The organism is Ignavibacteriota bacterium (assembly GCA_016707525.1).
Classification (GTDB): domain Bacteria; phylum Bacteroidota; class Ignavibacteria; order UBA10030; family UBA6906; genus JAGDMK01.
In genome coordinates this window covers 288,358-519,043 of the sequence record JADJHP010000004.1, presented here as the reverse complement: position 1 = coordinate 519,043, position 230,686 = coordinate 288,358, and the positions used below count along the sequence as shown (strand labels likewise).

Sequence of the window (230,686 nt, the reverse complement as noted above, 5' to 3'; positions counted from 1 at the left end):
ATCGTCGGCCACGATGAAGTGGACCTGGTGAGCTTCACCGGCTCCACGGTGGTCGGCAAGAAGATCTCCGAGATGGCGTCGGCCACCCTGAAACGCGTCTCGCTCGAACTCGGCGGCAAGAACGCGCAGATGGTGATGCCGGATGCGAACATGGAACTCGCCCTCGAAGGCGTGCTCTGGGGCGCCTTCGGTACCACGGGTCAGCGCTGTACGGCCACGAGCCGGCTCCTGCTGCACGAGAAGATCCATGATGCGTTCGTTGCGGAACTCGTGAAGCGGGTGGAAGCCCTGAAGCTTGGCGACGGCCTGAAGCCGGGCATCGATGTCGGCCCGTGCGTGAACGAATCGCAGCAGCAGACGGTGCAGAGCTACGTGGATATCGGGCTGAAGCAGGGTGCAAAGGTGGTTGCCGGCGGCAAGATCGCGAAGGACGGCGACCTGGCGAAGGGGTGGTTCTACCGCCCAACGGTGTTCACGGGCGTACAACCCGACCACCGTATCGCCAAAGAGGAGATCTTCGGACCGGTCCTGTCGGTGATCAAGTTCAGGACGCTGGAAGAAGGCATCCGGATCCTCAACGACACGATCTACGGCCTCTCGTCGTCCCTGTATACGACGAACATCAATGATGCCTATACGGCCATCCGCGACATCAAGGCCGGGATCACGTACATCAACGCTCCGACCATCGGTGCCGAAGCACACATGCCGTTCGGCGGCGTGAAGCAGACCGGCAACGGCCACCGGGAAGGCGGGTGGACGGTGTATGACTTCTTCTCGGAGTGGAAGACGGTGTACGTCGACTACAGCGGTGGATTGCAGCGGGCACAGATCGACAATTACAAGGACTGATCCCGTGGCGCGCCAACCCCTCTATTTCGTGTCATTGTTCGAGCACAACGAGTTCTTCTAAGTGCCGCTCCTCCTGTTTTCTGACCATTGAACAGCATTCATTCATTGGAGGAGCGACATCATGAAGAAGCGCACAACGACACGTCGCGCGGTGGCCCGTACGGCCCCGCGCAAAGGGAAGGGCGCAGCACCACGCAAGGCCGCATCTGCCCGCCGGCCCCTGAAGTCCCTTGTGGCACCGGATGCAGTGTTCCCCACACTGCGTCAGCATATGCTCATCGACGGGTTCGATATCGTCATCGACCTGAAGAAGAGCCGCGGATCATTCATCGTTGATGCCCGCACGGGCAAGTTGTATCTGGATTTCTTTACGTTCGTAGCTTCGTCGCCGGTCGGCATGAATCATCCGATGATGACGTCGCCGGAATTCCTGAAGAAGCTGGCGTACGTCGCCGTGAACAAGCCCTCGCTCTCGGATATCTACACCAGCGAGCAGGCGGATTTCCTCGCCACATTCTCATGGGTCGCCATCCCATCCTACCTTCCCCATGCCTTCTTCATCGACGGAGGCTCGGCGGCGGTGGAGAACGCGCTCAAGACCGCATTCGACTGGAAGATCAGGAAGAACTTCGCCCGCGGGCACCGCGAAGAACGCGGCCGGCAGATCATTCACTTCCAGGGTGCGTTCCACGGCCGCGGGGGGTATACACTCTCCCTGACCAACACCGATCCGGTGAAGACCGACCTGTTCCCGAAGTTCTCCTGGCCGCGCGTGAATGCGCCCGCCATGCGTTTTCCGATGACGCCGGAGACCACAGCGCTCGTGATGCAGGATGAGGAACGTGCCATTGCGACGATCAAGCAGGCGTTCCACGACAACCCGGACGATATCGCGGCGATCATCATCGAGCCGATCCAGGGTGAGGGCGGCGACCGCCAGTTCCGGCCGGAGTTCTTCCGTGCCCTGCGTCAGCTCGCCGATGAGAACGAGGCGTTGCTCATCGCGGATGAGGTGCAGACGGGTGTCGGCATGACGGGGAAGATGTGGGCGCACCAGCATTACATGCAGCCGGACATCATCTCCTTCGGCAAGAAGACGCAGGTGTGCGGCATCCTGTGCGGAACGCGTATCGATGAGGTGAAGGACAACGTGTTCAAGGTGCCGAGCCGGATCAACTCCACCTGGGGCGGGAACCTGGTGGATATGGTGCGTGCGCAGCGCTACCTGGAGATCATCGAGAAGGAGAAACTGGTCGAGAATGCACGGGTGGTGGGTGCGCACCTGCTGACGCGTTTGCAGGAGCTTGTTGCAGAGTTCCCGGCCCTCTTTTCGAATCCGCGTGGACTCGGGCTGTTCGCCGCGTTCGATGTGGTGACGCCGGAGAAACGCACGGAGATCCGCGAGGCAGCGTTCGACCTGGGGCTCATCATCCTGCCCAGCGGCGAGCGGTCCATCCGGTTCCGCCCACCGCTGAACGTGTCACGCGAAGAGATCGATCTCGGGATCGAGATCATCCGCAAGACGTTAACGAAGGAGTAGCAGCTTCCTGTTGATCACCGACTGACCGCCGTCGATACCGGCGGCGGTCAGCCGGTAGATGTACACACCCGCGGCAACGTCACTGCCCCCGTCGTCCTTCCCGTTCCATTCCGTCCGGTGCAGGCCGCGCCGCACGGTCCCGCTGACCAGGGTCCGCACTCTCCGGCCGATCAGATCGTAGATCGTCAGCGTGACGTTCGCCTCCTGGGGGGCGGCGAACTCGATCCGGGTCCCTGGATTGAACGGATTCGGATAGTTCTGGCCAAGATGGTAGTCGCCGCCTTCAACCGACGGCAGACCATTCGTATCGGTACTCCCCAGGCTGACCCGTGCGGCGAGTGCGTTCAGGATCCCGTACCCCATGAGGTTGTCGGGGGCATTGGCCTTGCTGGCGGTCGACTTCATCGCATTCACGATCGTCATCGGGGGTGCCGTGGGATGCTCTTTCACGAGCAGCGCCGCAACCCCTGCGGTGAGCGGACAGGAGAACGACGTTCCCTGGATCAGCGTGTACTCCGTCGTGTTGGTCGCGCTCGCCACGAACACATTCGTTCCCTGTGCCATGACGTCCGGCTTGATGCGGGGTGGGACCGAGGTACTGGGACCGATGGAACTGAACGATGCGCGTGCACCGGCGGAGGTGACCGCACCGGCGGCGACCACGCTATCGGCGTCGGCCGGGGCGATGAGCGTGTTGTGCGATGCGTTGAATCCTTCGTTGCCCGCGGAGTTCACCACCACGATCCCCTTGCGCACGGCCATGGCCGCGGCGCGCGTGATCGCAGTCGTCCTCCCATCCATGTTCTCCCACGTCCAGCTCGTATACCCGGCATCATAGTCCAGATAGCCGAGGGATGTGCTCGTCACCTGCACGCCCAGACTGTCCGCCCACTCGATCGCACGCACCCACTTGTCCTCCTCTGCCGGCGTTTCGCTGCTGTCGTTCTCGGTGCGCGCAAGAATGTAGCTGGCGCCGTAGGCAGGTCCGATGAGGGCCCCCGGTTTGTAACCGCCAATGGTGGCGAGGGTGTAGACGCCGTGATCGCCGAAGTTCGTGCTCGGATTGGAAGGGACCACGCTGACCTTGTTGTCCACGAAGTCGTAGGTGGCGAGGATGTTCATCGAGGCGAAGGCTTCGTGCGCCGGGAGCCGGAAGCCATTGTCGAAGACCCCGAGGATGACCCCCTGGGCGGAATTGCCGAGGTCATGGATCGCCGGCACGTTGATGGTATTCACCTGCGAGAAGGACGATCCGTAATCCAGGGCGTGGGTACCGGTCTGCTTCTGCACCGATGGGGTCTGCTCGCCGGCAGGCACTGCCGGATCGGGCGAGCGTTTGAAGCCTGTGACCAGGTCAAGGGACGTCACGAACGGGAGTGCCGTGCAGCGTGCGATCTGCTCCCCGGTACCCCGGATGCTCACCGCGTTGAGCCATTTGGAGACCTGTCCCACCGTGACGCCGCGGGCGCCCAGTTGTGCAAGGTATGGTGCGTGCACCGGCAGGTCGGTCTCGTCCACGAGGGCCGAGGCCGGCATCACGTTCATGCGACGGCGAAGCGAGGCTTCGGTGACGAGCGAGGTGGGCACGGCCTTCTTCAGATCGGCCCCGCCCTTGTCGGCGAAATAGACCCATGCGTGATGGATCGCCGACTGCGACGCGTGCGAGATCGCAGCAGAGAGGCGCGGGCTCAGCGTGGCCTGCGGCATGGCAACCTGATACAGGCCAAGGAGAAGGATGGGGATGACCGAACACGCAATGGATCGCCGATTCATGCAGCACCTCCAACGGAAACATATGAGTACACTATAATAGAGCCACTCCTTATAGATACCAAATCGGGGAAGGAGTTGCAAGATGGTTGCGATGGGCGTTTTCGTTGATTGTACGCCCTGCAAAGGCTATATTCCGGCATCACTTCCCACAGGACGTGGACCATCGACAGGCCATCCATGAAGCATTTCTCTCTCTTTGCCTTCCTTTTCTGCTTCGCTGCCACATGCGCCGCCCGCGATATCACGGTGGTTTCGCCCGATACGCGGCTGAAGGCGACCCTCACCGTTGGGACCGGGATCTCGCTGCAGGCGGCCGACGGGAAGGCCCCATTGTTCACCGTGGCTCCGATCCGCCTCGATCTCCGGGATGCCTCTCTGTTCCGTTCCACGCCGCATGTGGCGGAGGTCACCCGGAGCGCCTCAGATACTCTGATCACCCCCGTGATCCGGGAGAGGGCCGCACGGTTGCGCGACCACTACAACGAAGCGGTGGTGAGGTTCATAGGCGGATACGCGGTCACGGTGCGCGTCTACAACGAGGGCATCGCGTACAGGATCGTCACGGACATCGATCGTGACATGGTGATCGATCACGAGCCGTTGGTCCTGCAGTTTGCCCCGGGTGCGGTGATCACCGCACAGTACAACCAGACCTTCTGGTCGGCCTATGAGACGCCGTATCGTGTACGCGCCGCGGACGCGATGCCGGCCGACAGCATGGCGAATCTGCCACTCCTGGCACAGCTCCGGAGCGGGCATCGCATCGTCTTCACCGAAGCACAGATCGCGTCCTACCCGGGACTCTGGCTGAAGCATGTGCGGCAGGGACGGTTGGCATCGACCTTCCCGGCATATCCCACAGTGAGGTTGGAGGGCGATGACCTGTACCGGCGCGGGATGGTCACCGCGCGTGCGACGGAGATCGCACGTACGCATGGCTCGCGGGCGTTCCCGTGGCGTGTCTTCTGCGTTGCGCGCACCGATGCAGAACTCCTGACGAATTCCATGGTGTATCTCCTCGGGGAGCCATCCCGCATGCGGGATCCCTCATGGATACGTCCGGGGTTGGTCACACTCGATTGGTGGGGGCGGCGCAATATCCATGGAGTGGATTTCGTGGGCGGCGTCAATACCCCGACGGTCAGGTACTTCATCGACTTCGCGGCGCGCTACGGGATACGCTACGTGCTGCTCGATGAAGGATGGTCGCCGGATCCCGACCTGCTGCGCGTGTCGCCGGGATTGGATATGGCGGAGGTGCTTGCGTATGCGCGCAGCAAGAATGTGGAGATCCTTCTCTGGGCCGTCTGGTCCACGCTCGAACGGCAGTGGGACGCGGCGTTCGAGCAGTTCTCGCGCTGGGGGATCGCCGGCATCAAGATCGATTTCATGAACAGCGACGACCAGCAGATGGTGGAATTCTATCAACGCTGTGCGGAAGAGACGGCAAAGAGGAAGATGATCGTGATGTTCCATGGCGCGTACAAGCCGGACGGGATGCAGCGCACCTGGCCCAACGCTCCTGTGCGGGAAGGGCTCATCGAGTTCGAACAGAACGGCGTGAACCAGGATGATACGCCGTGGTATCACACCGTGTTGCCGTTCGTGCGCATGGTCGCCGGGGCCGCGGATTATCTGCCGGGAACGGTGCGCAACGCACAGCCGCATGAATTCCGGATGGTCCCCGACCGGCCGATGGGGCAGGGCACGCGCGCGCACACCACGGCGTTGTGCGTGGTGCTCGAATGCCCATTCCGGATGCTGCCGGACAGCCCTTCGGACTATCTGCGGGAGGACGACTTCACCCGGTTCATGACGTCGATCCCCGTGGAATGGGATGAAACGCGGGTGCTGGAGGCGAAGATCGGGGAAGTGGTCGCGGTCGCACGGCGCCACGGGGGCGATTGGTTCATCGGTGTGGTCACGAATGGAAGTGAACGGGATGTGCGGCTCGATCTTTCGTTCCTGGAGCCCGGCCCGCCGTATGTGATGACCTCCCTGGCGGATGGCGTCAATGCGAACACCAGGGCCATCGACCATGTCTTCTCTACCTCGGCGGTGCATACCGGCGATACGATGACGGTGCATCTGGCGAGGGGAGGGGGTTGGGTGGGACGGATAAGATCAATTAAGAATTAAGAACTAAGAATTCTTAATTCTTAATTGGGCCAGTTGCCTTGAATACAAAACGGCGCTTTCGTACCTTTGGCCTATGGAAACAATTGAAAATGTTGAACTAGGCAGCCTCCTCGATCCGTCCATCGTCGAGAAGATCCTCGTCGCTTTTCTCCGCGACGAGACGTCGGTTGCCGGATTCACGAAGGGTGTTCTCGGGCTTTCCGGCGGCATCGATTCCGCCGTGTGCGCTGCTCTGGCGGCACGGGCATTGGGTCCGGAAAACGTCCTGGGTGTCATGATGCCGTACCGGTCGAGCTCGCCTGAAAGCAAAGCGGATGCCGAACTGGTGGCCGGATCGATCGGCATTCGGACAGAACTCGTCGACATCTCGCCGATGGTGGACCCGTATCTCGCCCTGGGAAGTGGCAACGACCGTGTGCGCGGCGGGAACGTGATGGCCCGGGAACGGATGATCATCCTGTACGACATTTCGCAGCGCGAAAAGGGGCTGGTACTGGGGACGTCCAACAAGACCGAGCTGATGCTGGGCTACGGGACGCTCTTCGGGGATATGGCGTCGGCATTGAATCCGCTCGGCGACCTGTACAAGACTCAGATCTGGCAGCTGGCGAGGCATCTCGGACTGCCCGAGAAGGTGATCGACAAGAAGCCATCGGCGGACCTGTGGGCGGGGCAAACGGATGAAGGGGAGATGGGGTTCACGTACGCCGACGTTGACCGGCTCCTCTATTGTATGCTCGACGAACGGCGCACGGATCCTGAACTCCTGAAGATGGGTTTCGCACAATCATTCATCACCCGCGTGCGCGGCATGATCACCCGGAGCCAGTTCAAGCGGCGGCCGCCGGTCATCGCCAAGCTGTCGCACCGGACCATCAACGTCGATTTCCGCTATCCGAGGGACTGGGGCCTATGACGGAGACGATCCAGCCCGGAACGCTGTACGTCGTCTCGACACCTATCGGCAACCTGGGGGATATTTCCCACCGTGCTCTGCACATCCTGGGCACCGTGGATGTCATCGCCGCAGAAGACACGCGCACCTCACGTGTCCTCCTCGAACATTACGGCATCGCCACACCCCTTGTCAGCTATTTCATCCAGAACGAACTCCGTCGTATCCCCGAACTCGTCCAACGCCTGAAGGCAGGTGGAAGCGTTGCCGTGGTGAGCGATGCCGGCACACCCGGTATCTCGGATCCGGCCTTTGCCCTGGTACGTGCCGCGCTGCAGGATGGTGCACAGGTGGTGTCGATCCCCGGAGCGAGCGCCATGCTGGCCGCGCTGGTGGCAAGCGGACTGCCGACCGAGCGGTTCGTGTTTGAAGGGTTCCTGCCGCACAAGAAGGGGCGGAAGACGCGGGTCGGGCAGATCGCCGGTGAACCGCGGACCGTTGTCCTGTACGAATCTCCGCACCGCATCGAGCGCACACTCGGCGATCTTGCTGAAGCAATGGGGGACAGGCGTGCGGTGCTTGCCAGAGAACTGACGAAGAAATTCGAAGAGATGCGCCGGGGGACCGTGCGGGAGCTGTTGGAGGGGGTGCGCAGCGTCCCCCCGCGTGGAGAGATCGTGCTGGTCATTGAGGGTTGCGACCGCCGGCAGGCGGGTGCGCAGGCAGACGGGGGAGAAGAAAAGGAGTCGGACCATGGCTAAGAACGAAGAGCGGTCGGCAGTGACCCTGCGACTTCAGGGGACGCAGCATCCCGTACTCTATGAAGTGAACACGCGCGTCCTCCTGCATGAACTCTCCCAGGAGTCAGGAGACGCCATGACGCTTGCGGACATCCCGGACCGGATCGTGGACGAGTGGTGTGCACTGGGGATCGATGCGGTGTGGCTGATGGGGGTCTGGACCACGGGTGCGCTGGGGCGCCAGCTGGCACTGGATACCCCGGACTGCATGAAGAATACCGGAGGTCGTTGCCCGACGTGACGGCGGACGACATTCTCGGTTCCCCGTACGCGGTACAGGAATACCGGGTCGCTCCGGCGCTCGGCGGCGGCAAGGCTCTCCGTGCGCTCCGCACCCGCCTCGCGAAGAAGGGTATCGGCCTCATCCTGGACTACGTGAGCAATCACACCGCGCGTGACCATGCGTGGGTGAAGCAGCATCCGGAGTACTATGTCCATTCCGATCCGGCACGGAACGGCGCACAGATCACCGACGGGTTCCTGGCGCAGACCGCGGCGGGAGAGTTGATGATCGCGTACGGCCGCGATCCGATGTTTCCCGGATGGACCGATACGGCACAGCTGAATGTGCATTCGAAGGTGGCGCGTGCAGCGATGGTCACACAGCTCGAAGACATCGCGGAGGTGTGCGACGGCGTGCGATGCGATATGGCGATGTTGCTGCTTGCTGATGTGTTCGAGCGGACGTGGAACGACCGGAGCGCGCGTCCGGAGGATGACCGGGCGGAGGGCGAATTCTGGCGTGAGGCCATCGGCCAGGTGACAGCATCCCATCCGGGGTTCATGTTCATTGCCGAAGCGTACTGGAACAGGGAGTGGGACCTCCAGCAGTTGGGATTCAACTACACGTATGACAAGACGCTCTACGACCGCTTGCTGCGCGAGGGTGCCTCCGCGGTGAGGGACCATCTCAAGGCGGATATGGTGTATCAAACGCGCAGCCTCCGGTTCCTGGAGAATCATGATGAGGAACGGGCCGCGCGGATGCTGCCGTCCGAGCAGTGGCAGTTCGCGGCCGCCACCGTCGTTGCCACGGTGCCGGGGATGTTCCTGCTGCACGACGGACAGATGGAGGCACGAAACGTACGGGTGCCGGTGCAATTGCGCCGGCGGGTCGCCGAGATGCCGAATGAACGGAGCCGCGCGTTCTATACGGCGCTCCTCGGGATCATCGATCAACCGGTGTTCCGTGTGGGTGCCTGGCGGATGCTCTCGCTGCGGGCGGCATGGCACGACAACCATACGTGGCACAATTTCATCAGCTACTGGTGGCATGATCCGGTGCACGGCGACAGGCTCGTCGTTGTGAACTATGCTCCGCACAGTGGACAGGTGTACGTGGATGTGCCGCTGGACCTGCTCGAAGGCCATCTCGTCGAGTTCAAGGACCTGCTCGGTGGTGCAACGTACACGCGGGAGCGCCTGGCGCTGCACGCGAAGGGGATGTACTTCGACCTGCCGGGGTATGGGATCCATATCTTTGAAGCGACCGCGGTGGACAAGTAGGGACTGCCGCTGATCATGCTGTTGCTGCACCGGGATCGTTCTGGCACTCCATCTTGTGCCTTCGTTTCCTCTTCCCTCCTCCTTCCTCTGCGTCTCTCCCTCTTGACTTTTTGCCCCGAAATCGTATATTATTAGCACTCAACTGTCACGAGTGCTAACGAAGGAATCATCGCTGTAACTCGTTTATCATCAACACATTACCAAATCAGGAGGAGTTATGAAGCTTAAACCGTTGGCCGATCGCGTGGTCATTAAGCCCTCGCCGGCAGAAGAAAAGACGAAGGGTGGTATCATTCTCCCCGATACCGCAAAAGAGAAGCCGGTCGTTGGTGAGGTCGTTGCCGTTGGTCCGGGCAAAGTGACCGAAGACGGCAAGAAGGTCGCTCCCGAAGTGAAGGTTGGCGACAAGGTCCTCTATGGCAAGTACTCGGGCACGGAAGTGACCGTGGAAGGCGAAGAGTACCTGATCATGCGCGAAGCGGATATCTTCGCGATCGTGTAGTCATCCTGACATCCGAATCTGATTACAATACTACAGGAGAAGTACCATGGCAGCAAAACTCATCAACTTTGACGTCGAGGCGCGGTCCGCTCTGAAGCGCGGCGTGGACCAGCTCGCCAACGCGGTGAAGGTGACCCTCGGCCCGAAGGGCCGCAATGTGGTCATCGACAAGAAATTCGGTGCGCCGACCGTTACCAAGGACGGCGTGACGGTTGCGAAGGAAGTGGAACTGGAGAACCCGATCGAGAACATGGGTGCCCAGATGGTCCGCGAAGTCGCGTCCAAGACCTCCGATGTTGCCGGTGACGGCACCACGACGGCGACCGTGCTGGCGCAGGCGATCGTGCGTGAAGGCCTGAAGAACGTGGCAGCAGGTGCCAACCCGATGGACCTGAAGCGCGGCATCGACATGGCCGTTGCAAAGGTGATCGAAGGCCTGAAGCAGCTCAGCAAGCCGGTCGACAAGACCAGCAAGAAAGAGATCGCCCAGGTCGGCGCCATCTCCGCGAACAATGACAAGCTGATCGGCGATCTCATCGCGGATGCGATGATGAAGGTCGGTACCGACGGCGTCATCACGGTGGAAGAGGCGAAGGGCACGGACACGAACATCGAAGTGGTCGAGGGTATGCAGTTCGACCGCGGCTATCTCTCCCCGTACTTCGTGACGGATGCGGAGACGATGGAAGCGGTGCTCGAGAACGCAGTGATCCTGATCCACGACAAGAAGATCGCGGCGATGAAGGACCTCCTCCCGATCCTCGAGAAGGTCGCCCAGACAGGCTCACCGCTGCTGGTGATCGCGGAAGACCTCGAAGGTGAAGCACTTGCCACGCTGGTCGTGAACAAGCTGCGCGGCACGCTGCGGGTGACCGCGGTGAAGGCGCCGGGCTTCGGCGATCGCCGCAAGGCCATGCTCGAAGACATCGCCATCCTCACGGGCGGCACGGTGATCTCCGAAGAGCAGGGCTACAAGCTCGAGAACGCCACGCTCAGCTATATGGGCCGTGCGAAGAAGGTTGTTGTCGACAAGGACAACACCACGATCGTCGAAGGCGCCGGCAAGAAGGAAGACATCAAAAAGCGCATCAACGAGATCAAGGCACAGATCGAGAAGACCACCTCCGACTACGACCGCGAGAAGCTCCAGGAACGTCTGGCGAAGCTGTCGGGTGGCGTGGCCGTGCTGAAGATCGGTGCCGCGACCGAAGTCGAGATGAAGGAGAAGAAGGCCCGCGTTGAGGATGCGCTGCATGCAACCCGCGCTGCGGTCGAAGAGGGTATCGTCCCCGGCGGCGGCGTCGCGTATCTGCGTGCGGCGGCAAAGCTTGTGGACCTGAAGCCGGCCAACGACGACCAGGCCACCGGTATCGAGATCATCCGCCGTTCGGTGGAAGAGCCGATCCGTCTGATCGTGGAAAACGCCGGTCACGAAGGTTCCGTCGTCGTGAACAAGGTGAAAGAAGGCAAGGACGATTACGGATTCAATGCCTTCAGCGAGCAGTATGAGAACCTGATCGCGGCCGGCGTCATCGACCCGACCAAGGTTGCCCGTACGGCGCTGGAGAACGCGGCATCGGTGGCGGCGCTGTTGCTGACCACGGAAGCCACGATCGTCGAGAAGCCGAAGGAAGAGAAAGCCCCTGCAATGCCTCCGGGCGGCATGGGTGGCGGCATGGGCGACATGTACTAAGCCCACGCGCAGTACGCTGTACGCAGGCCCCCGGCGGGATGACCGCCGGGGGCTTTGCTTTTCCGGGAAATGGAGAGGCTGGACGACATAGGGTGGCATTGTGGGATGGGAGGAACAACGGGAGAGCGGGTGGCGTTGTCACTACGAGGGCACACACACATTTCCTAAGGGAGAGATCATGCCGACGACCATCTTCGAATATCTTGCCGATGACCATGCGCGGCTGGAGAGGCTGCTGACGGCAGCGGCCGTCGGCGCCGGCCCGATCGTGATGGCTCCCTATGAGGAGTTCCGGCGCGGGTTGCTCCGTCATATCGGGATCGAGGAGCGGATCCTCCTCCCGGCGATCATCCATGCGCAGGGTGGCGTGCCATCGGCCGACGCCGAACGGCTCCGCCTCGACCATGGTGCCATCGTCGCATTGCTGGTGCCGCCGCCGGATGCAGCCATCGTCCGCACGATACGCTTCATCCTCGGGCCACACAATGTGCTCGAGGAAGGCGAGGGTGGCGTCTACAGCGTCCTGGATGATCTCGGTGAGGTCGATACGGCGGCGCTCGTGGAGAAGATAAGACATGCTCCTGATGTGCCTGTGATGCCGTTCAATGCACGGCCCGAGGTGCTCGAGGCGACACGCAGGGCACTCGCCAGGGCAGGGTACACGTTGTTGGAAGACGCAGGTTGACATTGGGAAGGTGCAAGCGTACCATGTTGTGCAAAGACGGAGGCCACCGATGGACACTTCACATGTGATGACCCTGCGGACGTTCCCGAATGAGATCGATGCGGACATCGCCAGGCAACACCTGGAATCCGCAGGTATCACCGCGTTCGTACGCAAGGACGACTACGGGGGCTTTCAACCTGCATTGCAGCTGGTCCGCGGCGTGTTGTTGCAGGTCCTGGAAAAGGATGCGGTGGAAGCCGAAGAGGTGCTGGCTTCGCTCGAGATATGATGGACGCTTCCGCCTCCCATGCGACCGCCGCCTGGATCATGTTTGCCCGGCGGGTCGAAGATTCTTCTTGACATACGGCCAAGGAAGTGGTATATTGGAAACCAGAGAAACGAATGTCGTTTCCGTTGGAACTCCCACCAACGGATTTTTGTTAAGGTTTAGGAAACCGAAGAAACTAACGGAGTTTCCATCGTGGCTGAACAGGAAGATGTGTCGTCAGCAAAGAACCGGATCATCGAGTATGCCATGCCCCTGTTCTCTCAATCAGGCTTTTCCCGCGTGTCCGTCGAGGAGATCACCTCGGCACTCGGCATGAGCAAAAAAACCTTCTATAAGTATTTCGAAAGCAAAGAGGATCTCGTCCATCAGATCGTCCTCCGGATCACGGGTGAGATCGGACTCCAGATCGATTCGATCGTCACAACCGACCATCCATTTGTGTTGAAACTGAACGCACTCATCTCCGTTCTTCATACCCGATTCTCAAAATTCAGTACTCCCATGCTTCGCGATGTGCAGATCCACGCCCCGGGAACCTGGGCGTACATCCAGGAGTTCAGAAGAACGAAGATCATCGCTGTGTGGGGCAGGCTCATCGAACAGGGCCAGCGTGAAGGCTTCATCCGTCCGGCGATCGATCCCCGCCTCCTCCTCCTCTCGATCATTGGCGTTGTGGAATCCGTCGTCAATCCCCAGACCCTCGCCAACGAGTCGTTCTCCACCGAGCAGGCAATGAAGGGGATCATTGATATGCTCTTCCGGGGTATCCTCACCGATGCCGCAGTTCGCGAAATTGAATCTCTTCATGTGACACAACTCCTATAGGATCAGTCATGCGTCCATTCTTCCTGCTGTGCGCTGCTTCGATCGCCCTTATCGCTTCCGGGTGCTCCGGCAATGGCAACGGTTCGATCGAGGCCTCCGGTACCATCGAAGGAACGGAGATCAACGTCGCCGCCGAGGTCGCCGGCCGCATCCTCGCCGTTCCGGTGAATGAGGGTGCACGCGTGAACCGGGGTGATACCCTCGCCATCATCAATGATGAAGAGTACCGTCTCCAGCTGAAACAGGCGGAAGCCAATCTGGCTTCTCTCGAGGCCGCCTTCCGGCTCGCGGCCGCAGGGTCGAGAAAAGAAGACGTGATCCAGGCAGAGGCCGCGTACACTTCGGCGAACGCGGACTACCAGCGCATGAAGGAACTGCTGGCCTCCGCCACGATCACCCAGAAACAGTACGACGACGCCTACGCCCGCTATGTTGCGGCCGACCAGACGTACCGGAAGGCAAAGAGCGGCCTCCGCCCCGAAGAGATCAACGGCGCACGCGCCCGGCGTGACGGCGCGGTAGCACAGGTGGACCTCCTGCAGAAGCGCATCCGCGATTGCGCCGTCCTGGCTCCCGCACCGGGGACGCTCACGCTCCGCGCCGTGGAACCCGGCGAGCTGGTCGGCATGGGGAGCAATATCGCACGGCTGACCTACCTGGACCGCGTGAAGCTGACGATCTACGTGAATGAGGCGGACCTCGGACGCGTGGCGCTGGGGCAGGGCGCCGATGTGACGATCGATACGTTCCCCGGCAAGCCCTTCGCTGGACGCGTGGTCTCCATCTCGCCGAACGCAGAGTTCACGCCGAAGAATGTGCAGACCAAGGAAGAACGCACGAAACTCGTATTCGCAGTGAAGCTCGAGATCGAGAACCCGGAAGGCTCCCTGAAACCCGGTCTCCCGGCTGATGCCGTTCTCCGTACGGCCGGGAAAGCGCAGTGATGAACGCCGCCATTGCCACGAGCCAGCTCTCGCGGTCGTTCGGTCCGCTCCAGGCGGTCCAGAACGTCGACCTGACCGTCCACGAAGGGGAGATGTTCGGCATCGTCGGGCCGGATGGGGCCGGGAAGACCACGCTGATCCGCCTGTTGTGCGGGATCCTTGCGCCCACCTCGGGTACAGCACAGGTTCTCGGCAAGGATATCCTGACGGATGCCGATGCGGTGAAGCGTGAGATTGGCTATCTCTCCCAGCGGTTCTCGCTGTACGGCGATCTGACGATCGACGAGAACATCGAGTTCTTCGCCGAGATCAACGGCGTGTATGACTTCAAACCGCGCAGGGAGGAACTCCTTGCGTTCACCCGCCTCACGCCCTTCCGCACGCGGCTCGCGGAGCGGCTGTCGGGGGGCATGAAGCAGAAGCTCGCGCTCGCGTGCACGCTCATTCACACACCACGCATGATCTTCCTGGATGAACCCACAACGGGGGTGGACCCGGTCTCACGCCGTGATTTCTGGAAGATCCTGCAGAGTCTCCTGGGACAGGGGATCACGATCGTGATGAGTACGCCCTACCTGGATGAAGCGGAACGCTGCACGCGGGTCGCCCTGATGAACAAGGGAGGGCTCATGCGTGTCGCCACCCCCGCGGAACTCAAGTCGTCCATGACGGGGACCGTTGTGGAGATCGCCTGCGACCGGGTGCGTGATGCATTCCGGATCCTGAAGGAGAAGCGTCCCGCCCTCGAGGTCCAGGCATTCGGCGATAGGATCAATGTGGTGCTCCGGAATGCAACGATCGAACTGCCGGATGTCGAGCAATTGCTGGCCGGTGCGGGGATCGTGACGGCCTCGCGCCGCACGATCGCCCCCTCACTTGAAAATGTCTTCATCTCCCTTTTGACACATACCGAAGGTGCTGTATGAAACGCAGTCTGCTTCTCCTGATGCTTCTTCCGGCGCTGTCGCTTGCCGGCCGGGGCCCTGGCCTCACGCTCGATGACGCCATCGCTGCGGGACTTTCGCAGAGCCGCACGCTCCGCGCGTCAGCGGCCCGGGCTGATGCCGCCGAAGCCCGTGCCGGCGAGGCACGTACCACCCGCCTGCCGATGCTGAGAGGCGAGGCCTCCTACCGCCGACTGAGCGAGGTCGATCCGTTCCAGATCCAGCTTCCGGGTGCAGCCAAACCCATCGAAATCTCGCCGGTGGTCCTGAACAACTCCTCGTTCCGCGTCAGCCTGCAGCAGCCACTCTTCACCGGCTTCCGCATCAGCAACAGTATCGAAAGTGCTGAACGGGGAGCGGAGGCGGCGGGATGGGACAATGTGAACGACAGGGCGGACCTGGTTCTCGCCATCACGTCGGCATACTGGTCGCTGTACCAGATGAGGGAGGTCGAACGCTTCGCCGGCGAGAACGTTGCGCGCCTGGATCGCTACCTCGGCGATGCCCGGAAATTGATGCAGGCCGGGCTGGCGACGCGGAACGATGTCCTGAAGATCGAGGTCCAGTTATCCAATGCACACCTTGCGCAGATCGATGCGGAAAACGATGCGCGCCTTGCCGCGATGAATCTCAACACGCTCCTCAGCAGGCCTGTCGACATGCCGGTGGACCTGCTTTCGAGGCCGGCCGATGACCCGCTGACGTCGCATCCCCCCACAGATTCACTCACGAAGGCGGCGCTGGCCGGACGGGCCGATCTGCAGGCATGGCGCGCACGCGTGGAGGCATCACGGGCCGGTCTCGGCGCCGCGCGGGCCGGATGGTGGCCCCAGCTTGCCCTCAGCGGCAATTACGTCTATGCCCGTCCGAACAGCCGCATCTTTCCGGTCAAAGATGAATTCCAGGGGACGTGGGATGTCGGGGTGGCGCTGAGCATGGACCTCTGGAACTGGGGCATGACCGCACGTCAGACCGAAGCCGCCGAAGCGGCCGTTCGCCAGCAGGAATATCTCTCTGCCCAGATGGAGGATGCCGTTGCGCTTGAGGTGAACCGTGCCGCATTGCAGATGAACCGCGCACGCCAGCGGGCAGAAGTAGCGGCGCTCGCCCTCGGACAGGCGGAGGAGCAGTCGCGTACCACGGAACAGAGGTTCACAACGGGCCTGGCGACGGCCACCGACCTGCTGGATGCTGAAGTATCGCTGCAACAGGCGAAGACGACACAAAGCGGGGCCCGCGTGGAATGCGAGATCGCCCGGGCACGCCTCACACGCGCACTGGGAGTGGCCACACCATGAGCGAGCTTGCGATCGAAGTCCGCGACCTGACAAAACGCTTCGGCGCATTCACGGCGGTCGACCGGGTCTCGTTCTCCGTCAAGCGCGGCGAGATCTTCGGGTTCCTCGGCGCCAACGGCGCAGGGAAATCCACGACGATCCGCATGCTGTGCGGGCTCCTGCAGCCCACCTCCGGCACCGCCACGGTGGGCGGCTTCGATCTGCTGACACAGACCGACCGGGTGAAGCAGACGATCGGGTACATGTCGCAACGGTTCTCCCTGTACGATGACCTCACCGTCGAACAGAATATCCGGTTCTTCGGCGGTGTGTACGGATTGGAAGGAGAACGGCTCCGCGCACGCATGGACTGGGTCCTGGGCATGGCGGACCTCCGCGGGCGTGAGGGGAGCCTCACGCGGACACTCTCGGGCGGATGGAAACAGCGCCTTGCACTTGGCTGCGCCATCCTGCATGAACCGCAGATCGTTTTCCTGGATGAGCCGACAGGCGGTGTGGATCCCATTTCGCGGCGCAATTTCTGGGAGCTCATCAATCGCTTGTCAGCCGATGGGGTGACCGTCCTCGTCACCACACACTTCCTCGATGAGGCCGAATACTGCAACGATATCATCCTCATCAATGCCGGAGCGCTGATCGCTTCGGGAAGTCCGACCGAGCTGAAGACCGAACACATCCGCACGCCGCTGCTGGAAGTGTCCATGCGCGACGGTGAGATCGTGGACGCGCTCGAAATGATCCGTGTGGAACCGTGGGCCATCGAAACGTCGGTCTTCGGGACCACCCTGCATGTGATGGTCGCCGATGAGGAGCACGGCAGGGCGGCGATCGTGCGCACGCTCGGTGCACGGAACATGAAGGTGGCGGGCATCGAACGCATCATCCCGTCGCTCGAAGATGTGTTCCTGTACCTTCTCGACCATGATGCCGCTCAGCGTGCATCAGAACACAGGCAAGGATAGCACATGACGCTCTTTCGCAGACTCAAGCCGGTCATCGTCAAAGAATTCCGGCAGATACGGCGGGATCCGACATCCCTGGGGATGTTGCTCGTTCTTCCCGCGGCAATGATCATCCTCGTGGGCTATGCCCTGAACTTCGATGTGAAGCACGTTCCGCTTCTCGTGATGGACCAGAGCAAGACCCCGGAGAGCCGGGAGTATCTGGCCATGTTCCAGCATTCGGAGCTTTTTGCACTCACCGGCACCCCGTCCACGTACGAAGAGATCGAAGAGGCGTTCCTCCATGGAGAGGCGAAGATCGCCATCGTCCTCCCCCCGGATTTCGGGCGCGACCTGCTGGCCGGACGCGAAGCCACGGTGCAGATGCTCGTGGACGGCGCGGATGCGAACACGGCCGGACAGGCCATGGGGAACGCTGTCCGTATGACGATGGACTACTCGAACATGATCCTGCTGGCCGCATTGCAGCGCGCGGGCCGCAGTGCCTATGTGCCGGTGGAGCTCCGGTCGCGGATCTGGTACAACCCCGACCTCGTCAGCTCGCGGTTCCTGGTCCCCGGACTCATCGGCTTCATCATCATGCTCACGGGCGTGATCGCGACGTCCATGACCGTCGTTCGGGAGAAGGAACGGGGGACGATGGAACAGATCATGGTCTCGCCGCTGCAGCCGATCGAGGTCATCCTCGGGAAGACCCTTCCGTACATGGCGATCTCCCTGGTCTCCGCCACGTTCATTCTCGTCCTTGGCTATCTGCTCTTCGCGATCGAGGTGAAGGGCGGAGTGCTCCTCCTCTACGCGGGTATCACGATGATCATCCTGGGCGCGCTCGGACAGGGGCTCCTGATCTCCACGATCACGGATTCCCAGCAGGTGGCGTTCATAGTCTCGGTCTTCTCGTCGCTCCTGCCCTCGTTCCTGCTCTCCGGATTCGTCTTCCCGGTCGCCAGCATGCCCGTGGTGCTGCAGGTGGTCTCCAATATCTCCGTAACGAAATTCTTCCTGGTCGTTGTCCGCGGTGTGATGCTGAAGGGGGTGGGATTCGGTGCGGTGTGGGAGCAATTCGTGTACATGGCGATCTTTGCGCTCATCACGCTCGGCATCAGCGTGAAGCGCCTGCAGAAACGCACGTTGTGAACGGTCCATCAGTACGGGAACCCATCCTATGAAATTCAAACGCAGCCTTGCCGTCGTCCTCGAGATCGTCCGGAAGGAATTCTATCAGATCCGGCAGGACAAGCGCATGCTCGGGCTCTCGATCATGGCGCCGGTGGTTCAGGTCATCCTTCTCGGCTATGCCGCCACGACGGATATCAAGAACACGACCATGGTGGTGTGCGACCAGGATCGTACGGCCGAAAGCCGTGCATTCATCAAGACCTTCACATCCTCGGGGTACTTCCTTCACGGGTACGATGTGACAACGCCGGACGAGGTGGACCGGTACATCGAGGACGCGCGTGCCACGATGGCGCTGGTCATCCCCCGGGGGTTCGCGGGGGACCTGCTGACGCGCCGGACCACCACGGTGCAGATCGTGCTGGACGGGACGGATGCGAATACCTCGAACGTCCTGCTTAACTATGCCATTCAGATCGTCGGCACATTCTCGCAGCGCATCCTGCTGGAGAATGCCAGTGCGATCCAGGGGCGCTCGACCGCCCGGGTCCTCCCCGAACCGCGGGTCTGGTTCAATCCGGACCTGAAGAGCACGAACTTCATGGTCCCGGGGGTCGTGGGGCTGGTGCTGATGATCATCACCATGACCCTCACGTCGCTCGGGATCGTCAAGGAAAAGGAGATCGGCACGATGGAGCAACTGCTCGTTACGCCGATCAAACCGTACCAGCTGATCATCGGGAAGCTCATTCCGTTCACCATCATCGGCTTTGCGGATGTCCTGATCGTGCTGGCGCTCGCGCACTACTGGTTCAACGTGCCGATGCTCGGCAGCCTGCCGCTCCTCTTCGTCCTGAGCGGCTTGTTCATCATGACGACACTCGGATTGGGGCTTTTCATTTCCACCATCGCGCGGACGCAGCAGCAGGCGATGCTGATCGCCCAGTTCTTCTTCTTCATGCCGTTCATGTTCCTTTCCGGATTCACGTTCCCGATCGCGAACATGCCCTCCAGCATTCAGCTGTTCACGTATATCATCCCTCTGCGCTACTTCCTGGATATCGTCCGGGGGATCTTCCTGAAGGGGACGGGCCTCGGAGAGCTCTGGCCGCAGGCGGCTGCGCTGTTCGGGCTGGGTGTCGTGATCTTCTCGCTGAGCGTCGCGCGATTCCAGAAGAAGCTGGAATAATTCCCGGGAAATGCCGATGTTGGAACTCCCTGTTCACAACCCGGAGCTTCGATGACCCCGCATCCATTGGAAGATCTGCTGTATCCTCCGTTCGCCGGCTTCCCACCCGAGGCGTTGTCGTTCTTCCGCCGCCTGAAGCGGAACAACAACCGTCCATGGTTCCAGAAGCACAAGGACGACTACGAGGAGAACGTCCGGTTCCCGATGCAGTGTCTCATCGCAAGTCTGGGCCCTCGCATGGCGGATGTTGCGGCGGATTTTGATTTCAACCCGAAGAAGTCCATTTTCCGGATCTACCGGGATACCCGCTTCAGCAACAACAAGACGCCGTACAAGACCAACATCGCCGCGTACTTCCAGGCACGGGGCAAGAAAAGTCCGGCGGAGCGGCCGGGCCTCTATGTGGGCATCGAACTCGGCGAGATCTTCATCGGGGGAGGGCTCTATATGCCCTCCGGCGAGCAGTTGAAGAGCATCCGGAAGTCGATCGCGGAGCATCCGGACGACTATCTCTCGGTGATCGAGGATCCGGCCTTCACAAAGATGTTCGGCGAGGTGATGGGAGACAAGCTGGTGAAGGCTCCGCTCGGGTATCCGAAGGACCATCCGATGATCGTCCACCTGCGCCTGAAGCAGTTCTTCGTGGGGAAGGAATTCGGAGAGGGGGAGTGCCTCAAGCCGCGGTTCGTGGATACGGTAGCGAAGTACTGCACGGGGGCGATGCCGATGATCCGATGGCTGGAACGTGCAGTGAGGGGTTGACATGGGGAGGGCAGAAGCCCCGGGGTGGCGACGAGAAGACGGTATGTGCGGGAGCGATCAGGTGGATGTGTATGGAGCATGTACCCAAACGAAACAGGCGCCGGAGATCTTCCGGCGCCTGTGATGTTCCTATGGCGTTTGTGCTGCGGTCCCGGTGGGGACCTGAACAGGTTACGCAGACCGCAGCGCTGTCAGGATATTGAGTCTCGATGCGCGTACCGCCGGCAGGAACCCGCCCACGATCCCCATCACCACCGCGAAGATGAGTGTCGAGACGATGATATCCGGCGCGAGAGCAAAGCCGAACGCCAGTTCGGAGAAGGTGCCGAAATTCGTGGTCGAGATCTTCACCAGCGACATGAATGAGGCCAGCGCCACGCCGAACAGCCCGCCGATCAGCGACAGCAGGATCGATTCGATGAGGAATGCGCTGAGCACACTGCGGCGGCGGAAGCCCAGGGCGCGGAGCGTGCCGATCTCCCGCGTCCGGTTCGCGACCGCGGCATACATGGTGATCATGGCGCCGATCATTGCCCCGATGCTGAAGATGACGGTGACGACCAATCCGAGCCCCTTGATGAAGCCCGACATCGCCTGGGACTGTTCGCGGTAGAACACCTGTTCGCGTTTCACTTCGGTGTACGACGTGCGCGGATCCTGTTCGATACGAAGCTTGAGGGCGTCGAATTCCTCGGCGGACCGCAGGCGCAGGAGGACGATGGAATAGACCGGACGGTTGAACGCGGCCATGATCTGGTTCGCGTCGCCCCACACCTCGGAATCGAATGCCGTCCCCTGCCCGTCCACCACTCCCACGATGGTCCAGAATGTCCCTCCGAAGGCGATGCGGTCACCGATGGACGCATTCTGGAACTGCTCGTTGATGCTCGTGCCGACGACAACCTCCTGCGTCCCGAACGTGAACCAGCGGCCCTCCTTCAGCGTGACCTGCGGCCGGAGTTCCTTGGCCTCCGGGGAGACGCCCCGGACGGAGATGTTGCCCATGTCGTTGGAGCCGCGCTTCCGCATATTGATGACCACGAAGGTCTCCGTGGACGCGAAGGGTTTGCCGTCCGGCAGGAGTGCGACCTCCGGGAAGGTCTTCATGATGTTGGCATGCTCGCGGTCGATCTGGCTCACCAGTTCCGAACTTGCCGATTTCCGCAGGATGATGGCGTTCTCCGGAGAGCCGGTCTCGATCATCGTGTTCTCCACGCCGCGCGAGAGCATGAGCACGGCGGCGAAGACGAACGCAACGAGCGTCAGGCCGGTCAAGGTCAGTGCTGTGGTCAGCCGGCGTGCCCAGAGGCTCCGCCATGTGTAGGAAAATGGTATCTTCATGGCCTATCCGATGGCACGCAACCCCTCGGCGATGCTTGTCCGGAGGGTGCGGATGGTGGGGAACAGTGCGGCGATGACGCCCGCCAGAGCAGCCACGATCGCTGCCAGGATGATCGTGACGGTCTCAACGTTGAATACCGGGAAGAACGTCGGGAACATCTGAGCGAATGCCGCGGAGAGCGGGAATGTCAGCACCAGGCCGAGTATGCCGCCAATGCCGGCGATCAGCAGCGATTCGCCGCCGATCAATCCGACGATATGCCCCGGGGAGAAACCGATGGTCTTGAGGACCGCATACTCCGTGGTGCGTTCGCGGGAGGCCATGACGATCGTGTTGGCCAGGACGAGCAGGATGATGCCGATGATGATGAAGGAGACGATCTCCAACGAGCGGATGATAGCACTGGACATCGAGACGAACCCTTGCTGGAACTCCCGCTCGGATTCGGTCTTCGTGCCCGCCTGGCTGTTCACGTATTGCTCGTCCACGGTCTGCGCGATGGAGGCCATCTTCGATGCATCGGTGGCCAAGAAGATATACCAGCCGATCTGGCCATCGCGGCCCGGTTGGAGCTCGCGCACGCGTTCGTCGAGGTATTTCCAATGGAAGAACATCTGGGTCTCATCCGTGCTCTTGTCGCGACCGTTGTAGATCGCCCGGACCACGAAGTCCCACCGTCCGGGATAGATGTCGCCATCGACCGTGATCACATCGCCGATCTTGAATCCGTGCTGATCCGCGATCTTCTTCCCTACGATGCAGGAGTTCCGCTCCTGCGTGAAGACCTTCATCTGGTCCGGCGGGACGATCAGTTCCGGATAGACCTGAAAATAGGTCTCGGGATCGATGGCAAGCCGGGGGAAGAAATTCTTGAAATCGGCCGGATCCTTAAACACCCCGCCGAACCAATTCGCCCAGGTGATCTCGGCGATCCCGGGAACCCTGGCGATCTGGTCCCGGTACGCATAGGGGAGCGGGAAGATGAACGACACCGCGTTGCGCGTGATCATGCGGTTCGCGGCGGATGCTTCCACGCCGTAGGACCAGGCGGTCACGACCGTGCGGAGGAAGCCGAACGACATGACCGCGACGGCGATGCCCGTGATGGTCAGGAGCGTCCGCAGCTTGTGCCGCAGAGCATTCTTGAAGACGAGTTTGAGGACGAACATGGGTGCGCTCCTTAGGTCAACTCGCCTTTATCGAGATGCATGACCTTGTGCGCCTTCTCGGCGGCACGCGGGTCGTGCGTGACCATCACGATGGTCTTCTTGAATTCTTTGTTCAGACGATCCAGCAGCGTCATCACTTCACCTGCCGACACACGGTCCAGATCGCCGGTGGGTTCATCGGCAACCAGCACGGTGGGGTCGGTCACGAGCGCCCGGGCAATGGCCACACGCTGCTCCTGGCCTCCGGAGAGTTGCTTCGGGTAGTGCCCCATCCGGTCCGACAGCCCCACAAGCGTCAGCGCCGCCTCCACGTGGTCCTTCCGCTTCTTCTTGGGCAGGTTCGTGAGCAGGAGAGGCAACTCCACGTTCTCGAATGCCGTCAGGACAGGCAGGAGATTGTAGAACTGAAAGATGAACCCGACGTTGTTCGCCCGCCACTGCGCGAGTGCCGATTCGCTCAGCTTTGCGACGTCGGTCCCGTTGACCTCGATCGCACCTTCGTCGGGCCTGTCAATGCCCGCGATCAGGTTCAGCAACGTGGTCTTGCCGGAACCGGACGGACCCATGAGGGCGAGGAATTCACCGTCCGGTACGGAGATCGTGATATTATTGAGGACCGGGACGCGCAACGAATCGCGCCGGTACGATTTGGAGACGTTGCGGACTTCGATCATGCGGACTCCAGATACCCGTATGGTGGGGTGACTTATTTCTTGGCGGTGACGCGGACACCGGTAACGAGCGAGGGGTCCGGCCTGGCAACGATCCTGTCGCCCGCAGACAACCCTTCTCGCACGGTGATGCGATCGCCCAACGGTGGACCAAGGACGACCGGTGTCTCAACGATGGCATCATCTGTGACCGTGAGGACGACCTTCTTCCCGCTCCGCTCCACGACAGAAGAGAGCGGGATGGTGAGGACCGGAATGTTGGCGTTCTCTTTCACTTTCGGTTCTTCGGAGAGGAACAGGACCTTCGCTGCCATCTCCGGCAGAACGCGTTCATCCCGCGACCGGAACGCGATCTTCGTCAGCACCGTGGCCTTGGCGCGGTCGGCGGTCGGAACGATCTTGTGCACGACGCCGGGATAGCGCTGGTCGGGATACGCATCCAGCACGATCTCGCACGGCTGTCCGGGGTGGACCCGGATGATGTTGGACTCCGACACATCCGCCTCCACCTGCAGCGAGCTCATGTCCGCCATGGTCACCACGGCACCGCGCGAACTGGCCGAGGAGGCGAATGGTGCAACAACCTCGCCGACGTCAGCATTCTTGGTCAGCACCGTGCCGTCGAAGGGAGCGCGGATCCGGGTGTTCTCGAGAGCGACCTCCGCGGCGTTCATCGCTGCCTCGGCGGACTTGATCGTTGCCTGGACACGTGCAAAGCGGGCCTTGGCGGCATCCAGTTCCGCTTCGGATGCAAGATGGGATCCCTGCAGACGCTTCACGCGGTCGAGGGTCAGCCGGGCATCTTCACGATCCGCTACAGCCACGCCCACATTCGCCTCGGCCTGGCGCAGGGCGGCCATCATGTCCTGGTCCTCGAGCCGCGCGATGATCGTTCCTTTCTTCACCTTATCGCCCTCTTCCACGCCAAGGAACTCGAGCCGGCCGGTACCTTTGGAGGCAACGGCGGCTTTGACCTGAGCGACGACATAGCCGCTGGCGTTGAGCACCGCGTTTGCTTGTGCGGGGGAGGACAGGGTGGCACTCGTGAATTCCACTTCCTTGACGCTCGCGAAGAGCGGCTTGATCAGGAACCACCCGATGATGCCAAGGATAACGATGCCCGATGGAATGATGATCTTCCACGGAAGCCGGGAAGTGTCTTTGTAATCGTCCTGATCGCGACGGATGCGCAGGGCGGAGAGGTCAGCGTTCTGGGTTGTGTTCATGGTTGGTCGATTGTATAACGACCGCTTCTACGGTAAAGTTTCAGGTTCGAGAGATTTCTTGTAGGCCCACTCGATATATGGAAGTTCCACGATCGTGCGCTTTTCAAACGGTTTTGGGCGGATCGACCCTGACCCGAACCCCAGCCCCACCGATTTGTCCTTCGGCGGGGGGGGAGGGATGACGCGGTCGGGTGAATTGAACATCGGCTCCCGGTCGGCCCGCTCGACCAGAAGCGTCGTCCCTTTCGGGCGTTTGGTGGACGGCGGGTAGCTATAGACCGAGTACATACCGGACCAGAGGGCGAACGACACCCAGAGGCCAACCCCGATCGCAACGACCAGGATCAGACCGAATAACCGCTTGATCCAACGCATGGAGACCTCCTGTCAGTTCATGGACCTCAGGATCCTTCGCCCGTGCTCTCTCCCCATATGGACGGGTTCACAACCAGCACATCATTCTTCGAGCTTCGCCCTCATGGTGTCCCACACCGTGTAGGCAAAGAGCAGTATGAATGCACACAAACCGATCACTTCTCCCGTGTGGGTTTCGGCCCAGGTCCCTACCATCAGGTCCAGGTCGCCGAACCGAAGGAAAGCGCTCAACACGCCGAAGAGCGAGCCACCGGCAATGAAGCCCGACGCTATGAGTGTCCCGCGCGAAATGCGCGCGGCATTCAGTTTCTCGTCCTTGCTCCGCGTGGAGACCCACCATGCCACAAGTCCGCCGGCAACGAGCGGAATGTTGAGTTCCTGGGGGATGTACATGCCGAGGGCGAATGCCAGCGGCGGGACCTTCAGGACGACGAGCAGCAGGGCGATCGCTGCCCCGATGATATACAGGATCCATGGCGCGGGGGCATCGGACATCAGCGGTTGGATCACCGCGGCCATGGCATTCGCCTGAGGCGCGGCCAGGGCATTCGCTCCTTTGAACCCATAGGTCTCATTGAGCACGATCATGACGCCGCCCACGGTTGCCGCGGAGAGGATCACGCCGACGAACTTCCATGACTCCTGCATCTTCGGTGTCGATCCGAGCCAGTACCCGACCTTGAGGTCGGTGATGAATCCGCCCGCCACCGACAGCGCGGTACACACGACACCACCGATGATCAGGGCACTCACCATGCCCGCGGTTCCTGAAAGCCCGACCTGCACGAGGACAACCGAGGACAGAATGAGTGTCATCAGCGTCATCCCGGAGACCGGGTTGGAGCCGACGATGGCGGTTGCATTGGCGGCAACGGTGGTGAACAGGAATGCCACCACAAGGACGATGAGGACACCGACCAGAGCATGCACGATGTTGAACACGACACCGGCGTAGAAGAAGATGAAGATCAGGATCGCCGTGAGCAGGATCAGTTGGATATTGAACAACATCCGGATGTCCGTCTGCGTCCGCACGGCCTTCTCCGCCGTTGCTTCACCACGCTGGAAGATCTCGCGATAGGCAAGGGAGAACGCACCCGCGATGATCTTCGATGAGCGGATGATCCCGATGACCCCCGCCATGGCGATGCCGCCGATGCCGATCTGCCGGACGTAGCCGCGGAAGATCTCCTCGGCGGACATTGCGGTGATGAGCTTCGAACCCGCGGCCACGGTGATCCCGATGGAGTCGGCGATGTACGGGAACAGCGGGACCATGATGAACCACGACAGGAGCGAGCCGGCGGCGATGATGGACGAATAGCGCAGTCCGATGATATACCCGAGGCCGAAGATCATGGCGGAGACATTGAAGCGGGCCACGATCTTCACCTTGTCCGCGATCAGTTCTCCCACGGAGATCATACGGGAGGTGATGACCTCGGACCAGAGTCCGAGCGCGCTGAACATGAAATCGAAGAGCCCGCCGACGAGCCCGCTCACCACGAGCACGAGCGCCTGGGCACCGCCCTTTTCGCCCGCGACCAGGATCTCGGTCGTTGCCGTCGCCTCGGGGAAGGGGAGCTTGCCGTGCATGTCCTTCACGAAGTACTTCCGGAACGGGATCAGGAACAGGATGCCCAGGAAGCCGCCGCAGGCGGAGGCAAAGAACACCTGATAGAAGCTGGCCGGGAGTTCGAGGATGTAGAGCGCGGGGATCGTGAAGATCGCGCCGGCAACGATGACCCCGGATGCCGCGCCGATCGACTGGATGATCACATTCTGGCCGAGCGCGTTCTTCTTCTTGAGCAGCGTCGATGTGCCCACCGCGAGGATCGCGATCGGGATCGCCGCCTCAAAGACCTGCCCGATCTTCAGTCCGGAGTACGCTGCTGCTGCCGAGAACAGAATGGCCATCAGCATGCCGGTGATGACGGAGTAGGGGGTGACCTCCTGCGGTTGTCCTGCGGGGTCCATGATCGGACGGTACTCTTCGCCGGCTTTCAGCTCCTTGTAGGCGTTCTCGGGGAGCCCCTTGCCGGCCGTTGTCTGATGGTCCATACTGCGTTCTCCTGGTGGTCAGGCGTGAGATTTCTCGACCCAGACCTGGGCGAGGTGGACGACCGTTGTGACGGACTGTTCCATGCCATCCACGGACAGCCATTCGGTGAGGCCGTGATAGTTCTGTCCCCCGGTGAAGATGTTCGGTGTCGGCAATCCCTTCTCGGTCAACCGCGACCCGTCGGTGCCCCCGCGGATCGGGACCCACTGCGGATCCAGTCCTGCCCGCTTCGTGGCCTCCCACATGCACTCCGTTACGCGCGGATCCTTCTGGAGGCCGTCGTGCATGTTCCGGTAGGATTCGCGGATCTCCAGATCGATCTTCGCCCTGGGATGCAACGGCTGCACCTCGGCGATGATCCTGCGCAGGATCTGCTCCTGCACCTTCAGTCCCGACGATTCGAAATCGCGCAGCAGCATCCGCAGCGTGGCGAGCGCTTCTTCACCGGAACACACGTGCGGGTGGATGTATGGCTCATATCCCTCGGTCGTCTCCGGTGCCATGTCCTTCGGCAGCCGGACGATGATGTCGGCGATGACGCGCAGCGCGTTCACCATGATCCCTTTGGCGGAACCAGGATGGATGTTCCGGCCATGCACCGTGATGATCGCGGAATCGGCGCTGAAGGTCTCTTTGTTGAGTTCCCCCGGCGTGTCGCCGTCCACCGTGTATGCCGCCGCTGCGCCGAACGTCTTGATGTTGAAGAACTTCGTCCCGTTCCCGACCTCTTCGTCCGGCGTGAAGCCGATGCGGATGTCGCCATGAAGCTTCGCCGGGTCCGCGAGCAGTTCCTGCACAGCGGTCATGATGATCGCGATGCCCGCCTTGTCGTCGGCCCCGAGCAGCGTCGTGCCGTCCGTGGTGACGATCTTCCGCCCCACGTTCTTCGCCAGCGCGGGGTTCTCGGATGCGCGGATCGCAACGGACGGGTCCCCGGGAAGCGTGATGTCGCCACCGGTGTAGGTGATGACCTGGGGCTTGACGTTCTCGCCGCTGGCGGACGGCGACGTGTCGACGTGAGCGATGAAGCCGATGACCGGTACTTTGCCTGTGGCCTTGTGACCCGCGGGCAGATTCGAGGGAAGCGTTGCCGTGACATAACCGTACTCGTCGATGGCGGCGTCCTTGAGACCGAGCGCCTGGAGTTCATTGACGAGAAGGTTCAGGAGGACGAGCTGCTTCGCTGTGCTCGGATAGGTCTCGGCATCATCTTTGGACTGCGTGTCGATCTTCGCATAGCGGAGGAAGCGGTCCAGTGCTGTCTCAGCCATGATGGTTCCCTGTTGTCATTCGATGATGATCTCATCCGCGAACAGCCACGTGGGCTGCCCGGCACGCTTGTGCCACGCCGGTGCCGGTCCGACTCCCGTGGCCGTGAGGCGCACGAAGCGGGCATGCACACCTTCCAGGACGGCGTTGTAGGTCATGACGTCCGGGCGCGGCTGCTTCGCCGGTGATGCGCTCTTGATGACCGCCACGCTGCTGAAGGTCGTGCCGTCATTCGAGATGCGTACCTCGATCTGCGAGGGCGGGAAGACAAGGCGGACGGTCTCATGGAAGAACCCGGCCGTGATGCTCTTCACGGGGGCTTCCTTGCCGAGATCGACGGTGATCGTCGCGTCGGTGCCCTGCCACCGGCACCACGCCGGATCGTCGGTCCAGTTCCCGGCCCGGTGCTGGTCCACAAGCGCCGTCGCCCGTGCTCCTTCCGGCGCCGGTGCCGGGGATGCGGTGACGACAACGTTCTTGAACGGGCTCATGGAGATGGTGTACACCGTGGTCTTGCCGAGCGGTTTGGCGTCCTTGAATGCCGCCGTGCGCACGGTTGTCGTTGCGGTGATCGAGAGCGGTTTCGTGTACGCCGGAGACTTCGGACCGGGTTCGGTACCGTCGAGGGTATAGCGGATGACCCCCTGGCCCGCCTGCGTGGAAAGCGTCACGATGTGCCGCCACGATGGCACATCGAACGAATCTGTCATGGTCACCGTGTGGATCGTCCGGGAGAAGTTGATGCGCTGGCTTTCATAGCGCGCGAACTGTGTGTCGAGTCGCTGCAGGAAGGACGGCCACGAGCGGAGCTTCTTTGGCGACCATCCTATTTCCGCGATCGCGGCGATGCGCGGGAAGGTCAGATACTCCGCCTGCGCGGGGTCGGGGATGTACTCGGCCCAGATATTCCCCTGCACACCGAGGATGTGCTTCGCTTCCGGGGGAGTGAGCGTATCGGGAGTGGGTTCGTAGCTGTACACTTGTTCCAGCGGCAGGAATCCGCCGATGGCAAGCGGTTCGTGCTGCGGTACGCCCTGGTAGTAATCCAGATAGCAGTGTGAGGTCGGCGTCATCACGACATCGTGTCCTGTGCGCGCCGCATGGATGCCGCCTTCGATCCCGCGCCACGACATCACTGCAGCACGGGGCGGCAGGCCGCCTTCGATGATCTCATCCCAACCGATCACGCGCTTGCCCATCTGCGTGAGCACAGCCTCGATGCGCTTGATGAAATAGCTCTGCAGTTCCGCTTCGTCCTTCAGTCCTTCAGCCTTGATGCGTGCCTGGCACTTCGGACAGCGCTCCCACTCGGCCTTGTTGGCTTCATCGCCGCCGATATGAATGATGGCGGAGGGGAAGAGCGGAACGACTTCCTTGAAGACGTCCTCAAGGAACGTGAATACGGTGTCGTTCCCCGCGCAGAGAATGTCCGTGATCGGCCAGAGTCCGCCCGGCACGACCGTGAACGGCCCGCCGGTGCACGAGAGGTTCGGGAATGCCGCCAGGACCGCAGTGGCATGGCCCGGGAGTTCGATCTCCGGAACGACCGTGATGTAGCGCTCTTCAGCATACCGCACGACCTCGCGGATATCTTCCTGCGTGTAGAATCCTCCGTACCGTGCCGCTTCACCCGGCTGCTGCGGCGGTCGGCTATTCCAGTGGATGTCTTCATGGTCCACACGCCACGCAGAGGTCGTGGTGAGCTGGGGGTATTTCTTGATCTCGACGCGCCAGCCCTGGTCGTCGGTGAGGTGCCAGTGGAAGGTGTTCATCTTGTGCATCGCAAGGTAGTCGATGTATCGCTTCACGAACTCCTTGGTCTGGAAGTGGCGGGAGACGTCCAGCATCATGCCGCGCCAGCGGTACCGCGGGGTGTCCACCACCGTCACGCAGGGCATCGTCCACGACCCGGTATGCGCGGGTGTGGTACTCCAGATATCGGCCGGGAGCAGCTGCAGGAGGGTCTGCGCCGCATAGAAGAATCCGGGATCGTTGTTCGCTTCCAGGTAGACACGGTCCGGTTTCACTTCCAGCCGGTACCCTTCCTGGTCCAGTGTTTCCTCACGTATATAATTGAGGAAGATGTAGTCCTTCTTCGGCATGTCGCTGGTTGCATCCACGATCTTCACCGGGAAGCCGGTGCCGGCCCGGAGTTTCTCGGCGAGGTACAGGACCGACTTCTGCATCTCGGCGTTGTCGGTGTGGTACACCAGGACCGTCGACGCCCCGAGGGTGAACGTCCCTTTCCCCATGACGATCGATGAGGGCTGGGGAATGATCTCCGGCGGATCGGCTTTCGACTGTTTCTGCTTGCCGGCAGGCGATGCCGTTGCGATGAGGACTGCGGGTATGATGAGAAGGCACAGCGCAGCGAGAAGGCGCATCTTGAAGGATCCTCCGGGAATGTTGCGAAAAACGAACAGCATGACCGCGGCTCAGGCCGCGATCATGCCGGCGACGTAACGCGCGATAGCGGGTGATGCTGTCAGACCGGGCGATTCCATGCCGACCAGGTTGATGAGGCCGGGCAGGCCCCGCGCGGTCTCGTGCGTGATCGCAAAATCACGTACAGGATCGCCCTTTGCCTGGGTTTTCGGCCGGATGCCGCTCATGTCCGGGGTCAGGTCCTCGTCCTTCACCATCGGCAGGATGCGCCGCACCGACTCGGCAAAGATGGCGCGCTTCGACGGATCAACGGTGTAGTTCTGGATACGGTCCGGAAGATATTCCACGTCCGGCCCGAACTTCAAGCGGCCGCCGAGATCCAGCACCGCGTGCACGCCGAGCGAGTGCTTGGTGGGTACGGGATAGACCAGGCGCTGCACGACGCCATTCATCGACGCCGGGAGGGCGAAGTACGAGCCTTTGCAGTAATGGATCCTGTATCCCGCCGCATCCACATCGATGCCGGCGAGCGCAGCGATGGTATCGGCCTCCAGGCCTGCGGCATTGACCACCCATTCCGTCGTGAACGAGCTGACCTCTGCACCTTCACGGATGCTCACGCGGTATCCATCGGACACGCGATCGAGCCCCACGACCGTGCAATGCATCTGCACCTCGCCGCCGCGTTCACGTATCGCATGATAGAAATAATCCATGAGTCCGTGTGCGCTGATGATGCCGGTGGACGGGGACAGCAGTCCGCCGACGGTGGTGATGTTCGGTTCCATGGCGCTCACCCGGGCGGCGGTGAGACGTTCGATGGGCGCACCGTTCGACGTCGCTGCGGCATAGAGGCGTTCGAGTTCGCCCTCTTCCTCTTTCTTCGTCGCGGTGATCACTTTGGTGATGCGCTGATGGGGCACGCCGTGCTTCTCACACAGCGTATACAACAGTTCGCGGCCCTCGACGCACAGTCGGGCCTTCAGGGAACCCTGCGGGTAGTAGATCCCGGCATGGATGACCTCGCTGTTGCGGGCGGAGGTCTCCTGGCCGTAGCGCGGATTGCGCTCCAGCAGGAAGACGGGGCTGTGTCGCTGCGTGAGTTCGGCTGCGATCGCGAGTCCTATGACCCCGCCGCCGATCACTGTTACGGCTGCATCTGCCATCGGTCCATTCGCTCAGTTGGTGTGGAGGACAGTGGGTTCGTCAACGATGATCCAGCGGTCGTCGGGCGGTGCGCCGACGGCGGTGAAGAAATCATGTGCGCTGCGGCTGCGGGAGTTGATCCATACCCGTGTGGTCGTGGCGTACAACAACAGGGGGATGTCGTTGCGCGAATCGCTCGCCGCGAAGAGCGGGATGCGCGGTTCCAGCGCCTGAAGTGCCTCGATCTTTTCCGCGCGGATGGGGATGGGATGCACCGGCTCGCTGGAGAGCGTGCCGTTGTGGTCCGCGACGGTGATCCCGATGATCTGTTCCCGGGGAATGCCGAACGGCGTGAAGACCGGTTCGACGGTCCATTTGCAGCTGCCGGAGACGGCCCAGATGTCGAAATTGTTCTTCTGGAGGGCGAGGATGAGATCCTTTGCCTCGCTCAGGAAGCGAACGCCAGAGTGGACCATCCTGCGTCCGAGTGGCTTCTCCCCGAGCGGCACCTTCAGTTCCCGCGCAAGCGTCGTACGGGAGAACTCCCGCACCTCGTCCAGTGTGAAACCGGCGAAGGTGCGGACGACGTCCGCGCACCCCTTGTGCACCTCGTTCGCCGCGAGCTGGTCGTAGTACCAGGCGAGCATGTGCTCTGCAAAATCCTTGAACGCCGGATGGCGGTGCCGAGCGGCAGGGTCGGTGCCTTCCAGCGTCCGATACAATCGGTCGAGCGTCTCCCGCTGCGGATGATCCAGCCACACCTCGGCGGGGGAGACCCGGAAAAAGAAATCCTCGATCTGGCGGAAGTAGACCGCCTCGCCGATATCCCCCTTGATCACCGTTCCGTCGCAATCGAAGACTGCCAGCGGCCGCGGCCCGCCATTGGTGGCACGGGCCTGGGTGAACAGGCGATGAAGGGCAGGGTGTTCGGCAATGCTCATACGTTGGCGGTCCGCGCAAGTTCTTAATATCGCTTAAGATACGAACACGGAGCGGGAAGAGCAAGGCATTGCAACTTCAGCCCCAAAGTGGTATATTTGATGCGTCGTCATCCCGTTCACCGGACAAGTCCGTCCCGTTCCGCTGGACGGATTTTCTGTTATATAGAGCATCTATGGATCATATCCGCAATTTCTGCATCATTGCCCACATCGACCACGGGAAGTCCACGATCGCCGACCGGCTGTTGGAACGCACCGGTACGATCACTGCCCGGGAAATGAAGTTCAATCAGGTCCTGGATGACATGGACCTCGAGCAGGAACGGGGCATCACGATCAAGTTGCATGCGATCCAGATGCAGTACCGGGCCAAGGATAACGAGACCTACACGCTCAACCTGATCGATACGCCGGGCCACGTCGACTTCTCGTACGAGGTGTCGCGCTCCCTGGCAGCATGTGAAGGCGCGCTCCTTGTCGTGGATGCTTCGCAGGGCGTGGAAGCCCAGACCATCAGCAACCTGTATCTGGCGATCGACGCCGGGCTGGAGATCATCCCGGTGATCAACAAGATCGATCTGCCCAGTGCGATGGTCGATTCGGTGAAGCACCAGATCATGGACCTGATCGGGTGCAAGGATGAGGATATCCTCCTTGCAAGCGCGAAAGCGGATCTGGGGATCGAGGACATCCTCGAGGCGGTGGTCAAACGCATTCAGTCGCCCAGGGGCGACCCCGACGCGCCTCTCCGCGCACTCATCTTCGATTCGGTGTTCGATGTGTACCGCGGTTCGATCGTCTATCTCCGGGTCGTGGACGGCACGCTCCGGGAAGGCGACAAGATCATGTTCTTCCACCACGGCCGTAGCTTCGAGGCCGAAGAGGTGGGATGCCTGGAGATGAAACGCACCCGCACCGGCTCGATCAGTGCCGGCGGCGTGGGCTATCTCATCGCGGGCATCAAGGATGTGCACGATACCAAGGTCGGCGATACCGTCACGTCCGCCGTGCGGCCGGCTCCGGCCCCCCTCCCGGGGTACAAGGATGTGAAGCCGATGGTGTTCAGTGGCATGTATCCGACGAACGCGGAGGATTTTGAGGATCTGCGCGCGTCGATCGAGAAACTGCAACTGAACGACTCGTCCCTCATTTATGAGCCGGAGACCTCGACCGCGCTCGGATTCGGATTCCGGTGCGGGTTCCTCGGCCTCCTGCACATGGAGATCGTGCAGGAGCGGCTCGAACGCGAGTATAACCAGAACATCATCAACACGGTCCCGAACGTCGAGTATCGCGTCACCAAGACGAACGGCGATGTGGTGCTCGTGGACAATCCGTCGTACATGCCCCAGCTCGGACTCATCGAAAAAGTGGAAGAGCCGTTCATCCGGGCGCAGATCATCGTCCCGACCGAGTATGTCGGGAACATCATGAAGCTCTGCACCGAACGGCGTGGTGTCTATAAGAATACGACCTATCTGGATCCGACCCGCGTCGACCTGCACTATGAGATGCCGCTGTCGGAGATCATCTTCGATTTCTATGACAAGTTGAAGTCCACCTCGCGCGGGTACGCCTCCTTCGACTACGAGTTCCTGGATTTCCGGGAGTCGGACCTGGTCAAGCTGGATATCCTGCTGAATGGCGAGTCGGTGGATGCCTTCTCCAGCATCGTCCACCTGGACAAGGCCCATGAGTGGGGAAAGAAGCTCTGCGTCAAGCTCCGCAAGCTGATCCCCCGGCAGATGTTCGAGGTGGCCATCCAGGCGGCCATCGGTTCCAAGATCGTGGCCCGGGAGACCATCTCCGCCATGCGGAAGAACGTGCTCGCAAAATGTTACGGCGGTGATATTTCCCGCAAACGCAAGCTCCTCGAGAAACAGAAAGAGGGGAAAAAACGTATGAAGCAGGTGGGGCGTGTGGAGATCCCGCAGGAAGCGTTCCTGGCTGTGCTCTCCATGGAAGACGAATAGGAGCCGCAATGGCAAAAGCAGAGAAGTTCGTCAAGAAAGAACCGGTGAAGGATTTCTTCAAGGACGTGGTGTTCGTCCTGGTCGCCTTCTTCTTTCTGAATAGTTTTGTCCTTGCGTCCTTTGAAGTGCCGACCGGATCGATGGAAAATGAGATCATGGCCGGCGATTTTCTCTTCGTGAACAAGTTCCTCTACGGCGGGACCACGCCCCGGAACATCCCGTTCACGAACATCCGGCTTCCCTGGTTCCGTGTTCCTGCCATCCGGAGCGTGGAGCGCGGCGATGTGATCGTGTTCGAATTCCCCGGCCAGCGTGAAGAGGTCCAGTCGCCGGAATTCATGTTCTATCTGAAGCGCGCCGTGGCGCTGTCGGGTGATACGGTGCAGATCGTGGACCGCGCGCTGTATGTGAACGGCAAGCCCGCGCCGCTCCCGCGCCACATGAAGTTCAACAGCTACGCCATCAAACCGAACGGGCAGGGAGAGTACAACATCTTCCCTCCCGGTGCACCGTTCAACGAAGACAATTGGGGCCCGATCGCCGTTCCCCGGAAGGGCGATGTCGTTCCGTTGTCCCCGGCCAGCTTCGATCAGTGGCGTGTGTTCATCGGACGCGAAGGGCATACGGCCCTGCTGGATATGCAGGGGCGCATCCTGATCGATGGGAAGCCTGCGGACTCCTACACCGTGGAACGCAACTACATCTTCGGTATGGGTGACAACCGCGATAATAGTCTTGATAGCCGGTTCTGGGGATTCATTCCTGAAGAGAATATCGTCGGCACGCCGATGATCGTGTACTGGTCGTGGGCCCCCGACAAGTCGCTGCTCGATCCGGGCAAATTCGGTTCGATCCGGTTCGGACGCCTCGGCACGCTGATCAAGTAGGCGCAGGATGCTCAAGGATGTGGCAGTGCACCGCCGGCTCGTGCGTGAATGGCTCGTTGCCGGCATGCTGGGGATCGCCATCGCTCTCGTGGCAGGAACGGCCCTGAGGATATTCGTCCTCGGGGCCGTTGTCGTTCCGTCCCGCTCGATGTGCGATACGATGATCCCCGGCGACCGGGTCCTGGTGAGCAAGCTCGTGGTCCCCCGGCATGTCGACGTCGGCGTACCGTTCACCGGCATACGCTGCGCGTTCACGGTGCCGCCCTTGCGTTCTCTGCGGGTCGGCGACGTGCTCGTTGTGCGGCCGCCGGCGGGGTGGATCGAGAACCCGCTGGACAGAACGGCGTTCCTCGTGAAGCGCTGTGCGGGCCTGCCCGGCGATACCCTGGTCTTCGATCACGATGTCCTCATGGTGAATGGCCTCGTGCTCCGCCTCCCGGCGCATGCCGTGCAGCGGGAGCGACCGCGGGTGTATCATGACGACGGCGCGGCCGACACCGTCATCGTTCCGGCGGGAGAGTACTTCCTCCTGGGTGACAATCCCGGAGAGAGCATCGACAGCCGGATGCACGGCACGGTGCCGGCATCAGCGGTCGTTGGCATCGCCGCAATGATCTACTGGTCCGTTGAGCCGGCAGTGTCCACGGAGGGAGGAGGAGTGCGTTGGGGAAGGATCGGGAGAGTGGTACGATGACGAAGCCCAAGGGTACGGATGGGCCGATCGGGCTCTATGTCCATGTACCGTTCTGTGAACGGAAGTGTGCCTACTGCGATTTCTATTCGTTGGAGAATCACGGGGGGATCGATGCCTTTCCGGATCAGATCGTCCGTGAGATCGCCCTGTATGCGGACACCGCTGATCCTGCACGGGTCCGTACGCTGTACTACGGTGGCGGCACCCCATCGGTACTGTCCATCGGGCAGTTGGGTGTGCTGCAGGATGGATTCCGGCGTGCGTTCCGGTGGGAACCTGAAGCCGAGATCACGATCGAGGTGAATCCGGGCACGGTCGACCGCGCTTCGCTTGCGGCGTACCGGACGCTCGGCTTCAACCGCCTGAGCATCGGTGTGCAGTCCTTCGACCCCACAGCACTCTCGTTCCTCGGGCGTATCCATTCGGCCGACGACGCGCGGAGGTGTATCGGCGATGCGCGGGATGCAGGGTTCACCAATATCAGTATCGACCTCATCTACTCCGTCCCGGGTCAGACCGATGCGCGTTGGTATGCCACACTTGACGAGGCTATCGCGCTGGGGCCGGAACACATCTCCGCGTACAGTCTCATCGTAGAAGAGGATACCCCGCTGTTCGTTCAGGTGCACGAAGGAACGGTGACCCCGAATGCCGACCTCCAGGAGGCGGCGCTCTACGAGGGGACCATGGCTCGGTTGTCGCGTGCCGGGTATGAGCACTATGAGGTATCGAACTACGCGCGCCGGGGTTGCCACAGCAGGCACAATAGTTCGTACTGGGACCATGCGACGTATCTGGGCTTCGGTCCATCGGCCCATTCCTTCCTCGCGCCTGGCCAGGATCGGGCAGCGATGCGCTGGTCCAATGTGAGAAGCCTCCAGGGGTGGGCGGGCATGGTGGGAAGAGGCGAACGCCCCCTGGCCGGGGAAGAAGTGCTTTCGCGTCAGGAATTGTTCGAAGAGGGGGTATTCCTGGGGCTGCGCGCCAACGGTCTGGATGTGGCGCGTGTCGAACGACTGAGCGGGGAGCGGTTCACCACCCGCCAGCGTGATACGCTCCACAGCCTGGTGACAGGCGGTCTTGCCCGCGAGGAAGGGGAGCACATCCGGCTCACGCCGGCGGGGTTCCTGATCTGCGACGAGATCTGCGCCCGTATGCTGGTTCCTTGAATCTCATAGCGTTTTCGGCTATATTAAATGATTGTCTTTTCATTCCCGGATGTTCCCGTAGCACACCATATGGATGTCTGAGGCTCTCATGACCAACAACACCCTCAACCGCATCATCGCGGCCGTTGTCTTCGTTGCCTCGTTCGGCGTGTATCTTCTGACGCTCGCTCCCACGGTCGTCTTCTGGGATGTGGGCGAGTTCATCGCCGCGGCGAAACTGATGCAGGTTCCCCATCCTCCGGGCTCGCCGCTCTTCCTGCTGCTCACCCGGTTCGCCATGATGATCCCTGTGGCAGCGGACCAGGCGGTGCGTGCGCACATGCTCTCGGCGCTGCTCAGTGCTCTGGCGATCCTGTTCGGGTACCTTGCCACCGTGAAGATCGTCGAGATCTTCCGGGGTGCTGCCGCCGATCTGCTCGATCGGATCGCGGTGTACGGATCGTCGGCCATCGGTGCCCTGGCCCTGGCATTCAGCACCTCGTACTGGGGAAATTCCATTGAGGCCGAAGTCTACGGCGCGAGCATGCTGTTCCTCAATGCCATCATGTGGCTCATCCTTCGCTGGCGTGAGCGTTCGGAGACCCCGGGGAACGAGAAGTACCTGCTCCTCATCGCCTATCTGATCGGCCTCTCCCTTGGCGTCCACCTCCTCGCCCTTCTGGCGATCTTCCCGGTGGCCATGATCATCTACTTCCGGAAGTTCGAGGTCACCGTCTCCAGCTTCATGAAGTTCGCCCTGGTGGCATTCGGGATCTTCATCGTCGTGTATCCCGGCATCGTCAAGTATCTGCCGGGCATGATGGACGGCGATTTCATGGGTAAGAAGAGTGTGGTGATGGAGTACCTCCCGTGGCTGATCATCGCCGCCATCGCCTACGGTGTGTATTCATCGTTCCAGAAGAAGCAGAAGTTGCTCCACATCGGCCTGCTGGCGATGTTGCTCATCATCATCGGCTATACCACGTACGTCCAGGTCGTGATCCGGTCGAATGCCAATCCGCCGATGAACGAGAACGAACCGAGCAACCTTGCCCGGCTCACCGCCTACCTCGGCCGCGAACAGTATGGCGATGCGCCGCTGTTCATGCCGCGCCGGTACAGCCAGGAGCCGCACCAGCAGGGGATCTATACGAAATACAGCAGCGACTACGATTTCATGTTCCGGTACCAGTTGAACCACATGTTCTTCCGGTACCTGTTCTGGAACTTCATCGGGTCCGAGGGCGATGCGCAGGATTCAGGCGTTCGCTGGTCTTCGACATTCGGCATCCCCTTCTTCATAGGAGTGCTGGGTCTGTTCGCGCATTTCCGGAAGGACTGGAAGATCGCACTCGTGCTGCTTGCCGCCTTCATCATCCTGGGGCCGGTCCTGGCACTGTATCAGAATCAACAGGAGCCCCAGCCGCGTGAACGCGACTATTTCTATGTCGGCGCGTTCTTCATCTTCTCTGTGTGGATCACGATCGGCATCGTGGCCCTGGTCGATTGGGTACGGACGCTGACGCAGGAACGGTCGGTGCGCACCGCCTTCACGGTCGCCATCGTCGCCGTGCTGCTTGTCGCGATCCCCGGACAGCTTCTGAAAGCGAGCTGGAAGGACCACAACCGCTCGGGCAACTATGTGGCGTGGGACTATTCCTACAACATGCTGCAGTCGTGTGAACAGGATGCGATCCTCTTCACGAACGGCGACAATGACACGTTCCCGCTCTGGTACCTCCAGGATGTGGAAGGCGTCCGCCGGGATGTGCGGATCGTGAACCTGAGCCTCGTGAACACGCCGTGGTACATCAAACAGATGAAGGCGACCCCGTATTACAAGGACGCCAAGGCGGTCCCCATCAGCCTGTCCGAAAGCCAGATCGAGAATATCCAGCCCGTGATCTGGGAGCCGCGACAGCTCGACCTGCCGGTGACCCGGGAGGCGATCGCGCGCTATAATGTCACGGACACTTCGATCGTCCGCACCGGAAAGATCACCTTCCTCATGCGGAACACGTTGGAAGTGGGCCAGACCCGGGCGATCCGCATCCAGGATATCATGGTGCGGGATATCATCTACACGAACCAGTGGAAGCGACCGATCTATTTCGCGGTGACGTGTGCGCCGGACAGCAAGATCGGGCTGGATGAGTATCTCTGGTTCCACGGGCTCGCGTGGCGGTTCGAGCCACGCAAGGTGAACCGCGAGGACCTCGGACTCGACAAAGGCATCCTCGAAGCGAATCTGTACAATGAGCCGGCAGGATTCTCCACGACGCCGCAGTACGGATACAAGTGGCGCGGCATCGCCGATTCGTCCGTGTACTTCGACGAGAACACGACCCGTCTGATGTTGAACTACCGGTCGGCGTTCATCCGCCTTGCCATGTACTATATGAACGTGGAAGGCAACTCCGGCAAGGGCATCGAGACGCTCGACCGCATGGAGAAGCTCATGCCGCGCGAGAAGATCCCGATGGGCTGGGAACTCATGTCGGACCTGGCGAACATCTATGACCGGTTCGGCCGCAAGGACAAATATGAAGAGCTCTCGCAAGAGCTCGAAGTCACCGCCCGCGCGCTGATCAAGAGCGGTCAGGCGAACGTGAACAGCTACTACAATCCGTACCGGGTCCTGCTGGATATCTATGAAGTGCGCAAGGATCACCGGAAGTCGCTGGAGCTGCTGCAGGAATTGCAGGTACAGTTCCCGCAGGACCCGAACCTCCGTGCGCGTGTCGAGAGCCTGAGGCTCCAGGTCGCCCACGAAGATTCGGCCGCAAAGGTGGCGGGGAAGTAGACGGTACGCCGTACCGTCTGCTTCACCCTGGAACCGTGAGGATGCGCATCCTCGTCATCAACTGGCAGGACATCACCAATCCGCTTGGCGGCGGGGCGGAGGTGCACCTTCATAGTATCTTCTCGCGCGTGGCGCGGCGCGGACACGATGTGACGCTGTTGTGCAGCGGCCATCCGGGCGCGCCTGCCACCGAGGTTCGCGACGGTCTGACGATCGTTCGCCGCGGAGGGCGGTCCACATTCAATGTGACCGCCCTTCTGTCGTATCTGCGTGAATTCCGGACGCAACCGTTCGATGTCGTCATCGACGACCTGAACAAGATCCCGTTCCTCACCCCGCTCTTCGTCCGGAAACCGCTCGTCGGCATCGCCCACCATCTCTTCGGCACGAGCATCTACCGCGAGGTCAACCCCGTCGTCGCCTCGTATGTGTACCTCATGGAACAGCTCGGGCTGCTCGTGTACCGGCTGAGCGGCATGCCGTTCTTCGTTGTCTCCCCCAGCACGCAGAAGGAATTCGAGGACCTCGGTTTCGCGCCGTCGCGGCTCCACCTCGTGCACAACTGCGTCGACCATGTCGTGCACCGGCCGGCGCCGGAACGACGCTCTGCCACGCCCGTGATCGGGGTCGTCGGGCGTATGAAACGGTACAAATGCGTGGACCACGTGCTGCAGGCGATGCCCGCGCTCCTGAAGGTGCGCCCCGATGTTCGGCTCCTGGTCGTGGGTGATGGGGATGACCGTCCACGGCTGCACGAGCAGGTGCATACGCTCGGGATCAGTGGTGCCGTGACCTTCACGGGCTATGTGAGCGACGCGCGGAAGGTGGAGCTGCTGCAGGAGATGTGGTTCGGCGTGACGACGTCATCGAAGGAGGGGTGGGGGCTCACGGTACTGGAGGCGAACGCCTGCGGTACACCGGTGATCGCGACGAATGTGCCGGGTCTGCGTGATGCGGTGAAGGACGGTGAGACCGGGGTCCTGGTGCCGTTCGGTGATATCCCGTCCCTCGAGAAGGAGATGGTGGCCTTGTTGAACGACCCCACACGGCGTGAGAGGTTGACGACGGGGGCGCTTTCCTGGGCTGCTGAATTCAACTGGGATACTGCTGCCGAAAAGACCATTGCGGTGCTGGAGGGGGTGGTCAATTCACGGCGACCACGGGAGTGATGTCGCCATGAATTCGCAGGGGCGCAGCATGCTGCGCCCCTACATGGATCATCCGCGTCCGGTCAGCGACATCTGCCTCAGGTCAGCGAGATCCGTGTCCGGTCAGCGACATCCGCGTTCGGTCCGCGAGATCCGCGTCCGGTTAGCGTCCCGGCATGACGGCCACTCCATCACCCCCCATGCCGCATGCCTCGCTTGATCAACTGTATCTGTCCCGCATGATACACATCGTGACACGCAACCCCGTACACTACCGCTTCGATGGTCACCTTTCCCGATCCCCCCGGCGCTTTCCGGAGCAGGTCCCTGTCGCGCAGTGAACCCACGGTGTCGATCAGCGTGCGATGCATCTCTTCGAGAAGCCGGAGGTCGTCCTTCCATTGCTGCGGCGACGGGATCCCGGGGCGGGCAAAGAAGTTGCTTCCCTCCAGGGGGAATGACCCGCGCTTCGCGCCGGTGAGGCGTCGAACGACAGTGTATTTCCAATACGCGCAGTGGAGTGCAAGTTCCTGGATACTGTGACGTCCGGCCCCGGGGCGCCATGCAGCCTCTGCCGGCGACAGCCCCCTGAGTGACCCGCGCAGATTGGTGCCGTGCCATGCCTTGCGGTCGTAAGCCTGTTGGAGCATACGGACAAGCAGAGCGATGCCTTTATCCATGCTGCCTCCGGAATTGTTGAGGAACCATCTCGCTGTCGCTTCTCGGGTCGTGCCACAGACATTGTGGCGGCACCTTCACTCCGACGGGTATACTGCCTGCATATCCCCGGACGACGTGAGTTGGCGTGACACTAATTCAGGAACTCCCATGAGACGCCGAACCTGAACCGACGGCCCAGCGCAGGAGTGAAGGGGGTGGTGAAATACTGGACGTCGGTGACGTTCTCCCAGAGGACGTGGATGTACGCATCGCCGATGTGGCCGACAAGTACCAGGTCGAGAGTGGACGCGGCGCCCAGCTGGGTGCTGGTGTTCGTCAGAGGCAGAAGATCCCGGCTGAGGACCGTGGAGCCGTAATACCTCCCCCGCACCTGTCCGCGTACACCCACCTGCAGTTCCAGGTTATCGTTCAGGATCCGGTTCCGGTAGTAGATCCCTCCGCGTGCGTACCCCCGCGGCGGCTCATCCATGGCAATATTCGGCATCTTCTCCCAGTGGACGATGCCGCCGGTGCCTTCGATCGTGAACCACGCGATGTGCAGTTGCAGCGCCAGATCCAGGCTGTGCAACCGGCACTCCTCGTCACTCGTCTGGATGAAGACCCATGGCCGCAGCGTGTCTGCCGCCTGCACCGCCGACGTCATCAGCAGGCCGGAGGAGATGCCGATGAAGTTCCGGATCGTCCGGTAGCCATAATTGATCTTCGCCGTCCCGAGATCGCCGAGTGCGAGCTCCACGCCGGCCTCGAAGAGAACGTGGCGCTCCTTGTCGGCGAAGATCGTCGGCATCACTTTCCCCCAGAAGATGGGTTCCGTGAACGTCGTGGGGCGTTCCATGACGGCTGCACCAGCAGTGAGGGTCAGCAGATCGCCCGCGCCAAGCCGCACATCGCTTCCACCGCCGAAGTACATATGCTTCGCGGTGTTGTCCACCCTGCCGTACACCGCCCAGCTATTCTTCCCTCCGAACGCGAGCTCGCTGATGAAAGAGCCGGCGATGGTGGTCCTGACCCGCGTACCCATTGCCGAACCGGAGAGCGTCCGCTGGTCATCCAGCGAGAGGCCCAGGGTGAGTGCGTGAGGGCCATGGTCGAAGCGTTGACGCATATGGAGGCCGGTCCGCGCGAGACGATGATCCTCTGCAAGATACAGGCCGTTGGGCGTCGTGCGATTCTCTTCATCCCGGTATTCGCGGAGGAAGTGCGACCGGTACGCCGACACCGAGGTGTGCGCGGTCGAGTCGCCGGTGATGCTTCCGGAGAGCTGGAGCGCCATGTCGTGGCGCGTGATCTTCTCGTAGGCGTCAGGATTCCTGGCAAGCGCCTGCTGCGTGGAGAAGGCGAGCGCGGTGCCCGTTCGCGCAAGATCGATCCCCTCGTTCAACCCCGTCTGTGTCTGCGTGTAGAGGTAATGTGCGGTCAGGTCCCAGTCCTTCGACGGATGGTAGCGGACATCCGTCCGGAGGTTCCACTGCTCATGTCCGCTGTTGTCGAACCGTCCGCTCGTTCCCTGATACTGGTACCCGGCCTGCACGTTGACGCGCTGACTGATATCCTGAACGAAGAGCCCATCGCTGGTGGCATAGCTGTAATCGGATTCTTCGTAGCGGATGCGGGTCACCGGGGTGACGCGCGAGAGCCGCGGACGGATGATGTTGATCGCTGCCCCTGTCGCACCGGTACCGTACACGAACGACCGCGTGCCGGCCGCGATCTCGATGCGGTCCGCCATCCCGGCGGGGATCATCGAGAGGTTGGGTGCCCCGGCGGATGCATCGCTCATCGGGATTCCGTCCACCATGACGACCGTGCCCCGCCAGTCGATGCCGTGGACAGAGGGACGCGCGTATTGACCGACACCCGACGGGTCGGTCATGAAGACACCCGGCACGTTCGCGAGGATATCGGAGAGGGAGACGGGCGTCTGCCATTCCATCGCCGTTGCAGTGATGGTACGGGTCGTATCCGCGGAGAGCGTCATGGATCCGGCCCAACGGCGGACATCGAAATGCATCACGGTGTCAGGCCGTGCCTTGCGGGTTGAATCGGGAGGTGGAGAACCAGCAACGGGGAGAGGACGCTCGGTCCGTTTCTCTTTGTCCTGGGCAGCGGAGGGACCAATCGCTGCAAGCGTGATGATCGCTACAAGGGTGAAGAGTGAGGCCCTGCGCGGAAGCGTGGGGTTCATTGCTCAGGCACCCGTGAAATGCGGAGGCGTGACGAATGTCCGGTACCCGGCAGCCGCGAAGGGAGCCGCGCACCGATGTGCCGCAGGTTCATCTGGAAAGAGACCGTACACGGTGGAACCGCTGCCGGACATCATCGAGAAGAGCGCGCCGGCCTTGAGCATCTGTTCCTTGATCTGGCGAACCTCCGGATAGGCCCTGAAGACCACCGGTTCAAAATCGTTGCGGAGCTGCTCTCGCAGGAGTACCGGGTCGCGCATACCCGCGCGGACGACCGCGGCGAGGTCAGCGGGCTTCTGTTCAGTATTCGGTGTGATCTGCCCGTAGGCCCATCCGGTGGCGACGTGGATCTCGGGATTGCAAAGGAGGATACTGTACGGCACGTCAAGATGGAAATACTCGAGGACCTCGCCCCGGCCGCCGGCGACAGCGGAACCGGGTGAGAGAAAATACGGGACGTCCGAGCCGAGCGTGAGTGCCATCGTACGGAGAATGGAGTCCGGGACCGCTCCCTTCCAGAGGTGGGGGAGCTCACGGAGGACGCACGCTGCGTCAGCGCTGCCGCCACCGAGTCCGGCCCCGACAGGCACGTGCTTCTCGATGTGAATGTGCACCCCCTGCGACATCCCAAGGTGCATCTGCAGCATGGCCGCTGCTTTGTAGCAAATGTTGGTCTGGTCGGATGGCGCTTCGGGCGACGAGGATGTCACCTCGATCGCAGCAGCAGGTTCCATCCGAAGGGCATCGGCAACGGCGACACGGTGGAAGACCGTCTCGATGTTGTGGAAGCCATCCGGGCGCCTCTCGACGACGTAGAGGCCGATATTGATCTTTGCGTAGGCCTGGAACATAGATGATCGAGTTCAGAATAGCGAAAAAACCGGAGAAAATCACCTCTTTGATTGTCAATGTGGTTTTTCGTACAATGAACAACTAAGGAACAACCGGACGTCCCCGCATGCCATTCCGCCTCCCCAGGCTTCAATTGCACAATAAGATCCTCCTTGCTCTCGTCCTCGGGGCGGCCTTCGGTGCGTTCTTCAATGTGAGTAAGTATGAACTCGCCATCACCAGCCGCTCCAACGGCGAATGGGTGACGGAGGAGGCCGCGCACTGGTCTTCGGTCGAGTTCGTCGGGGCCGATGGCAAAGTGTTCGCCACGTTCGGGCCGGAGGACCAGCTCCGGATCCTCCCGGCATTCAACAAGCTGAAACCGGACGAGAAGCGTACGACGGCCGTCCGTGTCGTCCAGGACACTCCGGATCCCGGAGGGAAGGCGGTCCGGGTCGAGCGGACGATCGAAAACGTGTCGTCGATCGAAAAAGTGAAGACCATCGCGGTCATGATCAAACCGGTCGGTACGATCTTCATCCGGTTGCTGATGTTCGTCGCTATCCCGCTGGTCATCTCTTCCCTGATCGTGGGGGCATCAAGCCTCGGCGATATCAGAAAGGTCGGGCGCATCGGGGCGAAGACCCTCCTGTTCTACGCGATCACGATCGTTTCGGCGATCACGATCGGACTGGTCCTGGTGAACGCCATCCAGCCCGGAACACGTCTTGCGCCGGAGGCTCGTGAGAAGCTGATCACGGAGTTCCAGGGGAATAGCACCGCGGTCCTGACCAGCGACGCTGAATTAAACCTCACAGACATGCTGGTGCGGATCGTGGCAACGAACCCGATCGAGGCGATGGCGAAGGGCGACATGCTCCAGATCGTCTTCTTCTCCTTGATGGTCGGCGTCAGTCTGACCGCCATTGCGAAGGAGAAATCGGCACACGTCATCGGATTCTTCGACGGTTTCAGCGATCTGATGATCCATATGGTCGATATGATCATGACGATCGCTCCGTATGGCGTGTTCGCCCTCATCGCTGCGACCGTGGGAGAGTTCGGATTCGAGATCCTGACGACGCTGGCGTGGTACGCCGGCACGCTCATCCTCGGATTCCTGATCCATCAGTTCATCACCCTCGGCCTGATGGTGCGGGCATTCGGGGGGCTGCACCCGTGGCGTTTCTTCCGCGCGCTGAAGGATGTCATGCTCATCGCGTTCAGTTCGAGCTCCAGCGCCGCCACGCTGCCGATCAATATGGAGACCTGCGAGCAGAAACTCGGCGTCCCGAAGCAGATCACCAGTTTCGTCCTCCCGCTCGGTGCGACCGTCAATATGGATGGCACGTCGATGTATCAGGCCGTGGCCACCGTCTTTATCGCCCAGGTGTACGGTATCGATCTCGGCCTGACCGCGCAGCTCACCATCCTGTTCACGGCGGTCCTTGCGTCGATCGGCACCGCGCCGGTCCCCGGCGTGGGCATCGTCATGCTGATCATCGTGCTGAGGTCGGTCAATGTTCCGGAGGAGGGCATCGCGCTGATCCTTGGTGTGGACCGCATCCTGGATATGATGCGGACCGTCCTCAATGTGAGCGGCGATGCGGTCGTTGCGGTGATCATGGCAAAGCAGGAAGGTGTTCTCGAGAACCCTGAAGGAGTGGCAGCATGAATGTCACCGTCGGTCACATCACCATCGGCCGCGGACTTCCGCTTGTCCTCATTGCGGGTCCGTGCGTCATCGAGAACCGCGACCTCGTCATGCGCACCGCCGAGGCCGTGAAGAAGGCCTCCGATGCCCGGAAGATGCCGGTCATTTTCAAGTCGTCCTATAAGAAGGCCAACCGCACAAGTAAGACCGGCTTCACCGGCCCGGGGATGGACGAAGGGCTCAGGATCCTCGGGGAAGTGCGTGCACAATTCGGGATGCCCGTATTGACGGACATCCATACAGAGGATGAAGCGGTCTCGGCCGGGCTTGTCGTCGATGTGCTCCAGATCCCGGCGTTTCTCTGCCGGCAGTCGGAGTTGCTGCAGGCGGCGGGGCGGACGGGGAAGGTGGTGAATATCAAGAAGGGGCAATTCCTTGCGCCGGGCGACATGCGGCATGCCGCGGACAAGGTGCGGGAGACCGGGAACCACAACATCATGCTCACCGAGCGGGGCGCGACATTCGGCTACCACAATCTCGTGGTCGACATGCGGGCGCTGCCGATCATGCGCGCGACCGGATGCCCCGTGGTGCTCGATGCGACCCATGCGGTCCAGCTCCCGGGCGGCGATGCCTCGGGGGGACGGTCCGGCGGACAGCCGGAATTCATCTTCCCCATCGCGAGGGCAGGCGTCGCCGCGGGTGTGGATGCCCTCTTCGTCGAGGTCCATCCTGACCCGGCCTCGGCCCTCAGTGATGCCGCAAGCCAGTTGCGCCTGGACCTTCTCGGCGCACTGCTCGAACAGGTCCTTCCTATCCACGACGTTGTGAAGGGGCTCTGATCCATGGCCAAGCGATTGCCGGGCAGTAGACTCAAGCAGATCAAAATGGTCCTGCTGGATGTGGACGGCGTCATGACCGACGGCGGATTGTACTATGGAGCCGATGGCCACGAGTTCAAGCGGTTCCATGCGCACGATGGCTATGGTGTGGTCCGGGCCCGTGAGCATGGCCTCCGGGTCGGGATCATCAGCGGCCGCACCACCCCCATCGTGGATGCGCGCGCCCGGGTCCTGAAGATCGATGATGTCTTCCAGGGGACGATGGATAAGGTGACGCCGATGCGGATCCTGCAGGAGAAGTACGACCTCCAGGAGAAGGAATTCGCGTTCATCGGCGACGAACTCTTCGACCTTCCGCTGCTCCGGCTTGTCGGGTTCTCCGCCGCACCGCGCAATGCACGCGCGGACGTGAAGCGTGAGGTCGATTACGTCACCAGGGTGGATGGCGGCAACGGGGCCGTCCGCGAGGTGATCGACCTGATCATCGCACACCAATTCCGCATCACCCGCCCATGATCACCGGGAACGGCACCATGAACGATACGGCTACAGCGATCGCCAAAGGCAAAGAGGTCGTACGCATCGAACGGGATGCCGTGAGCGCCCTCGAGGGACGGATCGGCGCGGAGTTCGGACACGCGGTGGACCTGCTTGCCTCGTGCAAGGGGCGTGTCATCATCACCGGCGTGGGGAAATCCGGGATCATCGCCCGCAAGATCGTTGCGACGATGAATTCCACCGGCACACCCTCGGTCTTTCTCCATCCCTCGGATGCTGTTCACGGCGACCTCGGGATCGTCCGGGGGGACGACGTGGTCATCACGCTCTCCAAGAGCGGAAACACCGATGAACTGAATATGCTCGTTCCCATGTTCCAGCGGATCGGCGTGCCGATCATTGCGCTCGTGGGAAAGATGAACTCTGCACTCGCCCGGGAGTCGACCGTTGCCCTGGACGCCTCCGTCACCGAAGAGGCATGCCCGCTGGACCTCGCGCCGACGTCGTCAACCACCGTCTCGCTTGTCCTGGGCGATGCTCTTGCCATCGCGTTGCTCGACCGGCGGCAGTTCCGCAAGGAGGAATTCGCGCTGTACCACCCGGGCGGGACGCTCGGGAAGCGGCTCCTCCTGAAGGTCGACGAGTTGATGGTGCATGGCGCTGCGATCCCGCGGGTCGGGGGTGCCGTTCCGTTGCGCGACGCCATTGTCGAGATCTCGAGCAAACGCCTCGGCTGCACCTGCGTCATGCGTCCTGACGGCACGCTGGACGGTATCATCACGGACGGTGACCTGCGACGCCTGTTGGAGAAAACAACGGACCTTTCCGGCATCACCGCCGCGGATGCGATGACGCGCAACCCGAAGACCGTGCGCGCCGGATCCCTTGCGGTGGTCGTGCTCCAGGAAATGGAATCGTACAAGATCACTCAGATCGTCGTCGTGGATGACGGCCACCATCCGGTGGGCGTCGTCCATCTCCATGAACTCGTCAATGCCGGACTCGGAGGGGAGGACCGATCATGAGACCGTACGCGTTCGCGGCCCTGCTCTTGTCCCTCATGGTGTGCGGCTGCGAGGAAAAGGTTAAGCCGACCATCGACCCCGGCGTGTCGAAGGAACTTCCGTCACAGGAAAGCTGGAACAGTACCGTGGTGTTCTCAGATTCGGCTCACCTGAAAGCCATCCTCTGGTCGGGTCATATCTCTTCGTATACGTCGCGCCAGGTGACGGAACTGTCGGACAGCGTCCACGTGGACTTCTTCAACGATCAGGAGCAGCACACGTCGCTGCTTACTGCCCGCCGCGGGATCGTCCATGATGCGACACGCGACCTGGAGGCCTATGAGCACGTCGTGGTCGTGTCGGACAGCGGGACCACGTTGCGGACCGAGCGCCTCTTCTGGAACAATGCCACACAGAGGATCTATACGGACGCCTTCGTGGACATCCAGTCGCCTAACGAGCACATCATGGGCCATGGCATGGAGAGCGATCAATCCCTGAAGAACTACAGGATCTTCAAGGTCACCGGCCAGGCGATCTCCAATGAGTAGATGGCGCTGGGTCATACCGGCCGGACTGCTGCTCCTTGCCTCCCCATCGCTCTTCGGTCAGGGGGATCAGAAACTCGTCGTTCTTCAGGGGGCGGACAGTCTTATCGGGCGGGTGATCAACGGACAGGCGGCGCGGGAGCTGATCGGGAACGTGCGCATCCTGCAGGGGAACGTGCGCATCCGGTGCGATCGTGCGCTGCAGATGATCGATGCGGGGAGCATCGAATTGACCGGCCATGTGGTGGTGGAGGACGACAGTGTCACGCTCACCGCTCCCCGCGGGTTCTACTACCGCGATACGAGGCGGGCCGAGGCCTTTGGCGCCGTGAAGCTTACGGACGGCGTTTCCACTCTGGAGGCCGCGTACGGAGAGTACTTCATCGAGACGCGCAGGGCATTCTTCCGGACGCGCGTCGTGGCGCATGATTCCGTGTCCATCCTCAATGCGGATTCCGCGCGGTACGACCGCAACCGCCGCTCCACCGAGGCATGGGGGAGGGTGGTCCTCGTGCAGAAGGACGATGCGATCACCATCAGTGGCGGACACTTCACCCATGATGCCGTCCGGATGTACAGCCTGATGACCGAGGATCCGGTACTGGTGCAGCGCGACACGTCGGGTGGCGTGGTGGATACTCTGGTCGTGCGGAGCCTGGTCATGGAATCATTCCGTGATTCCACACGGCGATTGATCGCGCAGGACAGCGTCGAGATCGTACGGAGGGACCTTGCCGGGCGCGCCGGAGCGGTGACGTTCCACACCGCCGGCGACAGCATCCGGATGCGTACCGCGCCGGTACTCTGGTACGACCAGACCCAGGTCACCGGAGATTCGATCAACCTGTACATGCACGCGCGGGTCCTCGACAGGATCCATGTCATGGGCAATGCCTTCGCACTCTCGGAAAGCGATTCTGCCTTTGCGGAACGATACGATCAGCTCTCCGGCGAGACGCTGGGCATGCAGTTCAAGGACAAGCGGCTCAGCCGCATCGATGTGGATGTGCGGGCGACAAGCCTGTATTTCGTGTACGAGGATTCGGCCGCGAACGGCCTGAACAAGACGAGCGGCGACAGGATCGTGATGCACTTTGCGGATGGCAGGGTGGAAACGATCCATGTGTACGGCGGGGTGGAGGGACAATACATCCCCGAACCGCTGGTGCGGCGCAAGGTGGAGGACCACCGCCTCCCGGGCTACCAGCGCCTCGACAACCGTCCACGGATGCGCGCGTCGGACCATGGCCCGGCACGCACTCTCCGGGACCTTCCCCATTGAGGATGACCGAGGTCAGTGTATGAACGATCAAGCAATACCTGCCGTCCAGCGCGTGCTTCGTGCCGAAGGACTGGTGAAGCGGTACAAGAAGCGTACGGTCGTGGGTGGTGTGAACGTTGACGTGCGGCAGGGCGAGGTTGTCGGGTTGCTCGGGCCGAACGGTGCCGGGAAGACCACGAGTTTCTACATGATCGTCGGGATGGTCCGCCCCGATGACGGGCACGTCTACCTGGATCAGACCGAGATCACCACCATGGCGATGTATAAGCGTGCCCGGATGGGACTCGGCTACCTTCCACAGGAGGCGTCCATCTTCCGTAAGATGAGCGTGGAGGAGAATATCCTCGCCGTGCTGCAACTCATGGAGGTGTCCTCCGCCGACAGGAAAGTGCGATGCGAACAATTGATGTCCGATTTCAATATCACGCATCTCGCGCGGAGCAAGGGGTACATGCTGTCGGGTGGCGAACGGCGGCGGACGGAGATCGCCCGGGCGCTGGCCACGGATCCCGGCTTCATCCTGTTGGATGAGCCGTTCGCGGGGATCGATCCGATCGCGGTCGAGGAGATCATGCGCATCGTGGCGACGTTGAAGACGAAGAATATCGGCGTGCTGGTGACGGATCACAACGTCCATGAGACGCTGTCCATCACGGACCGCGCATACCTGTTGTTCGAGGGACACATCCTGAAGGCGGGGACGGCGGCGGATCTGGCCAATGATCCCGAGGTACGAAAACTGTACCTCGGGGAGAATTTCAAGCTCGATCGGTACGCGTAAGGAGGGTCACTTGGTGTCCGAATTGCCGGTCGACGGTGTGGACGGCGCTGCGGGAGGGTCCTGTTTCTTCGGTGCTGATCCCGACGCGGGGGACGACGATCCCTTCTTGTAATCCGTCAGATAGAACCCCGAACCCTTGAAGATCAAACCGGCACCCGTCCCCATGATGCGGGCAAGGGAATCCGTATCGCAGGCCGGGCAATGAACGAGCGGTGGATCGCTCATCGATTGCAGCTCTTCCAGGGCATGTCCGCACTTCTGGCATTGATACTGATACGTCGGCATCTCCTACTTCGCTCCTTTTCTCGAATGCTTCGCGCGCGTCCAGTGGAATTTCTCTTCCAGCCGGCGCCGTACGGTGGCGGGGACGAAATCCGAGACATCCCCTCCCAGGCGCGCGATCTCACGCACGATCGTTGAATTCAGATAGCTGTACTGCTCCCGCGGGACCAGGAAGATCGTCTCGAGGTCCCCGGACATCTTCCGGTTGGTGAGCGCCATCTGGAACTCGATCTCGAAGTCCGAGACCGCGCGCAGCCCGCGCACCACCACCGAAGCCTTCCGTTTGCGGGCGTAGTCCACCAGCAGGCCGTTGAACCCCTCCACCTCGATGTTCCTGTGACGCCGGAACACTTCCTGGATCATCGCGATCCGTTCCTCATCGGAGAAGAGTGGAGCCTTGGAGGTGTTCTGCGCCACCAGCACGATGAGGCGGTCAAACATCCTCGCCGCACGTTCCACCACATCGATGTGTCCGTACGTGATCGGGTCGAACGTACCCGGGTAGACTGCCAGGATCGGTCTCATGGTTGCACACTCCGGGTGAAGAACGTGACAACGGTGCGGCCGAACGGCTTCACCGGCCCTACCGTATAGAGCGGCGTGGATGTGAACTCCACATCCTTTGCATGTTCGATCAGCATATAGCCCTCCGGTGCCAGCAGCCCCCGGCCAAAGATCGCCTCCGGCAGGCCGGGTGTCCCGGGATACGCGTAGGGAGGATCCACGAAGATCAGATCGAACGGACCACGTGCCTGCTGCAGGAACTGCCCGGCATCCATCTGAAGGATCGAGGTCTGCTCCTGGCAGCCGAGCATGTCCACGTTGGCCTCGAGCCAGCCCACGGCATCCGCGCCCGATTCCACGAACGTCGCGTGTGCGGCGCCACGGCTGAGTGCTTCGATCCCCAGGCTTCCGCTTCCTGCGAACATGTCCAGGACCCTGCAATCCTCCAGGACCATCCGGTGCGTGAGCACATTGAAGATCGTTTGGCGGACGCGGTCGGTGGCCGGACGAACCGACAGGTCATCGACCGTCCGGAGAACCCGGCCTTTGTACAGCCCTGTGGTCACGCGCATATGAGGCTATTCCTCCGCACGCAGGGCTGCGCCGGCGGCAGCAGCGAACCGCTGTGGCTGGCGCATGAAATGTTCGACCAGCGGGAGGGTCGTCGGGACCGCCATGGTCGCGAACGGATCAAGGCATTCGGCTTTGACAGCGTGCTTCGCCTGGAGTGCATCAACGACCGCTGGCCCTGCCTTCGGTCCGTGCAACATGATCCTGTCCACGTTGCCGATCGCTGGGAGGATCGCAGCGATGGCATCTTCCACGGGGGCGCCATCCAGAGGCCGCGTGCCATAGCGGACCGTCACGCGACCGGAAAGACGTGTCCAGTCGATGCGATCCGGGCGTACCATGACGACCAGCGAACCAGGAGGCGGGCCGCCGGGTGCACGCTCCAGATAGATCGTCTCCGCGCAGAAAATGTCAGCATCGATGCTGCTGACCTTCATCCCCGATGCTCCGGCTGCTGCCTCGAGCATGGCGATGTCATCGCGCCGGAGCGAAACGCTGAGGACCTCCACGCCACTGCGTCCGGGCGGGGGCGGGAGTGCGATGGCATCGGTGATGTACCCTTCGGATTGCCTGCCCGGAAGGATGCGGCTCAGTTCCCATCGTGCAGAGGCTGTCCACTGCGGGTGCGTCGTCCCCGCGTCCGCGGGGAACGTGTGGACGATGATCCGTGAGGTGCTCAGAGCGACGGAGATACTTCCCGCCATGATCGAGTTGGCACGCAGGAAGGTGTCGATGTGTTCGGCAAGTACCTGGTTCGTCAGCGGTGCTGCAACGGGCCATTCGCCGATGGCGCTTACGGTGATCTCGGGGCCTTCGCGTATGAATTCCACGATCTCCGCCATGGTGTCGCCGATGGATAATCCGAGGTGGTGGCTCATCGATAGTCAGTCGTAGTGTTGGTCATGTGAACTGTTCCGCGGTGCCCTCCGGCACCCGTGATGCGGATGAAAGGACGCAGGCGCTGCAGGGTGGCAGGACCGATGCCCCGCACCCGGTCGAGTTCGTCGACGCTCCTGAACCGTCCGTGTTCCTTACGATAGGCCAGGATCCGCCCGGCCATTGCCGGCCCGATGCCCGGCAGGGCGATCAACTCCGGCATTGTCGCCTCGTTGATATTCACAGGTCGCGGTGCTGCATGTGCCGCGCCCGTGTCCGGCTGTGCGCTCAACTCCGTGTGCCATGAGCGCGCGCCGCGCGCAAACGCGCTGTCTGTTGCCGCGTACGGGAAGAACCGCTGCCCCTGCGGCGTGCTCCTGAACATCCGGAACGCCGTCCCGGCCGTCAATCCCGCACAGAGGAGGCCGACCACGACGATCTCGTTCCGGGTGAACCCCAACCGCTGCTGGAAGATGTCGCGGACGCGCATGGCCTGCTCACGACGATTTCTTGACCCGCGACGAGAAGCTCTTCTCTGCATTGGCAGAGGTGGCTCCATCCGCCGGACTCATATTGTCCGATGCCGCGAGCTGCTTGATCAATGTCTTGTCCTGCGACGACAGGGTCTTCGGGATCCATACGTTCACGCGCACGAACTGATCGCCCTTGCTGAAACTACTGAGGCGGGGGAGACCCTTCTCCCGCATGCGGAGGATCGTGCCGGATTGTGTCCCGGGTTCGATCTTCAGACGCGCGCGGCCGGTGAGCGTGGGCACTTCGATGTCCGCTCCGAGTGCCGCCTCCGAGAACGTGACCAACAGGTCGAGGATGATATTGTCCCCCTCCCGCGTGAAGAGCGGGTGGGGTTCTTCTTCGATCATCACGATCAGGTCGCCTGCAGGACCGCCACGGCGCCCGATGTTTCCTTCGCCCCTCAGGGGGATATAATGGGTATCCGAAACGCCTGCGGGGATGTTCACCTTGACCGTGGACTCGCCCTGGATGCGGCCGTCGCCCTTGCAGGTGGTGCACGGATCCTTCACGACTTTTCCCTCGCCCTCGCAATTCTGGCACGCCGCGATGTTCACGAACTGTCCGAACACCGAGCGTGAGACCTGACGGATCTCGCCGGCGCCGTTGCAGGCGGGGCAGGTGACGGTGGAATGGCCGCCGCGTGCACCGGTCCCGTGGCATGTCTCGCACGGCTTCCACTTCTTCACCTTGATCTTCTTTTCCGTACCGGTCGCCATCTCTTCGAGAGAGAGCTTGAGGCGGATCTTCAGGTCGGAGCCGGGTTGGTTCCCCGAACGCCGCCGTTGCCGTGCCTGTCCGCCCCCGAACATCTCGTCGAAGATCGATCCGCCGAACCCGCTGCTGCCGAAGATGTCGCCGAACTGTGAGAAGATGTCGTTGACGTCGGTGAACGGGCGGAAGTCGGTGCCGCGCATCCCCTCGTGGCCGTACTGGTCGTACCGCTGCCGCTTGGTCGGGTCACTCAGGACCTCGTACGCCTCCGCGGCCTCCTTGAATTTGTCCTCGGCTTCCTTGTTCCCCGGATTCCGGTCCGGGTGGAACTGGAGCGCCATCTTCCGGTACGCCTTCTTGATCTCCTCCGGCGAGGCGTTCCGCTCGACACCCAGGATCTGATAGAAATCACGCTTCGCCATGCGTGTCCTCCGGTTCCGTTGGTTGTGCGGAGACGATGACCTTGGCGTGGCGCAAGACCTTGTCGTGCATGACATACCCCGGATCCACTTCCTGGATCACCGTGCCGGTCGGGACATCCGTGCGTGGCAGTTGCATGAGCGCGTCATGGAACCCGACATCGAACGGTTTGCCGGTGGACGGGAAGGGGACCACGCCATGCTTCTCGAGGATCTTGAGGAATTTGGTCCGGATCATTTCGACCCCCGCGAAGAAGGCCTCGTGGCTCTGCGGATCCTTTCCCGATGCCAGGGAGCGGTTCAGATCGTCGAGCACGGGGAGGAGCGACAACAAGAGCCCTTCATTCGCCGTGCGGGTGAGCGAGAGGAATTCGCCCTCGGTGCGGCGCTTGTAGTTCTCGAACTCCGCGGCCTTGCGAAGCAACTGGTCGCGGAGCGTCTCGATCACCTTCGCAGACTCATCCGGAGCGGACGAAGCCTGTGCGGGTTCCTGGGTGTTCGCGGAACGGTCCTCCGGCGTCGTGCCGGGGGCCTCAGAATTGGTATTCTCAGCCATCAACTTGCTTTCCGATTGAGAGCATCCTCGTGATCGTCTGTGCGACGTAATCGACGAGCGGGATCATTTTGTTGTAGTGCATGCGGGTAGGTCCGATCACGCCGACGGTCCCTGTTACCTCGCCCACCGTGTAGGCGGAGGTGATGATACTGTAGGGTCTCAGTTTTTCGTCTGCATTCTCGCTGCCCACGGAAACTTGCGTGCCGCTCTGGGCGTCCTCGCGCTTCTGAAGGACGTGCACGATCCATTCTTCATTGTTGATCAACTCGATCACCCCCCGGTAGTCCCGGGGATTCGTGAACTCGGGCTGCTCGATGATCCTCTCCGCGCCTCCGATGTGCACCTTCTCGGGACGGCTGGGGAGGAATAGCTTTTCCACGGAATCCACAAACAGCCGTATCAGCCCGGCATCCTCTTCGGCCACGTCCTTCACGCGCTCGATGAACGACTCGCGCAACTGCTGCATGGTCAACCCGCCCAGCCGCTCATTGAGGAACCGGGTCAGGCGGTCCAGTTTGTTCCGCGAGATCTCCGATCCCACTTCCATCATGATCGTGCGCACGAGGCCCGACTTGATCGAGATGACCACCAGGACACGGTTGCTGCTGATGGGAACCAGCTCGAGGCGCTCGAAGACGCCGCTGCTGAGTTCAGGGGAGGTCACGACGCACAATTGCCGGGAGATCTTCCCGATGAGCCGGGACGTTTCCCGGAGCATCACCTCCAGGTCGTCAGACTCGTCGAGTTTCTCGCGGATCGTCTGCTGCTCCAGGAGGGAGACCTCCTCGCGCTTCATGAGAGCGTCGAGGTAGAATCGGTATCCCATATCCGTGGGGACGCGCCCCGCGGAAGTATGCGGGTGCCCGATGTACCCCAGGTACTCCAGGTCGGACATGATGTTCCGGATGGTTGCGGAACTCAATCCGATGACGTCTTCATGACGCTTCGAGATATACCGCGACCCTATGGGGGTAGCCGTCTCGATGAAGTCGTGAACGACGTAATGGAGGACCGTTCTCTCTCTATCGTTGAGACCTTCACTCATGCTCTGGCCGGAATCAGGCTCCTATTATAGTGGACTACACATAAAAGTATACGAATTCCGGCAAAAGTAATCAAGAAAGCCGAAAAACACCATATCTTTAGCCATCTCAACGACTGGCTGCTAACGCAAAAACAATAAAAAAGGGGCCGGTAGTTCCACCGGCCCCCTGTTTCCCTGCCGTTTACATGTTCTTGACGACGGCCTTTCCGAATTCAGAGCACTTGACCTCCGTGGCTCCCTCCATCAGGCGGGCGAAGTCGTAGGTGACGACCTTCTGGGCGATGGTCTTTTCCAGCGAACGGATGATCAGATCCGCCGCTTCACTCCAACCCATATAGCGGAACATCATTTCGCCGCTCAGGATCACCGAACCCGGGTTCACCTTGTCCAGCCCGGCATACTTGGGCGCCGTCCCATGCGTCGCCTCGAACACCGCATGCCCGGTGTCATAATTGATGTTGCCGCCGGGGGCGATACCGATGCCACCAACCTGTGCCGCGAGGGCATCGGAGATGTAGTCGCCGTTCAGGTTGAGCGTTGCGATGACATCGTATTCCGCCGGGCGGGTCAGGATCTGCTGGAGGAACGCATCGGCAATGGCATCCTTGATCAGAAGCTTTCCTGCCGGCGGCTTGCCACCGCAATCGTCCCAGGAGACGGTCTGATCCGGGAACTCCCGCTTGGCAAGGGCATAGCCCCAGTCACGGAATCCACCTTCGGTGAACTTCATGATGTTCCCTTTGTGGATCAGCGTCAACGACTGACGCTTCTGGGCGAGCGCGTAGCGGATCGCCGCACGGACCAGCCGCTCGGTCCCTTCCTGCGAAACGGGCTTGATGCCGATGCTCGACGTTTCGGGGAATCGGATCTTGTTGACGCCCATTTCGCTCTGCAACCACTTCACGACCTTCTGTGCCTCAGGCGTTCCTGCCTTCCATTCGATTCCGGCGTAGATGTCTTCAGTGTTCTCACGGAAGATGACCATGTTCACCAGTTCGGGGCGCTTGACCGGGGAAGGGACCCCGGCGAAATACTGAACAGGGCGGAGGCAAACATACAGATCGAGCAACTGCCTCAGGGCGACATTGATGGAGCGGATACCGCCGCCAATGGGGGTCGTGAGGGGCCCCTTGATGCCGACAAGATATTCACGGATCGCCACGAGGGTGTCCTCATGCAACCATGTGTTCTCGCCGTAGACGACATTGGCCTTTTCCCCTGCAAATACCTCGAACCACTCGATCCTGCGCTTCCCGCCGTAGGCCTTCTGTACCGCTGCATCCAGGACCATCTGGGATGCTTTCCAGATATCCGGCCCGGTTCCGTCCCCCTCAATAAAGGGGATGATCGGGTCGTTCGGGACCTGTAAGGCTCCCTTGGACATGGTGATCTTGCTGCCCCGCGTGGGAGGGGTCAGCTTGGCATAGGTGGGCATGAGGCGCTTCTCCTGTGAGTTTTTCCGTGCACGTCACAGCAGAGTACGAAAAACGCTCAGGAAAGTCAATGTGACGTTCGTATGCGCAGGCGCGGCGTGCACCTACCTTGACATTGTCGGCCGACTTTGCGTTCTTGGTAAGGAATACGGCTTTTTTTGGGGGTCTCCACCCTGCCTGCGCGACGGTGCGATCCCCCGCGGTCCACCCGGCACCGATCACAACGATCTTTCGAGTTTGACCTACACTCGGACTTCTCCCGCGGCCCGACGGGTTTCGTGGGCGCATCTCCATAGTAGTTGCTGCGTCTTTTGGTGACACATTCTAGAAGGATGGGACCTCATGAAACAGATCCGATCACTGTTCTATTTTCTTGTTCTTGTTGTTGTTGGGGGGGCATACGTATGGGGTGCGCGGGCCTTCTACGAGTCGGCCACCTCCACGATCCCGCCCATCGAGCGGGCGGCCATGCTGATCCTTCCCTCCCTGGTGATCCTGATCTTCCTTGTCGGCTGGGCCGAGCGTTTCCTCCTCCGGAACGGGGCACTCATCAACATCCTGGGTTCCATCATCCTCATCATTCATGAGAAATCCCCGATCGGAAGATCGCTCACGAATCTGAAATTGTGGTACGCCCTCAGTAAACGCACCGAGGCCTCTCCCGAGGTCGCATATGGCAAAGATGCAGGGGAGTATCCCCCGGGATTTCTGGAATATACCAAGGGGTTGACCCCCCAGGAGCGGACGGAGTTCCTCGCAAAGAACCCGTTCTCACAATGGATGGTGGCTGACGTCGTCAAGCGTTACGAGAACAACGTGAACGGGTTCGCATATCTCGGTGCAGGCATCCTGATCTTCCTGATCGGGTTGCGCGGGCTTGGCATCATCGGACGGGAACACCCGCTCCCCATCGTGATCTCGCTCGAGATCGAATTCACGATCATCGGCGTGCTCGGTCTCCTGTTGTTCTATAAGCCCGAAGACAGCACGAAGATGTCCGTCAGCCTGGACGGCGCACTGCCGGCCGAAGAAATGAAGGCGCTTGCGACGGAGATCAAGACCATCCGCGAGGAGATCTCAGGAGACCGGACCGTCACCCTGCAGATCAGCCGGAAGAAGAACTGAGGCCCGGCCATGAAGCTCTCTCTCTATTTCATCTTCTATGTCGTGATGATCCTCGAACTGCTCATTTTCATCATGGAGCGGGACGAGGCGACCGATGTCCATAATGCCGATGTGCGGGAGATGCTGACCCTCTCGGATAGCCTCGCGAAGGAATTCAGCAAGGGCTTGACGATCAGTGTCCCCGAGACCACGACGGCGGCGATCTATGCAGGATCGGTGCGGAACGCGTTGAAACGCGCGGGTGATAGTGTTCATGTGGTCCTCGTACCGCTTGGCCTCTGGTCCGATGCCGAGCGCCATGAGGTTGCTCTTACCGTGTTTGATTCGACAGGGAAGGTCGTCGCGCAGGACTATCCCGGTATGAAACGTCCGGACAAGAATGCGGATCCCCGGTTCCGGTTGTCGGTGAACCGTGCCACGGGCGATGCCACCTTCAGCACGGTCTTTGATGCCGAGGGGAGCCATCGTTTCACCGCATGGTGCAGCGTGAAACGGAGTGTCCCCGGATACTATCCGGGCCTGGTCCGGGACAGCGTCATGGTCAAGTTGAAGAAGCTCCTCGGGGCAACGATGGAGGTCGAAACCCCGAAGGCCGTCCCATTCACGATCGTTGCAAAGGGTCAAGGCCAGCGCCTGCCGCCGTGTGAGTATTGCGGCCAGGGCCCCTACAGGCGGTGAGTTGTTCCGAATCCAGGTCCATACCAGAGCAGGATCATGAGAGTATCAACAGTGGTGTTCGCGGGCATGCTCGCGCTGGCGGGAGTTGCGGGTGCCCACGCGCAGGATGCGGCGGCTGCCAGAAGGCTTGGCATCGATTTCCCTCCGCAAAAACTCGGCGACCGGCAGATGCTGGTGGGCGAAGCACTCGTCGAATCAACCTCGGTGGCGACCTGGGTGCGCCCTTCGGTCTCCATCGAGATCTACGATCCGGGATTCACACGAAAGATCACGTCCGGGACCGCGGTCGTCAGTGGCCAGGGCTCGCGGCGCGTTGCGGTAACGTCGATCCGCTTTGACAGCGCCGGAACATTCGCCGTGGTCCGCAGGATCGATGGCGTCGGTGCGAACGATGGACTGAGACACCGGTACGGTTTCTACTGGCTCGTCACGGTCCGTTGGCCGGTCATTGCCAGCGAGCCGGACTCCACGTACTACTATGGCGAGAATGCATTCTTCTCCTTTGCCGCCGGCCACGCCGATCAACGCGGATATGCCTTCAGCGTCCTGAAGGATGGCGAAGCGGTCATTACCGGGGATGGCGCGGTCGTTCCCATCGAGAAACTCTGGCGTGGAAAGCTCAGCGGGCTCGGCGATTTTCAGGTCCGGGGTACCTACCACGGGGAGCCGTTCTCGTACGCCGATTCCACCGGAGACAATCCCCGCCCGAGTGTATGGAATGTACGCATCGAGGTCCCGCCCCAGCGGGAGCTTCTGACACTCTGGTGGGATTCCACGGAGTATGCGAAGAAGCAGGCCGCGGGGGCGCTCCGTCCACTCGACCTTTCTGAACAGTCTGCATTCCTCAGTCCGGTGCAGTTTCGTTTTGCGGCGAGCGGCCCGTTCTATGAAGGGCTCTATCTGATCCCCGCACGGATCAGCAGGGTGGAGATCGTGGCAACGCCGGCGGAATTCCTCCCGGCGGATCTTACCCGCGGCTGGCGGACGTTCGCGGAGTCACGCGGCCTGTGGCACGTGATCGAGCTGCGCCCCTCCGAACTGTTCCTTGAACGGACCCCCGCCGACGCGCCGGCTGAAGTGACCCTCCGTATGACGATCACCGATGAGTTCGGGCGGATCACACGGCGCACGTATAAGTCACTGGTGTATTCCTCGCGACAATGAAGGTGAATGCAATGAAGTCCGGAATAAGGTTCTGCGCGGTCCTGTGTGTCCTGGGTCTGGGAATCGCCAGTGCCACTGCAGGTGGGGACGATGATCTCCGGCGTGCGTTGATCCATGAACGCCAGATGTATGCGCTCATCGAGGAGAAGGTGGAGTTGGATCATGCGAACACCAATCTGTTCGGCACCTTCGATCTCTCCAGCAACGATTTTGGCGCACTGAGCGGAGATACACTCGTGGGGCCCGCCGGCGGGCGGATCGTCGTCCGGAGGGACTACTCCGTCGGCGGAAAGACCGGCACGAAGTCCGTCACCTACCGGTACCGGATCCTGTACCTGCCGGATACCGAAGACATGCCGCTCCAGGTGATCCGGATCAGTGAGTTCGTCACGGAACGGACCACGTCGAAGCTCTCGTTCGAAGGGGGCGAACGCGATACGACCGACACGATAGAATCGCTCCATGTCCTGACCCTCGAGGACATCCTTGCGCTCGAACAGGCCGACCGCAGGCCGAAGGCATCGTTCAAGGCCGAACTGGAGAAGATGATCCTGAACCTGGAACGCAAAGGGCGGACCGGGCCATTGCGCAGGAAGGAGAGCGGGATCCTGCCAGGGACTCCGGACTACATCCTCGCTGAGAGCAACCGGGATTATGCGCGCTATGCGCGCGTCAACGATCGGCATCCGTTCGCCGACCTGGACCGTGCGGAACGGCCGATCTCCATCGAGGCCACGTTCTCCAGTCTGACGGTGAGCCATAAACGACTCTACGTCGGTTCGGAGTCCATCGGCATTCACGGGTTCGGCCTCGAAGCCGGATTCGGCGACCGGGTCCTCAATCAGGTGGCCTTTCAATCGCCGGTCCTCACCTGGGGATTGCGGTTCCTGGTCTTCTTTAATGACGCACGGGGATCGCTGATCGATTCGAGCTTCTTCCTGGACATGAAGATCCTTGGCCGGACGCCTATGAACACGGCCGGATTGATCGACCGGTGGCGCCTGCACGTTGCTTCGCCGGTCATGAGTCTGGACCGCCCGAAAATGAATGTGACCTCGGGCGCCACATTCGAGATCGTCACCGGCTCGCCGTATAACCGGGTCCCGTATGTGACCTTCCTGTATTCCGGCGGCGCAAAAGACTACTCGTCTCCCTCGATCCGGCAGCAGCGCGGTGACTCGAGCATGGCCTTCTACTCCACGCGCCAATGGGAGGCCAGCCTCGCATTCCTCTGGAACGCCGATCGCGCCATGTACAACCGGTTCCGCCTCGATCTCGGGGCGGGGACCTATGACGTGCGCGAGGTGCTGTACCATGCGAGTGGTGCTTTCGCGGTGGATCTGCGCAGGCGCTCGATGAGTGAAGTGCAGCCCGTGATCCAGCTGCAATATACCCATGTATCCAACAGAGCACGCTTTGGTGCCCGCGTCCGGTTCTTTGACAACCGGTTGACGTTCACTCCCTGGTTCAAGGTCTTTGATAGCGGCCCGCATGAGATCCGTCTCGAATCCATCCTGATGCCCAAACCCGTCGGCCGGTCCATACGGGAATGGGAAGTGGAACACGGGAACCTGATCCAGATCCGCTATCGCTACGGCTTTGACAAGAATTCCTGAGAGGGCCCCTATGAAAGTGCTCCGCGTTATTCCATGCGTCCTTCTCGTCCTTGCCGCGGCGACCGCATCCGCCGGTGACCGTGGTGGAAAGTTGGATTCGATCTACCAGCAGTTGATCAAACACGATGCCTCCATGTTCCCGGCGGAGACGTGGTCGGTGACGGATGTCCGCGTCATCCGCGAGATCCTGTATCAGGTCCGGAACAGCGAACAGCTGTCGCATCAGCAAACCTCTCCTCTCCCATCGCTCGCCGAACGTGTGGAGGTCATCTGCCACAAGCGTCTCGGAGACAATGAGATCGAAGAACTGCATCTGTGTCATGGCGATGCGGGCAGGCGCGATACGCTGGTGCTCAAGGATCCGGTGCTCCTGCGCAACATCCTGGGTGATCAGCTCTACGTTGCTGTGAGATCGCTCCGTGGTACCGGCGAGGACCGGTTCGACAGGGACCTGGCGCGGATGACGGACCTGTATCTGAATCCGCTCCGCCCGACGCTCCTGCTCTGGTCCACCCAGCCGCGCAGTGCATCGACGTACTATGCGCTCTCGGGTTTCGGCCGGCTGGGGAATGATGCGTTGAACCTCCCGTTCTGGTTCCGCGGGACGATGATCGGCGGGCTTTCGCTGTCGCATATCGACAGGCCGTCAGCAGTGCGCGATCCGGATTTTTCGCATTACCGTGTGCGCGTCGGCATCGAAGAACCGATCAATTTCTCTGTGCCCCAGGGCCCGAACCCGCAGCGCGAAAACTCATTGTTCAAGGATCGCCGTCTCGAAGGGTCGGGCTCGGCGGTCTATCTGCAGGGGAGCTACTCGCCATGGACGCAGGTGCCATTCCTCGGGATCGACACGGCCGGGTTCATCCGCCTGAATGCTGAACTGAGCGTGGCGATCGAGGACAAAGACGCGTTCTCGCCGCGCCTCCCGGAGACCTTCTATTCTATCCGGAACTACGTCTCGCTCATGGCCGAGGTCCGGCGGCTGGGGATCTTCAATATCGGCGCGGGGTTGACCTGGCACGATATCCATCATTTTTCACGAGATCCGGTGGATAATCACGCATCGAGGATCGACCCGACCCAGAACAATGTCCTGGCAGCCCTGGAATTCGGCATTGCCGAGGATGGGGGAGTCCTTCAATACGACATCAAAGCCGGGATCCATTTCAATCTGAATGATGGTTACGGATATCTGATGGTGAAGCCGGTCCTTATGATCAGTAACATCATCGGGATCGAAGTGACCTATTTCAAGGCGATCAGGTCATCGCAGCTACCGGGATGGCATTACGACTCCTATCTGTCGTTCGCGCCGGTCTTGCGGATCAACCTTTAATCGGCAAAGTTGCTTTTTTCGTGTGTTTTGCATAAATTTCTACTCTACAGATGACGTCCAATCTTTGAGCAGGAGCAACCATGAATCGGTATCTCTCGTTTTTTGTGGCGGTCCTCGCCATGATCTATGTCTCCACCACCGCCTTCCAGTGCGGTTCGGCAGAGACCACGAGTGCCAAGCTGTACATGCAGCAGAAACAATATGACAAGGCTGAAGCGAGCCTGGTCAAGGAAGTGACCAAGAACGAGCGGAATGCAGAAGCATGGTTCCTCCTCGGACAGGTCCGCCTGGAGATGAAGAAGTATCATGAAATGAACGAGGCCTATACCCGGGCACTCGCGATCGATACGACCCACAAGGCCGACATCAACCGGAACCGCCTCGCGGTCTGGGCCATGATGTACAATGACGGCGTTGGACTGTACAATAAGGGCCGTGACACAGCAGCATATTATGATCAGGCACTGCAGAAGTTCTCGACGGCGATCGAGATGCAGCCCGATAGCTCCGCCACCTACTATGTGCGTGCGCTCGGCTATTATGCGAAGCAGGATATGAAGGCCGCGGCAGCCGATCTCGAGATGACCCTGAAGTTGAATCCGGGTTCCGAAGACGCAGCACGCCTCCTGGGCCAAATCCATTACAACCGGTCCATCGAGCGCCTCCAGGCGAAGGATGAAGCCGCTGCCAATGCCGAAATGGCGCTGGCGGTTCAGGCGTTCGAAGCAGCGTATGCCGCGAATCCGGGCAGCGCCGACAATATCACGAACCTGATCGACGTGTACGAACGTACGAAGGCGTCGGACAAGGCGATGAAGCTGACCCGCACAGCAGTGGAACAGGACCCGAGGAACAAGGTATTCCGCTATGCCTACGGCGTGTTCCTCCTGAAGCAGGAACAGTATCCTGAGGCGATCGCGCAGTTCGAGAAGGCCGTCGAGATCGATCCGAACTACATCGATGCGGTCTACAACCTCGGCGTCTCCCACCTGAATTGGGGCGTAAGCCTGAAGGCTGAGTCCGACAAGAAGGTTGAAGAAGAGCGTGCCAAGAGCAAGAACAAAGGCAAGGAAGTGAAAGAGGACCTCACGTATCGCGAGCAGTTCAAGCTGGCCCTGCCGTTCCTCGAGAAGGCCGCCATGACCCGCGACGACGATGCAGCCCTCTGGCAGCAGCTCGGCAAGCTCTACCTGAACCTGAACATGAAGGACAAGGCACAGGACGCGTTCGCGAAGTACGACAAGCTCACCAAGGGAAAATAAGGCACCCGATGAACGACCCCGTGCAGACCGGTCAGCAGATCAACATCGAACTCGGCGAAAAAGAAGCCGAGGGGATCTATTCGAACCTCGCGATCATTACGCATTCTCCCGCGGAGTTCGTGATCGACTTCACCCGCGTCCTGCCCGGTGTTCCCAAAGCCCGGGTCCATGCCCGCGTGATCATGACCGCACAGCATGCCAAACTTCTGCTGCGCGCACTTGAGGATAATATCAGCAAGTACGAACTGAAGTTCGGCGAGGTCAAGATCCATGGCGAAGGCGGGCCGGGATTGTCGTTCCAGCCGATGATGCCTCCCGACGAAAAGGTACACTGATCGGTGACAGGGGCCCCGCCACAAGCGGGGCCCCGCTGTCTTTTGTAGAATCGATTGTCCTTTTTACCCACTCCGCTGTTTTCCTCGAAGTTGTGGTCCCTGTCGCATCCTGCTAATCGCTGTGCTATCAACGTGTTATGCGCGCACGTGACCGCTGGCACGTATGTCTCCTCCGTGGCACCTGCTTTGTACCTCTCCCTTCGGCAACAGTCAACCGAACGGACAGTGAGAAGGCAGGGCACCACATGAACCACCCAACCACCCTCGTACACCTGGCGCGCATCACCGCCATCGGTCTCGCACTCGGCGCATTCCAATGCATCAACAAGCCGATGGAACCGGTGATGCCCAACTGGGACGTCGACCTGGCAGCACCGGTCGCCAACAGAACCTATACACTCGGTGAACTCGTTGAGAAGGACACCACACTTCTCACCGTGAGTCCCGGCGGTACACAATTGATGTTGAAGACCTCGGTGAAGTCCGATCCGACCCTCGTAGGGGACCGCATCTCACTCGATGGCTTCAATACGTCATTCTCGTCGACCCTCGGAGCGTTCTCCGTAGAAGGCGGCCAGATGCGTCTGAACGTCAGCATCCCGGGGTTCGTCTCCGGACAGCAGACGATCATTCCGCCGATCCCGGCAACCGACATCCCGGCAGCCTCCGGTGACCTTCCGGTCATCGAGAGCGTCTTCCTGGAGAGCGGGACCGTGTCGCTCCGCATCCAGAACCGGATGCCTGTGGCGATGCGCATTGAAAGCCCGATCGTTGCCCGCAATGAAGGCGGCGCCGCGATCGCAACCTTTGATTTCGGTACGTCGCTGATCGCCTCGGGCGACAGCCGGACGGCCACGACAAGCGTGGCAGGGAAAGCGGTGCAGAAGAGGATCCGCCTGGAGAGCATCAGGATCTCCAGCCCGGGCAGTGGGCTCTCCTCCGTGACGATCCCGGACACGATGCTCCTTGCCGAGATCACCCCTGCATCGCTGGTGGCGACCAGTGCGACCGTGACGAATCTCGCGCCCCAGCACTTGTCCGTTTCGCAAGAAGTCCCGCTGACAGGTGAATCGCTCGTCCGCGACGTGTGGATCAACCGCGGCACCCTCAGCATGCGCTTCGTGAGCAGCGTCGACCTGCAGACCTCGTTGCGTCTGCGTCTGCCGGAATTGCTGCGCCCGAATGGGTCGGCATTCGATCAGGTGCTGATCATCGCTCCCCGGGATTCCGCACTGTTGAACGTCGACCTTGCCCGCTACCGGCTGCATTCACAGACCGGCGGGTTCCTGCGTTCCCTGCGCGCCGAGTGCACCGCCGATATCGCGCCCGCCTCCGGCAGCGCGGTCACGGTGCGGTCCACCGACAATATCTCTGCGCGCATCACCAGTACACAGGTCGTGGCAGACAGTGCCGTTGCCGCGATCCAGCCAACGGTCATCGCGATCGACGAAACGATCGGCCTGGATCTCGGCGAGATCAGCAGCAAGTTCCGCGGGAAGATCAACATCCCGGCAGCCACCATGGTCTTCACGCCACGCACGTCCATCAATGTCCCGATGGAACTCAACCTCCGGTTCGAAGCGCGCGACACGAAGGGCGCGGTCTCCTCACTGGAAGTGCCTGTCACAAAGGGCACGCTGGGCGCCAGCCCGATCACCTTTGCGGCAGGGGACGTCGGCGCATTCATGAGCTCCCTCACCGGTATGCTGCCCGATTCCCTGCGCGTGGTCGGCAGTATCGTGATCAATCCGGACTATGACACGACGGTGGCGACCGCCATCGGGCGTAACTGCGCGTTCGCCGCCGATGTGGATGTCGCCGTGCCGATGAGCCTGAGCATCACCGGTGGCGCATTCTCCGACACGCTCGTGCTGGGCGACACGACCGGCGACGGCAATGCGGACAAGCGGATCGATGAGAAGACGCTTGCCGAGATGAACTCCGGGCAGCTCCATGTGGAGATCGACAACGGCACACCGCTGGCCCTGAAGGTGAAGTTCGGCCTCATGGACCGCCTGCGGAAGACCCTGCTCCTCGTCCCGCAGACCGAAGGCGATTCGATCGCGATCAATGGTGGCGTGGTGATGAATGGCGACGTGTATGCGTCGAGCCGGTCGACCTTCACCATCAATCTGTCGAATATCGATATCCGTCAGTTCAACGTGGCCGACCTGGTCAAGGTGGACCTTGCCCTCGGTACCTCCGGCACCAGTGCCGTGAACTTCAGGACCACAGACAAAGTGCATGTCCGCGTGTGGACGCAATTCTCGTACAGGGTGAACCCATGAAAACCAAGGCCATCGTACTCGGTATCACGATCGCGGCTCTCGCCGCAAGCGTAAACACAACGGTGGTCGCAGGTGGCGAGCGGACGAATATTCAGGGCGTGGGCATGGCCCGTACCTTCGTGGCGCACTCCCGCGGACTGGATGCCGTGGGTATCAACCCGGCCAACCTGGCCGCGGAGGATGGCGGCCGTGTGACCTTCGGCCTCATGCCGATCGGGATCCATCTCGGCAGCGATTTCCTGAGCTACGGCCTCTATTCGAAGTACTTCACGGGGCAGGATGGCAGCAGCGGGCGGGTCAGCAAGCATCTGACCGATGCGGACAAGCAGGATATCCTTGCGGCGTTCCATGAGGGTGTTGGCCGCGTCTCGGCACATCTGGAAGTGCGCCCGATCGGCCTCTCGGTCCGCCTCACCGAACATAGCCGGATCGCCCTCACCATGACGGAATACGTGATGGTGAATGCGATGATCCCGCACGACTATCTCGAGTTCCTGTTCTACGGCAACACGCCGGGGTCACTGTATGATTTCGGCAAGACGTCAGCAGAGGCCTACTGGCTGCGCGAGTATGCGCTTTCGTTCGGCACGAACCTGCCGGCGCCATCCTTCCTGAACAGTCTGTCTGCAGGGGCTGCCGTGAAGATGGTGCATGGATTCGGATACTTCCAGGTCGACAGGTTCAATACCTCCATGCTGACCGGCACGGATGGCATCCTGCACGGGTCGGTGGATGTGCACGGCCGTGCCTCCGGGATCGATCCCCTTACCGGTGCGGAGAACGCCAATTTCCAACCGTTCCCTGCTCCCGCGGGATCCGGTCTGGCCTTCGACCTGGGTGTCGCATCGGATGTGAACGAGTATCTGTGTGTGGGCATGAGCGTGACGGATATTGGATCCGTGGAGTGGCGGTCGAATGTTGAGGAACTGGTGGGCAGCGGACAGCTTGAAGTGACGGACCCCTTGAGCCAGGCGCAGCGCGATTCCATCGAGAATGCGGTGACGGGCGAGCATCATCCGGGCACATCCTTCTCGACAGCTCTCCCCACGACGTTCCGCCTCGGTGCCGCGGTGGAACTCCACAAAGTACCGTTCCTCAAGAGCATCCTGTGGGGCGAGTGGACGTTCGCGTGCGACTACAATCAGGGGCTCGTGGACGGTGCCGGCATCTCGACGTCCGGCCGCTTCTCGATGGGTCTTGAATTCCGTCCGTGGGGCTTCCTGCCGCTCCGCACGGGTGCATCGTTCGGCGGGGTGGACCATTTCAACTTCGCGCTCGGTTTCGGCCTGCACTTCGGTGTGTTCGACCTGGACCTTGCATCGGAACATCTGAACTTCCTGTTGCAGGAGGAATCGCTGTCGCACGGCTCGGTGGCCATGGGCATGCGTATCCGTATCTGAAAGGTGTGGTGTGGTGCGTGGAAGTGCAGGGACGGCGGGTGGCCGTCTCTGCCTGCTGCCCGCGGCCCCGTCTGGTGGTGCAGACGGGGCCGTTTTGTTTCTACAGGATGAACTTCGAGAGGTCGCGGTCCCGCACGATCGACGAGAGCCGCGATACGACGCGTTCATGGTCGATCACGATCGTTGCCGAGGGGATCTCGTCCGGCGCCAGATAGAGCGCATCCTCCAGGAGCGTGGTAAGGATCGTGTGGAGCCGGCGCGCGCCGATGTTCTCGACCTGCTCGTTCACCTCCGTGGCGATCCGTGCGATCTCCCGTATGCCGTCCTCCTGGAATTCCAGCGTGACACCCTCGGTGGCAAGCAGGGCGCTGTACTGCTTCAGCAACGCGTTCTGCGGGAGTGTCAGGATCTTGACGAAGTCCTCTTCGGTCAGACTGTTCAGCTCCACACGAATGGGAAAGCGGCCCTGCAGTTCCGGGATCAGATCCGAAGGCTTGGAAACGTGGAACGCACCGGAGGCGATGAAGAGGACGTGGTCGGTCTTCACCATCCCGTACTTCGTCATCACATTGGAACCTTCGACGATCGGGAGGAGGTCGCGCTGGACGCCCTCGCGCGAGACGTCCGGGCCGCCCCCGGGGCTTTTGGTCCCCGCGATCTTGTCGATCTCATCGAGGAACACGATCCCGGAATTCTCCACGCGCTGCACTGCCTCGCGGATGGCCGCATCCTGATCGATGAGCTTTGCTGCCTCCTCGTTCGTGAGGAGCGTGCGGGCTTCTCCCACGGAGACCTTGCGGCGCTTCATCTTCTTCGGGAACATGCTCCCGAAAAGGTCCTGGATGTTCACGCCCATCTCTTCCATGTTCGTCGGACCAACGACCTGCATCAGGGGCCCATCGCTCGCCGGAAGGTCGATCTCCACCATCCGGCCATCGAGCTCGCCGGCCCGGAGGCGCTGGCGAAATTTCTCGCGCGTGGCATTGGTCTCGTCGACAGGTGCCTGGACCGGTTCCGGCTCGGGAGCGGGGGAGGGGGAGGGACGCTTGCGTGGAGCGGGGATGAGGATATCCAGTACCCGATCTTCAGCCATTTCCCGGGCCTTTTCTTCAACGCCCTTCTTGTGCTCGGCCTTCACCATCGTCACGGCGAATTCCGTCAGGTCGCGGATGATGGATTCCACATCACGGCCGACATAGCCGACCTCGGTGAATTTGGACGCTTCCACCTTGATGAATGGCGCGTTGGCCAGCCGTGCCAGACGTCGGGCGATCTCCGTCTTGCCCACACCGGTCGGGCCGATCAGGATGATGTTGTTCGGCATGATCTCTTCGCGGAGCCCGGGCGCGACCTGGAGCCGGCGCCAGCGGTTGCGGAGGGCGATCGCCACCGACCGTTTGGCGGCATCCTGGCCGATGATATACGCGTCGAGTTCTCGAACGATCTCACGCGGCGTGAGTTCCGAACGGGGTGCAGCAGGGGATGATGTCATGGGCTCTCGGGGACGGATGTCCCGGTGACTTACAGCTCTTCGATGACGATATTCGTGTTCGTATAGATGCAGATGCCTGCGGCGGTGCGGAGGGACTCCTCCACGATCTCGCGCGTGGAGAGGCTGGAGTGCTTGACGAGCATACGGGCGGCGGCGAGGGCGAAACTGCCGCCGGAGCCGATCGCCACGATGCCGTCGTCGGGTTCAATGACCTCGCCGGAACCGGAGATGATGAGGGAGGACTTCCCGTCGAGGACCGCCAGGAGGGCTTCGAGCTGGCGGAGGTATTTGTCCGTGCGCCATTCCCGTGCGAGTTCCACTGCAGCGCGCTCCAGGTTGCCGCGGTGCTTCTCCAGATGGTCCTCGAACTTTCCGAAAAGCGTGAACGCGTCGGCGGCAGCACCGGCGAATCCGCCGATGACCTTGCCGTTGTATAACCGGCGTACCTTCCGGGCGGTATGCTTCATCACCGTCTGTCCGAGCGTGACCTGGCCGTCGGCACCGATCACGGTCACCCCGTTATGGGTGAGGCCGAGAACGGTCGTGGCATGGATGGTGTTCGTCACGGTGCGTGCCTGTCAGGTGAGCTTGCGGCGGAGACGGGCCACAGGAATGAGCATCGCTTCGCGGTACTTGGCCACCGTCCGGCGTGCGATGTTCAGCCCTTCGGTGTTGAGCATCTCCGCGAGTTTGTGGTCGCTCAGCGGATGGAGGGGATCCTCTGCGTCGATGAGCGTCTTGAGTTTCTTCTTCACTTCCTTGTTGGAGATCTCATCGCCATCGGTCGTGCTGATGGAATCGCTGAAGAAATGGCGCAGGGAGAAGACCCCGTAATCGGTCTGGACGTACTTGCTGTTCACGACGCGGCTGATCGTGGAGATGTCCATGCTGATCACTTCGGCGATGTCCTTGTAGATCATCGGACGCAAGCCTTCGCCGGTGTCGAAGTATTCATGCTGCTTTTCGACGATCGTGCGCATGACCTTGAGCATGGTCTCGCGGCGCTGGTGGATGGAACTGATGAACCACTTGGCGGCCTCGAAACGCTGCCGGATGAAGTCCTTCGCCTCGGTCGACACCCCGTTCTTCTTCCGCTTGGACATCAGGTCCTTGTACGCCTTGTTGATCCGCAGCGGGGGGATGTTCCGGTCGTTGAGGGAGATGACGAAGTCCGTTTCGGTCTTGGTCACCAGGAAATCCGGGACGATATAGTTCTCGTGGGCACTGAACTCGCCTTCGCCGGGCTTCGGATTCAGGTGCTGGATGAGCTCGATCACCTGCTTGAGGTCGTCCAGGGTGATCGCGAGCTTCTTGGCGAGCTCTTCGAAATGCCGCATCGTGAAATCATCGTAGAACTCGGTGAGGAGACGTGTGGCAAGGGTCTTGACCGCCGGTTCCAGGGGTGTGACCTCCAGCTGGACCAGGAGGCATTCCTGCAGGGAGCGCGCCGCGATCCCGACGGGGTCCATGTGCTGGATCTTCCGGAGGACCTGCTCGCCCTTCTCCACCGTGATCGCGGTGCTGTTCGTGAGATTCACGTCCTGCACGATCGTGACAAGGTCGCGGCGGAGGTAACCGTCCTCGTCCACATTCCCGATGATCTCCTGCCCAACCAGGATCTCGTCATCGTCCAGGTCGAGCAGGCTGAACTGCTCGAGCAAACGGTGGGAGAGCGAGACCGAATCCGCGATCGGGAGTTCTTCTTTCTCTTCACTGTCGAACGGCTCCCGGGCCTTGTACCCGTGGAGATCGTCGTTCATGTAGTCTTCAATGGAGTACTTCTCGTCCTCCTCGGCGTGACTCTCTTCCACCTTTTCGGGAGGGGTCTCTTCGACGGGCTCTTCCTTCTCCGGCTCATCCTGCTCCGTCTGGGCCTCGAGTTCCTCTTCGTACCCCTCTTCCAGGAGGGGGTTCATCTCCAGTTCGGCCTTGATCTTCTGTTCAAGAGCAAGGGTGGGGAGCTGCAGCATCTTCAGGTACTGGACCTGCTGAGGCGACAGCTTCATCATCATCTTATGCTGGAGTGAAATGTTCAGCATAGGATCATTGGCTCCCGTCGACGGTGGATGTCTCGCTGTGCAGACGGGCATACCACCCATCACCGAATTTACGGACGAGAGGTTCTTTCAGGAATTCCACGAGGGGGACGTTCTCCATCTCGCCGTGCATCCGTGCCGCGCGACATTCGTCGATCTGCTCATAGCGGATCACCTGCTGATTCAATGCATGAACGCGGATGGGGAAGAGGTGACAGGAGAGGGGCTTCGCCCAGGAGGTGAGCCCTTCGCGGTGAGCGCGCTCGAAAGCGCAGCGTGCGACCTTCTGTTCGTCGAAATAGACGAACACACATTCACGATGCTCGATGCAGGTCGTCGCGAAGTTCCCCGCCGCCCCGTCCAGGGGGCCGACCCGCTGCAATTCCGCGAGGCTCTCCGGACGGAGATAGGCCATGGCTGCCGGCATGGCCGCCATCAACAAGGGGATCTCAGCATCCTCCACGGGCGCCCCGCGTCCGCCTTCCAGCGTACAACAGGCACCCTTGCACGCCTGCAGATCACAGCAGAACCGTGCCCGGGGATATCGCTTCGTCCACGAATATTGTATCCACAATAAGCATACCACAAAATATACATCTTTCTTCCGAGAAAGCAAAGGGGTCACAGCCGCACGAAATACTTCCCCGGAAGCTGCCGGACCACGCTCTTGCATTCCAGCCCCAGCAGGCGGACAAGGGCATCCGCGGCCGTCAGCGAGGTCTGTTCGGCTATGACGTCGATATGGAGGGGGTCCGCGGTCAGGACATCCAGCACCTGCTGTTCGAAAAGGGAGAGTGGAGGAATGATCCGCACCGGTGCCCGGGGGACGTCGGGGATGAGCCCCTGGAGTTTCGGGCCAAGCTCCGTGATGATGTCCTCCACGGTCTCCGTGAGCAACGCGCGCCCCTCACGGAGAAGCAGGTTCGTACCGCTGCGCTCCGTCCCACTCACCGGCGACGGTATGGCGAAGACCTCGCGGTCCTGGTCCAGCGCAGAGCGCGCCGTGATCATCGCACCCCCATCGACCCGCGTCTCGATGACGAGGGTACCGAGCGTCATACCGCTGACGGTCCGGTTGCGCTGCGGGAAATTGACCGCATCGGGTTTCGCTCCCATGGCGAACTCTGAAAGCACAGCGCCCTGCGCCATGATGCGGCGCGCAAGCGGGCCGTTCTCCGCGGGGTAGAGTACGTCCAACCCGGACCCGATGACCGCGATCGTCCGGCCTCCGGCCTGGAGGGCGGCGGCATGCGCGATGGTGTCGATGCCGCGCGCGAGCCCGCTCACGACCGTGATGCCGCGCGCGACAAGTGCTGACGCGAACACCTCCGCTGTCCGTTTGCCGTACGTGGATGGATCGCGTGTTCCCACGATCGCAATGCCCGCGGCATCCTGCGGTGCGATGCTTCCGAGCATGAACAGGAACGCGGGGGGATCGTAGATGGTACGCAGATGGGGTGGATAGTGCGGATCAAGGATGGTGACGAATGCTGCGCCGACCGTCTCCATCCGCGCGATCTGTTCGTCAACGATCGCCGCGGTCTCTTCCGGAACACCGTTCCGGAAGAACGAGGAGATCGTGCAGGCGATCTTCTGCTCGATGCCGGGGACGCAGGTGAGGTCGCGGACAGAGGCGCGGAGGACCGCGCCACTGTCCTTGAAGTGTTCAAGAAGAGCCCGGAGACGCGCCGGGCCGATGCCGGGGACGCGCGCGAGGGACAATATCTCGCGGACGATCCGCCGGTGGTCACCCATGCGCAGGCATCAGCGTCCGGATCTCATCCTGGAAGCGTGTGACGAGCGCCAGCGCACTCTCCATCGTCGCGCTTTCACCGATGATCCGGACGATCGGTTCGGTGTTGGATTTTCGGAAATGGACCCATGCATCGGGGAAGTCGATCTTCACACCGTCGTCGGTGTTCACCGTGCCCTCCGTTGCATGGCGCTTCTTCATCGTCTCGAGGACCTCCTCCGGAGCGATGCCCGCGAGCTCCATCTTGCCTTTGGCGATACAGTACTGCGGGAGCGACGCTTTGAGCTGGCTGAGCGTCCCTCCGGATTCAGCGAGCGCCTGAAGGATCAATCCGATGCCCACGATCGCATCGCGGCCGTAATGGAGCGCAGGCAGGATCACGCCGCCGCTTCCTTCGCCGCCGACCACGGCGCCGAGGCGCTTCATGGCGGAAGCAACATTGATCTCGCCGACCGGGGTGCGCACAGGAGTCGCACCGTACCGGCGTGCAATATCATCGACAGCGCGGGTGGTCGAAAGGTTCGCGACAACGGTCTGCCCCTTGCCTCCCTGTGTCTTCAATACATGGTCGACCACCGTGGCGATCGTGTACTCTTCCCCGTACGGCTCGCCTTTCTCATTGATCAGTACCAGGCGGTCCACGTCAGGATCCACCGCGATGCCCAGATCCGCATGCTCCGAACGCACCCGGCCAGCCAGGCCGGTCAGGTTCTCCGGGATCGGTTCGGGGGTATGGCTGAACACTCCGCTCACATCGCACGCCATCTCGATCACGTCGCATCCCAGCTCGCGCAGGAGTGCCGGAACGATGGCACCACCTGCCGCGTTGACGCAATCGACCACCACCCGGAAACGGCGCTTCCTGATGACGTCCGGCTTCACGAGAGGGAGGTCCAGGACAAGCGCGATGTGACGCGCAAGCCAGTCGCCGCGCCGCGATAGCGTGCCGATCGCATCCCACGCCACATACGTGTGCGGCTGTCCGGCGTGCTTCCAGAACTCGGCATTCTCCGCCCCGTCCAGGAAAAGCCCCGTTGATGCCATGAATTTCATCCCATTCCACTGCATCGGGTTGTGACTTGCGGTGATCGCGATCCCGCCCGCTGCGTGCTCGTGCTCGACGGCGAGCTGTACGGTCGGCGTAGGGCAAATGCCAATATCCATGACGTGGATGCCGGACATTGTGAGTGCGGAAGTGATCATGTCTGTGATGGCTGCGCCGGTGATCCTCCCATCCCGCCCGACCACCACCGTTACCGGCCCGGTGGACCGGCTCCGGCAGTATGAACCAAAACCGGCTACGTACCGGATGATCACGTCCGGGGTCAAGGTCGAACCCACAACGCCACGGATACCTGAGATACTTACCATCAACGCCATGATTTTCCGTCCCCGATTGTTATGGAAAGAAAAAATGTAGTCAAGCATGCTCTGAGAAGCAAGCTGGACTCCCGGGAGCCCGGAACCCCTCTGAAATGCCGGATTTACGCTGTTCCTGCTGATCCCTTCCTTGATAGTCTGAGACGATTTGATTACGTTACTGAGTTAGCGGGAGTTCAAATCCCATGCTTTCACAAGCACAACAGCGGTTGCTGCTCCGGGTTGCACGAGGATCGATCGCCCGGGAAATGGCGAAGCGCCACCGGGGGCCGGTCGAGGAAGGGCGCGTGGGTGAGGTGAAACTCGAGGAACCGGTCGATCAGACAGGCGGTGCTTTCGTTACGCTGCGCATCGAGGGCGACCTCCGGGGGTGTATCGGGTACATTGAATATCCCGGTCCGGTGCGCACCGCGGTGGAAGAGGTCGCGCGCAAGGCTGCGTTCGGTGATCCGCGATTCGAACCACTTGCACCCGGGGAATTGCCCCGGGTGCAGATCGAGGTCTCGGTCCTGACACCCATGCGGCGTATCACCTCGCCTGAGGAGATCATGATCGGCAGGGACGGCCTCGTCATCCAATGCCGCGGCCGCCGTGGCCTCCTGCTCCCACAGGTCGCCACGGAATACGGCTGGGGCGTAGAGGAGTTCCTCGAGAATACCTGCCGCAAGGCCGGGCTCCCCGTAGGTGCGTGGCGCGACCCAGGGGCGGTGATCGAGGCCTTCAGCGCAGAAGTGTTCGCTGAGGCGCCCGCCGGGGGAGCACAATGAAACGTGTGCGCAAGCCCGCCGTGGCGGGCATGTTCTATCCTTCGGATGCGGAGGAACTCGAACAGACGGTGCGCGGGTTGCTGGACGGCGTGTCCATCGGCATCGGACCGGGGAACATCATCGGACTCATCGCGCCGCATGCAGGGTATGTCTATTCCGGTGAGACCGCGGCAGCCGCCTATGCGCAGCTCCGCGGAACCGAACGGAGCGTCGTGGTGGTCGTGTCACCCAGCCATCGTGAATTCTTTGACGGGATCTCCGTGTATCCGGGTGATGCATATGTCACCCCGCTCGGTGAGGTCCCGGTCGCAGCCGGAATGCGCTCCCGGCTTGCAGAAGTGATGCCCGGGATCCTGGTCTCGATGAAGGGGCACGGGACCGAACACGCTCTGGAGGTCCAGTTGCCATTCCTCCAGTGCGCCCTTGGGGAATTTGCTCTGCTCCCGCTGGTGATCGGCAACCAGTCGCAGGAACACTGTTTTGCTCTCGGTGCTGCACTCGCGACGCTCTGCCGGGGAACCGACGCGCTCCTTGTTGCGAGCACGGACCTCTCGCATTTCTCGGCCGCCGATGTTGCGCAGCGGCTGGATGATGTGGTCGCGGCGGACATCCAGGCGTTCGATCCCGCGCGGTTGATGCTGGACCTCGAAGCAGGGACGGCGGAAGCGTGCGGTGGCGGGCCGGTGGCGGCGGTGTTGAAGGCATGTGACATGCTGGGTGCGCGTACCCCGACCGTTCTCTCGCGGTCGCATTCAGGCATGATCACCGGGGACCATCAAAGTGTCGTTGGCTATCTGTCAGCAGTGATCCAGGACATCGAAGACCATGGGAAGAACTAAAACTCCGGAACACTGGGACGCCGCGATCATCGGCGGTGGGAAGGTCGGCACCTCGCTCGGCCGCGTCCTGGTCGAGCAGGGGCACCGGGTCTCCTGCGTCATCTCCCGCACATCACGATCCGCCCGCACATCCGCGGAATTCATCGGTTGTGACAACGCCGGGACGGAACTTGCGGCGATCCCCGCCACGATCAATCTGATCCTCATCACCACCCCTCACGGGGCCGTGGCCGATGTGGTTCGTGCTCTGGCCCGGCTCGATCGCGACTTCAAAGGCGTTGCGGTCTGTCATGCAAGCGGCATGTTGACAGCGTCGGTCCTGGATCCGGTGAAGGCGAAGGGTGCGACAGTCTTTTCGTTCCATCCGATCCAGGCATTTCCCCGCACGTTCCCGTTTGAAGATATCGTCCCGAACATCCGGGGCATCTATTATGGTGTGGATGGTGCGGCGGCGGGTGTGCGCGCGGCCTATGCGCTGGCCCGTGCGCTGAAAGGCTATGTGATCGAGGTGCCTCCGGCGATGCGCGAATTCTATCACGCAGCCGCCGTGGTCGCATCGAACCATCTCACCACACTCTTCGGCGTCCTCCGCCAGATGTCGTCGACATTCGCGCCGGAGGGCACGGATTGGATGAGCATCTATTTCCCGATCATCATGGGGAGTATCGGCAACGCACGGGCGGCGACGCCCGAAGTTGCGCTCACGGGACCCATCGCGCGGGGCGGGGTCGAAACCGTTGCACGTCATCTCGATGCCCTGGAGCGCTTTGCGCCCGACCTGACCCCATTCTATGCAGCAGTGTCGCTGGAAACCACCCGCCTCGCCACCAGAAGCGGTTCGCTTGCGCCGGCGCAGAAGGATGAGCTCCTTCGTCTGCTTGAACCCCATCTCCCACTGAAAGGACAGAAGAGGAAGCATCTATGAAAGCACTCATCGCAAGCGGCGGGCGTGGCACACGCCTGCGTCCGATCACCCATACCCGGAACAAGCACCTCATTCCGATCGCCAATAAGCCCATCCTCCACTATGCGGTCGAAGCGGCGGCGGCGGCGGGGATCAAGGAGATCGGCATCGTCATCAACGCCGATAGTGATGAAGTGCCGGTCGCCATGGGAGACGGCTCGCGCTGGGGGGTGCATATCACCTACATTCCGCAACTCACCCCGGGCGGACTCGCCCAGGTTGTTGCGCTCGCCGAAGGATTCATCGGGAAGGACAGGTTCATCTTTACCTCGGCGACAATATGGTGGTGGGTGGTGTGAAGCGGTTCATCGATGATTTCGAGAAGAGCAACAGCAATTGCTTTCTGACGCTGGCGAAGGTGCAGGATCCGGAACGCTTCGGTGTGCCCGAGATCAAGGATGGCCGCATCGTGGCGGTCGAGGAGAAGCCCTCGAAGCCGAAGAGCTCCTATGCCGTTGCCGGCATCTATCTGTACGACCATCACATCTTCGAGGCCGTGAAGGCGATCGCACCCAGCGCCCGCGGGGAACTTGAGATCTCGGACGCGCATCAGTATCTGATCGACAAAGGGTATAAGGTCGGCTATACCGAGATCACCGGATGGTGGAAGGATACCGGAAAGCCGAATGATCTGCTGGAAGCCAACCGGCTGGTCCTGGATAATCTGATCCCGTCCATCCAGGGCGATGTGGACGCGCGGTCCGCGGTCGCGGGCAAGGTGATCATCGAGAAGGGCGCACGGGTGATCAACAGCGTCGTGCGCGGGCCGGCGATCATCGGCGAGGGCTGTGTGATCGAGGACGCGTACATCGGCCCCTTCTCGTCCATCGGCAACAACACTACGGTCCGCAAGAGTGAGATCGAATACAGCATCATCCTGCGCGACTGCAAGATCATGGACATCGGGATCCGGCTCGAAGGCAGTATCCTCGGGAACGATGTGGAGATCGTGAGGGCGACAGGAAAGCCGCTCGTGCACAGGTTTCTGATCGGGGATCAGAGCCGGGTGGAAGTCGTATGAATTAAGAATTAAGAACGAAGAATTCTTAATTCTTAATTAGGAGGGTGAAGCATGGCGTACACAACGATTCTCATCGATGTGCGCGACGGCGTCGGGACGATCACGATCAACCGCCCCGACAAGCTGAATGCGCTGAATGCCATGGCCAAGAAGGAATTGCACGATGCCGTGACGGAGCTGCGCGATGATCCGGCGGTGGGTGCGATCGTGATCACGGGTGCCGGCGACAAGTCGTTCGTTGCGGGGACCGATATCGAAGAATTGACGGCGCTTGACAGAGACAGCGGCGAAGCGTTTTCGCGCGGGGGACAGGCGGTGTTCGACCTCATCGAGCGGTGCGGCAAGCCTGTGATCGCGGCCGTGAACGGCTATGCGCTCGGCGGGGGGTGCGAACTTGCCCTCGCCTGTACGCTGCGGATAGCGTCCGACAAGGCGCGGTTCGGCCAGCCGGAGATCAATCTCGGCATCATCCCGGGCTATGGCGGCACGCAACGGTTGCCGCGGCTCATCGGACAGGGCAGAGCGCTTGCGATGATGCTCACGGGGGCGCCTGTGTCCGCCGACGAGGCGCACAGGATCGGGCTGGTGAATATGGTCGTGCCGCACGCCGACCTTGCTGCTGCTGCGTCCCAGATGGCAGGGACGCTCGCCGGAAAGAGTCGGCCGGCCGTGCGTGCGTTGATCGAAGCGGTGCACGCAGCGGGATCGGGATCGCCGGCGGACGGGATGAAGGTTGAAGCGGCCCTGTTCGGTGCGAGCTGCGCGACAGGAGATGGCAGAGAGGGCGTGCGTGCCTTCCTGGAGAAACGCCCACCGGCATTCAAGGATACGTGATCATATGTTCGGAGTGTCGCAGAAGTCCCGGGTGGTGATCGTTGCAGGACTTGCCGTGCTCTCGCTGGTGCTCGGCCTCCTCGCTGTCGTGCTTGCACCGCGCAGCGCCACCGTGCGTGAACCGGCACGGAAGAATGCTGCCCCGGTGGTAACGCCGGGCGATGCTGAGATCCGCCGTGGGCTTGAAGCCATCTGTGCCGAGTTCCGGGTCCCGCCCGCGTCGCTCAAAGTGCGCGACGTGAAGGACCGGAACGGTCGGCCGGTCAGGACCGAATACCGGCTGCGGTTGCCGAAGGATTTCTCCTCTGCCGAGTTCAACCATGCGCTCAACGCAAAGGTGGAGCCCTGGGGTGCCCATGTGGTCGGGACGGAGAGGACACACGACCGCACCGTGACGCTCCACGTCGTACGGGACGAGGAAACGATTCTGAGTGTGATATTGGACATGAACGAAACCACGAAAGCAGGAAAGGAACATGGCAAATAACACCGACGTCATGGAAAAGATCGTGTCGCTCGCGAAGCGGCGCGGCTTCGTCTTTCAATCGAGCGAGATCTACGGCGGCCTGAACGGATGCTGGGATTACGGCCCCCTGGGGGTCGAATTGCTCCGGAACGTGAAGGAGCAGTGGTGGCAGGCGATGACCTACCGCGAAGACGTGGAAGGGTTGGATGCCGCCATCCTGATGCATCCGACCGTCTGGGAAGCGTCGGGCCATGTGGCGAACTTCACCGATCCGATGGTGGACTGCAAAGAGTGTAAGGCGCGTTTCCGCGCGGATCAGGTCGAGGATGCGATGTGCGGCAGCGCGGCCTACAAGGGCCGCAAGGCGCACAAATGCCAGTCGGAAGGGAAGTTCACCGAAGCGCGCCAGTTCAACCTGATGTTCAAGACGTTTGTCGGCCCGGTGGAAGATGCAGGTGCCGTGGTCTATCTGCGCCCCGAAACGGCGCAGGGGATCTTCGTCAACTTCCTGAACGTGCAGGCCTCCTCGCGCCAGAAGGTGCCGTTCGGCATCGCGCAGATCGGCAAGGCGTTCCGCAACGAGATCAACACCAAGAACTTCCTGTTCCGCACGCGCGAGTTCGAGCAGATGGAGATGCAGTTCTTCGTGAAACCCGGCTCCGACGTGGAGTGGTTCAATTACTGGAAGGAGCAGCGCATCGCGTGGTTCCAGGGGCTCGGCATGGGCATGGACAAGCTGCGCTTCCACCAGCACGAGCCCGACAAGCTTGCCCACTATGCCAAGGACGCCTACGATATCGAGTACCTCTTCCCGTTCGGGTGGGGAGAGATCGAAGGCATCCACAACCGGAGTGATTTCGATCTGACACAGCACGAGAAGTACTCCGGCAAGTCGATGAAGTATTTTGAAGAGCAGGGGAAGGAGAAGTTCACCCCGTTCATCATCGAGACCTCCGCGGGTGCAAGCCGTTCGTTCATGGCGTTCCTGGTGAATGCGTACAATGAAGAGGAAGCGCCGACCGCGGACGGGAAGACCGAGACCCGGGTCGTGATGAAATTGCATCCGAAGCTCGCGCCGACGAAAGCCGCCATCTTCCCGCTGGTCAACCGCGACGGGATGCCCGAGATCTCGAAGAAGATCGAGGCCGAGCTCCGGCCCCACTTCCGCGTCTTCTATGACGACAGCGGCGCCGTGGGCCGGCGCTACCGCCGCCAGGATGAGGTCGGTACGCCGTTCTGCATCACGGTGGATTCGCAGACGCTGACCGACCAGTCCGTGACCGTGCGTGAGCGCGATTCCATGAAGCAGGAGCGCGTGGCAGCGGCGCAGCTGCTGACGTACCTGCGGGAACGCTTCTGAGCGGCGGCCGCATGAAGGACGCGATCCGCTACGTATTCCTGACCCGGCACGGCGACGTCCGTTCCGGTTGGAAGATCATGATGTTCCTGATCGGAACGGCCTTCCTGGCTTCGGGTGTGGTCGCTCTTTCCCGGTGGGCCGGGCTCGCCAGCGATATCGTGGATGCCCTGTTGCTGCTTTCCACCGTGCTGTTCGTGACATGGGTGATCGTCCGCTTTGTGAATCAGAAACCCCTGGCGGCGATCGGACTCTGGTTCCATCCCCGTGCCGTGCGCGAGCTCGGCATGGGGTTTCTGATCGGGTTCCTGATGATGAGCGGGATCTTCATCGTGCTGCTGGCCCTGGGATACGCACGGGTCGGCTGGCTCGACCGTTCTTTCGGGGAGATCTTCTTCACTGTGGTCTATGCGGTCGCGTTCTTCTCCCTCGCCGCGGCAAGCGAAGAGGTGCTGTTCCGTGGCTATGTGTTCCAGACCCTGTCGCAGGGGATCACGGTCCTGCCGTCGATCCTGATCATGTCCGCGATCTTCGGCGTCGGACACATCAACAACCCCAACGCGAATGCGCTCAGCACAGCCAATGTGGTGCTCGCGGGGATCTGGCTGTCGTTCGCATACCAGAAGACCCGGAGCCTGTGGCTGCCGTTCGGGTTGCATATGGCGTGGAACTTCACCCAGACCACGGTCTATGGATTCCCGACGAGCGGGATCACGTTCTCGGAGCACCGGCTGTGGAATGCGACGGTCGCAGGGCCGGAGTGGATCACCGGTGGTTCGTTCGGACCGGAAGGGAGTGTGCTGGCCACGCTCGCGTTGATCCTCGGAACGTGGTATATCCTGAAATCCCGATATCTTGCGGCTCCGGAGGGGATCATCACGCTGGACTCCGTGGAGGATGTCTTGCCGCCGGTCCCGCCTGCGGGCGCAACGTCCACGGACGGAGTCGTTGCATGAAGTACAGGTTCCTGTTGCTTCTCCTGCTGATCCCACTGTTCCGTTCGAACGGACAGGTGCCGAAGGACTCGGTGTTCGAAGCCGCGGTCCAGCGGGGGATCTCGCACGTGTATAACCTCGAATTCGAGGCGGCGGACCAGGACTTTGCGACCCTGGTGCGTCTCCGCCCCTCGCATCCCGCCGGCCACTTCTTCCGTGCGATGGTGCTGTGGTGGAAGATCATGATCGACATCGACGATCAGCAGTACGATCAGCGCTTCTATCGCAACCTGGATCATGTTGTGGCGATCTGTGATTCGATGCTTGACCTGAACGAGAACGATGTGGATGCGATCTTCTTCAAAGGCGGGGCCATTGGTTTTGAGGGGAGGTTACGGTTCCACCGGGATGAATGGATGGAGGCGGCCTACGCCGGCCGGCAGGCCCTGCCGTTGGTGCGCAAGGCGTCGGAGCTCGATCCGGGCAACTATGACATCTATCTTGGCACGGGGATCTACAACTATTACGCCGAGGTGATACCGAACGAGTACCCCGTGGTGAAACCGCTGATGCTGTTCGTGCCCGCGGGCGACAGGGCGAAGGGCCTGGAGCAGCTCATCATCGCGTCCCAGAAAGCGAAGTATGCCGCCGTCGAGACGTCGTACTTCCTGTTGCAGATCTACTATTCGTACGAGCGCGACTACACGAAAGCCCTGGCGCTCGCGCAGTCGCTGCACGACCGCTTCCCGGGCAACATGGTGTTCCACAAGTACCTCGGACGCTGCTATGCGGTGATGGGGAATTATGAACGTGCGGCGGGGGTCTGGGCGGAGATCCAGGCGAAATGCCGTCAGGGTGCGCGCGGATACACCATGAATGTGGAGCGGGAGGCGGAGTACTATCTGGGGACCTGCGCGACGGCGCTGCACAAGTATGATGAGGCGCTCCTCCATCTGTACCGGTGCGATGAACTGAGCCGGCAGTTGGATGTGAAGGAACCCTCCGGGTTCATGACCATGGCGAACCTGAAGATCGGGCATGTGTACGACCTTCAGGGGAAGCGGGAGCCTGCCCGCAAGCAGTACACGAAGGTGCTGGGGCTCAAGTCGTATAAGGATGCTCACCAGCAGGCCGAACGATACATGACAACTCCCTATGCGCAATGAATGATACCTCGATGACCCTCGCCGTTCTCCTGTATGGACTGGTCGCCGGCGGTGCGGAAGTGCTCGGTGGCGTGTTCGTTGTTCTCCGCCGCTCCTGGCCTGCACGCGTCCAGGAATACCTCCTCGCGCTCAGCGCGGGCTTTCTTCTCTCCCTGGTCTTCATCGAACTCGTGCCCGAAGCGCTCCATACGGTCGGCCCGAGCGCCCCGCTGTACATGCTGGCAGGGTATGCGGTCCTGCATTTCTTCGAGCACACGATCGTCGGCCACCTGCATTTTGGCGAAGAGACGCACAGTGAGGTGATGATCTCGCAGGTGGCAAGCTACTCGACATTCCTCGGATTGTGTATCCATGCGTTCTTCGACGGCTTCACGATCGCGGTCGGCATCCAGTTCGACTATCTGGTGGGTTTGCTCATCTTCATTGCGGTGACCATGCACAAGATCCCGGAGGGGCTCACCATCGCATCGGTGATGCTCGCAGCGAAGCACGACCGGCGTATGGCGCTCATCGCTTCCATTGTTGTTGGTGTCGCGACGTTCCTCGGTGCTGCAAGTGCATTGATGCTGGGTGGGATCAGCGAGAAGCTGGTGGGTATCGCGTTCGCGTTCTCGGCGGGTATCGCCACCTACGTGGGGGCGAGCGACCTTATCCCCGAGATCAATCACTCGAAGAACCGGATCATACCGCTGTTGGTGTTCGTGGGGATGATGTTGTTTTATGCGGGGAAGGTCGGACTGGAGACGTTCGCAGGGATCGGCCACTGACCTCGCGGGGATCGACTCCGGTGTATCGCGCGCAGGGGCGCAGCATGCTGCGCCCCTAACAAATACGTGTCGATGTCTGGAAGATTGCCTGCCAGCAGGAACGGCGCCGGTGGTTTCGTGTGTAGGGGCGCAGCGGGTTCGTGTGATCGCATGACGCCAGGATCGGTATCGGCGGCAGCTGTATCTGGTGCAGGGGCGCAGCGGGTTGTGCGCTGCGCCAGGATCGAGGGCAGCTATCTGTGCAGGGGCCGGTCGACGCCTGAAGGATCTCGGCAGCTGGTGTCCGCAGCGATATCCGGTGCAGGTTGCCAGCCTTGCCGAGTGAGGAAAGCGCGTAGTCGAAGTTGTACCCGCTGACCAGTATTCCCAATCCACCCGAGAACCCCGCCAGCCCTGCACTCGATCCGATCTTGTAGTCCTTCCGCCGCGCATTGTCGTAGCCGACGCGTAACAGGACGACCTTGCTCAGCGTGAACTCGCCGCCCACCGTGAACGCGCGGAAGCGTGACATGAAGTCGGGCGCATCGTCATTCAACCGGTGCACGCCGACGTTGAGCAGGAGCGGCAGCCCCTTTGGTACAATGGATGCCCCGATGCCCATATCGAGCGGGAGATCTTCTTTCACTGATCCGTAGGACGACAGTTGGAGGCCGAGGTTCCGGATGCTGGCACCGATGGCGAACCGGCTTGCCGGAACCGTGTAGAGCACGCCGAGATCGGCGGCAACACCCGCGGAACTGTACGGTCCGATCGTCGAGTAGATCCCCTTCACCGCACCGCCGAGGTACACGTTCTCTTCCACCGTGAGGGCGTAGCCGATCGAAAGGGCAAGGTCGCTGGCACCGAATGTCCCGATGTTCGTGCCGAGCTCATCGGTCTCATCGAATGTGCCGTAGTTCGTGTAGACGATGCCCGCCCCGAAACGTCCGATCCCCTGGACCTCCGTGGAATAGCTGACATACCCGGCGTTGATGTCCATGAGGTGTTTGAAGAATCCTGCTGTCCCGACCGATGTTTTGAGGGATCCAAGAGTGGCCGGGTTGTAGAACAGGCCATCCGGGTCGCCCTGGACGGTGAGAAAGGTCCCGGCGAGCCCGGCGGCACGGGCCCCCACGTCATTCCGGAGGAAATTGAACACCGTTTTCGCTCCAGCGGCCATCCCGGCCGCGGGCACAAGAAGTGCCACCGCCACGATCAACGCGCGCACGCCCTTGCCTGCCATCGCTCCCCGCACCTTCAAATGGGACAACCCGGAAATTCCCTCTAATGTAGAGAATCCGGCCCCGAACTGCAAGATTTCCTTTGAAACAGCCCTCCATTGCTTCTTTCTGAGGAAAGACGTATCTTGATAAACTTCCAATCACACCGATATCAGAAGGTTGAGAAAGCGATGAAAGACGGCATCCATCCGGATTACAAAAAAGCAACGGTCACCTGCGTGTGCGGGAACACCTTCGAAACGCGTTCGACCGCGGGCGATCTGAAGCTCGAAATTTGCTCGGCATGCCACCCGTTCTTCACCGGCCGCCAGAAGCTGGTCGACTCGGCGGGCCGCGTGGAACGCTACAACAGGAAGTACGGCAAGAAACCCGTTGAGGCGACTCAGGCCTGAGTCATCTGAATGCCCGAAGCCACCCCGGCAGCTGAATGGAAGTCCCTGTACAGCGGTCCGCGGGGCACAGCTGTCAAAGTCCTTAACCGCGTCGAGCGGACCGATTCCTATCTGGACAAGGTCCTCGACGCGGAACTGCGTTCCGGCGAGCTGAACGACCTCGACAAAGGCCTCCTCACCGAAGTGGTGCATGGCGTCCTGCGCTGGCAGAACCGTCTCGATTGGGTCTTGAACGGCTTCTCGCACGGCAACTTCTCGAAGTCCGAGATCAACGTCAAGAACATCCTCCGCGTTTCCCTCTACCAGATCCTGTTCCTCGAACGCGTCCCTCATTCCGCTGCGGTCAATGAAGGCGTGGAGTTCATCAAACGGATCCGCGGCGAAAAGCCCGCGGGACTTGTGAACGCTGTCCTGCGCAACATCATCCGCAACATCGAGGGGATCCGCTACCCCGATCCCAACGAGGACCTGGTACAGTACCTCGCCGTGTTCTATTCGCACCCGCACTGGATGGTGAAGCGCTGGCTCGACCGCTACGGCCGCGAAGCCACCGAGCGGTTGTTGATGGCGAACAACGAGCGCCCGGGCATGGCGTTGCGCGTGAACCGCCTCAAGATCTCTCCGGCCGATTTCCGCGCGCGCCTCGATGCGCAACAGATCCCGTACACCTTGTCGGAGATCCTGCCGCACTTCGTCCGCGTGAAGACCCTTTCCGGGATCGCACAGATGGACCTGTTCCGTACCGGCATGTTCACGATCCAGGACGAGAGTGCCGCGCTGCCGTGTCAGCTCCTTGATCCGAAGCCCGGACAGCGGATCATCGATCTCTGTGCCGCGCCGGGAGGGAAGTCCACGAACATCGCCGAGATCATGGAGAACAAGGGCGAGGTCGTGGCGCTCGACAAGTACGAAGCAAAACTGAACCTCATTCGCGCCTCTGCCGAACGCCTCGGCGTGAAGATCATCGACCTGCGCGGTGCGGATGCAACGGTGTTCGAGGGCCCCCTGGCGGACCGCGTCCTGCTCGACGCTCCATGTTCCGGACTCGGCACGCTTGCGAAGAAGCCGGACATGAAATGGAAGCGTGACATCGGCGACATCCGCAAACTGAATCTGACCCAGGAAGCGCTCCTGGAGAACGCGGCGCGGCTCGTGAAGCCCGGCGGCGCCATCGTGTACAGTACCTGCACCATCGAGCCTGAAGAGAACACCGGCATCATCACGGCGTTCCTGGAGAGGCATCCGGAATTCTCGCTCGACCGGGCAGAGAAGTATCTGCCGGCAGCCGTGGTCTCACCCGAGGGGTTCGTGTCCACACTGCCGCACGTGCATTTCATGGACGGCTCCTTTGCCGCCCGCCTTGTCAAAGCCCCCGACCCGCCCGCATCCGGGCAGGGCTGAGAGCACTCCACGATCACCGCAGAAACGGAGACGCGTATGTCCAGCCTGATCGACCTCATCAGTGCAGAACTCAAGAACCTCGAAGATTCCCAGACCTACAAGTATGAATCGCCGCTCCAGAGTGCGCAGGACGGTGTGGTCCGCGTGAACGGCAAGAAGGCCGTCATGCTGGCTTCGAACAATTACGTCGGCCTCTCCAACCACAAGGCCGTCCGCGCTGCGGCGATCACCGGCATCAAGAAGTACGGCTACGGCGTCGCGTCGGTCCGCTTCATCTGCGGCACGCAGGATATCCACCTGAAGCTCGAGAAGAAGATCTCGAAGTTCCTCGGCACCGAAGATACCATCCTGTTCTCCTCCTGCTGGGCCGCGAACGAAGCGTTCTTCGCCTCGATCACGAACGAGAAGATGGGCGTGGAGTCCTACAAGGATGTGATCTATTCGGACCGCCTGAACCACGCCAGCATCATCGATGGCCAGCGGCTGTGCAAAGCGGAGACCACCGACCGGAAGATCTACAAGCATGCCGATGTGAACGATCTGGTCCGGCAGCTCGAAGAGGACAAGAACGTGCCCTACCGGTTCCGCATCATCGCGACCGACGGGGTGTTCAGCATGGAAGGGGACCTCGCGCCGCTCGACAAGCTGGTGGAGATCGCAAAGAACTACAACGCGACGCTGTTCGTGGACGATTCGCACGCCGTAGGTGTGATCGGCAAGACGGGCCGCGGGACCCCCGAGGCGAAGGGCGTGCACGGGAAGATCGATGTCCTGACCGGGACACTCGGCAAGGCCATCGGCGGCGCGGCGGGCGGATATATCAGCGGCAGGAAAGAGGTCATCGCCTTCATGCGCCAGAAGGCGCGCACGTACATCTTCTCGAATTCGCTTCCGCCGTCGATCGTGTTCGGCGCCTCCGCGGCGTTCGATCTGCTCATGAAGGACCGGTCGATCGTGAAGCGGCTGCACCAGAATACCGCCTACTTCCGGAAGAAGATCGTGGAGCTCGGGTTCACGATCCTCGAAGGCGATCATCCGATCGTGCCGATCATGCTCGGCGAAGCAGCGCTTGCGCAGCAGATGAGCCGTGAGCTCCTGAAGGAAGGTGTGTATATCAAGGGGCTGTGGTTCCCGGTCGTGCCGAAAGGCGAAGCGCGCCTGCGTGCACAGGTCTCCGCCGCCCTCAGGAAGAAGGACATCGATCGCGCCCTGGCAGCGTTCGCGAAAGTGGGAAAGAAGCTGAACGTTCTGAAGTGAGATGATGTTACATCGGTACACTCCATTGATAAGGAATAAGTTCCCGGTATGAGCATCACCAAAGAACGCATTCTGGAAGCCCTCCGGGTTGTCCGCGATCCGGACCTCCACAAGGATATTGTATCCCTCGGGTTCGTCAAAGATGTCGCCATCAACGGCACGGATGTGCGCGTCACGATCGAACTCACGACGCCCGCCTGCCCCGTCCGCGACGACCTGAAGAACGCCGCAGCACAAGCGATCCGCCAGGCATGGCCGGAAGCCGGCGCGGTGGACGTGGAGATGACGTCGCGTGTGACCGAGCACGGGCAGAAGAAGACCGACATCCTCCCGGGCGTGAAGAACACGATCGCAGTGGCATCAGGCAAAGGAGGCGTCGGGAAATCGACGGTCTCCGTGAACCTTGCCGTGGCCCTCGCACAGACAGGCGCGAAGGTGGGGCTCGTGGACGCTGATATCTATGGCCCGAGTATCCCGCTGATGATGGGGTTGAGCGGCAGGCCGACCATGCGCAACCAGAAATTGCTGCCCATGGAGAATCACGGCGTGAAGGTGATGTCCATCGGGTTCCTCGTGGACCCGATGCAGGCGGTGATCTGGCGCGGCCCGATGGTCAGCGGTGCGGTGAAGCAGTTTCTCACGGATGTGGAGTGGGGCGATCTGGATTACCTGGTGATCGATCTTCCTCCCGGAACCGGCGATATCCAGTTGACGCTGGTGCAGACCATCCCGCTCACGGGCGCGGTGATCGTGACGACGCCGCAGGATATCTCGCTCGCCGACGCGCGCAAGGGTTTTGTGATGTTCGAGAAGGTCCAGGTGCCGGTCCTCGGCCTGATCGAGAATATGAGCTACTTCATCTGCAGCCACTGCGGCCAGCGCGAAGAGATATTCGACAACGGCGGCGGGCGCCGCGCAGCAGAGGAACTTGGCATCCCGTTCCTGGGAGATATCCCGATCGTGACGAATATCCGTCGGAGCGGCGATAACGGCACACCGATCGTCCTCGACAAGGACCCGCATGGTCCGGCACCGACGATCCAGCGTATCGCCCGCAACATGGCGGCGCAGGTGAGCATTCGCAATGCGGCGCGGGCCGAAGGCCCGGATGTCGAGATCTCACTCTCCTGAGGGGGAACCGATGAGCGAACCGATCGAACAGCGCATTCAGATCGCACTGGACAAGGTGCGGCCATATCTGCAGGAGGACGGGGGGGATGTGGAGTTGGTGCGGATGCGCGATGACGGCATCCTCGAGGTGTCGTTGACCGGCACCTGCAAGCGCTGTCCGATGAGTCTCATGACGCTCCGGGCGGGCGTGGAACGGGCGGTCATGAAAGACATCCCCGAGATCAGACGGGTCGAAACCGTCTGAGAGGAAAGCAAGAAGCGCCGCCCCCAACCCGGGGGCGGCGCTTCCGTGTGGAGCACGCCGATCGACGCCTTCAGCTTGTCCGCAATTCCACGTCGTACACCTTCCCCTCGCGGACCTGCAGGATCCGTTCGTTCATCCGGCGGACCAGCTCATAGTTGTGCGTCGCCATGACCACCGCCGTCCCACGCGTGTTGATGTCCTTCAAGAGCTGCAGGATGTCGCGCGAGGTCGTCGGATCCAGGTTCCCCGTGGGTTCGTCCGCAAGCAGGAAGTGCGGATTGTTCACGAGTGCCCGTGCGATCACCACACGCTGCTGCTCGCCGCCGGAGATCTCCGCCGGGAGTTTGTTGCGCTGATGACTCAGGCCGACGCTGGCCAGCGACTGCAGGACCCGCTTCTTGATCTCGTTCCCTTTGACCCCTGTGACGTGCAGGGTGAAGGCGACATTCTCATACACGGTCCGGTCGTCGAACAGCCGGTAATCCTGAAAGATGATGCCGAGCGTGCGCCGGAGGTGGGGCGTGGCGCTCTTGCTGATCGATGAGGAAATGTACTTGCCGACCACCACGGTGCCGCTCGTAGGTTTGAGGTCCATGTACATCAATTTCAGCAATGTGCTCTTCCCTGAACCGGTCTGGCCGACCAGGAACACGAAATCCCCGGGTTTGATCTCGAAGCTCACATTCTCCAGGATGGCGTGTGTGCCGTAACGGAAGCCGACATCGGTGAACCGGATCATGGACGTGCGCTCCTTCGTGCGTGGCGTCGTCGGTTAAGTGCGATGGTGACGGCGAGGCGGATGGCCTCCTGCATGCTGGAGGCATCCGCGATGCCGCGCCCGGCAAGCGGGAAGGCGGTGCCATGATCCGGCGACGTCCGTACGAGCGGCAGCCCGGCGGTGACGTTCACGGCGTGGTTGCCTGACGACATTTTGAGCGGGATCAATCCCTGGTCATGGTACATGGCGACCACGGCATCGTAGACCCCCGGCGCATAGCGGGCAAAGAAGCCATCGGCGGGGAAGGGGCCATCAACGAGCATTCCTTCCTTCCGGAGCACTTCGAGTGCCGGGAGGATCTGACGCTGTTCCTCCGTGCCGATGTCGCCACCCTCCCCGGCATGGGGGTTCAAGCCGAGCACCGCGATCCGGGGCCGCCTGATGCCCCAATCGCGGACAAGGGCGGTGTGCACGATGCGTGTCTGCTTCATGACACGCCGTTCCGTGACGAGGGAAGGGACGCGGCTCAGCGGTTCGTGGATCGTGACAAGGCCGACGCGCAGATGCGGGGCAACGAGCATCATCGCAACCTCCTCCGAACCGGAAAGCTCCTGCAACATCTCCGTCTGTCCCGGTGCCTTGATGCCCGCAAGATGCATCGCCTGTTTGGAGACGGGCGCGGTAACGATCGCATCCACGAATCCTCCGAGGGCAAGCCGGGCAGCGGAAGTGATCGCCGCCGCGGCTGCAGCGCCCGCGACATGCGACAGGTGGCCCGGCCGGATGGCGCCCTCCGGGACATCCGACGATTCGACGAACCAGATCCCCTGCCGTGCAACATCCTGCTCGCCTTTCCATTCCCTGAGCGGGAGCTGCCTCCTGAGGGTCCGGCCGTAATACTCGAACACCGACGACGGCCCCACCAGGACGGGAATGCACAGTGCACGGATGCGCGGCTGGACGATGCTGCGAAGGAGAACCTCAGGACCTATCCCGTTGCAGTCCCCTACGGTCATGGCAACAAGCGGTAACTTCATTTCTGTGACACCGCGAGTTTGTATGTCCCGTTGCGGCGTTCATCCACGAAGGTGAATGTCCGCTTCGTCTTCTCGTACGTCCACGTCTCGGTGAAGCCCACGGACGGATTCAACGTGCGGTCCACGCGCGTCGGCTGGCCATTCAGGATATAGATGCGTCCCCGGTCGGACCTGATGCCGTCCGGTTCCTGCATGGTGCCGTAGGCCGTGCGGACATGGTCCACGCGCCGGTAGAACTCGGTCATCGCTTCGTTGTGGATCGTCCCGGGTGTGGGATCGCGCTGAGCCCAGAACCGCTCGAGCGCATCCCGCCGTTCATTGAAGCCGCCGCTCTGCATGGAGTCCAGCGATGCCTCCGCCGCGATGAGTCGGAGAGCGTCGATCGCCGTGTCGATGTTCTTGAGCGACCGTGGCATGCCGGGCCAGACATTCCGGAAGGTCAATGTCGTCGTCGATTTCCCCGCTCCTGCGCGCGCATGGAGGGTCAGAGAATAGGTCCGCAGTGGCAGGTGAGCGGTCTGCAACGGGATGGCCACGTAGCCGCTGCGGGATCCCGTGTCGGCGATGAATGCGTAGGATGCCATCCCGGGTTCCTGGGAGGCCCGGAGTGAGTATCCCCGGAGGACAGGCAGGATGCACGCGGAATCCGATGCAAGTGGCGGTCCGGGGTGGCCTTCGCGTTCAAGGACCCCGATACGGTAGTCCACGGAGACCGTGGTTGTGGTGTCGTCGGGCATCGACACCGCCACCAGCAACTGGCGGGCTGCACCGAAGAGGATATCGTTGCCGAAATTATCCGGAACGATACGGGCGGTCAGCAGGTCGGTGACGGGTGTGATGGCGGCGACGGGGAAGAGCGTGAGTGCTTTGGGATCCGGCAGGGTGGCTCTGACCGTGCTGCTCGGAGCGCGGTGCACATACCGCCGATCCGATTGCCTGTCCGTTGCCTCGAAGAAAACCTGATACGATCCGGGTGGTACGCTGAAGGATGCCGTGCCTTCATACCACACCGGTTCGCCGGGATCGGACTCTGCCACCGCATCGGGAATGCTGATCTGTTCGATCTTCCTGCTCGCCGATGTTGATGCCGAGTCGAACAACTCGATCAGGATCTCGCCCGACCGGAGGAACGGTTTCGCCGTGCTGGTGTCGGTGGTTCGTATCGCAACGAAGAACCCGCGGTCGATCCTGTAGCGGATATCGATGCGGGCACGCGTTGCGGCAGTGTCCGGCCATGTCGCCACATCAAGGAAGACGAATTGCGATGGCTGCTCCTCGGGAGGGCGCTGAGGCTGTGCACTCCCCGTATGCAGGGTGGTCAGAGCAAGGAACGATAGGGCAATGATGCGGAGCGACATGCGCATTCCCTCGTGTCAATAATGACGGAGATAATCGGTCAACAGGCGGACGCCAACGCCCGAACCGCCACGGGGAGTGTACGGGCCGGATTCTTCCAGGATAGCGGTCCCGGCGATGTCCAGATGCACCCATGGCATCGTGCCGACGAACTGCTTCAGGAAGAACGCCGCGGTGATCGCCCCACCCCAGCGGCCCCCAACGTTCTTGACATCGGCGATCTCGCTCTTGATGAGCTTCTCATATTCATCGAAGAGCGGCAATTCCCAGACGCGCTCATAGGTGCGGTCGCCTGCCGTGCGGAGAGCGTCCTTCACGCGCGCCGAGGTGCCAAGCATGCCGGTCGCCACGTGGCCAAGCGCAACAACCACCGCGCCGGTGAGCGTCGCAAGGTCGATCAGCGATGCGGGCTTATAGCGGGCCGACCAGGACAGGGCATCGGCAAGGATCAACCGTCCTTCGGCGTCGGTGTTGTCCACCTCCGAAGTCTTTCCACTGTGATGGCGGATGATGTCGCCGGGTTTGAGCGCGTTCCCACCCGGCAGATTCTCTGCTGCGGGAACGATCCCGATGACATGCACGGGCAGACGCAGCGCGGCTGCGGCCTGCATCGTACCGATCACCGCCGCTGCCCCGGACATGTCCATCTTCATCTCGGCCATATTGGCGGAGGGCTTGATCGAAATACCACCCGAGTCGAATGTGACACCCTTGCCGACCAGCACGACAGGTCCGCCCGGGCGGCGTGCACGCGCGGGCCTGTGCTCCATGATGATGAAGCGGGGAGGGTTATGGCTGCCGCGGGCGACGCCGAGGAGTCCGCCCATTTTCTCTTTGGCGATACGCTTCTCGTCGAAGACCGTGACACGGAATCCATGGCGGCGGCCGGCTTCACGGGCCCGGTGCGCCAGGGTCGCCGGATAGATCTCGTTCCCGGGAGCATTCTCTAGATCGCGTGCGAGGAATGTCGCGTCGCTCACCGCCTTTGCGATACGTACTCCCTCACGGTATCCGGCAAGACGCTTCTCCGCGCCGATGAGCAGGACGCACGACCGGACACCGGCGAAGTCTGACGCCTTCTTCGTCCTGTATTTGTCGAACCTGTAGCCGGCGAGCATAGCGCCTTCGGCGAGCGCCAGGGCGAGGTCTTCCAGGGACGATCCGGCAGGGGAGAGCGACGCGATGGGCGCCGATGCAGGATCGGGTTCTTCGATGGCGATCGTCGTTGCGAATGCCTTCTGCGCGGCATGGACCGCGGCCGCCGCGACACGCCGTGCCGGTTCAAGGCCGAATGTCGTGCTATTGCCGGCGCCGAGCAGGGCGATCGACCGGGCTTTGCCTCCAGGAGAGGGGATCACCAGCGTCTGTCCTGCAGCGCCGGTGAATGCGCCATGCGTTGCCGGAGCCGGCAGACTGCCGCAGAGTTCGCGGAGGCGGCTCATCTGAGCGGCAAACAACGCCTTGTCCTCGAACACGATGAGTGCGGTGAGCTCCGCGGTGGAGCGGGTGAAGGTGCCCTGTGCAACGGTGACAGTGATCATGCCTGTGATGCCGGTTTGTGGTCGAGATACTTTTCTGCTGCTGCAAGGACCTTCGGCAGGAGTTCCTGGATACGGACGCCGGCCACGCGTGCCCCCGAGGCATTCTTGTGTCCGTTCCCGCCGAACTCACGTGCAAGGAGGTTCACGGGGACCTCGCCGTGGGAGCGGAAACTCATCTTGGTCCCTTCCGGGATCTCCACGAACACGATGCCCAGTTCCACGCCTCGGATGCTCATCGGATAGCTCGTGAAGTTATCGGTGTCCTCTTCGGTGGTCCCCGTCGCCGCGAGCATAGCGCGCGTGATGGCAACGGATGCGACGCGGTCGTTGCCCGTGAGCGTCAGGGAGGAGAGCGTTTCACCGAGGAGCCGGATACGTCCGGTCGTCCAGCGGTTGTAGATCTCATTGTAGATCTCCACGGGATCCGCGCCGGCCTCGAGCAAATGCGCCACGATGCGGTGGACCGCGGGGTCGGTGCGCGGGAAGCGGAATGATCCCGTATCCGTCATGATCGCGCAGTACAGCGCGCGGGCGCAGGCCGCGGGCATGGCACGATCATGCTCGCAGTCCAGCAGCCGGTAGAGCAACTCGCCGGTCGACGTTGCATCGGAGTCGATGAAGTAGTGGTTCGCGAACGTGCCGGGGTCAAGATGATGGTCGATGCAGATCTTCAGCGCCGGACTCCTGGTGAACGCGTCCGCCATCTGCCGCGTCCGGTCGGGGTGGTTCGCGTCCACAAGAATGATCACGTCGGCGTTGGCGAGCATGGGGTCATGCGTGTGCGGGTCGTACGTCCGCACGGCGGTGCCGTCCGGGTCCAGGAAGCGGTACACGGCCGGAGTGTCGCTGCAATTGATGATGGTCACGTCCTTGCCGCGCGTCGTGAGCCAGGAGGCGAGAGCGAGTTCCGACCCGAGCGCGTCACCGTCGGGGTTGACGTGCGTGGTCAGGACGAACCTGTCGTAAGCGAGCAAAAGCGGTATCAGGGGTTCCATCTGAGCCAATATAGGGATTTCGGCAGAAACAGAAAAGGGAGGCAGCGCCTCCCTTTCTGATGTGTTCGGACCGCTGCGGTCACTGAATGACCCAGGTCTCATCGCCTTCGAGCAGTTTCTGCAGGTCGCCTTCGCCGCGCTTACTCTTTGCTTTGGCGATCTGCTGGACCATCATGCTTTCGTAGGTCGGCCTCTCCAGTGCTGTGAACACGCCCATCGGGCGGGGAAGTTCCGGATCGTGGATCATGTTCGCCAGGATGAAGGCCAGGGTGCCGTCCTTCTCGTTGTGCACGAGAAGGTCGTTCACCGAGTACGTGCCGTCCGTGACCGAGACGACCTCGGGGGTGAATCCGTTCAGGCGAACGCCCTTTTCCTTGCTCTTGCCGAACACGAGCGGTTTGCCATGCTCGAGGTACACCACGTGGTCATCGCGGGTCTCCTTTTCCGTGAATTGGAAGAAGGCGCCATCGTTGAACACGCTGCAATTCTGATAGATCTCGATGAACGACGAGCCCTGATGGTTCTCGGCGCGCCGGACCATCTCCTGCAGGTGTTTCGGATCGCGGTCCATCGTGCGGGCCACGAGCGTCGCACCGGCACCGAGCGCAAGGGAGACCGGGATGAACGGGGGATCGATCACGCCCATAGGGGTCGACTTGGTGACCTGTCCCATCTGCGACGTCGGGGAGAACTGCCCTTTGGTGAGGCCGTAGATCTGGTTGTTGAACAGGAGGACCTTGATCCCGATGTTCCTGCGGAGCATGTGGATCATGTGGTTGCCGCCGATGCTCAGTCCGTCACCGTCACCCGTGGCGACCCACACATCCAGCTTCGGGTTCGCGAGCTTCACGCCCGAGGCGATGGCCGGTGCGCGTCCGTGGATGCCGTGGAGCCCGTAGATGTCCATGTAGTACGGGAACCGGCTCGAGCACCCGATGCCGGAGATGGCAACGAAGTTCTCTTTCGGATGGTTGAATTCGGGGAACACGCGCTGCACCTGAGCGAGGATCGAATAGTCCCCGCAGCCCGGGCACCAGCGCACATCCTGGTCCGATTGGAAATCCTTGATCGTCATTTTTGCTGTCGCCGTCGTCTCAGCCATTGGTCTTCCCTCCGAGAATTTCTTCGATCGTGTTCTCGATCTCTTCCGCACGCAAAGGCAGCCCCTTGATCATATTGAAACCGATGGCCGGGATGAGGTACTTCGCCCGGATCAGCGTGATCAGTTGGCCATTGTTGATCTCAGGGATGAGGACATGCTTGAACCGCCCGAGGACCTCACCCAGGTTCTTCGGGAACGGATGGATGTAGCGCAGGTGGGCCTGGGAGACCTTGAGGCCTTCGGCGCGTGCAGCATCCACGGCGCTCTTGATCGCGCCATAGGTACTGCCCCAGCCGAGCACGAGCAGGTCGCCCTGCGGTTCGCCTTCGACCTTCTGGTCGGGGATGTCATTCGCGATGCCGTCGATCTTCGCCGCACGCTTCTTGATCATCACATGATGATTGTCGGGATCGTAGGAGATGTTCCCGGTGATGTCCGCCTTCTCGAGTCCGCCGATGCGATGCTCGAGTCCGGGCGTTCCGGGGATCGCCCACGGACGGGCAAGGGTCTCCGGATCGCGGGAGTAGGGCTGGAACGTCTTCGGGTCGCTCGCGAACGTGACCGGGATCTCTTTCAGTTCGCTGACCTTCGGGATGCGCCACGGCTCTGCACCGTTGCCCAGGTAACCGTCCGTGAGGGCGATGACCGGGGTCATATACTTGATCGCGATACGGGCTGCTTCATAGGCCACCTCGAAGCAGTCGGCAGGCGTCGAGGCCGAGATGACGCACATCGGCGCTTCGCCGTTGCGTCCGACCACCGCCTGGAGCAGGTCCGCCTGCTCGGTCTTGGTCGGGAGCCCGGTGCTCGGGCCGCCGCGCTGAACGTTGATGATGACCAGCGGGAGCTCGAGGATCACCGCCAGGCCCATCGCTTCGGTCTTCAATGCGAGGCCGGGGCCGCTCGTGGTGGTCGCCGCGAGAGCGCCGGCGTACGCCGCGCCGATGGCCGATGTGATGGCCGCGATCTCGTCCTCGGCCTGGAACGTCTTCACGCCGAACTCTTTGAACTTCGCGAGCTCGTGGAGGATGTCGCTGGCCGGGGTGATGGGATAGCTGCCCAGGAAGAGTTCGAGGTTCGCCTTCTTCGCCGCGGCGATGAGGCCGAGTGCAGCGGCCACGTTCCCCATGATGTTCCGGTATTTGCCGGGAGGGAGGTGGGCGGCTTTGACATCGTAGCGGGTGGTGAAGACCTCGGTGGTATCGCCGTAGTTGTAGCCGGCCTTCAGCACACGGACGTTGGCTTCCGCGATCTCGGCGTCCTTCTTGCCGAACTTCTCCTGGATGAACTTCACCGAGCCGTCGATGGGCCGGTTGTACATCCAGTACATCAGGCCGAGCGCGAAGAAATTCTTGGTCTTGTCGACCATGCGCGTGGAGATGTTCATGTCGGCCAGGGCGTTGGCGGTCATCTTGGTGATCGCCACGCGGTGGACGTTGAACCGTGCCAGGGAGCCATCCTCGAGCGGATTCGTGCTGAGGTTGGCGAGCTTGAGGTTCTTGTCGTTGAATGCATCCTCGTTCACGATGATCGTGCCGCCATCGCGGAGGATCTTCACATTGGTGACAAGAGCAGCGGGGTTCATCGCGACGAGCACATCAGCGGTGTCGCCGGGCGTGAGGATATCGGTGCTGCCGAACTTGATCTGGAACCCGCTGACACCGTATTTGGTGCCAGCGGGAGCCCGGATCTCAGCGGGGTAATCGGGGAAAGTGGCCAGGTCCGCACCGAGGGCGGCCACAGTGTTGGTGAACTGCGTTCCCGTCAGCTGCATGCCATCGCCGGAGTCCCCGGCGAAGCGAATCGTGACTTCTTCAAGGGTCTTGAGCTGTTTGGCCATACATCTCCCGGCAGAAAAGAACTGTGAATAGTGGAAAAGAAGGGTGGCGCCTTACTCGGCGACCACCCACACCTTCACCTTCCCTACAACATTTGCATGCAGCTTTACGTTCACCGTGTAAATGCCGAGCGCTTTGATGGGTTCTTCCAGATCGATGATGCGCTTGTCGATCGTGAGCCCCTGCTCCTTCATGGCGTCTGCCAGCATCTGGGAGGTGACGGAGCCGAAGAGTTTCTCGTCTTCGCCGACCTTCATCTTGATGGTGAGGGACACCTTGTCGAGAGTGGCGGCGAGCTTTTCGCTCTCCTTCATCTCTTTGGCGGAGCGGCGCTCGGCCTGCTTCTTCTCCTCCTCCAGGGCGTGCATGCTGCCCGCTGTTGCCGGGTAGGCGATGCCGCGGGGGATGAGGTAATTCCGGGCGTAACCGTCCTTCACTTCCGTGAGGGTGCCGATCGACCCGAGTTTCTCGTGTTCCTTGCGCAGAATGACTTTCATGGTCGTGCCTTTATCGAGTACGGGATCAGCGGATTGCGTCAGAGACGAACGGGAGCAGGGCAAGATGGCGTGCCCGCTTGATGGCGCTCACGAGCTGGCGCTGGTGCTTGGCGCAGGTGCCGGTGATGCGCTTGGGGATGATCTTTCCCTGTTCGGTGACGAAGCGCTGGAGCCGCTTCTCGTCCTTGTAATCGATGTAAATATCTTTCGCGTCGCAGAAACGGCAGGTGCGCTTTTTGCGCGGCGTCTGATTGTCCCGGTCGCGCCGGGGACGGCGTGGTGTGAACACTGGTTATTCTCCTTGGTCAGTTCGTCAGGGTCAGGCGTTCTTGGGCTCTTCGGTGAAGAGCGGTTCGCGTCCGCTCGCCGGCGCAGCTGCAGGTGCAGGTGCTGCGACCGGTGCGGCGGCGGGCTCCACGACCGGTGCTGCAGCGAGGGCGGCCGCACGGGCGGCAAGGGCCTTCTTCTCGAGCACCAGCGTGAGGTTCCTCAGGATCATCTCGTCGAGCGTGTATGCGCGCTCGAGATGGGCGAGGACCGTGCCGGGCGCGTCGAACTCCAGGTTCACGTAGAACCCGTTCGTGCGCTTGTTGATAGGATACGCCAGACGCTTGCGGCCCCACTTATTGACCGCCTTGATCGCTCCGCCGTTCTTGGTGATCGTCTCCTGCACGCGTGCAACGACGGCTTCAACCTGCGCGTCGTCGAGCGAGGCGTTGACGATGAACGTCGTCTCGTACGTACGATTGGTGCTGCTCATGAATGTACCTCCCTGTGGACGGATACCGAAACCCGACCCTCCGCATCATGCCGTGCGGCAGGCGGAGAGTAGAGGGGTTCTGAAGTGAGTTATGTGGTTCTGTTGTATTGTGTCATCGTGCGGTCTATCCCGCTGTGAACAAAAGACTCTGTAGCATCCGCGGCCCGGCCGACCATGGCCGCAACCGCCTTTTCTTCCTCCGGAGCGAAAGGGGAGAGGACGAATGTTGCCGGGTCCTCACCCGCGAACGGCTCCGTGGTCCCGATCCCGCACCGCAGACGCGGGATCCCGTTGTCGCCCAGGTGATATATGACCGAGGCGATACCGTTGTGCCCGCCGTCGCTGCCGCTCTTGCGCAGGCGGAGCGTACCCAGCGGCAGGGCAAAATCATCCGCGATCACCAGGATGTGCTCCGGGCCGAGCGTCAGCTCCTCTGCCACTTCCCGGACCGCGACGCCGCTGTTGTTCATGTACGTCGTCGGAGCGATCAGCACCACATCCGTTGCGCCGCGCCGGCATCCGGCACGGAAATACTCTCCACGCCCTTCACGCAGGGAACAGGACCACCGCCTGCAGAGTTCGTCCAGAACCATGAACCCCACATTGTGCCTGGTGTTCCGGTAGGCCCGGCCATGGTTGCCGAGTCCCACCACGAGCAGTCGTTCCACGTTCTCCCCGCGCAGGGGCTACGATCCGGACTACTTCTTCTTCTCGTCCGCGGCGCCTTCGCCATCCTCGGGCTTCTTGCCCTTGGTGACCACTTCGGGCTCGGCTGCGGCTGCCGTTGCTGCGGCGGCTTCTTCCGCGGTCGGTTCCGCTTCCTTGGTCACGTTCGGCGGCATGCAGCCGACGATCGCGGTCTCGAGCGCTTCCATGATCGTGACGTTCGGCAGATCCAGATCGCGCACGTGCACGAAGTCGTTGATGTCCATGGCACCCACATTGATCTCGATCTTCGTCGGGATGTCCTTCGGCAGACAGGAGATCTTCAGCTTGTGGATGAAGTGCTGCATCATGCCGCCGTCACGCACGCCCTTCGGAATGCCGCCGGTAAGCACGACCGGGATCTCGAGGGACAGCTTTTCGTTCTCCTTCAGCCCCTGCAGGTCGAAATGGACCGGCTTGTCGCTGATGGGATCGAACTGCACGTCCTTCAGGATCGCCTTGCGGGCGGCGCCATCCGGGAACCGGAGGTCGATGACGTGGGTCTCGGACGTGAAGACCAGCTTGTCAAGCACCTTCGACGGCATCTGGAGAACGATGTTCTCCTCGCCGCGCGCATAGTACACGCCGGGGATCTTCCCCTCTTTCATCGCGTACTTCGCATGGCTCTTGGTGTTGGTCCGGATTTCCGCGTTGACAACGAACTCTGACATTGTGTGATTCTCCTCGTTACATCACTGCGCTGAATTAACTTTTGTCGACATCAAACAGGGAACTGATGGACTCATGGTTGAACGACCGGCGGACGGCTTCGCCGAATATCGTCGATACCGTCTCGACCGCGATCTTCGGTGACTCGACGATCAACGGCAACGTGTCGGTCACGAGCAGCGTTACGAGACGCGACGCGTTGATCCTCTCGATCGCCTGGCCGGAAAGCACGGCATGCGTGCAGGCGGCATACACGGACTCCGCGCCGGCGTTCCGCAGGGCTTCCACAGCATTGACCAGGGTGCCCGCCGTGTCGACCAGGTCGTCCACGATCAGGATGTTCTTTCCCTCGACTTCGCCGATGATGTTCATCACCTCGGCAACATTCTGGCGCGGACGGCGTTTGTCGATGACGACCAGGTCCGCCTCCAGGCGCTTCGCATACGCGCGCGCCATCTTCATCCCGCCGACATCCGGTGACGCAATGGCGAGGTTCGGGATGTCCTTCGTCTTGAAATATTTCACCAGCAACGCCGAACTGTACAGGTGGTCCACCGGGATATCGAAGAAGCCCTGCAACTGCGGCGCGTGGAGATCCATCGTGATGACCCTGTCCGCTCCCGCTCCCGTGAGGAGGTTCGCGATCAGTTTCGCCGTGATGGAGACCCGCGGCTGGTCCTTTCGGTCCTGACGTGCATACCCGAAGTAGGGGATGACGACCGTGACCTTGCGTGCCGATGCCCGCTTGGCTGCATCGGTCATGATCAACAGCTCCATCAGGTTCTCAGCGGGGGGATTCGTGGACTGCACGATGTAGACATCCGCACCGCGGATGTTCTCACCGTACTTCACCCACAATTCACCATCACTGAATGACCTGATCTCGCAATCCCCCAGCGGCACGCCGATGGAGTCGGCGATCTTCTGGGCGAGGGGTCGGTTGGAACGCCCCCCGAATACCTTCAAAATGGGCATGGGGCTCGGCACGTGATTGTGTAAGCTTACAAAGATAAAGAAAAGACAAATCTTATGCAAGACGAATGTCCCCGAAAACGGTAGGAATTGACTTTGGAGTGGATTCTGGCTATCTTGAAGAGATTCGTTCATCAACTTCGCGGAGATGCCAATGACCTCGGGCGTCAGAACCCTCGACAGACCCTGGAATATCGCAGACCGGTCGCTGCTCGTTCAAACCCTCTGGATCACCGGTTTTGCGGTCGCTACGGCGATCGGTGCCCGGTTTGAGATCCCCCACCAGCCTGTTCCGTTCACGCTGCAGACCATGGTGGTCTTGCTGGCAGGTGCCTTTTTGGGCCCCCGGAATGGTGCTCTCAGCCAGTTGCTCTACCTCGGCGCCGGTGCCCTCGGGCTTCCGGTGTATGCCGGCGGAGCCCTCGGATTCATGCACTTGATCGGGCCGACGGGAGGCTATCTCCTTGCATTCCCGGCCGCCGCCGCGGTTGCCGGCTACCTGGTCACGCTTCGCCGCTCGCTGCCATGGACGGTCCTGTCGATGTTCGCGGGCCTGCTCGTGATCTTCAGCTCCGGCACGCTCCATCTGTATGCCTTCTACATCCGGAACTTCGCGTCGGCGTTTGCCGCAGGATTCCTGATCTTCAGCTGGTGGGATATGCTGAAACTGGGCGCGGCGAGCATGATCTACTTCGAGATCGCGAAGAGGTACTCGCGGGTGGGAAATTAAGAACTAAGAATTCTTCGTTCTTCATTCTTAATGAAAAAGCCGGACGTTCGTCCGGCTTTTTCATTAAGCGTCATCTTCGGGGAGGTCGAGCTTCTTCAGTACGCGGGTGATGATCGTCCATGCATACCCGCGGCGGGCGAGCATTGCGGCCGCGAGGCGGCGCCGCTTCCGGGGATCATCCGCGCTCCCGCGGCCGGCACTGCGGGCGAGGTACTTCCGGGTAACGGCAAGGGCAATATCATCGACATCCACCGCGCCGAGTTCTTCGCGGATGGCATCATCCACCGTGGCGCGTTCAATGCCGAAGATCAGGAGTTTCTGCCGGAGCTGGATCTCGCCGAGAGGGCGGAGGATGAGGGTGTTGCGGATGTAGGTGCGGGCGAATTCCGCATCGTTCACGAGTCCGGCTGTACGCAGGCCGGCAAGCACCCGCGCAATGTCGGCATCCGCATATTCCTTCTCGCGGAGCCGGTCCCGGAGTTCGCGTTCCGCCCGCGGCCGCCGCGCCAGGAGGCGCATGGCGGCTGCACGGGTCTGAAACAATCCTTCTTCTGATTGGAGTGCGCTCAGCCGTTCGGGAGTGAGTTCGTCGCCCACCCTCAACGCGGCACGCAACAACGTCTCTTTGCTGATGCCGACGGCGAATTCGCCGTCGGCATACACATTGACCCTGTCGCGCCGCTTCTGCTGTGTCTCGATCCGCGTGATGCGCACGGGAGTCGGGGGTTACTTCTTCTTCGGCGGTTCCACCTTCGGGGCGACCTTCGCCTCGGGAGCGGCCTTGACTTCGGCATCCGCCTTCGGCTGCGGTTTCGCATCCGGGGCGGCTTTGGGAGCGGCGCCGACCGGCAGGCCGAGCTTCTCGCGCGTCTCCCTGTCGATGGTCTGCGTGATCTTCTCGTTCTCCAGAAGATACTTCTTCACAGCATCGCGGCCCTGACCGATCCGGTCTTCCTTGTAGGAGAACCAGGAGCCTGCTTTGTTGATAATGTTCAGCTCCACCGCCGTGTCCACCAGATCGCCGAGACGGGAGATCCCCTCATTATAGAGGATATCGAACTGCGCTTCGCGGAAGGGCGGGGCGACCTTGTTCTTGACCACCTTCACGCGGGTCCGGTTGCCGATGATGCTTGTGCCATCCTTGATGGCCTCAATGCGGCGGACGTCCAGGCGGACCGTCGCGTAGAACTTGAGCGCGTTGCCGCCGGTGGTGGTCTCGGGATTGCCGAACATCACGCCGATCTTCATGCGGAGCTGATTGGTGAAGATGACGGAGGTCTTGGACTTGCTGATGGCCGAGGTAAGTTTGCGCAGTGCCTGCGACATCAGGCGGGCCTGCACGCCCATGCTCGGGTCGCCCATCTCGCCTTCGATCTCCGCGCGCGGGGTCAGGGCCGCAACGGAGTCGATCACGATCACATCCAGCGCGCCGCTGCGCACAAGGGTCTCCACGATCTCCAGTGCCTGCTCACCGAATTCCGGCTGCGAGAGGAGAAGGTTGTTCGTATCCACGCCCAGCTTCTTGGCGTAGTTCATGTCGAGCGCATGCTCGGCATCCACGAACGCACAGATCCCGCCCGTACGCTGGGCTTCGGCGATGACATGGAGACAGAGGGTCGTCTTGCCGGAGGATTCCGGGCCGAAGACCTCGATCACGCGGCCGCGGGGGATACCGCCGATGCCGAGTGCGGCATCGAGCGAGATGGAACTGGTGGAGATCACCTCCACCTTCAGGATGGGCCCTTCGCCGAGCTTCATCACGGCACCCTTGCCGTGCTGCTTCTCGATCTGGTCGATCGCGATCTTCAGTGCCGCTGCTTTGGCTTCTCTCTCATCTGCCATGTGTCTCTCCCATGTGTACTTGTAATACCTGTTGGGTCTGCAATTTCCGATGGACGACGGCCTGGTTCAGGGGGCGGTACCGAGCATGCAACGCGCGGCAACGGTATACACCGATCCGCTGGGTCGGAGCTCACTGCTGACGAGCAGAACTTCATGGATCTGAACCGGCGGGCAGTCAAAGGTAACGGTTTCCAGAGTGCCAATCAACTCCCGTATGCCGCGCGTCCCCTTCACCCTGCCGAGGGTGACATGCGGACTGAAGGCCCGCCGTTCCTTCTCGAATCCGAATCCCGCGGTGAGGCCATCGATGGCTGCCGCCAGACGGGCGAGCTCCTTTTCCCGGTCCCGGATCCCCGCCCAGATGATACGCGGCTCCCCGCGCTCCGGAAATACCCCGAGCGCTCCATACGCAATGGCAACGGGCCGGGTTGCGCGCGTGAGTGTGCAGGGCAGCGGTGATCGGTGCGACCTTCTCTGACGGTGTGTCGCCGAGGAACTTCAGTGTGCAGTGGAGCTTGTCGTCCGGCTCCCACCTCACATCTGCGTGGACCGTGCGGAGTTCGTTCCGCGCGGCGATCATGGGCGTGAGTACCGGTGGGGGCGTGTCGATGGCGATGAAGAGCCGGGGCATGTGGCCTCGCGTGGTTGGAACTCAGTTCACGCTCAAAGGTACGAAATAAAAAACGGGGTTCCGCATCTCGCGGAACCCCGTCGGTCAGCCTTCGCAGGAAGGGCTGCTTACTTTACCAGCATCATGCTCTTCATTGCAGAGAAGTTGCCGGCCTTCAGGGCGTAGAAGTACGCGCCGCTGGGGAGGTTGATGGCGTTGAACATGACATGGTGCACGCCGGCGACAAATTCGCCGTTGGCGAGCGTGGCGACCTCGCGGCCGAGCATGTCATAGACCTTCAGGCTCACCGTGCCGGCCTTGGCCAGCGAGAACTGGATGTCGGTGGACGGGTTGAAGGGGTTCGGGTAGTTCTGGCTCAGGCCATAAGTGGCCGGGGTCTCGGAGGTGACCGCCGTGACGTACTCGACCTTCACCGGCTCGGAGTAGTTGATCTTGCCGTCGAGGTCGACCTGGCGCAGGCGATAGTACCACACGCCCGGCGTCACGGTGTTGTCCGTGAAGCTGTAGCTCTGCGGTTCGAGGGTGGTGGCATGGCCGGCGATGAAGGAATTCGGGACCTCAACGAACGACGAGGTGCCATCCAGCTTGCGCTCGACGTAGAAGCCGAAGTTGTTCACTTCGCTGATGGTGCTCCAGGAGAGCTGCACATCATCCGACACGCGGATCGCGGCGAAGGAGGCGAGCTGGACGGGCAGCGGGATCTCCCAGGCGGTGGTGACGCGGAGGCCATCAATGGTGAGGGTTGGCGCAGCGCTGGCGCTGCCCTGACGGAGCGTCACGCTCTTCAATTCGACGGCGTCGCCCTTCGTGGCGATGGTGTAGGGGCCGACCCGGCGATCCGGGTTCGTCCGGGCAGCAGAGAACCGGCGAACACATACGTCGAAAGAATGTCATCGCCTGTGCCCGACTGGAATGAGTACTTTGTCACAACAACGTACGTCGTGTTGAGCGAGAGGACAGTGCTGCCCTATTGAATCGTCTCTACTCTGGAGTGCTGGATGACTTGGTGAGGCCGAGTACGTACCCGGAACCTGACGCCTTGATGTACGTACGGGAGGTCATCGCTGTTTGCGAGTTTGGCGACATGGCGAGGAAGTAGTCGCCAGTCTGCGCGGCGGCAGACACATTGATCATGGCCCACAGATACACATCGCCGCTGGTGATCGTCGTGTTGAATTCCTTGTAGCGATCCTGGCCGGTGGTGAGGATTGCGCAGGCATTGCCGATGCCACTCGGGCCATAGCCCGTAAACGTCAGGCTCGGCGCTACGACCGTGAACGGATTGACATCGCTTGGCGTGGATGTCATGAGCCAGCCATGGCTACCGAGCAGATCGCCAGCTGTGTAGTCAAAGTCCTCCTCGAATGCGAACTGCGCGAACGCTGGCATGCTCAGCAGGGCAATACCAAGAAGTAGCAAACCGATTTTCTTCATTGAGGTGTCTCCGGGTTGTGGTGGTGTATTAGGGTGCAATTCAACAACATCGCGCAGTTGTGCGCTGATTCTAAGATCAATGCCAGGAATGCCTTTGGAAAAGAGCGAACGCGTGTCAGGTGTAGCTGCGAAGAATTGCTGCCGGTGCCGGTGGTGCGGTGGTCAGCGTGACTCTGGGGATTGATTGAATATACCTACAGCATGGGGCGAATGTCAATAGAACATACCCCGATTTCTTGCCGCATGTGGAGACATCGGTAACAAAAGTTGCGCCCTGGTGTGACGCACGTCATTGCTTTGCAATGATGTGTATCGCTCAGCTCAAGATCGTGTAGCTTTTTCCACGAGATACAGGATCGACCGGTACGATATGCCGCTGTGCTCGGACAATCCTATCTCGCACGTCCGGCTGGTGGAATATCCTCCTTCGCATCCTTCCGGGATCGCATCGCGCAAACGCGACAATGCCGCCGCGTTCAACTCCGGCACCGTGAAGCCGCGGTCTCCCGCCCAACCACAACATCCCACTCCATGCGGCACGATGACGCGCTCTGCACATTTCTCCGCGACCGCCTTCAGTCCACCCGCCAGCCCCATCTTCTCTGCACTGCAGGTCGTGTGTACGGCAACGGTGATGGGAAGCCTGTGGAACGCGAGCCGCGGGGCCGCATGATCGAGTACGAACTGCACAGGATCGAGCAGCGGGAGCGACGATGTGAACGCTTCCTTCATTCTATACAGGCACGGACTCATGTCGACGAGGACCGGCAGCGTGCCGTTGCGCGATGCCTTCACCAAGGCCGCCTCGAGTTCATGTGCCCGTGCATCGCCCTGCGCCTTGAACCCCTTGCTCGCGAACGGCATGCCGCAACACAGCGTGTCCATCTTCTCCGGATAGATGACGTCGAACCCGGCACGATGCAGAAGTTCCACCGCCACGCCCGTGAGCGAACGATCATCGCCGTCGCCCTTCGCCGGCCCCATGGACCTGTTGATGCAGCTCGGGAAGTAGACCACCGCCGGAGCTTCGTTGCCGCGCGCCACCGTCGCCGGCACAGGATCAGCCCCCCGGGGCATGGAGGGGCTCCACAAGGGTATTCTGTTGCCGGAGATCCGCCGGAGCGCGCCGGCAATGAACTGCATCGCCGGGGTTCCCAGGATACTGTGGGCAACGTTCACGAGCCCGAGGCCGGCACGCATGGCCATGGTCACCGTGGCCATGTTGTTGGACAGCAACGTTGCGATGCTCTCCGCTGTCGGCGTGTGCCCGTGCGCCCTGAGGTCCTTCACCAGCTTTCCTGTGTCGATGCCCACCGGACAACTCGTCGCGCAAAGGCCGTCGGTGGCGCAGGTACTATCGCCGTCGTAGGCGAATGCCTCGCGCAATGTCGCCAGCCGCTTCGGGTCCTCCCGCGTGGTGCGGAGCCGGCTCAACTCGCGCACGGCGACGATGCGCTGCCGTGGCGTGAGGGTGAGCGTGCGGGACGGGCAATGCACCTCGCAGAATCCGCATTCGATGCATTTGTCAATGATCTCGTTGGCCGCAGGCATCGGCTTGAGGTCCTTGATGTGCGCCTGCGGATCGGGGTTGAGGATCACGCCGGGGTTCAGGAGCCCTTCCGGGTCGAAGATCGACTTGATCTCCTTCATCAGCGCGTAGGCGTCGGCCCCCCATTCGAGCTCGACGAACGGAGCCATGTTGCGGCCGGTACCATGCTCGGCCTTCAATGCGCCGTCGTACTTCTTCACGACCATGGTCGTGATGTCATCCATGAACGCACGGTACCGCGCCACCTCGGATGCCGTCGAGAATTCCTGGGTGAACACGAAGTGCAGATTCCCTTCGAGCGCGTGCCCGAAGATGATCGCCTCGTCGTACCCGTGCTTGCGGAACAACGCCTGAAGGTCCAGCGTGGCCTCGGCAAGACGGGGGAGCGGGAACGCGACATCCTCGATGATCACCGTGGTCCCCGTCGCACGCATGGCGCCGACCGACGGGAAGAGTCCCTTACGGATGTTCCACAACTGATTGAATTCCGCGGGCACGGAGGTGAATGTGACCGGGAGTGTCTTCGGCAGGTGGTCCAGCGCCCGGGTGATGCTGTCGATCTGCGACGCAAGGGATCCTGCCTGCGGGGCGCGGGTCTCGACCAGCAAGGCGGCACATTGCTCGTCCAGCGTCTTCAGGTACGGCGGCATGCCCGCTTTGTTCTCCACGGAGCGGAGCGATGCACGGTCCATCAACTCGACCGCATCCACGGTGGTCTCTTTGAGCACCGTGACGGCCTCACATGCGGTCGCGATGTCGGGGAAGATCAGGAGCGCGCTGGCTTTGTGCGGATGCTCCGGCACGGTGTGGTACGTCACTTCGGCGATGAACCCCAGCGTTCCTTCGGACCCGATCATGAGATGCTGGATGATGTCGATCGGATCGGTGAAGTCCACGAGGGCGTTCAGGCTGTACCCGGTGGTGTTCTTCATCTTGAATTTGTGGCGGATGCGTTCCGCGAGCACCCCATGGGCGTGCACGCGCGCAGCGAGCGCCGAGATCCGCTCCACCATCGGGGTGTGCGAGGTGAGGAATGCGGTACGGCTCTCCTGCGATCCGGTATCCAGTACCTTGCCATCGGCGAGGATGATCCTCATCCCGGCAAGTGTGCGGTAGCTGTTCTGTGCCGTCCCGCAGCACATGCCGCTTGCATTGTTCGCAGCAATGCCGCCGATCTTCGCGGAGTTGATCGATGCCGGATCCGGGCCGATCTTCCTGCCGTAGGGTGCAAGGAAGATGTTGGCATGCGATCCGACGATCCCCGGCTGCAGCCTGATCTCCGTTGCGCCTTCATTGATCTTCCATGTGCTCCAGCCATCGCCGAGAACGAGCAGGATGGAATCGGAGACTGCCTGCCCCGAGAGGCTCGTGCCCGCTGCACGGAACGTGACGGGCAGGTGGAACCGCCGCGCCTCGGCGAGCACCGTGATGACCTCGGCCTCGTTCTGCACGGTAATGACCAATTTCGGGATCAGCCGGTAGAAACTGGCATCGGTGCCGTATGCCAACGTCCGCAACTCATCATGGAAAATGCGCGTAGTAGGTATCGGGCCGGCAATGGCCCGATGGAATGCAGCGTATGTGCCGGTCAGCATCGTGGTCTTTCAGGTGGGAAATCCACTCAATATAGAGAAAAATACCGAAATGTGGAACTCTTGTACCCCGTCGGAGGCGTGCCGACAACATCACACCGGAATGAACGTCTTAAGAGAAGCAGGATGAGACGGGGGCTACGGAACTGACTCATCGCCGCGTTCTGTTCTCTTTATATACGATCCGGGGTCTATTCATGCGATTCAGTGCTTTTCTTCTTTTGAGCTTTCTTTTCGTCAGCGCAGCCATTGCCCAGGTCCGCCCGGGGGTGATCCGCGGGTCTGTCACCATCGAAAACGACGGCCCGGCTGCCGGCGCCAATGTGATCGTGCAGGATACCCGACTCGGCGCGGCTGTCGATGCGCAGGGCGCATTCCTCATCGCCGGCGTCCCCGCGGGCGAGTACGCTCTCGCCGTCCGCCTGGTCGGCTACGATCAGAAGGAGCCGGCCACGGTCCGCGTTACCGCGGGCGACACTACCGTTGTTCGTCTCGTTCTCCGGCAAGCTGCGATCGAGATGAACCCCGTCGTCATCACGGGCAGCCGACGCCAGTCCGCGGAGGATGTCCGCCCGAGCGTTACCACCCTCACTCCACGCGAATCCAAGATCCTTCCGGGCGCAGCCGAGGACGTCCTCCGTTCACTTCAGGCCCTTCCCGGTGTGACGAGCGTGTCGGATTTTTCGTCGCAGCTGGTGGTGCGCGGCTCGGGGCCCGACCAGAACCTGATCCTGATCGATGACTTCGAAGTGCTGAACCCGTACCGGCTGTACGGGTTCGTGTCGATGTTCAATCCCGAGACCGTGAGTGATATCACCCTTCAGACCGGAGGCTTCGGTGCGCAGTACGGCGACCGGCTCTCCGCTGTCCTGGATGTGAAGAACCGCGAGGGGCGGTCGGATGTCCTCCTCGGCGGAAAGGTGAATACCAGCCTGACGAATATGAACGTGATCCTCGAGGGCGGAATACCCGGTACTCCCGGCTCCTTTCTGTTCTCCGCACGCCGGACGTACTATGATCTCATCCTCGGCCCGGTCCTCAAGTCCGCCAAACTGGTGGAAGGCGATGTGGCGCTGCCGAACTTCCGCGACCTGCAGGGGAAGATCGTGATGCCGCTGGGCGGGACGCACAAATTGCTGTTCAATGTCTTCACTTCGCGCGATGGCGTGGAGCTGGTCTCGGGGAGCGAACGCGACAGGCCGGACAGCGTGAACATGACCGATGTCTCCAACAACACGCTGGTTGGCCTCGCCTGGCAGTTCAATCCGGCGAAGGAAGTCATCGCCCAGACGCGCGTGTCATGGTACAGCAACAAGGGGACCGGATCATTCGCCGGGACGTTCGTGGACCCCTCGCAGAACAGCGGCGAGCTTGCACGTGCCGATACGTTCGGTATCCGCTTCATGTCCTTCGGACTTGACTACGACTACATCTATCAGAAATTTTCCATCGGACAGCGGTTCCAGTATTCCGCGGGCGCACACGCGTGGGAGGCGGGGTTCGGGTTCGACCGGCTGCGGACGGATTTCATACGGTTCTTTCAGTTGGATCCGGCGTTCAAGCAGTTCCTGATGTCGCGCGGCCTGCAGGTGCCGTCCGATGCCACCGAGACGCTCTGGTACAACAGGTACAATGTGTATGTGCAGGACCGCATCGCGGTCGGCGACAGGCTGTTCATCCAGCCGGGGTTGCGCCTGGATGTGTATCCATCCCTGCGCGAACGCGTGGCGCTCTCCCCGCGCGTGAACATCTCGTACAAGCTGGATGAGATCTCCACGTTGCGTGCGGCCTACGGGCATTTCTCGCAATCGCCCGGCATGGAGAAGCAGGATATGCGGAACCGGTTCGTCTTCAGCGAGGGGACCCTCGCTGCCATGGTGCCGGAGCACGCTCATCATTATGTCCTTGGCTACGACCGCATGCTTTCGGCCGAATGGCAGTTCAAGGCCGAAGGCTACTTCAAGTCATTCGACGAGATCATAGAACCGCAGAAGCTCGCCGGCTCGACGTGGCTGGTGCAGCGCACGGGCAGTGACGTCTTCCGCCGCGAGGGGTGGACCTCCCCCGTGCGTATGGTGTCCGATTCACTGACCAGTACGCCGGTGAACGACGGGACGGGCCACTCGTATGGCTTTGAGTTGATGGTGCAGAAGATCCGCTCCGCGCCCGAGGATGTGTTCACGGGGTGGATCAGCTATGCGCTGTCCGTGGCGGAACGCGAGCGGGACGGCATCGTGTCGCCATTCCTCTTCGACCAGCGCCATGCGATGAACATCGTGGGGAACTACCGGTTCGCTGCATCGTGGGATGTTGGTGCACGATTCACGCTGCGGTCGGGGCGTCCGTTCGTACGCGCCCTCGGGGTGAAGCCCCGCGTCGTGATCCAGAAAGTGAACGGCGCCGATGTCCCCGTCGTCCAGGTGGATACGCAGGGGAAGGTGATCCTGGATGTCGATTACGAGCGCCAAACCCTGACCGGTCGGCTCAACCTGTACCACGCGCTCGATCTGCGCATCACCACGTACCCGGATTGGTGGGGGCTTCAATGGTCGGTCTACCTGGACATTCAGAACGTGTACAATCGGTCGAACCAGCAACAGATCCGCTATTTCATCGACGACAAGGGCGGGTTGCAGGAACGGCCGGTGAATGGCATCCCGATCTTCCCGTCGCTCGGGCTGAGCATTGCCTGGTAGCTGTCCTGTGATTGCTTTTGCCAGCGGCAGGCAGTAGATTGAGCCAACCAGAACCCACTGATCCGCTGACCTCGGGGTATCCACCGTGAGCTCGTTGCCGGGCACGACAGGAAGTGCGCGCACCCTTGGCATTGTTCTTCTCCTTCTGATCGTCCTGCCGCTGATCTTCTACTCCGCGTTCGAGATCGCGTCCCTCTCGGAAGGGGAGGAACTCATGCGCGAGATCTACCGGCGGCAATTGGATGCCATCCTCTTCTCTCTGAACCAGCACGCCTGGGATGTGAGCTCTTCCTGGGCGACCCAATTGGATCAGTCCATCGGCTCTCCGGCGATCCTTCCCGACTCCGGGATCACACGGTTCCTCGAGCGCACGCCAACGCTGGATGCGGTGGTGGAAATGGATTCAAGCGCACGGAACGTCCGGAACACCCTCGGGCCCGGGGGGGATGCGACCCCCGTGTCCAACGATGAGATCGTTGCGCGTACGGACACCGCCCGCGCGCGCCTGGATGCTCTCCTGCGTTTCCGGCGGCTGGACTATCGCAAGCTTGAACCGTTCGTCCTGTCGAATGCGCGGACGGGGGATGGCCGCATCATGATCCTCTTCGCGCGTTCTCTGGCGAGCGGTGGCGATGGATTCGTCGGTCTGGTGTTCCAGGAACGCCGCTTCATTGACCGCGTGATCGGCCCGAAGATCGCGGACGTGGCATCCGGCGAATTCCTGGTCGCCGTCTACCGCCGCGGTCAGGACACTGCCGTGATCGCCTCCGGGCCGGTCCCCGCGGGAACGCAGTTCCAGAGGCGCGATCTCTGGCTCTTTCCCGGTTATGAGATCGGCATCCGTCTGCTGGGCGCGACGGTCGAAGAAGCCGTGCGCACCCGGTTCAAACGGAATCTCCTGTTGATCGTCGCGCTCGACCTCATCCTCCTCGGTGGTGCGATCCTCATCTACCGGAACGTCCGCGCACAGATGGAATTCGCACGGCTCAAATCGACGTTCGTGTCCAATGTTTCCCATGAACTCCGCACACCTCTTGCCCTCATCCGCATGTACGCCGAGACCCTGGAAATGGGGCGGTTGAAGGATGAACGGAAGAAGCAGGAGTACTACGAGACGATCCTTCGTGAGACCGACCGCTTGAGTCATCTCGTGAATACCATCCTCAACTTTTCGCGGATGGAAGCCGGGAAACGGCCGTACAAGATGAAGGAGACCGACCTCACGGAGTTGGCCCGTGGGGTCCTGGAAACGTACCGCCTGCACTGTGAGCAGCATGGCATTCAGCCCGTGGTTGAACTTGCGGACGCTCCGGTGCTCGTTCAGGTGGACCCGGATGCGATCACCGAAGCCATCATCAATCTGGTGGACAATGCCATCAAGTACGGTGGGACGGCGAAACACTGCGCGATCCGGACGCGTCTGCGGCCGGATGCCGCCGTTCTGGAGGTCGAAGACCACGGGATCGGCATCGCTCTGGAACACCAGAAGAAGATCTTCGATGTGTTCTACCGTGTGCCCGCGGGACTGGTGCATGAGACCAAAGGCAGCGGGCTCGGGCTCTCGCTGGTCCGACACATCATGAACGCGCACAACGGATCCGTGGATGTGGAGAGCGAACCGGGAAAGGGAAGCACGTTCCGTCTTGTCTTCCCGCGTTCATCAGGGCCCACACCATCGTGACCATGGCGCAGGTCCGATGGGATCGTGATCAATGAACATCAGGATGCGCGGCAGCATGAAGGCTGCGCTCTGACGGAGAGAATGTATGCCCAGGATACTGGTGATCGAAGATGAACCCGCGATGCAGAACGGGCTGCGCGATAACCTCGAGATCGAAGGGTACGACGTCACCATCGAAGGCGATGGGCGGGAAGGACTCGAGGAACTCCGGTCCGGCACGTATGACCTCACGATCCTGGATGTGATGCTGCCGTCGCTCCCCGGTTTCGATGTGCTCAAGCAGGCGCGGGCCGCAGGAGTGAAGACGCCGGTGATCATGCTCACTGCAAAAGGGGAAGAGATCGACCGCGTTCTCGGACTCGAACTCGGTGCCGACGACTACATCACGAAACCCTTCAGCCTCCGGGAACTTCTTGCGCGCGTGAAAGCGGTGCTCCGGCGCGGACAGCCTGCGGGGGCGGTCGTGACCACGGTGACGATCGGCCTGCTGACCGTCGACTTCACCGGGTACACCGCGATGCGGAAGGGGACCGATGTGGAGATGACCCCCAAGGAGTTCGATGTGCTGAAACACCTGTGGGAACACCACGGGCAAACGGTCACGCGGGACCAGCTCCTTTCAACGGTCTGGGGGTACGATGATTCGCTCAGCACGCGGACCGTGGATAATTTCATCCTCCGGTTGCGGCAGAAACTCGAGCCGGATCCGGGCCATCCGAAGCATATCCTGACCCTGCACGGGGCGGGGTACAAACTGGTGCTGTGACATTTCGTGACAATTGTTTACCATGCCGCGACATCTTTGATACGGGGTGGTCGTATCCTTCTGTGTGACCAATCACTTACCAACACACAAGGAGACGACAATGAAGACACTCATGATGCTCACTCTGGCGGCGGCGATCAGCACATCGGCTGTGGCGCACGACCGGTATTTCTCTGATGCACAGCGTCACCGTAGCGTGGATCTCGCCCCGGTCGCCGGGCGGTATATCGAGAGCCTCCGCAACGAGAAAGAAGGCGTCGTCCGGTCAGCTCTGCCCATGCGACCTGGATGAAATTGATGGTTCCGGAGCGGGCATTCCCGGGGCTTCAGGCAGAGATCAGTTCGCTCGTGGTGGCGGGCAGCACACCCGAGATCCGCTACCGGGCATCGCTCGCCAGCCTGGTGTACGAACGGCCGGCGTTGTTCGTCGGCGAATCGACAAAGGACTTTGAGGATGGAGACGAAATGTTCGCGTCCGTTGCACGCCGCGTGAGCTTCTCCATGCTGGAAAAAGGGAGCCACTGATATGTCTTTGAACAGCACGAGGATGGCCATGAGCGCTGAGAGGAATGGGGTGTCCGCACGGGTTTCGGGTACAGCGGCGGCGCTCATGGGACTGATCCTGCTGAGTGCGGTGTACGCCGGGGCGCAGGACTTGAAAGAAATCATGGATCTGTCGGGCAAGTGGAAACTCGAGGTGGGTGACGATCCGGAGTGGGCGAAGCCCGGTTATCCGGATCAGGATTGGACGACCGTGTGGGTGCCAAGTCCATGGGAGGATCAGGGATTCCCGGGGTACGATGGGTATGGCTGGTACCGGAAGTGGTTCTCCATGCCGGAAGATTGGAAGAACAAGCGGCTGTTTCTGGATCTGGGCTACGTGGATGACGTCGATGAGGTCTATATTAATGGAGAATTTGTGGGGTTCCAGGGCGAGTTCCCGCCGGACTATGTATCGCGTTACAATGTGGGACGGCGGTACGCAATACCTCCGCACACGTTGAAGCCCGGCAGGAATAATCTTATTGCCGTGCGCGTCTACGACAGTCAGATGCCGGGCGGTATCACACACGGCGATGTCAGGATATTGGAAGACCGCAGGCCGCTCGCGATGCTGCAATCTCTGGAAGGGCAATGGCGGTTCCACGAGGGGGACGATCTTGCATGGATGGAGCCCGGACTCAGCGAACGGAGCTGGTCGGTGGTGAGTGTTCCCGCATTCTGGGAGACCCAGGGACAGAAGGGATACGATGGTTTCGGCTGGTATCGGAAGACATTCACGCTGAACGCAGGACTGGAGACTGAGCGGCTCATCCTGTTCCTGGGCAAGATCGACGATTTCGATGAGGTCTATCTGAATGGGCAGCGCGTGGGGAGGACAGGTTCGTTCCAGGAGGACGGAGATGCCACGGGGGGCGACAACGACTATCAGCAGTGGCGTGCCTATACTCTGCCGGCAGGGGCTCTGATAAAGGACGAACGTCATCGCGGTCGGAGTGTTCGACAAGTATATCCATGGGGGCATCTACGAGGGGCCGATCGGCCTCGTTAGGCGGGATGCCTACCTCGCATGGGAGAAGCACAAGCCGAAGAACAACAACTGGCGCTACAACAACCCCTGGCGCTGGCTGGAGTGGCTGCTTCAGTAAGAACCAATTCGCCGCATTCTTTGGATTTCCTCGCAACTTTCCCACCAATCTGCGGTATAATGACTTATAGTCACTTCTTGTATTAACGATAATTAATTGTTGATGTAGTATTGCGTGGCTGCAACTTCTGTGGTATATTATCGTTAATCCAATGACTATCAGTCACTAAATTATCGAGTGCTTAATGGGAATCCAGGAACGGAAAGAACGCGAGAAAGAAGCGCGGCGGGAAGAGATCCTCACCGCTGCGTACAAGGTGTTCGTCGAGAAGGGGCTGACAGGGGCCACGGTCGACGACATCGCGGCGGAGGCTGAACTCAGCAAGGGAACGATCTATCTCTATTTCCACAGCAAAGAGGATCTGTACCTTGCGGTCACGAACCGCGGCCTGGAGATCATGCTGACCATGTTCGAAGCATCTGCCGGCAAAGGCGGCGACCCCATTCAGGGCATCTGGGATCTCAGCAACGCCTACAATGCATTCTATGAGGAACACCGTGAGTACTTCCGCATGCTGGCGTTCTTCGAGAATCCGGAGATGCATGATATGGTCTCCGAAGCGATGATGGCCGAATGCCAGGCGCATGATGCGAAGCTCTGGGGATTCGTGTCCGATGTCATGAAGAAAGCGATCGATGCCGGATTCCTCCATGCCGGACTCAATCCGCTGGAGGTTGGCATGATGCTCTGGTCGAATGCCACGGGGCTGTTGCGCCAGCTCGACCGGAATGAGGAGTACCGGTTGGACGGATGGGGATCGATCTCCGGAAGACGCTGCGCATGCCCAGTGGGTTCATGCTTGAAGCAATGATGACCGAGAAAGCACTGCAACTCTACGCTGATCAGCTGATCCATCACGGGTCAGCACCTTCACAGGAGAAGAAGTCATGAAGATGGTGGTCACGGGCCTTCTACTGGCCCTTACCGTAACGTCGGCCGGCGCGCAGCAGCGCCTCACGATGGACGCTGCCGTGCAAACAGCGCTGCAGCGCAATCAAACACTGCAGGGTGCGCAGTACGACCGCGACGCGGCAAAGTGGGGTCGGCTCAATGCCATCACCAACTTCCTGCCGAAGGTCGAACTTTCGGGAGGCGTCACACGCATCGACCCGGCCTCCGAGCGCCGCGCGAATGCCTCGGTGGATTTCATCAAGCTCGCCGCCGGATCGTTCGGCATCCCCCAGGACATGTTGTCCGAGATCAAACCGTTCGCCTACCGCGACACGTATGGGGCGGATATCACCGTCGTGCAACCGGTATATAACGGCGGCGCCGAGTTCGTCGGACTCTCGGCCGCGAACGCACAGGAAGACCGGTCCATCGCACTCCTGCAGGACACCGAGCAGGATGTCGTGGCGAACGTACGCACCGCGTATCTTGGCGTCCTGAAGGCCGAAGAACTTGCCGGACTCGCCCGTGAGTCGGTGGCCCGCACGCAGCGGCACCTCGACCTCACGAAGCGCCGCGCTGATGTCGGCATGCGCACCTCCACCGATGTCCTCCGCTGGCAGGTCCAGCTTGCGTCCGATGAGGGAGCACTCATTCAGGCGGAGAACGGCGTCGCCGCCTCCCGGCTCATGCTGAACGACGCGATGGGCGTCGACCTGCACGCGGCGTTCCAGTTGGACCGCGACGCACTCGGCGATTCCGCCCGGATCGCGTCCGCACTGCAGGCCGTCGCTGTCGAGCCGCCCGTCACCTCCGCTGCGCTCTCCTCGCATCCCTCGATGCGCGGGATGGACGCCGGACTTCGCCTTGCCGATGCAGGCATCAGTGCGGCGTGGATCAATTTCCAGCCGCGCATCAATGTGGCCTTCCAGTACGGTTGGGAGAAGAACAACACGCTCAAACTCGACGGGATCCGTCCGTGGGCCCTCGCGCTGCAGGTGAAATTCCCGATCTTTAACAGCTTCGGCGACTATACCAACCTGCAGAAGGCGCATGCGGAATACGCACGCACGGAGAGCCAGGTGGAGAGCGGACGCCGCGGACTCGTGATGCAGGCAACGTTCGCCCGCATGAATCTCCGCTCCGCCGCCAAACGTGTGGAGATCACCCGCACCGGTGAGCAGGAGGCACAGGATGTCCTGGATGCGATCACCCGGCGGTATGACACCGGCGGGGCATCCAATGTGGACCTCATCGATGTGCAGACGGCGTACACGGCAGCACGGACGAATGCCATCACTGCACTCTACGACTATCACATCGCCAGCATCGGGCTTGCCCGGGCGATGGGAACGATCAGCACACAGAACTGAATCAGGACAGACCCATGGAAACGACAATGATACCCCCGAAGAAACGGTCCCGCATCTGGATGATCGCCGCCGCAGCACTCCTCGCTGTGATCGCGATCGTCGTCGTCAGCACACGCCCGTCGCAGGCAGATGCGACAAAAGCCCAACAGGTGCGCGCGGCGGCAGTGGAAGTGACCCCCGCCGTGCGCGGTGATGTGGATGACATCGTGAGCGCGGTCGGTGCGGTGGAAGCGAGCCGCGACGTCATGGTGAGCTCCGAGACCGCCGGCCGGGTCACGGCCGTGCTCGTGGAGGTAGGTGCCCCCGTGAAGAAGGGGCAGGCCCTCGTGCTTGTGGACGCCGAACTGAAAGAAGTGGCAGTGCAGCAGGCACGCGCCGGACTCCTCGCTGCGAAGACGAGCATGGAGAAGGCAAAGAAGGACTTCGAGCGGACCGAGAAGCTGTACGCCTCGGGGGATGTGGCGGATGTGGAGATGGAAGGGTACCGGCTCGCGTATCATGCAGCAGAAGCGCAGTACCAGTCGGCCGTTGCGGGCGCACGACTCGCGGAACGCCAGCTGGCGGACACACGCATCGCATCGCCCATCGCCGGACAGGTGGCATCCCGTCTGGTGGAAGTGGGCGAGATGGTCGGGCCGGGGAGAGAAGTGGCGAACATCATCGACATCAGTACCATGAAGGTGCGGCTGAGCATCCCCGAAGAGCAGGTGTCGCAACTGCGCGCCGGGCAGTCCGCGGACCTGCGCGTGGACTCGCATGCCGGTGTTGTGCACCGCGGGACGGTGCATACGGTGGGAGCCAAATCGGAGTCTCCCAACGGCCATACCTATCCCGTCGAGGTGCTGGTGCAGAATTCCCCGGGAAGTCTCCTCCGGGGGGGGATGTTTGCCCGGGTGGCCGTCCGCACGAACTCGGTGAAGAACGTCATCGTCGTGGACCGGAATGCCCTCATCGAATGGGAGGGCCGTACAGCGGTCTTCGTTGCGAAGGATGGGGTGGCGCACCTGCGCCCCGTGACGCTCGGACTGAACGGCGCATCGCACGCACAGGTCGTGAGTGGATTGACGGAAGGCGAACTCGTCGTCAGCTTCGGCCACAAGGCGCTGAAGGATGGCGCCCCGGTAACGTACAAAGGACAGTGAAGAGAACGGACTGAACACGTATGAAACTCACAGAGATCGCCATACGCCGCCCGGCGTTCATCACGATGATCTTCGTTACGCTCGCGGTTCTGGGCCTCTTCGGCTACTCCCGCATGGGTGTGGACCTTCTGCCGAAGATGGACTGGCCCTTCATCTCGATCGTCACGGTCTACCCCGGTGCCGGACCCAAAGAGGTGGAATCGCTCGTCTCCAAGCCGCTTGAAGAGGCCGTGAGCGGACTGAACAAACTGGACAATGTCCGTTCGTATTCCTATGAAGGTGTGTCGGTCGTCCTCGCACAGTTCACCTTCAGCGCGGACGTGGACGTGGTCACCAACGATGTGCAGCGTGCGGTGGAGCAGGCACGCTTCAAGCTGCCGGATGAGGTGAAGGCGCCGCTCATTTCGAAATCGGACATGAATGCCTTCCCGATCCTCCGCGTCTCGCTCACAGGCCAGATGCCGCCGCGGGAGCTGTATCAATTCCTGAAGGACCGGCTGAAGCCCCGGCTGGAGCAGGTGGATGGGGTCTCGGCCATCACCATCATCGGCGGACAGGAGCGCGAGATCCGCGTTGAGCTCGACAACCAGAAGCTGAACGCCTACGGCATCTCGGTACTGCAGGTGTCGCAGGCACTGGCGCGCGAGAACCTCGACTTCCCTACGGGGAAGGTGGATGAGGACCTCAGTCAATACATCGTGCGCCTCGCCGGAAAGTTCAAGTCGCTGGATGAGATCCGCGCGGTCGTTATCGCCGGCGGGCCGAACGGTGTGGTCTATCTGCGGGACATCGCCCGGGTGGTGGACGGCTCGCGGGAGACCTTCACCATCAGCCGTCTGAACGGCGAAACCTCGATCGCACTCGCCATCCAGAAACAGTCGGATGCCAACTCCGTGAAGACCAGCGACCGGCTGCAGGCCACGTTCCGGGAGCTCGAGCAGGAGAACGGCGGCCGTGTGCATTTCACCGTCGCGCAGGACCTGACCGATTTCACGCGGAATTCGCTTTCCGAAGTGCAGCGCGATCTGTTCCTGGCGATCCTGATGGTGGCCGTCGTCCTGTTCCTGTTCCTCCACAGCGCGCGCAATTCGCTCATCGTGCTGCTGTCGATCCCGACGTCGCTGATCACGACCTTCTTCTTCATGTGGATCTTCGACTATACGCTGAACCTCATCTCGCTGATGGCTCTGGCGCTGGTGATCGGCATCCTGGTGGACGACTCCATCGTGGTGCTCGAGAATATCCACCGCCATCTGGAGAAAGGCGAGGACCCGAAGGACGCTGCCGTGAATGGCCGCAGTGAGATCGGCTTCGCCGCCATCGCGATCACGCTCGTGGACGTTGTGGTGTTCCTCCCGATCTCGCTGGTCGGCGGCGTCGTGGGGCGCATCTTCAGTGAATTCGGCATCACGATCGTCGTCGCCACGCTGCTGTCGCTCTTCGTGTCGTTCACCCTCACGCCGATGCTCGCGTCCAAATGGTCGCGCCTCATCGAACACACCCGCGCAACGCGGACCGGCCGCTTCATCCTCTGGTTCGAGGGACTGCAGGACCGCCTCGCGGAACGATACAGCGACCTGCTCGGCTGGTCCTTGAGCCACAGGAAGACCATTCTCGCCATCAGCGGCGGCCTGTTCGTGGCCAGCCTCGGTCTGATACAGTTCGGGTTCATCGGTTCGGAATTCATGACGGACTCCGACCGGGGTGAGTTCGCGATCAACATCGATCTGCCGCTGGGAACGACGATCGGGAAGACGGATTCCACCGTGCACGCGGTGGAACGGATCGTTGCTTCCATGCCCGAGGTGCAGCGGTACCTCTCCACCACCGGCAAGCAGCAGAGCCAGTGGAAGAATGCCGAGCAGTCCAACCTCGGTCAGGTGCAGGTGAAACTGACGGACAAACGGGACCGGAAACGGTCGACGAAAGCGGTGATGCTCGCGATCCAGGAACAGACCGCCGGCATCCCCGGTCTGACGACCAGCTTCGCGACGATCAGCATGTGGGGTGCGGCGAATGAAGCGCCATTCCAGATCGAGATCATCGGGTCCGACCTTGCCCAGGTGGTGAAGTATGCCGAAACGGTCTCGGCGATCATGTCGCGGGCGAAGGGGACCGTGGATGTCAAGACGTCGTGGGAAGAGGGGAAGCCGGAACTCAAGATCGAAGTGGACCGCGACAAGTGTGCGCGGATGGGGCTGACGCTGGTGGAGGTCGGGCTCGCGGTGCGGACGGCCATTGAGGGTGACATCGCCACGAAATACCAGGAAGGCGACACCGAATATGACCTGAGGGTCGTGCTCAACCGCGGCGACCGTTCGCACGCGGCGGACATCGGTATGCTCACGCTGATCAATCACTCCGGGGAACCGGTGAGGCTCGCACAGATCGCCAACATCTATTATGGCAAGGGCCCCTCCGAGATCCAGCGGAAGGACCGGGAACGGCTTGTGACCGTGGCAACGAACCTTTCGGGCGAGGTGCCACTCGGGCAAGTGGCCGAGGCTGTGGAGAAGGAGATCAACGCGGTGGGGATCCCCGCCGGTGTGCAGGTGTTCTATGGCGGCGATACCGAGAACATGCGCGACATGTTCAGCGATATGACCATCGCGCTCAGCATGGCCATCCTGTTCGTGTACATCATCATGGTGAGCCTGTTCGAATCGTATATCCATCCGTTCACGATCATGTTCTCGCTGCCGGTGGCGCTGGTGGGCGCGCTGGCAGGCCTCGCCCTCACGGGGATGACGCTGAACATGTTCAGCATGATCGGGATCATCATGCTCATGGGCCTCGTGACGAAGAACGCCATCCTGCTCGTCGATTTCACCAATACGCTCCGGGAGCGGGGGATGGCCATGCGCGAAGCTCTGCAGGAAGCGGGCAAGACCCGTCTGCGCCCGATCGTCATGACCACTGCGACGATGATCTTCGGCATGATGCCGCTGGCATTGGCGCTCGGCGCCGGGGCCGAAATGCGCCAGGGCATGGCGATCGTCGTGGTCGCCGGCCTCGTCAGTTCCACCCTGCTCACGCTGGTGCTTGTGCCGGTGGTGTACAGCTACGTGGATGCGCTGAAAGACAGGGTGCCGGTCCTCTTTAAGAAAGTCTCCTGGGCGGCATGGTTCCCCTGGAAACGGGGCACTCCCGGCGTGGCCGCGAATTGATTCTCTCGGTGCCAGTTGGTACCTTGGAACGCACGCCTCGTGAGGGCGTGCGTTCCCATTTCTGACCAGCCGGACCATCACCAGTGACCGACCACACAGGATCCGTGAGCAATGCCTGGCGGGGCGCATGGGCAGACCGTGCGTTCCGTCTCCAGGCCCTTGTCACCGTTCCTCTCCTTCTCCTCGTCTTGAGCCTCCTGGCCCGATTCCTCGAAGCGAACGAGGCACGGCAGGGGGTCGTCCTGGCAGATCCGTTGCTGGCCCTCTATCAGCCGCACGACCTCACCTGGATCACCTTCGGCCTCATTTATAAGGGCCTCGTTGCCGGGATCGTCTTTCTGCTGCGCCATCCGGCAACGCTGCTGCTCGCGATCCAGGCCTATGCTCTCATGGTGGGATTCCGGATCCTGGCAATGACGCTGGTACCTCTCGAGCCACCGCCGGCGATGATCCCGCTGAACGACCCGCTCGTGGAGATCTTCGGGACCGGGCGCCTCCTCACGAAGGACCTGTTCTTCTCCGGTCACACCTCGACCCTGTTCCTGCTCTTTCTGGTGATGCCCCCGGGGAGACTCAAGACCGTCTTTCTTGTGTGTACCCTTCTCGTCGCCTGCTGCGTTCTGCTCCAGCATGTGCACTACAGCATCGATGTATTCGTTGCACCCTTCGTCGCGTACGCGTCGGTGCGGATCGTCCGGACCCTGACGTCGCGTGCAGAGATCGCGCGTCCAACGCACGTATAGGATATGAGGATCATGAAGACGCTTGTTCTCAGTATCGCCACCCTCTTCGCATTCACCATGACAGCACACGCTGCCGATGATCGGTCGCCCCTTGCAGACTCCGCGGCGACGGTCCTCAGCGGCGATGTCCGCTTCACCGTTCTCACGCCACGCCTGTTGCGATTGGAATGGGCGCCGGCCCGGCAGTTCGAAGACCATGCATCGCTCGTCGTGCTGAATCGCAAACTTCCTGTCCCGAAATTCACGGTGGAGCGGGAAGAGGGTGTGTTGACGCTGCGGACGGACTCGCTCCTTCTCCGCTACCGGGAGGGAACCGGGCGTTTCACCGAACAGAACCTGCAGATCACGCTCGGGCACCTTGCGGGTCCCGGCGCGCGGGTATGGCATCCCGGATTGAAAGACAGTACCAATCTCCGGGGGACCTCGCGGACCCTCGACGCCGCACAGGGGGCCATCGAGCTGGAGCCCGGCCTTCTCTCGCGGACGGGGTGGAGCGTGGTCGATGATTCCGAGCGCCCGCTTCTGGATAACGGAGAGTGGCCGTGGGTCACGCCGCGGTCGCCGGGTGAACGGCAGGACCTGTACTTCTTCGGATACGGGGTGGACCACAAGTCCGTCCTGGGCGACTTTGTGAAGATCGCGGGACGCATCCCGATCCCTCCGCGGTTCGCGTTCGGCACGTGGTGGTCCAGGTACTGGTCGTACACCGACACGGAGATGATGGACCTCGTGAAGGAATTCCGCCTCCATGCCGTGCCGCTCGATGTGCTGGTGGTGGACATGGACTGGCATCTCACGTTCGACATGCGGTGGTCGCAGGACATCAAGGACCAGGCGGGACAGAAGCTCGGGTGGACGGGGTACACGTGGGACCGGAATGTCTTCCCTGATCCCGATGCCTTCATGCGCTGGTGCGAGCAGAAGGGATTGAAGACCACGCTCAACCTGCATCCGGCGTCGGGCATTCAGCCGCATGAGGAGCAGTATCCGGCCATGGCGCGATCGATGGGGATCGATCCGGCAACACAGAAGTACGTGCCGTTCGACATCGTCAACAGGAAGTTCGCGGACAACTATCTCACGCACGTCATCCATCCGCTCGAGGACCGGGGGGTGGACTTCTGGTGGCTCGACTGGCAGCAGTGGGGTGCGACCACCATCCCGGGTGTGACGCCGACCTGGTGGCTGAACTATGTGTTCTTCACGGATATGGAGCGGCGCGGCAAGAACCGCCCCATGCTCTTCCACCGTTGGGGTGGGTTGGGGAATCACCGGTACCAGATCGGCTTCTCCGGCGATGCCATCTCCGTGTGGGAGTCGCTTGCGTTCCAGCCGTACTTCACAGCGACCGCTGCGAACGTCGGGTTCGGATACTGGAGTCATGACATTGGCGGGCACATGCCCGGCGTCGTGTCGCCCGAACTGTACACCAGATGGATCCAGTTCGGTGTGTTCAGTCCGATCCTGCGGACCCATACCACCAAGAACCCGGATGCCGAGCGGCGCATGTGGTCGTATCCGGACGCATACTTCACGGTGATGCGCGAGGCCTACCGGCTTCGCTACGCGATGATCCCGTACATCTATACGGAAGCGCGGAAGGCGTATGATACCGGGATCTCGATCGTCCGTCCGATGTACTACGACCATCCGCTGGCGGAAGAGGCGTATGCGCACAAGGACCAGTACATGTTCGGGGACGCGATGATCGTTGCGCCGATCGCAACGGAGGGAGATTCGACACACACCGCCATGAAAGAAGTGTGGCTGCCGGAGGGCGAGTGGTACGAGTGGTACACAGGGGCGAAGATTCAGGGGCCGGGAATCTACACGCGCTCGTACATGCTCGAGGAAGTGCCGGTGTTCGTGAAGGCGGGGTCGATCGTGCCGATGCAGCCGGACATGATGTACACCGGCGAGAAACCGGTGGACCCGCTCATCCTGACCATCTTCCCGGGGAGGGAAGGTGCGGCGCGGGTGTATGAGGATGCAGGGAATTCGGTCGCATATCAGAAGGGTGAGTGTACGTGGACGCCTGTCACCATGACCGAAGAAGGTGGGCGGGGGGTGAGAGCGGTTGTGAGTCCGCGTCAAGGGAAGTATCCTGGAATGCTTGCGGAGCGTGCGTATGAGTTCCGTTTGGTGAACCGGATGCCGCCGGAGGTCGTGGAGATCGACGGCCATGTGATGCCCAATGTTGCTGAAGGGTCGGGGCCGGGGTGGTGGTATGACGGCGAGCGTGCGACCATCGTTGTGCGCACTGCGCGGGTGCAAGCCGGTGATGAGCTGGAACTGGAAGTGAAGGGCGTTGCGGGGTCCGTGGGGCAGTACGTGCACGGGTTGCCGGGAGCGTTGCGCCGGTTGCGGAAGGGGATGGATCTCATCAATGCGCAATGGCCGAAGGAGTGGTCGTCCGGCGATCTGGTGTCCGCGGTGCAGACCGGCAACCGGATGTCGCGGTGGCCGGGTAAGGCACCGGCCGAGCTTGAAGCGTTGACCCGGCGCATCGATGTAGCGCTGAAGCAGTTGCAGCCGCTCTCCATACCTGAGAGCGTGCGCACGCGTGTGCGCGGGCTTCTGGACCGCAGCAGAGAGCTGTTGAGCCGGTAGGTCCCCGGTAGTGTTCCAACAAGGTTGTTGTTCCATGTGTACGTTGCACGGTTCTTTTCTCACTTCTTGTAGGAGTTCTCGTGGACTGGCTTGCCCAACCTGAAACCTGGATCGCGTTGTTGACCCTCACGGCGCTGGAGATCGTGCTGGGGATCGACAACATCATCTTCATATCCATCCTTGCCGGGAAGTTGCCCAAGGAGCAGCAGGCGAAAGGGAGGACGTGGGGACTGGCGCTGGCGATGATCACGCGCATCCTCCTGTTGCTTTCCCTCTCGTGGATCATGCGTCTGACCGAGCCGTGGTTCGGCGTTTTCGGGCAGGAGATCTCGGGCAGGGATCTGATCCTCCTCATCGGCGGACTGTTCCTGATAGCGAAGAGCACCCATGAGATCCATGACAAGCTGGAGGGGCCGGAAGAGGCCGGGGTGCGGGTAGGGAAGAAGAAGGCGTCGTTCACGAGCGTGATCATCCAGATCATGTTGCTGGACATCGTCTTCTCGCTGGATTCGGTCATCACCGCCGTCGGCATGGCGAATCAGGTGGCGGTGATGGTAGCCGCGATCGTCATCGCGGTCATCATCATGATGATCTCATCGTCCGCGGTCTCGGAGTTCGTCCACCGTCATCCGACGGTGAAGATGCTGGCATTGAGTTTCCTGTTGCTGATCGGTGTGACCCTTGTGGCCGAAGGATTCCACCAGCACATCTCCAAGGGGTACATCTATTTTGCGATGGCGTTCTCGGTCTTCGTGGAGATGCTGAACCTCAGGATACGGAAGGGTGGGGAAAAGGTGAAGCCGGTGGAGCTGAGGGAGGGGTGATGGCGGACCGCGCGTCCAGACGGGAGCCCGTACGAATATCGTACCGGGCTCCCGGACGGTGCAGCATTACGACCCGGTCTTCGTCAGGATCATGATCTCCGGTTTCCCCAGGACACCACCACGCCCCATGATCTCTTTGAGCTTCGGGTTCGACATGAAGGACTCCGCGGCCTCCGGGCTCGAAAATTCCCCGATGACGCTCACCCAATTCGGCTTCTTTGCATCACGGAACACTTCCGGGTTCGTGAATCCGGCCTTGGTGCGATTCAGGTCATCCGCATCATACACCGTTCTCCACGCGGCATAGTCCTTGACCTCGTGCGTGATCACGACGGTCACCTTCCCACTTGCCTTTTCTTCGTTCTTCGTCCCTTGCGCAACGGCGCCTACGGCTAGTGCGAGCACCAGGCCTGCCAACAGCACATGCTTCATCATGAAAGATCCCTGTTTGGTGAGTGTGCGCTCCGCGATGGAGTGCATACTGTTGAACGGGAGTGGTAGGGGTTTCGTTCCCCCGCAGGGGGAGCGAAACGCCCTTTCTTTGGGGTGATCCTTTTCGCTCCCCCCCCCCGATCTCACCAGGGAGGATTAGTCCCGCATTCATCCTCTTGCCCGATATGAATCCCGCCGAAACAATGGTACCAATGAGTGTCGAAAAGGCGAACATATCGCACAGTGGATATCCAATCGGAAAGGGATCGCACGATGAAAACCCTCGGTATCATCCTCATGGTGATGGGCCTGATAATGACCCTCTACAGCGGATTCAATTTTGTGACGAAAGAGAAAGTGGTGGATCTGGGGCCGATCGAGATAACACAGGACAATGACCATGCGATCGCCTGGCAACCCTATGTGGGCGTCGGTGCGATCATCATCGGTGGCATCCTGTTCGTCGTCAGCAGGAAGGGCTCCCTTGCGGTCTGACAGGGATCGGTATCACCCGGGACATCGGTGCGCTCAGAACTGCTCCCCGGGGAGCGCCGCGTCCGATCACGTTGATGATCACGGTCATGGGGTGATGGCACAATGACAACCCGATGGTTCAAGGATCTCTGGCTGTTGATGAGGGATGCGGCGATAGCATGGGACGATGATGACCTGGTCGAACAGGGCGCCGCCCTGGCCTATTACACGGTCTTTGCTCTCTCGCCGTTCCTGATCCTGATGATCGTCCTGTCCAGTGTTGGCTTTGGTCAGGAAGCCTCGAGCGGACATCTGGTGGATCAGATCCGGGGGCTGATCGGGGTTGAGGGGGCGCAGTTCGTTCAGACCCTGATCACCAACGCGTACCGTGCGGATTCCAATGTCCTCGCAACGGTGGTCAGCACGATCATGGTCCTGCTCGGGGCTTCAGCGGTATTCGTGCAATTGCGGAATTCCCTGAACGCGAGCTGGCGAGTCACCCATACGCCCATGGGTACCATCCGGGGATTCATTCAGACCCGGCTTTTTGCCATTGCGGTCATACTCGGGATCGGGTTCCTCCTTCTGGTTTCCCTGGTATTCAGTGCCGTCCTGGCAGCAGTGAGCGACTATCTGGGCCGCAACATTGCCCAGCTCGCAGGCCTGGTCAACGTCGTTGAGTTCCTGATGTCGTTCGTTGGCGTGACGGTCATGTTCGCACTGATGTTCAAGTTCATCCCGGATGCGATCGTGAATTGGAGCGATGTCTGGGTTGGAGCAGGGGTCACGTCGGTCTTGTTCGCTCTCGGAAAGCTGGTGATAGGCGTGTATCTGGGGAATGGCGCCATAGGCTCCACATTCGGGGCGGCAAGTTCACTCGTCATCATCATGTTGTGGGCGTTCTATTCGGCGCAGATCGTGCTCTTCGGTGCTGAGTTCACCCGGCTCTACGCGACGCGGTTCGGATCGGGGATCCGGCCGGGCGCGAATGCCGTGCATGTTGTTGCTCAGGTTCGTGCGACCCTCCCCTAGCCGTGGGACGCGTGACCGGACGGAACCGGTTTCCGTATCAAAAATGTGTGTCAGGATACCCCGATCGCGAAGTACCGATACAAGCAGGCGGGGCTGCTTCCATGCTGTAGGATGTCATCATCCAATCAGGAAAGGATACACCCATGAGTGCGGGTAAGATCATCGCAGGTGCAATAGTCGCTATCGCTGCAGGCGCGGCGCTCGGAGTGCTGTTCGCCCCGGATTCAGGTTCCAATACAAGGAGGAAGATCTCCGCGCGGGGGAACCGCTATCTCGGGACCATCAAGGACACGGCCAACGGGTACGTCTCTTCCATCGAAGATACATACGAAAGTGCCAGAGGTACCGCAGTTGAGATCGCCGACAGGGTGAAGGGTGCCGTGGACGTCCTGGGCGGTGACGGGACTGTGAAGCATGGGCGACGGGCGTGAGGCATGACCCTGCGTGCCGGTCCGACCCGATAGCAATACCGGCCAGGACCGTCTCGCGGGAATGCATCACCTTGAAAGCGACCCATGACCGAGCACACACCAGCGTGGTATACCAGACTTACGACCATCCTCCTCGGATTGTCGCTTGCGGTCCTCATCCTGTACGTGGGCCGCGACGTGATGATCCCTCTGGCCTATGCGGCGCTCGTGTCGGTGCTGCTCTCTCCCCTTGTCTCGTTTCTGGAGAGACACAGGGTTCCACAATTACTCGCCATCACCATCGCCGTGAGCCTTGCCTGCATCGGGGTTGTGGCACTCGTCGTGGTCATCGGGATGCAGATCTCTCAGTTTGGAGAGGACCTCCCCCGATTGAAGGAGGCGGGGAATCTCTATCTCGCCAGGCTCCAGGCCTTCGTCACGGAATACCTGGGTGTCACGTATGCAGAACAATTGCGCTGGCTTGAACAGGGTCTGGAGCAAGCGCAAAGGAATCTCGGCGGGGTGCTGGGCCGCACATTCTTCGCGTTCGTGGACCTGACGTCCCTGATCATTCTCGTGCCCCTGTATGCGTTCGTCATGCTGCTCTACGCGGATCTTCTGGCCGCTTTTGTCCTTCGACTCGCGTCCGGTTGGCAGGCCGGCATTGTCAAGGCGACGCTCCTCGAAGCGCGGAAGGTGGTGAACCGGTACATGATCGGCCTGATGATGGAAACAGCGATCGTGGCAGTGCTCAATAGTGGGGCACTCCTACTGCTCGGGATCGAGTATGCAGTGCTGTTCGGCGTCCTGGCAGCGATCCTGAATCTCATTCCGTATGTCGGCATTCTGATCGGGGGGCTTCTCCCGATGATCATGGCCATCATAACGAAAGACTCCCTGTGGTACCCCCTCGGCGTGGTGGGCGCCTTCAGCCTTGTCCAGTTCATCGACAATAATGTGATCGTACCGTATGTGGTCGCTTCTCGCGTCAGCATCAATGCTCTCGTATCGATCCTCGCAGTGATCATCGGTGGCATGCTGTGGGGATTGTCCGGAATGTTCCTTGCCCTTCCCGCCGTGGCGATCCTTAAAGTGGCCTGCGACAGGATCGAACCTCTGGCGCCCTGGGGGCTCCTGCTGGGGGATACGATACCCGGCAGGACAACAGATGGATCGAAACAGAGGCTGCGGAAGACATGACGATGACCCCATTGCCCTGGACATCCCAGCGCACGGGCCCTTGAAAGACGACCCTCCAAAGAGTCTGTGTCGCGTGTAGATCTGACCCGGTGCCAGGCCATTGACCGTAGGAGGAACGTATATCGGTAGTCTCTGTGATAGGAAGGATGAACGGTGTGTGGACGCGCCGATCTCTGAAGATCGCCCGATGGGTGATCGTTGCCCTGGTGGGTGTCGTCATTCTCGGCGTGGTGGCATTGCAACTCCCTGCAGTGCAGGATGCTATCGCCCGACGTGTCGTGGCATCGATCACCGGCAAGACCCATAGCCGCATCGAGATCGGTGCGGTGAGGATCGCGTTCACCCATTCGGTCGTCCTTGAAGACGTCTATATAGAAAGTCTGCAACGGGACACGCTTCTGTATATCCGGAGGTTGGCTGCAGATATCGACCTGTTGGGCCTGCTGTCGAACGATATCACACTGCGGCATGTGCGCATCGACTCGCTCACCGCCCACATCTCCCGTACGGCACCGGACAGCGCTTTCAATTTCGACTTTCTCCTGAAGGCCTTCACCCCGGAACCCCCGGCTGATACCAGCGGGCACGTACCGGCGGATCCTGGCTGGAAGATCGGGTTGGGTGGCGTGACGTTGAACGGGATCCACGCAACATACCACAGCAAAGGAGACGGTGTCGACCTGCGGCTCGATCTCGGCGCACTCGATGCCTCGATCGGCATTTTCGATCTGGACAACATGCAGTTTCAGATCGATGCCCTGACTCTTGAGCAGACCGCTCTGCGCCTCACCCGGACACACTCCGGTGAGCGGCCACCAACGGTCTATGGGATAGACCCCGATCACCTGCAGATCGATGATCTTTCCATGCGTGCCGGCACTATCGTGATCGGCGATGCACGGTGGGCGGCGGATATTCAGCATACATCATTCCGGGAGCGCGGAGGCCTCAACCTCCGTGAACTGTCCGGCGAGTTCGCGGTGGACTCGGTGCACGCTCAGCTCACCGATGTCATTCTGGAGACTCCCGCCAGCCGCGCCCACCTGGATCTTCTCCTTACATACGATGGGTTGTCCGACCTCGTCGATCTCTCCGGGACGGTCGGGGTCAGGGCTCGGATGTTCGCATCTTCTTTCGCATTCCCGGACCTGCATGCGTTGATCCCCTCGGTCCCTCTGAAACACGCCCCGGGCATGACACTGCAATGTACCTTCGTGCTCGCGGGGACGTTGCAAGACCTCGCGGTGGAACACCTCCGCCTGTCGGCGGGCGATGCAACCACACTCGATCTATCCGGAGCGATCCGGGGTTTGCCGGATCTTGAGAGATCATCCTTCGATATCGATCTGCGGGAATTCTCCACTGTCCGGCAGGATGTCCATGCGCTTGTGCCGGACTCGCTGGTACCGGCCAGTCTCGTTGTACCCGCCGTGATCCACATGAGTGGCGGTTTCCGCGGCACGCGATCCCGTTTCTCCACTGCTGCGACTGTCAGAAGCAGTATTGGGGGCCTGGAGGCACGTGGGGAATTCAGTGCAGCAGGGAATGACACCTCACGGAGCCCGCGATGGCAGGCAGAGGTGCGGACAGAGGGATTCAACGCGGGTGCCCTGGTCCGAGACCTGCAGGCGCTCGGTCCCGTGACCATGACGGGGACAGCTGCGGGAACAGGCCTGGATATGGCCGGCATTGAAGCCACCCTGGACATGGAAGTGAGCAAGATGGAATATGGTGGGGTCACGCTGCAGCGCCTTTCCGTACACGGGAGTGCCGGGGGTCAGATCTTCAGCGGTAACGCGGTGATGGACGACTCCAGTCTGGCGTTCGCTTTCGAAGGGACGGCCAATACGACCGGTGAGCGTCCGGTCTATACGTTCATGCTCGATGTGAAGGGCGCCGATCTGCAGCGCCTCCGCCTGACCACGGAGGACGTGCGTGTTGCCGGTCTGATGACCGCCGCTGCCACGGGAAGCACCGTGGACGACATCAATGGCAGGGCTGGCGTGTATGATGTCAAGGTCATGAAGGGCCGAAGGCGCTTCCGCATCGACTCTTTGACCGTGACTGCAACGAATGCCGACGATGGTTCGCATATCCGTATCGAGTCGCCGATCCTCACGGGTGCGTTTGATGGCACCGTATCGCCGGGGGATCTGCCGGCGGTCGTCACGCACCATGTCGGGAGGTATTTCGCCCTTCACGAGTCATCCATGCCAACGGTCCTGCGCCCCCAGGCATTCTCATTCACCCTCTCATTGCGTGATCCGGCGATGTTCACCGACGTGCTTTTTCCAGGACTTGCGGGGTTGGGCCCGGGAGTTCTTACCGGAACGTACAGCAGCGAGGATATGCTTCTGCACCTGCATGCCGACGTGAGCGCACTGTCGTATGCCGGATTCGCAATGGATAGCCTCAGCCTCGAAGTGATGTCCGATGCCAGCCAGATGCGGTCCACGTTCCGGGTCGCTTCGGTGGAAAGCGATGTGGTCCGGATGACGGACCTGCGATTCCATGCCATTGCAGAGGTCGACAGCATCACCATGTCCTTGCAGACCGCGGATGGCGGCGGGACGACACAGATGAGCATTGCGGGAGTCTGCACCAGTGTGCCGGACGGCTATCAATTCCGATTCCGTCCGGAGGGTATCGTACTGCAGGATACGGTATGGCAAGCTCCTCCCGACAATGCCATTCTGTTCGCAGCCGGCCGCGTGATCGCGCATAATGTCGCCCTGCGCGGGGGTGCGCAACGCGTGTCGGTGAACACCCGCGACACGCACCTCCCCTTCCCGCCGTTGCAGATCGACTTCACCGATGTGGACCTCGCGACGTTCTCCCGTGTCGTTGAGCGTGACAGTGGCCTGGTGAGGGGTATGGTGGATGGGAGCATCGTCCTGCACGGTCTCGGGGACGAGCTGGCATTCACATCCGATCTCGCCGTGACACGGTTCGCATTTGCGCAGCACCAGGTGGGTGACATACTCCTCCGCGCAGCCAATCGGGCGGCGGACAGCTACGAGGTGGTCCTGGATATCACCGGGAACGGGAACGATATCGGCTTGCACGGCAGCTACCGGAACACGGAGGGCCCCAATACTCTCGACCTCGTGGTTGAGTGTCGGAAAGGAAACCTCGCATCCATCGAACCGCTTGCGTTCGGATCGGTGCAGCGTTTGTCGGGAAGCATGGAGGGAGCGGTGCGCGTGACGGGTACGCTGCGAAATCCCTCTGTTGCCGGCGACCTGACATTCAGTCATGCCACGGTGTCCCCGTCGGCCCTTGGTTCCTTATTGCTCGTGGACGACGGCCGAATCACCTTCGATGCGCGGGGTATGCATGTCGGTTCCGTCGAGATCACCGACACCCTTGGCCACAAAGCGGTACTGAGCGGGAGTCTGCTGACCGATGACTACCGTGACTTCGGTTACGATCTGCGCCTTCACACAGAACACTTCCTGGTAATGAACACCCGGGCCACCCGGGATGCACTATACTACGGGGTGATCGTACTCGATGGTGACATCGTCATCGGCGGAGATGTTGCGAGGCCTGTGATCCATGCGCAAGCGCATGCCGGGAAAGGAACGGACCTCGCGATCGTGCTCCCCGCTTCGGACCTCGCGCTGGAGCAGCGTTCCGGGATCGTACGATTCGTCGATGTCCGGCATCCGGCAGACCCCATCATGGCGCGGAGGAAACCGGGGAGAGGGCCGGCTGCAGCCCGGTCGCGAGAGCGGACCACGCTCATGACGCTCACGTCGAACATTGAGGTCGACAAGGAAGCCAGAGTGCGGATATTGATCGATCCGATCGCCGGTGACTCCCTTGTGATCCATGGAGAGGGGACCTTCAGCGTCAGCATGGAACCGGGAGAGGCTTTTACCGTCACCGGGCGCTATGAGATCCTCGATGGATCGTATCAACTTTCCTTCGGGGACTTGATCAGGCGTGAGTTCGCGATCGAAAAGGGGAGCAGTCTCACATGGGTCGGTTCGGTGACCGATGCGACCCTTGATATCACTGCGATCTACACGGTGAAAGCGTCGGCCCTGGACCTCGTGCAGGACCAGCTTACGGGTATGAGTCAGGAAGAGCGCAACAAGTTCAAACAGGAATTTCCCATCCAGGTCTTTCTCATGATGGATGGCGGGCTGCTGGAACCGAACATTCGCCTCCGCCTCGATCTTGCGCCCACCCAGCGGGGAGCTCTTGGCGGGGCGCTGTACGCAAAATTGAGGGAACTGAACGCTCAGGAATCTGAACTCAGCAAACAGGTTTTTGCGCTCCTCGTCCTTGGCCGGTTCATTCCTTCCAATCCTCTGGCCACCAGCACGGGTGCCGTCGGACTCACCGGGTTTGCGCGGTCCAGCCTGAGTCAGATACTTACCCAGCAGCTCAACCGTCTCTCCGCGGGCATGGTCACAGGGGTCGGCCTCGGGGTCGGTGTGGAATCCTACGAGGACTATTCATCGGGCACGCCGGGAGGGCGGACGCAGCTGCAGCTCGGGCTGACGAAACAGCTCTTCAGCGAACGCGTGATCGTGCAGATCGGCGGCAATGTGGATCTCGAAGGCGAGTGGAGCCGGCGCAATTCATTGAACAGTTTTGCCGGTGATATCAGGGTGGGGTACAAGATGACCGAGGATGGGCGGTGGCAGCTTCTGATGTTCCGAAACAATACGAATGGCGATGCTCTTGAAGGGGATCTCGTGGAAACCGGCGTCGGGATCGTATTCACGATCGACTACGACAAGCTGTTTGGTATCACATTGACCCCCGTTCGCGCACCTGTGGCAGGAAAATAGATGCACCATCTGACATCATTACCATTGTCCTCCGCCCCGGGTCCGGCCCGGGGGAATGGAACACCCGGGGCTGTTGGACCCGTCTTCATTGGACTGGTCGTGCTTCTCTTCGCGGTAGTGTCAGGATGCAGCACAACGGGAAGCCTCGGCCGGGGTGAAAAGCTGTATACCGGCGCGGATCTGCACATCGAGCATGAGGGAGAGCTACCCGATGAGAGTGATCTCCGGGATCAGCTGAAGACGGTGATCGCACCGAGGCCGAACAGCAAGGTGCTGGGGCTCTTCCGGCTGAAACTATGGCTCTACAACGTCGGGATATTGGGAGAATCCGTGGGAGAGCCACCTGTGCTTCTCAGGACAGTGGAACCCGACAGGGTCGCGGCGAAAATGCGCACGATCCTGGAAAACAAAGGATACTTTCAGGCCCGGGTGACCTATGAAGTGCTGGAAGAGGATCGCACGGGAGCGGTGCGCTATGATCTTACCATTCGTCCCCCGTATGCGATCAACAGCGTCCGTGTCTCAGGAGCTGACTCGCCTGTGCTCGCCGCGATCAGGGCGTCGATGGTCGACACCGGGTTGAAGACCGGACAGCAGTACGATCTGCATGCGCTGCAACAGGAGCGCGTGCGCATCGACTCGGTATTGAAAGATCAAGGGTACTATTCGTTCGCCCCCGGTTTCATCATGTTCCAGGCCGACAGTTCCGTGGGCGAGCGCAAGGTGGATCTGGTGCTTGGCCTGAGGGCACGGATCCCGGAAGCGGCGACACGGTCGTATACCATCAACAACATCTCCGTCTATTCCGGGTACGGGCTCAATCGCGACAGCAGCGTGATCCCTGTGGGGGACACGACGATCGTGGGTGGTCTCAGGTATATCGACCTGGATAAGAGGTTCGATCCAGGAGTGATCGTCCGTTCCATCTTCTTTGTCAGGGGCGGGCTGTACGCACGGCGCGACCACGACCGTACCCTCACCAGGTTGATGAACCTCGGCGTGTTCAAGTACGTGGACGTCCGGTTCGTCGGGGTCGACACTTCACTGTTGGATGCACAGATCTATCTCACCCCGCTGTTGATGAAGTCGTTGCGTTTTGAATTGAAGGGGATCTCCAAGTCGAACAACGTTCTGGGGCCGGTCATTGAGTCCAGTTTCCGCAACCGGAACATGTTCCGTGGCGCTGAACTGTTCAAGCTCAGCTTCGAGGGTGGATTCGAAGTGCCGGTCGGAAGAGCAGGTGCGGGCGGCAGTTCCTACGAACTGGGATCGCGGGCCGAACTGGAATTCCCGAAATTCCTCATGCCATTTGTCCCCGGGGATTTCTCGACCAGGTATGTTCCCAAGACGCACATCCTCCTCGGGGTCCGCATGCTCCATCGACTCCGATATTATCAGGTGTTCTCTCTGGATGCCTCCTTCGGATATGCCTGGAATGAGACGCTCAGCAAGGAACATGTCTTCAACCCCATCGCGATCACGCTTGCCCATCTCACGCGGGCGACCGACCAATTCAATGCCATGCTGGTGGCAAACCCTTTCCTGCGGCGGAGCATCGAGGATCAATTCATCATCGGTCAGACGTACTCCTTCACGTACTCGGATCAATTGGAAGGCGACAGGAAGAACTCTCTGTATTTCCGGGGGGGGATCGATCTCTCCGGGAGTCTCATCCATGGGGTCCAGTCACTCTTCCGCAGGGATAAAGGAACGCCGGAGAGTCCCTATACGATCGCGGGTGCAGCATATGCCGAATACTCGAGATTCGATATCGATGTCCGGCAGTACTATAACACGAACGATAGGTCCTCGTCGATCGCCAGCAGATTGATCGCGGGCATCGGGATCGCGCATGGCAATTCCTCTGCCCTCCCGTATATCAGGCAATTCTACATCGGGGGGAGCAATAGCGTGCGCGCGTTCGATGCCCGGTCACTCGGTCCTGGTTCGTACCGGCTACCGGACAGCCTTGCGTCGCGGTCGTTCCAGGATCAGGCCGGCGATATCAAGATCGAAGCGAACGTGGAATACAGATTCCCCATAGCGGGCATCGTGCACGGTGCGCTGTTCGTCGATGCGGGGAATATCTGGAAACTCAGGGACGATCCTGCTCGTCCGGGAGGAACCTTCGCCTGGAGTTCCTTTCTTGATGAGATCGCTGTCGGAACGGGTGTCGGGATACGGTGTGATCTGTCGTTCTTCATACTGCGCTTCGATCTGGCTTTTCCCCTGAGGGTGCCTTCCCTGGTGAAAAGCGAACGCTGGGTGATACGGAAGATCGACTTTGGCCGTGCATCATGGCGAAAGGAGAATCTCGTGCTCAGCATAGCGGTTGGATATCCATATTAGATGTGTGGCTGCTATGGACCCGTATGGCCTTGCGGGTGCCGTGACCGACAGCGGGGAGAGGCTCACAGGGGGATCACGTTGGTCCACTATCAAGGAGAAGGTCATGAAACGTACACTGTGTGCGATCGTCGCACTTGCCGCATTCTCGTTCTTCACCGGATGTTCCGAGGAAGAGCCGCCAAGTGTTCGGGTAGCCAATCTGCGTCCGACAAAGGCGAATGTCCAGTTCAAACAGGCGAATCTGTACACGATCAATCAGAATGGCGTCGTCACCGGGACGTACAGCGCATTCCAGGATGTTGCGGAGGGAAGTCTCGTCGTCACCGCCGTCATTCAGGATGAGTCGATCTCGCCGTCGACAAGCTTCACCGCGTCAGCGAACAACAATTATACGATCTCCATTCTGGCCGGTGACCCGCCGGCCCTCAAGGTGGATGTCGAGGAGAAATAGGATCAGATCGTGTGACGGCGGGTTGGGGTGAAGGATTAAGCCCTCTTTCATCCTTTCAGGCGATTCTCCGGAGTGTATCCCCTCTGTATCTTGATAGGGATCCCTCCGGAGTGCGGGGTCAGGGTGGCTGCATGTGCCCAGACGCCGGGGCGTATGCAGAGGCCTCCGGCGACGCGGGAAGGCCAAGGGGGCAAAGACATCCGGGGGCACATCATTGGGGGTACAAGGACCAGATGAAGATCAGGACAGGTCAACCGGGACGACCGCCCGGGCACAACGTGTCGGTCGTCAGATCATTTCTTGCCGACACGGGATCCCTCGCGTTGTTCGCCGTGCGGTTCTTCAGGACCGTGTTTCAGCCACCGTATGAGATCAGGGAATTCCTGAAGCAATCGTATCTGATCGGCAACAAATCCCTGGCTCTGGTCGGCATCACGGGGTTCATCATAGGGCTCGTTCTGACCATCCAATCGCGGCCGACGCTGGCCCAGTTCGGGGCAGAGTCCTGGTTGCCGGCGATGGTAGCGGTATCGATCGTGCGGGAGATCGGCCCCATCATCACCGCGGTCATCTGCGCCGGCAAGGTCGGTTCCGGCATCGGTGCAGAACTCTCATCGATGCGTGTAACGGAGCAGATCGATGCCATGCAGGTCTCCGGTACGGATCCCTTCAAGTACATTGTCGTCACGCGGGTGGTGGCGGCCATGCTGATGATCCCGGTGTTGACGGTCTTTTCCGATGCCTTCGCATTCTACGGGTCGTACCTCGGAGTGAACATCCGTGGAGATGTCAGTTTCACGCTCTTCTTTTCCCAGGCCCTGACGAAGCTCACGTTCATGGATGTCTTTCCTGCGTTCATCAAGACCTTCTTCTTCGGGGCCGCCATCGGACTGATCGGGTGTTACAAGGGATACAACGCGAACACCGGAACGGAGGGGGTGGGACGGGCTGCGAACTCCGCGGTCGTCACCGCGTCGCTGGCAGTGTTCATTCTTGATATGGTCGCCGTCCAGATCACAAGCATTTTCATGTAAGCACAGGGCAGAGGCATGAGAGCAGCGTCATCAGAGGTCGGTCCAACTCCGGAACCGTCGCCGCAGACACAGACCGGAAAGCCACAGAACGTGATCGAGATCCAGCATGTGAAGAAAGCCTTCGGCACGCACGAAGTGCTGAAGGATATTTCTCTTGCGGTAGCGAAGGGGGAGACGCTTGCGGTCCTTGGCAGATCGGGGGTGGGGAAGTCCGTGCTGATCAAGTGTATTGTGGCTCTTCTGGAGCCTGACAGCGGGACGATCATGCTTTTTGGGAAGGATACCACGACGGTAGACAAGAAAGAACTGGCCGCAATGAGGCATCGCATTGGCTTCCTGTTCCAGGCCGGCGCCCTCTACGACTCGATGAGTGTCAGGGACAACCTCGCGTTCCCGTTGAGGAGTCTGGAGGTCAAGCCCACTGCGGAAGAGCAGGCGGAGTTGATCAAGACCGCGTTGGACGACGTCGGCCTGGGCGAAGCGATCGAGAAGATGCCATCGGAACTTTCCGGCGGCATGCGAAAGCGTGTCGGGTTGGCGCGGACGCTCATCCAGAAACCGGAGATCATGCTGTACGATGAACCGACCACGGGCCTCGATCCCATCACCGCGCGTGAGATCAGCAGGCTCCTCCTTGAGGTTCAGGAACGGTACAAGACCTCTTCCATCATCATCACGCATGACATCGAGTGTGCCAACATCGCCGCCGACAGGATCGTCCTGTTGAACGATGGGTACTGTGTCGCAGGTGGTACCTACGATGAGCTGGAGCGATCGGAAGACGAATGGGTGCGTTCATTCTTTGCGTGGCATGCCGATCGGTCCGTTACGGGTGGTGCAGTGCAGACGAAAGGGAAGCAGTAATGGGATCGACCCCGACCAACTACGTGAAGCTCGGCATATTCGTAGCTATAGGATTTCTCCTGCTCGCAGGGGTTCTCTATTATATTAGTGCCAAGCAGCAGTTCTTCGCTTCGACGTTCCGCATCAGCGGCGTCTTCCGCGATGTGAGTGGCCTTCAGGCGGGCAACAATGTGAGATTCTCGGGGGTCACGGTCGGGCTGGTCAAGGGCATTCACATGGAAAGCGACACCACGGTGCGTGTGGAGATGCTCATCAATGAGGATGCCCATCGCTTCATGAAGAGTGACGCGGTGGCCACGATCGGCAGCGAAGGGTTGATGGGGAACAAGATCGTTGTGATCATGCCGGGGACAGAGAACCAGCCGGAGATCGAGGACAACGGTGTGATCGCGACGAGGCCTCCGGTGGATATCGACCGGTTGCTGCTCACGCTCAAGACCACGGGGGACAACGTCGAACAGATCACGGGAGATCTGTCCGCGATCGTTCGATCGGTGCGGGAGGGCAGGGGGACGATCGGTCAGCTCGTGATGGACTCCACGTACTTGAAGGAGGCGCGGGACAATATCACGCGGATCTCGGACGATCTCGCCACGGTCTCCGGTTCGTTGCGCTCCGGGAAAGGCACGTTGGGGAAACTGTTGATGGACAGCACGTACCTGGCCGTCCCGATCGAAAACGCAACACGGCTCACCGGCGATCTTTCGGACATCGTCGCTTCGATCCGCTCGGGTCGGGGGGCGGCGGGGAGGCTTCTCATGGATTCAACGACGGCGTTGACCCTGGACACGACCCTCGTCAATTTGAAGGTAGGATCGTATCATCTGAAGCGGGTCATGGAGGATGCGCGCAACAGCTTCCTGCTCTGGGGGTTCTAGGACTGAGCGTCTCTGTTCGGCGGCAGGATGATCTACGAGGCGAGGCGCCGGCGCCTTGCACCACTCATTTTCCCTTTTCCTACGGCGGGAGTTGCGTGGGAATTGAAAAATCATTATCTTTATAGCCTTCGCTGGCGTAGCTCAGCTGGTAGAGCAGCTGATTCGTAATCAGCAGGTCGACGGTTCAAATCCGCCCGCCAGCTCCAAAACGACAAGACTTAGCGCTTCCCTTCGTTGGCCCGCCCCCCCCCCAGGTGGGAAACCAGGTCCTTTTTCATTTGTGCCACTGCTAACAGAAGTGCTAACAAACTCGGCCGTAGTCCGGCCACGAGGAGGTTAGCAATGGCAACGCCCCCACAAAACTCACCCTATTCAGAAGGTCCAACGGCCTCTACTATATCGTGTACCAGCAGGATGGTCTGAGACGCTGGAAAAGCACCGGTGCGACCACTCGATCGGATGCCCTGAAAGGGCTGACCGAATTCAAGACCCTCGTCCAGCCGTCCCACCGCGCTCTCAGCTTCGCCCAGTTCCAGGATGAATTCTTGAGGTACGCCGAGATTCACAACGCCAAGAGGACTGTGGATCTCTTTCGCAATATCCTGAAGGGTTCGGAAAAGTTGTCCGGCATACCACCAGCCTGAGGTTCAGGTAAGAAGAGATAAGATCGTATCCAGGTGCCAGCAGATGGACCTCTTGCGCTTGGATGGGGTCGGGGAAGCCCACTTATTCCGAAACAACCCACCTCCTTGGAATCACACACAATTTTGAAAGGACAAACACATGAACCAGAACCTGCTCGATCACATAGACAAAATGCTGAGGAACAAGTCAGCCCCGATCCGCAAGGAGAGCTAGGCAGATATCATTCTGAAGAGAATGTTCGGGCCTCCACAGTCGAAGGTAGCGCCGAGTAAATGCCAAGTGGTGATGCAGGGGCGGAAACGAGTGTATGAGAGCTTTCCATTTCTGGATTGACAATCCCAGTCGGTCTACCTATACTATTCGCAGGTATTTGAACATCCCTCCAGAGGAACGATGAACCTCAGAACTCTTATGTCAGGTTGTATGATGGTGGCTATCTGCGCATCCGCGGACGCCCAGGACTGGGTCAAGGTGAATAGCGGCTGGTCCAACGACACCGTGAAGTGTATGGTCATGACCAATGCGAACATCCTGGCCGGAACCCCCAATGGCCTCTACTGTTCAACCAATGGCGGTACGAGCTGGACAAACGTCACTGTGTTCGGTTCTGCCGGCACAAACGCTGGGAATATCAGCGGACTAGCAACTGACGGCACCAGCGTCATGGTGAAGACCAACATGGGTTACTTTGTCTCCACTAATCAGGGGATTGGAACCTGGTCACAGGTCAACATGTCCACATTGCCTCGGGCCACAATTTTTAGTACCTCCCCGGTAAGTCCGAGTTGCTTTGCCGTAAAAGGATCGAAGATAATTGTAGGTTGGGGGTACTATGGTACAGGTGCTGCGGGGGCTCCCGGATTGGCATATTCAACCGATCTGGGAGCAACTTGGCCGAGCGGTGGGAGCTTCTACATGGTGTCCCCTCCAGAGACCTATCCGGAGAGGTTCATCACGGGTGACGGCGGATCTGATGTCTACCTGGTCTACAGAACCGTCGCCGGAATCACGACAAGGATGCTCGCATACAAGTCAACGGATGGGGGTACGACATGGAGCGGCCTTCCCACACCACCACAAGAGACTTCGATGAATGTGACTGGCATGACCGCGCTTGCTCTTGATGGATCTGATTTCTACATCGCCAGCACCGGCTATTGGTACCAGAACATCACGAGGCTGCCCGCGGGCGGATCTTCATGGACATCCTTGAGTTCGGCACTCCCTGAACCGGGCGCTGATACTTTTCCGAGCATTTCGCCGATCGCTGTCCACAAAGGAGTGCTTTGGGCATGCCTTCGGGACACTCTCTGGCAGTCCACGAACGACGGTGCCTCATGGACAAACATCAACTCCAACCTGCCGACACTAAAGAAGGCCATCGTTGTCAACGACAATGCCATCTACGTGGGGACCAACACCGGCGTTTACAGAAAGGTACACAACACGGTCGGGGCACTGAGCATCACGCTATATAACGACCTTTCCGACGGGCTGACGGGTCCGACCGCAAAGGTGCGCCTATACAACTATCTCGATCAAATTGTTGCGGAGAAAGCGGCGGATAGCAATTCGGTGGTATCGTTCCCCAACCTGTCTCCAGGGACCTACTCGTTTGAGGTATTGAACGCCATTCCTACACCTTGGGGGGAGCAGTACTGGGGCTGGCAGGGTAGTGTAGTCGTCTCGGCCGACGTCACAACGTACGTCACACACACCCACAACACACCCCTCATAACTGCGATGCACGTCTATGATAATGCCACGAACGAGTTGTTTCCCTTGGATCCACTGACTCCGAAGACTATTTCGCTTGGTACCCAGATCCGCATCGACATTGAAGTGGCCAATCCTGCCTTCGCTGGCGCCAGCGTAGCTGACGCCTATCCGAGAATTTACTTTGATCGAGATAGGGCTCTGCCTTACGATGGGCAGGTTGTAGGGATGGCACAGACCTATGCCACAGGACAGTCGCGCACGGTGTCGCTGTATGCAACACCCGCTCAGGCCGGCAACTATTCTCTGAGCGTATCCGCTAATACAGTCTTCTCCGGCGGACCGCTTGTGACCGACGGGGGCTACTGGCACGGCCCGTTGTTCACTGTGACGGTGTCCGTCCCCAAACTCATCTCCCCGGACAGTGGCGCCACAGAAGTGCCTGTTTCGCCTTCACTACGGTGGACGCGCCCAGTAGGGGCAACCGCTTTTCATATCCAGGTCGGGACTGATAGTTCATTGGTATCAAGTCTGATATTGAATGATAGCGCCGAGGTCGATACTTCACGGAGCGTTGCAGGACTGCAATATGCCCAGACCTATTATTGGCATGTCCGCGCAAAGGACGGTAGCGTATTCGGACCATGGTCTGAGCGACGGCCGTTCAAGACCAAGTTGATCGACACCACGATACCAATCATGATCGCACCGGCACCATCGATCACAGGATTGGATACGCCTGTGACGGTCAGATGGACCCGGCCAGTCGGGGCAACCTCGTTTCATCTGCAAGTTGGCGGAGATTCTACATTCACGTCGGGACTTATTCAGCGAGACTATCCGACGGTGGATACATTCGCTGTGTTGCATTCGCTTTCGTTCCTGACATCATATTGGTGGCATGTGAACGCTTACAATGCAGCGGCGGGGGTGAGTACATATTCAGAGGCATGGAAGTTTTCGACGGGTTTATCCCTACCAAACGTCGTTGTGCTTGTTCAACCTTCTCAGAACACCGTGGTGAATGCCGATACGCTTAGTTTGAGATGGAACTCGACTGGGCCGTTCGTAGACAAGTACTGGATGGAGTACAGTATCGATTCAGCATTTACCATAAAAGCAACGGACTCCCTGCTGACAGATACGTCGACAGTAATCCGAAGCATGGTGAAGAGCATTGAGTACTATTGGCGAGTACGGGCACACAACCTGGCGGGGTGGGGGCCGTACAGCACGAGGGGACATTTTGTCCGTTCAATGTTGTCTGTGGCAAATCCCCTGCAAGGAGTGCCCAATGACTGGGTTCTCCAGCAGAACTATCCGAACCCATTTAACCCTACTACGACAATTTCATTTGGACTGCCAGTTCGGGCTCGAGTGCGGTTGGTGGTGTACAGCCCTCTCGGCGAAGAGGTTGCTGAAGTGACAAATACGGATCTAGATCCCGGCTATCACTCAGTCAGCTTCAATGCAATAGGACTTCCGAGCGGGGTGTATTTTTTTCGCATGCAGGCGGGGAGTTACACCGCAACCAAGAGGCTTTTGCTCTTGAAGTGAGCTTGGAAATTTAGGAAGTTGCAACAGGGCCCGGTATTCATCTCCGGGCCCTTTCAATGAGAACCCGACATCGGAGGATGCCGGGCTCGACGGGGGAACGCGCGCGCGGTCAAGGAAGACTTCAATCGAGACAACCCTCCAGCAGGCCCGTCAACCTCCCAGCAAGGGATGATCATGACAGGTTTTTGGATTCGTTGAAGGGGGTGGATTAGTGAAAGCAGTCGGCGGTTATGAAAGGGAATCCTGAGATTGTCGAGACCGCTTCGACTCAGTCCATGAGGGAGGGGAAGTGGAACCGGGGTGTGCCGTCTGACTTGAGGCATAGCAATTTAGGTTTCCTATCACGATATTGGCATATGGGTGAGCGTACGACTTGTCCCCACCGTTCATTGATTCGATCGGCCTCTTTCCCCGAAGTCGCGGGAAGAGGCCTTGCTATTGTGTCGCCTGATCATTGTGACCATGAGATCCACGAGATCTAATCGTTTCTGGTTGACTGTTGTCCTGTTGGGAGTGAGTTGTGCACCGGAGAGTATGAGTTCGCGGGAGGTCACATGGATTATCTAGGTTGGAGAGGTGTTGGGGGCAATACATGTTTGAGATATGGGACAGAGCAACGGAGGATTCAATCCGGGTGGCTGGCACCAGTAGAGCGGCGATGTCGTCTGTGACGTGGAATCCTCTCACACTCCATCGGAATCCGGATGTTGTCTATGCGTCGTTTGAGTCACGCTTCTGCATTCTGAACCCACATACTGCTTATGGATCCGGTGGTTCCGTCAGTTCGGTAAGAGTGATGTCCCCTTGCGCTTCTCGGACGATTTACATGCGCAGCACCCAATCGCGAGATTCAATCAGGCGAACGTTACGGGTTCGTATCTGTCCAGCGTCAAGGACAGCAAGAGCGGCAATGTGGGGACGGGAAATCTCCTTGTGATCAGGTGAGCTCCATCATGGGGAAGTGAAGGGGATATGCATGTCTTTGAAGGGATCATTCATGCTAGGAGAGGGTAACATGAAGCGCGTACTTTGTACGATCTTGTTCCTGGCCACTGCAGCGACCACCTCGCTGGCTCAATTCCCCGAGGTCTCGGTGCGCCAGCTCCAGGAGGTACCGGCCGAATCTCTGGCTTTGGCCGATGGTATCACCAATTTCGGTGCGAACTCGACTCAGCCCCGCTGGACGCTACAGGTATCCCCATACAACGCCGATACCGTGGGTGTCACGGCTCAGGTGGTCGTGCCTCCGGGGATAATCACGTATTCTGCTGGCGTCTGGACGATGCTTGTGTATGATACGACGGCGAATGCAACCGGATGGGGAGGGATCTTCCTTCGGGCTTCCATTGCCGACAGTAATCAGCTGAAAGTCGATGGCTTCCTCAATGTGAAGGCGGGGGATATCATCCATTTCGTCGGTGTGGTCAGCGAATTCCCGACCTCACGAGGAACGAGCGCAACACAGATCCAGCCAGTCGCCGGCCATCCGATCACTATCCTCGGCTCCAAACCGCTCCCGAAGCCTCTTGTAAAGAATATTGGTGATTTCTATACTGGCGCGTTTTCAACCGGTACCATCAAGTTCGCCACTGGTGAGCCGCTCGAAGGTATGTATGTGGAGTTTCACAACGTGACCGTGAACAACAAGGTCAGCACGAGCCGTGGGACGTTCAGCTTCGTCGATGGCGCCGGCAACGAAATGTCGGATTACGACTGGTCGCACTACTTCACTCTTGGCCACGGCACCAGCTCGCTGCCGCTCTATCCCGCGGACACGGCCTGGGCCCGCATCTATGCGGCGATGGGGAATGGGACGCGGATCGACACCATCCGTGGCTACATCACCACCGCTTCGGGCAGCGAAGGCCCGCGCGGATATCGCATCTGCCCGATGTATCCAGGTGACGTCGTCTTCGATACTGGATTTGGATCTCTAGAGATCACCCTCTACGACGCAGAGAATTGGGGACAGCCAGGAACGAATGCACGGATAGAGCTCTACAATGGCAGCGGCGTTCAGGTGGCCCAGGGGCAGGCCAATGCGAATTCTGTGGTGACCTTCAATAGTATCGCACCAGGCAGCGGCTATTATTACAGAGTGTATGTCAATCGGATCACTGCTTGGGGAGAGCAGTTCCGGGGTGAGAAGACTGGGATCACGATCATCGAGAATCAAATCACGTATGACACACACACGCAAAACACTCCATACATGCCCAATGTGAGTGTATATATCCAGAACACGAATGAACTCCTGCCTGACGGGGGACTTAGAGTTGTGCAACCCGGGACCCCATTGCGGATTGAACTCGATATCAAGAACCCCACGTATGCTGGCGCACAAGATGTCATTGCGAACGGTGGTCTCTATTTCGATCGCGATAGATCTGCTCCATATGATGTCAATCTGTCAAGTGTTCCGGAAGACTACGGCATAGGGGTCACAAAGAAAGCGGTCTTCTACTGCAATGCGCCTGCCCTGCCGGGAGACTACTATCTTTCAGTGAGCACCTTTGCCTCTTCCAATAGATACAATACTGTTCTTACCGATGCCAGTAGTTGGCATGATCCGGCATTCAGTGTTGGAAGCGGCGTTGTCGCCTACTATCCATTTAGTGGAAATGCGAATGACGCAAGCGGGAATGGAAACAATGGTACCGTCAGTGGTGCCACCTTAACGGCAGACAGGTTCGGCAGCCTCAACAGAGCCTATTTCTTTGATAGAGTGAATGCCTACATTCAAACGCCCTATGACCTAAAAATCCAAAGTGGGAATACGTTTTCGTTTGCATGTTGGTTCAAGACCGACAGCACAAACATCTCAGGAATCTATATGGGCTGCGGAAGTGAAGCGCTTCATATCGGTTTCGGTCATTATGCAGACACTAAGAAGCTCTGGGCGAATTGCAGGAACGGTACCATTTCAGATCTCTTCGGCAACACGGTTCTATCGAATGACACTTGGTACTTTGCCGCATTTGTCGTTAACGGTACAAATGTTCAATTCTACTTAAATGGTGCTGCCGACGGTTCAGGCACCTTTAGCGTCGAGGCTAACCCATCGACTAATGCACGAGTCGGGTCGAGAGATGACGATTGGAATGTTTACGGAGGTCTCCTAGATGAAATCCGTATCTACAACCGCGCTTTGAGAGGAGGTGAGATCGATACCCTTTATCACGAGGGAGGCTGGCCTCCGGTTGTTGCGCCGCCCTGGAGGTTCACCAATACAGGCATCAGCCACACGATAGTGATTCCGACCGGGGCAAATCCGAACATCAACGGGACCTCACTCGTATCCGGTGACTATGTCGGTGTCTTCTATGATTCCAGCGGGCCTCTTACTTGTGCTGGGTACGAACGGTGGACAGGGACGAACAACATTGCCTTATCTGCATTTGGCGATGATCCGACATCAAATGCAAAGGATGGGTTGCTTGCCGGTGAAGTGTTCAAGTGGAAGATTTTCAAGGCAGATGCTGGCAACATAGTCGACGCTGAGGCAACCTATTCGCAGGTTGGCGGCCTGATCACGCATGCAAACACCTACTCAACAAACGGTATCAGTCAGCTGGTGTCTCTAGTCGGAGGAATCACGACACATTGCACAAGCCTTCGCGCCGGGTGGAGTCTTATTTCGAGCTATGTGATGCCGCAGAAAACAACATTAGACAGCCTTTTCAAATCCGTCGTGAGTGATGTGATCATCGTAAAGAACGGGGCGCAGAAGACCTATATTCCGTCCATCATGGTAAACAGCATTGGTCCATGGGTCGGTACCGAAGGCTATCAGATCAAGATGGCAACTGCACGGAGTCTATGCGTTGCGGGACAGAAAATCGTGCCGTGGGCGTTGACGATACCTCTTCCATTGGGATGGAGCCTCATGCCCTACGTGCGCGACAGCGAAATGGCCATCGCCTCGGCTTTGAGCGGGATTGTGGGAGACATCGTGATGGTAAAGGATCAGGATGCGAAGACCTACATTCCATCAGTCGGAGTGAACGGTATCGGGACATTAAAGGTGGGCCAGGCCTATCAGATCAAAATGTCCGCAGCACGGACGATGGAATACCCGGCAAAGAGTGCCCTCTCGATTACGGCTGAGAATGACAATTCGACGACAAGTGCGCACTCGGTGCGTGTCATCCAGCCTTGGTACTTCACCAATACGGGCGTGAGCCATACGGTGATTGTACCAACGAACGCGAATCCTATGATCGATGGTACTCCAATCACCGCAGGAGATGTGATTGGAGTATTCTACGACTCACTTGGGACGCAGGCGTGCGCGGGATATGACGTGTGGACGGGCACAAGCAACGTAGCTATTGCTGTGTTTGGCGATGATGCCACCACGCCTGCAAAGGATGGCCTTTCCTCCGGTGAAACAATCAGATGGAAGATCTGGCGGCAGAGTGACGCTCAAGTATTTGTTGCGACTGCCAGATACGTATCTCCCGGCGGCTTGGGTGGAATTGTTTCAGACACGAGCAAGTACAGTATCAATGGTATCAGTGCCGTCTCCGGTCTCACCGGAAGCGTGACAAGCGTGGCGGCCACGGATATGCCAACAGAGTATACCCTGTTGCAGAACTATCCGAATCCTTTCAACCCCTCAACGACTATTGCCTTCGGGATGCCAGCGCGAGGTCGCGTTCGGGTGACCGTCTACAGCACCCTGGGCGAAGAGGTGGCAGAACTGGCAAACGATGAAATGGAAGCTGGGTATCATGAAGTGAAGTTCGACGCAACAAATCTCTCTAGCGGCGTGTACTTCTATCGAATGCAGGCGGGAACGTTCACGGAGACGAAGAAGCTTTGCTTGTCCGTTAGTGATCGACTATGGGCCCGGGACCTCTCGGGCCCTTTCTATTCCTGCGCGACCTTGGGATCTCTCACCGATTCTCCTTGACAATCCCGATCCGTTTCCCTAACCTGCCATCATAGAATAGCGTCCTCGGCGAGAGGCGTGCGGGGAAGGAATTGTGACGAGACCTCTTTTGTCCGAAAGGATGGAAGAGGTTTCTCATTGTTGCCGGGTTGGACAATCCTCGTGTGTTTCGAATAGATCTACATAATGTGGAGGGGTGAGGAAGTCTGCACTCCATGGATCAACAATTCTCACTGGAATTCTTGAACTTGACTTTGTTACGTAGGAGGTGACAAATGTGGTTCTGGTCTTTCCTGCAGCTACTTACCAGTGTTGCTCTTCTCGTAATCACTGGCATCTATGTGTTTCTTACTTGGATGATGACGCGATCATCGAACCACCAATTGGTGCAGATGATCCAAGCAAACGAAGTATCTCGGCGGGAAGAAATTGCAGCGAGACGTCCAGTCCTCGTCTTTTATCTGGAAGGAGAAGGCTATGTTCGGTTTTGGTATGCGCCTCGGTTGGAATCCGATGCGTCTCTTATGTAACCCCGACCGCTGTCACTGTAGCCCGGAGTTTTCTTGGGCTCTTGCCCGAAAGCCTCGACTCTATGGTATGGAACCGTCGAAAACCTAGGGAAGCAGAATGGAGAAGAGGGGGTGACGGCCTCTATTCAAAGAGTGAGATAGATATTTTGACCTTCCGGTTTCGAATCGCCAAGTACCGCATCGAGCACAACACGTCAAGGGTCAATATGCGAAGTGTAATCCTATTTCTCGTGACTCTTCTTTTTGCGGGTGGGCTAAGGTCGTCCCATGCACAATGGAAAGACGTGAAGGGGATCGAGGGTGGCAAAGTATCAAGATTTGTGAAGGCGGGAAACACTATTCTGGCTGTCGGACAGTTCTCCGGGGTCTACTCCTCGACGGATTTCGGATCATCGTGGACTTGGAATGGGAACAGTGGTTTCCCCCGCTACTGGCGTGGCTGGCTCGATTTCAGCGCGAACGGGAATCGTGTATATGTGACGGATGGCACAACCCTCCTCGGGAGTACAGATTTTGGATTGGGCTGGAAGGTGGTACCAGGTCTGCCGAAGTACAGCCCAACGGCAGTGTTCGTTTCGGACTCGGCGGTATATGTTAGTCTGGGCTTGACCATTGGGCGCACGGCTGATGATTTCAAGACTATGACAGTCTCTGATTCGATTCCCGGGGTTGTCAACTCGATTAGCGGAAGTGACCATCTTCTTTTTGCCTCTGACGACAATACCATCTACGCTTCGGTCAACAAAGGTAAGTCCTGGACCTCAATCACCGATTCTTCAAACAACATGGGCATTGTCCTGAGGGTCGTCGCAAAAGATAGTGCGATACTCGCACGGACTTCCCAAGGCGTGTTTCGATCCATGAACGCCGGGCAGGATTGGTACAGGGTGAATGAATTCTCGATCGTGACCGACCTCTGGATAGACAGCGACCATTGGTATGCCGCCAGTGGTGGCGTCTGGCGGTCGAGTGACAACGGTGTGAGCTGGATACGTTCAGCAGATGTCTCAATCTCATTTCCATATGGGACCCTCACCTACAACAACATGTGGGCCGTTCTCGCTTCAAACGGAACGGTATTGTGTTCCCCTGGGGGGGCTGGCATTTTCAAGTCGATTGACAATGGTTCAACGTGGAGTATGTCAAACAGTGGGTTCAATGTGCCCGAGGTTCGGAGCATCGCAGTCACGGGTGATTCAGCATTTGTAATTGTGCCAGGACTAGGTGTCCTCCGTACATTCGACCGTGGTGCGACCTGGCAGAATGACATTAATGGTATGGTGGATACTCGTTTTTTTTCGATCGCAGCGAGTAATGATGTGGTTTTCGTCGGCACCCGGACAGTCGTGAGTGTCTCCCTTGATGCCGGAAAGACCTGGGCGACATGCACAAATGCGCCGAATGGGGTTGTATTCTGCATGTCGTTCAATGGGAAGACTCTCTACGCCGCCTTCTCGAATGACTTTGGCTTTGTCCAAATGTATCGCACAAGCGACCGTGGCCAGTCGTGGACACCTCTCGGCATCAATGGCTTACCCACGGGCGTACAAGTATGGGTCAGTGCCATTGCATTCACGGATTCCAGCATCTACGTCGGCCTCCTCAACGAAGGGGCTTTCGTCACACGTGATGGGGGGACGAATTGGGAATCCTTGAATGCGGGACTAACAGATATTAACCATTCTCATGCTTCAATCTACGATCTTGTCACTGACGGCAGCAATCTGTTCGCAGCGGCCAATGAGTATGTCTATATGTCTTCCGACAGAGGCGTACATTGGAAGGATATAGGGATCGTGCATGTATATCCACTACCCACAGATTCGGCCGCGCATCACAAGGTCACAATTCACGGAACCAATCTTTTCATCGATTCCGGAACAAAGGTTGCCCACTCACCGGATTACGGCAAACGGTGGAATTATGGGTGGGATGGGATGGAATCTCCAATTTCGGGGGTTCCCTGGATCGCGGACTCTTGTTACGACCGCCACTCAGATCTTCGCAACGAGTTACGAGCGTGGCCCGCTGTGGCGTCGGCCCCTGAGCGAATTCTCACTCTCTACAGCAACTCAAGTGTATCCCCGGTCGATTGTACTAAGGGCGACCCCCGTTGGACAAACCAGAGACACCACCTTTCATATCAGAAATACTGGAATTGACACTCTGAAGGTCCAAGACATACTGACAAGTACGCCCGATTTTCTCGTTAAGCTCAGGCAAGCTACTATCCCACCAGGTCAAGCATACGAGGACACGGTTCGATTCACACCGACTTCTGCGGTCGCGTATTCAGCCAAGATCGTAATTGTCAGCAACTCCGTCACCTCGCCGGACACTGTGCTGGTATCTACGAGTGGTGTGGCTTCGGTTGCGCTCGAGGGACAAAGCCCCAAAGAGTTCTTAATCGATCAGAATTTCCCCAACCCCTTCAATCCGTCGACAACGATACGCTATGGTCTCCCGAATCGATCGCACGTGACGCTGTTGGTCTTCAATACGCTCGGGCAGCAAGTATCCATCCTACAGAACGGGGACCAGGAAGCGGGCTATCACGAGGTCCGTTTCGACGGCGCGAACCTGCCGAGCGGCGTGTACTTCTATCGCATGCAGACGGGGAGCTTCACAGAAACGAAAAAGTTCTTGCTCGTAAGGTGAGGTATGCAGGATTCTGAGAGATAGAACAGGGCCCGGGATGTTCTCCGGGCCCTCGTCATACCCACAAAAAAACCCGACATCGGGGGATGCCGGGTCCGACCGCCCATGTGCACGCGCTGGGGGGAGCGCAATGCGAACGGTCAAATGAAACGTACGACCTCCAGAACTGAAAATCAAGCGGTCAAAAGTTGACCGGTCTCAGGGGCTCGTTCATTTCCTTGAAATTGGCATTCGGGTTCGCTACACTTGGGGCATGATGGGTGCCGAAGTTGGAGACGTGCACCCCCCTGGCCGAACGTACGGAAGACCATTTCTGTTGTGTGTCCATTGACGTCTCCGCATCCGGGTCAGTTCAGCACCATCTCATGCGGCGCGTTGGCAGGATCCGTCTACTCAGGGATTGACCAATGAACATGCAGGCCAGGAAAACCATCCTCCTCGTTGAAGATGAAGTGCTTATCGCTCTCGCCGAGGCACAATCGATCGAAGGCTTCGGCTACCGGGTCCTTACCGCACATACGGGCGAGAATGCTGTTGTCATCGCGACCGGGATCGACAAACCCGACCTTATCCTCATGGACATCGACCTGGGGAAGGGGATAAGCGGGCCCGATGCCGCCGTCGAGATCCTCTCCAGGAGTGCCATTCCCATCGTATTTCTGACCAGTCATGCTGAGCGGGACATGGTCGAGAAGGTCCGGGGCATCACGCGCTACGGTTACGTGATCAAGGACTCGGGAGATTTTGTGTTGCAGTCGTCGATCGAGATGGCATTCGAACTGCATAGTGCGAATGAGCTGCTGAAAGGGGAGCTCGCCGAACGGAGGCGGACGGAAGATCGCCTCGCCCATTCCCATCAGTTGATGCACTACGTCATACAGCACAGCCGCAGCGCGATCGCTGTCCATGACACGGGTATGAGATATGTCTATGTGAGCCAGCGCTATCTCACCGACTATAACGTGAAAGAAAAGGATATCATCGGGAAGCACCACTATGAAGTGTTTCCGGATCTTCCTGAGAAATGGAGAGAGGTGCATCGACTGGCACTGGCCGGCAAGGTCTCGAGCGCGGAAGACGATCCGTATGAACGGGAAGACGGGTCGGTGGAGTGGACTCGTTGGGAATGCCGCCCCTGGTATGAAGGGGATGGCTCGATCGGCGGGATCATCGTATACACGGAAGTCATCACTGAACGGAAGAAGGCAGAAGAACGGCTCAAGGATGAGAGAAATCTTCTCATGACGATCATCGACGCCATCCCTGACGAGATCGCAGTGAAAGATCTTGAAAGACGGTTCATGCTCGTCAATCCTCCGTGCGTTCGTGCACTTGGCAAGCCATCGGCTGACGAAGTTGTGGGGAAGAGGGACGAAGACCTGATAGCGAGGGAATTCGTTGAGCGCAGCAAGCTGGAGGAAGAGCAGTTGTTGCTGACAGGAACGCCTGTTCTGAATGCTGAAGGAAGGCCCCGCCTGGATCCGATCACCGGTGAGATCGATCGGGCGCTCCTTGTCTCCAGGTCACCCATACGGGACAGGAATGGTGCTCTTGCCGGACTCGTGGTGATAAGCCGCGACATCACCGAGCGCAAGCGAACGGAGGTCGCGAGTCACACGCTGGAACACCAGTTTCGGCTGGTGTGGGAGAAATCCACGGACGGCATGCGATTGACGAATGAAGACGGCACGATCCTGCGGGTCAACGAGGCCTTTTGCCGGATGGTCGGGAAAGAACGGTCTGAGCTGGAAGCGCACTCTCTTGCGGTGGTCTACGAGAAGGGGCGGCAAGAGCATGTCTCCCGCCGACATCAGGAGCGGTTCAGGTCACGGACCGTGGAAAGCCATTTTGAGCGAGAAGTCACTCTCTGGAACGGGAAGACCATGTGGGTTGAGGTATCGAACTCCTTCCTGGATTTTGCGGGGCAACCGTCCGTGTTGCTCGGGATATTTCATGACATCACCGAGCGCAAGCGGTCCGAAGCGAGGATAGAAGCGCTGTTCGCCGAGAGGGAAGTGCTGCTCAAAGAAGTGCACCACCGCATCAAGAACAATATGCACACCATGATGAGCCTGCTGTCTCTGCAATCGAGATCCATGACGGATCCGGGAGCCGTGGCAGCGGTCAAGGATGCCAGGAGCCGCATGCAGAGTATGATGGTGCTGTATGACAAGCTCTACCGATCGGAAGGATTCAAAGAACTGCCGATCAACGAGTATCTTGTACCGCTGGTTGGTGAGATCGTTGAGAATCTGCCGAACGCCGGCATGGTGGCGATCGAAACGCACGTTGAGGATTTCATCCTCCAGGCGCAACTGCTCTCTCCCCTCGGGATCATTGTGAATGAACTCCTCTCGAATGCCATGAAATATGCCTTCACCGGCCTGGAGAGAGGCACGATCAGCATTGCTGCTTCGCTCAAAGACCATCGCGCAACACTTGTCGTTCAAGACGATGGCATAGGATTGCCGGCAGGGCTCGATCTCAAGACGTCCACCGGATTCGGGCTGCGGCTTGTAGATATGCTGACGGAGCAGATGGGCGGCAGCATGAAGATCGAGAGGAACAAGGGGACAAGATTCATCCTGGAGTTCGAGGTGTGATGCTGCTTCCTTAGAGGACCCGCCTGCTCTCCATACGGCCCTCTGCCTTGATGCGTTTGATGTGGGCCATTTGACATTTCGCATCCCTCTGAGTACATTTTTCTGTCGTCACCACACCTCATTCCTGCGCTGCTGGCGGCCCGGATCCGGGCTCCCTCTCCAGGTCTGGCGTCCGGCTGGGAGTTCCACCATTCCCTGGCGTCCTCTGCGTCTTTCGCTCGAACGAATGATCGCGGCCATCGCAGCCACTGTGGATCCCTACGCAAGCAAGAGTATTGTCTACTATCATTCAGGAGAGTGGTATGGCGTCTTCCCCTTCGGCACCGCTGGCATCCCGCTCCGGCGGCGATACGAACAACTATACGTTCGCCCTGGTCGTTCTGACCTCGCTCTTCTTCATGTGGGGGTTCCTCACATGCCTGAATGACATTCTCATCCCGCACCTGAAAGCGCTGTTCACGCTGAACTACACGCAGGTGATGCTGATCCAGTTCAGCTTTTTCACCGCCTACGCGATCGTGTCCATACCCGCCGGCTTCCTTGTTGAAAAGGTGGGCTACAAGTATGGCATCGTGGCAGGCTTGCTTACCGCCGGTGTCGGCTGCATCCTCTTCTATCCCGCTGCCGGCATGCAATCGTACGGGATGTTTCTCGCCGCCCTCTTCGTTCTTGCGGCAGGGATCACGGTGCTTCAGGTCGCCGCAAACCCGTACGTCGCGATCCTCGGCCGCCCCGAAACCGCTTCAAGCAGACTGAGCCTCTCCCAGGCGATCAACTCGCTCGGGCATACGATCGCTCCGTATCTCGGGTCACTGCTCATCCTCGCCGTGGCGGTGAAGTCGGCGCAGGAACTGAGTGTGATGAGCCCGGCAGAGGTGGAAACGTACCGGCTCACCGAGGCGAGCGCCGTCCAGGTGCCGTATCTGGTCCTTGCAGCAGTGCTGATCGGCATTGCCGCGATCTTTGCGGTCATCAAGTTGCCGAAGATCGAAGCCTCGGAGATCCAGTCCAGCGGCGAGGCCGGAGGCAATATGCACGACCTCCATCCGAGCGCATGGGGCTACAAACACCTCGTGCTCGGCGCCATCGGCATCTTTCTCTATGTCGGCGCCGAGGTCTCGATCGGCAGCTTTCTCGTGAACTACTTCGGACAGTCGGACATTGCCGGCCTCGATCCCGCTGATGCCGGCAAGTACGTGTCCTTCTACTGGGGTGCTGCCATGGTGGGCCGGTTCATCGGCTCCGCGGTCCAGCGGTCCGTCAGCCCGGCAAAGGTACTGGTCGTGAATGCCTTCATCGCCTCCGGACTCGTGGTGCTCTCCATGCTGTCGTTCGGGCAGGTCGCCATGTGGTCGATCCTGGCGGTCGGACTCTTCAACTCGATCATGTTCCCGACGATCTTCACGCTGGCGATCAACGGGCTCGGCAAGCACACCGGACAGGCCTCCGGCATCCTCTGCACCGCGATCGTCGGCGGCGCGATCATCCCGGTGTTGCAGGGATACTTCGCGGATACGATCGGCATACACCATGCGTTCTTCATTCCGGTGTTGTGCTATCTGTATGTTGCGTACTATGGCATGAAGGGACATACGCCCGCGGTTCTTGCGGCGAAGGCCTGATATGGACTACCGTAACGATGACCGGATCGTGATGACCCTCGATGCCGGCGGAACGAATGCAGTGTTCACGGCGATCCGGTCAGGGGAACCGATCCTCGATGAGATCGTCCTTCCAACTCGCGGTGACAACCTGAACGCGTGCCTTGCGACGATGATCGAGGGATTCACGCAGGTGCGTGCGAGGCTCCCGTATCCCCCCGTGGCGATCAGCTTCGCGTTCCCCGGCCCCGCGGACTATCCGAACGGGATCATCGGCGACCTGCTGAACCTGCCCGGCTTCCGCGGCGGCGTCCCCCTCGGTGCGATCCTGGCGTCCGAGTTCGGTCTGCCGGTGTTCATTAATAATGATGGCGACCTGTATGCGTACGGCGAAGCCATTGCAGGATTTCTTCCGCACATCAACGGACTCCTGGAGAAGGCGGGGAGTCCGAAGCGCTACAAGAACCTCCTCGGCCTGACCCTGGGGACGGGGTTCGGGGCGGGCATTGTGCGTGCCGGAGAACTCTTCCTCGGCGACAATTCGATCGCCGCGGAGATCTGGCTGCTCAGGAACAAACTCGACCCCCGCACGAATATCGAAGAGCATGCAAGCATCCGCGCGGTCAGGAGGATGTATGCCCGTGCTGCCGGGGTCCCGGAAGATGCTGCCCCTTCACCCCGAGATATTTACCGTATCGGGATGGGCGAAGAACCCGGCAACCGCGCTGCCGCGGTCGGCGCGTTCGCTGCCATGGCTGAGGCTGTCGGTGATGCGATCGCGAATGCCGTGACGCTCGTCGATGGCCTCGTGGTGATCGGCGGGGGATTGTCGGGTGCCTCCGCGCTCTTCCTCCCGAAGATCATCGAAGAGATGAACAGTACGTTCGAGAAACCTGACGGCTCCACACTCCGCAGGCTCGTCGCCAACGTGTACGATCTGGAGGAAAGCGCCCAGCTCGAGCGCTTCCTCATAGGGTCGACACGCGAGATCAGTATCCCCGGCTCCTCCCGGACGCTGCGCTATGATCCGGAGATGAGGATCGGCGTGGGCATCTCCAGGATCGGCACAAGCAAAGCGATCTCGATCGGCGCCTATGCGTTCGCACTACGGTCAATTGACGCAAAACTATGAACCAGTCTCGATGGCACTTCCCCCGGCCGGCAGTTCTGGCCATGATCATCACCTCCGCGCTTCTCTGGACCGGCCACAGCCCAGGACAGACCACCGGCGGTACGCTCGAACGGATCTGCACCGGCTTTCAATTCGTTGAAGGGCCCGTGTGGAAGGAGAGGATAGGACTTCTGTTCAGCGATGTCTGGCCGTCCACCATCCACCGGTGGTCTCCAGCCGATTCCACGGTCTCCATTCATCTGAAGCCGTCGGACAGTTCCAACGGATTGACCTACGACAGGCAGGGGCACCTCATTCTCACGCAGATGCAGCAGCGCCGTGTATCGCGCCAGGAAGTCAATGGAACGATCACCCCGCTCGCGTCCTCATTCCGCGGCAAGCGCTTCAACTCTCCGAACGACATCGTCGTCTCATCGTCCGGAGCGATCTTCTTCACCGACCCCGACTTCAATGTGCCCCCGGGGCAGGCGAAGGAGCTGGCGTTCAAGGGGATCTACCGGTTGAGCCCGTCAGGTGCCATCCAGCTCATCGACAGCACGTTCGACAAGCCGAACGGCATTTGTTTCTCGCCGGACGAGAAACGGCTGTACGTGAATGAGTCGCCCCAGCACAAGATCTATGTGTGGGACGCGACGAACGATTCCACGTTCACGAACAAACGCGTGTTCTATACGATCCCACAGAACGGCTATGCCGACGGCATGAAAACCGACTCGGCGGGGAATGTCTATTGTACAGGCCCGGGCGGAGTCTGGGTCGTCTCCCCCGAAGGCGCCTTGATCACATTGATCACCACACCGGAGACCCCCGCCAACTGTGCATGGGGCGATGCCGACAGAAAGACGCTGTACATCACGGCGAAGTCCAGTGTCTATCGCATCCGTCCCGGCATTGCAACCGGCGTGAGGGTCGGCATGCGGGCGCCGGAGGAACCAGCGTGAAGGGTTCCCAATCCCTTCAACCCTCCGTGCCGGTACCTGGGGGGGGCCCCCGCGGGGGCCCCCCCCCGCCCGGGGGCCCCCCCCCCCGGCGGCGCCCCCCCCCGGGCGGGCAGCGGTGAGTACACGGCACGGTTCGACGCCGATGGTATGGCCAGCGGCATCTATCTCTGCCGTATGGAAGCGGGCGCCTTCGTGGAGACGCGCAGGCTCTGCTACGTCAAATAGTGTGGTGTCCCTCCGCACGGGGGGGCACGATAGGCATTCTCTACAGGTGAACAGGGACCTCCGGGACCCTTTCTGCAGTTTTGACATTCTTCACATCCTTCTCAATGTCTTCCCACCTTGACCCGTTCAGGGTCAGACGGATCGCTCGATCGCTGGAAACACCTGCATTCCCCGCATTCCCGCGGTTCGTCGCACGGAGGTCTTAACGATCCGGCCTACATCAGCCTGCTGCATCGTCGTGCGACGTGAACTACCATAGCCAGGGTATTGATTGCGCCTGTCCGAGAACGTACCATACTCATGCGCGCCGGAACTCCGGCCGTGATCCCGCGAACGTATGCAGGTGATCCGGAGGGGAATGCAGTCTGCGATCGGACCGGCTTCGTACAAGCTACCATGACATGGAGAGAGACATGAGACCCCTGGTGATTTGCGCCGCCATCCTGTTGCTGATGAGCTCGGGCGCCTTCGGACAAAGCTACGACATGAAGATCCACCTGAAGTCAGGACAGACCATCACGGTCCCGATCGACAGCGTCGCGCGCATGTCGTTCGCGCAGATCACAGGATTCCAGGCGGCGGGCACGTCGTCCTATGCGCCCACGGCGTTCCGGCTCCTGCAGAACTATCCGAATCCGTTCAACCCTTCCACGACCATCGTGTACGAGACCACCGGAAGTTCGGACGTCAGGGTCCGGATCTTCGATACAAGAGGCGCGCTCATCAGAGACCTGCTGCATGAGGGGCAGTCCTCCGGACTGCATCATGTCGTGTGGGATGGGATGGACAACTCCCGCGCACATGTTGCGAGCGGCGTGTACATCTCCGTCGTGCAATGCGGTGGGCACGTCCTGTCCCGCACAATGATCCTGATGAAGTGAAGGGAGAACGACCATGAGAACGACCACGTTGCTGTTCATTGCTTCCCTGGCCCTCACCCTCGGCGTGCAGGCGCAGAACCTGACCATCGTCCGCCCGGGCGGACAGTCGTCACAGTACACCCTGACAGAGATCGACAGCATCACCTTTGGCGTGCGGGATGCCAATGCCGGATCCGGGTTGAATACGATCCTGCGCGTCCACACGAAGTCCACCATCAACCAGTTCTCTGTGAGCGCCATCGATAGTATCGGCTATGATGACGCGAACACGATGACCGTCTACCTCCACACCGGAGCAAAGAATACGTTCGCTGTGGCCGATGTGGATAGCATGTCCTTTGCCCCCGGTTCGGCGCATACCGTGACGGTGGCGTACAATGGTGCCTCGGTCACCGTGGACAACCCGTTAGCGGCGCTTGGTGTGACCGTCACGGTTTCCGGCGCGGATGTGACGGTGCATGCTGCTGCCGGGCTCGATGACATCACCTATGTGCTGGGCGGTACAAGCACGGACGGAATGTTCAAGATCTATTCGGAGAATCCCTTCGGCCTTCAGCTCAATGGACTCACGCTGACGAACGCGGACGGTCCCGCGATCAATGTGCAGGCACACAAGATCGTGACGGTCGTGCTCGGGGACGGGACCACGAATACTCTTACCGATGGCGCGACCTACGCCACAGCCCCGAACAGCGAAGACCAGAAAGCCGCCGTGTTCAGTGAAGGGCAGCTCACGTTCACGGGGACCGGGTCGCTGACCATCGTCGGGAAGGGGACGAGCCAGCACGGCCTGTGCAGCGATGACCATATCGAGGTGCTCGATGGCCACATCGTGGTCCAGAGTGCTGTGAAGGACGGGATCCATACGAACGACGGTTACGTGCAGAGCGGAGGGTCGGTGGAAGTGACCGCCACCAGCGATGGCGTCGATGCGGGCGACGGGCCCGTCAATGTCACCGGCGGGACGCTCATCTCGCATGTGGCCAACGATGGGAGAGATGCCCTGAAGACGACGGTGCATATGCAGATCAGCGGGGGGGAGGTTCTCCTCACGGTTGGCGGCAAAGGCTCGAAGGGCCTCAAGGCGTCGGTGATAGGTCTGACCGGTGGGAAGGTGACGATCCAGAGCACCGGTGGCGTTACTCTGGCGGCGCTGGGTTCCGGCTACGACCCATCGTACTGCACGGCGGTCAAGGCCGATAGTCTGGTGGTGCTGGAGGGGTCGCAGGTGAGCATCACCACGACGGGCAGTGCGGGACGGGGCTTCTCCTGTGACGGAGGCATCCAGATCCTGTCGGGCAGCCTCGCGGTGACGTCGAGTGGAGGAGGAGGGACGTACACGAACTCCCTGGGTGTGCTCGATGCCTATCAAGGCCCCTGTCTGAACGCGGATGGGAACATCGTGCTGAGCGGCGGGACCATCACGCTCACCCACTCGGGTTCTGCCGGGAAGGGGATCTCTGGCGATGGCCGGTTGACCATTGGTACGGGCGGATCCTCACCGGCACTGCAGATCACGACCACCGGTACGAATGTGTTGATCAGTGCCGGCGACTATGCTGAGGCCAAGGCGATCTCGATGGACAGTCTGATCACCATCAACAGCGGGACGATCACGATCTCCTCGGCGGATGATGCCGTGAAGTCCAAGGTGTGGATCGAAGTGAACGGCGGTACGATCACCATCCCGAAGTCGGTGGAGGGCTTCGAAGCGCCGAATCTCTTTTTCAAGGGTGGGGAGATCAACCTGACGTCCAGTGACGACGGTCTCAATGCCACGTACGGCAGCGATATCGAAGGGAACGACGGCAGCCAGTTGACGATCAGCGGCGGATACCTTGCACTGTACGCACCCACCGGTGATGGCATCGATGGGAACGGGAACATGACGATCAGCGGAGGTACCGTGATCGTGCATGGGCCTCCTTCGCAGCCCGAGGTCGCGGTGGATGTGAATGGCACGTTCCTCATCTCCGGAGGAGTCGTTGCCATGTCACAGATCAATTCCAACATGATCGAGCTGCCCAATGCGGCATCGGGGCAGCGGTCCGTACTTCTGAAGACCAGCCCGGTGATCAGCGCGGGGACTTTGATCCATATCGAAGATGCCAGCGGCAATACGGTCGTCACGTTCAAGCCGGCGCGGAATTACTCATCGTTGCTGTTCTCGTCCCCGGCGCTTGCAGCAGGGGCGAGCTACAAGATCTACACGCAGGGGTCTTGCACCGGAACCCTGAAGGACGGGATCTACACCGGCGGGACGTATTCCGGGGGGACATTGAAGACCACGTTCACATCGACGTCGGTTGCGCAGACGGTCACCTTCTAGGACGACCAGCTGTTCCGGCAGAGGGTGGAGGGGCGGTGCATGCACCGCCTCTCCTTGACATTCATCACGCCGCGGTGTATATTGCTGCGTTGGTATCACACTCTTCACTTCTCCGGGGGCTTCCCGCATCACTTGCTACAGTGCAACATGATGTCATGTTGATCAACTGAGGCACATACCTCTTTCGCATCGATACCAGGCTTCACCCACATAGCTGTCATTCCCCAACAACCTGACAGGTGGATCATGTCCTGGACCCTCCGCTGTGCCTCCGTTGTCCTCGTGCTGGCGTTGACCCTTGCCGTCGGTGCACCCCGTGCCGGTGCGCAATGGTTCACCGGCAACCTTGCAGATCCCGCGAACCGCGCGGATTATGTGATCATCACTTCCGCGGACCTCGCCCCGGCCGTGGCGCCTCTCGCGGCGATGCGTTCATCCCGCAACAGTTACGTGGTGATGACCGTTCTTGTGGACTCCATCACCGCACAGTTCCATCGCGCCACGGCGGATAGCGCGATCAGGGACTTCATTGTGACGATGGTGGACCAATGGCAATTGCCGCGGCCACGCTTCTGCCTCCTGGCCGGAGCGGTCGGGCACGTGCCGTCGCACAAAGCGCCGAGCCCATTCTATCCTTCCTACAATGAAGATTCGGTTCTCATCGACCAATGGTTCGTGACCCGGGCGGGAGCGACCATGCCGTATCCCGCTCCGATCATGGCTCTCGGCCGGATGCCTGCATGGACCCCCGATGACATGCAGGCAATGGTGAACAAGACGATCGCGTATGAACAGGCAACAGCGGGTTCCTGGGCGCGGCGCGCCATTGCATTGGCGGATTCGGCGGACAGGGGGTTTATGGAAAGGGAAGCAGTAGGGTATCAGAACGCCCTGGCTCCGGGGTGGCCGGATACCGTAACGGTACATTTGCGTCCGGACTCGCCCTTGCATCGTCCCGCTGCCGGCTTCCGCGAACTCTGGGGCGAGGGATGCGCCTTCGTGTCATTTATCGGCCTCCAGAACTGGCAACGCTTCTCGTCGGGATACTTCACCGCCGCGGATGTCGATTCGCTCAAGACCGGCACCGGGTTGCCTGTGTGTCTCTTCCTCGGCGGACAGAGAATCGACCATCCCGATACGATCTCGATGGCGGTCGCACTCCTGAGGGCTCACGACCGCGGTGCGGTCTGTGTCGTGGCGCCGGCAGGACTCATGTATTTCACATTCGCCAGTGAGTTCTCAGAGAGCATGTACGGGTACCTGGTGAGCCACCGGACGGATCCGATCGGCCTGGCCTGGCAAGCAGCTCTCAGCAGCCGCTGGACTGAGATCGATACCCGCTGGAACCTCCTGGGTGATCCGGCGCTGGTGGTGAAAAGAGGGGATCTCTCAGCGGCAGACGACCGGCCTCCGATCGCGCCGTCCGGATTTGCGTTGCTGCAGAACTATCCCAACCCGTTCAATCCATCGACGATGATCCGCTACGCCGTGCCTTCGTCGTCGTTCGTCACGGTACGGGTGTACAACACGCTCGGAGAGGAAGTTGCCACGCTTGTGGATGGCATGCAGGGCGCCGGAGTGCACGAGGTGCGGTTCGATGGGGCAGCGCTGGCGACGGGGGTGTATCTCTGCCGGATGCAGTCGGGCTCGTTCGTTGAGGCGAGAAAGCTTCTCCTCGTCAGGTGACGGCATCATCTGACCCGGTGCCCGCGGCGGAGAGGCAATCGTCGCAGCAGGTCGGGGTTACTATGCAGGGGCGGTGCATGCACCGCCCCTACACATTTCCCGGCGCATCCGCCGCCCCTACACCTTCCCGGCGCCTGCGCCGCGGGCGGGGGGGGGCCGGGGGGCCGGGGGGGGCCCGCGCCCCCCCCCCCCCCCCCCCCCCCCCCCCCCCCCCCCCCCCCCCCCCCCCCCCCCCCCCCCCCCCCCCCCCCCCCCCCCCCCCCCCCCCCCCCCCCCCCCCGGCGGGCCGGGGGGGCCCCCCCCGCGGGCGGCCCCCCGGCCGGGGCGGGGCCCCCCCCCAGGATGCACACCCGTTCACCGGAGAAGCCGGTAGGTGTCCTTGAGTTTCCCCGCCGATCTCCTGAAGCCCTCGGCCTCGTCAGGGCTGAGATTGAGTGCGAGCACTTCTTCGATGCCCTGCTCTCCCACGACCGATGGGAGGCTGAGGCACATGTCGTGTACGCCGTGCGGACCGGTCATGAGAGTGGATACCGGGAGGACCCGCCGGTAGTCGCCGAGGATCGACTCGACGATGGAGACAAGTCCGAGCCCGATGGCATAATACGTCGCCCCTTTCCGCTTGATGATCTCGTACGCCGCATCGCGGACGCGTATGAAGATGTCGTCCATGTCCTTCTGATCGTACTGCCGGTTCTTCAGGGGAGCGAATTCCTGCAGGCGCACGCCGCCGATGTTGGCGAGACTCCACACGGGGATCTCGCTGTCGCCGTGCTCCCCGATGATGTACGCATGCACGCTCTGGGTGTCGACACCATAATACTGTCCGAGCAGGAAGCGGAACCGGGAGGTGTCGAGGATCGTACCGGACCCGATCACGCGGGAAGGGGGGAGGCCGGACACGTCAAGCGCGATGTGGGTGAGGATGTCCACGGGGTTGGTGGCGATGAGCAGGATGACGTCCGGGTTCGCCTTCACGATGCGCGGCACGATGTCGCGGAAGATCGCCGCGTTCCTGCCGAGCAGGTCGAGTCGCGACTCCCCGGGGCGCTGTCCCGTGCCCGCAGCGATCACGACGATGCGGCATCCCGCAAGGTCCTCGTAGGAACCTGCTTCGATCCTCATGGGATGCGCGAAGGAAAGCCCGTGTTCGAAGTCCATCACTTCGCCGAGGGCTTTCTCATGGTTCACATCAATGAGGACCAGCCGGTTTGCCAATCGCCTGATGATGAGCGCGTAGGCGAAGGAGGTCCCCACAAGCCCTGTCCCGACCAATCCTACCTGACGGGTATCTGTCGTACTGGATGTCATTGCTCTCCACTGGTGATCGATGTGTTCCGGAATGTCGGACCGAAAGCGTCACGGATGCGCGTCGTTCATGCGCGTGAAATCGATGCCGGGCGCGTGGCAGCCGACACATCCGGATCCCCTGCGCGATGCGGGGATCTTCGTGATCCCCGTTCCATCGGTCTCCGCCCAGACCCATCCGGAAGGCGACGCATTGTCTGCACGTGCCAGCTTGAACATGTAGGCGATCGTGGTCAGGGTGCTGCCGGTATATAGCTCCTTCACGATCAGAGAGGAATCGGGGAAGACGGCGCCGGCCTTGACGCGTCCCGCCGCTGTCAGTTGGGTCGATGCCCATCGGTCATACCTGACGCGGACGCGCGGCTCGTGCGCGGTGGTGCTCCCTCCGGCAAGAGTGTCGGAGGAAAGGCCGAAGTACGTCCACCCGTCCGGTGCCGACTGCATGGCATACAGGTCTGCGTCGGAGACGGAGAAAGGGTCGGGCGTGGGAAGGTGGCCTGCATCGGTGCAGTGCAACGCCAGCAAAGCCATCACGAGAAGGAATATGTTCGTCGGGCGGCGCATAGGGTCGAGAGTCCTTTCACTAGTACAACCATCGCAGACGGGAGCCGGGTTCCCCGGCCACAGGGGATCCTGCCCAGGGCCCGCGCACGGTGGGTGGATTCTGAGTATCCGGCTCCGTACGTTATATGATCGATCCTCGTGCCACCCCGCGTGATGCGTTCCATGCGCACACGGGCGACCTTCCCTCTTTCATCCATGATACAACAGGGGACATGCACCGAGGTGTGAGCATGACCACACGCATCCGGGAATCGGCGTTATGAAAGCAGCACTCCTTACCGGCATCCACCGTTTCGATGTGACGGATGTTCCCACCCCTCAGATCGTGCACGATACGGATGTGCTGATCAGGATCGGTACCGTGGGAGTCTGCGGATCGGATGTCCATTATTTCACAACAGGCAGGATCGGTTCGCAGGTCGTGGAATTCCCGTTCACGATCGGACATGAGACCGCCGGCATCGTGGAGAGCGTGGGCGGCAAGGTGACGAAGGTCCGCCCCGGACAGCGTATCGCTGTGGACCCTTCGGTGTCATGCGGGGAATGCGATCAGTGCAAAGCCGGCAGGGAACACACCTGCCGGCGCCTCCTCTTCCTCGGTTGCCCCACACAGCTCGAGGGGTGTCTCGGTGAGTACCTCGTCCTTCCGGAAGCATGCTGCTATCCGATCCCGGACAGCATGACGTTCGCGCAGGCAACCCTGTCGGAGCCGCTGGCCATCGGGGTGTACGCCGTGGAGCAGTCTGGCATCCGGGGCGATGCCTCCGTGGGGATCCTTGGTGCAGGGCCGATCGGCATGTCGGTGTTCCATGTGCTGCGGACCCGGAAGACCGGCTCTGTGATCATCACGGACAAGATCGAAGACCGGCTGAAGAAAGCCGCTGCGCTGAGCCCGGCCTGGGCAGGAAACCCTGAACGGGTGGATGTCGTGGCGGAGGTGGGCCGCATCGTGCCGCTGATGCTGGATGTCGTGTTCGAGTGCAGCGGCGACCCCGCGGCCTCGTTGCAGGGGGTGCAGTTGCTGAAGCCCGGCGGCAAACTTGTCATCGTTGGTATCCCCGAAGTGGATGAGATCGCGTTCCCGATCCATGAACTCCGCCGGAAGGAGATCACGATCTTCAACATCCGGCGCCAGGTCCACTGCACGCAGAAAGCGCTCGACCTTCTCGCGAGCGGGGCGGTGGCCATGGATGCCATGGCAACCCATGCGTTCACGCTCGATCGGACGCAGGAGGCATTCGAACTCGTGTCGGGCTACAAGGACGGAGTGATGAAGGCGATGATCACCGTCGCCTGATCGGACCATGGCAACACGTTCCAGGAAAAAGACCCCGGCCGGCCCGCTCGTCATCGGGCTCGACTGCAGCACGACCAGTGCCAAGGCTATCGCGTTCGACAGCGATGGCCGTGCCGTGGCACACGCCCACGCCTCCATTCCCCTTCACTCGCCCCGGCCCGGTCACTACGAGCAGGACCCTGAAGACTGGTGGTCTGCCGCCCGACGCTCTCTCCGCGCCGTGGCGCGTCAGGTCGATCCCGCACGTATCGCCGCCGTCGGGATCGCGAACCAGCGCGAGACGTTCGTACCCTTTGATGCCCATGGCATCCCGCTCCGGCCTGCGATCGTGTGGCTGGATGAACGGTGCAAGGAAGATGTGGAGCCGTTCGCTGCGAAGGTCGGACGCCGGAAGATCCATATGATCACGGGCAAGCCGGTGGACTATGCTCCGGTCGTGTACCGCCTCGCATGGATGAAAAAGCACGAACCGGCGCTGTTCCGCCGTATCGCGATGGTGGCGGATGTGCACGCGTATCTGACGTGGCGGCTCGCAGGGTTGTGGCGCACCAGTCATGCAAGTGCCGATCCTCTGGGGTTGTTCGCCATGGAACGCCGCTCGTGGTCGCCTGACGTGCTTCGCCCTCTCGGACTCGGGACCCGTCAACTGCCGGATGCACTTCCGCCCGGTTCGGTCCTCGGTGTGGTAAGTGCGGAAGCAGCCCGGAGCACGGGATTGTGTGAAGGTACACTGGTGGTGGCCGGCGGGGGCGACGGCCAGTGTGCGGGCCTGGGCTCCAATGCACTGTCAGCGAAGCGGGCCTATCTCAATTTCGGCACGGCGTTCGTTGCCGGGGTGTTCGGCAAAGAGTACCGTGTGAGCAATGCGTTCAGGACCATGACCGCGATCGCCGAACAGGGATACTACTATGAGTTGAGCCTGCGGGCCGGCACCTTCTCCCTCGATTGGTTCCTGGGGAGCGTGCTCGGTGTCGGCCGTGGGTCGATGCCGCGTGTCCATGCGGATCTCACACGGCAGGCCGCGCAGATCCGGCCGGGCTCCGATGGCCTCCGGTTCCTTCCGTACATCTGCGGCGCGATGAATCCCTACTGGGATGTGCATGCCCGCGGTGCATTCACCGGAATGTCCTCATCCCACACACAAGCGCACTTCTATCGTGCGATCCTCGAAGGGATCGCCTTCGAGCAGGCGTTCGCCCTGGAGGCGGTCGAGCAAACGGTAGGCATGAAGGTCGGCGAACTCGTCGCCATCGGTGGTGGCGCGGCCAATCTGCTCTGGACCACGATGATGGCCGACATCACCGGCCGGAGGATCGTTCTCCCCGCGATGCGCGAAGCCTCGACCCTTGGTGCTGGTATCGCCGCGGCGATGGGAGCCGGGTGGTATCCGACATTTGCCGCAGCGGCGCGGTCGATGACAGGAAGCAGTCGTGCGCTCGCTCCCGATCCCGTGCGACGGGCGCTGTATCGTCCGCAGCTCCAGGAGTATCAACGCATCTATCCATCCCTGAAACGTATCTGACGGGCGCAGCTGATCGGGCCGTGCAACCTTCTCCATGAAAACCAAAGCGACACTCTCCGTGGCACTCCCGCGCATCCCGAAAGACATCCCGATCTTCGAAGGACGCGATATCGATGGTTCAACGGAGATCGTTCAGGTCCACTGCATCGACATCGATCTTGCAGGTCGTGCCGTCTCTGGACTGACGTTCGACCGGACCATCGTACAACGCATCCTGATGAACCGCACACGCATCGCCAATGCACGTTTGTTCGATGTGCAGTGCGAGGGATCGGACCTTTCGGGCTCTTCATGGCAACGGTCGCGGTGGCAGCGGGTGCACTTCAAAGGATGCAAACTGACCGGCGCGCAGTTCACAACTCTCACCGGAACGGATGTCTCCTTTCAGGAATGCAGCATGGAGGGTGCGATCTTCTCGGGCGGGAAGCTCAAAGGTGTGCACTTCGAGCGGTGCCGCATGGCCAGGGCAGTATTCGACAGGGTGGACCTTGGCGGCGCCACATTCCACCGGTGCGATCTCTCGGGCATGGACCTCACGGGCAGCAAACTGGAAGGCGTCGATCTCCGTGCGTCGGATATCCCGGATATCCGGCTCGAGGTTGTCCAGTACAAAGGCCTGACGATCGACCCTGTTCAGGCGGCGGAACTCGTTGCTCAACTCGGTTGCGTCGTGAAGTCTGCGGAAGAGGATTAGGACGGCGCGTGGGCCGTCCTAGTCCCGGTACGCACTTATCTCACCAATGCGAGCTTTTTCGTCCCTGTGTATCCGCCGGCCTGCATCCTGCAGAAATACACGCCGCTGGAAAGGCCGGCGCCGTCGAACACAAGTTCGTGGTGACCGGCTTCCATCCAACCATCCTGCAACACAGCGACCCTCTCACCGAGACTATTGTAGACCGCCACGCTGACCGGCCCATCCACCGGAAGGCCGAACCGGATCCGGGTCTCGGGATTGAACGGATTGGGATAATTGTTGTCCAGATATGTCGCCCCCGGAACACGAAGTTCTGCGGGCACAGCCTCCTTGCCCGCCACGCCGTCCTCCGGGGAGATCCGTGCAGCGGTGTTGAAGAAATAATCGATGATCCCGGTGAATGCCGGTGCCGTGGATGGCGTGTTGCCCTGATTCCCGAAGAACGGCCCGATGGATGTTGCGATCAGCGTATGGGAGAAGGTCACGCCGCTGGTCCACGTGGAACCATTGGACGAATATGATCCCGTCCATTGATTGCCTGCGCGCTTCACGCGGAGATAGACCGGATTGGTATTGGTTATCACGACATCCCTCCGCACCGTCGGCGTATTTGCTACGAACGATGCGCTAAAGAAGCGGGTGGCGGAACTTTCCCGAACGAAATCAAAGCGTACATAGTTCGATGCATCCTGCTGGACGACGATACCCTGGAACTGATAGAGCGCCGCGAGCGTTGATTCGAACTTCGCTTCCACCTCAAAGTCCGTGTTGGTCGTCGGCTGCAGGATGCGTGGTGTGAAGTTGCCTGTATCCCAGGCATCATGGGATGACCCCGCAGGGATGCTCACCGTGAGCCGCGCACTTGCCGTGCCACTCCCCGTCAGGGCGAATGTCGACACCGGGGCCGGGTTGACGACGGTCCACAGTGCCGTGTTGAGCGCTGCCGACCGGAAGTCATCGGAAACGATGCCGCCGCTGGTGACAGAAAGCGTTGCAGGGTTGCTTGTGGCAGAGCCCGCGGTGTTGGTGACGACGCACCGGAACACCGCGCCACTGTCGGCCTTCGCAAGCGCCGGCGTGGTGTACGTGGCGGCCGTGGCTCCGCTGATCGCCGTACCGTTGCGCTGCCACTGGTACCCCAGTGTTGCCGTTCCCGTTGCCACGAGGGAGAAGGATGCCGTCTGTCCGACCGCGGCGCTCACCGATGAGGGGTGCTGGGTGATGATGGGCGGAATCGCCACGACGATCGTGTCGATCGCGAGATTCTCGTACAGCAGGACACGGTTGTGCGTGTATCCGACGGAGATCACGTCCAGGTCGCCGTCCCCATCGATGTCCACCGCGATGGCCCCGTCATGGTGCTCTTCGCCGGTGCCGATGAGGATCTGCTCCCACGCCTTGCCCGCGCCATCGGCATTACGGAACATGATGAGCCGCTCGGTGCCGAGCGGGGGATTGTTGTGTTCTCCCATCACGACGTCCGGGTCGCCGTCCCGGTCAAAGTCGCGTACACTCACACTGTGCGGCCCGACGACGTTGCCAATGATGTGCTCGGCCCATGTGCCGGTTGGGTCCACCGGTTGTTCATACCAGGCGAGTTTTCCCGCCGTGTCGTGTCCATAGCCGATCACGGCATCCAGATCGCCGTCCCGGTCCATGTCCATCAGATAGTTCCTGTCGGGTTCGCCGGTCGCGGCCGTGTGCAGGACGAACGGTGTCCACACTCCCGCGTCATTCCGGAGCCAGGTCGTGCCCAGGAGCAGGTCCAGGTCGCCATCACGGTCGATATCGCCGTTGTCGATCCCCTCGCCCAGGCTCGCCGTGGTGATCCGGCGCCATGTCCAGGTCTCCGTCTCCGGCAGCGTGGGAACGCTGATCATCTGCACCCCTGTCACCCCCGCGTCCCAGTCGAGGGCGACCTCCAGCGGGCCTCCGGCCTGGAACCGCGCCGCACTTGCTCCCTGAGGGAACATACCGTCGCCTTGCTGGATGTTCGTGCGGACGGTGAACACACCGCTGCCATTGTTCTGCCCCCACGCAAAGGAGTCGTTGTCGGCATCACCGACCCCCTGGGTGCCCAGGATGTCCGTATCGCCGTCACCGTCGAGGTCATGGAGGAGAAACATCGTGTTGAGCGGTGAGCCAATGGCGTTTCGCTGCCACGTCAGGCCGATGTCGCGCGGGTTCTTGTACCACCATCCACCGGCGACGATATCCATAAAACCATCGCGGTCCATGTCGCCCGGCAGGACGAAGAGTGCGATGGCCGGTATGCTGCTGTCAATGATCCGCTTCCGCCAGAGATTGAGCGGCAGGATTCGATTTCCGGTCCCGTTGTTGATCCATGCCCGAACTCCCGGCACACCGGTGTCATAGGGCTTGGAGAGGATATCGAGGTCGCCGTCACCGTCAAGGTCGGCAACCCGCGATTCATGATTGTCCACGCCGCTCGCGAGCTCGCGCAGTTGGAACATTCCCGTACCGTCTCCGCAGAAGACGCGGGTCTTTGCGTCGGAGTTGTTCAACGTCATCATCTCGGCGGAGAAGATATCCAGCGCTCCGTCATGGTCGAGGTCCGCAACCGCGAGGCTGTGCGGGTTCTCCGCATTGAAACCGAGAAGGTCATGCGCCGTCCATAGTGTCCCGTTCCATTCATACCACCGGAGCGGGCCGAGGGTGTCGCCATTGCAGAGGACGATCTCCGGTCTGCCCCCGGGCACGAGCTGTCCGACTGCGACACGGCCGTACCGGACCGTGCTGTCGATGATGTTGGTGACGAATGTGGTTCCTCCCATGTGCTTGTACCAGCTCCCGCCGCCAATGAGATCCAGTTTGCCGTCGCCGTCCACGTCCGCAGTGTCGAGACCCTCGGAGTAGAGCCGCCCGGACAGTATCTGAGTTGCCGGCCAGGGTTGCGTGGACTTCGGTGCGGCAGGGATCTCGGCAAGGAACAGCTTGTCGCCTCCGGGCCGCGGGAGCTGATTCCAATAGATGAATTCGGTCTGGCCGTCGCCATCGGCATCGGCGAAGATCATGTCGTGGTGCTGGGTCCCTCCGGTGTTCTTGATCAGCCGGCGTGTCCATGCTCCCGTATAGGAAGGATAGGGGTTCTCCCACCACCAGATCAGGTTGCTCTGCGCATCGCCTCCGAAGACGATATCCAGATCACCGTCTTTGTCGATATCGAAGAACGCTCCGCCCGCCTCGACCGGAAGAAGCGTGCTGTCGATCGTGCGGACGGTCCAGCCGGTGTAGGTACGTTGATACCAGACGACCGACGGAGCTGTCGTGCGGTCGGCTATGACGAAATCCGTCCACCCATCCTTGTTGATATCCAGGACCAACGATGCAGTGTGTTCCGTGCCGCTCGCCTTCGGGGGAGGCATGGTCCCGGCGGACGAACTCAGCATCGTCCATTGGATCCCCCAGGCCGGGGCCGTTGTGATGGTCAGGAGCGCCGCAGCGCTGGTGTCGCGCCCGTACTGACTACTGACGATGCAACGAAACGTTGCGCCGTTGTCCGCGCTGAGCGTCGTGGGCCCGAGGTAGCTTGCACCTGTTGCCCCCGCAATGGATACGTTGTTCTTCTGCCATTGAAAGCTGATGCTCCCCGACCCTGTCGCTGCCGCGGTGAACAGATACGTACGGCCGAGCGGGACCGTCTGGCTTGCCGGATCGGCGGTGATCGCCGGCGGAACACCCCCGACCGACAGCACTGCCGTTGTGCTGGTGTCCTTCCCCGCAGTATTGCTCACGATGCAGCGGAACCCGGCACCATTGTCGGCAAGCGTGATCGCCGGCGTCGTGTACAGTGTGTCGTTCGCGCCCGCGATGGCTGCGCCATTCTTCTGCCACTGATAGGAGAGCGGTACACTCCCCGTCGCCCGGATCGTGAACGTTGCCGTTTGCCCCGTCTGCACTCCGACCGAGAGCGGTTCGCGGACGATGACCGGTGGGCGGAGGGTCACCCGCAAGAGAGCGCTCCGGCTCGTGTCCGTCCCGAGGGTGTTGGTAACGATGCAGCGGTAGGCACTGCTGTCGTCTCCCAGTGTCACTCCAGCAAGCGTGAGCGTACGGGTGGTTACCCCGTCGATGGCCGCTCCGTTCTTCTCCCATATATAGGTGAGCGGGAGCGTGCCCGCAGCGGTGACCGTGAATGAGGCTGCCGATCCTTCGCCCACGGTCGTATCCCGGGGTTCTGCCGTGAGCACAGCGGGGGCCTGCACGCGCAGCAACGCCCCGGCGCTTGTATCAGCGCCGAAGGCATTGGTGACGAATGCTTGATACCGCGAACTGTCATCCGATGCCTGTGCCGCGGCGAGCGTGTACAGGGGGCCTGTCGCTCCGGCGATGGATGTGCCGTTCCGCTTCCACTGGTAGGAAAGGGGCAGGGATCCTTCGGCTGCTATACTGAATGCCGCCGGTGCGCCGATCGCAACGGTGAGGGGCGCGGGACCGGCCGTGATGAGCGGGATGCGTCCGACGCTCAACACAGCGGCATTGCTGGTGTCGCTTCCCAGTCCGTTGAGTACGATGCAGGAGAATGCTGCGCCACTGTCGGCGGCGACGGCCGATGTGATCCGGTAGAGCGAGTCCGTGGCGCCAGATATGGTCCCGCCATCACGCAGCCACTGATACGTGAACGGCCGGGATCCCGTCGCCTGCACCACGAATGTTGCCGTCGTGCCCGCCGGTACCGATACGGAGGCCGGGTGTGCGATCACGACCGGGGCAGCGTGCACGGTCAGCGTTGCGGCCGCGCTCAGGACGCTTCCGGCCATGTTGCTGACGGTGCATCGGAAGAGCGCTCCGTTATCCGCCGTGGCGACCGCCGGGGTGGTATACGATGACGATGTAGCACCGGCGATCGTGGTGCCGTTCTTGCTCCATTGATACGAGAGGGGCGTTGTCCCGGTAGCGGCGACGGTGAACGTCGCCGTCTGTCCGGCATTCACTGCAACACTCGCCGGTCCGGCAGTGATGACGGGGGCCGTTCCGGCATCTTCCGAAGTGATCGGGGCATTGCGGTTGAAGAAGTAATCCACCAGGATCGTCGTTGCCGGAGGGGCATCGCCTGCGTTCCCCGCAAGGATACCCGCGCCGGTCGCCGTGAGTGCCTGGGTGAAGCTCACGGTCTGGGTCCATGTGGTCCCGTTCGATGACCAGTGCTGCGTCCACTGGTTTCCTGCGCGGGTGACGCGCAGGTACATGGGGACGGTCTTCGTCACGGCAGCGTCGAAGCGGACGGTCGGTGTGCCTGCGACCACCGAAGCGGCAAAGACACGCAGGACGCTTCCTTCACAGACAAAATCAAATCGGACATAGTTCGATGCATCCTGTTCCACAATGATGCCCTGGAACTGGTATTGCAGGCTCAGGGTCGATTCGAAATTTCGCTTCGAGGGCAAGATCGGCATTGTTCACCGTTTGCAGCACCCGCACGGCCCCGTTCGTCCCCTGCCAGGCATCATGAGCAGAACCGGCAGGGATCTGGATCGACAGACGCGCATTGGATGTACCAGTTCCCGTTGTGCTCACCGTGGACGGTGTGCCCGGGAGTACGGCATGCCACCGCGTGGCGTCGAGGGTGGTGGCATTGAAGTCGTCGGAAACGACGACGCCCGTTGCTACCGTCAGTATGGCCGCGTTGCTGGTGGCGGACCCCGCCCTATTGGAAACGACACACTGGAACAGGGCGCCGTTGTCCGCGGCCGTCGCAGCCGGCGTGGAGTACGAGGATGCATTCGCACCGGCGATCACGGCGCCGTTCTTCTGCCACTGATATAATAGAGGTGCGGTACCTGCTGCTGCCACTGCGAATGTCGCGGAAGCACCGGGATTGACGGAAACGGCCGCAGGTTGTGATGGTGATCGCCGGGGCGGCGGCCACGACGCTCAGGAGTGCTTCTGAGCTCGTCGTGGATCCGTTGCTGTTGGAGACGATCACCCGGAAGAGCGCCCCACTATCCGCCATCGCGACCGCGGCAATGGAATAGGAAGAGGAGGTTGCACCGGCAATGATGGAACCGTTGCGCTGCCACTGATACGCGAGTGTCCCGGGTCCGGTGGCGGTGACGCTGAAGGAAGCTGTTGCGCCGTCGGCCACCGTGCGGGCGACAGGCTGAGACGTGATCGCGGGCGGACTCGAACTGACGAGCAGAAGTGCGGGGGTGCTTGTGACACTGCCATAGCTGTTCGTTACCGTGACCGTGTACTGTGCGCCGCTGTCGGCAGCCGATGCGGCAGGTGTGGTGTAGCTGGACGTCGTGGCGCCTGTGATGGTGACGGAGTTCTTCATCCACCGGTAGGTCAGCGGTGCTGTCCCTGCTGCCGTTACGGAGAAGGTTGCGGTCTGGCCAGCCGATATCGATTGTGTCTGCGGCTGGGCGGTGATCGATGGGGGGATGGTCGTCACCACCGGAGCGATCGACACGCTGTCCAGGAAATAATTGTCGCCCGCACGGGCATAGGAGGCGAAGTTGAAGCGGAGTCTGGTATCTGTCGTCGTTCCCGTGAAGCCGCTGGCCACGAATTCCACGGAGAACATGCCCCAGCTCGTCGTAAGATTCATACGCGTTGCGGCCAGTCCGAGGGAGGTGGAAGCGGAGTTCTTCTGCAGGTTCACCGCGACATCGCGTGCCGTATTGGAATACCCTGCGAAGGTGATGCGGTACCGTGTCCCCGCCGTGAGCGAGAAGCCTGACCGGTAGAGCAGCATCGTCGTGCCCGTGCGGGTGATCGCAACGCGGCCTGCATGCGGGGAAAGGTAACCGGGGGTGACAACCTGAAATGTCGCCGTCCCCGTGCTGGAGAACGTCCAGCCTGTCGTTCCCGATTCGAAGTTGCCGTTGGTGAACAAGGAGGTCTGCGAGAGGACCGTGGTCCACACACAGGTGACACTGAGGAGCACAAGAAGCGAACGGACCCCACCAATTCTGACCATGAGACCTCCCCTGAGACCGGGCGTGCGAGAGCGGTGGTGGCTGAGGATTTGTCCACCGACGGGATGATGACCACTCGTACCAATATAGCAATACTATAAGATATTCAAGACATTTGTGAGTGTCCGCAGAAAACTCCCGGAGCCGGCAGGACCTGCCACCGGGGCCCGACAACGGGTGGCCACGGCAGCGCAGCGAGCCCCTCGGCGGCAGGGGCTGATGTTCCGTCCGCCATCCGTCGCGCGCTTCAGCGATCCATCGCATTTCCGTGGCATGAGCCCTCCTTTTCACCCTTCTTGGATCGATCAATGGCATTCCGTACATTTCTTCACAGTGTCTGATACAAGGAAAGGCATCGTCGTGAAGCTCACCACCGTCCCTCTCACTTTCGCTCTGTCCGCCATGCTCGTTGCCTCCTGCTCCGCACCGGAAAAGAAACAGGAATTCCACTGGGCCGCTGACCGCTTCGCGGATATCAAGGTCATGCGATACCAGGTCCCGGGGTTCTCTGATCTCTCGCTCCGGCAGAAGAAGCTCGTCTATTTCCTCAGTCAGGCCGCACTCTGCGGCCGTGATATTCTCTTCGCTCAGAATGGCGCATATAACCTGGCGATCCGGAAGACCCTCGATGCGGTCGTAGCCTCGGGATCGTCCGACCGTAACACACCGGCGTGGTCCGCCTTCATGACGTATACGAAGCAGGTCTGGTTCGCCAATGGGATCTATCATCACTACGGGAACGACAAGTTCACGCCCGGATTCACCGAGGCGTGGTTCCGCGTTGCGGTCGCCGCGTGCGATCCGGGACTCCTCCCTGTCCGTTCCGGTGGCACGGTGGATGCGCTCCTCGATGAGATCTGCCCGGTGATGTTCGATCCGGCGATCCTCCCGAAGAAGGTCAGCCAGGATGCGTCGCAGGATATGGTGCAGAACTCGGCGGTGACGTTCTATCAGGGGGTGAGCGAAAAGGAAGCAGTGGCATACTATGAGGGCAGGAAGGATCCAAAGGATCCGGCACCGCCGTCATACGGCCTCAATACGACGCTGGCGAAGGAGAACGGCAGGATCGTTGAGAAGCAATGGAAGGCTGACGGGGTCTACGGTCCCGCGATCCGCGAGATCATCGTGTGGTTGCGGCGGGCATCGGATGTTGCGGAGAATGACCGGCAGAAGCAGACGATCGATACGCTCATTGCCTACTACAGAAGCGGCGACCTCCGCGAGTTCGATGCGTACAATATCCTCTGGCTGCAGGACACCGTTTCGAGCGTCGACTTTGTGAACGGTTTCATCGAGACCTACAACGATCCCCTCGGGATCAAGGCGTCGTGGGAATCGATCGTCAACTTCAAGGATGTGGTCGCCACGCGCCGCGCGGAGACGATCACCGCCAATGCCCAGTGGTTCGAGGACAACTCTCCGGTGGATCCACGCTTCAAGAAGAAGGAGGTCAGGGGTGTCAGCGCGAAGGTCATCACGGTCGCGCAGCTCGGCGGCGATTGCTATCCCACCACGCCGATCGGCATTAACCTTCCGAATGCGGACTGGATCCGTGCCGCACATGGTTCGAAATCCGTGACCCTGGAGAACATCACGTACGCGTACGATCAGGCGGCACTGGGGGACGGATTCAACGAGGAATTCTGCAGTTCGCCGGAGGAAGTGCGCCTGCTGGAGAAGTACGGTGCGCTGGTGGATAATCTGCATACCGACCTCCATGAATGTGTCGGCCATGCATCGGGGCAGTTGATGCCCGGCGTGACCGCCGATGCATTGAAGAACTATACTGCACCGATCGAAGAGGCCCGGGCGGACCTGTTCGCACTCTATTACCTGATGGATCCGCGGCTCGTGGAATGGGGCTTGCTGCCGTCAGAGGATGCGGCGAAGGCGGGATATATCGAGCAGATCCTGAATGGGCTGTTCACGCAGCTCAAACGCATCGAGCCGGGCAAGAACATCGAGGAAGCGCACATGCGCAACAGGCAGCTGATCGCCCGGTGGTGCTATGAGAAGGGGGCAGGGGAGCGTGTGATCGAAATGGTGCAGCGCGAAGGTAAGACCTACTTCCGCATCAATGACTTCGGACGCCTGCGCGCACTGTTCGGTGAACTCCTGAAAGAAGTTCAGCGGGTCAGATCGGAAGGGGACTATGAGGGCGCGAAGGCACTCGTCGAATCCTACGGCGTGAACGTGGACCCCGTGCTGCATCACGAGTTGCTTGCCCGGTACAAGAAGCTGAACCTCGCACCGTACGGCGGGTTCATGAATCCGGTGTTCACAGCGGTCGAACGGGATGGGGAGATCACCGATGTTCAGGTGACCTATCCGGACGACTTCATCGGGCAGATGATGGAGTACGGGAAGAAGTATTCTTTCCTGTCCCCCTGGGATCCCATGTGATGTCGTGAGAAAGGAAAGGGAGGAAGCGCTCCCTCACGCGTCCCACAACCTGCGCGCTTCCTTGCCCCCTTTTCCTTTGACCCTCTTCCTCTGTCCTGCTATTTCCCGGGCGGCACCGGCTGTGGAACGAGGTTCTTGATCGGTGGGATCGACCGGAGATACGCAAAGACCGCTTTCAGTTCTTCATCGGTCATCTGTGCAAGATTCATCCAGGGCATGGGGGGGAGGATCTGCCGGCCCGTACCATGATGCTTCCCTGTGCGCATGGTCTTGATGAAGAGATCCTCCGTCCATCCACCGAGGCCGGTGGCCGGATCCGGCGTCAGATTTGCTGCATACGATATTCCCCATGGCCCCGCCCATGCGGTCATGTCGCCTGTCGTCATCGCTACCCAACGGTCGGGAGCGAGAGCGCCCTGCGGCACAGCCGGTGTCCCGGCTTCGGCCCGATGGCCGGAGAGTATCTTCATGGGGTGAGGGACCGGCCCATTCGGAGACATCACCTTGGGTGAGTGGCAATCGTCGCAGCCTCCGATGATGACGAGGTGCCGGCCGCGTTCCACAAGCTCGTTCTTGCCGCTCTTCTCGTCTTTGGCGGCCGGGCTGCTGGCAAATGCGGTAACAACCGCTACAGCCACGGCTATGGATCCGATGAGATGGATGACCTTCCTCTGCATGAGCTCCTCCCTGCTGTGATGTGGTGTGGTGTGCTGGTTCAGGCTGACAGGCGGTCAGCGACGGGTCATCGGCGGACCGGTATTCCGCGTCCGCGGAACTGGACGGTGCACCCCGCGCAAAGCGTTGAGATCGCCCCGAGAAGGACCTTGTGCTCGTGTGAACGGAGATAGCCGTTCAGCGATACCCGCCCGTCCCATACCTGCACCACCGTGGCTTTGCTCTCGCGTGCGCGCACATAAAACGAGTAGCGAGAGCACCCCGCCCTTGCGCGAACCATTCTGCCGAGACTCTTTAATGTCTGCCGGATCTCCGGTTCCTTCGACTCACGAATCCTCAGCCGCATGTGAAGTTCTATCATACTGTCGGCGCAGTGTGTTGGATGGTCATTTTCAGATGACGAACTCAGTGCAAGAGGTGTACCAAAGCGCGGTGCAACGCGGGGGGCGGCGCAAGTCGTTGCGAGGAGGGAGGATACCGGAGGGCGGCGTTCAGGAAGTTGATGCACGCGGGAGTCACACCCCGCAATAGTTCGGGTTTCCCGCAATGGTGCGGGGAGGAGAGACCGTGTCCTCAAGACCGCGGCGGGTGTGGCCTTTGTATGTTATGCTTCTTCATCCTGTACCTCAAGGTGTCGGGATGAAGCCCGAGAATGACCGCGGCCCCCGCGTTCCCCTCGATCCTCCAGAGGGTGTGCTCGAGTGCCGCGAGGATGTGGGTGCGTTCGACGTCGGCCAGCGTAGCGAGCACGTCGGGTTGGCCGGAAGAAGGGACCGTGAGGGAAGGGACCGACAGCAGCCCTCCTGATGCCGAGATCACGGCGCATTCGATCACGTTCTCCAGCTCCCGGATGTTGCCTGGCCACCGGTACTGTGACAGCATCTCACGTGTTGCGGCCGGGATGCGGGTCACGTGCTTCCCGTGCCTTGTGTTGAAGAGTTGGATGAAGTGGTCAACGAGGAGAGGGATGTCGCCGTGACGGTCGCGCAGCGGAGGGATCGTGAGGGGGAACGCATTGAGCCGGTAGAAGAGGTCCTGCCTGAATTTGCCTTCCCGCATGTCCGACTCGAGGTTGCGGTTTGTGGCGGCGATGATGCGCACATTCACCCGGGTCGGTTTTCCGCCGCCGAGCCGTTCGATGGTCCCATCCTGCAGCACGCGGAGGAGGCGCGACTGCAGATCGATAGGAAGTTCCGCCACCTCATCCAGAAAGATCGTTCCGCCCGCAGCGAGTTCGAATCTCCCCTTTCTGGAGGTGACAGCACCGGTGAATGCTCCTCGCTCATGACCGAACAATTCGCTTTCGATAAGTGATGGGGAGAGCGACGCGCAGTCCACTTTCAGGAGAGGCTTGTCCTTCCGGCTGCTCCTGCGATGGATCGCCCTGGCAAAGAGTTCCTTGCCGACCCCGGTCTCCCCCCGCAGGATGACGGTCGCATCGGTCGGAGCGACCTGCTCCATCCGGTACAGCACGTACATCAGGCTCTCGCTCTTTCCGATGATGTCGGCATACTCCTCGCTGGAGTTGACGACCTCGCGGAGAGAGACATTCTCGCTCTCAAGGGACTCCTTCATGGAACGAAGGGTGTCGTCGTATTCTTTGCGGATGAGGGCGTTGGCAATGACCTCGCCAAGGAGTCGGAGCCGTGGTATGAGCAATTCCGGCCACAGCCGGTGTTCCTGGATCGCGGCTGCGCTCAGGATGAACCGCACCGCACCGCCGGTCTCGATGGGGATATGAACGCTGGAGCGGAACTTACCCAGGGCGGCGTTCTCCCTGTCCGTTGCGGCTTCGGGTGGGAACGTATACGGGTAGTTCAGGATCATGACCCGGTTCTGCAGGAGCTGCGCCGTTGTCCAGGGGAAGAGTTGATCCGCGCGCATCGGCGGGATCGCCGTGCAGCCGTCAACGGCGTAGGAAAAGCGCGTGAACGTATGCCCGCTGCGCGGTTCCACTTCCGTCAGCGTACAGCGATCAACGCAGAGTAGTATTGTGAACGATCGGAGTCCATCGAGGACGAGGGGGTCCACTTCTTCTCCGCGCGCGCGGATGAAGCGGGCGGAAAGATCGGAGAGAAAACGTTCAAAGCCCAGGACAACTTCTGGATCGGTCCCGGTGTCCTGATGTTGGGGCGGAAGGGCGGCCATTGCATTCACGGGCGATGCCGGTAATGAAATGAGAAGGAGCGGGCAGTTGTACGGGAGAACGTACATATTGACGGAGGAAATGTCAAGTGCAGCGTTGGTCCCGTCCTGCATCTTGATTCTTCGCTGAATCTGTGGTACACTCGGAGCATCACGCGCCTTTCCATGTATCCGGGAGACCCCCCATGAAGAAGATCGCTGTCCTGCTATGCTGCCTGGTGTTCCTTGCTGCCACCGCGCTGACACAGAAGCACTCCGCCGGCGTGCCGCCGCGGCCGAAAGGCCAGACCGACGTCCTGAAGCTTGCCTGCCCCCCCATCGATACCGTGCGTATCGCATTCGTCGGGCTAGGATCGCGGGGAAGCGATGCGGTGGGGCGGTACATGTTCATCGACGGCGTGAAGGTCGTTGCCCTGTGTGACCTTCTGCCCGAGCGCGTCGATTCATGCCAGGCGATCCTGGCGAGGCATGGCAGGCCGGCTGCGGCTGCGTACAGCGGTGTGGACGGGTGGAAGAGGTTGTGCGAACGGGAGGATGTGGACCTGGTCTACGTCTGCACCCACTGGCAACTCCACACGCCCATCGCCGTCTATGCCATGGAGCACGGGAAGCACGCTGCGGTCGAGGTCCCTGCCGCACTCACGCTCGAGGAATGCTGGCAGCTGGTGAACACGGCCGAGCGGACGCGCCGGCATTGCATGATGCTGGAGAATTGCTGCTACGATTTCTTCGAACTCGCGACGCTCCGCATGGCGCAGGAGGGGGTGTTCGGCGAGATCATGCACTGCGAAGGCGCGTACATTCACGACCTCCGGTGGCTGATGTTCGATGAGAAGAGCGGGTATTGGGACATGTGGCGATTGAAGTACAACACCGCCCACACCGGCGATCCATACCCGACCCACGGACTCGGGCCCGTCTGCCAGGTCCTGAACATTCACCGTGGCGACCGCATGAGCAGCCTGGTTTCCATGTCGACGGACCAGTATGGCCTCACGGCGCACGCAAAGGAGAAGTTTGGCGACACGTCGGCCTACGCGAAGATCCCGTACCGGCTTGGCGATATGAATACCACGTTGATCCGGACCGAGCGGGGAAAGACGATCATGGTCCAGCATGATGTCACCAGTCCACGTCCCTATAGCCGCATCCATCTCGTGAGCGGGACCAAGGGCTTCGCGCAGAAGTATCCGGTGCAGCAGATCGCGTTGGAGCCGGAAGGGCACAAGGCCCTTGTTCAGGCCCGGCGCGATTCGGTCCTGAAGCGGTATGAACACCCGTTCGTAACGAAGATCGGTGAGATCGCAAAGAAGGTCGGTGGGCATGGCGGCATGGACTATATCATGGATTACCGCCTGATCTACTGCTTGCGTCATGGCCTGCCCCTGGATGAGGATGTGTATGATGCCGCGGAATGGTCCAGCATCATACCGCTCTCCGAGCAGTCGGTCCTGAAGGGCTCGGCGCCGGTGAGCATCCCGGACTTCACCCGTGGTGCCTGGAAGAAACTGAACGGACTCACTTTCGCGGAATGAGATGCCTCATCCCGCCCATTTCCGTTCCTCCGGGGCGGGGTGGGCGGGACATCGGTTACAAGAGTTCACTATTATGCAGTGGCGCAAATGATGCATCCCCCCTCCGTGCCGCCCTCTCGAAATCCTGCGAATAGAGCGCGTTTTCGCTGATCCCGTCTGGTATAGGTTTTGTACCCCTTCTGCTGAACATCAGAGGAAAGCACGATACGATGAACTGGATCAACGATCTGAGCCTCAGAGGGAAATTCGTCCTTCTGTTGGCTGTCCTTGGGGTCCTGCTGGGCGGAGTCTCCTATTTCGTCATTGACACGATATCGTTGACACGCGTCAACGGGCCACTCTACACTGAGATCATCAAGGGCAAGGATCTTACGGCCGATATCCTTCCTCCGCCGGCCTTCCTCATCGAAACGTATCTGCTGATCCACGAAATGCTGGACGAGACGGATCCTGCGCGGTTCGCGAAAGACATGGAGAGGCTCACCTTGCTCGAGGAGCAATTTGAAGCGAGGAACAAACACTGGGAAACGACCCTGGAGAGCGGCCCGTTGCGGGACGCTCTGGTGAACAATGCCCACAAGCATGGTGTCGAATTGTTCACGATCATACGCCAGGAATACATTCCGTTGCTGAAACGGGGTGACCAGACAGGTGCTGCTCGTATGCTCGAAGGCAAGCTTCGTGATTCGTATCAGGAGCATCTCGCGGCGGTGGAACAGGTGGTCGGTCTGGCAGCCGCATGGACGGCCGAGGAAGAAAGGAACGTGAACGATGTTGTCGCGAGCCGGTCGTTGTGGAACGTCGCCATGCTCGTCGGCCTTGTCGGTCTCGTCGCGGTCCTGAATCTCTATACCGCCCGGATCATCCAGAAACCGCTTGCCGACATCAAAGCGATGATCGAAAATGCGGATCTGAACACGCAGCTCGAAGGGCGGCGCAAGGATGAGATCGGCGATCTGCAGCGTTCGTTCAACACCTTCGTCGGTACGATCCGCGCCTCCATCCTGCGGGTACATGAGGGAACGGCATCGCTTGCCAGCGCCGCGTCCGAGATCACCAGCAGTACCGAGGAAATGGCCGCCGGGGCCCAGGAACAGTCCACGCAGTCGGCTGAGGTCGCCGCCGCCGTGGGTGAGATGGCCGCGACGATCGGAACGAACTCCGAGACCGCACAACATGCCGTCGATACGGCCGAAGAGGCCCGGGTCGCTGCTGTGCGCGGCCGGAGCGTGGTCACCGAAACGATGCAGGGGATGAAGCGCATTACCACGGTCGTCGGGCAGTCGTCGGCAATGGTCGAGAAGCTCGGGAAGACCGGCGACCAGATCGGAGAGATCATCAGCGTGATCGATGACATCGCGGATCAGACGAATCTCCTCGCCTTGAATGCCGCGATCGAAGCTGCGCGGGCGGGTGACCAGGGCCGCGGTTTTGCTGTGGTAGCGGACGAAGTACGGCGCCTGGCGGAGCGGACGACGAACGCCACGAAAGAGATCGCCAACATGATCAAGCAGGTCCAGCGTGAGACCGCCGAGGCTGTGGCCTCGATGGAGCAGGGGACGAGGGAGGTCAGGAACGGAGAGCACCTCGTTACCGAGGCCGATGCGTCCCTGCAGCAGATCCTGGGGACGTCCGACCAGGTCAAGCAACTCATCACCCAGATCGCGGCAGCGAGCCAGCAGCAGAGCACCGCGGCAGAACAGATCGCCCGGAACGTCACTTCGATCACTTCCGTCACGAACGAAACGGCGCTGGGCATCCAGCAGATCGCACGGGCATCCGAGGACCTCGACCGGCTCGCCAGCGGGTTGCGTTCAGCGGTGGAGTCATTCAACATTCAGGGTACCGGCTCCGATGGCTCCAGCCATGGCCAGGGCCCCGGGTATGGGTACGGTCACGCGCATTCCGGCGTGGCTGTGAGGTCCTCAGGTGCGCTTGTCGAGTCGCGCGCCTGACCGGTGTTGATCATCGAGCGACCGATCAAGCCCCTGTCCGTCGTGGCAGGGGCTTGATCCATTGTATACACCAGCAGTGAACGCTTGCCCTTCTCCGGCAGGTTTTCTACTTTCCCTGTGACCACCGCATCGCCATAGAGACGTAGGGTGCGGAACCCCTTCTCCTCAAGGATCGCGTTCGCCATGGCTGTTCAGAAGCGCCTGCATTCACTCGAAGACCTCAAGGCACTCCTCCCCGACACCGGGAAGGTGGCTCCGGCACCGGAGGGGAAGCGTCCTGGTACCGTGACCGATGGGAAAGGACGGCAGGTACGCATCCGCCTCGAAACAGGTGGGAGGAAAGGGAAGGCGGTCACGGTCGTCTCCGGTTTGGGGCACGACCCCCAGACCATGGAACGTATTGCCCGGGCCCTGAAACAGCACTGTGGGGCGGGGGGAACCGTCAAAGAGGGCACGATCGAGATCCAGGGCGACCAGCAGGAAAGGGTGGGGGCCTATCTTGCAGAAAGCGGCTATGTTGTCCGCTGACGAAGGGAATTCACGTCGATGCCCGCGTGTTGTTGATTCTGGGCTCTCTTCACCCTATCTTGATGGGCAAGTGCCGGATCGGGATAACCGATCTGTGCTCTCACGTTGATCGCCGGACGAATGAACTGTCTCATTGTTGAAGATGACGCGACCGGGCTTGCCCTGCTGGAGCGGTATCTCAAGCCCTTCGGAAAGATCACCACGGCGGTCGATGGATTGCAGGCTGTTCAGGCGTTCCGGGACGCGGTGGAACGCGGAGAATCGTTCCAGTTCGTTTGTCTCGACATCATGCTTCCGGGAATGGATGGCCAGCATGTCCTCCGGGAAATGAGGGCCATCGAGAAGGAGCGGGGATTCACCGAGCACACGGCTGCACGGATCGTCATGACGACCGCGCTCGATGACAAGGAAAACCTGCTCGAGGCCATCGCGATGTGCGACGCATACCTCGTGAAGCCGATCCATATGTCGGATCTGATGTTTTATCTTCAACGCTTTGGCCTTGCGCGGTGAGCAGGACCAAGCGGAGTGTGTCTTTCCATGGAACAGCGTAGGATCCAGGAGCATTCATGAATGCGTTGGTCGTAGATGACGATTTTGCCAGTCGGATGGTCATACAACGATACTTGTTGTCGTTTGGCACGACCGATGTCGCCACCGACGGCGTGGAAGCCGTGACACTGTTCAAGGCTGCACTGGAGAAGAAGCAACACTACGATCTCGTGTGTCTCGATATCATGCTTTCGCGCAAGAGCGGCCAGGCGGTGTTGAAGGAGGTTCGCCAGATGGAGGTGGACTATGGCATCCCCGATGGGAAGCGTGCCCGCATCATCATGGTCTCTGCGCTCGGTGACCGCGAAACCGTGATGGAGGCCATCCAGCGGTGCGACGCGTATCTCGTGAAGCCGATCCAGATGGCAGACCTGGTAGCTCACCTCAAGCGGTTTGGCTTTGTGTGACCCGCGTGCACGGTCACAACCCCGGCGATACCACACGATATCCCGTCCTTTCTGTCCATGACCTATCCTGATCTCTGCGCTGCGGTCTATGCACATGCCGGTGAACTCCTCGACGACTTCGGGCGTTCTTCCTCTCAGGGAACCGATCGCGGCGCACTGGTCTTCTTCCCCGATGATTATCGCGAGGCGCAGGACTTTGCAGGTGTGCACTACGCATTCTACTCTGCCGATCGCCTTGCCCGGGAACTCTTTGACGGCGAGCTTCCCGCGGGGATGGCCGACCTTCTCATTCCCTTTTCTCCGGGAGAGGAGTGCCCGGTCTGCATCGTCGAAGAACCGGACACGACGGGCCGGCATCCTATTCACGTTCACCGCGTCACCCGCTTCAATTTCAACTGACCACGATCGAGTATCGGCATGAAGGATGTCATTGTCATAGGTGCAGGTCCGGCGGGCCTCGCGTGCGGCATCGCTGCAACGCGTGCCGGCCTCCGCTGCACCATCGTAGAACAGGGGAGTGTCGCCGATGCGATCCGCCGATTCCCGGTGCAGATGACCTGGTTCTCCACCCCGAATTGCTCGAGATCGGGGACGTGCCGTTCGTCATTCCGACCGTCCGCCCCACAAGGGTTGATACACTCAACTACTATCTGCGGGTGGCACGCCAGTTCGGACTTGATATCCTCACGCATGAGCTGGTGACGGATATCCAGCGGCGTGAGGCGGGGAGCTTCGTTGTTCACACCGCTGCGGGAAAGGAGATCGAGGGGACGCATGTGGTCATCGCCACGGGGTACTACGATCAGCCGGTACGCCTGGGCGTTTCCGGGGAAGACCTGCCCCACGTGATGCACTATTATGATGAGCCGTTCCGCTACGCAGGAATGCGGGTCGTTGTCGTGGGCGGGAGGAATTCTGCCGTTGAAACTGCGCTGGATCTGTACCGCCATGATGCCCACGTCACCCTTGTACACCGCGGCCCTTCGCTGAGTACGGGTGTGAAGTATTGGATCCAACCCGATTGCGAGAATCGGATCAAGGCGGGCCAGATCAAGGCCGTTTTTGGTGCGACCGTCCGCTCTCTCTCTCCGGACACGGTGGTCGTTGAGGTGGGGGGCGTGGAACGATCGATGCCTGCAGACTTCGTGTTTGTGATGGTGGGATTCGGGCCTGATTCCGGCCTGCTTCGCCGGGCTGGAGTGGACCTGGATCCTGTATCGCTGGCCCCCCGTGTGGCGGATGCAACGTTCGAGACGAACGTTCCCGGACTGTTCGTGGCCGGATCCGTCGTTGCCGGGAAGAATACGAACACCATTTTCGTGGAGAACGGCCGCCTGCACGGGGAGACGATCGCCCGGGCGATCCTGGCCCGCCGGAACCGGATTTCTTGATTCTTGCATGTCCTTTTCGTACTTTTGGTGTCAATATGCAGCTTTCCCTGTTCCACTGGATCAGAACTGAGGACTACGAATGAACGAAGGAACGATTGTTCAGGTCATCGGACCGGTTGTCGACATCGATTTTTCCGGCGGCGCCCTCCCCTCCATCCTTAACGCCGTCACCATCGCCCGCAGAAGCACGGAAGGTCAGGACGAGAACCTGGTCGTGGAAGTACAGCAACACCTGGGCGACAATCGCGTCCGGACCGTCGCCATGGATTCGACCGATGGTCTGTCCCGTGGGCTGAAATGCGTGGACACCGGTGCACCGATCACGGTGCCGGTGGGGCCCGGAACGCTCGGACGGCTGATCAACGTCACCGGCGAAGGGATCGATGGCCTCGGGGAGATCAAGTGCGAGAAGCACTACCCGATCCATCGTGCAGCTCCTGCATTCGAAGACCTCTCCACGAAGAAGGAGATGTTCGAGACCGGCATCAAGGTCATCGACCTTCTCGAACCGTATTGCAAGGGCGGGAAGACCGGCCTCTTCGGCGGTGCGGGCGTGGGCAAGACGGTCATCATCATGGAACTCATCAATAATATCGCGAAGCAGCACGGCGGTATCTCGGTGTTCGGCGGCGTCGGCGAACGCACGCGTGAAGGCAATGACCTCTGGATGGAAATGAAGGAGTCGGGGGTCATCGACAAGACCGCGCTGGTCTTCGGACAGATGAACGAGCCGCCGGGTGCACGCCAGCGTGTCGGTCTCACGGCCCTCACCATGGCCGAATATTTCCGTGACGAAGAGGGGAAGGACGTGCTGCTCTTCATCGACAATATCTTCCGCTTCGTGCAGGCGGGTTCGGAAGTGTCCGCACTTCTCGGACGCATGCCATCGGCCGTGGGGTACCAGCCGACCCTGGGTTCCGAGATGGGCGAGTTGCAGGAGCGCATCACCTCCACGAAGAAGGGGTCCATCACGTCCGTGCAGGCCATCTACGTCCCTGCAGACGACCTGACGGATCCGGCGCCGGCAACGACGTTCTCGCATCTTGATGCCACCACGGTGTTGAGCCGCCAGATCTCCGCGCTGGGTATCTATCCTGCGGTGGACCCGCTCGATTCAACCTCCCGCATCCTCGAGCCGGCGATCGTCGGCCAGGAGCATTACGATGTAGCGCGCCGCGTGAAAGAGATCCTGCAGACCTACAAGGACCTTCAGGACATCATCAACATCCTCGGCATGGACGAGTTGTCCGATGAGGACAAGATCACCGTGGCCCGTGCCCGCAAGATCCAGAAGTTCCTCTCGCAGCCGTTCTCCGTGGCCGAGCAGTTCACGGGACAGGCAGGGAAGTATGTGAAACTCGAGGACACGATCCGCGGCTTCAAGGGGATCTGTGAAGGCACGTACGACCATCTTCCCGAACAGGCATTCCTGATGGTCGGGTCGATCGAAGAGGCAGAGGAGAAGGCCAAGCAGATCATGAACGCCTGATCCAGGAGCGTATCGCATGTTCGACAGACCATTTGCAGTTGAGATCATCACCCCCGAGCAGACCGTGCTGAAGATTCAGGCCGTCAGCATCAGTGCGCCCGGGGTCCAGGGAGGCTTTCAGGTCCTCTATGGCCATGCACCACTCCTCGCAGCACTCGGACCGGGCAAGGTCCAGGTGCAGGAGGCCGGCGGCGCCACGCATATCTATGCGACCGGCGGCGGCTTCCTGGAGGTGCGGGAGAATCACGTGATCGCCATGCTGGACAGTGCAGAGCGCGCCGAGGATATCGATGTGGCGCGTGCGCGGGCAGCCCGCGACCGTGCCGCAGAGCGTCTGCACAAGCGTGAAGCGCAAGTTGACGCCGCTCGGGCTGAAGCGGCACTCCACCGGGCAATGAACCGTCTGCGCGTCGCCGGCGTGTCCTGATCCCATCATTTCCATCCGGAACTCATAGGCATGCCCACAGTCTTTGGCGTCATCATGGCCGGTGGGGTCGGTACCCGCTTCTGGCCCCGCAGCAGAGAGAAGACGCCCAAACAGGCGCTCGAGATCACCGGAAAAGAAACGATGATCCAGAGCACCGCGGGACGTCTGAAGCGGATGATCGATCCCCGCAATCTGTTCATCATCACGAACAAGATGCAGCGGGCCCTCCTGGCGAAACAGCTCTCCTACGTCCCTGAAGACAACATCCTGGACGAACCCGTCGGCCGCAACACCGCGCCGTGCATCGGCCTCGCGGCATTGCATTGCCGCCGCGCCGATCCCGATGCGGTCATGGTCGTGCTGCCCGCGGACCACGTCATTCAGAACGACGAGGAGTTCCTCCGCATCCTCGGTGTTGCCTCCGAAACGGCGTATGAATCATCGAGCCTCCTGACCATCGGGATCAAGCCCCGCCACCCCGAGACCGGGTACGGGTACATCCAGATCTTCACCGAGGCCGGCGCCCACAATCCGTACGCTGCACGCGGGGTGATGAAGGTGAAGACCTTCGCCGAGAAGCCGAATCTTCAGACGGCACAGCGTTTTCTTGAGAGCGGCGACTTCCTGTGGAACAGCGGCATGTTCGTCTGGCGCGCCGATGCCATCCTCAGCGAGATCGAGCGCCTGCTGCCGGAACTGTATGCCGAGCTGATGAAGATCGATCAGACCATCGGGACCCAGCATTATGCTGCGGCAGTGGAACAGGCCTACGGCATCATCCGCAGCATCTCCATCGACTACGGCATCATGGAGAAGTCGGAACGTGTGTATTGCATCCCGGGCGACTTCGGTTGGAGCGATATCGGGTCCTGGGATGAGGTCTACCGGATCTCCGGCAAGGATTCCGGCGGCAATACGATCACCGGGTCGGTGATCCAGAAGGACACGAAGAACTGCTATGTGTACTCGCCGGGCAAGGTCGTTGCGACGATCGGGGTCGAGGACCTCATCATCGTGAACACCGACGATGCACTCTTGATCTGCAGGCGCGAGCGCTCACAGGAAGTGAAAGAGATCGCGGACTACCTGAAGCGCAAGCAGATGAACGATTACCTGTGAACATGGTGCGGCGCGGCCTCCGGACAAGTGTGCTGGTGTGCGTCCTGCTCCTGACCGGTTGCGGTACCACGTCGCCCCGCTTCACGTCGTCCACCCCTCCGCCCTCGCGCGACGGGTCGGTGCATCAACTTGCGGGCATCGCATCATACTACGCGCACGAGTTCGATGGGAAGCCGACGGCGAACGGGGAAGTGTACGATATGCATCAACTCACGGCAGCGCACAGGACGCTGCCGTTCAATTCGCTGGTTCGCGTGACCTATCAGCAGACGGGAGAATCGGTCGTGGTGCGGATCAATGACCGCGGGCCGTTCAAGAACGACCGGGTCATCGACCTTTCCCTCGCGGCTGCACAGCGCATTGGACTCATTGCACAGGGCACCGGGCCGGTCCGCCTCGAGGTGCTCGAACTCGGTTCACCCGGAACACCGATAGCAGAATGAAACGCCAGCTCCTCACCGAACAGGATGTCCGCATCGCCGCAGCGCAGGGGAAGACCCGGCTGACGGTGCCGCGGAGAACGATCGTGACCCCTCTTGCGGCGGACGCCGCCCAGGAGAAGAAGGTCACGATCGAGCGCACCGACACCATTCCGGTGGTCCCGTCGGCTGCCGTCGGGGGAACCGCTCCCGCGTCCGCGGATATGCCCTCCGTTGCGATAGGTTCGGATCATGGCGGGTTCGCGTTGAAGGCGGAGCTGATCGAATTCATGAACGCCATGGGTGTACGTGTGGAGGATGTCGGGACGCGGAGCGCCGATCCCTGCGACTACCCCGATCTCGCCCATGCCGTGGCTGTGCGCGTGGCTGGTGGCGGGGCGGGTCTGGGGATCATGATCGATGGCGCGGGCATAGGGTCGTGCATGACGGTGAACAAGGTTCCGGGGATCCTTGGCGCCTGTTGCGTGAACGAGTTCATGGCACGCAACGCACGCGAGCACAACAATGCAAATGTCCTCACGCTGGGAAGCCGCGTGATAGGCAGCGAAGTGGCGAAGGGGATCGTGAACATTTTCCTCCGTACGCCATTCGCCGGCGGGCGGCATGAAGCGCGCGTCAACAAGATCACGGGTGTGGAGAAGAAGTATCGCCCCTGATTGGGTGTTCGTGTAAGAGAATGTGGATGTGACGGGAGACCGGTCGAGAGATCGGTCTCCTTCTTTTTGGGGTCAGTCCGGTGTTCATCTGGACAATAGTCGACCTGAAAAAATCTGCGAATGCAGAATCCGGACCGGAAAGGGGAGTTTTTTTCGTGGCACAGCGCTTGCAAGTTCAGTCGCAGTGCAACTTTACCCCCCATACCGGTGTTATATAAGTGAAGTAGGATCGGTCTGTGGAAGCTGTGGGTCACCGTTCTTTGGTAACGACTTCCGAAAGAAGGAGTTGGACGGACAGCATCTCCGTGGTGCGGGGATATGGGGACCGCTTCGATCACAGCGAACGACATCATCGACCCGGAAGGACAGCTTATGCTGAAACAATGCATACTGATCGCCCTCTGCTCGGCAGCGCTCCTCGCCGGTTGTACGCCGTTCGGCGACGGTGGATTGCGCAAGACCGGGTTGGATCGGTCACAGGGGAACCTGAACGCTCCGGCAGCTTCGCTGCAGGATGCGGGTCAGTCGGCCCCCCTGATCGACGCCTCAACACTTGCGATCGTGCAGCTATACGGTGCCACGATCAAACAGAATGCTGAACGCCATGGGTTCGACTGGCGGCTCGTTCTTGCCACCATGAAGCAGGAATCACGTTTTTCTCCCACCGCGGAGAGTGGCCGAGGTGCGTATGGCCTCATGCAGTTGATGCCCGGCACGAGCGAGGATATCGCGCGTGATCTGTCCATCGAAGACCTGAGCCACCCCAGCAATAACATTCGTGGCGGGGTCTACTACATGCGCCAGTTGTACGGGCTCTTCAAGGGCGCCCCGGAAGCAGACCGGATCAAGCTGACACTCGCTGCCTACAATGCGGGTATCGGACGTGTCTATGATGCCCAGGAACTCGCGGCGTATCTGCACGAGGATCCGCTCGCGTGGGAGTCGATCCGTGATATGCTCCCGCTGCTCTCGCGACGATACGATTCGCTGCACCGCAGCGTGTGGAATGGGGAGAAGCCGAAGGCGGGATATTTCGGGAATGCGCGGGAGACCGTGAAGTACGTGGAAAACGTCATGGCGCACTACGATGACTACCGCCTGATGCTGAACTGACAGCGCCCTGTCGTCCGGTGAACGCGGCGGCGGGCAGTGAGCCGGAAGAGCTCCGAAGAAGGCCCGGAGAGAGGGAAGCGCGAGCGCGCCAACCCTGTCTCCGGGCCTTCGTGTTCACCCCCGTGGTACTCGCCTCTCAGGGGAGGAGGATCGCAGACGCCACAACGGTGGTCCAGATCCCATCCTTGTGGCCTTCCGCCGACTGTGTCACGTTATAGGTCTTGACGATCTTGCCGCTCATCTTGTAAACCTTCTCGCGTTCATCCCAGCCAAGCATAGGATCGAACTCCACGCCCAGCGTGCTGGCAAGCATCGTGGCGGCCAGATCTTCAGCGTATTCGCCGGCCTTCTCGTCGGTTTCACCGAAGGGATGGTGTTCGGACAGGTATCCGTACTGGCTGATGTCGGCAGGCGTGGCGACGCCGATCGATGCCGCGACGAGGCGGTTCGGTTCGTTGGTCGCATTCCGCGCCATCACGGCAAAGGTGATCTGCCCGGGTTGGAGCTGCTTCAGTCCGTCTTCCGTCGGGATCCGTTTGCACCCCGGGGGATAGATGCTGGACACGGTAACGAGATTGCACTTCTCGATCTTGGCGTCGCGCAATGCCAATTCAAAGGACTGAAGATAGTCCTTGTGACGGCCTACCCCCTTGGTGAAGAACATTTTTGACGGGACGTACAATTCCTCATCTCCCTTTCTCTCTATCACATGGTGATGTCAATGATCATGGTTCACCGGGCAGGACGCGCATGAATTTGCGCTTCCCGACCTTCACGATGACGCCCTTGCTGAAATCGATGGTAGCCGCCGGGTCGGCAACACGCTGGCCATCCACTGAGACGCCTCCCTGTTCGATCAGGCGCCGGGCCTCACCTTTCGATGAGGCCATTCCTGTGTCCGTGAGGACCTGCAGGATCCCCGCCGATGATCCGGCACATCGCATCTCCGGTATCTCATCGGGCAGGTCCTTCTTGACGAAGATGCGGTCGAACTCTTCCTCCGCCGCGGTCGCTGCCGCCGGGGAATGATACAACGCTACAAGTTCACGTGCAAGCCGGCGCTTGAGGTCGCGGGGGTTCGCCGTGCCTTTGTCGAATTGCTGCCGCACTTCCGCCAGCTCCGTGGCCGGCATCATGGTCGCCAGGAGCATGTAATCGTAGATCAGTGTGTCCGGGATCGACAGGGTCTTGCCATAGATCTGCTGCGGCTCGTCGCTGATGCCGATATAGTTGTCCAGCGACTTGCTCATCTTCTCGACACCGTCGGTGCCGGCGAGGATGGGCATCGTGAGCGTCACCTGCGGGTCCTGCCCGAACTCGCGCTGAATGTCGCGGCCTACCAGCAGGTTGAACTTCTGGTCCGTCCCGCCGAGTTCAACGTCCGACCGTACCGCCACGGAATCCATGGCCTGCGCGAGAGGGTAGAGGAGCTCATGCATGCTGATCGGTTCACCGGCCTTGTACCGCTTCTCAAAATCGTCGCGCTCCAGCATCCGCGCCACCGTGTACTTGGCGCCGAGACTGATGACGTCCGCAAAGCTCATCTTGCCGAGCCATTCGGAGTTGTACACCATCTCGATCTTCTTTGCGGAGAGGATCTTCGTGGCCTGCTCGAAGTAGGACTGACCGTTCTTGCGTGTCGATGCGAGGTCAGGGCAGGGCGTGTTTTGTTGCGGCCGGAAGGATCGCCGATCATCCCGGTGAAATCGCCGACGATCAGGATCGCGTGGTGACCGAGGTCCTGGAATTGACGGAGCTTGCGGAGAACAACGGAATGGCCAAGATGCAGATCCGGCCTGCTCGGGTCACAGCCAAGCTTGATCCTGAGGGGCTTGTGGGCCTGGAGAGAGGACTCGATCTTTTTGGCGAGGTCTTCTTCACGGATGATCTCGGCAGTGCCCCGCCTGATCTCATCCATCTGCTCGTTAAGAGGTGGAAACTGCTCGATCATCTACCGTGCATAGTTCCTTCTGATGTCCCGCTCTGCCTCCCGGCGCGCAATATCGTCCCTGCGGTCGTGTTCGCGTTTGCCGCGACAGATCCCGATGAGGACCTTCGCGTGCCGGTTGTGGAAATACACTTTCAATGGAACAAGGGTCAGCCCCGCTTCACCCAGCCGTCCGTTGATCTTGCGGATCTCCTTCCTGTGGAGGAGAAGCTTCCGCTTCCGGAGGGGGTCGACATTAGCGTAGCTCCCCTGTTCATACGGGCTGACGTGCATATCATTCAGCCACACCTCGCCGTTCTTGATCTGAGCCCATGCTTCGGCGATGTTCGCATTCCCCAAACGGAGCGATTTGACCTCCGTTCCGGTCAGCACGATACCTGCCTCGAATGAATCAAGGACAACGTACTCGTGTCGGGCCTTGCGGTTGGTCGCGACGGCCCTGTCTTCCGCCGTCTCCTTCTTTGCCATCGTCCCGTCGGTTTTTGCCCGCATAGTATACCGAAATCCGATAGGAAAAGCAATCCTCTGGCGCGGGATGATGAGAAACCGTATATTCCCGAACCACCGGAGAGCATCCTATGCCTCTGTCCCAGTATCTGCGCCGGCCGGTCATCGTCCTCGATCTTCTCGCGTTCGTCGTCTGCTGTGCGGGGATCCTGCATATCGAGCAGAAAGCCGGCCTGGGGATCGGCCTCATCGAGACTTCCCATCAGGTGTTCGTGGACCGTGTCACCGATGTCCACGCACATCCGATGCTCCATGCCGGGGACCGCCTTGTCGCCATCGCTGGGCAGACCCTTGCATTCGTCGAGGACGTGGAGTTCCTTCTCGATGCGCGCCATAGCGGTGACACCGTCTCGTGTACGGTGGACCGCGCCGCGAGCCGCGAAACGATCCGCGTCCCCCTCGTTCCGTACTACGGACTGTCCTACCTGATCATCGTCATCCTGGTCAGCGGCCTGTTCTATCTTGTCGGCGTGTTCGTCCGCTCCCGCCGGCCGGACGACCCGGCCGCGCGGATGTACCACGCCGGATCGGTCGGTACCGCCGTGATGCTCTCCACCACGTGGGGCCACGTCGGGCCGCTTCCGGAAGTGACCGGCATCGTGCTCCGCGTGGTGTTCTCGTCCGCCTACGCGTTCGTGCCCGTCTTCTTCTTCCATTTTATCCGCCTGTTCCCCAGGCCCCGCGGACTCCATGCCGGCCGGATCGTGCAGGGAGCACTCTATGTCCTTGCCGCCCTGCTCGCCGCAGCAAGCAGCGCTTCCTTTGTGAACGCGGCAGAAACGGGGCTGGTCTCTGACTTCCACATCCATCTCCGGATCTTTACCATCACGCGCTACTTCCTGATCGCCCTCGTCCTCGCAGGACTCATCGGCATCCGGCACTCCTACGTCCATGCAGGAGAAGAGCCTGAACGCCGCAGGCTCCGCTGGGTGGTCTGGGGGCTCTTCGTCGGATTCATCCCGTTCGTCGGACTCTGGGTGATCCCCTCGATCGCTCTCTCCTATGCCCTCGTGCCCGAAGAGGTCATGCTGCTCGCATCCGGTGCCATCCCCGTGGCGTTCGGCATCTCGATCGTGCGGTATCATATCATGGACATCGACATGCTGCTCGGACGCAGCGTGGTGTACACTGTCGTGATGGGTGCGCTCGTCCTGATCTACGCCGTGATCGTCGGCGGAGCCGCGGCTCTGGCAACGGAGATGGCACACGAGACATCTGCCATCGTGTCCGCCCTTGCTGCCATCGTCATGGCGCTCTCCTTTGAGCCGTTGCGGCGTGCTGTGCAGAACGGCGTCGACCGCCGCTACTTCAGGGTGCGCTATAATTTCCGGTTGGAAGGCCGCCGGCTTCTCGAAGGGATCGTGCGGTCGCACTCCCTGGATTCGCTGGGCGAGCGCGTCATCACCGATCTGCCCGGCGTGATCCCCATGGAGAAGATCGCACTGCTCCTCACGCACAAGGAGGGTGACACGCTCGAGAAGCTCGCGTGGGCCGGATATCAGAGCGACGGCGATGTCCCCACACGGGCGAAGGACCTCTGGTCCGGCGAGCGTGGGCCGCTTGGATGTGCGGAGTACGTGGAGCCGGGACTCCCGTGTGCACCCCTCCCTCCGCAGGTCCGCGAACGATGGGGTATCGTCCTGGCGATCCCGATGGTCGCAAAAGAACAAGCATCGCTCACCGCCATTCTGATCTGCGGACCCAAGCGGGCAGGCACCCGCTACAGCAACGAGGACGTCGACCTGCTCACCACCGTCTGCGGGAGTGCCGGGACGGAGATCGAGCGTATCCTGCTCACCCGGGCCTACCTCGAACTCCAGCAGGCGGAAGAACGGTTGAAGGTGCTGAACGCCATGAAGTCGGATTTCGTATCGTATGTCTCCCACGACCTTCGCACGCCGCTCACATCGATCAAGATGTATGCTGAACTGCTCCAGGCGCAACTGCCACGGCTGGACCGCAAGGCAAAGGACCATCTTGCCGTGATCCAGGGGGAAGCGGACCGGCTGAACCGCATGGTGACGACCATCCTGGATTCCGCACGCATCGAGCGGGGAGCGGTCCAGTATACCATGCAGGCGGTCGACCTGCGTAAGGTGATCCGGTCGGTCCTGCGCCTGATGTCCTATCAGTTCAGCAAGGATGGCTTCACCGTGGAAGTGAAGCTCCCCACCGGCCGGGCCCCGCTCTCTGTGCGTGCCGATCCTGATGCGGTCAGGGAAGCAGTGCTGAACCTCCTGACGAACGCCATGAAGTACTCGCCGGACAACCGGCGGATCACCATTGCCGCTGCACGAACCGGCTCCGCCGTCACCCTGGGCGTGAAGGACCGGGGGATCGGGATCAGACAGGACGTGCTGCCACGGCTTTTCGATACATTCTACCGCGACCCCTCATTGCCGGGCAAGGTGCAGGGCGTGGGGATAGGATTGTCCGTCGTGAAACACATCATGGATGCGCACGGCGGCAGTGTGGAGGTTCGCAGCGTGCCCGGACAGGGCTCGGAATTCATTCTTCTCTTCCCCCTACACAGCGCACACCCGGGAGTCCTACAGCATGAAGCGCATACTCGTCGTCGAAGATGATGCAGCGATCAGGAACGGACTGGAAGAGGTTCTGGCCGCAGAGCACTACCAGGTCCTGACCGCAGCAACCGGTACGAAGGCCCTGGATCTGGGCAAGAAGGAGAACCTGGATGTGATCATCCTGGATCTCGGATTGCCCGATATCAATGGAGAAGATGTCTGTCAACAACTCCGCGATGCCGGGGTTCCCACGCCCATCCTCATGCTCACGAGCAAAAGCCAGGAGATGGACAAAGTGATGGGGCTGGAGAAGGGCGCGGATGACTACATGACGAAGCCCTTCAGCGTCCGGGAGCTCCTCGCCCGGTTGCGGGCGCTCCTGCGGAGGGAGCGGGGGGTCAAGCGCGATCTGGAAGAGTATGCCTTCGGCAAAGCGGTCGTCGATTTCAAGAAGCAGGAAGCGCAGTTCAATGGCAAGCCGGTCAAACTCTCGGTCAGAGAGTATGCCGTCTTGAAGTACCTGATCATGCACGAGGGCGAGGTGGTCACGCGCGACATGCTGCTGAACGATGTCTGGGGATACGAACAGTTCCCGACGACAAGGACGGTCGACAATTACATCCTTGCGCTCCGGAAGAAGTTGGAGGGCAAGACCACGGCGCCGGCGCACATCCTGACGGTGCATACAGCAGGGTATAAGTTCGTCAAAGACAAAGATGACAGAAAGGGCAGACGGGGCTCCCCGCCCTGAGCTCCGCGATCTCCCTCAGGCCACCGCACGCAGTCCGTCCGCATGGCCCACCGACGACCGGCCCGGGCCCTGCGCGATCCGGATGAGCGCATGATGCCGCTGGAAGATGGACAGTTTGAAGTAGATCCCTGACGAGATCACGAGCCGGAAGAGGAACCGCGGCAGCGGCTCGTGCCGCTCCTGCATCCTCATGAACCGCCACCACCGCCGCAGGATCGAGGGCCAGCGGTAGAAGCCGAGCACGACCGTCCGGTAGGCTTCGTGGATCTGCTCCGGGGTCAGCTGCTTGTGCCGGAATACCAGGTGATCGCCCTCATAGTGTGAGAGATCCGCATCCACCAGCCTGCCTTCCTGTACGACCTTCCTGTACAGCGGCGTGCCGTAGATCGGGATCGCGATCGACGGCAGGATCACCATCGTTCCTACTTCATCAAGAAGCACGGGAAGCCGCCGGTAATACTCTTCGGTGTCCTCGTCCAGCGCGAACATGAGCCCGGTGAACGTGAGGATGCCGAGCCGGTGCAGCTTCGCGAACGCTTCGCGATACTCCTCCACGTTGTTCTGCCGCTTCTGCACATCGTTCAGGCTCGCCGGTGAAAGCGACTCCATCCCGAGGAATGCCATCCGGCATCCCGCGGCCGCAAGCGCGTCGATGTACCCTTTGTCGCGCAACGCATCGATGCTGAACTGGGCACCCAGCCCCCACAGCCGGAGCTTCGCGATCTCGCCGAGCAGTTCCTTCGCGTACTTCAGGTCGCCGCCGAGGTTGTTGTCGAGGAGCATCGCCATCTTCCGCTTGTACCACGGCAGACCCCGCGTGTTGGTCAGGTCGCGGATGACATCCATCACCGGCCGCGTCCGGTGGGGGGCCCGACGGATGTTCAGCTGACAGTACGTGCATGGATGCGGGCACCCCCGTGTGGCCTCGGTGACCATCGGCGTCATGTACGCGGACTCTGCCAGGTCGTACCGGGGAGGCGGCATATCCGCAAGACAACTGTCCGGTGGCGCATCGTACCGGGGCTGCAGCCGGCCTGCGACGAGGTCTTCCACCATGCGCGGCCACATCGTCTGTGCCTCACCCACGAGGATCGCATCGAAGTGAGGCTGTACCTCGTCAGGGAAGGTCGAGGCGAACTTGCCTCCGCCGATGACGGTCTTGCCCATGGCGCGGAACCGGGCAGCGACCTCATACGCGTGCGGTGCAAGGTAATCCATGAAGCTGAGGGCGATGCATTGCGCCGCCGTGGTGTAATCGATCGGTCGCACCATTTCGTGGAGTACCTCCACGTCCACGATCGGGGGCGTGAGTGCCGCGAGGAGCAGCCCGGGGAGCGGCGGTGCCGGACTCTGCGCGTAGTAGGGATCGTCCTCGCCGAGGTTCTGGAAGAGGACGATGATCTGGATCGTCATGCGCTCAGGCTGCGTGGAGCTGTGTCGTGTCATGGTCCTTTTCCTCCTGGTCGTGCCGGCATGCATCCCAGACCTCGCGCACGGCCCTGGTGAGCCGATCGATGTCATTGCCGGTGTGCGTTGCCATGATGCTGATGCGGAAGCGTTGCTGGGTGACCGGTACCGCGGGGTACTCGATCGAATTCACGAAGATCCCCTTCTCGTGGAACATCCGCGATGCGCGGCGGATGTCCATCCACTCCGGCACGATCAACGGGATGATCGCGGTCTCCGGGTGCACCTCGAATCCGATGCGATGCAGGCATGCTGCGGCATAGGCGATGTTCTGCCTCAGGTGCCAGCGGCGCTCCGGTTCCTCCTCGAGGACATCGAGGCCGGCCAGGACCGTTGCGACGACCACGGGGGAGAGCGAGGCAGAGAACATGTACGGCCGTGCGAAGTATCGCAGATAGTCGATCACGGGCTTCGGGCCGGCGATGAAGCCACCGGTGACGGCGAAGGTCTTGCTGAAGGTGCCCATGCTGATGGCGATATCGCCCTTGATGCCGAAATGCTCGGCGGTCCCTCCGCCGTTCGCGCCCATGACGCCCGTGCCATGTGCGTCATCGACAAGAAGGATCGCATCGAATTCGCGGCAGAGGGCCACGAGTTCAGGAAGCGGTGCAAGATCGCCATCCATGGAGTACACGCCTTCCACCGCAACATACCGGTCACCGGTCCGCTCGTTGCCTGCGGCCGCCAGCATGGCGCGGAGGGCATGCACATCGTTGTGCGGGAAGGAATGTGCCTGGACCCCTGTCATCTTCATGCCGTCGCAGAAGGAGGCGTGGCTGTAGGCATCGTAGTACACCGTGTCGGTCTTCTGCATGAGCCCGGCCACCAATCCGACGTTGGCCGCATACCCGCTGGCGAACACGAGTGCATCCTCGGCACCTTTGAGTGCTGCCAGGCGCCGTTCGAGTTCCCGGTGCAACGTGGTGTAGCCGTTGAGCAGAGGCGGGCCACCCACGCCTGCCCCGAACTCGCGGAGCGCCGCCTCTGCCCGCGCACGCAGGTGTGGATGTGTTGCGAGGCCGAGATAATTATTGGATCCGAACATGAGCATGGGCCGGGCCACGCCTGTCACCGGATCGGCCACCAGCACTTCGCGGTCGGCCGCTGAAGCGATGCAACGCCGTGTCAGAAGCTCACCGTGCTCCTCCAGGTCCCTCAGGAACCCACCGAAGAACCGTGTGCGGTCGGTGAGCCGCATATGCCGCCCGCGGAGAAGCATCTCCCGCAGATCGAAGTTCTCCCCACCCCGGTACTCCTGCTCGTGTGTCATGATCGGATCTCCTGTTGTTCAACCTGGTGCAATATACCCGGCGCAAGCACCCGGCATGTCATGCTTTTGTCAAGAAGGTGTAGAATACTGTGCAGAAGCGGCGATATTCATGAGCTCTGCGACATACGCCCTCATGCTGCTGCCATCCGGCGGGTCCATGTTGCGGATGGCCGCACGCTGGGAGGCCCCGAACGACCCCACGCCGGGTACAACGATCCCGTCGCCTGCGGTTGCCCGTCCGATGCGCGGACAGGCTCTGCCACCAATGGTCAGAGAACCCCTGCCACCCGCGGAGAAGGGTTCCGGTGCGGAGAAGACAAGTTCGAATTCTCCATGAGGACCAGCAAGGAAGAGCCATGCAGGCAGCCCCATCGCGCGGGCGCACGAGAGGGCCCCGGTGCCGAGGAACGCCTCCCAATCCGGCTGGAGTTCGAATCCGATGTTGTTGACCCGCCCGAGTTGATCCAGGGTTGCCAGGAGTCCGTCGCTCGTGTCCATGCATGCCGTGGCCACGGAGCGGAGTGCACGCCCTTCGTGCAATCGTGCCGTGGGCATGTATGACGGGCGCGTTGACGCTCCCGAGAGGACCGCCGCTGCGAAGGCATTCCCTCCGCCGAGAGGGCCTGTACAGTAGATGCCGTCGCCCGGCCGGATGCCCCTTCGGGTGAGAGCGGTGCCGCCGCTGATCACGCCGACCGCCGTGCCGGTGAGTTGAAGTCGATCGCCGGTATTCGTGTCGCCACCCAGTACCCAGGTCCCACAGGTCGTGCACGCATCATGGATCCCTTCCTGCATGCGGGAGATGGCCGTCGGATCCGTTCCCCCGGGGATGGTCTCGGCGATGAGGATCCCCAGCGGTTCCGCCCCGACCGCGGCGATGTCACTGAAATTCGCCATCACCGTCATCCATCCTGCAAGCCAGGGGTCGGCGTACAGCCCGGCCGTGATCTCCTCGGCAATGGTGTCGGTCGTGACCGCCAGTATGAGTTCGTTCCCGAGGCGGAGGAGTTCGGCATCGCTTTCCTGGAGTCCGTTGAGCTGCCGGGGGGAGCGGGTGAAATGCCGCGTGAGCGATTCGATCATCGCGAGTTCATGTACCGTCGTTGTCATGGACATACCCTCAGTGCGTGTGGGACAACCTCAAAGTGGGCCGATGCCGTAAGCACGGTTTCCCCATCGAATTCGATGGCCATCGGGCTGGCAGACTCCAGGGTGATCGATGGCGTGGACCAGGAACGGATCCCGGGGAGCCCGTCGGTCGTTCCGCGCATCAGGGAGCGGAAGAGTTGGATCCGTTCGGGAATGGTCATCCGCTCGCAGGAGATCACGCTGAACCTGCCGTTCTCGTGGTTGCGCGCGATATCGTAGTGCAGGTCGCCGGAGAAGAACGGGCTTTTCAGGATGCCGATATTCGTCAGCGGCACTGCAACCGGGTCCGATCCGGGGAGAGTGATGGTCACCGGGGTATTCCTGTACACAAGGAGTGATGTCAACGCGGCATAGAAGATGGCCGCAGGAACGCTCAGGCGTTTCAGCGCTGCGAGCACAGGTCCGGGTTGGTTGAACCGGCAGTTCCCCTCCGCGGTGATACCCGCGCTTGCGTTGAGGAAAAAGTACCGGGTGGACATTGTGCCGTCCGATCCAAACACGAGGCGTCCTGCATCGCACCACGATGCACGTGCGAAGTCCAGTCGTGCCGGGAGTCCACCGATGGATGCCGTGTCGCTCCAGGGCTTGTGGAAGTCATTGCTTGAACCGAGACCGATCGCGCCGAGGATGTACGTTGCCGCATACGACGGAGGTGCGCTCAGCAATGCGTGAACGAGTGCATTTGCGGTACCATCGCCTCCGGCTGCAACGACACGGCCATCGCCGGGAACCCTCCCGAGTCGGAGACCCCGGCGGATCGCATCAGGGGAATCCAGGACGACGGTATGGAACCCGCCGAACCGCTCGCGCATCTCATGTTCGATCCGGCGCCACCGTACCAGGCCCGATCCGGATCCCGAACGGGGATTGACGAACACGATCATATCTGGCTCACCTCCGTCCTGTGGTGAAGGACGAGTTGAAATGCTCCGTAGAACAGGAGCAACGGGACCGTCCAGAGCGGATGCATGGCGGCGATCGCGGCCGACAGTATGATGATGTAGCTCTCCACAACGAGCCTGATAGGCGCGTGTGCCGTCCGGTCGTCGGTATTCCTGTGCAGCAGGATCTGCGCCCGCACACTGAGCATGATCCCCCATACCGCGAGCATGATCGCCGGTACGGCATCCCATCCTGAGGTCCATGCGCTCTGCACGATACCCAGGTGAACGATGAGTCCGGTGACCGCGGCCGCTGCGAACAGATCGCTGACAAGGGATGCCCGGCGGCGTCCGAAGACGACCGGGAAGGTGTTGTAGCCCGTCTGCCTGTCGGCCTCGATATCTTTGAAATACCCGGCGATGACAAAGTTCGCATAGCCACTGAATGCGATGATCATCAAAGGAATGATCCTCCCGGGCAATGCGATGGGATCGCCGTCGATTCCGGCGAAGTATCCCATGAGGAAGAGGACGCAGACGATCCATGCGTTGTACCACGGCCCGCCCCACCAGCGGCGTTTGAACCAGGTATACGTTGCGAGGCCACCGACCGCCAGTGCGCCAAATGCAAGATTGATCGTGTTGCCCGCCGCAAAAAGGGCAGAACACATCGTGAGTCCGACCAGGCTCGCAATGAGCACCGCCTTCCGGCTGATGATCCCCTGCACCAATGGCCGGTACGGTGCGGAGATGGCATCGGTGTCCGTCTGGAAGCAATCGGTGAGTGCCTGCCCGAATCCATAGGAAAGGAATGACGCGATGAAGACGGGTATGGTCACCTCCGGTGGCACGTGCCCTGCGGCGGCGAGTCCGGCGAGGCCGGTGATGCCCGAAAGGAACAACAAATACGGCCTCATCGTGATGAGCATGGCCCTGGTGAAATGCGCTGTCGTGTGCATCATCTCCTCCGTTGGTTTCTGATGCAACGTACGCGATGCGGCCCGCGAGGATGTCATGGAATGGTCATATCGGGGTCAGTGGGTTCGGGGAGAGAACCTGCAGTGAACGCCCCACATATGCATGTTTCATCCCTGGCGAACGGACGGTGGCGGTTCCCGACGGAAATCAGTATTTTGCCCGCGGGAGAGGGGTCCCGGAATTCTCACCTATCAGCCGAGCACACGCTATGATCCATCGTCAGATCCTCATGCCAGCCATGGTGTTGGGTATCCTCGCAACGATCCTCTCTCTCATGCTCATGAGCGGGTGCACAGTGAATGCCGCGGAGGGCGATACCGTAGCAGCGCGGGACCTTGCGCAGGGTTTCGTCCACCCGCCCGATGCCACAAAGCCGTGGGTGTACTGGTATTGGATCAGCGACAACATCTCCCGGGAGGGGATCACGCGCGATCTTGAAGCGATGGCTCGCGTCGGGATCGGTGAGGCATTCATCGGCAACATCGGATTGGACGATATTCCCTATGGGAAGGTGCCGGTGTTGAGTGAAGAATGGTGGGGCCTGGTGGAACACGCGATCCGGGAAGGGAAGCGTGTCGGTGTGAACATCGGGATGTTCAATTGCCCGGGGTGGAGCCAATCCGGCGGGCCGTGGGTGAAGAGCACCGAAGCCATGCGGTACCTTGTGAGCACCGAGACCCGCGTCAGTGGCGGCAAGCCGGTGGTGCTGAAGCTCTCCCGCGCGACAGAACGCTTCCAGGATGTACGGGTCCTGGCGTTTCCGTTGCCTCCTTCTGATGCGATGACCCTGACTCTCCGGCGGCCACGGATCTCGACATCGCCGGTGTTGAAGGATGCGCAACGATCGATCGATGGTGACAGGAAGAGTGTGTGCACCTTTGCCGGGGCAGGCGACAGCAAGAGCGTGACCATCGACCTTGTGACAGGCGCCCCCTTCACCGCCCGTGCGCTCACCCTCGTGCCCGGGGAAAAGCCGTGGGCCGCCGATTGCGCGCTTCAGATCGCCGATCATGATTCATTCCGCACCGTGAAAGAGTTCCTGTTCGACCGGAGCAACATGAGTGTCAGCGTCGGGCCGATGCCACTGGGCAACGTGACCGTCTCGTTCCCCGGGGTGACGGCCCGGCATTTCCGCCTCGTGCTCAGCAATTTCGCCGGGCGCTCCGGCCGGAAGGCCGCCGATGCATCGCTTGCGGAGATCGAACTCACGGCGGCACCGCGACTGGAACGTTATGTCGAGAAGCAGTTGGGCAAGATGCACCAGACCCCATTCCCGTTGTGGACGGAGTACCAATGGGCCGTCCAGCAAGAAGCGGACGACCGTTCGCTGTATGTGGATCCGGCGGGTGTGCTGGATATCTCACAGGATCTGGTTGGTGGCGATACCTTGCGTTGGGATGCTCCGGCAGGAGAGTGGCTGGTGATGCGTCTCGGTGCATCGCCAACCGGTACGGAGAATAGTCCTTCGGTACCACATGGCCGCGGGCCGGAAGTGGACAAGATGAGCCGCGAGCACCTGCAGAAACATTTCGACGCGTTCATCGGTGAACTCCTGCGGCGCATGCCGGCGGAGGAACGGACCGCATTCACGCACGTGGTGCTCGACAGCTATGAACAAGGGTCTGAGAACTGGACGGAAGGCCTCACGGAGGATTTCCAGGAACGATACGGGTATGATCCGGTCCCGTGGCTCCCGGTCCTCACGGGGAGAGTGGTCGGATCCGCCGAACGGTCGGACCGGTTCCTGTGGGACTTGCGCCGGTTGGTGGCAGACCGCGTTGCGTACGATTATGTTGGCGGGCTCCGTGATATGAGCGCCGAACACGGGTTGCGGGTGTGGCTCGAGAACTATGGGCACTGGGGATTCCCGTCCGAGTTCCTGATGTATGGTGGACAGAGCCATGATATCGGGGGAGAATTCTGGAACGAAGGCGAGCTGGGCAACATCGAATGCCGGGCGGCGTCTTCGGCCGCACACATCTACGGTATGCGTCGTGTGTCGGCCGAGTCGTATACCGCTGCGGGCCTTCCGTTCCGGCGCTACCCGGCGTTGCTCAAGAAACGTGGAGATTGGAGTTACACCGAAGGGATCAACCATGTGGTATTGCATGTCTGCATCTCACAGCCCTACGAGGAGCGGAACCCGGGGGTGAATGCATGGTTCGGGACGGAGTTCAATAGAAAGAACACCTGGTTCGAGCAGTCCCGGAAATGGATCGACTACCAGCGCCGGTGCATGTTCATGTTGCAGCGCGGCCTGCCGGTCAATGATGTGTGCTATTTTATCGGCGAGGATGCCCCGAAGATGACCGGTATCCGTGTCCCGGAGTTGCCGCCGGGGTATTCGTTCGACTATATCAATGCCGAAGTGATCCTCCAACGGCTTGCCGTGAAGGATGGCCGGCTCATCCTGCCCGACGGGATGAGTTACGGGATGATGGTCCTCCCGCCCGTCAAGACCATGCGGCCGGAAGTGCTTGCGAAGATCGCATCCCTCGTGGAGGACGGAGCAGTGATACTCGGTGCACCGGTGGACGGAGCACCGGGCCTCAAGGACTATCCGCGATCGGACCTCGAGGTACGATCGATCGCCTCGAAATTGTGGAACGGTGTGGGAGGGGCCGCACCCGCCGCGGGGACGTATGGCAAGGGGCGCGTCTTCAACACACAGGATATGCGTCTTGCTCTGGACCAGGCAGGGATCCAGCCGGACCTCGTATTCCCGGACAGCACTCCTGTTGTCTGGACGCACCGCCGGCTGGGTACATGCGACATCTATTTTGTGTCCAACCAGAGCGACCGGTTGCTGCAGGTGGATCTCGGATTCCGGGTGTCCGGCAAGCAGCCCGAACTATGGGACGCGGTCACGGGCATGATACGCGACCTGCCGGTTTTCACGGGGGGAGAGGGGCGGACGAACGTTCTGATGGAGTTGGATCCTTACGGGAGCGCATTTGTGATCTTCAACAGAATGAACACGGCGCAGCATGATCCACAGGCGGTGAATTTCCCTGCGCTGAAGACGGTCGCCCGTGTGGACGGTCCATGGACCATTCGGTTTGAGGCGGACAGGGGTGGTCCGGCGGATCCGGTGTTCATGCCGGTTCTAACGGATTGGGCGCAGAGTCGTGATGCCCGCATCCGGTACTATTCGGGGAGCGCGACGTATACGACACGTGTCGTCCTCCCCGCGCGTGATACACGGGAGATGCTGTACCTCGATCTTGGAAGCGTTGGTGTGATGGCCGAGGTGCGGGTGAACGGGAAGGCCGCGGGTGGCGTATGGACCCCGCCGTGGAGGGTCAGCATCGGCGACCTGGCGAGAGAGGGGGAGAATACGATCGAGATCGAGGTGGTGAATACCTGGGCCAATCGGCTTATTGGCGACAGCAAGCTGCCGGTGAAGGACCGCCGCACGTGGGTCGCTGTTCCCGCGGCGCAACCTTCCGATGCGCTCATGCCGTCGGGGCTGCTGGGCCCGGTGACGATACGATCCAGCCGGCCGTGAGTACGCGGCACAGACGGAACCGTTGCACCGGGCGCGGTCGGATCGGTGATGCGGTGCGCGGAAGGGAGTCCTTTCGCGCGGCGGTATTTGTTGCATGGCTATGACAACTTTGTGACATGTGCGGAGGAGGATCAACTATCTTTGTGTTGTCCACACCACACCACCAACAAGGAGGATCATCATGGACACTGCAAAGAAACTGCTCGTCGCTTCGGTCATGCTGCTTGTCGCAGCACAGAGTGCATTCTCGTGGGGGAATGCAACGCATGTGTACTTTGCAAAGGAATTGGGTGTACGGTTCGGCCTGACCAATGCCCATGAGATGTACGGGGCGGTCCTGCCCGACGCGTTCAATTTCATCTTCGACGCCAACGGCCAGTTCCTGTATGATGCCACCCATCACCGCTTCCTGCCAGTCTATCAGAATGCATGGAAACCGTCACTGAAGTCGACCGGTTTCGGCTTCGTATCGCACAATGATACGTGGGGTGCGGACTACACCGCCCACCACAGTGCGTTCAGCTCGCCGGGCGAAGGATATGCCATTGCGAAGGGCGCTGTGCTGGCTCCGCAGATCATTCCGGTGCTCGTGCAGATCCTTAACAACGCCGGGGTGCCATCCCCGGACGCTGACTACATCGCAGGTTTGCTCGCGCCGGAGATGGGCCACGACCTCAGCGAGACGGCCGTGGATCTCCTTGTCCGGAGAAATCTGGATCGGGTGGTGGGTGTGCGGATGATGGCTGCCGCCCAGACCCGTCCAGCGGATGTGCCTCAGTTGCTTGCCAATACCTACGGTCCCGAGTTGGCGGCAGCCACGGGGATCCCGGAGGCGGATGCCCGGGCGCTGATCATCGGAGCGGAGAAGGAGTACAAGACACTCATCACGCAGTATGGCCTGGCGTTCACCCTTGCCGAACCGAAGACCATCGCCATGCTTGCGGCGCAGACAGCTCCGGTCGCCGAGATGCTCATCGAATCGAATGTGGAGGGGGTCGATGTGACGGTCACACCGGAACAGGTTGCCGGATTCCTGCAGGCAGCGATCGCGGTCGTGGAACCCGATTACAAACGCGAGCTTGCGGCCACGCTCCGGTTCGTTGAGCACAATCTGCGCGAGCATGGCGTTCGTCCGGTGTTCTTCGGTTTTGCATGTGATGAAACCGGGGCGCAGGTGCAGTCGGAGGAGGCCGCGACGGCCCCGGACGAGTTCGGTCTCGGCCAGAACTATCCGAACCCCTTCAATCCCTCAACCACGATCTCCTACACCGTGCCCGCGGATGCGAAGGTGTCCCTGCGCGTGTTCAACACCCTTGGTGAGCAGGTCGCCACGCTGGTTGACGAGGTCGTTCCTGCCGGCCAGCATCAGGCGGTCTGGAATGCTGGCGGATTGCCAAGTGGCCTGTACTTCTATAAACTTGAGAGTGCAGGGGCGACGATCACGAAGCGGATGATGATGGTGAAGTAATTAGAGGTGTTGGATCGGGAGGGTCCGTCACCGGACCAGTGTTGCGTCGAAAGGGCGGAGGCTTTGTAACGGCCTCCGCCTTTCCGCAGTTTGAACCGCTCTCGATGCTTGATATCCGTCACACGAGGACCTAGCGCGATGTGCGATGGAATGTGATGGCGGACACAGAGTGTAGAGATCCGCCACAATTTCGACCTGATGATGTTGGATGCGAAATGTTTTCCCTAAACCAGCCATGGACAGAGTCGTTTTCCGTCAATTGTCCCGCTGTGTGCGCCATGCGGTAGCCTTCTAACAATCTCCAACCCGAACGAAGGCAGGTTCGTGTGGCGGCTCGTGGTGAAGAGAACCTTGCGGTGCTGGAAGCTTGAGTAGCTTGGATCGGAACATTGAGGGGGAGGTGTCGGTGGCTGACGAACGTGCCTCCTGATCAGGGGATAGAAAAGCCTACATTGGTGCAGTCATTCAGTTATACGCGCCTGTATTTCATAACGAACTAGACTTACCCCTACCGGGTCCGGCTCTGTGGCCGGATCCGGATCTATGCGGCCAGACCGATCTCTCCGGATTGACCATCCCATCGGGGTCTGGAGGGGCAACTCTGTCTCGTTGGGTGTCGCAAATCGTTCTCTCCATCGGTTTGTCGGCTTGACAAATTCACTTCCATCAATGTACCACATTTTTCGAGGGATACATGCGCGTGTACAGGAACTTGCGGACGCCTCGCGTGATTTGGTTGTCGGTGCTCTTCGCAGCCCTGTGGGGGTTGGGGAGCACGGACGCCATTGCCGCGAACATCAGTTCGACGAAGACGGGAAATTGGAATGATCCCACCGTCTGGAGCGGTGGATCTGTCCCCGGCGTGGCGGATAATGTCACGATCGTGTCGCCTCATATCGTAAGCATCGATGCGAGCGGGAGTCTCACCGGGCTCACCGTGAACTCCGGAGCCACACTGCAATTCAACAGCACCTCGAACCCGTTCACCCTTACGCTTGAACCGTCAGGCGTAGTGACGGTGAATGGGACCCTGGATCTGGGCCCCCTTGGTGCCCTGCTCTCGGGAGTGACCGGAACCACCACCCTGACGATGGGCGCGAGCGGTAATCTCGTCAGCTCCAATGCGACAGCGGATCCCGCAGGTGCACTTGGCCCGGGGGCGACATCATCCTTGCGGACACAAGGCACTGGCACGTGGTCGCTTGCCTCGATCTCGACCGCAGGTACTGTCACGTACAAGGGTTCGGGGACGACTCCCTATGTGATCTCGGACCGGAATTACAACAACCTGACCCTCAATAGCGGAGGTGCCTTCACGTGGACGCTTGCCGCTGATCGTACCATCGCGGGGACGTTGCTCGGGCCCCTCTCGACCCGGCTCTTCCTCGTCGGAACGTCGAACCTCTTTCTGGGTGGGAATCTGAATACCCAGTTCTCAACAAGCCCGGCCGGATTCGACCCGGGAAGCACGACCCTCGTCTTGAACGGGACCGCGGCGCAGTTCCTCAATCACAACGGACCGCCATTGGGGAATGTGGTCATCAATAAATCCTCAGGCACCGTGACGACATTCATCGCATCCACGGTGAACGGATCGTTCACGATCACGGCGGGTACATTCAACCCGACGCACGCGTTCGTCTTCAACGGGCCGGTGGTGAACAACGGATCGTTCTCCCCGCAGACATTGACCTTCAACGGGTCCTTCACCAACAACGGGACATTCGCACCACAGGCAAATCAAACGTTCAAGGGTGACTTTACCAACAATGGAACGTTCACGCTTTACTGCGGGCACGATGACCTTCAGCGGGACAACCCCCCAGACCATCAGCGGCTCGGCCGCGTTGACCTTCGCCGGACTGAACGTGAACAACGCAGCAGGGGTCACGTTGAACAGGGCACTGACGATATCCTCCACGCTGACGCTGACCGCGGGTGCGTTGAACCTCACCAATCCTTTGACCATGGCCACCGGTAGCACCGTTCTCCGCTATGGTGCCGGCAACCTCAGTGGAACTCCGACGTTCGCCGGGACGGTCAACGTGACCTACGGAAACAGTGTATCCATGCCGACGATCACGCCGGGCAACGAGCTCCCGGTGTCAACGGCGGTACTGAACAATCTTACGGTGAGCGGAACGACGGTCACCATCGACCGCGATATCACCGTGAACGGGACCCTGTCGCTGTCCGGTGCAGCCGCCGTGCTGAATGCCGGAGCGTTCACGATCACGATGAACGGCAACTGGACCAACAGCGCCTCCACGTCGGCGTTCGGTCCGGGAACCAGTACGGTGGTCTTCGGGGGTAACACCAACCGGACCATTGCAGGGACGGCAGCGACGACATTCAATCATCTGACCGTCGCACTCGGTGCGGGGAATTCACTTACCCTCACAACGGCGCCGACGGTGAATGGGGCATTGACCATAACAAGTGGATCGGTGGCACAATCGACGGGCACCCTGACGCTCAAAGGTGATCTGCTCAACAACGCCAGTGCGACGGCCTACAGCGCGGGGAGTGGAACGGTCAGCTTTGCCGGCGCGGTGGCGCAGACCTCAGGCGGTGCGTTCCCGACATCCTTCTATCGCCTCACGCTGAACAACGCGGCAGGGCTCACGCTTCGCCCAACATGCAACGGTTGCCAATGTTCTGACGCTGACGAATGGCGCACTTGCTACGGGTCCGAACACATTGATCCTGGCGGCGACCGGCAGCGTTTCCCGCACCAGTGGATATGTGAACGGGCGGTTCCAGAAGAACGTTGCCACGGGAGCCAACGTCACTCGGACGTTTGAGATCGGATCCGGTGCCGTGTACGCTCCCGCGACGGTGGTCTTCAGCTCGGTGTCCACTGCAGGAAACCTCGTCGCCTCCACCGCCACCGGAGAGCATCCGGATATTGCAAACTCGGGTCTGGATGCGAGCAAGGATGTCAACCGTTCCTGGACCATCACGAACAACGGCGTCGCGTTCACGAACTACAATGCTGCGTTCACGTTCAGCGCATCGGATGTGGATCCGCTTGCCGACCCGAATACGTTCGAAGTGCGCAAGAAGGACGGGGCGGTGTGGTCCACGACCGGAACCAGTGCGCGCACGGCGACGAGCACCCAGGCGACCGGACTTACCTCATTCAGCGATTTCGCTGTTGGTACCGTGATCCCGACCACGCCAGGCGGTGCCGCACCGGTCGCACCGGCGAACGCATCCATTGACCGTCCGGTGATCGACACGTTGAAGTGGAATGCCGTGTATGGTGCGACGAGTTATAGCATTAACGTAGCAACGGATGCAGGCTTTACCAACATCGTTCTCAGTCAGGCAGGAATCTCTGGCACCGCCTTCGGGATCCCCTCGCCGTTGGCCAACAGCACTACCCACTACTGGCGGGTGAATGCGGCCAATTCCGCGGGAACGAGTGACTGGTCGACCCCGTGGAGTTACACCACCATCATTGCCATCCCCCCGGCTCCTGTCACCGTCGCTCCCGCCAATGGTGCCACGGACGTTGCGACAAAGCCGACCCTGACGTGGAATGCGTCGGTCGGCGCTGCGACCTACCGGGTCCAGGTGTCGCAGGACCCCGGCTTTGCGTCGCCCGTTCTGGATGTGCCTGGTATTGCCGGGACATCCTACCGCCGTTCCGGGGGCGGTGGCCTACGGGGTGCAGATCGCGAGTGATGCAGGATTCACCGTGGTCGTCCTCGATACGACCGTGGCGGGGGTGTCGACCCTTACCCCTGGTTCGCCTCTTGCCGCGACCACGACACACTACTGGCGGGTGAGCACGACGAATGCAGGCGGCACGAGCGCGTGGTCCACGGCGTGGAGTTTCACGACAAGGGCTCCGGCCACGATCACAAGTACCAAGACCGGCAGTTGGAACGATCCGACGGTCTGGAATTCGGGGTTTGTCCCTGGCTTTGGCGACGCCGTTACGATCGCTAACGGCCACACGGTGAGCATGAATGCCAGTGGCACGCTCTCTTCGCTGACAGTTACGGGTACCTTCCAGTTCAATGCCGCAGCGGCTTATACACCCGCTGTGGCTCCGGGAGGACGGTCACGGTGAACGGGACGCTCGACCTCGGAGCTCTGGGGATTCTGCAGTCCGGCGGGTCTGGGACGACAACACTCACCATGAGCACGAACGGAAACCTGATCACGTCCAATGCAACAATCGATACGATGGGTGCCCTCGGACCGGGACCGCTGTCGTCCCTGCGGAATGCAGGCACAGGTTCCTGGACCCTCCCGAATCTGGGTTCTGCCGGAACCGTGATCTACAGAGGGACGGGAACCACGCCGTATGTGATCACCGACCGGAACTACAACAACCTGTCGTTGAATGCTGGTGGGGCCTTCACCTGGACGTTGAGAGCAGACAGGACCATCGCAGGCACGCTGCTCGGGCCGCTCTCCACCCGACTGTTCCTGGTCGGGACATCGAACATCTTCCTCGGTGGGAACTTCAACACGCAGTTCTCAACGAGTCCGGCCGGGTTCAACCAGGGCGGCACGACGGTCGTATTCAACGGAACCGGTTCGCAATTCATCAATCACAACGGCCCCCCCCTGGGCAACATCGTTACCAACCGGGCGGCGGGTCAGTGACCACAGCGTACGCATCGACGGTCAACGGCTCTTTCACGATCACGTCCGGTGGCTTCGGTCCATCACATGGCTTTACGTTCAATGGGTCTGTCGTAACAATGGCTCATTCACACCATCGGTCACAGACGTTCAAGGCTGATCTGACGAACAACGGCACATTCACCGTGGGTGGAGCTGCCATGACGTTCAGCGGCACCGCTCTGCAGGCCATTGGCGGGACGTCCGCTATCACACTTGCCAGTGCGACGTTCAACAACGCGTCAGGTATTTCTCTCAATGGTGTGTTGACGGTAGGCGGGACCTGCACGCTGGGTGCGACACCATTCGCTCTGGCAGGCGGATCGCTTACGCTGAATGGTGCGGTCAGTGTTACGACCGGAAGTATCACCAGTGTGGCGGGTGCGACGGTCAACTACAATCAGGCGGCCGCGGGTCAGGCCATCGTCAAGGGCGACTACGGTAACCTCACCTTCAGCAATGCGAACAAGACCTTTCCGTCCGCGGGCCCGGTCCGTATCGCGGGGGTCTTCACTCCCGGGAGCGCGGCAGGTCACACGCTCACCGGGTCCACGATCGAATACAACGGCACGACGGTCCAGACCGCCCCGGCAGGTTTTGCCACATACAATGCCCTCACCGTATCCAATGCTGCAGGTGTATCGCTTGGCGGGAATATCTCGCTGACGAGTAACCTGACGGTGAACGGACCGATCGATCCTCAGGCGAGAACGGTCACATTTTCGAGGACAGCAGCGCAATCGGTCGCGGGTTCAGCGAAGGCCACGCTGTACGATGTCGTGGTCAACAAGGCTGCGAGCGGTGTGTCTCTGGGAACAGATCTTGATGTCAACGGCACCCTCCAGCTGACCGCTGGAACACTGAATGTGATGGACCGTACCCTCGGCCTGAGCAATCCGGTATCCGGGACACAGACGGGGTTGCTGGCAGGGAGCACATCCTCTGTCGTGCTGGGCGGAACGGTTGCGGGGGTGGTCATCCCCCCGCATATCACAGTACTCAATGGGTTGGCGTTGAACAATGCGAATGGCAGTGCGCTGCAGGGTGACATGGATCTGCAGGGGGTACTCACGCTGACGGCCGGACAGCTGGGTGTTGGTGCCCACGCGTTCACCCTCCGGAACCCTATCGCGGGGACCCCCACGAATCTGCTGGCAGATACGACCACAACGCTGACCGTTGCCGGAACTGCGGCGGGTATCATCATTCCGTCGAGCATCGGCGGTCTCTCGGCACTCACGGTGAACAATCCTGCCGGCGCTTCATTGGGCGGCCCCCTTGCGGTTACGGGAGCACTGACCCTTACGAGCGGCAGATTGTCGACCGGCAGCTACACGCTTGTCGCAAAGGGGCCGGTGGCTGATGCTGATTCGTTGTCATATGTCGCCGGCCTGCTCCAACGCCCGGTGCCTGTGGGTGCTTCGGTGATCGAGTTTGCGATCGGTGATAGTGCAGTGTACGCACCGGTGCAGGTGACATTCCCCAACGCATCGTCGGCCGGCGCGATCACCGGGAACACCGTTCCGGCGATCCCTCCGTCCGCCGCAACGTCGACCATCGATCCCGTTCAGAATGTCAAGCGGACCTGGACGCTCACGAATGATGGCGTGGCAGGCTCCTATGACGCCGTGTTCAATTTCTCACCGTCAGATGTGCAGGGCGGTGTAAATGTGGCGCAGCTCGTGGGTGCCAAGTACGATAGCATCTGGAGTTACCCGGCCGTCGGTGCGCGCACGGCAACATCGGTTGGTCTCACGGGGATGAACTCCTTCAGTGACTTCATCCTAGGTGTCTCGACTCCATCGACCGCAGCGCCGGTCATCTCGACGCCTATCGCTGCCGGCGCGACGTCCGTGTCGGGGACATCGACTGAAGCTGATGGAACGACCATCCAGGTCTATGTGAACGGCACGCCGCTCGGAAGCACGACAACGGTTGCGTCGAACGTATGGACGATGGGTGGCATGATGGCTCTTGCGTCCGGCGACCTCGTGAAGGCGACGGCCCTCGCCAGCGGGAAGCTCGTCAGTGGGTTCTCCAACGAAGTCACCGTCCTCGGCGTGACCACCGCGCCTGCCGTCACCTCGCCGATCCTCGCCGGCGCGACCACGGTCTCCGGTACCTCAGCCGAGGCCGATGGTGCGACGATCACCGTGTCTGTGAATGGTTTGCCGCTTGCCTCCACTGCCACGGTCGCTTCGAATGCCTGGTCTCTCTCGGGCATCGCGGCACTCAATGGCGGCGATCTGGTCAAGGCTACCGCCCTGGCCTCCGGTAAGCTCGTCAGTGTGTTCTCGAACGAGGTGACCGTCCTGGGAGCGACCGTTGCCCGTGTGACGGTGTTCCTCCAGGGCCCCTTCGTCCTCGACTCGATGACGACTGACCTGAACGGGGCATCACTCATCCCGCACCAGCATCCCTACAGTGCTGCCCCGTGGGACTATGCCGGAACGGACAGCGTGAGTGCGGTCCCGGCGCACATCGTGGACTGGGTGCTTCTGGAGCTGCGCAGCGATTCCACTGGTGTATCGAAGGTGGCCACGCGCGCGGCCCTGCTTAAGAGCAACGGGGCGGTCGTGGACGTCGACGGTACATCGCCCGTCCAATTCCCCGGGTTGATGCCCGGTTCGTACTACGTGGTCGTGCGCCATCGGAACCATCTTGCCGTGATGAGTGCGGCACCGGTCGCGCTTACCGCCTCGAGCGCGCCGTATGATTTCACGAGCGGACCCGACAAATACTATGACGGCGATGCAAAGGAAGTAGCGCCCGGGGTCTTTGGTATGTGGAGCGGCGATGTGACGGGCAACGGCATCGTGAAGTACAACGGCAGCGGCAACGACCGGTTGTTGGTATTGCAGCGGGTTGGCGGGAGCAATGTGAACGCCACCGTGAGCGGATATTACCCTGAGGATGTGAACATGAACGGACAGGTGAAATACAACGGCAGCGGCAACGACAGGCTGGTGATCCTGCAGTCGGTCGGCGGCGTGAACGTCAACTCCACCAGGTCCACACGAGTACCCAACTAAGAAGGAGCATCACCATGCGATCACTTACCATTCTTGTCCTGGCGACGGCATTGCTGGCCGGCACCGCATTGGGTGCCACCCCTACGGTACAGGCGGGCATCTTCTCCACCGGCACCTACACGGTTGACGTGAAGGCGAAACCCGCCGGGGCCGTATCCGGTACAATCTCGTCCATCGTCATCCCGGTGTTCTGGGAGACGGCGAGCGGGGCCTCGATCGCGAGCGTTGATTATGCGCCGGGATTGATGCAGACCGATAACGGTACGACGGGGATCTTCACGTACGCCGTCTTCAGCCTGTTTCCGAACACATCCGTGAACTGGGCGGACGGGAGCGAGAATGTCATCCTTTCGCTCACCTTTGGTGGCGGGACGGGTCCGGCGTCCATTTCCCTGCAGAACCTCCTGGAGGGCTCCAATCTGGGGTGGTATTTCGAGGTGGGGTTGGCGGAGTATACCAACAATAGCGATCCGTTCTACGTTTCCAGCACGGAGGCTCCGTTGCCGGTAACGCTCACCTCGTTCACCGGAAAGATTGGCCTGAGTGGGACCGGTGTGGTTCTCCAATGGGCAACTGCGAGTGAAGTGAACAACTACGGATACACCGTGCAGCGCAAGGCCGAGGCGGACGAAGCGTTCACGGATGTCGCCGGTGCGTTCATTGAGGGCCATGGCACCACGGTAGAGTCGCAGGCGTACAGCTACACGGATAACAGCGTACTGGCGGCAGGGAAGTATGAATACCGTTTGAAGCAGCAGGACCTGAACGGGGCGGTGCAGTACTCGCAGAGCGTCATCGTCAACGTATCGGTCACCGATGTGGCGGAAGCGGCACCGCGGGAGTTCGCGCTCATGCAGAACTATCCGAACCCGTTCAACCCGACCACGATGGTGAAGTTCTCGGTGCCGTCAACGGGCCAGGCGACGATGAAGGTGTACAACACCATGGGTCAGGAAGTGGTGACGCTGTTCGAAGGTGTTGCCGAGGCCGGCCGGTACTATGCGGTGCCGTTCAATGCGGCGAGTCTGGCCTCGGGGGTGTACTTCTACAGGCTGGTGACGGAGCAGAAGACGGATGTCCGCAGGATGATGCTGGTGAAATAAGGACATTTGTCCTCCCACTTTTGCGTCTTCGAGAGGCAGACCTTTGCGCTTGGAGTTGGAGACAGCGAACTTCAGCTCCAGGCACGGGGTGGGGCAGGGGCAAGGGATCGGCAGAACCCTTGCCCCTGCAATGCTGTCATACTCCCGGAGGTTAAACCGAAACACCAGTGTGGGTGTCTAGTATATATCGCCGGGGAGTTGACCTGCCGGCGGCACCGCATCATCACTCGAGGATCGTCCCATGAGATCACGTTCATCTGTATCGGTCCGTGTGTTCACCGGCCTTTTGCTGATTGTTTTCATCGTGCTGGCAGCGACATCTGCATACGCCCAGCCTCCCCGGATGTCCGCAGAGGACCGTACCAAGAGACTTACTGAACAGTTGAGCCTGAGTGCAGACCAGGCAAAGAAGGTCCTCGCGATCAATAAGCGCTCGGAAGAAGACATGCGGAAGATCTTCGAATCCGCTGACGGCGACCGCGAATCGATGCGCGAGACCATGCGCACCCACCGCGAGAAGGTCAACAAGGAGATCGAGGCCCTTCTGACCGCGGAGCAAAAGACCAAGTTCGAAGAGATCAAAAAGCAGGGTCCGCCTCAGCGGGGCGGCGACCGCCGTCCGCCTGAAGGGCACTGATCGACGTCTAGGGTCCGGGTAAAAAGCGTAGCCGATCTTAGTGTAGGGGCCGAGCATGCTCGGCCCCTACACTGGCCCCTACACTGTGACCCCTGCTGGCCCCTACACTGGCCCCTGCAGTGGCCCCTACACTGGCCCCTACACTGGCCCCTACGCTGGCCCCTACGTTGGCCCCCACAGTGGCTCCTACAGTAGTATACGTGTTGCCGATGGCCCATCGTCCGCCCCTTCGAAATTCCCCGATTTCTGACCCATGTGACCCGTCACCCCCCCCTGGTCCAATGCGTCTATTTCTACAAATGGTTGTATACCTGCCGGTTACCTGAGTTTCTGACCTGCCCTTCTGGCCCCTCATGCCCCGTTTTTGCTCTGGCATGGAATTCGCGTGTTTCTCTGCGGATTCGCCCCGGAAAGGCTTATGTCAGGAAATCGTACCTCACTATGTGTCCTGAGTCTTCTGATGGTCGCCAGCGGTGATGCATGGGCCCTGAGGACGTCGGCCCACACACTCAAAGGAGCGGCCGCCAGTATCTGTGCGACCGCGGCCTCCACGGTAGCATTCGCTCTGGAAAAGGCGGGACGGGACGGGACCCTTGACGGCGTGCCGGATCTCGTTGCGCAACTCACTACGGAGGTTCATCGGCTGAACCTCGAACTCTCCGCTCTCGCAGAAGCTACGCTAGCAGAAGGAAGAGGTGTCTCATGAAACAAAGCATTCTGATCGTTGAAGATGAGCCGATCCAGGCAATGAAGTTGCAGTTCGTCCTGGAACAGGCGGGATACACGGTACACGCGGCCGACAATGGCATGAGTGCACTGTCGTTCCTTGAACAGAATGCCGTGGACCTCGTCATCAGCGACGTGATGATGCCGGAGATGGACGGCTACACCCTGTGCCGGAAGATCAGGCAATCCGCGACGATGCCCAAGTGCCTGGTGGCCCTCCTCACCTCTCAGGCGGACCCGGCCGATGTCCTGAGTGGCCTGTCCGTGGGGGCCGATAACTATATCATGAAACCCTGGGATCCGAAGGACCTGATCGTCCGGGTGAAACAGATCCTGGCATCAGCGGCCCACCGCCTGCGCCGCGAAGCGGTGGAAGCGCTTGAGGTCTCATACCGGGGGAAGGATTACGTCATCCAGGCGAACCGCCTGCAGATGCTCAGCTTCTTCCTGACGACCTATGAGACGCAGTTCCGGCATTCCCGTGAGGTTGCCAGTGCACGTGACGAACTCGCTCTCATCAGCGAGAATCTCGAACAGGTGGTCGAAGAACGGACCGCTGCCCTGAGCGGAGAGATGGAGGAACGCCGCCGCGCCGAAGAGCGGATCGCCGAACAGGCGGCCCTGCTCGATCTGGCCCATGACGCGATCGTGGTCACCGGCACGGACCATGAGGTCTTGTACTGGAACAAAAGCGCCGAGAAACTCTATGGCTGGTCGGCGGCAGAAAGCGTCGGACGTGGGGTGACCAGCCTGTTCCTGAACGATCACGACAAAGTGACGATCGAAGCCCGGGTCAGGTTGCTCGAGGATGGCCGTTGGTCAGGTGAGATGGAACAGGTGACGAAGGATGGCACCGCGGTCATCATTCAGACGAGTTGGACCCTTGTGCGGGATGAGAAGGGCGAGCCGAAGTCGATCCTGACCATCTCGACCGACGTCTCCCAGAAGAAGAAGCTGGAGGGGCAATTCCTGCGTGCGCAGCGCATGGAAAGCATCGGCACACTTGCCGGCGGTATAGCGCACGACCTGAACAATGTCCTCTCTCCGGTCCTTCTCTCGATGTCGATCTTCAAAGAGAAGATGAAGGATCCGGACAGCTTGAAAATGCTCGGGATGATCGAGGAGTCTGCGCGGCGGGGGGCCGATATGGTGAAGCAGGTCCTGATGTTTGCCCGGGGTGTCCAGGGCGAACGGATGGTGCTGCAGCCGCGCCACCTCATCCGCGAGATGCAGAAGATCGTGGACCAATCGTTCCCCAAGAATATCACGTTCGAGATGAACACGCCCTCGCAGCTCCCCTGCGTCAAGGGCGACGCCACACAGCTCCATCAGGTGCTCCTGAATTTGTGCGTGAATGCCCGGGACGCAATGCCGTCGGGCGGTACGTTGCGGCTGAGTGTTGAGGCGGTGACGCTGGATGAACAATACGCAGCACTGAACCCGGAGGCGAAACCGGGGGACTATGTGCTGGTCCGCGCGAGCGATACCGGCTCCGGCATTCCCCCCGAGGTCGTGGACAAGATCTTCGAGCCCTTTTTCACCACGAAGGAGGTCGGGAAAGGGACCGGCCTCGGCCTCTCCACCGTGCTCGCGATCGTGCGCGGCCATGAAGGATTCGTCCGGGTACGCAGCCAGGTGGGTGTTGGTACGACCTTCGAGGTGTACATCCCTGCGGTCGACGCATCCGATGGTATGCATATCCGCCACGAAGATGCTCCCCCGCAGAATGGGAACGGGGAAACGGTCCTCGTGGTGGATGATGAGAGGATCGTTCGTGAGATCACGAGGCTTACCTTGCTCAGCCATGGGTACAATGTGCTCACGGCGGATGAGGGGACCGAAGCTCTGGCGCTGTACTCAAAGCATGGGGATGAGATCTCCGTCGTACTGACGGACATTGTGATGCCCTACCTTGATGGGGCGGCGACCATCCGCGCGTTGCAGCGCATGAATCCCGAGGTGAAGGTGATCGCCTGCAGTGGCCTGAATTCCAATGAGAAGCGCATGGGGGCGATGACACTGCGCGATGTGCCGTTCATTGAGAAGCCGTACACGACCGAGACACTCCTCCGCACACTGCATGAGGTCCTCCATAGTCCCGTGGAGGTCACTGAACCCGGCTGAACGGACGGCGGTATGCGATGTCGGAAACGCACACAGGGCTCCCCGCGGGGAGCCCTGTGTGTTGACAGCCTATCGCCAGCCGCTTAGAAGCGAACCGTTACCCCGATCTGGAGTTCGAGCAGGTCCGTGGCCGATGTGTACGAGTCGTACGCCACACGGCCATTGACATTCCGGACCGATCCTTCCTTCAGGTATTCCGCCTCGCCCCCAAAGATGTACCGCGCGCCGAGGTCGAGATACACATCGGACACCGATCCGTCGCCGGGCTGATACACCATGAACATCAATCCTGCACCGCCTCCGTAACTGAAGGCCCCATCCGACAGGTTGGTGCTGCTCGCTACCTCCTGTCCAACATTGTTCTCGTTCTCGATCTTCGTTTCGGTGAACAGGTAGTTGAATCCGAGCATACCCTGCAGGTACGGCCGGAAGATACCGGTGTTCGGCTGAAGCCGGAGGATCGCATGGCCGAGGATGAAATTGTTGGTCGTGGAGACCCGCACAAAGACATCAGGGATGGTGGTGCTGAACGGCTCGCGCCGCTCGCTCGAGCCGTAGTTCATGAAACCGAATTCGAGGCCCAGCATCACCGGGGTTCCCTCCGGGGCATACCCCGCATTGAGCGTGACGCCCACCCCGAGCCGGTCCACATTTTTGCGGAATTCCTTCTGTGGAGAGCCCAGCAGGAAATCGATCCCGCCCTGCCAGGTTTGGGCGCCGGCACCAACCGGGATCGCCAACAGGCCAAGAAGTATGTAGAAACGTTTGCGCATTCGTTGCTCCGTCTGATGATGTTCCTGGTGTACGAAAACACATGGGTGGTGGTTGCATTTTTACCAAAAACTCATGACCATGGTACCCCATGTCGATCCTCGAAATACTCTTTCTCGCTGTCGCATTGTCGATCGATGCGTTCGCGGTCACCCTCTCTGCTGCCGCCACGGCGCCGTTACGGACCGGCGTGCAGCATTCCGGCTGTCATTTCACTTCGGACTCTTTCAATTCCTGATGCCTGTCATCGGTTGGGCGGCAGGCCTGGCTCTGGCACCTGTGATCGTCGCGGTGGATCACTGGGTGGCTTTCGCACTCCTCTCCGCGGTCGGCGTACGGATGATCTGGGGCTCTTCCGGCGATCCGGAGACTTTCGATGGCCGCGACCCGTCACGCGGCCTCACGCTCATGGCCCTCGCGGTTGCGACCAGCATCGATGCTCTCGCCGTGGGCTTGAGCCTTGCACTGCTCAATACGGAGATCCTCTGGCCAAGCGTCATCATCGGTGTCGTGACCTGGGCCGTCTGCGTCCTCGCGGTCTCGATCGGCCGACGATTCCACGCGCATGTCGGCGCGAAAGCCGAGATCGTGGGCGGGATCATCCTGATCGTCATCGCGTTCCGCATCCTCATCACGCATCTGTTCGGGTGAACGATCCCCATCACTTCCTGTTGTACCGTTCCATCCCCACGGCAAGTATCCCGAACTGATCCGTCAACAATCCTTCGTACCCCCACGGCCAGCCATCCCAGGTGCGCCAGTCGACGCCCGACTTCGCTCCGCCGAAGAGCTGTCCATCCGCCAGCCCCGCGCATATCCTGCGGAGGATCTCGTCGGCCTCCTGGTGCATCCCGACACGATACAACGCCGCAACGACATGCCGTGTCTGTGCCGTGCTCAGTCCACCATTGGCATAGAACCCGAAAGGAAATCCCTGCTGGATCTCCGGCAGGTCCTCGTCAGGGATCGGCCAGAGACTTGCGGGCATGCCCCATTGATAGGGGAGCCCGACCCGGATCGCCTCGTTCCAGATGCGTTCCATGATGCTCCGTGCCTGCGGCATGTCCACGACACCGCTCGCCACTGCAGCACCGTTGATCGTTATGAAGGCGTGGTCGTGAAGGCGCCCCTCTTTGCATCGCCATCCGGCCAACCAGCCGGTCGCCGGATTGAAGAAGGCCGGAAGGAAATTCTCTTTGAGGCGATCGGCCCACGCGTCGAGCCCGTCTGCCAGATCTGCCCTGCCATGCACCGGAAGTGTACGGGCGAGTGTGCGGAGTGCCTTATATAATAGAGCGTTGGAGAAGGTGCACTTCCAACCGATCGAGATCACATCGTAAAAGCATGTCGCCCATTGATGCTCTCCGCTGATGCCCAGCCGGTAGCGGCTCTCGACAAGTCCATCGCCATCGAGATCGCGCGCACGCATCGCCGACAACTGCCGCCCGATCTGCGGTCCGAAGTGCTGCAACCATTCCGCGGACCCCTGCAGCTCGAGCAATTCCGCGGCCCCGAGCAGCCCCGCCGCCCCCGTCATGAGGTATTCGTCCTCGGCCACATGTGGCTCACCGCTCGCCAGAAGCCCTCCACTTGCATACCCGGGCCCTCCATCAAGCCACCGCTCGACGGAATCCCGGAGCAGGCCGATGGCCGAGATCCCCGGTGCCAACTCTCCGGCCTGCCGCGCGAGCGCCGACCAATTGTCCATGCAGAGCGGACAATGCATGGAGTTGCCGTTGTTGCTCAGTGTGCCCGTGTCCGGCCGATACGAGAATGCGGTGATGGTGCAACGGCTCACGGCGCGGCGGACCTCTTCGGGTGCATCATCACGCAACGCAGGGCCGAATTGCCGGGCCTGAAGCCGGATGACAGCCGAATGCGCTCCCTTCAAGAGCAGATAGTCGCCTTCGGGCTGTGGCACCTCCCCGAGCTTTATCTGATGGAGTGCGAGATCGGCGGGACGGAATGCATCAGAACGCCACAACGCGGATCCTGTCCGCACCCGTGCCTCGAGACTCCCGAAACCCGGGGCGTGGAGGATCACCGGAAGCTGCATGGTCCCCGATTCACCTTCGCGGGTGATCATGCCGAGGCCGCTCGTGGCTGAAGCCCGGGGATCGAGTCCGATCGTCCATGCGCTGCTGTCCCACGCGCGCATATCTTCACGACCCGATCGGGTCAGGGTGAGTTCGATCCCGTCCTCATGGATCTCCCATCGTGCCCGGTATTCCTGGCTCCCGTCCTCGGTGCGGACCCTGTAGGTCACGATATTCTGTTCGACATGCGTTGTTCCCTCCACCGCGTAGCGGATGGATGGCGCCATCGTGGGGCCCGTGCCAACGGGATGAAGGAAGAAGCCCTGCACGGAAATGCCCGGGCTCATGCGAAGGAGGTTCACGGAAGTCCTGCCCCGGCCTTCATCGTCGAGCGCCAGGTACGATAGTCCTGCGCGCCGCAGGCAGAACCCCGCCTCCATGAACTTGCTGCGGAACCGGACCTCGCCGTTCGCCAGCGAAGCGGTGATGCCGGAGGGCATGCGGTCGAGAGGTCCGACAGTGGGTGCGATCGCGCGTTCGCCCCGCAGCGGGGGAGAGGCCGGAGGCTCGCCCTCGAGCACCATCGACCCGGAGCACAGATTCCACGAAGGCCACCATCGGTCCGAGACACCTTCGCGGATCTCGAACAGTGCGGCCGATGTCGCAATGCCGCTGAGGTCGATCCAGAACATCGCCCCCTCGTCGGGCCGGGGAAGATCCGTGAGGTGCAGGTGAACGGTCCATCCGCTCCCGTTCCAGATGAGAATACGGAGGGACCTGACCCAGTCGTGTTCAGCGTGACTGCCGCACTTGTGGTATCCGAGCGACCGCCGGAGTCCAAGCCGTTTCAGCTTCGCCTGGGCATGGAGCTGCAGGGTGCGGGCATGAATGATGCGATGAGCCGGAGCTCCGCTTTCGTTGGGAAGGGGGAGGGTCCAGATCGCCCTGCACGTGGAGACACCCGGCCTGATGCCGAGATCGCCTGCGGGCGGTTCGAGCCCCTGAAGCCTGAAAAGATCCTGTGCCACCTGTGGTCCTTGATGTTTCGCGGTAAAATGGACAGGAATGGTAACGGGTTCGGCTGCAAGAATCAACCGGGCGGGCTAAAGATCTCCCGCATTGTGCCGATAATGAAGTCACAGGAGCTCTGACTCCCTGCGTCCAAGCTGCATCGACAAGGATGTCGTGGCAACAGCCGAAAACCGGACGCAGGGAGTCATCCATTTTCCCCCCCCTCGATTCAGCCTCTTGCATGCAATTCTCTTGCGGAATCGATCCCGGCATGCTATATTGTCCCAACTTTCCGGCAGTCCATCAAGCATCGGTTCCAGACACCCCTTCCACTTCACACACGTCTCTCATCAGGAGGTAACATGAATCTTGTCGACCGTGTCAAGAACATCATCATGACACCCAAGACCGAATGGCCCGTGATCGCTGCTGAAGAAGCGAATCCGACGGCCATCCTCACGGGCTATGTGATTCCCCTCGCGGCGGTACCCGCAGCCGCGACGGTCATCGGAACGGGCCTGATCGGCGGACCGTTCGGCGCCTCGCTCACATTTGGCATCGGAACCGGCATCGTAACATTCATCACGGCGGTCGTGGGTGTCTACCTGACGGCGTTGGTCATGGACTATCTCGCCCCGAATTTCGGGTCGCAGAAGAACTTCGGCCGTGCACTGCAGACCGTTGCCTATTCGTACACGCCGGCGTGGGTCGGCGGTATCCTGGCCATCCTTCCGGCCATTTCGTGGCTCGGGACCCTTGCCGGGCTGTATGGGCTGTACCTCATGTTCCTGGGCCTTCCCCACACAATGAAGACCCCGGAAGACAAGACGATCGTGTACATGATCGTGACCATCATCGTTCTGGTGGTGATCTACTCGATCCTCGCTCTGATCCTGGGAGGCATCATGGTCGCCATCCTGGGCTTCGGAGCCATGGGCAGCATGATGCAGTGATCTGGTCTGAGACCAATGCAGCAGGAGCAGGGCCATCCGGCCCTGTTCCTGTTTTTTTGCTTGTCAGTCGTGTTTTTCATACATTTTGCCATGAAAATCTACACGAAATCCGGCGATAAGGGCGACACTTCGCTCTTCGGGGGACAGCGCGTTCCCAAGGATGCCCTCCGTATCGAGGCGTACGGCACCGTCGACGAACTGAACTCGGTGCTCGGCATTGTAAGGGCCGATGGTATCGGGAAGCCTCTGGACCATATCCTCGGCACCCTTCAGGACGAGCTCTTCGTCCTGGGGGCCGATCTGGCAACACCTCGATCGCTCCAACGCAAGGGCCTGAAGCGGATCGGCAAGAAGGAAGCCGAGTTCATCGAAGGGACGATCGATGCGCTCGAAAAGCAGCTCAAACCCCTGAAGAGTTTCATTCTCCCGGGCGGGTCACCTGTGGCCGCCCGCCTGCATTTCGCGCGCACGGTGTGCCGCCGTGCCGAACGTGTGGTCGTGCGGTTGTCCCGCAATGAGGATATCGGCGACGATTGCATGGTCTTTCTCAACCGTTTGTCCGATCTTCTTTTCGTCCTCGCGCGTTTTGCGAACCATTCTGCGAACGTTTCCGAGGTGAAGTGGAAATCCTGACCGCAACCCTGAGGCACCGGTTCCGTATGAACCGGTGTATGCACGTCCCCATCACTGTCTTCCTGCTTTCATTCCTTTCCCTCTGTCTGCCGGCCCGATCCGCTTCCGCGGAAGGGTTTTCCGGTGCACGCGCCTATGCGACCCTCCGGACCCTTGCCGGTGAGATCGGTCCGCGCCCGATGGGATCCCCGGCGGAGCAACGTGCGCTCGCATTCGCCGAGAGTTCGTTCGTTGCGGCGGGATGCGATACCGCGTACGTGATGCCGATGACAACGCCGAAGGGTGTGAACACGACCAGCGGCATTGCGGTCGGCGTGCTGAAGGGCTCGAGTGGCCGTATCATTGTCATCGGCGGCCACATAGATTCCTCCGCACCGGATGTGCCCGGTGCCAATGACGATGGCTCCGGGTGCCGCGTGCGTGATCGAACTCGCGCGGGTCCTGGGCGAGCGCGGACTACGATCGACGATCGTGTTCGCCTGCTTCGGCGGCGAAGAGGAAGGGCTGCAGGGAAGCACGTGGTTCGTCGATCACTTCCCGCAGCTTGACAGCGTCGATCTGATGCTGCAGATCGACATGGCCGACGGCGCATCGTATTTCGAGCTCGACCCTGATGCCGCGTTCCAGGTGAGCGCGCCCCGGTGGCTTCCTGAGGCAGCACAGGAGATCTACAACGCCCAGCGCAATGACGGCGATCTCCGCTACCTCACGCACATGGCGACGTTGAATTCGTCGACCCCCGGGGGGACCGGATCGGACCATATGCCCTTCCTCGAG

At 60.7% G+C, this 230,686-nt stretch carries 191 protein-coding genes, 1 tRNA gene and 3 pseudogenes (2 of these 195 running past the window's edge); 128 read left to right on the top strand and 67 right to left on the bottom strand.

Features of this window, described 5'->3' with window-relative positions:
• Both IPI01_10145 and IPI01_10140 read left to right on the top strand, forming a co-directional pair.
• Positions 1 to 852: the 3' portion of an aldehyde dehydrogenase family protein gene (locus IPI01_10145; protein ID MBK7258146.1), read on the top strand. It extends 642 nt beyond the left edge of the window; 852 of the gene's 1,494 nt are visible here — the last part of the coding sequence; the start codon falls outside the window, past its left edge; it ends in the stop codon at positions 850 to 852.
• 121 nt (positions 853 to 973) lie between these two features.
• Complete coding sequence (locus IPI01_10140) at positions 974 to 2,392, top strand: L-lysine 6-transaminase (GenBank protein ID MBK7258145.1); 1,419 nt, start codon at positions 974 to 976, stop codon at positions 2,390 to 2,392.
• On the opposite strand, the gene IPI01_10135 is transcribed toward IPI01_10140, so the two are convergent.
• Positions 2,378 to 4,165, bottom strand: a complete 1,788-nt coding sequence (locus IPI01_10135) for a S8 family serine peptidase (protein ID MBK7258144.1) — start codon at positions 4,163 to 4,165, stop codon at positions 2,378 to 2,380. The two genes, IPI01_10140 and IPI01_10135, sit on opposite strands and share 15 nt — an antisense overlap.
• Before the next feature lie 177 nt (positions 4,166 to 4,342).
• Between IPI01_10135 and IPI01_10130 the strand changes: the two genes are divergently transcribed.
• The 17 genes from IPI01_10130 to IPI01_10050 all read left to right on the top strand — a co-directional run bounded on the left by IPI01_10130 (position 4,343) and on the right by IPI01_10050 (position 20,699).
• Complete coding sequence (locus tag IPI01_10130) at positions 4,343 to 6,304, top strand: glycoside hydrolase family 97 protein (GenBank protein ID MBK7258143.1); 1,962 nt, start codon at positions 4,343 to 4,345, stop codon at positions 6,302 to 6,304.
• A gap of 73 nt (positions 6,305 to 6,377) precedes the next feature.
• Positions 6,378 to 7,220 carry an NAD+ synthase gene (locus IPI01_10125; protein ID MBK7258142.1) on the top strand — a complete coding sequence of 281 codons (843 nt, stop codon included), beginning with the start codon at positions 6,378 to 6,380 and terminating at the stop codon, positions 7,218 to 7,220.
• Complete coding sequence (rsmI, locus tag IPI01_10120) at positions 7,217 to 7,960, top strand: 16S rRNA (cytidine(1402)-2'-O)-methyltransferase (GenBank protein ID MBK7258141.1); 744 nt, start codon at positions 7,217 to 7,219, stop codon at positions 7,958 to 7,960. The genes IPI01_10125 and rsmI overlap by 4 nt, the downstream gene beginning before the upstream one ends.
• Positions 7,953 to 8,240, top strand: coding sequence for a hypothetical protein (locus tag IPI01_10115; protein ID MBK7258140.1), 288 nt, complete (start codon positions 7,953 to 7,955; stop codon positions 8,238 to 8,240). The genes rsmI and IPI01_10115 overlap by 8 nt, the downstream gene beginning before the upstream one ends.
• The gene (locus IPI01_10110; protein ID MBK7258139.1) at positions 8,228 to 9,505 is read left to right on the top strand and encodes an alpha-amylase; all 1,278 of its coding nucleotides are present in this window, start codon (positions 8,228 to 8,230) and stop codon (positions 9,503 to 9,505) included. The genes IPI01_10115 and IPI01_10110 overlap by 13 nt, the downstream gene beginning before the upstream one ends.
• Before the next feature lie 217 nt (positions 9,506 to 9,722).
• Positions 9,723 to 10,007, top strand: a complete 285-nt coding sequence (groES, locus tag IPI01_10105) for a co-chaperone GroES (GenBank protein ID MBK7258138.1) — start codon at positions 9,723 to 9,725, stop codon at positions 10,005 to 10,007.
• A 46-nt stretch (positions 10,008 to 10,053) separates the two neighbouring features.
• Positions 10,054 to 11,700, top strand: coding sequence for a chaperonin GroEL (groL, locus tag IPI01_10100; GenBank protein MBK7258137.1), 1,647 nt, complete (start codon positions 10,054 to 10,056; stop codon positions 11,698 to 11,700).
• Positions 11,701 to 11,878: 178 nt separating this feature from the next.
• On the top strand, positions 11,879 to 12,385 hold the full coding sequence (locus tag IPI01_10095) for a hemerythrin domain-containing protein (protein MBK7258136.1): 507 nt from the start codon (positions 11,879 to 11,881) through the stop codon (positions 12,383 to 12,385).
• Between the two features lie 49 nt (positions 12,386 to 12,434).
• Positions 12,435 to 12,656, top strand: coding sequence for a DUF2007 domain-containing protein (locus tag IPI01_10090; GenBank protein ID MBK7258135.1), 222 nt, complete (start codon positions 12,435 to 12,437; stop codon positions 12,654 to 12,656).
• Between the two features lie 192 nt (positions 12,657 to 12,848).
• Positions 12,849 to 13,481, top strand: a complete 633-nt coding sequence (locus tag IPI01_10085; GenBank protein ID MBK7258134.1) for a TetR/AcrR family transcriptional regulator — start codon at positions 12,849 to 12,851, stop codon at positions 13,479 to 13,481.
• Positions 13,482 to 13,489: 8 nt separating this feature from the next.
• A complete protein-coding gene (locus IPI01_10080; GenBank protein ID MBK7258133.1) occupies positions 13,490 to 14,425 on the top strand; it encodes an efflux RND transporter periplasmic adaptor subunit in 936 nt (311 codons plus the stop codon).
• On the top strand, positions 14,425 to 15,351 hold the full coding sequence (locus tag IPI01_10075; GenBank protein MBK7258132.1) for an ABC transporter ATP-binding protein: 927 nt from the start codon (positions 14,425 to 14,427) through the stop codon (positions 15,349 to 15,351). Before IPI01_10080 ends, IPI01_10075 begins: the two co-directional genes overlap by 1 nt.
• Positions 15,348 to 16,667: a TolC family protein gene (locus IPI01_10070; protein ID MBK7258131.1), complete on the top strand. Its 1,320-nt coding sequence runs from the start codon at positions 15,348 to 15,350 to the stop codon at positions 16,665 to 16,667. The genes IPI01_10075 and IPI01_10070 overlap by 4 nt, the downstream gene beginning before the upstream one ends.
• Positions 16,664 to 17,629 carry an ABC transporter ATP-binding protein gene (locus IPI01_10065; GenBank protein MBK7258130.1) on the top strand — a complete coding sequence of 322 codons (966 nt, stop codon included), beginning with the start codon at positions 16,664 to 16,666 and terminating at the stop codon, positions 17,627 to 17,629. The genes IPI01_10070 and IPI01_10065 overlap by 4 nt, the downstream gene beginning before the upstream one ends.
• Positions 17,630 to 17,632: 3 nt before the next feature.
• Positions 17,633 to 18,766: an ABC transporter permease gene (locus tag IPI01_10060; GenBank protein ID MBK7258129.1), complete on the top strand. Its 1,134-nt coding sequence runs from the start codon at positions 17,633 to 17,635 to the stop codon at positions 18,764 to 18,766.
• Between the two features lie 28 nt (positions 18,767 to 18,794).
• Positions 18,795 to 19,937, top strand: a complete 1,143-nt coding sequence (locus tag IPI01_10055) for an ABC transporter permease (GenBank protein ID MBK7258128.1) — start codon at positions 18,795 to 18,797, stop codon at positions 19,935 to 19,937.
• Positions 19,938 to 19,988: 51 nt separating this feature from the next.
• On the top strand, positions 19,989 to 20,699 hold the full coding sequence (locus IPI01_10050) for a DUF2461 domain-containing protein (GenBank protein ID MBK7258127.1): 711 nt from the start codon (positions 19,989 to 19,991) through the stop codon (positions 20,697 to 20,699).
• Between the two features lie 171 nt (positions 20,700 to 20,870).
• On the opposite strand, the gene IPI01_10045 is transcribed toward IPI01_10050, so the two are convergent.
• From IPI01_10045 to IPI01_10000, 10 genes are all read right to left on the bottom strand, one after another.
• Positions 20,871 to 22,040, bottom strand: a complete 1,170-nt coding sequence (locus IPI01_10045) for an ABC transporter permease (GenBank protein ID MBK7258126.1) — start codon at positions 22,038 to 22,040, stop codon at positions 20,871 to 20,873.
• A 3-nt stretch (positions 22,041 to 22,043) separates the two neighbouring features.
• Entirely contained in the window at positions 22,044 to 23,210 is a 1,167-nt protein-coding gene (locus IPI01_10040) for an FtsX-like permease family protein (GenBank protein ID MBK7258125.1), read from the bottom strand.
• An 11-nt stretch (positions 23,211 to 23,221) separates the two neighbouring features.
• Entirely contained in the window at positions 23,222 to 23,884 is a 663-nt protein-coding gene (locus tag IPI01_10035) for an ABC transporter ATP-binding protein (GenBank protein ID MBK7258124.1), read from the bottom strand.
• A gap of 32 nt (positions 23,885 to 23,916) precedes the next feature.
• On the bottom strand, positions 23,917 to 25,107 hold the full coding sequence (locus IPI01_10030) for an efflux RND transporter periplasmic adaptor subunit (protein MBK7258123.1): 1,191 nt from the start codon (positions 25,105 to 25,107) through the stop codon (positions 23,917 to 23,919).
• Between the two features lie 27 nt (positions 25,108 to 25,134).
• Positions 25,135 to 25,482: a hypothetical protein gene (locus IPI01_10025; protein ID MBK7258122.1), complete on the bottom strand. Its 348-nt coding sequence runs from the start codon at positions 25,480 to 25,482 to the stop codon at positions 25,135 to 25,137.
• A gap of 81 nt (positions 25,483 to 25,563) precedes the next feature.
• Positions 25,564 to 27,543 (bottom strand): oligopeptide transporter, OPT family, encoded by a 1,980-nt coding sequence (locus tag IPI01_10020; GenBank protein ID MBK7258121.1) that lies wholly within the window; start codon positions 27,541 to 27,543, stop codon positions 25,564 to 25,566.
• 18 nt (positions 27,544 to 27,561) lie between these two features.
• Complete coding sequence (pepT, locus tag IPI01_10015; protein ID MBK7258120.1) at positions 27,562 to 28,815, bottom strand: peptidase T; 1,254 nt, start codon at positions 28,813 to 28,815, stop codon at positions 27,562 to 27,564.
• A gap of 15 nt (positions 28,816 to 28,830) precedes the next feature.
• Positions 28,831 to 31,197: a family 20 glycosylhydrolase gene (locus tag IPI01_10010; GenBank protein MBK7258119.1), complete on the bottom strand. Its 2,367-nt coding sequence runs from the start codon at positions 31,195 to 31,197 to the stop codon at positions 28,831 to 28,833.
• Between the two features lie 51 nt (positions 31,198 to 31,248).
• A complete protein-coding gene (locus tag IPI01_10005; protein ID MBK7258118.1) occupies positions 31,249 to 32,364 on the bottom strand; it encodes an NAD(P)/FAD-dependent oxidoreductase in 1,116 nt (371 codons plus the stop codon).
• Positions 32,365 to 32,376: 12 nt separating this feature from the next.
• Positions 32,377 to 33,285 carry a haloacid dehalogenase-like hydrolase gene (locus IPI01_10000; protein MBK7258117.1) on the bottom strand — a complete coding sequence of 303 codons (909 nt, stop codon included), beginning with the start codon at positions 33,283 to 33,285 and terminating at the stop codon, positions 32,377 to 32,379.
• Positions 33,286 to 33,458: 173 nt separating this feature from the next.
• On the opposite strand from IPI01_10000, the gene lepA reads away from it, so the two are divergent.
• From lepA to IPI01_09970, 6 genes are all read left to right on the top strand, one after another.
• Complete coding sequence (gene lepA, locus IPI01_09995) at positions 33,459 to 35,258, top strand: elongation factor 4 (protein MBK7258116.1); 1,800 nt, start codon at positions 33,459 to 33,461, stop codon at positions 35,256 to 35,258.
• Positions 35,259 to 35,266: 8 nt separating this feature from the next.
• Positions 35,267 to 36,145, top strand: a complete 879-nt coding sequence (lepB, locus tag IPI01_09990; protein MBK7258115.1) for a signal peptidase I — start codon at positions 35,267 to 35,269, stop codon at positions 36,143 to 36,145.
• 19 nt (positions 36,146 to 36,164) lie between these two features.
• Positions 36,165 to 36,839 carry a signal peptidase I gene (gene lepB / locus IPI01_09985; protein ID MBK7258114.1) on the top strand — a complete coding sequence of 225 codons (675 nt, stop codon included), beginning with the start codon at positions 36,165 to 36,167 and terminating at the stop codon, positions 36,837 to 36,839.
• Entirely contained in the window at positions 36,836 to 38,008 is a 1,173-nt protein-coding gene (hemW, locus tag IPI01_09980) for a radical SAM family heme chaperone HemW (GenBank protein MBK7258113.1), read from the top strand. The genes lepB (IPI01_09985) and hemW overlap by 4 nt, the downstream gene beginning before the upstream one ends.
• Before the next feature lie 88 nt (positions 38,009 to 38,096).
• Entirely contained in the window at positions 38,097 to 40,790 is a 2,694-nt protein-coding gene (locus tag IPI01_09975) for a DUF2723 domain-containing protein (protein ID MBK7258112.1), read from the top strand.
• A 41-nt stretch (positions 40,791 to 40,831) separates the two neighbouring features.
• Positions 40,832 to 41,959, top strand: coding sequence for a glycosyltransferase family 4 protein (locus IPI01_09970; GenBank protein MBK7258111.1), 1,128 nt, complete (start codon positions 40,832 to 40,834; stop codon positions 41,957 to 41,959).
• 170 nt (positions 41,960 to 42,129) lie between these two features.
• Here IPI01_09970 and IPI01_09965 read toward each other — a convergent pair whose 3' ends face one another.
• The 3 genes from IPI01_09965 to ispE form a co-directional block, all read right to left on the bottom strand.
• Positions 42,130 to 42,618 carry a DinB family protein gene (locus IPI01_09965; GenBank protein ID MBK7258110.1) on the bottom strand — a complete coding sequence of 163 codons (489 nt, stop codon included), beginning with the start codon at positions 42,616 to 42,618 and terminating at the stop codon, positions 42,130 to 42,132.
• 131 nt (positions 42,619 to 42,749) lie between these two features.
• A complete protein-coding gene (locus IPI01_09960; protein MBK7258109.1) occupies positions 42,750 to 44,804 on the bottom strand; it encodes a TonB-dependent receptor plug domain-containing protein in 2,055 nt (684 codons plus the stop codon).
• A 3-nt stretch (positions 44,805 to 44,807) separates the two neighbouring features.
• Positions 44,808 to 45,653 (bottom strand): 4-(cytidine 5'-diphospho)-2-C-methyl-D-erythritol kinase, encoded by an 846-nt coding sequence (gene ispE, locus IPI01_09955; GenBank protein MBK7258108.1) that lies wholly within the window; start codon positions 45,651 to 45,653, stop codon positions 44,808 to 44,810.
• Positions 45,654 to 45,760: 107 nt separating this feature from the next.
• Between ispE and IPI01_09950 the strand changes: the two genes are divergently transcribed.
• From IPI01_09950 to lptB, 7 genes are read left to right on the top strand one after another with little or no spacing between them, the layout of a single operon-like run.
• Positions 45,761 to 47,308: a dicarboxylate/amino acid:cation symporter gene (locus IPI01_09950; protein MBK7258107.1), complete on the top strand. Its 1,548-nt coding sequence runs from the start codon at positions 45,761 to 45,763 to the stop codon at positions 47,306 to 47,308.
• Positions 47,305 to 48,129 carry a 3-deoxy-8-phosphooctulonate synthase gene (gene kdsA / locus IPI01_09945; protein ID MBK7258106.1) on the top strand — a complete coding sequence of 275 codons (825 nt, stop codon included), beginning with the start codon at positions 47,305 to 47,307 and terminating at the stop codon, positions 48,127 to 48,129. The genes IPI01_09950 and kdsA overlap by 4 nt, the downstream gene beginning before the upstream one ends.
• A 3-nt stretch (positions 48,130 to 48,132) precedes the next feature.
• Positions 48,133 to 48,645: an HAD-IIIA family hydrolase gene (locus IPI01_09940; GenBank protein ID MBK7258105.1), complete on the top strand. Its 513-nt coding sequence runs from the start codon at positions 48,133 to 48,135 to the stop codon at positions 48,643 to 48,645.
• A 17-nt stretch (positions 48,646 to 48,662) separates the two neighbouring features.
• Complete coding sequence (locus IPI01_09935) at positions 48,663 to 49,652, top strand: KpsF/GutQ family sugar-phosphate isomerase (GenBank protein ID MBK7258104.1); 990 nt, start codon at positions 48,663 to 48,665, stop codon at positions 49,650 to 49,652.
• Complete coding sequence (gene lptC / locus IPI01_09930) at positions 49,649 to 50,182, top strand: LPS export ABC transporter periplasmic protein LptC (protein ID MBK7258103.1); 534 nt, start codon at positions 49,649 to 49,651, stop codon at positions 50,180 to 50,182. Before IPI01_09935 ends, lptC begins: the two co-directional genes overlap by 4 nt.
• Entirely contained in the window at positions 50,175 to 51,461 is a 1,287-nt protein-coding gene (locus IPI01_09925; GenBank protein MBK7258102.1) for a hypothetical protein, read from the top strand. Before lptC ends, IPI01_09925 begins: the two co-directional genes overlap by 8 nt.
• A gap of 19 nt (positions 51,462 to 51,480) precedes the next feature.
• Positions 51,481 to 52,242 (top strand): LPS export ABC transporter ATP-binding protein, encoded by a 762-nt coding sequence (lptB, locus tag IPI01_09920; protein MBK7258101.1) that lies wholly within the window; start codon positions 51,481 to 51,483, stop codon positions 52,240 to 52,242.
• A 6-nt stretch (positions 52,243 to 52,248) separates the two neighbouring features.
• Here the strand turns inward: lptB and IPI01_09915 are convergent, their stop codons facing one another.
• From IPI01_09915 to icd, 9 genes are all read right to left on the bottom strand, one after another.
• The gene (locus IPI01_09915) at positions 52,249 to 52,527 is read right to left on the bottom strand and encodes a zinc ribbon domain-containing protein (GenBank protein MBK7258100.1); all 279 of its coding nucleotides are present in this window, start codon (positions 52,525 to 52,527) and stop codon (positions 52,249 to 52,251) included.
• 3 nt (positions 52,528 to 52,530) lie between these two features.
• A complete protein-coding gene (gene coaD / locus IPI01_09910; GenBank protein MBK7258099.1) occupies positions 52,531 to 53,049 on the bottom strand; it encodes a pantetheine-phosphate adenylyltransferase in 519 nt (172 codons plus the stop codon).
• Positions 53,046 to 53,600 carry a 16S rRNA (guanine(966)-N(2))-methyltransferase RsmD gene (gene rsmD / locus IPI01_09905; GenBank protein ID MBK7258098.1) on the bottom strand — a complete coding sequence of 185 codons (555 nt, stop codon included), beginning with the start codon at positions 53,598 to 53,600 and terminating at the stop codon, positions 53,046 to 53,048. Before rsmD ends, coaD begins: the two co-directional genes overlap by 4 nt.
• Before the next feature lie 6 nt (positions 53,601 to 53,606).
• Positions 53,607 to 54,476 carry a hypothetical protein gene (locus IPI01_09900; protein MBK7258097.1) on the bottom strand — a complete coding sequence of 290 codons (870 nt, stop codon included), beginning with the start codon at positions 54,474 to 54,476 and terminating at the stop codon, positions 53,607 to 53,609.
• Positions 54,473 to 55,033: a helix-hairpin-helix domain-containing protein gene (locus tag IPI01_09895; protein ID MBK7258096.1), complete on the bottom strand. Its 561-nt coding sequence runs from the start codon at positions 55,031 to 55,033 to the stop codon at positions 54,473 to 54,475. The genes IPI01_09900 and IPI01_09895 overlap by 4 nt, the downstream gene beginning before the upstream one ends.
• A complete protein-coding gene (gene dnaJ / locus IPI01_09890; protein ID MBK7258095.1) occupies positions 54,972 to 56,141 on the bottom strand; it encodes a molecular chaperone DnaJ in 1,170 nt (389 codons plus the stop codon). Before dnaJ ends, IPI01_09895 begins: the two co-directional genes overlap by 62 nt.
• Positions 56,128 to 56,694 (bottom strand): nucleotide exchange factor GrpE, encoded by a 567-nt coding sequence (locus tag IPI01_09885; protein MBK7258094.1) that lies wholly within the window; start codon positions 56,692 to 56,694, stop codon positions 56,128 to 56,130. The genes dnaJ and IPI01_09885 overlap by 14 nt, the downstream gene beginning before the upstream one ends.
• Positions 56,687 to 57,739 carry a heat-inducible transcription repressor HrcA gene (gene hrcA, locus IPI01_09880; protein MBK7258093.1) on the bottom strand — a complete coding sequence of 351 codons (1,053 nt, stop codon included), beginning with the start codon at positions 57,737 to 57,739 and terminating at the stop codon, positions 56,687 to 56,689. The genes IPI01_09885 and hrcA overlap by 8 nt, the downstream gene beginning before the upstream one ends.
• Before the next feature lie 181 nt (positions 57,740 to 57,920).
• Positions 57,921 to 59,174, bottom strand: coding sequence for an NADP-dependent isocitrate dehydrogenase (gene icd, locus IPI01_09875; GenBank protein MBK7258092.1), 1,254 nt, complete (start codon positions 59,172 to 59,174; stop codon positions 57,921 to 57,923).
• Positions 59,175 to 59,514: 340 nt separating this feature from the next.
• Here icd and IPI01_09870 point away from each other — a divergent pair, with 340 nt between their 5' ends.
• The 9 genes from IPI01_09870 to IPI01_09830 all read left to right on the top strand — a co-directional run bounded on the left by IPI01_09870 (position 59,515) and on the right by IPI01_09830 (position 70,376).
• Positions 59,515 to 60,297 (top strand): hypothetical protein, encoded by a 783-nt coding sequence (locus IPI01_09870; protein MBK7258091.1) that lies wholly within the window; start codon positions 59,515 to 59,517, stop codon positions 60,295 to 60,297.
• A 9-nt stretch (positions 60,298 to 60,306) separates the two neighbouring features.
• A complete protein-coding gene (locus IPI01_09865; GenBank protein ID MBK7258090.1) occupies positions 60,307 to 60,975 on the top strand; it encodes a hypothetical protein in 669 nt (222 codons plus the stop codon).
• Positions 60,976 to 61,011: 36 nt separating this feature from the next.
• Positions 61,012 to 62,139 (top strand): hypothetical protein, encoded by a 1,128-nt coding sequence (locus IPI01_09860; protein MBK7258089.1) that lies wholly within the window; start codon positions 61,012 to 61,014, stop codon positions 62,137 to 62,139.
• 11 nt (positions 62,140 to 62,150) lie between these two features.
• Positions 62,151 to 63,755 carry a hypothetical protein gene (locus tag IPI01_09855; protein ID MBK7258088.1) on the top strand — a complete coding sequence of 535 codons (1,605 nt, stop codon included), beginning with the start codon at positions 62,151 to 62,153 and terminating at the stop codon, positions 63,753 to 63,755.
• Between the two features lie 10 nt (positions 63,756 to 63,765).
• The gene (locus IPI01_09850) at positions 63,766 to 65,091 is read left to right on the top strand and encodes a hypothetical protein (protein ID MBK7258087.1); all 1,326 of its coding nucleotides are present in this window, start codon (positions 63,766 to 63,768) and stop codon (positions 65,089 to 65,091) included.
• A gap of 80 nt (positions 65,092 to 65,171) precedes the next feature.
• A complete protein-coding gene (locus IPI01_09845) occupies positions 65,172 to 66,353 on the top strand; it encodes a tetratricopeptide repeat protein (GenBank protein ID MBK7258086.1) in 1,182 nt (393 codons plus the stop codon).
• 8 nt (positions 66,354 to 66,361) lie between these two features.
• Positions 66,362 to 66,688 carry a DUF3467 domain-containing protein gene (locus IPI01_09840; GenBank protein ID MBK7258085.1) on the top strand — a complete coding sequence of 109 codons (327 nt, stop codon included), beginning with the start codon at positions 66,362 to 66,364 and terminating at the stop codon, positions 66,686 to 66,688.
• Between the two features lie 245 nt (positions 66,689 to 66,933).
• The gene (locus tag IPI01_09835; GenBank protein MBK7258084.1) at positions 66,934 to 68,976 is read left to right on the top strand and encodes a hypothetical protein; all 2,043 of its coding nucleotides are present in this window, start codon (positions 66,934 to 66,936) and stop codon (positions 68,974 to 68,976) included.
• Positions 68,973 to 70,376, top strand: a complete 1,404-nt coding sequence (locus IPI01_09830; protein ID MBK7258083.1) for a hypothetical protein — start codon at positions 68,973 to 68,975, stop codon at positions 70,374 to 70,376. Before IPI01_09835 ends, IPI01_09830 begins: the two co-directional genes overlap by 4 nt.
• A 100-nt stretch (positions 70,377 to 70,476) precedes the next feature.
• On the opposite strand, the gene hslU is transcribed toward IPI01_09830, so the two are convergent.
• The 6 genes from hslU to glmM are packed head-to-tail and all read right to left on the bottom strand — an operon-like array spanning position 70,477 to position 77,040.
• Positions 70,477 to 71,868: an ATP-dependent protease ATPase subunit HslU gene (gene hslU, locus IPI01_09825; protein MBK7258082.1), complete on the bottom strand. Its 1,392-nt coding sequence runs from the start codon at positions 71,866 to 71,868 to the stop codon at positions 70,477 to 70,479.
• Between the two features lie 29 nt (positions 71,869 to 71,897).
• Entirely contained in the window at positions 71,898 to 72,434 is a 537-nt protein-coding gene (gene hslV / locus IPI01_09820) for an ATP-dependent protease subunit HslV (protein MBK7258081.1), read from the bottom strand.
• Positions 72,435 to 72,446: 12 nt separating this feature from the next.
• Positions 72,447 to 73,907, bottom strand: coding sequence for an RNA polymerase factor sigma-54 (rpoN, locus tag IPI01_09815; protein ID MBK7258080.1), 1,461 nt, complete (start codon positions 73,905 to 73,907; stop codon positions 72,447 to 72,449).
• A gap of 4 nt (positions 73,908 to 73,911) precedes the next feature.
• A complete protein-coding gene (locus tag IPI01_09810; GenBank protein ID MBK7258079.1) occupies positions 73,912 to 74,478 on the bottom strand; it encodes a DUF3109 family protein in 567 nt (188 codons plus the stop codon).
• Between the two features lie 47 nt (positions 74,479 to 74,525).
• Entirely contained in the window at positions 74,526 to 75,659 is a 1,134-nt protein-coding gene (gene dprA / locus IPI01_09805) for a DNA-protecting protein DprA (GenBank protein MBK7258078.1), read from the bottom strand.
• Positions 75,652 to 77,040 carry a phosphoglucosamine mutase gene (glmM, locus tag IPI01_09800; protein ID MBK7258077.1) on the bottom strand — a complete coding sequence of 463 codons (1,389 nt, stop codon included), beginning with the start codon at positions 77,038 to 77,040 and terminating at the stop codon, positions 75,652 to 75,654. Before glmM ends, dprA begins: the two co-directional genes overlap by 8 nt.
• Positions 77,041 to 77,222: 182 nt before the next feature.
• Between glmM and amrA the strand changes: the two genes are divergently transcribed.
• From amrA to IPI01_09750, 10 genes and pseudogenes are all read left to right on the top strand, one after another.
• Complete coding sequence (gene amrA, locus IPI01_09795) at positions 77,223 to 77,804, top strand: AmmeMemoRadiSam system protein A (protein ID MBK7258076.1); 582 nt, start codon at positions 77,223 to 77,225, stop codon at positions 77,802 to 77,804.
• On the top strand, positions 77,801 to 78,643 hold the full coding sequence (amrB, locus tag IPI01_09790) for an AmmeMemoRadiSam system protein B (protein MBK7258075.1): 843 nt from the start codon (positions 77,801 to 77,803) through the stop codon (positions 78,641 to 78,643). Before amrA ends, amrB begins: the two co-directional genes overlap by 4 nt.
• Positions 78,630 to 79,568 carry a DUF2520 domain-containing protein gene (locus IPI01_09785; GenBank protein ID MBK7258074.1) on the top strand — a complete coding sequence of 313 codons (939 nt, stop codon included), beginning with the start codon at positions 78,630 to 78,632 and terminating at the stop codon, positions 79,566 to 79,568. The genes amrB and IPI01_09785 overlap by 14 nt, the downstream gene beginning before the upstream one ends.
• A pseudogene (locus tag IPI01_09780) lies at positions 79,565 to 80,628 on the top strand (glucose-1-phosphate thymidylyltransferase). Before IPI01_09785 ends, IPI01_09780 begins: the two are co-directional and overlap by 4 nt.
• A gap of 51 nt (positions 80,629 to 80,679) precedes the next feature.
• Positions 80,680 to 81,462 carry an enoyl-CoA hydratase/isomerase family protein gene (locus tag IPI01_09775; protein ID MBK7258073.1) on the top strand — a complete coding sequence of 261 codons (783 nt, stop codon included), beginning with the start codon at positions 80,680 to 80,682 and terminating at the stop codon, positions 81,460 to 81,462.
• A 4-nt stretch (positions 81,463 to 81,466) separates the two neighbouring features.
• Positions 81,467 to 81,949, top strand: coding sequence for a hypothetical protein (locus tag IPI01_09770; protein MBK7258072.1), 483 nt, complete (start codon positions 81,467 to 81,469; stop codon positions 81,947 to 81,949).
• A complete protein-coding gene (locus IPI01_09765) occupies positions 81,939 to 83,288 on the top strand; it encodes a glycine--tRNA ligase (GenBank protein MBK7258071.1) in 1,350 nt (449 codons plus the stop codon). Before IPI01_09770 ends, IPI01_09765 begins: the two co-directional genes overlap by 11 nt.
• An 11-nt stretch (positions 83,289 to 83,299) precedes the next feature.
• Positions 83,300 to 84,241: a CPBP family intramembrane metalloprotease gene (locus IPI01_09760; protein MBK7258070.1), complete on the top strand. Its 942-nt coding sequence runs from the start codon at positions 83,300 to 83,302 to the stop codon at positions 84,239 to 84,241.
• Positions 84,238 to 85,386 carry a tetratricopeptide repeat protein gene (locus IPI01_09755; protein MBK7258069.1) on the top strand — a complete coding sequence of 383 codons (1,149 nt, stop codon included), beginning with the start codon at positions 84,238 to 84,240 and terminating at the stop codon, positions 85,384 to 85,386. Before IPI01_09760 ends, IPI01_09755 begins: the two co-directional genes overlap by 4 nt.
• Positions 85,387 to 85,397: 11 nt before the next feature.
• Positions 85,398 to 86,153 (top strand): ZIP family metal transporter, encoded by a 756-nt coding sequence (locus IPI01_09750; GenBank protein ID MBK7258068.1) that lies wholly within the window; start codon positions 85,398 to 85,400, stop codon positions 86,151 to 86,153.
• A 55-nt stretch (positions 86,154 to 86,208) separates the two neighbouring features.
• On the opposite strand, the gene porQ is transcribed toward IPI01_09750, so the two are convergent.
• Positions 86,209 to 87,402, bottom strand: coding sequence for a type IX secretion system protein PorQ (porQ, locus tag IPI01_09745; protein ID MBK7258067.1), 1,194 nt, complete (start codon positions 87,400 to 87,402; stop codon positions 86,209 to 86,211).
• A gap of 141 nt (positions 87,403 to 87,543) precedes the next feature.
• Between porQ and rpmE the strand changes: the two genes are divergently transcribed.
• From rpmE to IPI01_09720, 5 genes are read left to right on the top strand one after another with little or no spacing between them, the layout of a single operon-like run.
• Positions 87,544 to 87,765, top strand: a complete 222-nt coding sequence (rpmE, locus tag IPI01_09740) for a 50S ribosomal protein L31 (protein ID MBK7258066.1) — start codon at positions 87,544 to 87,546, stop codon at positions 87,763 to 87,765.
• Between the two features lie 9 nt (positions 87,766 to 87,774).
• Complete coding sequence (gene rsmB, locus IPI01_09735; GenBank protein MBK7258065.1) at positions 87,775 to 89,166, top strand: 16S rRNA (cytosine(967)-C(5))-methyltransferase RsmB; 1,392 nt, start codon at positions 87,775 to 87,777, stop codon at positions 89,164 to 89,166.
• A 36-nt stretch (positions 89,167 to 89,202) separates the two neighbouring features.
• Positions 89,203 to 90,423 (top strand): glycine C-acetyltransferase, encoded by a 1,221-nt coding sequence (locus tag IPI01_09730; GenBank protein MBK7258064.1) that lies wholly within the window; start codon positions 89,203 to 89,205, stop codon positions 90,421 to 90,423.
• A 48-nt stretch (positions 90,424 to 90,471) separates the two neighbouring features.
• Positions 90,472 to 91,554, top strand: coding sequence for an iron-sulfur cluster carrier protein ApbC (gene apbC / locus IPI01_09725; GenBank protein ID MBK7258063.1), 1,083 nt, complete (start codon positions 90,472 to 90,474; stop codon positions 91,552 to 91,554).
• A gap of 10 nt (positions 91,555 to 91,564) precedes the next feature.
• Positions 91,565 to 91,798 carry a NifU family protein gene (locus IPI01_09720; GenBank protein ID MBK7258062.1) on the top strand — a complete coding sequence of 78 codons (234 nt, stop codon included), beginning with the start codon at positions 91,565 to 91,567 and terminating at the stop codon, positions 91,796 to 91,798.
• A gap of 70 nt (positions 91,799 to 91,868) precedes the next feature.
• Here IPI01_09720 and ftsE read toward each other — a convergent pair whose 3' ends face one another.
• From ftsE to IPI01_09655, 13 genes are all read right to left on the bottom strand, one after another.
• Positions 91,869 to 92,537, bottom strand: coding sequence for a cell division ATP-binding protein FtsE (ftsE, locus tag IPI01_09715; protein ID MBK7258061.1), 669 nt, complete (start codon positions 92,535 to 92,537; stop codon positions 91,869 to 91,871).
• Positions 92,534 to 93,553, bottom strand: coding sequence for a 4-hydroxythreonine-4-phosphate dehydrogenase PdxA (pdxA, locus tag IPI01_09710; GenBank protein ID MBK7258060.1), 1,020 nt, complete (start codon positions 93,551 to 93,553; stop codon positions 92,534 to 92,536). Before pdxA ends, ftsE begins: the two co-directional genes overlap by 4 nt.
• Positions 93,550 to 94,917, bottom strand: coding sequence for a GWxTD domain-containing protein (locus IPI01_09705; GenBank protein ID MBK7258059.1), 1,368 nt, complete (start codon positions 94,915 to 94,917; stop codon positions 93,550 to 93,552). Before IPI01_09705 ends, pdxA begins: the two co-directional genes overlap by 4 nt.
• Positions 94,918 to 94,926: 9 nt before the next feature.
• Entirely contained in the window at positions 94,927 to 96,450 is a 1,524-nt protein-coding gene (locus tag IPI01_09700; GenBank protein MBK7258058.1) for a leucyl aminopeptidase, read from the bottom strand.
• A complete protein-coding gene (locus IPI01_09695; protein MBK7258057.1) occupies positions 96,447 to 97,445 on the bottom strand; it encodes a bifunctional oligoribonuclease/PAP phosphatase NrnA in 999 nt (332 codons plus the stop codon). The genes IPI01_09700 and IPI01_09695 overlap by 4 nt, the downstream gene beginning before the upstream one ends.
• 79 nt (positions 97,446 to 97,524) lie before the next feature.
• Positions 97,525 to 98,547 (bottom strand): 2-oxoacid:ferredoxin oxidoreductase subunit beta, encoded by a 1,023-nt coding sequence (locus tag IPI01_09690; GenBank protein ID MBK7258056.1) that lies wholly within the window; start codon positions 98,545 to 98,547, stop codon positions 97,525 to 97,527.
• On the bottom strand, positions 98,540 to 100,387 hold the full coding sequence (locus IPI01_09685; GenBank protein ID MBK7258055.1) for a 2-oxoacid:acceptor oxidoreductase subunit alpha: 1,848 nt from the start codon (positions 100,385 to 100,387) through the stop codon (positions 98,540 to 98,542). The genes IPI01_09690 and IPI01_09685 overlap by 8 nt, the downstream gene beginning before the upstream one ends.
• Before the next feature lie 51 nt (positions 100,388 to 100,438).
• The gene (locus IPI01_09680; GenBank protein MBK7258054.1) at positions 100,439 to 100,882 is read right to left on the bottom strand and encodes a 50S ribosomal protein L9; all 444 of its coding nucleotides are present in this window, start codon (positions 100,880 to 100,882) and stop codon (positions 100,439 to 100,441) included.
• Between the two features lie 25 nt (positions 100,883 to 100,907).
• Positions 100,908 to 101,171, bottom strand: a complete 264-nt coding sequence (locus tag IPI01_09675; GenBank protein MBK7258053.1) for a 30S ribosomal protein S18 — start codon at positions 101,169 to 101,171, stop codon at positions 100,908 to 100,910.
• A gap of 30 nt (positions 101,172 to 101,201) precedes the next feature.
• Entirely contained in the window at positions 101,202 to 101,642 is a 441-nt protein-coding gene (gene rpsF, locus IPI01_09670) for a 30S ribosomal protein S6 (protein ID MBK7258052.1), read from the bottom strand.
• 89 nt (positions 101,643 to 101,731) lie between these two features.
• Positions 101,732 to 102,310: an aminoacyl-tRNA hydrolase gene (locus IPI01_09665; protein MBK7258051.1), complete on the bottom strand. Its 579-nt coding sequence runs from the start codon at positions 102,308 to 102,310 to the stop codon at positions 101,732 to 101,734.
• Positions 102,311 to 102,340: 30 nt separating this feature from the next.
• A complete protein-coding gene (locus IPI01_09660; protein ID MBK7258050.1) occupies positions 102,341 to 103,018 on the bottom strand; it encodes a 50S ribosomal protein L25 in 678 nt (225 codons plus the stop codon).
• A 34-nt stretch (positions 103,019 to 103,052) separates the two neighbouring features.
• On the bottom strand, positions 103,053 to 103,991 hold the full coding sequence (locus IPI01_09655) for a ribose-phosphate pyrophosphokinase (protein ID MBK7258049.1): 939 nt from the start codon (positions 103,989 to 103,991) through the stop codon (positions 103,053 to 103,055).
• A 151-nt stretch (positions 103,992 to 104,142) separates the two neighbouring features.
• Between IPI01_09655 and IPI01_09650 the strand changes: the two genes are divergently transcribed.
• Positions 104,143 to 104,718, top strand: a complete 576-nt coding sequence (locus IPI01_09650; protein ID MBK7258048.1) for a biotin transporter BioY — start codon at positions 104,143 to 104,145, stop codon at positions 104,716 to 104,718.
• Between the two features lie 63 nt (positions 104,719 to 104,781).
• Here the strand turns inward: IPI01_09650 and IPI01_09645 are convergent, their stop codons facing one another.
• From IPI01_09645 to IPI01_09620, 6 genes are all read right to left on the bottom strand, one after another.
• Positions 104,782 to 105,432 carry a RecX family transcriptional regulator gene (locus IPI01_09645; GenBank protein ID MBK7258047.1) on the bottom strand — a complete coding sequence of 217 codons (651 nt, stop codon included), beginning with the start codon at positions 105,430 to 105,432 and terminating at the stop codon, positions 104,782 to 104,784.
• A gap of 12 nt (positions 105,433 to 105,444) precedes the next feature.
• Positions 105,445 to 106,560: a recombinase RecA gene (gene recA / locus IPI01_09640; GenBank protein ID MBK7258046.1), complete on the bottom strand. Its 1,116-nt coding sequence runs from the start codon at positions 106,558 to 106,560 to the stop codon at positions 105,445 to 105,447.
• Between the two features lie 175 nt (positions 106,561 to 106,735).
• Entirely contained in the window at positions 106,736 to 107,191 is a 456-nt protein-coding gene (locus tag IPI01_09635; GenBank protein ID MBK7258045.1) for a hypothetical protein, read from the bottom strand.
• Positions 107,192 to 107,298: 107 nt separating this feature from the next.
• The gene (locus IPI01_09630) at positions 107,299 to 107,925 is read right to left on the bottom strand and encodes a T9SS type A sorting domain-containing protein (GenBank protein ID MBK7258044.1); all 627 of its coding nucleotides are present in this window, start codon (positions 107,923 to 107,925) and stop codon (positions 107,299 to 107,301) included.
• A gap of 247 nt (positions 107,926 to 108,172) precedes the next feature.
• The gene (locus tag IPI01_09625) at positions 108,173 to 108,625 is read right to left on the bottom strand and encodes a hypothetical protein (protein MBK7258043.1); all 453 of its coding nucleotides are present in this window, start codon (positions 108,623 to 108,625) and stop codon (positions 108,173 to 108,175) included.
• Between the two features lie 321 nt (positions 108,626 to 108,946).
• On the bottom strand, positions 108,947 to 111,769 hold the full coding sequence (locus IPI01_09620; protein ID MBK7258042.1) for an FAD-binding oxidoreductase: 2,823 nt from the start codon (positions 111,767 to 111,769) through the stop codon (positions 108,947 to 108,949).
• 194 nt (positions 111,770 to 111,963) lie between these two features.
• Here IPI01_09620 and IPI01_09615 point away from each other — a divergent pair, with 194 nt between their 5' ends.
• The 13 genes from IPI01_09615 to IPI01_09555 all read left to right on the top strand — a co-directional run bounded on the left by IPI01_09615 (position 111,964) and on the right by IPI01_09555 (position 129,305).
• On the top strand, positions 111,964 to 114,462 hold the full coding sequence (locus IPI01_09615; protein ID MBK7258041.1) for a TonB-dependent receptor: 2,499 nt from the start codon (positions 111,964 to 111,966) through the stop codon (positions 114,460 to 114,462).
• 85 nt (positions 114,463 to 114,547) lie between these two features.
• A complete protein-coding gene (locus tag IPI01_09610) occupies positions 114,548 to 116,143 on the top strand; it encodes a hypothetical protein (protein ID MBK7258040.1) in 1,596 nt (531 codons plus the stop codon).
• Positions 116,144 to 116,228: 85 nt separating this feature from the next.
• Entirely contained in the window at positions 116,229 to 116,909 is a 681-nt protein-coding gene (locus tag IPI01_09605; protein MBK7258039.1) for a response regulator transcription factor, read from the top strand.
• Positions 116,910 to 117,009: 100 nt separating this feature from the next.
• Entirely contained in the window at positions 117,010 to 117,201 is a 192-nt protein-coding gene (locus tag IPI01_09600) for a hypothetical protein (GenBank protein MBK7258038.1), read from the top strand.
• Positions 117,198 to 117,434 carry a hypothetical protein gene (locus tag IPI01_09595; protein ID MBK7258037.1) on the top strand — a complete coding sequence of 79 codons (237 nt, stop codon included), beginning with the start codon at positions 117,198 to 117,200 and terminating at the stop codon, positions 117,432 to 117,434. Before IPI01_09600 ends, IPI01_09595 begins: the two co-directional genes overlap by 4 nt.
• Positions 117,435 to 117,462: 28 nt before the next feature.
• Entirely contained in the window at positions 117,463 to 118,461 is a 999-nt protein-coding gene (locus tag IPI01_09590) for a glycoside hydrolase (protein MBK7258036.1), read from the top strand.
• 281 nt (positions 118,462 to 118,742) lie between these two features.
• Positions 118,743 to 119,369, top strand: a complete 627-nt coding sequence (locus tag IPI01_09585; GenBank protein ID MBK7258035.1) for a TetR/AcrR family transcriptional regulator — start codon at positions 118,743 to 118,745, stop codon at positions 119,367 to 119,369.
• A 76-nt stretch (positions 119,370 to 119,445) separates the two neighbouring features.
• Positions 119,446 to 120,819 (top strand): TolC family protein, encoded by a 1,374-nt coding sequence (locus IPI01_09580; protein ID MBK7258034.1) that lies wholly within the window; start codon positions 119,446 to 119,448, stop codon positions 120,817 to 120,819.
• 14 nt (positions 120,820 to 120,833) lie between these two features.
• A complete protein-coding gene (locus tag IPI01_09575; GenBank protein MBK7258033.1) occupies positions 120,834 to 121,961 on the top strand; it encodes an efflux RND transporter periplasmic adaptor subunit in 1,128 nt (375 codons plus the stop codon).
• Positions 121,962 to 121,981: 20 nt separating this feature from the next.
• Entirely contained in the window at positions 121,982 to 125,128 is a 3,147-nt protein-coding gene (locus IPI01_09570; protein MBK7258032.1) for an efflux RND transporter permease subunit, read from the top strand.
• Positions 125,129 to 125,232: 104 nt separating this feature from the next.
• Entirely contained in the window at positions 125,233 to 125,871 is a 639-nt protein-coding gene (locus tag IPI01_09565) for a hypothetical protein (protein MBK7258031.1), read from the top strand.
• A gap of 12 nt (positions 125,872 to 125,883) precedes the next feature.
• Positions 125,884 to 128,481: a DUF5110 domain-containing protein gene (locus IPI01_09560; protein MBK7258030.1), complete on the top strand. Its 2,598-nt coding sequence runs from the start codon at positions 125,884 to 125,886 to the stop codon at positions 128,479 to 128,481.
• Between the two features lie 80 nt (positions 128,482 to 128,561).
• On the top strand, positions 128,562 to 129,305 hold the full coding sequence (locus tag IPI01_09555) for a TerC family protein (protein MBK7258029.1): 744 nt from the start codon (positions 128,562 to 128,564) through the stop codon (positions 129,303 to 129,305).
• Between the two features lie 66 nt (positions 129,306 to 129,371).
• On the opposite strand, the gene IPI01_09550 is transcribed toward IPI01_09555, so the two are convergent.
• Positions 129,372 to 129,740, bottom strand: coding sequence for a cyclase (locus IPI01_09550; protein ID MBK7258028.1), 369 nt, complete (start codon positions 129,738 to 129,740; stop codon positions 129,372 to 129,374).
• A gap of 270 nt (positions 129,741 to 130,010) precedes the next feature.
• Between IPI01_09550 and IPI01_09545 the strand changes: the two genes are divergently transcribed.
• The 22 genes from IPI01_09545 to IPI01_09440 all read left to right on the top strand — a co-directional run bounded on the left by IPI01_09545 (position 130,011) and on the right by IPI01_09440 (position 166,632).
• On the top strand, positions 130,011 to 130,232 hold the full coding sequence (locus IPI01_09545; protein MBK7258027.1) for a hypothetical protein: 222 nt from the start codon (positions 130,011 to 130,013) through the stop codon (positions 130,230 to 130,232).
• A gap of 102 nt (positions 130,233 to 130,334) precedes the next feature.
• Positions 130,335 to 131,243: a YihY/virulence factor BrkB family protein gene (locus IPI01_09540; GenBank protein MBK7258026.1), complete on the top strand. Its 909-nt coding sequence runs from the start codon at positions 130,335 to 130,337 to the stop codon at positions 131,241 to 131,243.
• Positions 131,244 to 131,386: 143 nt separating this feature from the next.
• Positions 131,387 to 131,674, top strand: coding sequence for a YtxH domain-containing protein (locus IPI01_09535; protein MBK7258025.1), 288 nt, complete (start codon positions 131,387 to 131,389; stop codon positions 131,672 to 131,674).
• An 84-nt stretch (positions 131,675 to 131,758) separates the two neighbouring features.
• Positions 131,759 to 132,853: an AI-2E family transporter gene (locus tag IPI01_09530; GenBank protein ID MBK7258024.1), complete on the top strand. Its 1,095-nt coding sequence runs from the start codon at positions 131,759 to 131,761 to the stop codon at positions 132,851 to 132,853.
• 155 nt (positions 132,854 to 133,008) lie between these two features.
• Positions 133,009 to 137,658: a translocation/assembly module TamB gene (locus IPI01_09525; GenBank protein MBK7258023.1), complete on the top strand. Its 4,650-nt coding sequence runs from the start codon at positions 133,009 to 133,011 to the stop codon at positions 137,656 to 137,658.
• Positions 137,659 to 140,007: a BamA/TamA family outer membrane protein gene (locus IPI01_09520; GenBank protein ID MBK7258022.1), complete on the top strand. Its 2,349-nt coding sequence runs from the start codon at positions 137,659 to 137,661 to the stop codon at positions 140,005 to 140,007.
• 103 nt (positions 140,008 to 140,110) lie between these two features.
• Complete coding sequence (locus IPI01_09515) at positions 140,111 to 140,458, top strand: hypothetical protein (GenBank protein MBK7258021.1); 348 nt, start codon at positions 140,111 to 140,113, stop codon at positions 140,456 to 140,458.
• A gap of 233 nt (positions 140,459 to 140,691) precedes the next feature.
• Positions 140,692 to 141,492, top strand: a complete 801-nt coding sequence (locus IPI01_09510) for an ABC transporter permease (GenBank protein MBK7258020.1) — start codon at positions 140,692 to 140,694, stop codon at positions 141,490 to 141,492.
• Between the two features lie 15 nt (positions 141,493 to 141,507).
• Positions 141,508 to 142,356, top strand: coding sequence for an ATP-binding cassette domain-containing protein (locus tag IPI01_09505; protein MBK7258019.1), 849 nt, complete (start codon positions 141,508 to 141,510; stop codon positions 142,354 to 142,356).
• Positions 142,356 to 143,234 (top strand): MCE family protein, encoded by an 879-nt coding sequence (locus tag IPI01_09500; GenBank protein ID MBK7258018.1) that lies wholly within the window; start codon positions 142,356 to 142,358, stop codon positions 143,232 to 143,234. The genes IPI01_09505 and IPI01_09500 overlap by 1 nt, the downstream gene beginning before the upstream one ends.
• 130 nt (positions 143,235 to 143,364) lie before the next feature.
• Positions 143,365 to 143,440 (top strand) — tRNA-Thr (locus IPI01_09495).
• 832 nt (positions 143,441 to 144,272) lie between these two features.
• Positions 144,273 to 147,152: a T9SS type A sorting domain-containing protein gene (locus IPI01_09490; GenBank protein ID MBK7258017.1), complete on the top strand. Its 2,880-nt coding sequence runs from the start codon at positions 144,273 to 144,275 to the stop codon at positions 147,150 to 147,152.
• A gap of 1,015 nt (positions 147,153 to 148,167) precedes the next feature.
• Positions 148,168 to 152,067, top strand: a complete 3,900-nt coding sequence (locus IPI01_09485; GenBank protein MBK7258016.1) for a T9SS type A sorting domain-containing protein — start codon at positions 148,168 to 148,170, stop codon at positions 152,065 to 152,067.
• 793 nt (positions 152,068 to 152,860) lie between these two features.
• The gene (locus IPI01_09480; GenBank protein MBK7258015.1) at positions 152,861 to 154,738 is read left to right on the top strand and encodes a hypothetical protein; all 1,878 of its coding nucleotides are present in this window, start codon (positions 152,861 to 152,863) and stop codon (positions 154,736 to 154,738) included.
• Positions 154,653 to 155,234 carry a T9SS type A sorting domain-containing protein gene (locus tag IPI01_09475; GenBank protein ID MBK7258014.1) on the top strand — a complete coding sequence of 194 codons (582 nt, stop codon included), beginning with the start codon at positions 154,653 to 154,655 and terminating at the stop codon, positions 155,232 to 155,234. The genes IPI01_09480 and IPI01_09475 overlap by 86 nt, the downstream gene beginning before the upstream one ends.
• Before the next feature lie 413 nt (positions 155,235 to 155,647).
• Positions 155,648 to 157,837 carry a PAS domain S-box protein gene (locus IPI01_09470; GenBank protein ID MBK7258013.1) on the top strand — a complete coding sequence of 730 codons (2,190 nt, stop codon included), beginning with the start codon at positions 155,648 to 155,650 and terminating at the stop codon, positions 157,835 to 157,837.
• A 302-nt stretch (positions 157,838 to 158,139) separates the two neighbouring features.
• The gene (locus tag IPI01_09465; GenBank protein ID MBK7258012.1) at positions 158,140 to 159,459 is read left to right on the top strand and encodes a sugar MFS transporter; all 1,320 of its coding nucleotides are present in this window, start codon (positions 158,140 to 158,142) and stop codon (positions 159,457 to 159,459) included.
• Between the two features lies 1 nt (position 159,460).
• Positions 159,461 to 160,570 carry an ROK family protein gene (locus IPI01_09460; GenBank protein MBK7258011.1) on the top strand — a complete coding sequence of 370 codons (1,110 nt, stop codon included), beginning with the start codon at positions 159,461 to 159,463 and terminating at the stop codon, positions 160,568 to 160,570.
• A 41-nt stretch (positions 160,571 to 160,611) separates the two neighbouring features.
• The gene (locus IPI01_09455; GenBank protein ID MBK7258010.1) at positions 160,612 to 161,511 is read left to right on the top strand and encodes an SMP-30/gluconolactonase/LRE family protein; all 900 of its coding nucleotides are present in this window, start codon (positions 160,612 to 160,614) and stop codon (positions 161,509 to 161,511) included.
• 638 nt (positions 161,512 to 162,149) lie between these two features.
• Positions 162,150 to 162,617 (top strand): T9SS type A sorting domain-containing protein, encoded by a 468-nt coding sequence (locus IPI01_09450; protein ID MBK7258009.1) that lies wholly within the window; start codon positions 162,150 to 162,152, stop codon positions 162,615 to 162,617.
• A gap of 13 nt (positions 162,618 to 162,630) precedes the next feature.
• Complete coding sequence (locus tag IPI01_09445) at positions 162,631 to 164,946, top strand: carbohydrate-binding domain-containing protein (protein ID MBK7258008.1); 2,316 nt, start codon at positions 162,631 to 162,633, stop codon at positions 164,944 to 164,946.
• Positions 164,947 to 165,192: 246 nt separating this feature from the next.
• Positions 165,193 to 166,632 carry a T9SS type A sorting domain-containing protein gene (locus IPI01_09440; GenBank protein MBK7258007.1) on the top strand — a complete coding sequence of 480 codons (1,440 nt, stop codon included), beginning with the start codon at positions 165,193 to 165,195 and terminating at the stop codon, positions 166,630 to 166,632.
• A 354-nt stretch (positions 166,633 to 166,986) separates the two neighbouring features.
• Here IPI01_09440 and IPI01_09435 read toward each other — a convergent pair whose 3' ends face one another.
• On the bottom strand, positions 166,987 to 167,940 hold the full coding sequence (locus IPI01_09435) for an L-lactate dehydrogenase (GenBank protein MBK7258006.1): 954 nt from the start codon (positions 167,938 to 167,940) through the stop codon (positions 166,987 to 166,989).
• Between the two features lie 48 nt (positions 167,941 to 167,988).
• Positions 167,989 to 168,501, bottom strand: a complete 513-nt coding sequence (locus IPI01_09430; protein MBK7258005.1) for a hypothetical protein — start codon at positions 168,499 to 168,501, stop codon at positions 167,989 to 167,991.
• A gap of 259 nt (positions 168,502 to 168,760) precedes the next feature.
• Here IPI01_09430 and IPI01_09425 point away from each other — a divergent pair, with 259 nt between their 5' ends.
• From IPI01_09425 to IPI01_09415, 3 genes are read left to right on the top strand one after another with little or no spacing between them, the layout of a single operon-like run.
• Positions 168,761 to 169,798, top strand: coding sequence for an alcohol dehydrogenase catalytic domain-containing protein (locus IPI01_09425; protein MBK7258004.1), 1,038 nt, complete (start codon positions 168,761 to 168,763; stop codon positions 169,796 to 169,798).
• A 7-nt stretch (positions 169,799 to 169,805) separates the two neighbouring features.
• On the top strand, positions 169,806 to 171,320 hold the full coding sequence (locus tag IPI01_09420) for an FGGY-family carbohydrate kinase (GenBank protein ID MBK7258003.1): 1,515 nt from the start codon (positions 169,806 to 169,808) through the stop codon (positions 171,318 to 171,320).
• 34 nt (positions 171,321 to 171,354) lie between these two features.
• Positions 171,355 to 172,014: a pentapeptide repeat-containing protein gene (locus IPI01_09415; GenBank protein ID MBK7258002.1), complete on the top strand. Its 660-nt coding sequence runs from the start codon at positions 171,355 to 171,357 to the stop codon at positions 172,012 to 172,014.
• 35 nt (positions 172,015 to 172,049) lie between these two features.
• Here IPI01_09415 and IPI01_09410 read toward each other — a convergent pair whose 3' ends face one another.
• Complete coding sequence (locus IPI01_09410) at positions 172,050 to 177,422, bottom strand: immunoglobulin domain-containing protein (GenBank protein MBK7258001.1); 5,373 nt, start codon at positions 177,420 to 177,422, stop codon at positions 172,050 to 172,052.
• Between the two features lie 260 nt (positions 177,423 to 177,682).
• Positions 177,683 to 178,957, bottom strand: a complete 1,275-nt coding sequence (locus IPI01_09405) for an immunoglobulin domain-containing protein (GenBank protein ID MBK7258000.1) — start codon at positions 178,955 to 178,957, stop codon at positions 177,683 to 177,685.
• 400 nt (positions 178,958 to 179,357) lie between these two features.
• On the opposite strand from IPI01_09405, the gene IPI01_09400 reads away from it, so the two are divergent.
• Positions 179,358 to 181,358 carry a dihydrofolate reductase gene (locus IPI01_09400; GenBank protein ID MBK7257999.1) on the top strand — a complete coding sequence of 667 codons (2,001 nt, stop codon included), beginning with the start codon at positions 179,358 to 179,360 and terminating at the stop codon, positions 181,356 to 181,358.
• Between the two features lie 98 nt (positions 181,359 to 181,456).
• On the opposite strand, the gene IPI01_09395 is transcribed toward IPI01_09400, so the two are convergent.
• The gene (locus IPI01_09395) at positions 181,457 to 182,020 is read right to left on the bottom strand and encodes a diheme cytochrome c-553 (GenBank protein ID MBK7257998.1); all 564 of its coding nucleotides are present in this window, start codon (positions 182,018 to 182,020) and stop codon (positions 181,457 to 181,459) included.
• A gap of 586 nt (positions 182,021 to 182,606) precedes the next feature.
• Positions 182,607 to 184,292 (bottom strand): sigma 54-interacting transcriptional regulator, encoded by a 1,686-nt coding sequence (locus IPI01_09390; protein ID MBK7257997.1) that lies wholly within the window; start codon positions 184,290 to 184,292, stop codon positions 182,607 to 182,609.
• Positions 184,293 to 184,363: 71 nt separating this feature from the next.
• Here IPI01_09390 and IPI01_09385 point away from each other — a divergent pair, with 71 nt between their 5' ends.
• The 14 genes from IPI01_09385 (at position 184,364) to IPI01_09320 (ending at position 195,790) form a co-directional block, all read left to right on the top strand.
• Complete coding sequence (locus tag IPI01_09385) at positions 184,364 to 185,713, top strand: Gfo/Idh/MocA family oxidoreductase (GenBank protein MBK7257996.1); 1,350 nt, start codon at positions 184,364 to 184,366, stop codon at positions 185,711 to 185,713.
• Positions 185,714 to 185,922: 209 nt separating this feature from the next.
• Positions 185,923 to 187,668, top strand: coding sequence for a methyl-accepting chemotaxis protein (locus tag IPI01_09380; GenBank protein MBK7257995.1), 1,746 nt, complete (start codon positions 185,923 to 185,925; stop codon positions 187,666 to 187,668).
• Positions 187,669 to 187,851: 183 nt separating this feature from the next.
• On the top strand, positions 187,852 to 188,196 hold the full coding sequence (locus IPI01_09375) for a translation initiation factor (protein MBK7257994.1): 345 nt from the start codon (positions 187,852 to 187,854) through the stop codon (positions 188,194 to 188,196).
• Between the two features lie 120 nt (positions 188,197 to 188,316).
• Positions 188,317 to 188,709, top strand: coding sequence for a response regulator (locus IPI01_09370; protein MBK7257993.1), 393 nt, complete (start codon positions 188,317 to 188,319; stop codon positions 188,707 to 188,709).
• 56 nt (positions 188,710 to 188,765) lie between these two features.
• On the top strand, positions 188,766 to 189,155 hold the full coding sequence (locus IPI01_09365; GenBank protein MBK7257992.1) for a response regulator transcription factor: 390 nt from the start codon (positions 188,766 to 188,768) through the stop codon (positions 189,153 to 189,155).
• 57 nt (positions 189,156 to 189,212) lie between these two features.
• On the top strand, positions 189,213 to 189,554 hold the full coding sequence (locus IPI01_09360; GenBank protein ID MBK7257991.1) for a hypothetical protein: 342 nt from the start codon (positions 189,213 to 189,215) through the stop codon (positions 189,552 to 189,554).
• Positions 189,555 to 189,572: 18 nt separating this feature from the next.
• Entirely contained in the window at positions 189,573 to 189,857 is a 285-nt protein-coding gene (locus IPI01_09355; GenBank protein ID MBK7257990.1) for an NAD(P)-binding domain-containing protein, read from the top strand.
• The gene (locus IPI01_09350; protein MBK7257989.1) at positions 189,812 to 190,546 is read left to right on the top strand and encodes an NAD(P)-binding domain-containing protein; all 735 of its coding nucleotides are present in this window, start codon (positions 189,812 to 189,814) and stop codon (positions 190,544 to 190,546) included. The genes IPI01_09355 and IPI01_09350 overlap by 46 nt, the downstream gene beginning before the upstream one ends.
• A gap of 79 nt (positions 190,547 to 190,625) precedes the next feature.
• Entirely contained in the window at positions 190,626 to 192,035 is a 1,410-nt protein-coding gene (gene atpD / locus IPI01_09345) for a F0F1 ATP synthase subunit beta (GenBank protein MBK7257988.1), read from the top strand.
• 16 nt (positions 192,036 to 192,051) lie between these two features.
• The gene (locus tag IPI01_09340; protein MBK7257987.1) at positions 192,052 to 192,462 is read left to right on the top strand and encodes a F0F1 ATP synthase subunit epsilon; all 411 of its coding nucleotides are present in this window, start codon (positions 192,052 to 192,054) and stop codon (positions 192,460 to 192,462) included.
• Positions 192,463 to 192,492: 30 nt separating this feature from the next.
• Positions 192,493 to 193,581 carry a mannose-1-phosphate guanylyltransferase gene (locus tag IPI01_09335; protein ID MBK7257986.1) on the top strand — a complete coding sequence of 363 codons (1,089 nt, stop codon included), beginning with the start codon at positions 192,493 to 192,495 and terminating at the stop codon, positions 193,579 to 193,581.
• 2 nt (positions 193,582 to 193,583) lie between these two features.
• The gene (locus tag IPI01_09330) at positions 193,584 to 194,024 is read left to right on the top strand and encodes a septal ring lytic transglycosylase RlpA family protein (GenBank protein MBK7257985.1); all 441 of its coding nucleotides are present in this window, start codon (positions 193,584 to 193,586) and stop codon (positions 194,022 to 194,024) included.
• 200 nt (positions 194,025 to 194,224) lie between these two features.
• Positions 194,225 to 194,677: a ribose 5-phosphate isomerase B gene (gene rpiB / locus IPI01_09325; GenBank protein ID MBK7257984.1), complete on the top strand. Its 453-nt coding sequence runs from the start codon at positions 194,225 to 194,227 to the stop codon at positions 194,675 to 194,677.
• 318 nt (positions 194,678 to 194,995) lie between these two features.
• Positions 194,996 to 195,790: a transglycosylase SLT domain-containing protein gene (locus IPI01_09320; protein MBK7257983.1), complete on the top strand. Its 795-nt coding sequence runs from the start codon at positions 194,996 to 194,998 to the stop codon at positions 195,788 to 195,790.
• Positions 195,791 to 195,926: 136 nt separating this feature from the next.
• Here the strand turns inward: IPI01_09320 and IPI01_09315 are convergent, their stop codons facing one another.
• The 3 genes and pseudogenes from IPI01_09315 to smpB all read right to left on the bottom strand — a co-directional run bounded on the left by IPI01_09315 (position 195,927) and on the right by smpB (position 198,206).
• On the bottom strand, positions 195,927 to 196,454 hold the full coding sequence (locus tag IPI01_09315; GenBank protein MBK7257982.1) for an arginine decarboxylase, pyruvoyl-dependent: 528 nt from the start codon (positions 196,452 to 196,454) through the stop codon (positions 195,927 to 195,929).
• Positions 196,455 to 196,515: 61 nt separating this feature from the next.
• Positions 196,516 to 197,741: pseudogene (locus IPI01_09310) on the bottom strand (tyrosine--tRNA ligase).
• A complete protein-coding gene (gene smpB, locus IPI01_09305; GenBank protein MBK7257981.1) occupies positions 197,742 to 198,206 on the bottom strand; it encodes an SsrA-binding protein SmpB in 465 nt (154 codons plus the stop codon).
• Positions 198,207 to 198,316: 110 nt separating this feature from the next.
• Between smpB and IPI01_09300 the strand changes: the two genes are divergently transcribed.
• Together IPI01_09300 and IPI01_09295 are read left to right on the top strand one after the other, a co-directional pair.
• Positions 198,317 to 200,830 carry a hypothetical protein gene (locus IPI01_09300; protein ID MBK7257980.1) on the top strand — a complete coding sequence of 838 codons (2,514 nt, stop codon included), beginning with the start codon at positions 198,317 to 198,319 and terminating at the stop codon, positions 200,828 to 200,830.
• The gene (locus IPI01_09295) at positions 200,802 to 201,521 is read left to right on the top strand and encodes a response regulator transcription factor (protein ID MBK7257979.1); all 720 of its coding nucleotides are present in this window, start codon (positions 200,802 to 200,804) and stop codon (positions 201,519 to 201,521) included. Before IPI01_09300 ends, IPI01_09295 begins: the two co-directional genes overlap by 29 nt.
• Positions 201,522 to 201,536: 15 nt before the next feature.
• Here IPI01_09295 and IPI01_09290 read toward each other — a convergent pair whose 3' ends face one another.
• From IPI01_09290 to IPI01_09270, 5 genes are all read right to left on the bottom strand, one after another.
• Positions 201,537 to 202,967: a radical SAM protein gene (locus IPI01_09290; GenBank protein MBK7257978.1), complete on the bottom strand. Its 1,431-nt coding sequence runs from the start codon at positions 202,965 to 202,967 to the stop codon at positions 201,537 to 201,539.
• Positions 202,939 to 204,258 carry an 8-amino-7-oxononanoate synthase gene (locus IPI01_09285; protein MBK7257977.1) on the bottom strand — a complete coding sequence of 440 codons (1,320 nt, stop codon included), beginning with the start codon at positions 204,256 to 204,258 and terminating at the stop codon, positions 202,939 to 202,941. Before IPI01_09285 ends, IPI01_09290 begins: the two co-directional genes overlap by 29 nt.
• A gap of 69 nt (positions 204,259 to 204,327) precedes the next feature.
• Positions 204,328 to 205,368, bottom strand: a complete 1,041-nt coding sequence (locus tag IPI01_09280) for a thiamine-monophosphate kinase (GenBank protein ID MBK7257976.1) — start codon at positions 205,366 to 205,368, stop codon at positions 204,328 to 204,330.
• Positions 205,365 to 206,291: a hypothetical protein gene (locus tag IPI01_09275; protein ID MBK7257975.1), complete on the bottom strand. Its 927-nt coding sequence runs from the start codon at positions 206,289 to 206,291 to the stop codon at positions 205,365 to 205,367. The genes IPI01_09280 and IPI01_09275 overlap by 4 nt, the downstream gene beginning before the upstream one ends.
• The gene (locus IPI01_09270; GenBank protein MBK7257974.1) at positions 206,288 to 207,304 is read right to left on the bottom strand and encodes a UbiA family prenyltransferase; all 1,017 of its coding nucleotides are present in this window, start codon (positions 207,302 to 207,304) and stop codon (positions 206,288 to 206,290) included. Before IPI01_09270 ends, IPI01_09275 begins: the two co-directional genes overlap by 4 nt.
• Before the next feature lie 200 nt (positions 207,305 to 207,504).
• Between IPI01_09270 and IPI01_09265 the strand changes: the two genes are divergently transcribed.
• The 12 genes from IPI01_09265 to IPI01_09210 all read left to right on the top strand — a co-directional run bounded on the left by IPI01_09265 (position 207,505) and on the right by IPI01_09210 (position 224,505).
• Complete coding sequence (locus IPI01_09265; GenBank protein MBK7257973.1) at positions 207,505 to 210,774, top strand: glycoside hydrolase family 2; 3,270 nt, start codon at positions 207,505 to 207,507, stop codon at positions 210,772 to 210,774.
• Between the two features lie 181 nt (positions 210,775 to 210,955).
• Complete coding sequence (locus IPI01_09260) at positions 210,956 to 212,242, top strand: T9SS type A sorting domain-containing protein (protein ID MBK7257972.1); 1,287 nt, start codon at positions 210,956 to 210,958, stop codon at positions 212,240 to 212,242.
• 727 nt (positions 212,243 to 212,969) lie between these two features.
• Positions 212,970 to 214,223: a hypothetical protein gene (locus tag IPI01_09255; protein MBK7257971.1), complete on the top strand. Its 1,254-nt coding sequence runs from the start codon at positions 212,970 to 212,972 to the stop codon at positions 214,221 to 214,223.
• Entirely contained in the window at positions 214,111 to 215,046 is a 936-nt protein-coding gene (locus IPI01_09250; protein ID MBK7257970.1) for a hypothetical protein, read from the top strand. The genes IPI01_09255 and IPI01_09250 overlap by 113 nt, the downstream gene beginning before the upstream one ends.
• Entirely contained in the window at positions 214,988 to 215,932 is a 945-nt protein-coding gene (locus tag IPI01_09245; GenBank protein MBK7257969.1) for a hypothetical protein, read from the top strand. The genes IPI01_09250 and IPI01_09245 overlap by 59 nt, the downstream gene beginning before the upstream one ends.
• Positions 215,916 to 216,323 (top strand): hypothetical protein, encoded by a 408-nt coding sequence (locus IPI01_09240; protein MBK7257968.1) that lies wholly within the window; start codon positions 215,916 to 215,918, stop codon positions 216,321 to 216,323. The genes IPI01_09245 and IPI01_09240 overlap by 17 nt, the downstream gene beginning before the upstream one ends.
• A complete protein-coding gene (locus IPI01_09235) occupies positions 216,320 to 216,865 on the top strand; it encodes a hypothetical protein (protein ID MBK7257967.1) in 546 nt (181 codons plus the stop codon). Before IPI01_09240 ends, IPI01_09235 begins: the two co-directional genes overlap by 4 nt.
• Positions 216,862 to 219,915 (top strand): hypothetical protein, encoded by a 3,054-nt coding sequence (locus tag IPI01_09230; protein ID MBK7257966.1) that lies wholly within the window; start codon positions 216,862 to 216,864, stop codon positions 219,913 to 219,915. The genes IPI01_09235 and IPI01_09230 overlap by 4 nt, the downstream gene beginning before the upstream one ends.
• Positions 219,916 to 219,929: 14 nt before the next feature.
• Positions 219,930 to 221,018, top strand: a complete 1,089-nt coding sequence (locus IPI01_09225) for a T9SS type A sorting domain-containing protein (protein ID MBK7257965.1) — start codon at positions 219,930 to 219,932, stop codon at positions 221,016 to 221,018.
• Positions 221,019 to 221,259: 241 nt separating this feature from the next.
• Positions 221,260 to 221,655, top strand: a complete 396-nt coding sequence (locus IPI01_09220; protein ID MBK7257964.1) for a hypothetical protein — start codon at positions 221,260 to 221,262, stop codon at positions 221,653 to 221,655.
• A 418-nt stretch (positions 221,656 to 222,073) separates the two neighbouring features.
• Entirely contained in the window at positions 222,074 to 222,361 is a 288-nt protein-coding gene (locus IPI01_09215) for an Hpt domain-containing protein (protein ID MBK7257963.1), read from the top strand.
• Positions 222,358 to 224,505 carry a response regulator gene (locus IPI01_09210; GenBank protein ID MBK7257962.1) on the top strand — a complete coding sequence of 716 codons (2,148 nt, stop codon included), beginning with the start codon at positions 222,358 to 222,360 and terminating at the stop codon, positions 224,503 to 224,505. Before IPI01_09215 ends, IPI01_09210 begins: the two co-directional genes overlap by 4 nt.
• A gap of 83 nt (positions 224,506 to 224,588) precedes the next feature.
• On the opposite strand, the gene IPI01_09205 is transcribed toward IPI01_09210, so the two are convergent.
• A complete protein-coding gene (locus IPI01_09205) occupies positions 224,589 to 225,278 on the bottom strand; it encodes a hypothetical protein (protein ID MBK7257961.1) in 690 nt (229 codons plus the stop codon).
• A gap of 89 nt (positions 225,279 to 225,367) precedes the next feature.
• On the opposite strand from IPI01_09205, the pseudogene IPI01_09200 reads away from it, so the two are divergent.
• Positions 225,368 to 225,927, top strand: a pseudogene (locus tag IPI01_09200) (manganese efflux pump).
• A gap of 10 nt (positions 225,928 to 225,937) precedes the next feature.
• On the opposite strand, the gene IPI01_09195 reads toward IPI01_09200, so the two are convergent.
• On the bottom strand, positions 225,938 to 228,340 hold the full coding sequence (locus tag IPI01_09195; GenBank protein MBK7257960.1) for a hypothetical protein: 2,403 nt from the start codon (positions 228,338 to 228,340) through the stop codon (positions 225,938 to 225,940).
• Between the two features lie 345 nt (positions 228,341 to 228,685).
• Here IPI01_09195 and IPI01_09190 point away from each other — a divergent pair, with 345 nt between their 5' ends.
• Positions 228,686 to 229,276 (top strand): YIP1 family protein, encoded by a 591-nt coding sequence (locus IPI01_09190; protein MBK7257959.1) that lies wholly within the window; start codon positions 228,686 to 228,688, stop codon positions 229,274 to 229,276.
• Between the two features lie 90 nt (positions 229,277 to 229,366).
• Positions 229,367 to 229,909 (top strand): cob(I)yrinic acid a,c-diamide adenosyltransferase, encoded by a 543-nt coding sequence (locus IPI01_09185; protein ID MBK7257958.1) that lies wholly within the window; start codon positions 229,367 to 229,369, stop codon positions 229,907 to 229,909.
• A 133-nt stretch (positions 229,910 to 230,042) separates the two neighbouring features.
• On the opposite strand, the gene IPI01_09180 is transcribed toward IPI01_09185, so the two are convergent.
• Entirely contained in the window at positions 230,043 to 230,258 is a 216-nt protein-coding gene (locus IPI01_09180) for a hypothetical protein (GenBank protein ID MBK7257957.1), read from the bottom strand.
• A 38-nt stretch (positions 230,259 to 230,296) separates the two neighbouring features.
• Here IPI01_09180 and IPI01_09175 point away from each other — a divergent pair, with 38 nt between their 5' ends.
• A protein-coding gene (locus IPI01_09175; GenBank protein MBK7257956.1) for a M28 family peptidase crosses the window boundary here: on the top strand, positions 230,297 to 230,686 show its beginning. It continues 1,584 nt past the right edge of the window; 390 of the gene's 1,974 nt are visible here — the first part of the coding sequence; the start codon lies at positions 230,297 to 230,299; its stop codon lies off the right edge, out of view.

Excerpts from the sequence above, each read along its gene's own strand:
- IPI01_10140 (MBK7258145.1), top strand. The coding sequence starts at position 974 with ATGAAGAAGCGCACAACGACACGTCGCGCGGTGGCCCGTACGGCCCCG.
- IPI01_10135 (MBK7258144.1), bottom strand. The coding sequence starts at position 4,165 with ATGAATCGGCGATCCATTGCGTGTTCGGTCATCCCCATCCTTCTCCTT.
- IPI01_10130 (MBK7258143.1), top strand. The coding sequence starts at position 4,343 with ATGAAGCATTTCTCTCTCTTTGCCTTCCTTTTCTGCTTCGCTGCCACA.
- IPI01_10125 (MBK7258142.1), top strand. The coding sequence starts at position 6,378 with ATGGAAACAATTGAAAATGTTGAACTAGGCAGCCTCCTCGATCCGTCC.
- rsmI (MBK7258141.1), top strand. The coding sequence starts at position 7,217 with ATGACGGAGACGATCCAGCCCGGAACGCTGTACGTCGTCTCGACACCT.
- IPI01_10115 (MBK7258140.1), top strand. The coding sequence starts at position 7,953 with ATGGCTAAGAACGAAGAGCGGTCGGCAGTGACCCTGCGACTTCAGGGG.
- groES (MBK7258138.1), top strand. The coding sequence starts at position 9,723 with ATGAAGCTTAAACCGTTGGCCGATCGCGTGGTCATTAAGCCCTCGCCG.
- groL (MBK7258137.1), top strand. The coding sequence starts at position 10,054 with ATGGCAGCAAAACTCATCAACTTTGACGTCGAGGCGCGGTCCGCTCTG.
- IPI01_10095 (MBK7258136.1), top strand. The coding sequence starts at position 11,879 with ATGCCGACGACCATCTTCGAATATCTTGCCGATGACCATGCGCGGCTG.
- IPI01_10090 (MBK7258135.1), top strand. The coding sequence starts at position 12,435 with ATGGACACTTCACATGTGATGACCCTGCGGACGTTCCCGAATGAGATC.
- IPI01_10080 (MBK7258133.1), top strand. The coding sequence starts at position 13,490 with ATGCGTCCATTCTTCCTGCTGTGCGCTGCTTCGATCGCCCTTATCGCT.
- IPI01_10075 (MBK7258132.1), top strand. The coding sequence starts at position 14,425 with ATGAACGCCGCCATTGCCACGAGCCAGCTCTCGCGGTCGTTCGGTCCG.
- IPI01_10070 (MBK7258131.1), top strand. The coding sequence starts at position 15,348 with ATGAAACGCAGTCTGCTTCTCCTGATGCTTCTTCCGGCGCTGTCGCTT.
- IPI01_10065 (MBK7258130.1), top strand. The coding sequence starts at position 16,664 with ATGAGCGAGCTTGCGATCGAAGTCCGCGACCTGACAAAACGCTTCGGC.
- IPI01_10060 (MBK7258129.1), top strand. The coding sequence starts at position 17,633 with ATGACGCTCTTTCGCAGACTCAAGCCGGTCATCGTCAAAGAATTCCGG.
- IPI01_10055 (MBK7258128.1), top strand. The coding sequence starts at position 18,795 with ATGAAATTCAAACGCAGCCTTGCCGTCGTCCTCGAGATCGTCCGGAAG.
- IPI01_10050 (MBK7258127.1), top strand. The coding sequence starts at position 19,989 with ATGACCCCGCATCCATTGGAAGATCTGCTGTATCCTCCGTTCGCCGGC.
- IPI01_10045 (MBK7258126.1), bottom strand. The coding sequence starts at position 22,040 with ATGAAGATACCATTTTCCTACACATGGCGGAGCCTCTGGGCACGCCGG.
- IPI01_10040 (MBK7258125.1), bottom strand. The coding sequence starts at position 23,210 with ATGTTCGTCCTCAAACTCGTCTTCAAGAATGCTCTGCGGCACAAGCTG.
- IPI01_10035 (MBK7258124.1), bottom strand. The coding sequence starts at position 23,884 with ATGATCGAAGTCCGCAACGTCTCCAAATCGTACCGGCGCGATTCGTTG.
- IPI01_10030 (MBK7258123.1), bottom strand. The coding sequence starts at position 25,107 with ATGAACACAACCCAGAACGCTGACCTCTCCGCCCTGCGCATCCGTCGC.
- IPI01_10025 (MBK7258122.1), bottom strand. The coding sequence starts at position 25,482 with ATGCGTTGGATCAAGCGGTTATTCGGTCTGATCCTGGTCGTTGCGATC.
- IPI01_10020 (MBK7258121.1), bottom strand. The coding sequence starts at position 27,543 with ATGGACCATCAGACAACGGCCGGCAAGGGGCTCCCCGAGAACGCCTAC.
- pepT (MBK7258120.1), bottom strand. The coding sequence starts at position 28,815 with ATGGCTGAGACAGCACTGGACCGCTTCCTCCGCTATGCGAAGATCGAC.
- IPI01_10010 (MBK7258119.1), bottom strand. The coding sequence starts at position 31,197 with ATGCGCCTTCTCGCTGCGCTGTGCCTTCTCATCATACCCGCAGTCCTC.
- IPI01_10005 (MBK7258118.1), bottom strand. The coding sequence starts at position 32,364 with ATGGCAGATGCAGCCGTAACAGTGATCGGCGGCGGGGTCATAGGACTC.
- IPI01_10000 (MBK7258117.1), bottom strand. The coding sequence starts at position 33,285 with ATGAGCATTGCCGAACACCCTGCCCTTCATCGCCTGTTCACCCAGGCC.
- lepA (MBK7258116.1), top strand. The coding sequence starts at position 33,459 with ATGGATCATATCCGCAATTTCTGCATCATTGCCCACATCGACCACGGG.
- lepB (MBK7258115.1), top strand. The coding sequence starts at position 35,267 with ATGGCAAAAGCAGAGAAGTTCGTCAAGAAAGAACCGGTGAAGGATTTC.
- hemW (MBK7258113.1), top strand. The coding sequence starts at position 36,836 with ATGACGAAGCCCAAGGGTACGGATGGGCCGATCGGGCTCTATGTCCAT.
- IPI01_09975 (MBK7258112.1), top strand. The coding sequence starts at position 38,097 with ATGACCAACAACACCCTCAACCGCATCATCGCGGCCGTTGTCTTCGTT.
- IPI01_09970 (MBK7258111.1), top strand. The coding sequence starts at position 40,832 with ATGCGCATCCTCGTCATCAACTGGCAGGACATCACCAATCCGCTTGGC.
- IPI01_09965 (MBK7258110.1), bottom strand. The coding sequence starts at position 42,618 with ATGGATAAAGGCATCGCTCTGCTTGTCCGTATGCTCCAACAGGCTTAC.
- IPI01_09960 (MBK7258109.1), bottom strand. The coding sequence starts at position 44,804 with ATGAACCCCACGCTTCCGCGCAGGGCCTCACTCTTCACCCTTGTAGCG.
- ispE (MBK7258108.1), bottom strand. The coding sequence starts at position 45,653 with ATGTTCCAGGCCTACGCAAAGATCAATATCGGCCTCTACGTCGTCGAG.
- IPI01_09950 (MBK7258107.1), top strand. The coding sequence starts at position 45,761 with ATGCCATTCCGCCTCCCCAGGCTTCAATTGCACAATAAGATCCTCCTT.
- kdsA (MBK7258106.1), top strand. The coding sequence starts at position 47,305 with ATGAATGTCACCGTCGGTCACATCACCATCGGCCGCGGACTTCCGCTT.
- IPI01_09940 (MBK7258105.1), top strand. The coding sequence starts at position 48,133 with ATGGCCAAGCGATTGCCGGGCAGTAGACTCAAGCAGATCAAAATGGTC.
- IPI01_09935 (MBK7258104.1), top strand. The coding sequence starts at position 48,663 with ATGAACGATACGGCTACAGCGATCGCCAAAGGCAAAGAGGTCGTACGC.
- lptC (MBK7258103.1), top strand. The coding sequence starts at position 49,649 with ATGAGACCGTACGCGTTCGCGGCCCTGCTCTTGTCCCTCATGGTGTGC.
- IPI01_09925 (MBK7258102.1), top strand. The coding sequence starts at position 50,175 with ATGAGTAGATGGCGCTGGGTCATACCGGCCGGACTGCTGCTCCTTGCC.
- lptB (MBK7258101.1), top strand. The coding sequence starts at position 51,481 with ATGAACGATCAAGCAATACCTGCCGTCCAGCGCGTGCTTCGTGCCGAA.
- IPI01_09915 (MBK7258100.1), bottom strand. The coding sequence starts at position 52,527 with ATGCCGACGTATCAGTATCAATGCCAGAAGTGCGGACATGCCCTGGAA.
- coaD (MBK7258099.1), bottom strand. The coding sequence starts at position 53,049 with ATGAGACCGATCCTGGCAGTCTACCCGGGTACGTTCGACCCGATCACG.
- rsmD (MBK7258098.1), bottom strand. The coding sequence starts at position 53,600 with ATGCGCGTGACCACAGGGCTGTACAAAGGCCGGGTTCTCCGGACGGTC.
- IPI01_09900 (MBK7258097.1), bottom strand. The coding sequence starts at position 54,476 with ATGAGCCACCACCTCGGATTATCCATCGGCGACACCATGGCGGAGATC.
- IPI01_09895 (MBK7258096.1), bottom strand. The coding sequence starts at position 55,033 with ATGGAGCCACCTCTGCCAATGCAGAGAAGAGCTTCTCGTCGCGGGTCA.
- dnaJ (MBK7258095.1), bottom strand. The coding sequence starts at position 56,141 with ATGGCGAAGCGTGATTTCTATCAGATCCTGGGTGTCGAGCGGAACGCC.
- IPI01_09885 (MBK7258094.1), bottom strand. The coding sequence starts at position 56,694 with ATGGCTGAGAATACCAATTCTGAGGCCCCCGGCACGACGCCGGAGGAC.
- hrcA (MBK7258093.1), bottom strand. The coding sequence starts at position 57,739 with ATGAGTGAAGGTCTCAACGATAGAGAGAGAACGGTCCTCCATTACGTC.
- icd (MBK7258092.1), bottom strand. The coding sequence starts at position 59,174 with ATGCCCACCTATGCCAAGCTGACCCCTCCCACGCGGGGCAGCAAGATC.
- IPI01_09870 (MBK7258091.1), top strand. The coding sequence starts at position 59,515 with ATGAAACAGATCCGATCACTGTTCTATTTTCTTGTTCTTGTTGTTGTT.
- IPI01_09865 (MBK7258090.1), top strand. The coding sequence starts at position 60,307 with ATGAAGCTCTCTCTCTATTTCATCTTCTATGTCGTGATGATCCTCGAA.
- IPI01_09860 (MBK7258089.1), top strand. The coding sequence starts at position 61,012 with ATGAGAGTATCAACAGTGGTGTTCGCGGGCATGCTCGCGCTGGCGGGA.
- IPI01_09855 (MBK7258088.1), top strand. The coding sequence starts at position 62,151 with ATGAAGTCCGGAATAAGGTTCTGCGCGGTCCTGTGTGTCCTGGGTCTG.
- IPI01_09850 (MBK7258087.1), top strand. The coding sequence starts at position 63,766 with ATGAAAGTGCTCCGCGTTATTCCATGCGTCCTTCTCGTCCTTGCCGCG.
- IPI01_09845 (MBK7258086.1), top strand. The coding sequence starts at position 65,172 with ATGAATCGGTATCTCTCGTTTTTTGTGGCGGTCCTCGCCATGATCTAT.
- IPI01_09840 (MBK7258085.1), top strand. The coding sequence starts at position 66,362 with ATGAACGACCCCGTGCAGACCGGTCAGCAGATCAACATCGAACTCGGC.
- IPI01_09835 (MBK7258084.1), top strand. The coding sequence starts at position 66,934 with ATGAACCACCCAACCACCCTCGTACACCTGGCGCGCATCACCGCCATC.
- IPI01_09830 (MBK7258083.1), top strand. The coding sequence starts at position 68,973 with ATGAAAACCAAGGCCATCGTACTCGGTATCACGATCGCGGCTCTCGCC.
- hslU (MBK7258082.1), bottom strand. The coding sequence starts at position 71,868 with ATGACATCATCCCCTGCTGCACCCCGTTCGGAACTCACGCCGCGTGAG.
- rpoN (MBK7258080.1), bottom strand. The coding sequence starts at position 73,907 with ATGCTGAACATTTCACTCCAGCATAAGATGATGATGAAGCTGTCGCCT.
- dprA (MBK7258078.1), bottom strand. The coding sequence starts at position 75,659 with ATGGGTGACCACCGGCGGATCGTCCGCGAGATATTGTCCCTCGCGCGC.
- amrA (MBK7258076.1), top strand. The coding sequence starts at position 77,223 with ATGCTTTCACAAGCACAACAGCGGTTGCTGCTCCGGGTTGCACGAGGA.
- amrB (MBK7258075.1), top strand. The coding sequence starts at position 77,801 with ATGAAACGTGTGCGCAAGCCCGCCGTGGCGGGCATGTTCTATCCTTCG.
- IPI01_09785 (MBK7258074.1), top strand. The coding sequence starts at position 78,630 with ATGGGAAGAACTAAAACTCCGGAACACTGGGACGCCGCGATCATCGGC.
- IPI01_09775 (MBK7258073.1), top strand. The coding sequence starts at position 80,680 with ATGGCGTACACAACGATTCTCATCGATGTGCGCGACGGCGTCGGGACG.
- IPI01_09770 (MBK7258072.1), top strand. The coding sequence starts at position 81,467 with ATGTTCGGAGTGTCGCAGAAGTCCCGGGTGGTGATCGTTGCAGGACTT.
- IPI01_09765 (MBK7258071.1), top strand. The coding sequence starts at position 81,939 with ATGGCAAATAACACCGACGTCATGGAAAAGATCGTGTCGCTCGCGAAG.
- IPI01_09760 (MBK7258070.1), top strand. The coding sequence starts at position 83,300 with ATGAAGGACGCGATCCGCTACGTATTCCTGACCCGGCACGGCGACGTC.
- IPI01_09755 (MBK7258069.1), top strand. The coding sequence starts at position 84,238 with ATGAAGTACAGGTTCCTGTTGCTTCTCCTGCTGATCCCACTGTTCCGT.
- IPI01_09750 (MBK7258068.1), top strand. The coding sequence starts at position 85,398 with ATGACCCTCGCCGTTCTCCTGTATGGACTGGTCGCCGGCGGTGCGGAA.
- rpmE (MBK7258066.1), top strand. The coding sequence starts at position 87,544 with ATGAAAGACGGCATCCATCCGGATTACAAAAAAGCAACGGTCACCTGC.
- rsmB (MBK7258065.1), top strand. The coding sequence starts at position 87,775 with ATGCCCGAAGCCACCCCGGCAGCTGAATGGAAGTCCCTGTACAGCGGT.
- IPI01_09730 (MBK7258064.1), top strand. The coding sequence starts at position 89,203 with ATGTCCAGCCTGATCGACCTCATCAGTGCAGAACTCAAGAACCTCGAA.
- apbC (MBK7258063.1), top strand. The coding sequence starts at position 90,472 with ATGAGCATCACCAAAGAACGCATTCTGGAAGCCCTCCGGGTTGTCCGC.
- IPI01_09720 (MBK7258062.1), top strand. The coding sequence starts at position 91,565 with ATGAGCGAACCGATCGAACAGCGCATTCAGATCGCACTGGACAAGGTG.
- ftsE (MBK7258061.1), bottom strand. The coding sequence starts at position 92,537 with ATGATCCGGTTCACCGATGTCGGCTTCCGTTACGGCACACACGCCATC.
- pdxA (MBK7258060.1), bottom strand. The coding sequence starts at position 93,553 with ATGAAGTTACCGCTTGTTGCCATGACCGTAGGGGACTGCAACGGGATA.
- IPI01_09705 (MBK7258059.1), bottom strand. The coding sequence starts at position 94,917 with ATGCGCATGTCGCTCCGCATCATTGCCCTATCGTTCCTTGCTCTGACC.
- IPI01_09700 (MBK7258058.1), bottom strand. The coding sequence starts at position 96,450 with ATGATCACTGTCACCGTTGCACAGGGCACCTTCACCCGCTCCACCGCG.
- IPI01_09695 (MBK7258057.1), bottom strand. The coding sequence starts at position 97,445 with ATGGAACCCCTGATACCGCTTTTGCTCGCTTACGACAGGTTCGTCCTG.
- IPI01_09690 (MBK7258056.1), bottom strand. The coding sequence starts at position 98,547 with ATGGCTGAGACGACGGCGACAGCAAAAATGACGATCAAGGATTTCCAA.
- IPI01_09685 (MBK7258055.1), bottom strand. The coding sequence starts at position 100,387 with ATGGCCAAACAGCTCAAGACCCTTGAAGAAGTCACGATTCGCTTCGCC.
- IPI01_09680 (MBK7258054.1), bottom strand. The coding sequence starts at position 100,882 with ATGAAAGTCATTCTGCGCAAGGAACACGAGAAACTCGGGTCGATCGGC.
- rpsF (MBK7258052.1), bottom strand. The coding sequence starts at position 101,642 with ATGAGCAGCACCAATCGTACGTACGAGACGACGTTCATCGTCAACGCC.
- IPI01_09660 (MBK7258050.1), bottom strand. The coding sequence starts at position 103,018 with ATGTCAGAGTTCGTTGTCAACGCGGAAATCCGGACCAACACCAAGAGC.
- IPI01_09655 (MBK7258049.1), bottom strand. The coding sequence starts at position 103,991 with ATGCCCATTTTGAAGGTATTCGGGGGGCGTTCCAACCGACCCCTCGCC.
- IPI01_09650 (MBK7258048.1), top strand. The coding sequence starts at position 104,143 with ATGACCTCGGGCGTCAGAACCCTCGACAGACCCTGGAATATCGCAGAC.
- recA (MBK7258046.1), bottom strand. The coding sequence starts at position 106,560 with ATGGCAGATGAGAGAGAAGCCAAAGCAGCGGCACTGAAGATCGCGATC.
- IPI01_09635 (MBK7258045.1), bottom strand. The coding sequence starts at position 107,191 with ATGCCCCGGCTCTTCATCGCCATCGACACGCCCCCACCGGTACTCACG.
- IPI01_09625 (MBK7258043.1), bottom strand. The coding sequence starts at position 108,625 with ATGAAGAAAATCGGTTTGCTACTTCTTGGTATTGCCCTGCTGAGCATG.
- IPI01_09620 (MBK7258042.1), bottom strand. The coding sequence starts at position 111,769 with ATGCTGACCGGCACATACGCTGCATTCCATCGGGCCATTGCCGGCCCG.
- IPI01_09615 (MBK7258041.1), top strand. The coding sequence starts at position 111,964 with ATGCGATTCAGTGCTTTTCTTCTTTTGAGCTTTCTTTTCGTCAGCGCA.
- IPI01_09605 (MBK7258039.1), top strand. The coding sequence starts at position 116,229 with ATGCCCAGGATACTGGTGATCGAAGATGAACCCGCGATGCAGAACGGG.
- IPI01_09600 (MBK7258038.1), top strand. The coding sequence starts at position 117,010 with ATGAAGACACTCATGATGCTCACTCTGGCGGCGGCGATCAGCACATCG.
- IPI01_09595 (MBK7258037.1), top strand. The coding sequence starts at position 117,198 with ATGAAATTGATGGTTCCGGAGCGGGCATTCCCGGGGCTTCAGGCAGAG.
- IPI01_09590 (MBK7258036.1), top strand. The coding sequence starts at position 117,463 with ATGAGCGCTGAGAGGAATGGGGTGTCCGCACGGGTTTCGGGTACAGCG.
- IPI01_09585 (MBK7258035.1), top strand. The coding sequence starts at position 118,743 with ATGGGAATCCAGGAACGGAAAGAACGCGAGAAAGAAGCGCGGCGGGAA.
- IPI01_09580 (MBK7258034.1), top strand. The coding sequence starts at position 119,446 with ATGAAGATGGTGGTCACGGGCCTTCTACTGGCCCTTACCGTAACGTCG.
- IPI01_09575 (MBK7258033.1), top strand. The coding sequence starts at position 120,834 with ATGGAAACGACAATGATACCCCCGAAGAAACGGTCCCGCATCTGGATG.
- IPI01_09570 (MBK7258032.1), top strand. The coding sequence starts at position 121,982 with ATGAAACTCACAGAGATCGCCATACGCCGCCCGGCGTTCATCACGATG.
- IPI01_09560 (MBK7258030.1), top strand. The coding sequence starts at position 125,884 with ATGAAGACGCTTGTTCTCAGTATCGCCACCCTCTTCGCATTCACCATG.
- IPI01_09550 (MBK7258028.1), bottom strand. The coding sequence starts at position 129,740 with ATGATGAAGCATGTGCTGTTGGCAGGCCTGGTGCTCGCACTAGCCGTA.
- IPI01_09545 (MBK7258027.1), top strand. The coding sequence starts at position 130,011 with ATGAAAACCCTCGGTATCATCCTCATGGTGATGGGCCTGATAATGACC.
- IPI01_09540 (MBK7258026.1), top strand. The coding sequence starts at position 130,335 with ATGACAACCCGATGGTTCAAGGATCTCTGGCTGTTGATGAGGGATGCG.
- IPI01_09535 (MBK7258025.1), top strand. The coding sequence starts at position 131,387 with ATGAGTGCGGGTAAGATCATCGCAGGTGCAATAGTCGCTATCGCTGCA.
- IPI01_09530 (MBK7258024.1), top strand. The coding sequence starts at position 131,759 with ATGACCGAGCACACACCAGCGTGGTATACCAGACTTACGACCATCCTC.
- IPI01_09520 (MBK7258022.1), top strand. The coding sequence starts at position 137,659 with ATGCACCATCTGACATCATTACCATTGTCCTCCGCCCCGGGTCCGGCC.
- IPI01_09515 (MBK7258021.1), top strand. The coding sequence starts at position 140,111 with ATGAAACGTACACTGTGTGCGATCGTCGCACTTGCCGCATTCTCGTTC.
- IPI01_09510 (MBK7258020.1), top strand. The coding sequence starts at position 140,692 with ATGAAGATCAGGACAGGTCAACCGGGACGACCGCCCGGGCACAACGTG.
- IPI01_09505 (MBK7258019.1), top strand. The coding sequence starts at position 141,508 with ATGAGAGCAGCGTCATCAGAGGTCGGTCCAACTCCGGAACCGTCGCCG.
- IPI01_09500 (MBK7258018.1), top strand. The coding sequence starts at position 142,356 with ATGGGATCGACCCCGACCAACTACGTGAAGCTCGGCATATTCGTAGCT.
- IPI01_09490 (MBK7258017.1), top strand. The coding sequence starts at position 144,273 with ATGAACCTCAGAACTCTTATGTCAGGTTGTATGATGGTGGCTATCTGC.
- IPI01_09485 (MBK7258016.1), top strand. The coding sequence starts at position 148,168 with ATGAAGCGCGTACTTTGTACGATCTTGTTCCTGGCCACTGCAGCGACC.
- IPI01_09470 (MBK7258013.1), top strand. The coding sequence starts at position 155,648 with ATGCAGGCCAGGAAAACCATCCTCCTCGTTGAAGATGAAGTGCTTATC.
- IPI01_09465 (MBK7258012.1), top strand. The coding sequence starts at position 158,140 with ATGGCGTCTTCCCCTTCGGCACCGCTGGCATCCCGCTCCGGCGGCGAT.
- IPI01_09460 (MBK7258011.1), top strand. The coding sequence starts at position 159,461 with ATGGACTACCGTAACGATGACCGGATCGTGATGACCCTCGATGCCGGC.
- IPI01_09455 (MBK7258010.1), top strand. The coding sequence starts at position 160,612 with ATGATCATCACCTCCGCGCTTCTCTGGACCGGCCACAGCCCAGGACAG.
- IPI01_09450 (MBK7258009.1), top strand. The coding sequence starts at position 162,150 with ATGAGACCCCTGGTGATTTGCGCCGCCATCCTGTTGCTGATGAGCTCG.
- IPI01_09445 (MBK7258008.1), top strand. The coding sequence starts at position 162,631 with ATGAGAACGACCACGTTGCTGTTCATTGCTTCCCTGGCCCTCACCCTC.
- IPI01_09440 (MBK7258007.1), top strand. The coding sequence starts at position 165,193 with ATGTCCTGGACCCTCCGCTGTGCCTCCGTTGTCCTCGTGCTGGCGTTG.
- IPI01_09435 (MBK7258006.1), bottom strand. The coding sequence starts at position 167,940 with ATGACATCCAGTACGACAGATACCCGTCAGGTAGGATTGGTCGGGACA.
- IPI01_09430 (MBK7258005.1), bottom strand. The coding sequence starts at position 168,501 with ATGCGCCGCCCGACGAACATATTCCTTCTCGTGATGGCTTTGCTGGCG.
- IPI01_09425 (MBK7258004.1), top strand. The coding sequence starts at position 168,761 with ATGAAAGCAGCACTCCTTACCGGCATCCACCGTTTCGATGTGACGGAT.
- IPI01_09420 (MBK7258003.1), top strand. The coding sequence starts at position 169,806 with ATGGCAACACGTTCCAGGAAAAAGACCCCGGCCGGCCCGCTCGTCATC.
- IPI01_09415 (MBK7258002.1), top strand. The coding sequence starts at position 171,355 with ATGAAAACCAAAGCGACACTCTCCGTGGCACTCCCGCGCATCCCGAAA.
- IPI01_09405 (MBK7258000.1), bottom strand. The coding sequence starts at position 178,957 with ATGGTCAGAATTGGTGGGGTCCGTTCGCTTCTTGTGCTCCTCAGTGTC.
- IPI01_09400 (MBK7257999.1), top strand. The coding sequence starts at position 179,358 with ATGCTCGTTGCCTCCTGCTCCGCACCGGAAAAGAAACAGGAATTCCAC.
- IPI01_09390 (MBK7257997.1), bottom strand. The coding sequence starts at position 184,292 with ATGCAGGACGGGACCAACGCTGCACTTGACATTTCCTCCGTCAATATG.
- IPI01_09385 (MBK7257996.1), top strand. The coding sequence starts at position 184,364 with ATGAAGAAGATCGCTGTCCTGCTATGCTGCCTGGTGTTCCTTGCTGCC.
- IPI01_09380 (MBK7257995.1), top strand. The coding sequence starts at position 185,923 with ATGAACTGGATCAACGATCTGAGCCTCAGAGGGAAATTCGTCCTTCTG.
- IPI01_09375 (MBK7257994.1), top strand. The coding sequence starts at position 187,852 with ATGGCTGTTCAGAAGCGCCTGCATTCACTCGAAGACCTCAAGGCACTC.
- IPI01_09370 (MBK7257993.1), top strand. The coding sequence starts at position 188,317 with ATGAACTGTCTCATTGTTGAAGATGACGCGACCGGGCTTGCCCTGCTG.
- IPI01_09365 (MBK7257992.1), top strand. The coding sequence starts at position 188,766 with ATGAATGCGTTGGTCGTAGATGACGATTTTGCCAGTCGGATGGTCATA.
- IPI01_09360 (MBK7257991.1), top strand. The coding sequence starts at position 189,213 with ATGACCTATCCTGATCTCTGCGCTGCGGTCTATGCACATGCCGGTGAA.
- IPI01_09355 (MBK7257990.1), top strand. The coding sequence starts at position 189,573 with ATGAAGGATGTCATTGTCATAGGTGCAGGTCCGGCGGGCCTCGCGTGC.
- atpD (MBK7257988.1), top strand. The coding sequence starts at position 190,626 with ATGAACGAAGGAACGATTGTTCAGGTCATCGGACCGGTTGTCGACATC.
- IPI01_09340 (MBK7257987.1), top strand. The coding sequence starts at position 192,052 with ATGTTCGACAGACCATTTGCAGTTGAGATCATCACCCCCGAGCAGACC.
- IPI01_09335 (MBK7257986.1), top strand. The coding sequence starts at position 192,493 with ATGCCCACAGTCTTTGGCGTCATCATGGCCGGTGGGGTCGGTACCCGC.
- IPI01_09330 (MBK7257985.1), top strand. The coding sequence starts at position 193,584 with ATGGTGCGGCGCGGCCTCCGGACAAGTGTGCTGGTGTGCGTCCTGCTC.
- rpiB (MBK7257984.1), top strand. The coding sequence starts at position 194,225 with ATGCCCTCCGTTGCGATAGGTTCGGATCATGGCGGGTTCGCGTTGAAG.
- IPI01_09320 (MBK7257983.1), top strand. The coding sequence starts at position 194,996 with ATGGGGACCGCTTCGATCACAGCGAACGACATCATCGACCCGGAAGGA.
- IPI01_09315 (MBK7257982.1), bottom strand. The coding sequence starts at position 196,454 with ATGTTCTTCACCAAGGGGGTAGGCCGTCACAAGGACTATCTTCAGTCC.
- smpB (MBK7257981.1), bottom strand. The coding sequence starts at position 198,206 with ATGGCAAAGAAGGAGACGGCGGAAGACAGGGCCGTCGCGACCAACCGC.
- IPI01_09300 (MBK7257980.1), top strand. The coding sequence starts at position 198,317 with ATGCCTCTGTCCCAGTATCTGCGCCGGCCGGTCATCGTCCTCGATCTT.
- IPI01_09295 (MBK7257979.1), top strand. The coding sequence starts at position 200,802 with ATGAAGCGCATACTCGTCGTCGAAGATGATGCAGCGATCAGGAACGGA.
- IPI01_09290 (MBK7257978.1), bottom strand. The coding sequence starts at position 202,967 with ATGACACGACACAGCTCCACGCAGCCTGAGCGCATGACGATCCAGATC.
- IPI01_09285 (MBK7257977.1), bottom strand. The coding sequence starts at position 204,258 with ATGACACACGAGCAGGAGTACCGGGGTGGGGAGAACTTCGATCTGCGG.
- IPI01_09280 (MBK7257976.1), bottom strand. The coding sequence starts at position 205,368 with ATGACAACGACGGTACATGAACTCGCGATGATCGAATCGCTCACGCGG.
- IPI01_09275 (MBK7257975.1), bottom strand. The coding sequence starts at position 206,291 with ATGATCGTGTTCGTCAATCCCCGTTCGGGATCCGGATCGGGCCTGGTA.
- IPI01_09270 (MBK7257974.1), bottom strand. The coding sequence starts at position 207,304 with ATGACATCCTCGCGGGCCGCATCGCGTACGTTGCATCAGAAACCAACG.
- IPI01_09265 (MBK7257973.1), top strand. The coding sequence starts at position 207,505 with ATGGTGTTGGGTATCCTCGCAACGATCCTCTCTCTCATGCTCATGAGC.
- IPI01_09260 (MBK7257972.1), top strand. The coding sequence starts at position 210,956 with ATGGACACTGCAAAGAAACTGCTCGTCGCTTCGGTCATGCTGCTTGTC.
- IPI01_09225 (MBK7257965.1), top strand. The coding sequence starts at position 219,930 with ATGCGATCACTTACCATTCTTGTCCTGGCGACGGCATTGCTGGCCGGC.
- IPI01_09220 (MBK7257964.1), top strand. The coding sequence starts at position 221,260 with ATGAGATCACGTTCATCTGTATCGGTCCGTGTGTTCACCGGCCTTTTG.
- IPI01_09215 (MBK7257963.1), top strand. The coding sequence starts at position 222,074 with ATGTCAGGAAATCGTACCTCACTATGTGTCCTGAGTCTTCTGATGGTC.
- IPI01_09210 (MBK7257962.1), top strand. The coding sequence starts at position 222,358 with ATGAAACAAAGCATTCTGATCGTTGAAGATGAGCCGATCCAGGCAATG.
- IPI01_09205 (MBK7257961.1), bottom strand. The coding sequence starts at position 225,278 with ATGCGCAAACGTTTCTACATACTTCTTGGCCTGTTGGCGATCCCGGTT.
- IPI01_09190 (MBK7257959.1), top strand. The coding sequence starts at position 228,686 with ATGAATCTTGTCGACCGTGTCAAGAACATCATCATGACACCCAAGACC.
- IPI01_09185 (MBK7257958.1), top strand. The coding sequence starts at position 229,367 with ATGAAAATCTACACGAAATCCGGCGATAAGGGCGACACTTCGCTCTTC.
- IPI01_09180 (MBK7257957.1), bottom strand. The coding sequence starts at position 230,258 with ATGACAATGATACGGCCACTCGAGCCCTTCAGCACGCCGACCGCAATG.